Origin of the sequence: Pseudomonas monachiensis (assembly GCF_047345015.1) — a bacterium.
Lineage (GTDB): Bacteria > Pseudomonadota > Gammaproteobacteria > Pseudomonadales > Pseudomonadaceae > Aquipseudomonas > Aquipseudomonas monachiensis.
The window spans coordinates 1,629,289-1,858,463 of record NZ_CP178857.1 but is presented as its reverse complement, the minus strand read 5'-3'; the positions used below and the strand labels follow the sequence as shown (position 1 = coordinate 1,858,463).

Annotated in this window: 215 protein-coding genes, 5 tRNA genes, 5 pseudogenes and 1 riboswitch (2 of these 226 only partly in view); of the genes and pseudogenes, 103 read left to right on the top strand and 122 right to left on the bottom strand. The window is 59.4% G+C overall.

Annotated features, from left to right (window positions below; genetic code table 11):
* The 3 genes from xdhB to guaD form a co-directional block, all read left to right on the top strand.
* A protein-coding gene (xdhB, locus tag ACMDB8_RS08400) for a xanthine dehydrogenase molybdopterin binding subunit (protein WP_409078452.1) crosses the window boundary here: on the top strand, positions 1-250 show its 3' portion. It extends 2,150 nt beyond the left edge of the window; the window shows 250 of its 2,400 coding nt (coding positions 2,151-2,400); its start codon lies beyond the left edge, outside the window; the stop codon is at positions 248-250.
* 135 nt (positions 251-385) lie between these two features.
* Entirely contained in the window at positions 386-1,243 is an 858-nt protein-coding gene (gene xdhC / locus ACMDB8_RS08395) for a xanthine dehydrogenase accessory protein XdhC (RefSeq protein ID WP_223542336.1), read from the top strand.
* A gap of 7 nt (positions 1,244-1,250) precedes the next feature.
* On the top strand, positions 1,251-2,555 hold the full coding sequence (gene guaD / locus ACMDB8_RS08390) for a guanine deaminase (RefSeq protein ID WP_223542335.1): 1,305 nt from the start codon (positions 1,251-1,253) through the stop codon (positions 2,553-2,555).
* A 144-nt stretch (positions 2,556-2,699) separates the two neighbouring features.
* On the opposite strand, the gene ACMDB8_RS08385 is transcribed toward guaD, so the two are convergent.
* The gene (locus tag ACMDB8_RS08385; protein ID WP_008050187.1) at positions 2,700-3,464 is read right to left on the bottom strand and encodes a GntR family transcriptional regulator; all 765 of its coding nucleotides are present in this window, start codon (positions 3,462-3,464) and stop codon (positions 2,700-2,702) included.
* Between the two features lie 355 nt (positions 3,465-3,819).
* On the opposite strand from ACMDB8_RS08385, the gene ACMDB8_RS08380 reads away from it, so the two are divergent.
* A complete protein-coding gene (locus ACMDB8_RS08380; RefSeq protein WP_056721928.1) occupies positions 3,820-5,010 on the top strand; it encodes a benzoate/H(+) symporter BenE family transporter in 1,191 nt (396 codons plus the stop codon).
* 60 nt (positions 5,011-5,070) lie between these two features.
* On the opposite strand, the gene ACMDB8_RS08375 is transcribed toward ACMDB8_RS08380, so the two are convergent.
* A complete protein-coding gene (locus ACMDB8_RS08375; RefSeq protein WP_007971486.1) occupies positions 5,071-5,415 on the bottom strand; it encodes a YggL family protein in 345 nt (114 codons plus the stop codon).
* A gap of 234 nt (positions 5,416-5,649) precedes the next feature.
* Here ACMDB8_RS08375 and dacB point away from each other — a divergent pair, with 234 nt between their 5' ends.
* A complete protein-coding gene (dacB, locus tag ACMDB8_RS08370; RefSeq protein ID WP_056721926.1) occupies positions 5,650-7,110 on the top strand; it encodes a D-alanyl-D-alanine carboxypeptidase/D-alanyl-D-alanine endopeptidase in 1,461 nt (486 codons plus the stop codon).
* 101 nt (positions 7,111-7,211) lie between these two features.
* Here dacB and ACMDB8_RS08365 read toward each other — a convergent pair whose 3' ends face one another.
* Together ACMDB8_RS08365 and rlmKL are read right to left on the bottom strand one after the other, a co-directional pair.
* Positions 7,212-9,611 carry a sensor domain-containing diguanylate cyclase gene (locus ACMDB8_RS08365; protein WP_056721925.1) on the bottom strand — a complete coding sequence of 800 codons (2,400 nt, stop codon included), beginning with the start codon at positions 9,609-9,611 and terminating at the stop codon, positions 7,212-7,214.
* Positions 9,612-9,754: 143 nt separating this feature from the next.
* On the bottom strand, positions 9,755-12,025 hold the full coding sequence (rlmKL, locus tag ACMDB8_RS08360) for a bifunctional 23S rRNA (guanine(2069)-N(7))-methyltransferase RlmK/23S rRNA (guanine(2445)-N(2))-methyltransferase RlmL (protein WP_056721923.1): 2,271 nt from the start codon (positions 12,023-12,025) through the stop codon (positions 9,755-9,757).
* A gap of 530 nt (positions 12,026-12,555) precedes the next feature.
* On the opposite strand from rlmKL, the gene rmf reads away from it, so the two are divergent.
* The gene (rmf, locus tag ACMDB8_RS08355) at positions 12,556-12,771 is read left to right on the top strand and encodes a ribosome modulation factor (protein ID WP_003223300.1); all 216 of its coding nucleotides are present in this window, start codon (positions 12,556-12,558) and stop codon (positions 12,769-12,771) included.
* A 224-nt stretch (positions 12,772-12,995) separates the two neighbouring features.
* Here rmf and ACMDB8_RS08350 read toward each other — a convergent pair whose 3' ends face one another.
* The gene (locus ACMDB8_RS08350) at positions 12,996-14,015 is read right to left on the bottom strand and encodes a quinone-dependent dihydroorotate dehydrogenase (protein WP_056721922.1); all 1,020 of its coding nucleotides are present in this window, start codon (positions 14,013-14,015) and stop codon (positions 12,996-12,998) included.
* A 228-nt stretch (positions 14,016-14,243) separates the two neighbouring features.
* Here ACMDB8_RS08350 and ACMDB8_RS08345 point away from each other — a divergent pair, with 228 nt between their 5' ends.
* The 8 genes from ACMDB8_RS08345 to cobA all read left to right on the top strand — a co-directional run bounded on the left by ACMDB8_RS08345 (position 14,244) and on the right by cobA (position 25,801).
* Positions 14,244-15,455 carry a CmpA/NrtA family ABC transporter substrate-binding protein gene (locus ACMDB8_RS08345; protein ID WP_056722302.1) on the top strand — a complete coding sequence of 404 codons (1,212 nt, stop codon included), beginning with the start codon at positions 14,244-14,246 and terminating at the stop codon, positions 15,453-15,455.
* A 15-nt stretch (positions 15,456-15,470) separates the two neighbouring features.
* Positions 15,471-16,046, top strand: coding sequence for an ANTAR domain-containing response regulator (locus ACMDB8_RS08340; RefSeq protein ID WP_008048624.1), 576 nt, complete (start codon positions 15,471-15,473; stop codon positions 16,044-16,046).
* Between the two features lie 318 nt (positions 16,047-16,364).
* The gene (locus ACMDB8_RS08335; protein ID WP_056721919.1) at positions 16,365-17,576 is read left to right on the top strand and encodes a nitrate/nitrite transporter; all 1,212 of its coding nucleotides are present in this window, start codon (positions 16,365-16,367) and stop codon (positions 17,574-17,576) included.
* A 7-nt stretch (positions 17,577-17,583) separates the two neighbouring features.
* Complete coding sequence (locus tag ACMDB8_RS08330; RefSeq protein WP_409078453.1) at positions 17,584-19,251, top strand: protein kinase domain-containing protein; 1,668 nt, start codon at positions 17,584-17,586, stop codon at positions 19,249-19,251.
* 290 nt (positions 19,252-19,541) lie between these two features.
* A complete protein-coding gene (gene nirB, locus ACMDB8_RS08325; protein WP_409078454.1) occupies positions 19,542-21,995 on the top strand; it encodes a nitrite reductase large subunit NirB in 2,454 nt (817 codons plus the stop codon).
* On the top strand, positions 21,992-22,309 hold the full coding sequence (gene nirD, locus ACMDB8_RS08320) for a nitrite reductase small subunit NirD (RefSeq protein ID WP_046042889.1): 318 nt from the start codon (positions 21,992-21,994) through the stop codon (positions 22,307-22,309). The genes nirB and nirD overlap by 4 nt, the downstream gene beginning before the upstream one ends.
* Complete coding sequence (locus tag ACMDB8_RS08315; protein WP_409078455.1) at positions 22,309-25,026, top strand: molybdopterin-dependent oxidoreductase; 2,718 nt, start codon at positions 22,309-22,311, stop codon at positions 25,024-25,026. The genes nirD and ACMDB8_RS08315 overlap by 1 nt, the downstream gene beginning before the upstream one ends.
* 10 nt (positions 25,027-25,036) lie before the next feature.
* Positions 25,037-25,801, top strand: a complete 765-nt coding sequence (gene cobA, locus ACMDB8_RS08310; RefSeq protein WP_223542331.1) for a uroporphyrinogen-III C-methyltransferase — start codon at positions 25,037-25,039, stop codon at positions 25,799-25,801.
* A gap of 73 nt (positions 25,802-25,874) precedes the next feature.
* Here the strand turns inward: cobA and ACMDB8_RS08305 are convergent, their stop codons facing one another.
* From ACMDB8_RS08305 to ppsA, 8 genes are all read right to left on the bottom strand, one after another.
* Complete coding sequence (locus ACMDB8_RS08305) at positions 25,875-26,918, bottom strand: OmpA family protein (protein WP_056721911.1); 1,044 nt, start codon at positions 26,916-26,918, stop codon at positions 25,875-25,877.
* A 107-nt stretch (positions 26,919-27,025) separates the two neighbouring features.
* Positions 27,026-27,616, bottom strand: a complete 591-nt coding sequence (sigX, locus tag ACMDB8_RS08300) for an RNA polymerase sigma factor SigX (RefSeq protein ID WP_015096065.1) — start codon at positions 27,614-27,616, stop codon at positions 27,026-27,028.
* A gap of 90 nt (positions 27,617-27,706) precedes the next feature.
* Positions 27,707-28,531, bottom strand: coding sequence for a mechanosensitive ion channel family protein (locus tag ACMDB8_RS08295; protein WP_008048604.1), 825 nt, complete (start codon positions 28,529-28,531; stop codon positions 27,707-27,709).
* Positions 28,532-28,533: 2 nt separating this feature from the next.
* Positions 28,534-28,782, bottom strand: a complete 249-nt coding sequence (locus tag ACMDB8_RS08290) for a hypothetical protein (protein ID WP_008048593.1) — start codon at positions 28,780-28,782, stop codon at positions 28,534-28,536.
* Positions 28,783-28,844: 62 nt separating this feature from the next.
* Positions 28,845-29,840, bottom strand: a complete 996-nt coding sequence (locus ACMDB8_RS08285) for a zinc transporter ZntB (RefSeq protein ID WP_056721910.1) — start codon at positions 29,838-29,840, stop codon at positions 28,845-28,847.
* 26 nt (positions 29,841-29,866) lie between these two features.
* On the bottom strand, positions 29,867-30,355 hold the full coding sequence (gene rraA / locus ACMDB8_RS08280; RefSeq protein ID WP_177336456.1) for a ribonuclease E activity regulator RraA: 489 nt from the start codon (positions 30,353-30,355) through the stop codon (positions 29,867-29,869).
* Between the two features lie 140 nt (positions 30,356-30,495).
* Positions 30,496-31,485 (bottom strand): alpha/beta fold hydrolase, encoded by a 990-nt coding sequence (locus ACMDB8_RS08275; protein WP_409078456.1) that lies wholly within the window; start codon positions 31,483-31,485, stop codon positions 30,496-30,498.
* Positions 31,486-31,693: 208 nt separating this feature from the next.
* The gene (ppsA, locus tag ACMDB8_RS08270) at positions 31,694-34,069 is read right to left on the bottom strand and encodes a phosphoenolpyruvate synthase (protein WP_223542330.1); all 2,376 of its coding nucleotides are present in this window, start codon (positions 34,067-34,069) and stop codon (positions 31,694-31,696) included.
* A gap of 174 nt (positions 34,070-34,243) precedes the next feature.
* On the opposite strand from ppsA, the gene ppsR reads away from it, so the two are divergent.
* Positions 34,244-35,062 carry a posphoenolpyruvate synthetase regulatory kinase/phosphorylase PpsR gene (gene ppsR, locus ACMDB8_RS08265; RefSeq protein WP_056721900.1) on the top strand — a complete coding sequence of 273 codons (819 nt, stop codon included), beginning with the start codon at positions 34,244-34,246 and terminating at the stop codon, positions 35,060-35,062.
* 135 nt (positions 35,063-35,197) lie between these two features.
* Here ppsR and prpD read toward each other — a convergent pair whose 3' ends face one another.
* The 6 genes from prpD to ACMDB8_RS08235 form a co-directional block, all read right to left on the bottom strand.
* On the bottom strand, positions 35,198-36,682 hold the full coding sequence (gene prpD / locus ACMDB8_RS08260; RefSeq protein ID WP_056721898.1) for a 2-methylcitrate dehydratase: 1,485 nt from the start codon (positions 36,680-36,682) through the stop codon (positions 35,198-35,200).
* 190 nt (positions 36,683-36,872) lie between these two features.
* Positions 36,873-38,063 (bottom strand): 2-methylaconitate cis-trans isomerase PrpF, encoded by a 1,191-nt coding sequence (prpF, locus tag ACMDB8_RS08255; protein ID WP_223542329.1) that lies wholly within the window; start codon positions 38,061-38,063, stop codon positions 36,873-36,875.
* Positions 38,064-38,127: 64 nt separating this feature from the next.
* On the bottom strand, positions 38,128-40,722 hold the full coding sequence (gene acnD, locus ACMDB8_RS08250; protein WP_409078457.1) for a Fe/S-dependent 2-methylisocitrate dehydratase AcnD: 2,595 nt from the start codon (positions 40,720-40,722) through the stop codon (positions 38,128-38,130).
* A 203-nt stretch (positions 40,723-40,925) separates the two neighbouring features.
* Complete coding sequence (gene prpC, locus ACMDB8_RS08245) at positions 40,926-42,053, bottom strand: bifunctional 2-methylcitrate synthase/citrate synthase (RefSeq protein WP_046042905.1); 1,128 nt, start codon at positions 42,051-42,053, stop codon at positions 40,926-40,928.
* Positions 42,054-42,095: 42 nt separating this feature from the next.
* The gene (prpB, locus tag ACMDB8_RS08240) at positions 42,096-42,986 is read right to left on the bottom strand and encodes a methylisocitrate lyase (protein ID WP_007971535.1); all 891 of its coding nucleotides are present in this window, start codon (positions 42,984-42,986) and stop codon (positions 42,096-42,098) included.
* Positions 42,983-43,702, bottom strand: coding sequence for a GntR family transcriptional regulator (locus ACMDB8_RS08235; RefSeq protein WP_056721891.1), 720 nt, complete (start codon positions 43,700-43,702; stop codon positions 42,983-42,985). The genes prpB and ACMDB8_RS08235 overlap by 4 nt, the downstream gene beginning before the upstream one ends.
* Before the next feature lie 297 nt (positions 43,703-43,999).
* Between ACMDB8_RS08235 and ACMDB8_RS08230 the strand changes: the two genes are divergently transcribed.
* The 4 genes from ACMDB8_RS08230 to pabB all read left to right on the top strand — a co-directional run bounded on the left by ACMDB8_RS08230 (position 44,000) and on the right by pabB (position 48,552).
* Positions 44,000-44,536: an ATP-dependent zinc protease family protein gene (locus tag ACMDB8_RS08230; RefSeq protein ID WP_056721890.1), complete on the top strand. Its 537-nt coding sequence runs from the start codon at positions 44,000-44,002 to the stop codon at positions 44,534-44,536.
* A gap of 5 nt (positions 44,537-44,541) precedes the next feature.
* On the top strand, positions 44,542-46,077 hold the full coding sequence (locus ACMDB8_RS08225; RefSeq protein ID WP_056721888.1) for an inactive transglutaminase family protein: 1,536 nt from the start codon (positions 44,542-44,544) through the stop codon (positions 46,075-46,077).
* Positions 46,077-47,063, top strand: a complete 987-nt coding sequence (locus ACMDB8_RS08220; RefSeq protein WP_056721886.1) for an alpha-L-glutamate ligase-like protein — start codon at positions 46,077-46,079, stop codon at positions 47,061-47,063. Before ACMDB8_RS08225 ends, ACMDB8_RS08220 begins: the two co-directional genes overlap by 1 nt.
* A 145-nt stretch (positions 47,064-47,208) precedes the next feature.
* On the top strand, positions 47,209-48,552 hold the full coding sequence (pabB, locus tag ACMDB8_RS08215) for an aminodeoxychorismate synthase component I (RefSeq protein WP_409078458.1): 1,344 nt from the start codon (positions 47,209-47,211) through the stop codon (positions 48,550-48,552).
* 94 nt (positions 48,553-48,646) lie between these two features.
* On the opposite strand, the gene thrH is transcribed toward pabB, so the two are convergent.
* Positions 48,647-49,255, bottom strand: a complete 609-nt coding sequence (gene thrH / locus ACMDB8_RS08210; RefSeq protein WP_056721882.1) for a bifunctional phosphoserine phosphatase/homoserine phosphotransferase ThrH — start codon at positions 49,253-49,255, stop codon at positions 48,647-48,649.
* Positions 49,256-49,428: 173 nt separating this feature from the next.
* Between thrH and ACMDB8_RS08205 the strand changes: the two genes are divergently transcribed.
* Positions 49,429-50,169 carry a phosphoadenylyl-sulfate reductase gene (locus ACMDB8_RS08205; RefSeq protein WP_056721880.1) on the top strand — a complete coding sequence of 247 codons (741 nt, stop codon included), beginning with the start codon at positions 49,429-49,431 and terminating at the stop codon, positions 50,167-50,169.
* 71 nt (positions 50,170-50,240) lie between these two features.
* Here the strand turns inward: ACMDB8_RS08205 and ACMDB8_RS08200 are convergent, their stop codons facing one another.
* Positions 50,241-51,164 carry a LysR family transcriptional regulator gene (locus ACMDB8_RS08200; RefSeq protein WP_056721879.1) on the bottom strand — a complete coding sequence of 308 codons (924 nt, stop codon included), beginning with the start codon at positions 51,162-51,164 and terminating at the stop codon, positions 50,241-50,243.
* 124 nt (positions 51,165-51,288) lie between these two features.
* Between ACMDB8_RS08200 and ACMDB8_RS08195 the strand changes: the two genes are divergently transcribed.
* Positions 51,289-52,035, top strand: a complete 747-nt coding sequence (locus ACMDB8_RS08195) for a 3-oxoacyl-ACP reductase family protein (protein WP_056721876.1) — start codon at positions 51,289-51,291, stop codon at positions 52,033-52,035.
* A 154-nt stretch (positions 52,036-52,189) separates the two neighbouring features.
* Here the strand turns inward: ACMDB8_RS08195 and ACMDB8_RS08190 are convergent, their stop codons facing one another.
* On the bottom strand, positions 52,190-52,885 hold the full coding sequence (locus ACMDB8_RS08190; RefSeq protein WP_056721875.1) for an HAD-IA family hydrolase: 696 nt from the start codon (positions 52,883-52,885) through the stop codon (positions 52,190-52,192).
* Between the two features lie 412 nt (positions 52,886-53,297).
* Here ACMDB8_RS08190 and ACMDB8_RS08185 point away from each other — a divergent pair, with 412 nt between their 5' ends.
* On the top strand, positions 53,298-56,492 hold the full coding sequence (locus ACMDB8_RS08185) for an RHS repeat-associated core domain-containing protein (protein ID WP_409078513.1): 3,195 nt from the start codon (positions 53,298-53,300) through the stop codon (positions 56,490-56,492).
* Between the two features lie 24 nt (positions 56,493-56,516).
* Here the strand turns inward: ACMDB8_RS08185 and ACMDB8_RS08180 are convergent, their stop codons facing one another.
* The 9 genes and pseudogenes from ACMDB8_RS08180 to ACMDB8_RS08140 all read right to left on the bottom strand — a co-directional run bounded on the left by ACMDB8_RS08180 (position 56,517) and on the right by ACMDB8_RS08140 (position 60,180).
* Positions 56,517-56,732: a hypothetical protein gene (locus ACMDB8_RS08180; protein ID WP_223542328.1), complete on the bottom strand. Its 216-nt coding sequence runs from the start codon at positions 56,730-56,732 to the stop codon at positions 56,517-56,519.
* 107 nt (positions 56,733-56,839) lie between these two features.
* Positions 56,840-57,022 carry a hypothetical protein gene (locus ACMDB8_RS08175; RefSeq protein ID WP_056721871.1) on the bottom strand — a complete coding sequence of 61 codons (183 nt, stop codon included), beginning with the start codon at positions 57,020-57,022 and terminating at the stop codon, positions 56,840-56,842.
* Between the two features lie 16 nt (positions 57,023-57,038).
* On the bottom strand, positions 57,039-57,506 hold the full coding sequence (locus ACMDB8_RS08170) for a YMGG-like glycine zipper-containing protein (RefSeq protein WP_082562897.1): 468 nt from the start codon (positions 57,504-57,506) through the stop codon (positions 57,039-57,041).
* A gap of 113 nt (positions 57,507-57,619) precedes the next feature.
* The gene (locus ACMDB8_RS08165; protein WP_007988063.1) at positions 57,620-57,988 is read right to left on the bottom strand and encodes a hypothetical protein; all 369 of its coding nucleotides are present in this window, start codon (positions 57,986-57,988) and stop codon (positions 57,620-57,622) included.
* A gap of 312 nt (positions 57,989-58,300) precedes the next feature.
* On the bottom strand, positions 58,301-58,489 hold the full coding sequence (locus ACMDB8_RS08160; RefSeq protein ID WP_056722301.1) for a hypothetical protein: 189 nt from the start codon (positions 58,487-58,489) through the stop codon (positions 58,301-58,303).
* A gap of 146 nt (positions 58,490-58,635) precedes the next feature.
* Positions 58,636-58,956 carry a YbjQ family protein gene (locus tag ACMDB8_RS08155; protein ID WP_056721868.1) on the bottom strand — a complete coding sequence of 107 codons (321 nt, stop codon included), beginning with the start codon at positions 58,954-58,956 and terminating at the stop codon, positions 58,636-58,638.
* Positions 58,953-59,130 (bottom strand): annotated as a pseudogene (locus tag ACMDB8_RS08150) (6-aminohexanoate hydrolase); the annotation flags it as partial. The gene ACMDB8_RS08155 and the pseudogene ACMDB8_RS08150, both read right to left, overlap by 4 nt.
* Positions 59,131-59,146: 16 nt before the next feature.
* Complete coding sequence (locus ACMDB8_RS08145; protein WP_156385704.1) at positions 59,147-59,800, bottom strand: hypothetical protein; 654 nt, start codon at positions 59,798-59,800, stop codon at positions 59,147-59,149.
* Between the two features lie 290 nt (positions 59,801-60,090).
* Positions 60,091-60,180 (bottom strand) — tRNA-Ser (locus ACMDB8_RS08140).
* Between the two features lie 308 nt (positions 60,181-60,488).
* On the opposite strand from ACMDB8_RS08140, the gene ACMDB8_RS08135 reads away from it, so the two are divergent.
* From ACMDB8_RS08135 to ACMDB8_RS08125, 3 genes are all read left to right on the top strand, one after another.
* The gene (locus ACMDB8_RS08135) at positions 60,489-61,178 is read left to right on the top strand and encodes a crotonase/enoyl-CoA hydratase family protein (RefSeq protein WP_008048453.1); all 690 of its coding nucleotides are present in this window, start codon (positions 60,489-60,491) and stop codon (positions 61,176-61,178) included.
* 214 nt (positions 61,179-61,392) lie between these two features.
* Positions 61,393-62,115: a lysophospholipid acyltransferase family protein gene (locus ACMDB8_RS08130; protein WP_056721863.1), complete on the top strand. Its 723-nt coding sequence runs from the start codon at positions 61,393-61,395 to the stop codon at positions 62,113-62,115.
* 160 nt (positions 62,116-62,275) lie between these two features.
* Positions 62,276-63,247, top strand: coding sequence for a magnesium and cobalt transport protein CorA (locus ACMDB8_RS08125; RefSeq protein ID WP_056721861.1), 972 nt, complete (start codon positions 62,276-62,278; stop codon positions 63,245-63,247).
* A gap of 121 nt (positions 63,248-63,368) precedes the next feature.
* Here the strand turns inward: ACMDB8_RS08125 and ACMDB8_RS08120 are convergent, their stop codons facing one another.
* The 3 genes from ACMDB8_RS08120 to ACMDB8_RS08110 all read right to left on the bottom strand — a co-directional run bounded on the left by ACMDB8_RS08120 (position 63,369) and on the right by ACMDB8_RS08110 (position 67,567).
* Positions 63,369-64,097, bottom strand: a complete 729-nt coding sequence (locus ACMDB8_RS08120; protein WP_056721859.1) for an amidotransferase — start codon at positions 64,095-64,097, stop codon at positions 63,369-63,371.
* Positions 64,098-64,192: 95 nt separating this feature from the next.
* A complete protein-coding gene (locus tag ACMDB8_RS08115) occupies positions 64,193-66,337 on the bottom strand; it encodes a 3-hydroxyacyl-CoA dehydrogenase NAD-binding domain-containing protein (RefSeq protein ID WP_056721857.1) in 2,145 nt (714 codons plus the stop codon).
* Positions 66,338-66,361: 24 nt separating this feature from the next.
* A complete protein-coding gene (locus ACMDB8_RS08110; RefSeq protein ID WP_056721855.1) occupies positions 66,362-67,567 on the bottom strand; it encodes an acetyl-CoA C-acetyltransferase in 1,206 nt (401 codons plus the stop codon).
* 593 nt (positions 67,568-68,160) lie between these two features.
* Between ACMDB8_RS08110 and ACMDB8_RS08105 the strand changes: the two genes are divergently transcribed.
* The gene (locus ACMDB8_RS08105) at positions 68,161-68,982 is read left to right on the top strand and encodes a c-type cytochrome (RefSeq protein ID WP_056721853.1); all 822 of its coding nucleotides are present in this window, start codon (positions 68,161-68,163) and stop codon (positions 68,980-68,982) included.
* Positions 68,983-69,102: 120 nt separating this feature from the next.
* Here the strand turns inward: ACMDB8_RS08105 and ACMDB8_RS08100 are convergent, their stop codons facing one another.
* The 10 genes from ACMDB8_RS08100 to ACMDB8_RS08055 all read right to left on the bottom strand — a co-directional run bounded on the left by ACMDB8_RS08100 (position 69,103) and on the right by ACMDB8_RS08055 (position 78,264).
* Positions 69,103-69,912, bottom strand: a complete 810-nt coding sequence (locus ACMDB8_RS08100; protein WP_409078459.1) for a transglutaminase family protein — start codon at positions 69,910-69,912, stop codon at positions 69,103-69,105.
* Positions 69,909-70,859, bottom strand: coding sequence for an alpha-E domain-containing protein (locus ACMDB8_RS08095; RefSeq protein WP_007971901.1), 951 nt, complete (start codon positions 70,857-70,859; stop codon positions 69,909-69,911). The genes ACMDB8_RS08100 and ACMDB8_RS08095 overlap by 4 nt, the downstream gene beginning before the upstream one ends.
* 12 nt (positions 70,860-70,871) lie before the next feature.
* Entirely contained in the window at positions 70,872-72,281 is a 1,410-nt protein-coding gene (locus tag ACMDB8_RS08090; protein ID WP_056721849.1) for a circularly permuted type 2 ATP-grasp protein, read from the bottom strand.
* Positions 72,282-72,646: 365 nt separating this feature from the next.
* On the bottom strand, positions 72,647-72,991 hold the full coding sequence (locus ACMDB8_RS08085) for a ribonuclease E inhibitor RraB (protein ID WP_007971898.1): 345 nt from the start codon (positions 72,989-72,991) through the stop codon (positions 72,647-72,649).
* Between the two features lie 210 nt (positions 72,992-73,201).
* On the bottom strand, positions 73,202-73,435 hold the full coding sequence (locus ACMDB8_RS08080; RefSeq protein ID WP_056721845.1) for a hypothetical protein: 234 nt from the start codon (positions 73,433-73,435) through the stop codon (positions 73,202-73,204).
* 265 nt (positions 73,436-73,700) lie between these two features.
* The gene (gene speE / locus ACMDB8_RS08075; RefSeq protein ID WP_056721843.1) at positions 73,701-74,576 is read right to left on the bottom strand and encodes a polyamine aminopropyltransferase; all 876 of its coding nucleotides are present in this window, start codon (positions 74,574-74,576) and stop codon (positions 73,701-73,703) included.
* A gap of 276 nt (positions 74,577-74,852) precedes the next feature.
* The gene (locus ACMDB8_RS08070) at positions 74,853-75,044 is read right to left on the bottom strand and encodes a PLD nuclease N-terminal domain-containing protein (RefSeq protein ID WP_046042941.1); all 192 of its coding nucleotides are present in this window, start codon (positions 75,042-75,044) and stop codon (positions 74,853-74,855) included.
* Positions 75,045-75,124: 80 nt separating this feature from the next.
* Complete coding sequence (locus ACMDB8_RS08065) at positions 75,125-75,655, bottom strand: hypothetical protein (protein ID WP_223542325.1); 531 nt, start codon at positions 75,653-75,655, stop codon at positions 75,125-75,127.
* Positions 75,656-75,809: 154 nt separating this feature from the next.
* The gene (locus tag ACMDB8_RS08060) at positions 75,810-76,328 is read right to left on the bottom strand and encodes an ankyrin repeat domain-containing protein (RefSeq protein ID WP_223459068.1); all 519 of its coding nucleotides are present in this window, start codon (positions 76,326-76,328) and stop codon (positions 75,810-75,812) included.
* Positions 76,329-76,425: 97 nt separating this feature from the next.
* Positions 76,426-78,264: a long-chain-acyl-CoA synthetase gene (locus tag ACMDB8_RS08055; protein WP_409078460.1), complete on the bottom strand. Its 1,839-nt coding sequence runs from the start codon at positions 78,262-78,264 to the stop codon at positions 76,426-76,428.
* 383 nt (positions 78,265-78,647) lie between these two features.
* Between ACMDB8_RS08055 and ACMDB8_RS08050 the strand changes: the two genes are divergently transcribed.
* Complete coding sequence (locus ACMDB8_RS08050) at positions 78,648-78,926, top strand: DUF3509 domain-containing protein (protein WP_046042946.1); 279 nt, start codon at positions 78,648-78,650, stop codon at positions 78,924-78,926.
* 134 nt (positions 78,927-79,060) lie between these two features.
* Here ACMDB8_RS08050 and mtnC read toward each other — a convergent pair whose 3' ends face one another.
* The 5 genes from mtnC to aroC are packed head-to-tail and all read right to left on the bottom strand — an operon-like array spanning position 79,061 to position 83,204.
* Complete coding sequence (gene mtnC / locus ACMDB8_RS08045) at positions 79,061-79,744, bottom strand: acireductone synthase (protein ID WP_409078461.1); 684 nt, start codon at positions 79,742-79,744, stop codon at positions 79,061-79,063.
* 4 nt (positions 79,745-79,748) lie between these two features.
* A complete protein-coding gene (locus ACMDB8_RS08040; protein WP_056721834.1) occupies positions 79,749-80,294 on the bottom strand; it encodes a 1,2-dihydroxy-3-keto-5-methylthiopentene dioxygenase in 546 nt (181 codons plus the stop codon).
* 20 nt (positions 80,295-80,314) lie between these two features.
* Positions 80,315-80,935 carry a methylthioribulose 1-phosphate dehydratase gene (locus ACMDB8_RS08035; protein WP_056721832.1) on the bottom strand — a complete coding sequence of 207 codons (621 nt, stop codon included), beginning with the start codon at positions 80,933-80,935 and terminating at the stop codon, positions 80,315-80,317.
* Entirely contained in the window at positions 80,932-82,083 is a 1,152-nt protein-coding gene (locus ACMDB8_RS08030; RefSeq protein WP_409078462.1) for an MFS transporter, read from the bottom strand. Before ACMDB8_RS08030 ends, ACMDB8_RS08035 begins: the two co-directional genes overlap by 4 nt.
* A gap of 29 nt (positions 82,084-82,112) precedes the next feature.
* Complete coding sequence (aroC, locus tag ACMDB8_RS08025) at positions 82,113-83,204, bottom strand: chorismate synthase (RefSeq protein ID WP_007974902.1); 1,092 nt, start codon at positions 83,202-83,204, stop codon at positions 82,113-82,115.
* A gap of 83 nt (positions 83,205-83,287) precedes the next feature.
* Here aroC and ACMDB8_RS08020 point away from each other — a divergent pair, with 83 nt between their 5' ends.
* Positions 83,288-84,286 carry an alpha/beta hydrolase gene (locus tag ACMDB8_RS08020; RefSeq protein WP_409078463.1) on the top strand — a complete coding sequence of 333 codons (999 nt, stop codon included), beginning with the start codon at positions 83,288-83,290 and terminating at the stop codon, positions 84,284-84,286.
* A gap of 88 nt (positions 84,287-84,374) precedes the next feature.
* Positions 84,375-85,166 carry a hypothetical protein gene (locus ACMDB8_RS08015; protein WP_056721825.1) on the top strand — a complete coding sequence of 264 codons (792 nt, stop codon included), beginning with the start codon at positions 84,375-84,377 and terminating at the stop codon, positions 85,164-85,166.
* An 83-nt stretch (positions 85,167-85,249) separates the two neighbouring features.
* Here the strand turns inward: ACMDB8_RS08015 and prmB are convergent, their stop codons facing one another.
* Positions 85,250-86,158 (bottom strand): 50S ribosomal protein L3 N(5)-glutamine methyltransferase, encoded by a 909-nt coding sequence (gene prmB, locus ACMDB8_RS08010; RefSeq protein ID WP_056721823.1) that lies wholly within the window; start codon positions 86,156-86,158, stop codon positions 85,250-85,252.
* A 238-nt stretch (positions 86,159-86,396) separates the two neighbouring features.
* Here prmB and ACMDB8_RS08005 point away from each other — a divergent pair, with 238 nt between their 5' ends.
* From ACMDB8_RS08005 to ACMDB8_RS07985, 5 genes are all read left to right on the top strand, one after another.
* Positions 86,397-86,987 (top strand): cysteine hydrolase family protein, encoded by a 591-nt coding sequence (locus ACMDB8_RS08005; RefSeq protein WP_056721821.1) that lies wholly within the window; start codon positions 86,397-86,399, stop codon positions 86,985-86,987.
* Between the two features lie 131 nt (positions 86,988-87,118).
* Positions 87,119-87,439: a hypothetical protein gene (locus ACMDB8_RS08000; protein WP_008048404.1), complete on the top strand. Its 321-nt coding sequence runs from the start codon at positions 87,119-87,121 to the stop codon at positions 87,437-87,439.
* 78 nt (positions 87,440-87,517) lie between these two features.
* Complete coding sequence (locus ACMDB8_RS07995; RefSeq protein ID WP_056721819.1) at positions 87,518-88,075, top strand: Smr/MutS family protein; 558 nt, start codon at positions 87,518-87,520, stop codon at positions 88,073-88,075.
* Between the two features lie 77 nt (positions 88,076-88,152).
* On the top strand, positions 88,153-88,698 hold the full coding sequence (gene folE, locus ACMDB8_RS07990) for a GTP cyclohydrolase I FolE (protein WP_007988130.1): 546 nt from the start codon (positions 88,153-88,155) through the stop codon (positions 88,696-88,698).
* Positions 88,699-88,802: 104 nt separating this feature from the next.
* Positions 88,803-89,174 carry a glutathione S-transferase N-terminal domain-containing protein gene (locus ACMDB8_RS07985; RefSeq protein WP_409078464.1) on the top strand — a complete coding sequence of 124 codons (372 nt, stop codon included), beginning with the start codon at positions 88,803-88,805 and terminating at the stop codon, positions 89,172-89,174.
* Between the two features lie 116 nt (positions 89,175-89,290).
* Here ACMDB8_RS07985 and ACMDB8_RS07980 read toward each other — a convergent pair whose 3' ends face one another.
* Complete coding sequence (locus ACMDB8_RS07980; RefSeq protein WP_409078465.1) at positions 89,291-90,457, bottom strand: PLP-dependent aminotransferase family protein; 1,167 nt, start codon at positions 90,455-90,457, stop codon at positions 89,291-89,293.
* 82 nt (positions 90,458-90,539) lie between these two features.
* On the opposite strand from ACMDB8_RS07980, the gene ACMDB8_RS07975 reads away from it, so the two are divergent.
* From ACMDB8_RS07975 to ACMDB8_RS07965, 3 genes are all read left to right on the top strand, one after another.
* Positions 90,540-90,986, top strand: a complete 447-nt coding sequence (locus ACMDB8_RS07975) for a MarR family winged helix-turn-helix transcriptional regulator (RefSeq protein ID WP_056721813.1) — start codon at positions 90,540-90,542, stop codon at positions 90,984-90,986.
* Positions 90,987-91,331: 345 nt separating this feature from the next.
* Entirely contained in the window at positions 91,332-92,681 is a 1,350-nt protein-coding gene (locus tag ACMDB8_RS07970) for an NCS2 family permease (protein WP_008048392.1), read from the top strand.
* A gap of 72 nt (positions 92,682-92,753) precedes the next feature.
* A complete protein-coding gene (locus ACMDB8_RS07965) occupies positions 92,754-93,380 on the top strand; it encodes a LysE family translocator (protein WP_056721811.1) in 627 nt (208 codons plus the stop codon).
* A 179-nt stretch (positions 93,381-93,559) separates the two neighbouring features.
* Here ACMDB8_RS07965 and uraH read toward each other — a convergent pair whose 3' ends face one another.
* A complete protein-coding gene (uraH, locus tag ACMDB8_RS07960) occupies positions 93,560-93,913 on the bottom strand; it encodes a hydroxyisourate hydrolase (protein ID WP_008017679.1) in 354 nt (117 codons plus the stop codon).
* Between the two features lie 423 nt (positions 93,914-94,336).
* Between uraH and puuE the strand changes: the two genes are divergently transcribed.
* The 8 genes from puuE to ACMDB8_RS07920 all read left to right on the top strand — a co-directional run bounded on the left by puuE (position 94,337) and on the right by ACMDB8_RS07920 (position 102,470).
* Positions 94,337-95,263: an allantoinase PuuE gene (puuE, locus tag ACMDB8_RS07955; RefSeq protein WP_056721809.1), complete on the top strand. Its 927-nt coding sequence runs from the start codon at positions 94,337-94,339 to the stop codon at positions 95,261-95,263.
* Positions 95,260-95,775: a 2-oxo-4-hydroxy-4-carboxy-5-ureidoimidazoline decarboxylase gene (uraD, locus tag ACMDB8_RS07950; protein ID WP_056721807.1), complete on the top strand. Its 516-nt coding sequence runs from the start codon at positions 95,260-95,262 to the stop codon at positions 95,773-95,775. Before puuE ends, uraD begins: the two co-directional genes overlap by 4 nt.
* A gap of 90 nt (positions 95,776-95,865) precedes the next feature.
* On the top strand, positions 95,866-96,861 hold the full coding sequence (gene alc / locus ACMDB8_RS07945; RefSeq protein WP_409078466.1) for an allantoicase: 996 nt from the start codon (positions 95,866-95,868) through the stop codon (positions 96,859-96,861).
* Between the two features lie 140 nt (positions 96,862-97,001).
* Positions 97,002-97,505, top strand: a complete 504-nt coding sequence (locus tag ACMDB8_RS07940; RefSeq protein WP_007993087.1) for an ureidoglycolate lyase — start codon at positions 97,002-97,004, stop codon at positions 97,503-97,505.
* Positions 97,506-97,556: 51 nt separating this feature from the next.
* The gene (locus ACMDB8_RS07935; protein WP_056721803.1) at positions 97,557-98,861 is read left to right on the top strand and encodes a urate hydroxylase PuuD; all 1,305 of its coding nucleotides are present in this window, start codon (positions 97,557-97,559) and stop codon (positions 98,859-98,861) included.
* A gap of 214 nt (positions 98,862-99,075) precedes the next feature.
* The gene (locus ACMDB8_RS07930) at positions 99,076-100,434 is read left to right on the top strand and encodes a nucleobase:cation symporter-2 family protein (RefSeq protein ID WP_056721801.1); all 1,359 of its coding nucleotides are present in this window, start codon (positions 99,076-99,078) and stop codon (positions 100,432-100,434) included.
* Between the two features lie 87 nt (positions 100,435-100,521).
* Positions 100,522-101,307, top strand: coding sequence for a DUF5020 family protein (locus ACMDB8_RS07925; RefSeq protein ID WP_056721798.1), 786 nt, complete (start codon positions 100,522-100,524; stop codon positions 101,305-101,307).
* Between the two features lie 377 nt (positions 101,308-101,684).
* A complete protein-coding gene (locus ACMDB8_RS07920; RefSeq protein WP_056721796.1) occupies positions 101,685-102,470 on the top strand; it encodes an outer membrane protein OmpK in 786 nt (261 codons plus the stop codon).
* 118 nt (positions 102,471-102,588) lie between these two features.
* On the opposite strand, the gene ACMDB8_RS07915 is transcribed toward ACMDB8_RS07920, so the two are convergent.
* Positions 102,589-103,761, bottom strand: a complete 1,173-nt coding sequence (locus ACMDB8_RS07915) for a patatin-like phospholipase family protein (protein ID WP_056721794.1) — start codon at positions 103,759-103,761, stop codon at positions 102,589-102,591.
* Positions 103,762-103,795: 34 nt separating this feature from the next.
* Positions 103,796-104,728 (bottom strand): lipid A biosynthesis lauroyl acyltransferase, encoded by a 933-nt coding sequence (locus tag ACMDB8_RS07910; protein WP_056721793.1) that lies wholly within the window; start codon positions 104,726-104,728, stop codon positions 103,796-103,798.
* A 118-nt stretch (positions 104,729-104,846) separates the two neighbouring features.
* On the opposite strand from ACMDB8_RS07910, the gene minC reads away from it, so the two are divergent.
* The 7 genes from minC (at position 104,847) to ACMDB8_RS07875 (ending at position 111,581) form a co-directional block, all read left to right on the top strand.
* Positions 104,847-105,584 carry a septum site-determining protein MinC gene (minC, locus tag ACMDB8_RS07905; RefSeq protein WP_056722299.1) on the top strand — a complete coding sequence of 246 codons (738 nt, stop codon included), beginning with the start codon at positions 104,847-104,849 and terminating at the stop codon, positions 105,582-105,584.
* A 202-nt stretch (positions 105,585-105,786) separates the two neighbouring features.
* Positions 105,787-106,599, top strand: a complete 813-nt coding sequence (gene minD, locus ACMDB8_RS07900; RefSeq protein ID WP_007974946.1) for a septum site-determining protein MinD — start codon at positions 105,787-105,789, stop codon at positions 106,597-106,599.
* A gap of 3 nt (positions 106,600-106,602) precedes the next feature.
* Positions 106,603-106,857 (top strand): cell division topological specificity factor MinE, encoded by a 255-nt coding sequence (minE, locus tag ACMDB8_RS07895; RefSeq protein ID WP_007974947.1) that lies wholly within the window; start codon positions 106,603-106,605, stop codon positions 106,855-106,857.
* Positions 106,858-106,948: 91 nt separating this feature from the next.
* Positions 106,949-107,584: an RluA family pseudouridine synthase gene (locus tag ACMDB8_RS07890; RefSeq protein ID WP_046037585.1), complete on the top strand. Its 636-nt coding sequence runs from the start codon at positions 106,949-106,951 to the stop codon at positions 107,582-107,584.
* A 132-nt stretch (positions 107,585-107,716) separates the two neighbouring features.
* Complete coding sequence (locus ACMDB8_RS07885) at positions 107,717-109,006, top strand: M18 family aminopeptidase (protein WP_223542319.1); 1,290 nt, start codon at positions 107,717-107,719, stop codon at positions 109,004-109,006.
* Between the two features lie 52 nt (positions 109,007-109,058).
* A complete protein-coding gene (locus ACMDB8_RS07880; protein ID WP_056721789.1) occupies positions 109,059-109,349 on the top strand; it encodes a hypothetical protein in 291 nt (96 codons plus the stop codon).
* A 126-nt stretch (positions 109,350-109,475) separates the two neighbouring features.
* Entirely contained in the window at positions 109,476-111,581 is a 2,106-nt protein-coding gene (locus ACMDB8_RS07875; protein WP_263291791.1) for a mechanosensitive ion channel family protein, read from the top strand.
* A 77-nt stretch (positions 111,582-111,658) separates the two neighbouring features.
* Here the strand turns inward: ACMDB8_RS07875 and ACMDB8_RS07870 are convergent, their stop codons facing one another.
* Entirely contained in the window at positions 111,659-112,372 is a 714-nt protein-coding gene (locus ACMDB8_RS07870; RefSeq protein WP_056721785.1) for a UTRA domain-containing protein, read from the bottom strand.
* 363 nt (positions 112,373-112,735) lie between these two features.
* Between ACMDB8_RS07870 and ACMDB8_RS07865 the strand changes: the two genes are divergently transcribed.
* From ACMDB8_RS07865 to ACMDB8_RS07840, 6 genes are all read left to right on the top strand, one after another.
* Complete coding sequence (locus ACMDB8_RS07865) at positions 112,736-113,803, top strand: ABC transporter substrate-binding protein (protein ID WP_223542318.1); 1,068 nt, start codon at positions 112,736-112,738, stop codon at positions 113,801-113,803.
* Positions 113,804-113,935: 132 nt separating this feature from the next.
* Positions 113,936-114,742 (top strand): alkaline phosphatase family protein, encoded by an 807-nt coding sequence (locus ACMDB8_RS07860; RefSeq protein ID WP_409078467.1) that lies wholly within the window; start codon positions 113,936-113,938, stop codon positions 114,740-114,742.
* Between the two features lie 5 nt (positions 114,743-114,747).
* Positions 114,748-115,584: an ABC transporter permease gene (locus ACMDB8_RS07855; protein ID WP_162252402.1), complete on the top strand. Its 837-nt coding sequence runs from the start codon at positions 114,748-114,750 to the stop codon at positions 115,582-115,584.
* Positions 115,571-116,371, top strand: coding sequence for an ABC transporter permease (locus ACMDB8_RS07850; RefSeq protein WP_409078468.1), 801 nt, complete (start codon positions 115,571-115,573; stop codon positions 116,369-116,371). Before ACMDB8_RS07855 ends, ACMDB8_RS07850 begins: the two co-directional genes overlap by 14 nt.
* Positions 116,368-117,357 carry an ABC transporter ATP-binding protein gene (locus ACMDB8_RS07845; protein WP_056721775.1) on the top strand — a complete coding sequence of 330 codons (990 nt, stop codon included), beginning with the start codon at positions 116,368-116,370 and terminating at the stop codon, positions 117,355-117,357. The genes ACMDB8_RS07850 and ACMDB8_RS07845 overlap by 4 nt, the downstream gene beginning before the upstream one ends.
* A 34-nt stretch (positions 117,358-117,391) precedes the next feature.
* Positions 117,392-118,045 carry an HAD family hydrolase gene (locus ACMDB8_RS07840; protein ID WP_056721773.1) on the top strand — a complete coding sequence of 218 codons (654 nt, stop codon included), beginning with the start codon at positions 117,392-117,394 and terminating at the stop codon, positions 118,043-118,045.
* Positions 118,046-118,140: 95 nt separating this feature from the next.
* Here ACMDB8_RS07840 and ACMDB8_RS07835 read toward each other — a convergent pair whose 3' ends face one another.
* Positions 118,141-119,103 (bottom strand): zinc-binding dehydrogenase, encoded by a 963-nt coding sequence (locus ACMDB8_RS07835; protein WP_056721772.1) that lies wholly within the window; start codon positions 119,101-119,103, stop codon positions 118,141-118,143.
* 138 nt (positions 119,104-119,241) lie between these two features.
* Between ACMDB8_RS07835 and ACMDB8_RS07830 the strand changes: the two genes are divergently transcribed.
* The gene (locus ACMDB8_RS07830; RefSeq protein ID WP_223542399.1) at positions 119,242-121,323 is read left to right on the top strand and encodes a carboxy terminal-processing peptidase; all 2,082 of its coding nucleotides are present in this window, start codon (positions 119,242-119,244) and stop codon (positions 121,321-121,323) included.
* A 145-nt stretch (positions 121,324-121,468) separates the two neighbouring features.
* Positions 121,469-123,235 carry a bifunctional diguanylate cyclase/phosphodiesterase gene (locus ACMDB8_RS07825; RefSeq protein ID WP_409078469.1) on the top strand — a complete coding sequence of 589 codons (1,767 nt, stop codon included), beginning with the start codon at positions 121,469-121,471 and terminating at the stop codon, positions 123,233-123,235.
* A gap of 24 nt (positions 123,236-123,259) precedes the next feature.
* Here the strand turns inward: ACMDB8_RS07825 and ACMDB8_RS07820 are convergent, their stop codons facing one another.
* From ACMDB8_RS07820 to ACMDB8_RS07800, 5 genes are all read right to left on the bottom strand, one after another.
* Positions 123,260-123,667 (bottom strand): hypothetical protein, encoded by a 408-nt coding sequence (locus ACMDB8_RS07820; RefSeq protein ID WP_056721766.1) that lies wholly within the window; start codon positions 123,665-123,667, stop codon positions 123,260-123,262.
* Positions 123,668-124,039, bottom strand: a complete 372-nt coding sequence (locus tag ACMDB8_RS07815) for a hypothetical protein (RefSeq protein WP_007898892.1) — start codon at positions 124,037-124,039, stop codon at positions 123,668-123,670.
* Positions 124,036-124,377, bottom strand: a complete 342-nt coding sequence (locus ACMDB8_RS07810) for a helix-turn-helix domain-containing protein (protein ID WP_056722297.1) — start codon at positions 124,375-124,377, stop codon at positions 124,036-124,038. Before ACMDB8_RS07810 ends, ACMDB8_RS07815 begins: the two co-directional genes overlap by 4 nt.
* Before the next feature lie 114 nt (positions 124,378-124,491).
* Positions 124,492-124,947: a YkvA family protein gene (locus tag ACMDB8_RS07805; protein ID WP_056721765.1), complete on the bottom strand. Its 456-nt coding sequence runs from the start codon at positions 124,945-124,947 to the stop codon at positions 124,492-124,494.
* 292 nt (positions 124,948-125,239) lie between these two features.
* Positions 125,240-125,956, bottom strand: a complete 717-nt coding sequence (locus ACMDB8_RS07800) for an FKBP-type peptidyl-prolyl cis-trans isomerase (RefSeq protein ID WP_056721763.1) — start codon at positions 125,954-125,956, stop codon at positions 125,240-125,242.
* Between the two features lie 268 nt (positions 125,957-126,224).
* On the opposite strand from ACMDB8_RS07800, the gene ACMDB8_RS07795 reads away from it, so the two are divergent.
* Both ACMDB8_RS07795 and ACMDB8_RS07790 read left to right on the top strand, forming a co-directional pair.
* The gene (locus tag ACMDB8_RS07795; protein ID WP_056722295.1) at positions 126,225-128,027 is read left to right on the top strand and encodes a di-heme-cytochrome C peroxidase; all 1,803 of its coding nucleotides are present in this window, start codon (positions 126,225-126,227) and stop codon (positions 128,025-128,027) included.
* Positions 128,028-128,055: 28 nt separating this feature from the next.
* Positions 128,056-129,192: a catalase family protein gene (locus ACMDB8_RS07790; RefSeq protein WP_056721762.1), complete on the top strand. Its 1,137-nt coding sequence runs from the start codon at positions 128,056-128,058 to the stop codon at positions 129,190-129,192.
* Between the two features lie 128 nt (positions 129,193-129,320).
* Here the strand turns inward: ACMDB8_RS07790 and ACMDB8_RS07785 are convergent.
* From ACMDB8_RS07785 to ACMDB8_RS07770, 4 genes are all read right to left on the bottom strand, one after another.
* Positions 129,321-129,397: transfer RNA gene (locus tag ACMDB8_RS07785), tRNA-Asp, on the bottom strand.
* A 19-nt stretch (positions 129,398-129,416) separates the two neighbouring features.
* A tRNA-Val gene (locus ACMDB8_RS07780) sits at positions 129,417-129,492 on the bottom strand.
* A 199-nt stretch (positions 129,493-129,691) separates the two neighbouring features.
* Positions 129,692-129,768 (bottom strand) — tRNA-Asp (locus ACMDB8_RS07775).
* A 19-nt stretch (positions 129,769-129,787) separates the two neighbouring features.
* A tRNA-Val gene (locus tag ACMDB8_RS07770) sits at positions 129,788-129,863 on the bottom strand.
* Positions 129,864-130,022: 159 nt separating this feature from the next.
* On the opposite strand from ACMDB8_RS07770, the gene rdgC reads away from it, so the two are divergent.
* From rdgC to sugE, 3 genes are all read left to right on the top strand, one after another.
* Positions 130,023-130,943 carry a recombination-associated protein RdgC gene (gene rdgC / locus ACMDB8_RS07765; RefSeq protein WP_007969735.1) on the top strand — a complete coding sequence of 307 codons (921 nt, stop codon included), beginning with the start codon at positions 130,023-130,025 and terminating at the stop codon, positions 130,941-130,943.
* 148 nt (positions 130,944-131,091) lie between these two features.
* Complete coding sequence (locus ACMDB8_RS07760) at positions 131,092-132,057, top strand: bile acid:sodium symporter family protein (protein ID WP_056721760.1); 966 nt, start codon at positions 131,092-131,094, stop codon at positions 132,055-132,057.
* A gap of 118 nt (positions 132,058-132,175) precedes the next feature.
* A complete protein-coding gene (gene sugE, locus ACMDB8_RS07755; RefSeq protein WP_007977599.1) occupies positions 132,176-132,490 on the top strand; it encodes a quaternary ammonium compound efflux SMR transporter SugE in 315 nt (104 codons plus the stop codon).
* A 65-nt stretch (positions 132,491-132,555) separates the two neighbouring features.
* Here sugE and ACMDB8_RS07750 read toward each other — a convergent pair whose 3' ends face one another.
* The 4 genes from ACMDB8_RS07750 to ACMDB8_RS07735 all read right to left on the bottom strand — a co-directional run bounded on the left by ACMDB8_RS07750 (position 132,556) and on the right by ACMDB8_RS07735 (position 137,333).
* Positions 132,556-134,430, bottom strand: a complete 1,875-nt coding sequence (locus ACMDB8_RS07750) for an MFS transporter (protein ID WP_056721757.1) — start codon at positions 134,428-134,430, stop codon at positions 132,556-132,558.
* A gap of 97 nt (positions 134,431-134,527) precedes the next feature.
* Positions 134,528-135,679 (bottom strand): TDT family transporter, encoded by a 1,152-nt coding sequence (locus tag ACMDB8_RS07745; protein WP_056721755.1) that lies wholly within the window; start codon positions 135,677-135,679, stop codon positions 134,528-134,530.
* 103 nt (positions 135,680-135,782) lie between these two features.
* Entirely contained in the window at positions 135,783-136,094 is a 312-nt protein-coding gene (locus ACMDB8_RS07740; protein ID WP_056721754.1) for a cupin domain-containing protein, read from the bottom strand.
* A gap of 48 nt (positions 136,095-136,142) precedes the next feature.
* Entirely contained in the window at positions 136,143-137,333 is a 1,191-nt protein-coding gene (locus ACMDB8_RS07735) for an MFS transporter (RefSeq protein ID WP_056721752.1), read from the bottom strand.
* 148 nt (positions 137,334-137,481) lie between these two features.
* On the opposite strand from ACMDB8_RS07735, the gene ACMDB8_RS07730 reads away from it, so the two are divergent.
* On the top strand, positions 137,482-138,018 hold the full coding sequence (locus tag ACMDB8_RS07730; protein WP_056721750.1) for a TetR/AcrR family transcriptional regulator: 537 nt from the start codon (positions 137,482-137,484) through the stop codon (positions 138,016-138,018).
* A gap of 215 nt (positions 138,019-138,233) precedes the next feature.
* Positions 138,234-141,704 (top strand): hybrid sensor histidine kinase/response regulator, encoded by a 3,471-nt coding sequence (locus tag ACMDB8_RS07725; protein WP_056721748.1) that lies wholly within the window; start codon positions 138,234-138,236, stop codon positions 141,702-141,704.
* 42 nt (positions 141,705-141,746) lie between these two features.
* Here the strand turns inward: ACMDB8_RS07725 and rmuC are convergent, their stop codons facing one another.
* Entirely contained in the window at positions 141,747-143,111 is a 1,365-nt protein-coding gene (gene rmuC / locus ACMDB8_RS07720) for a DNA recombination protein RmuC (protein ID WP_162252406.1), read from the bottom strand.
* A gap of 175 nt (positions 143,112-143,286) precedes the next feature.
* Positions 143,287-143,610, bottom strand: coding sequence for a hypothetical protein (locus ACMDB8_RS07715; protein WP_082562890.1), 324 nt, complete (start codon positions 143,608-143,610; stop codon positions 143,287-143,289).
* A 1,007-nt stretch (positions 143,611-144,617) separates the two neighbouring features.
* Here ACMDB8_RS07715 and ACMDB8_RS07710 point away from each other — a divergent pair.
* The 3 genes from ACMDB8_RS07710 (at position 144,618) to ACMDB8_RS07700 (ending at position 147,018) form a co-directional block, all read left to right on the top strand.
* Complete coding sequence (locus ACMDB8_RS07710; protein ID WP_007898912.1) at positions 144,618-144,842, top strand: hypothetical protein; 225 nt, start codon at positions 144,618-144,620, stop codon at positions 144,840-144,842.
* Positions 144,843-145,117: 275 nt separating this feature from the next.
* The gene (locus tag ACMDB8_RS07705; protein WP_056721742.1) at positions 145,118-145,600 is read left to right on the top strand and encodes a hypothetical protein; all 483 of its coding nucleotides are present in this window, start codon (positions 145,118-145,120) and stop codon (positions 145,598-145,600) included.
* 146 nt (positions 145,601-145,746) lie between these two features.
* Positions 145,747-147,018, top strand: a complete 1,272-nt coding sequence (locus ACMDB8_RS07700) for an OmpP1/FadL family transporter (protein ID WP_056721740.1) — start codon at positions 145,747-145,749, stop codon at positions 147,016-147,018.
* An 87-nt stretch (positions 147,019-147,105) separates the two neighbouring features.
* On the opposite strand, the gene ACMDB8_RS07695 is transcribed toward ACMDB8_RS07700, so the two are convergent.
* The 14 genes from ACMDB8_RS07695 to cobO all read right to left on the bottom strand — a co-directional run bounded on the left by ACMDB8_RS07695 (position 147,106) and on the right by cobO (position 158,579).
* Entirely contained in the window at positions 147,106-147,657 is a 552-nt protein-coding gene (locus ACMDB8_RS07695) for a glutathione peroxidase (protein ID WP_056721738.1), read from the bottom strand.
* Positions 147,658-147,712: 55 nt separating this feature from the next.
* Positions 147,713-147,835: a hypothetical protein gene (locus ACMDB8_RS07690; protein ID WP_007977581.1), complete on the bottom strand. Its 123-nt coding sequence runs from the start codon at positions 147,833-147,835 to the stop codon at positions 147,713-147,715.
* Complete coding sequence (locus tag ACMDB8_RS07685; protein WP_409078470.1) at positions 147,832-149,040, bottom strand: MFS transporter; 1,209 nt, start codon at positions 149,038-149,040, stop codon at positions 147,832-147,834. Before ACMDB8_RS07685 ends, ACMDB8_RS07690 begins: the two co-directional genes overlap by 4 nt.
* Positions 149,041-149,092: 52 nt before the next feature.
* On the bottom strand, positions 149,093-149,497 hold the full coding sequence (locus tag ACMDB8_RS07680; protein ID WP_046037619.1) for a MarR family winged helix-turn-helix transcriptional regulator: 405 nt from the start codon (positions 149,495-149,497) through the stop codon (positions 149,093-149,095).
* 56 nt (positions 149,498-149,553) lie between these two features.
* Positions 149,554-150,285 (bottom strand): adenosylcobinamide-GDP ribazoletransferase, encoded by a 732-nt coding sequence (locus ACMDB8_RS07675; RefSeq protein WP_409078471.1) that lies wholly within the window; start codon positions 150,283-150,285, stop codon positions 149,554-149,556.
* A gap of 2 nt (positions 150,286-150,287) precedes the next feature.
* On the bottom strand, positions 150,288-150,863 hold the full coding sequence (cobC, locus tag ACMDB8_RS07670; protein WP_409078472.1) for an alpha-ribazole phosphatase family protein: 576 nt from the start codon (positions 150,861-150,863) through the stop codon (positions 150,288-150,290).
* On the bottom strand, positions 150,860-151,915 hold the full coding sequence (gene cobT, locus ACMDB8_RS07665; RefSeq protein ID WP_409078473.1) for a nicotinate-nucleotide--dimethylbenzimidazole phosphoribosyltransferase: 1,056 nt from the start codon (positions 151,913-151,915) through the stop codon (positions 150,860-150,862). Before cobT ends, cobC begins: the two co-directional genes overlap by 4 nt.
* The gene (gene cobU, locus ACMDB8_RS07660; protein ID WP_409078474.1) at positions 151,912-152,433 is read right to left on the bottom strand and encodes a bifunctional adenosylcobinamide kinase/adenosylcobinamide-phosphate guanylyltransferase; all 522 of its coding nucleotides are present in this window, start codon (positions 152,431-152,433) and stop codon (positions 151,912-151,914) included. Before cobU ends, cobT begins: the two co-directional genes overlap by 4 nt.
* Before the next feature lie 137 nt (positions 152,434-152,570).
* Positions 152,571-154,022 (bottom strand): cobyric acid synthase, encoded by a 1,452-nt coding sequence (locus ACMDB8_RS07655; protein ID WP_056721726.1) that lies wholly within the window; start codon positions 154,020-154,022, stop codon positions 152,571-152,573.
* Positions 154,019-155,011, bottom strand: coding sequence for a threonine-phosphate decarboxylase CobD (gene cobD, locus ACMDB8_RS07650; protein ID WP_056721724.1), 993 nt, complete (start codon positions 155,009-155,011; stop codon positions 154,019-154,021). The genes ACMDB8_RS07655 and cobD overlap by 4 nt, the downstream gene beginning before the upstream one ends.
* Positions 155,004-155,912, bottom strand: coding sequence for an adenosylcobinamide-phosphate synthase CbiB (gene cbiB, locus ACMDB8_RS07645; RefSeq protein WP_056721722.1), 909 nt, complete (start codon positions 155,910-155,912; stop codon positions 155,004-155,006). Before cbiB ends, cobD begins: the two co-directional genes overlap by 8 nt.
* Positions 155,909-156,559, bottom strand: coding sequence for a 5,6-dimethylbenzimidazole synthase (gene bluB / locus ACMDB8_RS07640; protein ID WP_223542086.1), 651 nt, complete (start codon positions 156,557-156,559; stop codon positions 155,909-155,911). Before bluB ends, cbiB begins: the two co-directional genes overlap by 4 nt.
* Positions 156,556-157,971, bottom strand: coding sequence for a cobyrinate a,c-diamide synthase (locus tag ACMDB8_RS07635; RefSeq protein WP_056721719.1), 1,416 nt, complete (start codon positions 157,969-157,971; stop codon positions 156,556-156,558). The genes bluB and ACMDB8_RS07635 overlap by 4 nt, the downstream gene beginning before the upstream one ends.
* Complete coding sequence (gene cobO, locus ACMDB8_RS07630) at positions 157,968-158,579, bottom strand: cob(I)yrinic acid a,c-diamide adenosyltransferase (protein ID WP_056721717.1); 612 nt, start codon at positions 158,577-158,579, stop codon at positions 157,968-157,970. The genes ACMDB8_RS07635 and cobO overlap by 4 nt, the downstream gene beginning before the upstream one ends.
* Positions 158,580-158,662: 83 nt before the next feature.
* Positions 158,663-158,895, bottom strand: a riboswitch (cobalamin riboswitch).
* Between the two features lie 153 nt (positions 158,896-159,048).
* On the opposite strand from cobO, the gene ACMDB8_RS07625 reads away from it, so the two are divergent.
* Together ACMDB8_RS07625 and ACMDB8_RS07620 are read left to right on the top strand one after the other, a co-directional pair.
* A complete protein-coding gene (locus ACMDB8_RS07625; RefSeq protein WP_056721715.1) occupies positions 159,049-159,633 on the top strand; it encodes a hypothetical protein in 585 nt (194 codons plus the stop codon).
* Positions 159,634-159,699: 66 nt separating this feature from the next.
* Complete coding sequence (locus tag ACMDB8_RS07620; protein ID WP_056721714.1) at positions 159,700-161,013, top strand: PQQ-dependent sugar dehydrogenase; 1,314 nt, start codon at positions 159,700-159,702, stop codon at positions 161,011-161,013.
* A gap of 148 nt (positions 161,014-161,161) precedes the next feature.
* Here ACMDB8_RS07620 and ACMDB8_RS07615 read toward each other — a convergent pair whose 3' ends face one another.
* The 6 genes from ACMDB8_RS07615 to ACMDB8_RS07590 all read right to left on the bottom strand — a co-directional run bounded on the left by ACMDB8_RS07615 (position 161,162) and on the right by ACMDB8_RS07590 (position 166,497).
* Positions 161,162-161,824 (bottom strand): class I SAM-dependent methyltransferase, encoded by a 663-nt coding sequence (locus ACMDB8_RS07615; RefSeq protein ID WP_056721712.1) that lies wholly within the window; start codon positions 161,822-161,824, stop codon positions 161,162-161,164.
* A gap of 18 nt (positions 161,825-161,842) precedes the next feature.
* Entirely contained in the window at positions 161,843-162,379 is a 537-nt protein-coding gene (locus tag ACMDB8_RS07610; protein WP_008049713.1) for a C40 family peptidase, read from the bottom strand.
* Between the two features lie 165 nt (positions 162,380-162,544).
* A complete protein-coding gene (locus ACMDB8_RS07605; RefSeq protein WP_056721709.1) occupies positions 162,545-163,177 on the bottom strand; it encodes a C40 family peptidase in 633 nt (210 codons plus the stop codon).
* A 222-nt stretch (positions 163,178-163,399) separates the two neighbouring features.
* A complete protein-coding gene (gene hda / locus ACMDB8_RS07600) occupies positions 163,400-164,104 on the bottom strand; it encodes a DnaA regulatory inactivator Hda (RefSeq protein WP_007984552.1) in 705 nt (234 codons plus the stop codon).
* Between the two features lie 230 nt (positions 164,105-164,334).
* Positions 164,335-165,408, bottom strand: coding sequence for an AI-2E family transporter (locus ACMDB8_RS07595; RefSeq protein WP_056721707.1), 1,074 nt, complete (start codon positions 165,406-165,408; stop codon positions 164,335-164,337).
* A gap of 36 nt (positions 165,409-165,444) precedes the next feature.
* On the bottom strand, positions 165,445-166,497 hold the full coding sequence (locus tag ACMDB8_RS07590; protein WP_409078475.1) for a DUF2066 domain-containing protein: 1,053 nt from the start codon (positions 166,495-166,497) through the stop codon (positions 165,445-165,447).
* Positions 166,498-166,884: 387 nt separating this feature from the next.
* Here ACMDB8_RS07590 and purM point away from each other — a divergent pair, with 387 nt between their 5' ends.
* The 5 genes from purM (at position 166,885) to ACMDB8_RS07565 (ending at position 170,797) form a co-directional block, all read left to right on the top strand.
* Positions 166,885-167,943 carry a phosphoribosylformylglycinamidine cyclo-ligase gene (gene purM / locus ACMDB8_RS07585; protein ID WP_007984558.1) on the top strand — a complete coding sequence of 353 codons (1,059 nt, stop codon included), beginning with the start codon at positions 166,885-166,887 and terminating at the stop codon, positions 167,941-167,943.
* Positions 167,943-168,593, top strand: coding sequence for a phosphoribosylglycinamide formyltransferase (gene purN / locus ACMDB8_RS07580; RefSeq protein ID WP_056721703.1), 651 nt, complete (start codon positions 167,943-167,945; stop codon positions 168,591-168,593). The genes purM and purN overlap by 1 nt, the downstream gene beginning before the upstream one ends.
* Positions 168,594-168,601: 8 nt before the next feature.
* The gene (locus ACMDB8_RS07575) at positions 168,602-169,315 is read left to right on the top strand and encodes a DUF3108 domain-containing protein (RefSeq protein WP_056721701.1); all 714 of its coding nucleotides are present in this window, start codon (positions 168,602-168,604) and stop codon (positions 169,313-169,315) included.
* Between the two features lie 142 nt (positions 169,316-169,457).
* Positions 169,458-169,874: an OsmC family protein gene (locus ACMDB8_RS07570; protein ID WP_046037641.1), complete on the top strand. Its 417-nt coding sequence runs from the start codon at positions 169,458-169,460 to the stop codon at positions 169,872-169,874.
* A 62-nt stretch (positions 169,875-169,936) separates the two neighbouring features.
* A complete protein-coding gene (locus ACMDB8_RS07565) occupies positions 169,937-170,797 on the top strand; it encodes a pirin family protein (protein WP_409078476.1) in 861 nt (286 codons plus the stop codon).
* Positions 170,798-170,944: 147 nt separating this feature from the next.
* On the opposite strand, the gene ACMDB8_RS07560 is transcribed toward ACMDB8_RS07565, so the two are convergent.
* From ACMDB8_RS07560 to ACMDB8_RS07545, 4 genes are all read right to left on the bottom strand, one after another.
* Complete coding sequence (locus ACMDB8_RS07560) at positions 170,945-171,673, bottom strand: dienelactone hydrolase family protein (protein WP_056721697.1); 729 nt, start codon at positions 171,671-171,673, stop codon at positions 170,945-170,947.
* A 67-nt stretch (positions 171,674-171,740) separates the two neighbouring features.
* Positions 171,741-173,645, bottom strand: a complete 1,905-nt coding sequence (gene htpG, locus ACMDB8_RS07555) for a molecular chaperone HtpG (protein ID WP_056722293.1) — start codon at positions 173,643-173,645, stop codon at positions 171,741-171,743.
* Positions 173,646-173,726: 81 nt separating this feature from the next.
* Positions 173,727-174,179 carry a PaaI family thioesterase gene (locus ACMDB8_RS07550; protein ID WP_056721694.1) on the bottom strand — a complete coding sequence of 151 codons (453 nt, stop codon included), beginning with the start codon at positions 174,177-174,179 and terminating at the stop codon, positions 173,727-173,729.
* Positions 174,176-174,652 (bottom strand): PaaI family thioesterase, encoded by a 477-nt coding sequence (locus ACMDB8_RS07545; RefSeq protein ID WP_056721692.1) that lies wholly within the window; start codon positions 174,650-174,652, stop codon positions 174,176-174,178. Before ACMDB8_RS07545 ends, ACMDB8_RS07550 begins: the two co-directional genes overlap by 4 nt.
* A 157-nt stretch (positions 174,653-174,809) precedes the next feature.
* Between ACMDB8_RS07545 and ACMDB8_RS07540 the strand changes: the two genes are divergently transcribed.
* Entirely contained in the window at positions 174,810-175,082 is a 273-nt protein-coding gene (locus ACMDB8_RS07540) for a hypothetical protein (RefSeq protein ID WP_056722291.1), read from the top strand.
* Positions 175,083-175,150: 68 nt separating this feature from the next.
* Here ACMDB8_RS07540 and ACMDB8_RS07535 read toward each other — a convergent pair whose 3' ends face one another.
* From ACMDB8_RS07535 to sdhC, 12 genes are all read right to left on the bottom strand, one after another.
* Complete coding sequence (locus ACMDB8_RS07535) at positions 175,151-175,552, bottom strand: MAPEG family protein (RefSeq protein WP_056721690.1); 402 nt, start codon at positions 175,550-175,552, stop codon at positions 175,151-175,153.
* The gene (locus ACMDB8_RS07530; protein WP_056721688.1) at positions 175,552-176,289 is read right to left on the bottom strand and encodes a DUF599 domain-containing protein; all 738 of its coding nucleotides are present in this window, start codon (positions 176,287-176,289) and stop codon (positions 175,552-175,554) included. Before ACMDB8_RS07530 ends, ACMDB8_RS07535 begins: the two co-directional genes overlap by 1 nt.
* A 194-nt stretch (positions 176,290-176,483) precedes the next feature.
* Entirely contained in the window at positions 176,484-177,797 is a 1,314-nt protein-coding gene (gene brnQ / locus ACMDB8_RS07525) for a branched-chain amino acid transport system II carrier protein (RefSeq protein WP_223542122.1), read from the bottom strand.
* Between the two features lie 401 nt (positions 177,798-178,198).
* The gene (sucD, locus tag ACMDB8_RS07520) at positions 178,199-179,080 is read right to left on the bottom strand and encodes a succinate--CoA ligase subunit alpha (protein WP_007919877.1); all 882 of its coding nucleotides are present in this window, start codon (positions 179,078-179,080) and stop codon (positions 178,199-178,201) included.
* On the bottom strand, positions 179,080-180,246 hold the full coding sequence (sucC, locus tag ACMDB8_RS07515) for an ADP-forming succinate--CoA ligase subunit beta (RefSeq protein WP_007919879.1): 1,167 nt from the start codon (positions 180,244-180,246) through the stop codon (positions 179,080-179,082). Before sucC ends, sucD begins: the two co-directional genes overlap by 1 nt.
* A gap of 198 nt (positions 180,247-180,444) precedes the next feature.
* Positions 180,445-181,881 (bottom strand): dihydrolipoyl dehydrogenase, encoded by a 1,437-nt coding sequence (lpdA, locus tag ACMDB8_RS07510; RefSeq protein ID WP_007998079.1) that lies wholly within the window; start codon positions 181,879-181,881, stop codon positions 180,445-180,447.
* Positions 181,882-181,979: 98 nt separating this feature from the next.
* Positions 181,980-183,200 (bottom strand): 2-oxoglutarate dehydrogenase complex dihydrolipoyllysine-residue succinyltransferase, encoded by a 1,221-nt coding sequence (odhB, locus tag ACMDB8_RS07505; RefSeq protein ID WP_056721685.1) that lies wholly within the window; start codon positions 183,198-183,200, stop codon positions 181,980-181,982.
* Positions 183,201-183,242: 42 nt separating this feature from the next.
* Positions 183,243-186,074 carry a 2-oxoglutarate dehydrogenase E1 component gene (locus ACMDB8_RS07500; RefSeq protein ID WP_223542121.1) on the bottom strand — a complete coding sequence of 944 codons (2,832 nt, stop codon included), beginning with the start codon at positions 186,072-186,074 and terminating at the stop codon, positions 183,243-183,245.
* Between the two features lie 253 nt (positions 186,075-186,327).
* A complete protein-coding gene (locus tag ACMDB8_RS07495) occupies positions 186,328-187,032 on the bottom strand; it encodes a succinate dehydrogenase iron-sulfur subunit (protein ID WP_008063297.1) in 705 nt (234 codons plus the stop codon).
* 11 nt (positions 187,033-187,043) lie between these two features.
* Complete coding sequence (gene sdhA / locus ACMDB8_RS07490) at positions 187,044-188,816, bottom strand: succinate dehydrogenase flavoprotein subunit (RefSeq protein WP_056721681.1); 1,773 nt, start codon at positions 188,814-188,816, stop codon at positions 187,044-187,046.
* 3 nt (positions 188,817-188,819) lie between these two features.
* On the bottom strand, positions 188,820-189,188 hold the full coding sequence (sdhD, locus tag ACMDB8_RS07485; protein WP_056721678.1) for a succinate dehydrogenase, hydrophobic membrane anchor protein: 369 nt from the start codon (positions 189,186-189,188) through the stop codon (positions 188,820-188,822).
* Positions 189,182-189,556 carry a succinate dehydrogenase, cytochrome b556 subunit gene (gene sdhC / locus ACMDB8_RS07480; protein WP_032829628.1) on the bottom strand — a complete coding sequence of 125 codons (375 nt, stop codon included), beginning with the start codon at positions 189,554-189,556 and terminating at the stop codon, positions 189,182-189,184. Before sdhC ends, sdhD begins: the two co-directional genes overlap by 7 nt.
* Before the next feature lie 364 nt (positions 189,557-189,920).
* Between sdhC and gltA the strand changes: the two genes are divergently transcribed.
* Complete coding sequence (gene gltA / locus ACMDB8_RS07475) at positions 189,921-191,210, top strand: citrate synthase (RefSeq protein ID WP_056721677.1); 1,290 nt, start codon at positions 189,921-189,923, stop codon at positions 191,208-191,210.
* Positions 191,211-192,114: 904 nt separating this feature from the next.
* Here the strand turns inward: gltA and ACMDB8_RS07470 are convergent.
* The 3 genes from ACMDB8_RS07470 to ACMDB8_RS07460 form a co-directional block, all read right to left on the bottom strand.
* Complete coding sequence (locus ACMDB8_RS07470) at positions 192,115-193,773, bottom strand: cation acetate symporter (protein WP_056721675.1); 1,659 nt, start codon at positions 193,771-193,773, stop codon at positions 192,115-192,117.
* A complete protein-coding gene (locus tag ACMDB8_RS07465) occupies positions 193,770-194,081 on the bottom strand; it encodes a DUF485 domain-containing protein (RefSeq protein ID WP_056721673.1) in 312 nt (103 codons plus the stop codon). Before ACMDB8_RS07465 ends, ACMDB8_RS07470 begins: the two co-directional genes overlap by 4 nt.
* 228 nt (positions 194,082-194,309) lie before the next feature.
* Positions 194,310-195,161, bottom strand: a complete 852-nt coding sequence (locus ACMDB8_RS07460; protein WP_056721670.1) for a glycine betaine ABC transporter substrate-binding protein — start codon at positions 195,159-195,161, stop codon at positions 194,310-194,312.
* Between the two features lie 290 nt (positions 195,162-195,451).
* Between ACMDB8_RS07460 and ACMDB8_RS07455 the strand changes: the two genes are divergently transcribed.
* Positions 195,452-197,047: a beta (1-6) glucans synthase gene (locus tag ACMDB8_RS07455; protein ID WP_409078477.1), complete on the top strand. Its 1,596-nt coding sequence runs from the start codon at positions 195,452-195,454 to the stop codon at positions 197,045-197,047.
* An 83-nt stretch (positions 197,048-197,130) separates the two neighbouring features.
* Here the strand turns inward: ACMDB8_RS07455 and ACMDB8_RS07450 are convergent, their stop codons facing one another.
* Positions 197,131-197,499: a hypothetical protein gene (locus ACMDB8_RS07450; protein ID WP_409078478.1), complete on the bottom strand. Its 369-nt coding sequence runs from the start codon at positions 197,497-197,499 to the stop codon at positions 197,131-197,133.
* A 225-nt stretch (positions 197,500-197,724) separates the two neighbouring features.
* On the opposite strand from ACMDB8_RS07450, the gene ACMDB8_RS07445 reads away from it, so the two are divergent.
* Entirely contained in the window at positions 197,725-199,023 is a 1,299-nt protein-coding gene (locus ACMDB8_RS07445; protein ID WP_056721664.1) for a serine/threonine protein kinase, read from the top strand.
* Positions 199,016-199,804 (top strand): MlaA family lipoprotein, encoded by a 789-nt coding sequence (locus tag ACMDB8_RS07440; protein WP_056721662.1) that lies wholly within the window; start codon positions 199,016-199,018, stop codon positions 199,802-199,804. The genes ACMDB8_RS07445 and ACMDB8_RS07440 overlap by 8 nt, the downstream gene beginning before the upstream one ends.
* 156 nt (positions 199,805-199,960) lie before the next feature.
* Here the strand turns inward: ACMDB8_RS07440 and ACMDB8_RS07435 are convergent, their stop codons facing one another.
* Complete coding sequence (locus ACMDB8_RS07435; RefSeq protein WP_409078479.1) at positions 199,961-200,875, bottom strand: DUF808 domain-containing protein; 915 nt, start codon at positions 200,873-200,875, stop codon at positions 199,961-199,963.
* A 134-nt stretch (positions 200,876-201,009) separates the two neighbouring features.
* Here ACMDB8_RS07435 and ACMDB8_RS07430 point away from each other — a divergent pair, with 134 nt between their 5' ends.
* Entirely contained in the window at positions 201,010-201,618 is a 609-nt protein-coding gene (locus tag ACMDB8_RS07430) for a TetR/AcrR family transcriptional regulator (protein WP_015096199.1), read from the top strand.
* A 126-nt stretch (positions 201,619-201,744) separates the two neighbouring features.
* Here ACMDB8_RS07430 and ACMDB8_RS07425 read toward each other — a convergent pair whose 3' ends face one another.
* The gene (locus ACMDB8_RS07425; RefSeq protein WP_082562889.1) at positions 201,745-202,203 is read right to left on the bottom strand and encodes an REP-associated tyrosine transposase; all 459 of its coding nucleotides are present in this window, start codon (positions 202,201-202,203) and stop codon (positions 201,745-201,747) included.
* Positions 202,204-202,414: 211 nt separating this feature from the next.
* Positions 202,415-202,855, bottom strand: a complete 441-nt coding sequence (locus tag ACMDB8_RS07420; RefSeq protein WP_056721658.1) for a GlcG/HbpS family heme-binding protein — start codon at positions 202,853-202,855, stop codon at positions 202,415-202,417.
* A 281-nt stretch (positions 202,856-203,136) separates the two neighbouring features.
* Here ACMDB8_RS07420 and gcl point away from each other — a divergent pair, with 281 nt between their 5' ends.
* The 8 genes from gcl (at position 203,137) to ACMDB8_RS07380 (ending at position 212,856) form a co-directional block, all read left to right on the top strand.
* Positions 203,137-204,912, top strand: a complete 1,776-nt coding sequence (gcl, locus tag ACMDB8_RS07415; protein ID WP_056721656.1) for a glyoxylate carboligase — start codon at positions 203,137-203,139, stop codon at positions 204,910-204,912.
* A gap of 137 nt (positions 204,913-205,049) precedes the next feature.
* Complete coding sequence (gene hyi, locus ACMDB8_RS07410) at positions 205,050-205,832, top strand: hydroxypyruvate isomerase (protein ID WP_046037664.1); 783 nt, start codon at positions 205,050-205,052, stop codon at positions 205,830-205,832.
* Between the two features lie 131 nt (positions 205,833-205,963).
* Complete coding sequence (locus ACMDB8_RS07405; RefSeq protein WP_056721654.1) at positions 205,964-206,854, top strand: 2-hydroxy-3-oxopropionate reductase; 891 nt, start codon at positions 205,964-205,966, stop codon at positions 206,852-206,854.
* Positions 206,855-207,034: 180 nt separating this feature from the next.
* Positions 207,035-208,315 carry a glycerate kinase type-2 family protein gene (locus ACMDB8_RS07400; RefSeq protein ID WP_056721652.1) on the top strand — a complete coding sequence of 427 codons (1,281 nt, stop codon included), beginning with the start codon at positions 207,035-207,037 and terminating at the stop codon, positions 208,313-208,315.
* On the top strand, positions 208,305-209,720 hold the full coding sequence (gene pyk / locus ACMDB8_RS07395) for a pyruvate kinase (protein ID WP_056721650.1): 1,416 nt from the start codon (positions 208,305-208,307) through the stop codon (positions 209,718-209,720). The genes ACMDB8_RS07400 and pyk overlap by 11 nt, the downstream gene beginning before the upstream one ends.
* Before the next feature lie 203 nt (positions 209,721-209,923).
* Complete coding sequence (locus ACMDB8_RS07390) at positions 209,924-210,838, top strand: urea transporter (protein ID WP_056721648.1); 915 nt, start codon at positions 209,924-209,926, stop codon at positions 210,836-210,838.
* Between the two features lie 21 nt (positions 210,839-210,859).
* A complete protein-coding gene (locus tag ACMDB8_RS07385) occupies positions 210,860-211,684 on the top strand; it encodes an ion transporter (RefSeq protein WP_056721646.1) in 825 nt (274 codons plus the stop codon).
* A gap of 173 nt (positions 211,685-211,857) precedes the next feature.
* Positions 211,858-212,856 (top strand): sulfate ABC transporter substrate-binding protein, encoded by a 999-nt coding sequence (locus ACMDB8_RS07380; protein WP_056721644.1) that lies wholly within the window; start codon positions 211,858-211,860, stop codon positions 212,854-212,856.
* Positions 212,857-212,940: 84 nt separating this feature from the next.
* Here the strand turns inward: ACMDB8_RS07380 and ACMDB8_RS07375 are convergent, their stop codons facing one another.
* Positions 212,941-213,570, bottom strand: a complete 630-nt coding sequence (locus ACMDB8_RS07375; protein ID WP_056721642.1) for a hypothetical protein — start codon at positions 213,568-213,570, stop codon at positions 212,941-212,943.
* 235 nt (positions 213,571-213,805) lie between these two features.
* Between ACMDB8_RS07375 and ACMDB8_RS07370 the strand changes: the two are divergent.
* The 8 genes and pseudogenes from ACMDB8_RS07370 to ACMDB8_RS07335 all read left to right on the top strand — a co-directional run.
* Positions 213,806-214,768: pseudogene (locus ACMDB8_RS07370) on the top strand (MFS transporter); the annotation flags it as partial.
* A 55-nt stretch (positions 214,769-214,823) separates the two neighbouring features.
* Complete coding sequence (locus ACMDB8_RS07365; RefSeq protein ID WP_409078480.1) at positions 214,824-216,443, top strand: recombinase family protein; 1,620 nt, start codon at positions 214,824-214,826, stop codon at positions 216,441-216,443.
* Positions 216,444-217,222: 779 nt separating this feature from the next.
* Positions 217,223-217,606: a hypothetical protein gene (locus ACMDB8_RS07360; RefSeq protein ID WP_409078481.1), complete on the top strand. Its 384-nt coding sequence runs from the start codon at positions 217,223-217,225 to the stop codon at positions 217,604-217,606.
* A gap of 154 nt (positions 217,607-217,760) precedes the next feature.
* A complete protein-coding gene (locus ACMDB8_RS07355) occupies positions 217,761-217,934 on the top strand; it encodes a hypothetical protein (RefSeq protein ID WP_409078482.1) in 174 nt (57 codons plus the stop codon).
* The gene (locus ACMDB8_RS07350; RefSeq protein WP_409078483.1) at positions 217,931-218,245 is read left to right on the top strand and encodes a hypothetical protein; all 315 of its coding nucleotides are present in this window, start codon (positions 217,931-217,933) and stop codon (positions 218,243-218,245) included. The genes ACMDB8_RS07355 and ACMDB8_RS07350 overlap by 4 nt, the downstream gene beginning before the upstream one ends.
* Positions 218,245-218,733 carry a hypothetical protein gene (locus ACMDB8_RS07345; protein WP_409078484.1) on the top strand — a complete coding sequence of 163 codons (489 nt, stop codon included), beginning with the start codon at positions 218,245-218,247 and terminating at the stop codon, positions 218,731-218,733. The genes ACMDB8_RS07350 and ACMDB8_RS07345 overlap by 1 nt, the downstream gene beginning before the upstream one ends.
* A 1,545-nt stretch (positions 218,734-220,278) precedes the next feature.
* Complete coding sequence (locus ACMDB8_RS07340) at positions 220,279-220,833, top strand: tyrosine-type recombinase/integrase (RefSeq protein ID WP_409078485.1); 555 nt, start codon at positions 220,279-220,281, stop codon at positions 220,831-220,833.
* Between the two features lie 310 nt (positions 220,834-221,143).
* Positions 221,144-221,911, top strand: a complete 768-nt coding sequence (locus ACMDB8_RS07335) for a hypothetical protein (protein ID WP_409078486.1) — start codon at positions 221,144-221,146, stop codon at positions 221,909-221,911.
* 91 nt (positions 221,912-222,002) lie between these two features.
* Here the strand turns inward: ACMDB8_RS07335 and ACMDB8_RS07330 are convergent, their stop codons facing one another.
* Together ACMDB8_RS07330 and ACMDB8_RS07325 are read right to left on the bottom strand one after the other, a co-directional pair.
* Positions 222,003-222,941, bottom strand: a complete 939-nt coding sequence (locus ACMDB8_RS07330) for a hypothetical protein (RefSeq protein WP_409078487.1) — start codon at positions 222,939-222,941, stop codon at positions 222,003-222,005.
* Positions 222,942-223,044: 103 nt separating this feature from the next.
* Positions 223,045-223,851, bottom strand: a complete 807-nt coding sequence (locus tag ACMDB8_RS07325; RefSeq protein WP_409078488.1) for a hypothetical protein — start codon at positions 223,849-223,851, stop codon at positions 223,045-223,047.
* Between the two features lie 165 nt (positions 223,852-224,016).
* On the opposite strand from ACMDB8_RS07325, the pseudogene ACMDB8_RS07320 reads away from it, so the two are divergent.
* The 4 genes and pseudogenes from ACMDB8_RS07320 to ACMDB8_RS07305 all read left to right on the top strand — a co-directional run.
* Positions 224,017-224,277 (top strand): annotated as a pseudogene (locus ACMDB8_RS07320) (MFS transporter); the annotation flags it as partial.
* Between the two features lie 248 nt (positions 224,278-224,525).
* Positions 224,526-225,413, top strand: a complete 888-nt coding sequence (locus tag ACMDB8_RS07315) for a LysR family transcriptional regulator (RefSeq protein ID WP_409078489.1) — start codon at positions 224,526-224,528, stop codon at positions 225,411-225,413.
* An 82-nt stretch (positions 225,414-225,495) separates the two neighbouring features.
* Positions 225,496-225,963 (top strand): helix-turn-helix domain-containing protein, encoded by a 468-nt coding sequence (locus ACMDB8_RS07310; RefSeq protein ID WP_095964055.1) that lies wholly within the window; start codon positions 225,496-225,498, stop codon positions 225,961-225,963.
* Complete coding sequence (locus ACMDB8_RS07305) at positions 225,960-226,535, top strand: PIN domain-containing protein (protein WP_409078490.1); 576 nt, start codon at positions 225,960-225,962, stop codon at positions 226,533-226,535. Before ACMDB8_RS07310 ends, ACMDB8_RS07305 begins: the two co-directional genes overlap by 4 nt.
* Positions 226,536-226,637: 102 nt before the next feature.
* Here ACMDB8_RS07305 and ACMDB8_RS07300 read toward each other — a convergent pair.
* The 5 genes and pseudogenes from ACMDB8_RS07300 to ccmI form a co-directional block, all read right to left on the bottom strand.
* Positions 226,638-226,774: pseudogene (locus ACMDB8_RS07300) on the bottom strand (phosphonate metabolism protein PhnP); the annotation flags it as partial.
* Positions 226,771-227,337 carry a phosphonate metabolism protein/1,5-bisphosphokinase (PRPP-forming) PhnN gene (phnN, locus tag ACMDB8_RS07295; protein WP_409078491.1) on the bottom strand — a complete coding sequence of 189 codons (567 nt, stop codon included), beginning with the start codon at positions 227,335-227,337 and terminating at the stop codon, positions 226,771-226,773. The gene phnN and the pseudogene ACMDB8_RS07300, both read right to left, overlap by 4 nt.
* Before the next feature lie 20 nt (positions 227,338-227,357).
* A pseudogene (locus tag ACMDB8_RS07290) lies at positions 227,358-227,540 on the bottom strand (alpha-D-ribose 1-methylphosphonate 5-triphosphate diphosphatase); the annotation flags it as partial.
* Positions 227,541-227,600: 60 nt separating this feature from the next.
* Positions 227,601-228,008: a hypothetical protein gene (locus tag ACMDB8_RS07285; protein WP_082562888.1), complete on the bottom strand. Its 408-nt coding sequence runs from the start codon at positions 228,006-228,008 to the stop codon at positions 227,601-227,603.
* Positions 228,009-228,022: 14 nt separating this feature from the next.
* On the bottom strand, positions 228,023-229,175 hold the 3' portion of the coding sequence (gene ccmI, locus ACMDB8_RS07280; RefSeq protein ID WP_409078492.1) for a c-type cytochrome biogenesis protein CcmI. Its footprint extends 50 nt past the window's final position; only the last 1,153 of its 1,203 coding nucleotides appear in the window; its start codon lies off the right edge, out of view — the gene reads right to left on this strand; it ends in the stop codon at positions 228,023-228,025.

Sequence of the window (229,175 nt, the reverse complement as noted above, 5' to 3'; positions counted from 1 at the left end):
GGTAGAGAACCGCAAGAACCCGGAAGACACGGTGTTCCACTCCAAGGCCGTGGGCGAGCCGCCGTTCATGCTCGGTATCGCCTCGTGGTGTGCGATCAAGGACGCCGTGGCGAGCCTGGGCGATTACAGACATCAACCGAAAATCGACGCCCCGGCAACCCCGGAGCGAGTGTTGTGGGGCTGTGAGCAGATGCGCCAGTTGAAGGCGGCGAAGGCTGTCGAGGCTGAGACCGAGTTGGCTTCGCTCTAAGACCGAGGTGCGGCTATCGCGAGCAAGCTCGCTCCCACAGGGTTATGTGCTGACTGATGGACCTGTACAAATCCAATGTGGGAGCGAGCTTGCTCGCGATGGCGGACTAACAGACACACAGATGTCGAGGTGAACATGTACAACTGGATCGACGCCCTCGCCGACCTGCAAAACCGGGGTGAGCCCTGCGTGCTGGTGACCATCATCGAAGAGCTCGGCTCGACGCCGCGCAACGCTGGCTCGAAGATGGTCATCAGTGCGAACCAGAGCTTCGACACCATCGGTGGCGGGCACCTGGAATACAAGGCCATGAAGATCGCCCGCGAGATGCTCGCCAGCGGCAAACAGGACACCCATCTGGAGCGCTTCAGCCTCGGTGCCAGCCTTGGCCAATGCTGCGGTGGTGCAACCGTTTTGCTGTTCGAACCGATGGGCCAGGTTCAAGCGCAGATCGCCGTGTTCGGTGCCGGCCACGTTGGCCGCGCCCTGGTGCCACTGTTGGCCAGCCTGCCCTGCCGGGTTCGCTGGATCGATTCGCGGGAAGATGAGTTCCCCGAGCAGATCCCCCATGGCGTGCGCAAGATCGTCAGCGAAGAACCGGTGGATGAAATCGATGACCTGCCGGCCGGCAGCTACTGCATCGTGATGACCCACAACCATCAACTCGACCTCGAACTGACCGCTGCGATCCTCAAGCGCAACGACTTCGCCTACTTCGGCCTGATCGGTTCGAAGACCAAACGGGTGAAGTTCGAACATCGCCTGCGCGACCGCGGTTTCGACAACAGCGTCGTGCAACGCATGCGCTGCCCGATGGGCATCGGCGAAGTCAAAGGCAAGTTGCCTGTGGAAATCGCCATCTCCATCGCCGGCGAAATCATCGCCACCTATAACGCGAACTTCGGCCAGCAGACGTCCAGCGCCGAACCGATTGCCAAACTGCTGCCCGCGTCACGCCGCAGCCAAACCGCAAACTTGAAAGCCTCGAATTGAGAATCTCATGCCTTTGACTCGCAAAGCTTACCGCGCCGCCATCCTGCACAGCATCGCCGACCCAGCCGTCGTGGGCATCGAAGCCTCCTACGAGTATTTCGAAGACGGCTTACTGGTTGTGGATAACGGCCAGATCAGCGCCCTGGGCCACGCCAGCGAACTGCTGCCGACCCTGCCGGCTGACGTCGAAATCACTCACTACCAGGATGCATTGATCACCCCCGGCTTCATCGACACCCACATCCACCTGCCGCAAACCGGCATGGTCGGCGCCTATGGCGAGCAGTTGCTGGACTGGCTCAACACCTACACCTTCCCGTGCGAAAGCCAGTTCGCCGACAAGGCCCACGCCGATCAGGTCGCGGACATTTTCATCAAGGAACTGCTGCGCAACGGCACCACCACTGCGCTGGTATTCGGCAGCGTGCACCCGCAATCGGTGAACTCGTTCTTCGAAGCCGCCGAACAGCTCGACCTGCGGATGATCGCCGGCAAGGTGATGATGGACCGCAACGCCCCGGACTACCTGACCGACACCGCCGAATCCAGCTACGTCGAAAGCAAGGCATTGATCGAGCGCTGGCACGGCAAGGGCCGCTTGCACTACGCGGTCACCCCACGCTTCGCGCCAACCAGCACCCCGGAACAGCTAACACTCGCTGGCCAGTTGCTGACCGAATACCCGGATCTGTACATGCAGACCCACATCAGCGAAAACCTCAAGGAAATCGAGTGGGTCAAGGAGCTGTTCCCGGAGCGCAAGGGCTACCTGGACGTCTACGACCACTACCAGTTGCTCGGCGAGCGCTCGGTGTTCGCCCACGGCGTGCACCTGTGCGATGACGAGTGCGCGCGACTGGCGGAAACCGGCTCGGCCATCTCGTTCTGCCCGACCTCGAACTTCTTCCTCGGCAGCGGCCTGTTCAACCTGCCGATGGCCGAGAAGCACAAGCTCAATGTCGGCATCGGTACCGATGTGGGCGGCGGCACCAGTTTCTCGCTGCTGCAAACCCTCAACGAAGCCTACAAAGTGATGCAACTGCAAGGTGCACGCCTGAGCCCGTTCAAGTCGCTGTACCTGGCCACCCTCGGCGGCGCCCGCGCACTGCGCCTGGAAGACAGGATCGGTACCCTGCAACCGGGCACCGACGCCGACTTCCTGGTGCTGGACTACCACGCCACGCCACTGCTGAGCTATCGCCTGAAGCAGGCCAACAACATCGCCGAAACGTTGTTTGTGTTGATGACCCTGGGGGATGACCGGACTGTTCAGCAGACGTATGCGGCGGGAAATCTGGTGCATCAGCGCTAGTTTTTTTGCGGGCATAAAAAAATCCCCCGGCGCTTTTCAGCCCGGGGGATTTTTATTGCCTGAAAAAAGATCGCAGCCTTCGGCAGCTCCTACAGGTGTACGCACACCCTTGTAGGAGCTGCCGAAGGCTGCGATCTTTTTCTATCAGAGCTTCGCGGTCGATCGCCCCGGCTTCTTGGTCTGCAACAAATGCGAGAACACCGCATGCAGATCATCCGAAGCACTTTCCTCGTCGAGGTTGAGCTTGCTGTCGATGTGATCCATATGATGCATCATCAGGTTCACCGCCAGTTCAGCGTCGCGCTTTTCGATGGCGTCGATCAACTGGGTGTGCTCGTCGTAGGAGCAATGGGAACGGTTGCCGCTTTCGTACTGGGCAATGATCAGCGACGTCTGGGACACCAGGCTGCGCTGGAAACTGATCAGCGGCGCGTTTTTCGCAGCTTCGGCCAGTTTCAGGTGGAATTCACCCGACAGGCGGATGCCGGCGCCACGATCGCCACGGGAGAAGCTGTCGCGTTCGTCGTTGACCATCTGGCGCAATTCGGCAATCTGCTCGGCGGTCGCGTGCTGAACGGCCAGCTCAGTGATCGCTCGCTCCACCAGACGGCGGGCCATGAACACCTGGCGGGCTTCTTCGACGCTCGGGCTGGCGACCACGGCGCCACGATTCGGACGAAGCAGCACCACGCCTTCATGGGCCAGGCGCGACAAGGCACGGCGAATGATGGTGCGGCTGACCCCGAAAATTTCCCCCAGCGCTTCTTCGCTCAACTTGGTGCCGGGCGCCAGACGCTGTTCGAGGATGGCCTCGAAGATATGCGCGTAGACAATATCGTCCTGGGTACCGCTGCGGCCGGCTTTGCCTGCTCGCGGTTGTTTCTTTAGGGGTTGCAACTGTTCGTTCATGGGCACTCGAGTCGGAAGAACTGCGGCGAATTGACCGCGACTGTAATACGGCACAGTGGGTCGCTGGCAAGTATCGCGTAAAAAACACTGCGATTGTACACAATGGAAGGTGGCAACACGACTGTACGGCTGAATGTTGCCTCGGCTGTATCGCAACGCCTTATTACTTTTGAGTTTAGGCTTGTTCGCAGAATCCGCCTTCGTAACGTAATTCCTGTGGGAGCGGGCTTGCTCGCGAATGCGGTCTGTCAGCTAAATCAATATTGACTGACACGTCCTCTTCGCGAGCAAGCCCGCTCCCACAGAGTGCAGCGTTGCTGCGGACATCTTCATCTGTAAAAGGAACACCACCGTCATGAACGACGCCACCCACACGCAAATCCGCCCGCTGGCCGACACCTCGCCCTCGGCCATCGTCGCCGGCTTCATCGCCATGATGACCGGCTACACCAGCTCCCTGGTGCTGATGTTCCAGGCCGGGCAAGCCGCGGGCCTCAGCAGCGGGCAGATTTCTTCGTGGATCTGGGCCATCTCGATCGGCATGGCGGTGTGCTCCATCGGCCTGTCACTGCGCTATCGCACGCCGATCACCATTGCCTGGTCGACCCCCGGCGCCGCACTGCTGATCACCAGTCTCGGCGGCGTGTCTTACGGCGAGGCCATTGGCGCCTACATCACCTGCGCGGTGCTGGTGACGATTTGCGGGATGACCGGCAGCTTCGAACGACTGGTGAAAAAGATTCCGGCCTCCCTGGCCGCCGCCCTGCTGGCGGGGATTTTGTTCAAGATCGGCAGCGAGATTTTCGTCGCGGCACAACACCGCACCGCCCTGGTACTGGGGATGTTCGTCACTTATCTGGTGGTCAAGCGCCTGTCGCCGCGCTATGCGGTGCTGGCGGCATTGCTGATCGGCACGGCATTGTCAGGCTTCATGGGGCTGCTGGACTTCAGCGATTTCCACCTGGAAGTGGCCACGCCGGTCTGGACCACGCCGCACTTCTCCCTGGCGGCAACCATCAGCATCGGCATCCCGCTGTTTGTCGTCGCCATGACTTCACAAAACATGCCCGGTATCGCCGTATTGCGCGCCGATGGTTACACGGTGCCCGCCTCGCCTCTGATCACCACCACCGGCATCGCCAGTTTGCTGCTGGCACCGTTCGGCTCCCACGGGATCAACCTCGCGGCGATCAGCGCAGCGATCTGCACCGGACCGCACGCCCATGAGGATCGCAACAAGCGCTATACCGCTGCGGTCTGGTGCGGGATTTTCTACGGGATCGCCGGCGTGTTCGGTGCGACGCTCGCGGCGTTGTTTGCCGCGCTGCCCAAGGAACTGGTGTTGTCGATTGCGGCGCTGGCGCTGTTCGGCTCGATTATCAACGGCTTGAGCATCGCCATGAGCGAAGTGAAGGAACGTGAAGCGGCGCTGATCACCTTCATGGTCACGGCATCGGGGCTGACGCTGTTTTCCATCGGCTCGGCGTTCTGGGGGATTGTCGCCGGGGTGGTGACGCTGGTGATTCTGAACTGGCGCAAGGCCTGAAATACACAAAACCGGGCCAAAAAAAACGGCGACCCTTGGGTCGCCGTTTTTACTGGAACATCAAGCTACCGGATTGATCGGCTTTTCCGGGTACCAGACGTCCAGCAGCGGGCTGACTTCAACGCTGGTCAGCTCGGTGCGGCCTTTGAGCCAGGCTTCAACGGCAGCGCGCTGTTCAGCGCTGACCGAGCCACGCTTCTGCAGGCAAACCAGACCGTAGTCGTCGCCGCCAACATAACCCAGACCGTTGGCTTCCATGGCTTCTTTGAGGAACGCGTCGAGGAAAGCATCAATGGCTTCATCAGCCAAATCTTCTTTGAAATCCAGGTTCAGTTCGAAACCCAGCTCTTGAAATTCATCGACGCACAGTTTTTTGCGCAGACGCTGGGAACGGTTAGTCGCCATTGGAACAATCCTCTTAAGTAATAACGGGCGGCACTTTAGCAGTTTAAGCCGCCGATTGCCTGACTCTCTGGGCCACCACGCCTACCGTCGGTAAAAAAATAGCCGATCAGAATGCCTGCGCACGGCACAAGCTGTGACACCTTGGGGCATAATGCCGACACTTTCATGACCATTGAGGGAATTTATCTCCATGCCCTCATCTTTTTTCCCCTCGGCTGTAGGGTTTTATTTCAGATGATCAAATCTTTGCGTCCATTGCTGTTGGCCGGTTTTCTTCTCCCCCTGGCCCTTCCCGTTTGCGCCGCTCCCGTCAATACCGCGTTGTCGCCCAACGTTGAAAAAGCCCTGAAAGCCAGCAAGTTGCAGGACAACGCCCTGTCGCTGGTAATGATCCCGCTCACCGGCCCCGGCACCCCGACGGTGTTCAACGCCGACGTGTCGGTCAACCCGGCGTCGACCATGAAACTGGTCACCACCTACGCGGCGCTGGAAATGCTCGGCCCGAACCACCAGTGGAAAACCGAGTTCTACACCGACGGCACCTTGAGCGGCGGCATTCTCAACGGCAACCTCTACCTCAAGGGTGGCGGCGATCCGAAGCTGAACATGGAAAAACTCTGGCTGCTGATGCGCGACCTGCGTGCCAACGGCGTCACCCAGGTCACCGGCGACCTGGTGCTGGATAAAACCTTCTTCGTACAACCGCAACTGCCGGAGTTCAATGACGACGGCAACGACGAGAACAAGCCGTTCCTGGTCAAACCCGACTCGCTGCTGGTCAACCTCAAGGCGCTGCGCTTCGTCGCACGCAATGACTCGGGCAAGGTGCTGGTCTCGGTGGAACCGCCGATTGCGAGCATCCGCATCGACAACCAGGTCAAGGCCCTCAACTCCAGGCAATGCACCGGTGGCGTGCGTTACAACCCGGTGGCACAGGCCGACGGCAGTGTGACCGTGACGGTCGGCGGTCAACTGGGTGAAGGCTGCAGCTCGCAGACTTACCTGTCGCTGCTCGACCACGCGACCTACACCGCCGGCGCCGTCCGCGCGATCTGGAAAGAGCTGGGTGGCAGCATTCAGGGCAGGGATGTGCTGGCGCCAACCCCGAAAGACGCCAAGGTCCTGGCCCGGGCGTTCTCGCCGGACCTGGCGGAAATCATCCGCGACATCAACAAGTACAGTAACAACACCATGGCCCAGCAGTTGTTCCTGAGCCTCGGCCAACGCTTCCGTACCGATGCCGATGGTGACGACGCCAAGGCCGCCCAGCGTGTCGTGCGTCAGTGGCTGGCGAAAAAGGGCATCACCGCGCCGCACCTGGTGATGGAGAACGGCTCCGGCCTGTCCCGTGCCGAGCGTGTCAGCGCCCGGGAAATGGCCTCGATGCTCGAAGCGGCCTGGCACAGCCCGTATTCCGCCGAATACATCAGTTCGATGCCGATTGCCGGCACCGACGGCACCATGCGCAAACGCCTGAAGACCACTGCCATGCGCGGTGAAGCCCACGTCAAGACCGGCACCCTGAACACCGTGCGGGCGATTGCCGGTTTCAGTCGCGACGTCAATGGCAACACCTGGGCGGTGGTGGCGATCCTCAACGACAAGGCTCCGTTCGGCGCATCTTCGGTGCTCGATCAGGTGCTGCTGGACCTGTACCGCCAACCGAAAGTGCCACAAACGGCTTCGGTGTTGTAACCCGGCAAATCAAAAGATCGCAGCCTTCGGCAGCTCCTACAGGTATACACATAACCTTGTAGGAGCTGCCGAAGGCTGCGATCTTTTCAGCTCACCGCAGATTAATTCATCTCCCCCTCAACCCTATCCCTTCCCGCCTGCTTCGCCGCATAGACCCCCGAATCCGCGCGCAACAGCAAGGCATCGGCGCCCTCCCCGACCCGCCAACTGGCAATCCCGAAACTGGCGGTGACCGTACCGACACCTTCAATCGGTGAGCTGCGCAAGCCTTGCCACAATTGCTGGGCCAACATATAGGCATGTTCGCCGCCGCTATCCGGGCACAACACCATGAACTCCTCTCCGCCCAGGCGGCAGAACACATCGGTGCGACGCAGCCGGTGGCCGATCCGTTGGCACACGGCCTGCAACACCCGATCACCGACGGCATGGCCATGCAGGTCATTGATGCGCTTGAAATGGTCGATATCGAGCATGATCACCGACAGATCCCCACCGCCGCGCTCGACCCGGGCCATTTCGGTGGTCAGGCGTTCCTGGAAATAACGCCGGTTGTGAATACCGGTCAGCGAGTCGGTGACCGACAGCGCGCGCAACTCTTCTTCCACCCGCTTCATATCGGAAATGTCCGAGATGTAGCCGTGCCACAGCACACCGCCACCGGGCAGTTCCTCCGGCGTGGCCTCGCCACGTACCCAACGCAGACCCCGTTGTGGCAATTGCACGCGGTACTCCTCGCGCCAGGGGCTGAGGGTGTCGGCCGAGGCCCGGATCGAGGCGCGGACACGGGTGGTGTCCTTGGGGTGAATCCGGGTGAAGATCGCTTCGGCATTGAGCAGCAGCACGTCGGGTTCGAGCTCGTAGATCTCGCGAATGCCGTCGCTGGCATAGATCACGCTGAAACGCCCGTCGAACTCCATCTTGAATTGGTAGATCCCGCCGGGGACGTGGGCGCTGAGTTTCTTCAACAACAGATCCCGCGCCGCGAGCGCCTCATGGACCCGTTTGCGTTCGGTGATGTCGATGCACACCGCCAGGTGCCCGACCCACAGGCCTTGTTCATCGAGCATCGGCGTGGCGAGCATGTTGACCATCAAATGGCTGCCATCGCCGCGCACCAGCGTCCATTCCCGTGCCTCATGGTCGCCCTGCGCGTCGCCTTCGACCAGCATCGCCTGGCAGGTCGGCACCGGTTTGCCATAGCGCGCACTCAACTCGGCCGAGCGAGCAACCAGTTCCCGGGGCAGGTGCAGACTCTCCAGGGTCATATGCCCCACCACCTCGGCGCTGGAGTAGCCAAGCATCTGCTCGGCACCCGCATTGAAAGTGCTGATGACGCCGCGCAGGTCGGTGGCGATGATCGCGACCTGGGTGGCGGCATTCAGCACGCCACGCAACTGACCATGGGTGCCACGCAGTTCCTGCTCTCGGTCGCGCAGTTCCTGGGTGCGTTGCTCGACCAGTTTCAACGCCCGCTGCCGCTGGCTGACCAACACATACAGCAAGGCACTGAGCATCACGCTGAGCAACCCACCCAACACCACCACACTGGTGACGGAGGAATGGTTGGCCTTGACGAACGCGGCGCTGGGCTGGATATCGACTTGATAGTCATGGTCGGCCATGCGCAACAGGCGCGTGGACGACAGGTCGCTGATGGCCGGCGGGTTGGGCGACTCGAACAGCACCTCGTGCTGCTCGTCGATCGACAAATCGAGGATGCGCACCGAGAGATAGTCGCGGCCCGCTTCCGGCAGTCCATCCGCCAGCAACTGGCGCATGCTGATCACCGCCATGACATAACCGAAGGGCTTCATGGCGCTGTGGCCCTGACTGTTGCGCTGCATGACCGGTGCAACCAGCAGCACACCACGCGCATAAGCCGGCTCGATACTCACCAGATGCATCGGTTGCGACACCGCCATGGCGCCATGTTGATCGGCCCGATCGAGCGTGGCACGCCGTAGCGGCTGGGCCAGCAAGTCGTAACCGAGGGGTGCTCCGAGTTTGCTTTGCGTCTGGCTATACAGCACCGCTACGTACTCATCTCGCTCGCCGGCCAGTTGCAATTGGCCGGCGGCGTTGAGTTCTCTCAGGGTGAAGCCGCTCAAGCCTTCGTCACGCACCCGACGCTCGAACGCCGCCCGCTCATCACGAGTGACCCGTTGGGCAAAGGAATACGCCTGGGTTCGCAGCAGCAAAGGTTGGGTGTAACCATCGAACTCCGCTCGGGACACCGAATCGGAATTGGCGAAAAACCGGCGCAGGCCGTCGAGGCGCTGCTCCTGATCTTCGAAACGCTCTTCGATACGGCTGTAACGTTCACTGGCCAGCAGTTGGAAGCGTTGCCGCAATTGATGGTGAAACAGATTAAGTGTCGACCACGCCAGCAACCCGGTGAGCACCCCGCCGACCAGCAATACCAGCAGCGCGACCAACCAGGCCGAGGCATCTTCGCTGATAAAACCCAGGATCCTGGGGCGCACGGCATGCAACGACATAGAACGCAACTCAAAACGCCAGGTGCGGGAAAGCCCTTTGGTCGTGAGTTGAGTTATAGCCATTAGCCACTAACTTGACCAGCACTGATGGGATCCAGGAGCCTTTGAAAATCAAGGCTCTGTGGATCCAATCAAATCAAGTGTCAACGCGCCGTGATTTTCCAGGCGCGATGGATCTTGGCATTACGGGAAAAATCCGGATCGATGGTCTGCGCGGTGATCTCCTCGACCGCATAGCGCTCGCCGAGATTGGCTTCCAGTTCGAACTTGCGGAAGTTGTTGGAGAAGTACAACACGCCGCCAGGCGCCAAGCGCGCCATGGCCAGGTCGATCAGTTGCACCTGGTCGCGCTGCACGTCGAAGACACCTTCCATGCGCTTGGAGTTGGAGAAGGTCGGCGGGTCGATGAAGATCAGGTCAAACTCGTCACGGCAGGCGTCGAGCCATACCATCACATCGCTTTGCTCCAGACGATTCTTGTCGGAGAAACCGTTCAGCGAAAGGTTGCGACGCGCCCAGTCCAGATAGGTTTTCGACAGGTCGACGCTGGTGGTGCTGCGCGCTCCGCCCTTGGCCGCATGAACACTGGCGGTGGCGGTGTAGCAGTACAGGTTGAGGAAGCGCTTGCCAGCGGCCTCTTTCTGAATCCGCATGCGCATCGGCCGGTGATCGAGGAACAACCCGGTGTCCAGGTAATCGGTGAGGTTGACCAACAGCTTCACGCCGCCTTCATTCACTTCGACGAACTTGCCCTGAGCGGCTTGACGCTCGTACTGCTTGGTGCCGCTCTGACGCTCGCGGCGCTTGACCACCACACGGCTCTTGTCGATGTTCAACGCCTGCGGAATCGCCGCCAGGGCATCGAACATGCGCGCCGAGGCCTTTTCCGGATCGATGGATTTCGGCGCGGCGTATTCCTGGACGTGGACCCAATCGTGATACAGGTCGATGGCCATGGAGTATTCCGGCATGTCGGCATCGTAGACGCGGTAGCAGTCGATGCCTTCACGCTTGACCCACTTGCCCAGGGCCTTGAGGTTCTTTTGCAGGCGGTTGGCGAACATCTGCCCGCCTTCGCTCAGGCGCGGCTGCTCGACCACCGGAGCCGGTGCCGGCGTCGGTTTGATCGGGTTGCCATTTTTGTTGAACTTGCGTTCTTGCGGTTCGTTCGGCGCCTGATCATAGGCGGCTTGCTCGCGCTCGACCTGGCGCTGTTCCGGAGTACGACGCTCGCCGGTGACGAACTGGTCCGGCAACACCTTGATCAGCAGCAGCTTGCACGGCAAGGCGCCGTTCCAGAACGAATACTGCTTGTGGCTGCGGATGCCCATGCGCTTGCCCAGGTCCGGCGCACCGGTGAACACCGCTGCTTCCCAGTTCAGGCAGGCCTGACGCAGGCGCTCGCCGAGGTTCTGGTAGAGGTAGAGCAGGCTCGCCTCATCGCCCAGACGCTCGCCGTACGGAGGGTTGCAGATCACCAGGCCTTTCTGGTTCTGGTCCGGACGCGGCTCGAAAGTTGCGACTTCGCCCTGGTAGATCTTGATCCACTCGCTCAGGCCGGCACGCTCGACGTTGTTGCGACCCGGTTGAATCAGTCGCGGATCAGCTTCGTAGCCGCGGATCCACAACGGTGTCTTGGCCAGGCCGGCCGCTGCGCGCTCAGAAGCTTCTTCATGCAATTTTTTCCACAGCGCCGGGACGTGACCGAGCCAGGCGGTGAAGCCCCACTGCTCGCGACGCAGGTTCGGCGCGATGTCGGCAGCGATCATCGCCGCTTCCACCAGGAAGGTGCCGACACCGCACATCGGGTCAGCCAGTGCGCCGCCTTCGGCCGCGATACGTGGCCAGCCGGAACGGATCAGGATGGCGGCCGCGAGGTTTTCCTTGAGCGGTGCCGCACCTTGCTGCAGGCGATAGCCGCGCTGGTGCAGGCTGTGACCCGACAGGTCGAGGGACAGAATGGCTTCGCCACGGTCCAGGCGCAGGTGAATACGCAGGTCCGGGTTGAGCTTGTCGATGGACGGACGGTCGCCTTGCGGGGTGCGCAGTTTGTCGACGATGGCGTCCTTGACCTTCAGCGCGCCGAAATGGGTGTTGTCGATACCCGAGCCATGGCCGCTGAATTCGACGGCCAGGGTGCCGTCATTGAGCATGTGGTCTTGCCACTCGATGTCCAGCACGCCGTGGTACAGGTCTTCGGCGTCCTTCATCGGGAAGCGCTTGAGCACCAGCAGCACGCGGTTGGCCAGGCGCGACCACAGGCACAGGCGATAAGCGGTTTCCATGGTGGCCATGCCACGCACGGCAGAGGTGTGCTCCCGCGCTTCCTCAAGGCCTAGCCCGACGGCTTCCTCGATGAGCAGGCCTTCAAGGCCTTTTGGGCAAGTGAGGAAGAGTTCGAAACGATCGGACATGGGGATTCCAGAACCTTTAGCTGAGTGACCGCGCAACGCATTGCCGGTCCGGTTTTCAATCAGGCGCTTTTCTCGAAGAACGCCCGCGTGGCACGAAGGTGTGCCGTTCCACCCCTGCTGCCCGGGTTAAATGAGCTTAGATGCAAGGACAGATAAAAAAGTTGATGCAACAAAATGTCATAAGTCGACCCTTCGTCGAATAGTGCTTCCCGGCAACGGGAGCCATTCTCAGTAAAGGATTAAGCCCATCATCCAGCGCAGAGCCGATCATACCGGGGTTTGGCCAATAAATACGCTACAACTGCTCTGTTACTTATGGCGTTAGCACATGAACGGTTACGTCCTTATGACAAAACGATCATTCCCTCGATGTGACGCATTGGTTAGAACTCAATACAGGTTGGCGCCGCAATGACGCCAACACCTTGGCTCGTCACGCCGGCAACGAGCCCCCAACGGCAGAGTTTTTCTGCCAGACCTCAATAGAGGTCGACGCGATAAATACAGTCAACAAGTGAGGGCAACACCCTATGAGAAGACTTAAGCGTGATCCGTTGGAAAGAGCATTTTTGCGCGGATATCAATATGGCGTTGGTGGTAAATCCCGTGAGCTTTGCCCATTTACTCTACCGTCGGTACGTCAAGCCTGGATCAACGGCTGGCGAGAAGGACGCGGCGACAACTGGGACGGTATGACCGGCACTGCGGGAATCCACAGACTCAACGAACTTCACGCCGTCGGCTAATTACAGGGCACAACACTCCGACACGACAATCTGACTTTGTACTGAATTAACCACGCACGTCCCATCCGGACGGCGGGCTCCGGCCCAGGGGCTCCTTTATGGAGCCCTTTTTTATGCCTGTCCCATACCCCCCATTACCTTGTAGGAGCTGCCGAAGGCTGCGATCTTTTGACCTTGATTTCTAAAATCAAAAGATCGCAGCCTTCGGCAGCTCCAACAGGGGTTCAGCGTAGCGCTGCGATTGCGTCTACCGACTCACGAATCAGCGCCGGGCCTTTGTAGATGAAGCCCGAATAGATCTGCACCAGGCTCGCGCCCGCTGCGATTTTCTCGGCCGCGTGCTTGCCTTCGGTAATGCCGCCCGCCGCAATGATCGGCAAACGCCCACCCAGCTCCGACGCCAGCACTTGCACGGTGTGGGTGCTCTTGTCACGAACCGGTGCGCCGGACAGGCCACCGGCTTCTTCGCCATGCTCCATGCCTTCGACGCCTGCGCGGCTCAGGGTGGTGTTGGTGGCGATGACGGCATCCATCCCGGTTTCGATCAGCGCTTGCGCAACTTGTGCGGTTTCTTCGTCGCTCATGTCCGGCGCGATCTTGATCGCCAGCGGTACATGCTTGCCATGACGCAATGCCAGTTCCGCGCGGCGCTCGGCCAGATCGGCCAGCAACTGCTTGAGCGAGTCACCGAATTGCAGGCTGCGCAGGCCCGGCGTGTTCGGCGAACTGACGTTGACCGTCACATAGCTGGCGTGGGCATAGACCTTGTCCAGGCAGATCAGGTAGTCGTCCACGGCACGCTCGACCGGCGTATCGAAGTTCTTGCCGATGTTGATGCCCAGCACGCCTTTGTACTTGGCCGCCGCCACGCGGGCCAGCAGGTGATCGACACCGAGGTTGTTGAAACCCATGCGGTTGATGATCGCCTCGGCTTCCGGCAAGCGGAACAGACGTGGCTTCGGGTTACCCGGCTGCGGACGCGGCGTGATGGTGCCGATTTCGACAAAACCGAAACCCAGCTGGGCGAAACCATCGATGGCTGCGCCGTTCTTGTCCAGGCCGGCGGCCAGACCTACCGGATTCGGGAAATCCAGGCCCATGACATTCACCGGCAGCTTCGCCGGGGCCTTGCACAGCAAGCCGTTGAGCCCAAGACGCCCGCCCGCGCCGATCAGGTCCAGGGACAGATCGTGGGAGGTTTCCGGGGAGAGTTTGAACAACAGCTGACGGGCCAGGGTGTACATGGGCGGATTTGACTCGATTGGCGGCGAATTGAGGCGGCGATTATAGCCGGGCAACGGGGTGGCAAGCGAGGCGCGTGATCAAATCAACGGATAATGGCATATGCCTTGCACCACTCTGGGCACCAGCACCCATGCCAACGACCGAATGTGTGCAAAGACAATGGCGTCGTCCCCGGCCTGCTCAAGCAAGAACTCGGGACGACGTTTTTTTTGCAAGGTGAACACGCGATGAACGAACCGTCAGCCGGCCCCCTGGCTTGGGTCAATGGCAGCGATGCCCCGGAAAAAACCGAAATCAATCTCGGCTTCATGGCCCTGAGCGACTGCGCTTCTGTGGTTGTCGCCGCCACACAGGGCTTCGCCCAGCCCCACGGTTTGACCCTGAACCTCAAGCGGCAATCGTCCTGGGCCAACCTGCGGGACAAACTGGTCAGCGGCGAACTCGATGCCGCCCACAGCCTCTATGGCCTGATTTACGCCGTTCACCTGGGCATCGGTGGCGTGGCCGCGACCGACATGGCCGTGTTGATGGGCCTGAACCGGAACGGTCAGAGCATCAATCTGTCCCACGGCCTGCAGGCGCTTGGAGTGACCAGTCCTGAAGCACTGGATCGGCACGTGCACCAAACTCGCTCAAAACTCACCTTCGCCCAGACGTTTCCCACCGGCACCCACGCCATGTGGTTGTATTACTGGCTCGCCAGCCAGGGCATTCACCCGCTGCTGGATGTCGACAGCGTGGTGGTGCCGCCACCGCAAATGGTCGCGCACCTGCGGGCCGGGCGTATCGACGGGTTCTGCGTCGGCGAACCCTGGTCCGCCAGCGCCGTGCAACAGGACCTCGGTTTCACCCTGGCCACGACCCAGACCATCTGGCCCGATCATCCGGAAAAGGTCCTCGGCTGCACCCGTGCGTTCGTCGAGCAATACCCCAATACCGCCCGGGTGTTGGTGATGGCGATTCTGGAAGCCAGCCGCTTCATCGAAGAAAGCACCGAAAATCGCCGCAGCACCGCACAACTGCTCAGTGCCGCGCAGTACCTTGACGCACCACTGGACTGCATCGAACCGCGCCTTCTGGGCGAATACGCCGACGGCCTTGGCCACCGCTGGCAAGACCCGCACGCGCTGCGCCTGCACGGGGACGGCGAGGTCAACCTGCCGTACCTGTCCGACGGCATGTGGTTCATGACCCAGTTCCGCCGCTGGGGCTTGTTGCGCGATGACCCGGACTATCTCGCGGTGGCCCGGCAGGTCCAGCAACTGGACCTCTACCGTGAAGCCGCCCGTGCCGTCGGCGTCGCTTCGTCAGCCGGGGAAATGCGCAGCAGTCAGTTGATCGACGGCAAAATCTGGGACGGCTCGGACCCGGCCGGTTATGCCCGCAGTTTCAAACTGCATGCAATGAGCGACAGCTCGCACCGATCCGCCAGCCGCTGACAGGAGACCACGAACATGCTGCGTATCCTGCTGATCAACGACACCGCCAAAAAAGTCGGACGCCTGAAGGCCGCCCTGACCGAAGCCGGATTCGAAGTGATCGATGAATCCGGCCTGACCATCGACTTGCCCGAACGCGTCGAAACGGTGCGTCCGGATGTAATTCTGATCGATACCGAGTCACCGGGCCGCGATGTCATGGAACAAGTGGTGCTGGTGACGCGCGACCAGCCACGCCCGATTGTGATGTTCACGGACGAACACGACCCCGATGTGATGCGCCAGGCGATCAAGTCCGGGGTCAGTGCCTACATCGTCGAAGGCATTCACGCACAACGCCTGCAGCCGATTCTCGATGTGGCCATGGCACGCTTCGAGAGTGACCAGGCCTTGCGCGCCCAGTTGCATGCCCGCGACCAGCAATTGGCCGAGCGCAAGCGCATCGAACTGGCCAAGGGGCTGCTGATGAAAATGAAGGACTGCAACGAGGAAGAGGCCTACACACTGATGCGCCGCCAGGCGATGAGCCGCCAGCAGAAGCTGATTCAAGTGGCGGAGCAGATTATTGCCATGAGTGAATTATTGGGTTGAACAACAAAAGATCGCAGCCTTCGGCAGCTCCTACGGGGTGCACAGATTCCCCTGTAGGAGCTGCCGAAGGCTGCGATTTTTTTGCTTTACACAAATTTCCGATATGGCACAGATCTGGCTAGGTAATCACTACAGGTAACCAACGGCGGTTGCCCCACCTACGACAAAGACGTCGCTCACCTCATTTGCCCTTGGCGGATCGGGTGGCGGCGTTTTTTCGTTTTGGCCCCAGAGCACGGGGCCGGTGGTGCGGCCGTATCGGCGCCCCACCTGCAAGCTCATGACTCCTTTCGAGACTCTTCACAGCTGAGGTGCGCAATGAATTCAAGCTTCTGGAAATCCGGCCATACACCCACATTGTTCGCAGCGTTCCTCTATTTCGACCTGAGTTTCATGGTCTGGTACCTGCTCGGTCCTTTGGCGGTGCAGATCGCCGCTGACCTGCAGCTGACGACACAGCAACGGGGGCTGGTGGTCGCCACGCCGATTCTGGCCGGGGCGGTGTTGCGCTTCGTGATGGGGATGCTGGCTGATCGCCTGTCGCCCAAAACCGCCGGCCTGATCGGCCAGGTCATCGTGATCTGCGCCCTGTTCGGCGCCTGGAAACTCGGGATCCACAGCTACGAGCAAGCCTTGCTGCTGGGCCTGTTCCTCGGCATGGCCGGCGCTTCGTTCGCCGTCGCCCTCCCCCTGGCCTCCCAGTGGTATCCGCCGCAGCATCAAGGCAAGGCCATGGGCATCGCCGGCGCGGGTAACTCGGGCACGGTCCTCGCGGCATTGATCGCCCCGGTGCTGGCGGCGGCGTTTGGCTGGAGCAACGTGTTCGGCTTTGCCCTGATTCCGTTGATCCTGACCCTGGTCGTCTTCGCCTGGCTGGCCCGCAATGCCCCCGAGCGGCCAAAAGCCAAATCCATGGCCGACTACTTCAAGGCCTTGGGTGATCGTGACAGCTGGTGGTTCATGTTTTTCTACAGCGTGACGTTCGGCGGTTTCATCGGCCTGGCCAGCGCCCTGCCCGGTTATTTCAACGACCAGTACGGCCTGAACCCGGTGACTGCCGGCTACTACACCGCTGCCTGCGTGTTCGGTGGCAGCCTGATGCGCCCCCTGGGTGGTGCACTGGCTGACCGGTTTGGCGGCATTCGGACCCTGTTGGCGATGTACACCGTCGCGGCGACCTGCATTGCCGTGGTCGGCTTCAACCTGCCGAGTTCCTACGCCGCCCTGGCACTTTTCGTCTGCACCATGCTCGGTCTGGGCGCAGGCAATGGCGCGGTATTCCAGTTGGTGCCCCAGCGTTTTCGCCGGGAAATCGGCGTGATGACCGGCCTGATCGGCATGGCCGGCGGTATCGGCGGGTTTGCCCTCGCGGCCGGCATGGGCGCGATCAAGCAAAGCACCGGCAGCTATCAACTGGCGCTGTGGTTGTTCGCCAGCCTCGGCGTCCTGGCCTGGTTCGGTCTGCACGGCGTGAAACGTCGCTGGAGAACCACCTGGGGTTCGGCCGCCGTGACGGCTGCGCGGGTCTGAGGCCTCGATGAGCCTGCAACTGAGTTTCGCCGAAGCCAGTGCCATCGGTCCCCGCGAGGAAAACCAGGATGCCCTGCGCCTGGTCACGCCGGCTCCGGCGCTGGCCGCGAGCAAGGGTTACCTGTTCGCGATTGCCGACGGTGTCAGCCAGTGCGTCGATGGCGGTCTGGCCGCCCGTTCGACGCTGCAGGCCCTGGCGCTGGATTACTACGCCACGCCGGAAACCTGGAGCGTCGCACAGGCGCTCGATCGTCTGTTGCTGGCGCAGAACCGCTGGTTGCAGGCCAATGGCGGCGGACAACCGCTGCTGACCACCCTCAGTGCGCTGGTCCTGCGTGGCCGGCGTTTTACCCTGGCCCATGTCGGCGATTGCCGGGTGTATCGCTGGCACGCCGACCAATTGCAGCGAATCAGTGAGGATCACGTCTGGGACCAGCCGGGCATGCAGCATGTGCTGAAACGGGCACTGGGGCTCGATCAACACCTGGTGCTGGATTTTCTCGACGGTGAGTTGCGCCCCGATGAAAGCTTCGTCCTGCTCAGCGACGGCGTCTGGGCCGTCCTGGGCGATACCGCCATTGCCGCGATCCTGCGGGACCAACCGGACTTGCACAGCGCTGCGCAAACCCTGGTCAATGCCGCGCACCTGGCGGGCAGCCAGGACAACGCCAGCGCCTTGCTGGTACGGGTCGATGCCTTGGGCGAAGCGAGCATTGGCGATGCATTGATGCACTTGCAGCAATGGCCACTGCCGCCCGCCCTGAAACCGGGTCAGGCGTTCGAGGGCTGGCAGGTCGAGGGGATCGTCGCACAGAGCCAGCAATCGCTGCTTTATCGCGTTCGCGACAGCCAGCAACAACCCTGGCTGCTGAAAACCCTGCCCGGGCGCCTGCACGACGATCACCAGGCCGGGCAAGCATTACTGTCGGAGGAATGGTTTCTCAAACGCGTGGCCGGTCGACACTTTCCTGAAGTCCATGCCGCCAGTCAGCGTCAGCATTTGTACTACGTGATGCGAGAATATTCGGGCGCTACCCTGGCCCAACGGCATGAGCAAAGCGGCCCCTTGCCGCTGCCCCAGTGGCAAGACATCGCCGAACGCTTGCTGCGAGCGGTCGGCCTGTTGCACCGGCGGCAGATCCTGCATCGCGATATCAAGCCGGAGAACCTGCTGCTGGGGGACGATGGCGAGTTGCGCCTGCTGGATTTCGGCCTGGCCTACTGCCCCGGTCTCTCGCAAGACCTGCCCTGGGCGCTGCCGGGTACACCCAGTTACATTGCACCCGAAGCCTTTCGCGGCGAAGTACCGACGCCACGGCAGGACTTGTACGCCGTCGGTGTGACCCTGTATTTCCTGCTCACCGGGCACTATCCCTATGGCGAAATCGAAGCGTTCCAACGCCCCAGGTTTGGCCTCCCGGTCAACGCCAGCCGCTACCGGCCCGACCTGCCGGACTGGATCGCCCATAGCCTGGAACGCGCCGTGGCGGCGGCCCCCGACCAGCGTTTCGAAACGGCGGAAGAATGGCTGCTGCTGATGGAACAGGGCGAACGCCGCAGCTTGAGCGTGCGTCCCAAGCCCTTGCTGGAACGCGAGCCACTGAAAGTCTGGCGGACATTGGCGCTGGTGTCCTTGCTGCTGAACCTGGTGCTGCTGGTGGTTGCGCTCCATTAGCGGGCAAAGCGCCTTGAATCGGTGCATTCCCTCAGGTATCCGCCCTTGTGAACGGGGAAAAAGCCAACAAACACGGGTTTTGAGCGACTTGGCATAACCGCTGCATTACCTCTTGCAACAGACATACAGCGCAGGCTTCAACGACGAAGGTTGCACTTCCCGAGAGAACGGGACCAGGACAAAGGCGTCCTCGCTAGGCAACTAGCGGGACGCCTTTTTTTGTTTGCGCAAAATTTGTCGAGCATGGCCTGAACCCTGATGAGGCAGGCCTGAGCTCCCCGGAGAACCTGATGAAAAAACTAAAACTGGTGATGATCGGCAACGGCATGGCCGGGGTCCGGACCCTGGAAGAGCTGCTCAAACTGAGCACTGAGCTGTACGACATCACGGTCTTCGGTGCTGAACCGCACACCAACTACAACCGCATCCTGTTGTCGCCGGTGCTGGCGGGCGAACAAACCTTCGAAGAGATCGTGCTCAACGACCTGGACTGGTACCTGGAAAACAACATCAAGCTGCTGCTCAACCGCAAGGTGGTGGAGATCGACCGGGTCAAGCGCCGGGTCATTGCCGAAGACGGCAGCGAAGCCGAATACGATCGCCTGCTGATCGCCACCGGCTCGACACCTTTCATCCTGCCCATTCCCGGCAATACCCTTGAAGGCGTGATCGGCTACCGCGACATCGCCGACACCCAGGCCATGATCGACACCGCGAAAACCCATCGGCACGCCGTGGTGATCGGTGGCGGCCTGCTCGGCCTGGAAGCCGCCAACGGCCTGATGCTGCGGGGCATGCACGTGACCGTGGTGCATATCGGCGAGTGGTTGCTGGAACGGCAACTGGACAAGACCAGCGGCCAGTTGCTGCAATCCGCGCTGGAATCTCGCGGCCTGCATTTTCGCCTGTGCGAGCAAACCCAGGCCTTGCACGACGCGGGCAACGGCCGGGTCGGTTCGGTGCAATTCAAGAACGGCGACATCATCCCCGCCGACCTGGTGGTGATGGCCGCCGGCATCCGCCCCAATACCGAACTGGCGGAGAAATCCGGCATTCCGTGCAGCCGCGGGATTCTGGTCAACGACACACTGCAAACCTACGACCCACGGATTTATGCCATCGGCGAGTGTGCCAGCCACCGCGGCATCGCCTATGGCTTGGTGGCGCCGCTGTTCGAACAGGCCAAGGTCTGCGCCAACCACCTCGCCCAACTCGGTTTTGCCACCTACAAGGGGTCGGTGACCTCGACCAAATTGAAGGTTACCGGCATCGACCTGTTCTCCGCCGGCGACTTCATGGGCGGTGAAGGCACCGAGACCATCACCCTCTCGGACCCGATCGGCGGGGTCTACAAAAAACTGGTGATCAAGGATGACGTGCTGGTCGGCGCCTGCCTGTACGGCGATACGGCAGACGGCGGCTGGTATTTCCGGCAGATCCGTGAGAATCACGCCATTGGCGAGATCCGCGATCATCTGATGTTTGGCGAAAACGCTTTAGGCGACGTAGGACATCAAGGCCAGGACAAAGCCATGAGCATGGCCGACACCGCCGAAGTCTGCGGCTGCAACGGCGTGTGCAAGGGCACCATCGTCAAGGCCATTCAGGAACACGGGCTGTTCAGTGTCGACGACGTCAAGAAACACACCAAGGCTGCCAGCTCCTGCGGCTCCTGCGCCGGGCTCGTCGAACAGATCCTGATCAATACCGTGGGCGGCGCGGCGGACGTCAAGCCGAAAAGCGAAAAGGCCATCTGCGGCTGCAGCGATCTCAATCACGGGCAAATCCGCCAGGCCATCCGCGAGCAGCACCTGCTGACCATCGCCGGCACCCTGAGCTACCTGAACTGGCGCACACCCAACGGCTGCGCCACCTGCCGCCCGGCGCTCAACTACTACCTGATTTCCACCTGGCCAGGGGAAGCCTGGGACGATCCACAATCGCGCCTGATCAACGAACGCGCCCACGCCAACATTCAGAAAGACGGCACCTATTCGGTAGTCCCGCGGATGTGGGGCGGTGTGACCAATCCTTCAGAGCTGCGGCGCATTGCCGACGTCGCCGACAAGTACAACGTGCCGATGGTCAAGGTCACCGGTGGCCAGCGCATCGACTTGCTGGGCATTCGCAAACAAGACCTGCCAGGGGTTTGGAAAGACCTGGACATGCCGTCCGGCCACGCCTACGGCAAATCCATCCGCACGGTGAAAACCTGCGTCGGCAGCGAGTTCTGCCGCTTTGGCACCCAGAACTCCACACAACTTGGCATTGAACTGGAACATGACCTGTTCAACATGTGGTCGCCGCACAAGGTGAAGCTGGCTGTCTCCGGTTGCCCGCGCAACTGTTCGGAAGCCGGTATCAAGGATGTGGGAATTATCGGTGTGGACTCCGGCTGGGAGATGTACATCGGTGGCAACGGCGGGATCAAGACCGAGGTCGCGGAGTTCTTCGTCAAGCTCAAGACCGCCGAAGAAGTGCGCGAATACAACGGTGCATTCCTGCAGCTCTATCGCGAAGAAGCTTTCTACCTCGAACGCACCGTGCACTACCTGCAACGGGTCGGCATGGAACACATCAAGAAAGCCGTGCTGGAAGATCCGGAGCGGCGCAAGGCGCTCAATGATCGCCTGCAATTCTCCCTGTCGTTCGAACAGGACCCGTGGAAGGAGCGCCTGGAACAGCCCCAGCTGAAAAAAGAATTCGACGTCATCCCCGTGAAAAACCTGGAGGTGCTGGCATGAACTGGCTGGATATCTGCGCACTGGAAGAGATCAATGCCCTGGGCTCGCGGATCATCGCCGGGCCAAAGGGAGACATCGCGATTTTTCGTACCAGCGACGACGAAGTGTTCGCCCTTGACGACCGCTGCCCGCATAAGGGCGGCCCGTTGTCCCAAGGCCTGGTCTACGGCAAGCGGGTGGCCTGCCCGTTGCACAACTGGCAAATCGACCTGGAAAGCGGCGAAGCCCTGGCCCCGGACATCGGCTGTGCCCACCACCATCTCGCCCGGGTGGAAAATGGCCGGGTGATGCTGGCCCTGCGGGATGCAGGCTGATGGACCGCCAGATCACTGCATCCACCTGCTGTTACTGCGGGGTCGGCTGCGGCGTGCTGATCGAGCACGACGGTTCACGCATCCTCGGCGTCAGCGGCGACCCGGCGCACCCGGCCAATTTCGGCAAACTGTGCAGCAAGGGCTCGACCCTGCACCTGACCGGCGACTTGACGGCGCGGGCGCTGTACCCCGAACTGCGCCTCGGTAAAGGCCTGGCCCGTCACCGCACCGATTGGGATACCGCCCTCGATCATGCCACCAGTGTATTTGCCGCAACCATTGCCGAGCATGGCCCGGACAGCGTGGCGTTCTACATTTCCGGGCAACTGTTGACCGAGGACTACTACGCCTTCAACAAGCTGGCACGTGCCCTGGTAGGCACCAACAACATCGACAGCAATTCGCGCCTGTGCATGTCCTCGGCAGTCGTCGGCTACAAGCGCAGCCTGGGTGCCGACGCCCCGCCCTGCAGCTACGAAGACCTGGAGCTGAGCGATTGCGTGATGATCGTCGGCAGCAACATGGCCTACGCCCACCCGGTGCTGTTTCGCCGGCTGGAAGCCGCCAAATCCCGCCGGCCACAGATGAAGGTCATCGTCATTGACCCGCGTCGCACAGACACCTGCGATCTGGCTGACCTGCACCTGGCGATCTTGCCGGGCACCGATGTCGCCCTGTTCCATGGGATTTTGCATCTGCTGTTGTGGGAAGACTGGATCGATCGTGACTTCATCCGCGACCACACCGAAGGCCTGGCCGAGCTGAAAAGCCTGGTGCGTGACTACACGCCGCAAATGGTTTCGCAGCTCTGCGGAATCAGTCTCGGGCAATTGCAGCAGTGTGCCGAGTGGATCGGCACGTCACCGAGCTTTCTGTCGCTGTGGTGCATGGGGCTTAACCAGTCCACCGCCGGCAGCGCGAAAAACAGTGCACTGATCAACCTGCACCTGGCCACCGGGCAGATCGGTCGTCCCGGCGCCGGACCTTTCTCCCTCACCGGTCAGCCAAATGCCATGGGCGGAAGGGAAACCGGCAGCTTGTCCAACCTGCTGCCCGGCCACCGTGACGCCGCCAATCCGCAACACCGTGAGCAAGTGGCGTCCTACTGGGGCGTCGAGAAACTGCCGGAAAATCCCGGGCTCACCGCAATCGAACTGTTCGAGCAAGTGCGCAATGGCAAGATCAAGGCGTTGTGGATCGCCTGTACCAACCCCGCGCAATCCATGCCGGACCAGACGGCCGTGCGCGCAGCGCTGCAAGCCTGCCCGTTCGTGGTGTTGCAGGAAGCCTTCAGCACCACTGAAACCGCGAAGTTCGCCGACCTTTTGCTGCCCGCCGCCAGCTGGGGGGAAAAGGAAGGTTGCGTGACCAACTCCGAGCGGCGCATTTCCCACGTACGCCAGGCAATTGTCGCACCGGGTGAGGCGCGGCCGGACTGGGCAATCACCGTAGATTTCGCACAACGCCTGGAAAAACATCTGCGCCCCGGCCAAACCAGCCTGTTTGAATTTAATAATCCCGCTCAGGTCTTTGACGAATACAAACAACTGACTCAAGGTCGCGACCTGGATCTGTCCGGTATCAGCCATGCACTGATCGATCGTCTCGGCCCACAGCAGTGGCCCTTCCCTGCGGGTGCCGTTGAAGGCACGGCCCGGCTGTACGTCGACGGGGTATTCGCCACTGCCAATGGGCGCGCACAGTTCGTGGCCGATCCCTACCGCGCCGCCAAAGAGCAACGGGATGCACGCTTCCCGCTGACCCTGATCACCGGCCGCCTGCGCGATCAATGGCACGGCATGAGCCGCACCGGCACCGCCGCGCAGTTGTTCGGCCATGTCAACGAAGCGGAGTTGAGCCTGCACCCGGACGAACTGCGTCGCCATCGCCTGCAGCCGGGGGATCTGGTCAGCCTGAAAAGTCGGCGTGGCGCAGTCATCGTCGCAGTTGCCAGCGATGACAGCGTGCGTCCGGGCCAGGCCTTTTTACCGATGCATTGGGGCGACCGTTTTCTCAAGGGCGGGGTGAACAGCCTCACCCTGCCCGCATTCGATCCTTTGTCGAAACAGCCCGAACTTAAACACAGCGGCGTTCGCCTGGATCCGGTGGATCTGCCCTGGAAACTGTTCGCACTGATCGAGGGTGATGTTCAACGGCATTTTGAGACGCTACGGCCGCTTTGTGAGGCGTTTTCCTACGTCAGCCTCAGCCTGGTTGGTCGTGAGCGCCCGGCCCTGCTTATAAGGGCGGCCAATACTTCAGCGCCTGCGGCAGAGCTGCTAAGCGAAATCGATAAAAACCTGGCACTCGATGATGGCCCGGTGCTGGCTTACGACGATCCTCGGCGGGCCATTGGCAAGCGCGTGCGAATCGAAAATGGCCGGATCACTGCCATTCGACTGGCCGGGGAAACCCTTGCCCAGCACTGGTTGCAGGGGTTGTGGCTCGAAGGTCGCGCGGACCAGCAACTGCGGCGCTGGCTGCTTGCGCCGCTGAGCGCACCACCGGGCAACCTCGACGCGCCCGTCAACGCGAACAAGATCCTGTGCAATTGCAAGAACGTCGGCCAGAACGCGATCTGCGCCGGCATCAGCCGTGGCCTGGACTTGCAGGGACTCAAGCAAGAACTGGGTTGCGGCACGCAATGCGGGTCCTGCGTTCCGGAAATCAAACGCCTGCTGGCTGCCACGGCGCAGCCAGTCACCGTCTTCTCGTGAGGAAAACACTATGAGTGCAAAAGTCTGGCTGGTAGGTGCGGGCCCGGGTGATCCGGAGTTGCTCACATTGAAAGCGGTACGCGCCTTGCGCGAGGCAGATGTGGTGCTGATCGATGACCTGGTCAATGTCGCGGTACTCGAGCATTGCCCCGGGGCGCGGATCATCCCGGTGGGCAAGCGCGGCGGCTGCCGCTCCACCCCGCAAGCGTTCATCCATCGCCTGATGCTTCGTTATGCCCGGCAGGGTAAATGCGTGGCACGGCTCAAGGGCGGCGATCCATGCATTTTCGGTCGCGGTGGAGAAGAAGCGCAGTGGTTGCGTGAGCGTGGGGTCGAAGCCGAGTTGGTCAACGGCATCACTGCCGGGCTGGCGGGGGCAACGCAATGCGATATTCCGCTGACTTTGCGCGGTGTCGCCCGTGGTGTCACGCTGGTCACCGCACACACCCAGGACGACAGCCAATTGAACTGGCAGGCACTGGCCCAAGGCGGAACGACGTTGGTGATTTACATGGGAGTGGCCAAGCTCGGTGAAATCCGGGAACAGCTATTGGCCGGCGGCATGGCGACGGATACGCCCGTGGCCATGATTGAAAACGCCTCCTTGCCCCATCAACGGGAATGTCGGAGCACTCTCACAGACATGGATGAAGCTGCCTACAGATTCCAACTGAAAAGCCCTGCCATAATGGTGATCGGTGCAGTGGCAGCCAGTGCAACTCAATCCCTGTGGCAGCATGATTTGCCTGTGATGACGGCAGATCAGTCAGCGTAGTTTCACCCGTTTCACCAAATCGCAGACAAAGAAAAGCCCGGCCTGAGCCGGGCTTTTCAGAGCTGCGAGCTAATTACTTAGCTTGAGCTTCAACCTGCGCTTCTACGCGACGGTTAACAGCGCGACCAGCTTCAGTTTTGTTGTCAGCAACTGGGCGGGATTCGCCGTAGCCAACGGACTGAACGCGGGACGACTCAACACCGTACTGGTTGGTCAGAACTTGCTTAACGGCGTTTGCACGACGCTCGGACAGTTTCTGGTTGTAAGCGTCAGGACCGACGGAGTCAGTGTGACCTTCAACAGTAGTGGTGGTGGATGGGTACTGCTTCATGAAGTCAGCCAGGTTCTTGATGTCGCCGTAGCTGTTTGGCTTGACTACCGACTTGTCGAAGTCGAACTTCACGTCCAGCTCTACACGAACGACTTCAGCAACAGCTGGGCAGCCATCAGCGTCAACAGTTACGTTGGCCGGGGTGTCCGGGCACTTGTCAACGTTGTCGCAAACGCCGTCGTTGTCGCTGTCGGAGCAAACTTCTGGAGCTGGAGCTGCAGCGACAGGCTTGTTGCCGCCACCGAAGTTAACACCCAGACCTACGGACGGGATGTAGTCCCAACGGCCGTTGTCCAGCTTGTAGTCAGCTTCTACGCCAGCACGAGCGTAGACGTTTTCCAGGAAGTAGTACTTCAGGCCAGCGCCAGCAGTCAGGAAAGTCGACTGGTCACGACCGGTGTGGCCGTCAGCGGCTACGTTGGTCATGCTGCCGTGCTTAACACCACCTTGAACGTAAGGACGCAGAGCGTCGCCAGCGTTGTTGAAGTGGTACTGAGCGTTCAGACCAAACTGGTCGCCTTCGATTTTCTGATTGCCAGTACCGTTGTTCGAACGGGTGTAGTCGTCGTTGTTGTAGGTAAAGTTCAACGATACGTCGTCGGTCAAGAAGTAACCGATGGAGGCGCCAGGAGTGTAGCCGTCTTCAACGTTGTTAACGCTGTCGTTGTACTTCTTCCCGTAGTTGAGCTCGCCTTCAACTGCGCCTTGGCCTTGTGCCAATGCGCCGAACGAAGTAGCGGCAATAAGAGTACCAATGGCCAAGCCCAAGGTGTTTTTCAGTTTCATCCGTTAAATCCCCATCTGGTGATTGTGAAGCAGTCCCGCAAACCGGGGGACAACTCGGCGGCAAGTCTAACAGAACTTGCCTACGCGTAAGAGATATTTGCGCTGAACTAAGTTTCAGCAATGCCTGCAAATTTCTCACGCAATTTATCTAGAGCGCGTTTGTACCGCATTTTTGTTGCACTCAAACCCATATGCATGATGTCTGCGATCTCCTGAAACTCCAGCTCTGCGACAAATCGTAGCACCAGAATTTCACGGTCAATCGGGTTCACATACACCAGCCAGCGATCAAGTCCACCTTTTTCCTCAGGTTTCGGCGTCTTTTCTTCGGACGCTTCCTCGAGGGGGTCAAGACTCAATGCGTCCATCAAGCGACGCTTTCGCCGTTCCTTTCGATACTGTGTGATGCACTCGTTGTACGTGATGCTATATAGCCATGTCTTGAACTTCGATTTACCTTCGAAGTTCTTCAGGCCATACAGCACCTTCAACATGACCTCCTGACAGACATCGTCTGCGTCGCGATCGTTCCCAAGATATCGTGCACACACGTTAAATAATGTTCGCTGGTAACGCCGCATCAGTTCTTCATAGGCACGTGTTACGTGAAACAGCTCGGTATGCGAGCGCGCGACCAACTCCTCATCAGAGAGCTCGCGGGGGTCGTAGCGCATGGATAACGATTGGGCTTTATTCAAAACAAGTCGGGCCGACAGTCAGGTCAATGTCCGCCGCAGCCAGCGTGAGCAGGCATTTTGCGGCGGCATACATTAGCAGGGTTTGCCGGGTTAGCGGCTACTCACATGCTGCTCAAGGAGGATCCGATTGGAAAGAGAGACTAGCTCACCCTCATCGGTCAGCAATGTGGTTTTAACCGTGCCGATCTCTTCGATCTGGCCTTCGACCTCGCCAACACGCACTTGTTGCCCAACCTGGTACAGCTCACGCACGTAGATTCCCGCAAGAATCTGGCCGGCAATTTCCCGGCTTCCCAACCCCATGGCCAGCGCTACCGCCAGACCAACGGTTATCAACACAATCACAATCACATGGTTCAGCAGGTCAGTCTTGACCTCCAACTGGCTGATCGCAACCGAAATACTGATTATGATCACCAGGCCCTGGGCAATCCGCCCAAGCCCTGAAGCATAGTCCAGACCCACGCCTTCTGCCGCTCCACGCACCAGACCGTTGGCCAGTTGCGCCAGCAAGACACCTACCAGCAACACCAGCGCCGCGCCAAACACCTTCGGCAAATACAACGCAAGCATGTCCAGCGTAGCTGAAACTCGCTCAAGGCCAAGGGATTCTGCGGCAGAAACCAGAAAAATAAGCAGAACGAACCAATAGACGATCTTGCCGATCAGGGTCGAAATAGGAACTTGCAACCCTGCGCGGGACAGCAACTTGGTCAGGCCGGTGCCACCCATCAAGCGATCAAGGCCCAATTTGGCGAGCAATTTCGACAGCAGGGTGTCGAGCAGCTTGGCCACGACGAAACCCAACAGCAGCACGACCAGTGCGCCGAACAGGTTCGGAATGAAGTTCGCAACCTTGGTCCACAACGCAGTCATTGCAGTGACGAGGCTCTGAGTCCAGAGATCAAGTTCCATATTCAATCAGCCTTATCAGCAGTGCGGGCAGCAGGTTTACGAAGACGGGATACCGGCGCGACATGGGCCGATCCGTTATTGAGGGCGATCATCAGTGCGGGCAACCAGCGCCCCAGCAGACTGAACAAATCACCGGCGCCGACCTGGCGGTTGGCGGTTTTCAGCACACGCCCCAGGCACGCATCGTCGTCCCGGGTAGACGGTGAGGCGTTGAGCATGTCGCGCAAAGACTGTTCAAACGGATCGTGCATACGCACCTCTCGTGATGTCTGTGGGAGACGCGGTCAGAGTTGGTCTGGTCACATGGCTTCCCTCAGACCCAGCGCAAACGTCGGAACAACCACCACTGCCCCAGTGCCACCGAGACCATCATCAGGCAGGCGATCAGAAAGCCGTAGGGGCTGGCAGAGAAAGGAATTCCACCGACATTGATCCCCAACAGCCCGGTCAGAAAACTCATCGGCAAAAAGATCCCGGTGATGATCCCGAAGCGGTACATCGTGCGGTTCATACGCACGTTCAAGCGACGGTCCTCAGCCTCCAGGACCAGCCCCACCCGCTCCCGGGTCAATTCCAGCTCTTCAAGATAACGAGTCAGGCTGTTGTTCAATTCGTTCCAGTAATCGCCATCGTCCTCGACGAACCAGGGCAACTTGATCCGCGTCAGTTGACCGAAAATATCCCGCTGCGGAGCAAGAAAGCGCTTCAACGCAGCCGCCCGGCGACGAATCTGCAAAACCGATCCGTGCTCAGGAGTATACCGTTCGTCGGCATCCAGCTTTTCTTCTTCCTCATCGACCACTTCCGAGAGACAGCTGACCAGATCCTGCACCTTGTTGGTGAGGTACTGCGCCATGCAAAGGATGAGTTCGGAGGCAGTTTTCGGCCCCTTGCCCTCGGACAGTTGCACCAACAACTCGTCAGTGGCACGCAACGGACGCAAACGCAGGGAAATGACACGCTGGGCAGAGCCGAAGATCCGCACCGACACCATGTCTTCCGGCTCAGCACCGGGGTTCAGATTGACCCCGCGCAAAAATAGCAGCAGTTCGCTGTCGGAAAGCTGTAAAAGTCGCGGACGAGTGTTTTCTTCGAGTAACAGGTCACAGCTGAATTCGCTCAGACCGCTGGATTTGCGTAACCAGGTCCGGGTTTGCGGATGACTGCGATCCCAGTGCAGCCACAGGCTTTCATGGGCCTGCAGCTGCAAGTCATCGAGTTCAGTCCGGGCAATCGAACGCGCGCCGCCTTTACCGTCCAGCACCAGGGCATGCACCAGCCCCCATTGCGCGTTTTCTTCCTCGAACATCCGCACTCCTTTGGTCGACCAGCGCTTTATTCAGGCATTTGCAGCGGGCTGGGCGAGATGATCACGCCGTTGTTGTCCGCATAGATGTAATGGCCCGGGTGAAAAGTCACGCCGGCGAAGGTCACGGCAACGTTGAGATCGCCGAGCCCGCGCCTGTCGGATTTCCTCGGGTGGCTGGCGAGGGCCTGAACGCCCAGATCGGTCTGTGCGATGATATCGACGTCACGGATGCAACCGTAGATCACCAGCCCTTCCCAACCGTTTTTCGCGGCTTTCTCGGCCAGCATGTCACCCAGCAACGCATGACGCAGGGAACCGCCACCGTCTACCACCAGCACTTTGCCATTCCCCTTGAGCTCGACTTGCTCCTTGACCCGCGAGTTGTCTTCGAAGCACTTGATGGTCACGATTTCGCCACCAAAGGAATCACGGCCGCCGAAATTGCTGAACATCGGTTCCAGCACCTGCACCAGTTCCGGATAGGCATCGCACAGGTCAGGCGTGAGGTAATGGATCATCGAGAAACTCCTGTGAAGAGGAAGACAGCACGAACATCGGTGATGGCTCAGTCACGCATTGTGACCGGAACAGCTCAATGCGTCATATCTTAGCCGCAAGCCGACCGGAGCGAAATGCCCTTGTTAGAGCGTCAGGCTCAGATTGCCGCGGCCAACTCCTGTTGCGCGCCTGGCAAAGGTGTCTGCTGATCAGCCAACCAGCGCGTCACCAAAGGCCAGACTTCAGCCTGGGCTGCCTTGCTGACGAGCATTTCCACGTGACCGAAATTGTCGCCGAAGCCCTGCTCGCGCCCCAGGTTGATGAATTGCTTGTGCTCGGAGCCGAACTGCTCGAACAATTTGCGACACGCCCACGCCGGGTCCTGATGATCGCCCGCGGCACTGACCGCCAGCACGGGCAACTTGACCTCGGCCAGGCCTGCCCACCAGTCCTTGTCGGCATCACCGAAGCGCCCGAACAGGCCAAACCAGCGCATGCTTTCCAGGGCCAGGCCGATAGGCTCGTCCTCCGGACCGCGCTTGAGTCTTGAGCCGGACAACTGGGCAAAGCGCTTGAGAATGAAGCGACCACTCCACTCCACCGGCGGAATCTTCAATGGCCAGTAAGTGCGGCTGACTTGTGTACCGAAAAACGCCGCCGAAGCCACGACCGGCTCACCGATGTACTCGCCACCCAGCGCTGCGGCCAGTGTAGTACCGCCCAGCGAGTGACCGATCCAGTGCGGCACCTGCCCGTTCTGTTCGCGCACGAACGCGCCAATGGCCGGCAGGTCATAGCGCGCGTAGTCGGCGACACGGTTCTTGCGGTAGTCGTGGTTACGCTGGGACAGGCCGTGACCGCGCATTTCCGGAATCCAGACGTCGAACCCCAGGCGAGCCAGGTAAGCGCCCAATCCCAGGCCCTTGGGAGAGAACCAGAACCGGCGATTGGAAAAGCTGCCATGCAGCAGGATCACCGGCACGCCACGGGAGGATGACTCATCGGCCATGCCAAGGCGTGTCACAGCCAGTTCGACAGTGAAGTCGGGGCTGTTACCGGGTTTCAATCGATAGACATCTTCGCTCAGATCACCGCGCCGTTCGGCGCTGATCAGGGCGACAGGAAATAGGTTGCTGCTGCTTTGCATAATCTCTTGCACAAAAAAGGGCGGCATCCAGATGGAGCCCGCCCTGCTTGAATCTCAAAGGCAGCGTTCACCGACCACACTGCCAATCATTGCAGGAGCGAGCCTGCTCGCGATGGTCGCCAACGATAACGCGTTCATGCTGAAAAAACGCGCTGTTCTGCAGTCCATCGCGAGCAGGTCAGATCGCCGCACCGTCGCTCCTACAGGATCAAGCCTGCGCCTGACCCTCTGCCAGGAAGAACCAGGTTTCCAGTACGGAGTCCGGGTTCAACGATACGCTTTCAATGCCCTGCTCCATCAGCCACTTGGCCAGGTCCGGGTGGTCCGAAGGACCCTGACCGCAGATGCCGATGTATTTGCCGGCCTTGTTGCACGCGGCAATGGCATTGGCCAACAGCTTCTTCACCGCCGGATTACGCTCGTCGAACAGGTGGGCGATGATGCCGGAGTCACGGTCCAGGCCCAGGGTTAGCTGGGTCAGGTCGTTGGAACCGATGGAGAAACCGTCGAAGAACTCTAGGAACTCTTCAGCCAGGATGGCGTTGGACGGCAGTTCGCACATCATGATCACACGCAGGCCGTTCTGGCCACGGGCCAGACCGTTTTCCGCCAGCAGATCGACCACCTGGCTCGCTTCACCCAGGGTACGGACGAACGGCACCATGATTTCGACGTTGGTCAGGCCCATCTCGTTGCGCACACGCTTGAGAGCGCGGCATTCGAGTTCGAAGCAGTCGCGGAACGATTCGCTGATGTAACGCGAGGCGCCGCGGAAGCCCAGCATCGGGTTCTCTTCTTCCGGCTCGTACAGCTTGCCGCCGATCAGGTTGGCGTATTCGTTGGACTTGAAGTCCGACAGGCGCACGATGACCTTTTTCGGCCAGAACGCAGCCGCCAGGGTGCTGATGCCTTCAACCAGTTTCTCGACATAGAAGCCGACCGGATCGTCGTAACCGGCGATGCGCTTGTCGACGCTGTCCTTGATGTCCTGCGGCAGGCCGTCGTAGTTCAGCAATGCCTTGGGGTGCACGCCGATCATGCGGTTGATGATGAACTCCAGGCGGGCCAGGCCCACACCGGCGTTCGGCAGCTGCGCGAAGTCGAAGGCGCGGTCCGGGTTGCCGACGTTCATCATGATCTTGAACGGCAGCTCCGGCATGGCGTCCACGGAGTTCTTCTTGATGTCGAAGCCCAGTTCGCCTTCGAAGATGAAACCGGTGTCGCCTTCAGCGCAGGAAACGGTCACGCCCTGGCCGTCTTTCAACAGCTGGGTGGCGTTGCCGCAACCCACTACCGCAGGAATACCCAGCTCACGGGCGATGATCGCCGCGTGGCAGGTACGGCCACCACGGTTGGTGACGATCGCGCTGGCGCGCTTCATGACCGGTTCCCAATCCGGGTCGGTCATGTCGGAAACCAGTACGTCGCCTGGCTGGACCTTGTCCATCTCGGACACGTCCTTGATGATGCGGACCTTGCCGGCGCCGATGCGCTGGCCAATGGCACGGCCTTCCACCAGCACGGTACCCGTCTCTTTCAACAGGTAGCGTTCCATGACGTTGGCCTGGGTGCGGCTCTTCACGGTTTCCGGACGGGCCTGCACGATGTACAGCTTGCCGTCGTCACCGTCCTTGGCCCACTCGATGTCCATCGGGCACTTGTAGTGCTTCTCGATGATCATCGCCTGCTTGGCCAACTCGCTGACTTCGGCGTCGGTCAGGCAGAAACGTGCGCGTTCAGCCTTGTCCACGTCGACGGTCTTGACCGAACGACCGGCCTTGGCCTCGTCGCCGTAGATCATCTTGATGGCCTTGCTGCCCAGGTTGCGACGCAGGATGGCCGGACGACCGGCAGCCAGCGTACCCTTGTGGACGTAGAACTCATCCGGGTTCACCGCGCCTTGTACGACGGTTTCACCCAGGCCGTAGGCGCCGGTGATGAACACCACGTCACGGAAGCCCGATTCGGTATCGAGGGTGAACATCACGCCGGCGGTGCCGGTTTCGGAGCGGACCATGCGCTGCACGCCAGCGGACAGGGCCACCAGCTTGTGGTCGAAGCCCTGATGCACGCGATAGGAAATGGCACGGTCGTTAAACAGCGAGGCGAACACCTCTTTGGCGGCGCGAATGACGTTTTCGACACCACGGATGTTCAGGAAGGTTTCCTGCTGGCCGGCAAAGGATGCGTCCGGCAAGTCTTCGGCGGTGGCGGAAGAACGCACGGCCACGGCCATCTCAGGGTTGCCGGCGGACAGCGTGGCGAACGCGGTACGGATTTCGGCATTCAATTTTTCAGGGAACTCGGCTTCCATGATCCATTTGCGGATCTGGGCACCGGTCTTGGCCAGGGCATTCACGTCATCGACGTCCAGGGCATCGAGCGCATCGTGAATCTGCTGATTCAGGCCGCTCAGTTCCAGGAAATCACGATAAGCCTGAGCGGTTGTGGCGAAGCCGCCGGGCACCGATACACCGGCACCTGCAAGGTTGCTGATCATCTCGCCCAGGGATGCGTTCTTGCCCCCCACATGCTCTACATCATGGACGCCGAGCTTATCGAGGGAAACTACGTACTCTACCAAGGTGATCTCTCCACTAACTGTGTTGGAAAAGCTCAGAAACCGGCTGCTTAAGTGAGCATTTGCCGGTTATATGGCCTGGACCTGGAAAATAAGTGAGAATGCGGGCCAATGGCGGCCGGCAAATCGCGCCTATCATATCCAAGATTCGTCACTAGCTTAAGGCCCAAGGTGCAAATGAAACGATCTGCTTTCTTTATCTCCGATGGTACCGGCATTACCGCCGAAACCCTGGGTCAAAGCCTTCTGGCGCAGTTCGAAAACATTACCTTCAGCAAAGTCACGCGGCCGTACATCGACAACGTGGACAAAGCGCGGGCCATGGTACAACAAATCAACAAAGCCGCCGAAACCGACGGCTTCCGTCCGATTATCTTCGACACCATCGTCAATCAGGACATTCGTGAGATTCTCGCAACCTCGAATGGTTTCATGATCGACATTTTCTCGACGTTCCTGGCGCCGCTTGAACAGGAACTGACCGAGCATTCTTCCTACACCGTGGGCAAGTCCCACTCCATCGGCGCCAACACCAATTACATGGAGCGTATCGAGGCCGTTAACTTCGCCCTCGACAACGACGACGGCGCCCGCACGCACTATTACGATAAGGCCGACCTGATACTAGTGGGCGTGTCGCGATGCGGTAAGACGCCGACGTGCCTGTACATGGCGATGCAGTTCGGCATCCGCGCAGCCAACTACCCGCTGACCGAAGACGACATGGAACGCCTGCAACTGCCTTCCGCCCTGCGCGCCCACCAGCACAAGCTGTTCGGCCTGACCATCGACCCCGACCGCCTCACCGCGATCCGCAACGAGCGCAAGCCCAACAGCCGCTATTCGAGCTACGCCCAGTGCGAGTTCGAAGTGCGTGAGGTCGAGAACCTGTTCCGCCGCGCAAACATCCCGCACATCAACTCCACGCATTTTTCGGTGGAAGAAATCTCCGCGAAAATACTTGTGGAGAAAGGCGTCGAGCGGCGGTTCAAGTAGCTCTCCGGCGCCTGATCTACTGCTTTCGCGAGCAAGCCCGCTCCCACATTGGATTTCTGTCATACACAAATTTTGTGTTCACAGCAGATCCCCTGTGGGAGCGGGCTTGCTCGCGAAGAACGATAACGCGGTCTCCTAGATCACAAACAAATCCACAAACCGGTTCACCGCTGTCGCTTCAAGCCTCTGCTGATCCTTGCACAGCGCGAAAATCTCCTCGCTGCGCTGCCCCGCGAATCGTGTCAGCAAGTTCGCCCTGAATTTCTCCTCCAGCAACGGAATACCTTCAGCCCGACGCCGACGATGCCCAATCGGGTATTCCACGACGACGTTTTCCGTGCTCGAACCATCCTTGAAAAACACCTGCACCGCGTTGGCAATGGAGCGTTTATCGGGCTCCAGATACTCACGGGTGAACCGCGATTCCTCAACAATCACCATTTTGTCGCGCAGCACATCGATGATCGGATGCGCCTTGTGAAAATCATCCTCGTAGTACTCGGCAACCAGATTGCCGAAAGCCAGCGGTACAGCAGTCATGTACTGGATGCAGTGATCGCGATCAGCAGCATTGGCCAGTGGGCCGACCTTGGAAATGATGCGAATCGCTGACTCGTGAGTGGTGATGACGATCCTGTCGATTTCATGCAGGCGATTGCGCACCTGCGGGTGCAGGATCACCGCCGCCTCACAGGCCGTTTGTGCATGGAACTCGGCCGGAAAACTGATCTTGAACAACACGTTTTCCATCACATAACTGCCGTACGGTCGCGAGAAACTGAACGCACGTTTGTCTTCAGGCTTGAGCGCCAGATCATTGTTGTTGTGGCTGAACAATACGTCGTAAAACCCCCACTGCCTGGCACTCAACACACCGGGTATACCCATTTCGCCGCGCATCGCCATGTCCGCCAAACGCACGCCACGACTGGACGCATCCCCCGCCGCCCAGGATTTACGCGAACCGGCATTCGGTGCATGCCGATACGTGCGCAATGCCTGACCGTCAGCAAAGGCGTGAGACAACGCCGACAACAACTGCTCGCGATTGGCCCCCATCAGCTTGGCGGTGACTGCGGCCGAGGCCACTTTCACCAGAATGACGTGATCGAGGCCGACACGGTTGAACGAGTTTTCCAGGGCAATCACGCCTTGAATCTCGTGGGCCATGATCATCGCTTCAAGCACTGTACGCATGGTCAGCGGTGCTACGCCATTCGCCAGGTGCTTTTGTGATAAATGGTCGGCTACCGCGAGAATACCGCCGAGGTTGTCCGACGGATGCCCCCACTCCGCCGCGAGCCATGTGTCGTTGTAGTCGAGCCAGCGCACGATGCAGCCGATGTCCCACGCCGCCTTCACCGGATCGAGTCGATAACTGGTCCCCGGCACCCGGGCGCCAAACGGCACGACAGTGCCTTCTACCACTGGCCCCAAATGCTTGGTGCACTCGGGAAAACGCAGGGCCAGCAGACCGCAACCCAAGGTATCGATCAGGCAGTTGCGCGCGGTATCCAGCGCCTCAATTGACTCGATCCTGTAGTTGAGGACGTAATCGGCAATGTCCTGCAGGACCTTGTCGTAGTCGGGGCGGTTGTTCAGGTCGACGTTGGCACTCATGTTCGATTCACTCTATGAAGTGGGTCGTTGATGGGACCTCGGCTCAGGAATCTCGGTGTATCACTGCTTTCTTGTTTTGAAATCAGATCAACTGTAGGAGCTGCCGAAGGCTGCGATCTTTTGACTTTGTTTTTTAGAATCAAGATCAAAAGATCGCAGCCTTCGGCAGCTCCTACAGGGTTTGTGTTGGTTAGAAAGAATCACCCGGTACACGAACGTACCCTTCCATCAACACCCGCGCACTGCGGCTCATGATCGCCTTGTTCACGGTCCATTCGCCATTGACCTGGCTGGCCTCTGCGCCGACGCGCAAAGTGCCGGACGGATGGCCGAAGCGCACCGCGTTGCGTTCGATACCGCCTGCCGCGAGGTTAACCAGCGTGCCGGTGATCGCTGCCGCCGTGCCGATTGCCACCGCCGCAGTCCCCATCATCGCGTGGTGCAACTTGCCCATCGACAGCGCACGCACCAGCAGGTCGACATCACCCGCCGCAATGGCTTTGCCACTGGACGATACGTAATCCGCCGGCTTGGCGACGAAGGCCACCTTCGGCGTGTGCTGCCGCTTGGCCGCTTCGTCGACGTTCGAGATCAGGCCCATGCGCAGCGCGCCGTAAGCGCGGATGGTTTCGAACATCAGCAGGGCTTTCGGATCGCCGTTGATGGCGCCTTGCAGCTCAGTGCCTTTGTAGCCGATGTCTTCGGCATTAACGAAAATCGTCGGGATGCCGGCGTTGATCAGGGTCGCCTTGAAGGTGCCGACGCCAGGTACTTCGAGGTCATCCACGAGGTTGCCGGTCGGGAACATCGAACCGCCACCGCCCTCTTCATCCGCTGCCGGATCGAGGAATTCAACCTGTACTTCGGCGGCCGGAAAGGTTACGCCGTCGAGTTCGAAGTCACCGGTTTCCTGCACTTCACCGTTGGTGATCGGCACGTGGGCGATGATGGTCTTGCTGATGTTGGCCTGCCACACGCGAACCACGGCCACGCCGTTGTGCGGGATGCGGCTGGCATCGACCAGACCGTTGCTGACGGCGAACGAACCGACTGCCGCGGTCAGGTTGCCGCAGTTGCCACTCCAGTCCACGAAAGGCTTGTCGATGGAAACCTGGCCGAACAGGTAATCGACGTCGTGATCAGCCTGGGTGCTTTTCGACAGGATCACGGTTTTGCTGGTGCTGGAGGTCGCGCCGCCCATGCCGTCGATTTGCTTGTCGTACGGATCGGGGCTGCCGATCACGCGCAGCAACAAGGCATCGCGGGCCGGGCCTGGAACCTGGGCCGCTTCAGGCAAATCCTTGAGACTGAAAAACACGCCTTTGCTGGTGCCGCCGCGCATGTAGGTGGCGGGAATTTTGATCTGCGGTGCGTGAACCATGGTGCTCGTTACTCCTAATCCAGAAACAGACATGGGACTCAAAGTCCCATGTCTGTGCAGCGTTTTAGACGGCAACCGCCGATTCTTCGAGGAAGTCCTGGGCGAAGCGTTGCAACACGCCGCCGGCCTCGTAGATCGACACTTCTTCAGCGGTGTCGAGGCGGCAGGTCACCGGCACATCGACGCGCTCGCCGTTCTTGCGATGGATCACCAGCGCCAGCTCGGCACGCGGGGTGCGCTCACCGATGACGTCGTAGGTTTCGCTGCCATCAATCGCCAGGGTATGGCGGTTGGTGCCTGGTTTGAACTCCAGCGGCAACACGCCCATGCCCACCAGGTTGGTGCGGTGAATGCGCTCGAAGCCTTCGGCGGCAATCGCTTCGACACCGGCCAGACGCACGCCTTTTGCTGCCCAGTCGCGGGACGAACCCTGACCGTAGTCGGCACCGGCAATGATGATCAGCGGCTGCTTGCGATCCATGTAGGTCTCGATGGCTTCCCACATGCGCATCACTTTGCCTTCCGGCTCGACGCGGGCCAGCGAACCTTGCTTGACCTTGCCGTCTTCCTGAACCATTTCGTTGAACAGTTTCGGGTTGGCGAAGGTCGCACGCTGCGCGGTCAGGTGGTCACCACGGTGAGTCGCGTAAGAGTTGAAGTCCTCTTCCGGCAGGCCCATTTTCGCCAGGTATTCGCCGGCGGCGCTGTCGAGCATGATGGCGTTGGATGGCGACAGGTGATCGGTGGTGATGTTGTCCGGCAGTACCGCCAGCGGGCGCATGCCCTTGAGCGGACGAGCGCCGGCCAGCGCGCCTTCCCAGTACGGCGGACGGCGGATGTAGGTGCTCATTTCACGCCAGTCGTACAGCGGCGCGACTTTCGGGCCGGTGTCTTCGTGGATGGCGAACATCGGGATGTAGACCTGGCGGAACTGCTCAGGTTTGACCGAGGCCTTCACCACCGAGTCGATTTCTTCGTCGCTCGGCCAGATGTCTTTCAGGCGAATTTCCTTGCCGTCGACCACGCCCAGCACGTCTTTTTCGATGTCGAAACGGATGGTGCCGGCGATGGCGTAAGCGACCACCAGTGGCGGCGAAGCGAGGAACGCTTGCTTGGCGTACGGATGAATCCGGCCGTCGAAGTTACGGTTGCCGGACAACACGGCAGTGGCGTACAGGTCGCGGTCGATGATCTCTTGCTGGATCACCGGGTCCAGTGCGCCGGACATGCCGTTGCAGGTGGTGCAGGCAAAGGCCACGACGCCGAAGCCGAGCTTGTCCAGCTCATCGGTCAGGCCGGCTTCGTCGAGGTACAGCGCGACGGTTTTCGAACCCGGTGCCAGGGACGATTTGACCCATGGTTTGCGGGTCAGGCCGAGCTTGTTGGCGTTGCGCGCCAGCAGGCCGGCGGCGATCACGTTGCGCGGGTTGCTGGTGTTGGTGCAGCTGGTGATGGCGGCGATGATCACCGCGCCATCCGGCATCTGGCCAGGCACGTCTTCCCATTGGCCGGAGATGCCTTTGGCCGCCAGATCCGAAACCGCGACACGGGCGTGCGGGTTGCTTGGGCCAGCCATGTTGCGCACCACCGAGGACAGGTCGAAGGTCAGGCCGCGCTCGTATTGCGCGCCCTTCAGGCTGTCGGCCCACAGGCCTGCGGTCTTGGCGTAGTTCTCGACCAACTGCACCTGCTCGTCTTCACGGCCGGTGAGCTTGAGGTAGTCGATGGTCTGCTGGTCGATGTAGAACATCGCCGCGGTGGCGCCGTATTCCGGAGCCATGTTGGAGATGGTCGCGCGGTCGCCAAGGGTCAACCTTGACGCGCCTTCGCCGAAGAATTCCAGCCATGCGCCAACCACTTTTTGCTTGCGCAGGAATTCGGTCAACGCCAGCACCATGTCGGTGGCGGTGATGCCCGGTTGCAGCTTGCCGGTCAGCTCGACGCCAACGCTTTCTGGCAGACGCATCCACGAGGCGCGGCCGAGCATCACGCTTTCGGCTTCCAGGCCACCGACACCAATGGCGATCACGCCCAGCGCATCGACGTGCGGGGTGTGGCTGTCGGTGCCGACGCAGGTGTCAGGGAACGCCACGCCGTCGCGCACCTGGATCACCGGAGACATTTTCTCCAGGTTGATCTGGTGCATGATGCCGTTGCCTGGCGGGATCACGTCGACGTTCTTGAACGCCTTCTTGGTCCAGTTGATGAAGTGGAACCGGTCTTCGTTTCGACGGTCTTCGATGGCGCGGTTCTTCTCGAACGCTTCCGGATCGAAGCCACCGCGCTCGACGGCCAGGGAGTGGTCGACGATCAGTTGGGTCGGCACCACCGGGTTGACTTGCGCAGGATCGCCGCCTTGCAGGGCGATGGCGTCACGCAGGCCGGCAAGGTCGACCAAAGCGGTCTGGCCGAGAATGTCGTGGCACACCACGCGGGCCGGGAACCACGGGAAGTCGAGGTCGCGCTTGCGCTCGATGAATTGCTTCAGGGATTCGGTGAGCGTGGCCGGGTCGCAGCGACGCACAAGGTTTTCCGCCAGCACACGGGAGGTGTACGGCAGGGTGTCGTAGGCGCCAGGCTGGATCGCCTCGACTGCCGCGCGGACGTCGAAGTAATCCAGGTGGCTGCCGGGCAGCGATTTGCGAAATTCAGTGTTCATCGTCAGGACTCGGTCACGGTAGTTACAAAAGGTGGGGCCTGGCACCAGACTTGAAGTTCACACCATCCACTGTGGGAGCGAGCTTGCTCGCGATAGCGATGTAACTGCCGACATTGATGTTGAATGTCAGCCCGTCATCGCGAGCAAGCTCGCTCCCACAGGGATCTGCGTTGATTTCAGATCCCGGTGCCGACCTCCACCATTCAGCGTTGTTCGATTGGTACGAACTTGCGCTGTTCAACGCCGGTGTACTCGGCGCTTGGACGGATGATGCGGTTGTTGGCACGTTGTTCGTACACGTGGGCGGCCCAGCCGGTCAGGCGCGAGCAGACGAAGATCGGTGTGAACAACTTGGTCGGGATGCCCATGAAGTGGTACGCCGAGGCATGGTAGAAGTCGGCGTTCGGGAACAGTTTCTTCTGCTCCCACATGGTCTTGTCGATGGCCTCGGACACCGGGAACAACACCTTGTCGCCCACTTCGTCAGCGAGTTTTTTCGACCAGCCCTTGATCACTTCGTTGCGCGGATCGTTGTCCTTATAGATCGCGTGGCCGAAGCCCATGATCTTGTCCTTGCGCTCGAGCATGCCGAGGGTGCCCTTGATCGCGTCTTCCGGCGACGAGAAGCGCTCGATCATTTCCATCGCCGCTTCGTTGGCGCCGCCGTGCAGCGGACCGCGCAGCGAGCCGATGGCTGCGGTGATGCAAGAGTAAAGATCGGACAGGGTCGATGCGCAAACACGCGCGGTGAAGGTCGACGCGTTGAATTCGTGCTCTGCGTAGAGGATCAGTGAAACGTTCATCACCTTGACGTGCAGTTCACTCGGCTTCTTGCCGTGCAGCAGGTGCAGGAAGTGGCCGCCGATGGACTGCTCGTCGCTCACGCAATCGATGCGCTTGCCTTCGTGGCTGAAGCGATACCAGTAGGTCATGATCGCCGGGAACGCGGCCAGCAGGCGGTCGGTCTTGTCGTGCTGCTCGGAGAAGTTGTTCTCCGGCTCCAGGTTACCCAGGAACGAGCAGCCAGTGCGCATCACGTCCATCGGGTGGGCGTCGGCGGGGATGCGCTCCAGCACTTCCTTGAGCGCCTGCGGCAGGTCACGCAGCTTGCTCAGCTTGGTGATGTAGGCATTCAGTTGTGCCTTGCTCGGCAGTTCGCCGTACAGCAGCAGGTAGGCCACTTCTTCGAACTGTGCGTCAGCCGCCAGTTCACGAACGTCATAACCACGATAGGTCAGACCGGCACCCGACTGGCCCACGGTGGACAGTGCGGTTTGCCCGGCAACCTGGCCACGGAGCCCGGCGCCACTGAGTACTTTTGCTTCGGCCATTTCTGCCTCCAGTTTCTTGAATTTATTAGGGAGTTATTCGACTTACTTCTTCGCGGCGAACAACGCATCGAGCTTCTGCTCGAAGGTGTGGTAGTCGATGCGATCGTAAAGCTCCATGCGGGTCTGCATGGTGTCGATGACATTCGCCTGCGTGCCATCGCGGCGCAGCGCGGTGTAGACGTTTTCCGCGGCCTTGTTCATGGCGCGGAAGGCCGACAGCGGGTACAGCACCAGCGACACGTCGACAGCGGCGAGTTGCTCGGTGGTGTACAGCGGCGTCGCGCCGAATTCGGTGATGTTGGCCAGGATTGGCGCTTTCACGCGGCTGGCGAACAGCTTGTACATGTCCAGTTCGGTGATGGCTTCCGGGAAAATCATGTCGGCGCCGGCTTCGATGCAGGCAGCGGCGCGATCCAGGGCAGATTCCAGGCCTTCCACCGCCAGGGCGTCGGTACGGGCCATGATCACGAAGCTGTCGTCGGTACGGGCATCGACCGCCGCCTTGATGCGATCGACCATTTCCTGCTGGGTCACGATCTCTTTATTAGGACGGTGGCCGCAACGCTTGGCGCCGACCTGGTCCTCGATATGAATCGCCGCCGCGCCGAACTTGATCATCGACTTCACGGTACGGGCCACGTTGAAGGCCGAGGAACCGAAACCGGTGTCCACGTCCACCAACAAAGGCAGGTCGCAGACGTCGGTGATGCGGCGCACGTCGGTCAGTACGTCATCCAGGCCGGTGATGCCCAGGTCCGGCAGGCCGAGGGAGCCGGCAGCCACCCCGCCACCCGACAGGTAGATCGCCTTGAAACCGGCGCGCTTGGCCAGCAGCGCGTGGTTGGCGTTGATCGCGCCGACCACTTGCAATGGATGCTCGCTGGCGACCGCATCGCGGAAACGCTGGCCTGGAGTGCTCTTGTTCAAACTCATGACTCACCTCGTTTGGCTGTCGGGTTGGCGCCGTCCTGGTAATGACGGGCGATGTTGCGTTTGGAGGCGCCGATGTGACGGCGCATCAACAACTCGGCCAGTTCACCGTCACGGTCGGCGATGGCATCGAGAATTCGGTGGTGCTCGGCGAACGCCTGGTGTGGGCGATTGGGCGTGCTGGAAAACTTCATGCGGTACATACGCACCAGTTGATACAGCTCGCCGCAGAGCATTTGCGTCAGGGTGCGGTTACCGCTGCCCTGGATAATCCGGTAGTGGAAGTCGAAATCGCCTTCCTGCTGGTAGTAGCCTCTCCCGGCCTGAAACGCCTCATCGCGCTCGTGGGTTTCCAGGACCCGACGCAGTTCGTCGATTTCTTCGAGACTCATGCGCTCGGCGGCCAGGCGGCAGGCCATGCCTTCCAGGGATTCGCGGATTTCGTATAGCTCAATCAGTTCGGCGTGGTTGAGCGACACCACCCGTGCGCCGACATGCGGCACGCGAACCAGCAGGCGCTGGCCTTCCAGACGGTGGATGGCCTCGCGCAACGGGCCACGGCTGATGCCGTAGGTACGCGCCAGTTCCGGTTCGGAAATTTTGCTGCCCGGCGCGATATCGCCTTTGACGATAGCCGCCTGAATGCGTCGGAAGACGTTCTCGGAAAGCGTCTCCGTATCGTCTTGCGTAGAAACCGGGGGATCGAGTTGATCCAGCATATTGTCGACACCTTGAAAGCCAATGCCGTAAAAACTAACGAATACAGGCGAATCAGTCAAAGGATAAATAGATATTGTCGACAATCTTCTGATAACCGGTTGCACCACAACGAAGCAACCCGTCTATTTATAGCCACCGGCCAGCGCTGGCGCCACCAAACCACCGTGCTAGAATGCCGCCCGCATTTGTTTGTCACATCTGCACTGCCTGTCATAAAACCCTGCCAGGCATACGAGGGAGCTTGCGCAGCGATGCCAGGGCCTTGAATCAAGTCGGACCGCTGCGCACCAGGATTTATGAGACTCAAGCCCTTCCCAAGCTTCCTTTATTTACTTTGCCTGCCCGGCTTCGCAATGGCCGGGGAAAAGACCGTGTATGGCCTCAATGAGTACGCATCGCTCAATGGCATCGACCTGGAAGTGGCGGCCAAACTCGACACCGGGGCGAAAACCGCTTCCCTGAGCGCCCGGGACATCAAACGTTTCAAACGCAATGGCGAATCATGGGTGCGCTTTTACCTGGCCATCGACGCCGCCCATTCGCACCCGATCGAACGCCCGCTGGCCCGTGTCAGCAAGATCAAGCGCCGGGCCGGCGACTACGACCCGGAGGAAGGCAAGAAGTACACCGCCCGCCCGGTGATCGAACTGGATATCTGCATGGGCTCGGCCCTGCGCAGCATCGAAGTGAACCTGACCGACCGCAGCGCTTTCCAATACCCGCTACTGATTGGCTCCGAAGCGCTCAAGCGCTTCGATGCACTGGTCGACCCCAGCCTTAAATATGCTGCCGGCAAACCTGCCTGCACCACCGACGCTCATACCGCCGAGTAATTCAAATGCGCTCTCTTACCCTTCACCTGAAACTGCTGATCGCCATCCTGGTGGTGCTGGGCATTTCAGTTACGGCCTATCAGATCTTCGTGCTGGGCATCCCGGTGACCGAAGACGCCACCGACGACCTGTGGAACATCGACGCCAAGGTCGAGTTCGTCGCCAGCGCCAAGGACCCGGTCAAGATCCAGATGTTCGTGCCTCCGCTGAGCCGCGACTTCGTGAGCCTCAACGAGAGCTTCATCTCCAACAACTACGGCGTGGCGGTGAACCGGGTCGATGGCAACCGCAAGGTCACCTGGTCGGCACGCCGGGCCAAAGGCAACCAGACGCTGTATTACCGCCTGGTGCTGACCAAGCGTTATTCCGGTGAAAAAGCCAAGATCAAAGGTCCGACCTTTCGCGACAGCATGACCATCGAAGGCCCGGAAAAAATCGCCGCCGAAGCCCTGCTCGCACCGATTCGCCAGCACTCGGCCGACGTCGAAACCTTCGTCGGCGAAGCCATCAAGCGCGTCAACAACCCCAACGACGACAACGTGAAACTGCTGCTGGCCGGTGATCCCTCCGCGGCGCACAAGGCAAAAATCGTCGAGTTGCTGCTGTCCATCGCCCACGTGCCAATCGAGAAGGTCCACACCATCCGCCTGGTGGCCGACCAGCCGCAAATGCCGGAACTATGGCTGCGCAGCTTCAACGGCACCGACTGGCTGTACTTCAACCCGGAAACCGGTGAACAGGGCCTGCCGACCGACCGCCTGCTGTGGTGGAGCGGCGACGAAAACCTGATCACCGTCGATGGCGGCAAGAAAGCCAACGTGACCTTCAGCCTGAACAACAGCGAAATGAACGCCATTCGCCTGGCCAAGCTGACCGACGAAAACACCGACGCCAACTTCCTCGAGTACTCGCTGTACGGCCTGCCGCTGCAAACCCAGCAGACCTTCATGATCATGGTGATGATCCCGATCGGCGTGCTGGTGATCCTGATCCTGCGCAACCTGATCGGCATCCAGACCCTGGGCACCTTCACCCCGGTGCTGATAGCCCTGGCCTTCCGCGAAACCCAGCTCGGCTTCGGTATCATGCTGTTTACCATCATCACGGCGCTGGGCCTGTCGCTGCGCTCCTACCTCGAACACCTGAAACTGCAAATGCTGCCCAGGTTGTCGGTGGTGCTGACGTTCGTGGTGGTGCTGATTGCGGCCATCAGCCTGTTCAGCCATAAACTCGGCCTGGAACGCGGCTTGTCGGTGGCGCTGTTCCCGATGGTGATCCTGACCATGACCATCGAACGCCTGTCGATCACCTGGGAAGAACGCGGCGGTGGCCATGCCATGAAAGTGGCGATCGGCACCCTGTTCGCCGCATCCCTGGCGCACCTGATCATGACCGTGCCGGAACTGGTGTACTTCGTGTTCACTTTCCCGGCGATCCTGCTGATCCTGGTGGGCTTCATGCTGGCCATGGGTCGTTATCGCGGTTATCGCCTGACTGAACTGGTGCGTTTCAAGGCCTTCCTGAAAAAGGCTGACGCCTGATGTTCGGCCTCTGGAAGACCTGGAAGGCCCTGGAAGCCCGGGGCATCATGGGGATCAATCGGCGCAACGCAGACTACGTGCTCAAGTACAACAAGCGCAGCCTGTACCCGATCGTCGATGACAAGATCATCACCAAGGAACGCGCCATCGCCGCCGGCATTCATGTGCCGGAACTCTATGGGGTGATTTCCACCGAGAAGGAAATCGACAATCTCGAAGAGATCATCGGCGCACGCAGTGACTTCGTGATCAAGCCGGCCCAGGGCGCTGGCGGTGATGGCATCCTGGTGATCGCCGACCGCTTTGAAGGACGTTATCGCACGGTGTCCGGCCGGATCATCAGCCATGAGGAAATCGAGCACCAGGTTTCCAGCATCCTGACCGGCCTGTACTCCCTGGGCGGTCACCGCGACCGGGCGCTGATCGAATACCGGGTGATTCCGGACCAGATCTTCAAGAGCATCAGCTATGAAGGCGTGCCGGACATCCGCATCATTGTGTTGATGGGCTACCCGGTGATGGCCATGTTGCGCCTGCCGACGCGCCAGTCCAACGGCAAGGCGAACCTGCACCAGGGCGCCATCGGTGTCGGCGTGGACCTGGCCACCGGCCTGACCCTGCGCGGCACCTGGCTGAACAACATCATCAACAAACACCCGGACACCACGAACGCAGTAGATGGCGTGCAACTGCCCTACTGGGACGGTTTCATGAAACTCGCCGCTGGCTGCCATGAGTTGTGCGGCCTGGGCTACATCGGTGTCGACATGGTCCTGGACCAGGAAAAAGGCCCGCTGATTCTGGAGCTCAACGCCCGGCCGGGGCTGAATATCCAGATTGCCAATGACTGCGGCCTGACGCTGCGTACGCATGCGGTCGAGGCGCGGCTGGAAGACCTGAAGGCCCGTGGCGTGACCGAAACGGTCGAAGAACGCGTGGCGTTTGTGCAGGAGATGTTTGGGCATATTCCCGCGGTCGAAGGCTGATCCCTGTGGCGAGGGAGCAAGCTCCCTCGCCACAGAGTTACATTTCGGCCGTTACCAATATGCCTCTTTCCGACATCCCTCTAGGACCAAATCCTACAGAGGTCTACAATCGCCACCCCGCCTCGATGGCTGACTTCCCCCGCCCATGTTGACCTGCTCCGTACACCCGCTGCCCTATCGCGCCAACCCCGCCGAATATTTCGCGGCGATTCGCCATGCCCCTGGCGCCGTCCTGCTCGACAGTGGCCGCCCCAGCGCCGACCGCGGTCGCTATGACCTGCTCAGCGCCTGGCCACTGGAACAACTGACGGTATCGCCCGACGAAAGTGGCGACGCTTTCCTGCAACGCCTGCGCGATAACCTGACACGCCTGGGCGAAGCCACTCTGCCAGCACCTTACGAGTTGCCGTTTGCCGGTGGATTGATCGGCTACCTGAGTTACGACTTCGGCCGACATCTGGAGCGCCTGCCGAGCCAGGCCCTTGACGACCTGCAACTGCCTGACGCGCGTTTCGGTTTGTACAGCTGGGCATTGATCAGCGATCACCTGTCGCTGACCAGTCAATTGGTGTTCCACCCGACCCTGCCCGACAGCGAGTGTCAGCGCCTGATCGAGCTGTTCAGCCAGCCTGCACCGCAAGAGGTCGCGCCCTTCAAACTGCTCACCCCGATGACTGCCGACTTGAGCGCCGATGAGTATCAACAGGCCATCGAGCGCATCCAGCAGTACATTCAGGCCGGCGACTGTTACCAGGTCAATTTCGCCCAACGGTTTCGCGCACCCTGCCAGGGTGATTCGTGGGCCGCTTACTGCGCGCTGCGCGCTGCTTGCCCGACGCCGTTTTCCGGCTTCCAGAGCTTGCCTGATGGCAATGCCGTACTCAGCCTGTCGCCGGAGCGCTTCGTCAAAATCAGCCAGGGCCACGTGGAAACCCGCCCGATCAAGGGCACTCGCCCGCGGGGCCTGACGCCCGGGCAAGATGCCGCGAACGCCGCCGAATTGCTGGCCAGCCCCAAGGACCGCGCGGAAAACCTGATGATTGTCGATCTGCTGCGCAATGACCTCGGTCGCACCTGCCGCACCGGCTCGGTACGGGTGCCGGAACTGTTCAGCCTGGAAAGCTATCCGAACGTGCATCACCTGGTGAGCAGCGTCACCGGTGAACTGGCGGATGAGCGCGACGCTCTGGACCTGATCGCCGGCAGCTTCCCAGGCGGCTCGATTACCGGCGCGCCAAAGATTCGCGCCATGCAGATCATCGACGAACTGGAGCCGACCCGGCGCGGACTGTATTGCGGTTCGTTGTTGTATCTCGATGTACGCGGCGAGATGGACAGCTCCATCGCCATCCGCAGTTTGCTGGTCAAGGACGGGCAGGTGTGTTGCTGGGGCGGTGGCGGGATTGTCGCGGACTCGGAGTGGCAGGCTGAGTATCAGGAGTCGATCACCAAGGTGAAGGTGTTGCTCGAAACTCTGCAGAACCTCTGAAACCCTACCCCTGTAGGAGCTGTCGAGTGAAACGAGGCTGCGATCTTTCGATTTTTTAAGATCAAGATCAAAAGATCGCAGCCTGCGGCAGCTCCTACAAGCGATTCGAAGCCTTGATGAACTCCTGCTTCAGCGCTTCGAACGTATGCACCGCCGGGAACTGCGGGAACTGTGCAATCACGTTGTCCGGCGCATGGAACAGAATCCCGGCATCGGCCTCGCCCAGCATGGTGGTGTCGTTGTAGGAATCCCCCGCCGCGATAACCCGGTAGTAGAGGCTCTTGAAGGCCAGGACCGACTGACGCTTGGGATCTTTTTGACGCAGTTGATAGTCAGTGACTCGCCCGGTGTCGTCAGTAATCAGGCGATGGCAGAGCAAGGTCGGGAAGCCCAGTTGGCGCATCAGCGGCTGGGAGAACTCATAGAAGGTGTCCGACAGGATCACCACCTGGAAGCGCTCGCGCAGCCAGTCGACGAACTCGATGGCGCCGTCCAGCGGCTTGAGCGTGGCGATCACTTCCTGGATGTCGGAGAGCTTCAGACCGTGCTCGTCGAGAATCCGCAGGCGCTGCTTCATCAGCACGTCGTAGTCGGGAATGTCCCGGGTGGTGGCCCTGAGGGATTCGATCCCGGTTTTTTCGGCGAAGGCGATCCAGATTTCCGGAACCAGCACACCTTCAAGATCCAGACAGGCAATTTCCACAAGACACTCCCATTTGTATTGATTATTGAGTCGAGCGAGCAAAAAGATTGCCGAACTCTAGCGACTCGGGCCTGCCTGCGCAACGCAGAGGATGCCCCGGCCCGCGCAGCTTTTTGTTACCATCGACCCCATATAGAGCGCCCAGCGCCACCGACCTGTAGGAAGCCGCCCTGATGAGCCCAACGTTCGACGTCGTGGAACTCGCCACGACCTATGCCAACAAGTCCGCCCAGGACATTCTGAAACTCGCATTTGCCGAGTTTGGCGATGACCTGTGGATATCTTTCAGCGGCGCCGAGGATGTGGTGCTGGTGGACATGGCCTGGAAGCTGAACAAGAACGTCAAGGTGTTCAGCCTCGACACCGGCCGCCTGCACCCCGAGACCTACCGCTTCATCGATCAGGTGCGCGAGCACTACAAGATCGACATCGAACTGGTGTCGCCGGACTACACGAAACTTGAACCCTTCGTGAAGGAGAAAGGCCTGTTCAGTTTCTACAAGGATGGCCATGGTGAATGCTGCGGCATCCGCAAGATCGAACCGCTGCGCCGCAAGCTGTCCAGCGTGACGGCCTGGGCCACCGGCCAGCGTCGGGATCAGAGCCCCGGTACTCGCAGCGCCGTCGCGGTGATGGAAATCGACACCGCGTTCTCCACACCGGAACGCACCCTGTACAAGTTCAACCCGCTGGCACAAATGACCAGCGAAGAGATCTGGGGCTACATCCGCATGCTGGAACTGCCGTACAACAGCCTGCACGAACGCGGTTTCATCAGCATCGGCTGCGAACCCTGCACCCGCCCGGTACTGCCGAACCAGCATGAGCGCGAAGGCCGCTGGTGGTGGGAAGAAGCGACGCAGAAGGAATGCGGGCTGCATGCGGGGAATATCATCAGCAAGTCAAAAGCCTGATCCCAAGCCTTGTGAAATCCCCCTCTGTTGGAGCCTGCTCGCGATGGCCGCTCCCCGGTTTCAAGACTGGCTCAAACAGCACTAAACCTCTGCCCCAACCCCCGCTCGGCAAACTGCTCAATGACGAACTCGACAAACGCCCGGGTCTTGCCGGGCAGCAGTTTGTGTTCGGCGTAATAGATGGAGGTGTAGCCGTCGTCGATGTACCAGTCCGGCAACACCCGCTGCAACCTGCCCGACTCCAGATAGCCCGCGGCAAACGGCATGCTCACCAGCGCAATGCCCAGACCCTGCGCGGCCGTGGCGCAGGCGGCCTCGGAATCGCTCATGGTCATCCGCGCCTTGAGCGTCAACGGACTGTGTTGCTGATTGCGATGGGTCAACTGCCAGGAGCGCACCCGACCGGTTTGCGGCGAACGAATCAGAATCCCGTCATGGTGCTTGAGGTCATCTGGCTCGCTGATCGCCGCATGTGACTCCAGGTAGTCCTGCGTAGCCACCAACACCCGATGCGCCGGACTCAGTCGGCGTGCAACAACGCCCTGGGGTAATTCGAAGCCACCGCCGATTGCCGCGTCGAAACCCTGCCCGATCAGATCGACCTGGCGATTGTCGAAGTGCCAGTCCGGGTTGATCGCCGGGAATCGTCGCAGAAACTCGCCGAGCATCGGCACAATGTACAGGCAGCCGAATACCGTCCCCATGCTGACTTTCAGGGTGCCCGCCGGCTGCCCTCCGGCGCTGGCGAGATTGGCCACGGCATTCTGGATCGTGTGCAGGCTGCCGCTGACTTCACCAAGAAACAACTGACCGGCTTCCGTCAGGGTCAGGCTGCGAGTACTGCGCTGGAACAATCTGACACCCAGGCGCGCCTCGAGTTTGGCAACGCTCTTGCCCACCGCCGCCGGTGTCAGGCTCAAGCGACGCGCCGCTTCAGCAAAGCTGCCGACCTCGGCACTGCGCACAAAGCATTCGATACTGCTGAAGGTTTCCATAGGCGCCACTATAAACTTTTGGTTTATACAGACTATCGCAATTATGGTCTACACAGCAGGTAATCCTGAATCGATACTAGGCTCCATCAACCGGGACATCTCGCCTCGGGATTTGGAGATCGACATGACTACTCAGAACCTCAGCGGCAAAGTGGCATTGATTCAAGGTGGTTCCCGCGGTATCGGCGCCGCCATCGTCAAGCGCCTGGCCGCTGAAGGCGCGACCGTTGCCTTCACTTATGTCAGTTCCACGGCCAAGGCCGAAGAACTGCAAGACAGCATCACCACCAAGGGCGGCAAGGCCCTGGCCATCAAGGCCGACAGCGCCGACGCCGACGCCATCCGCGGTGCCGTGTCCGCCACGGTAGAAGCCTTCGGTCGCCTGGATATCCTGGTCAACAATGCCGGCGTACTGGCGGTAGCACCACTGGCCGAGTTCAAACTCGAAGACTTCGACCAGACCCTGGCCATCAACGTGCGCAGCGTGTTCATTGCCACCCAGGCCGCCGCCCGGCACATGACCGAGGGTGGTCGCATCATCAACATCGGCAGCACCAACGCCGACCGCATGCCCTTCGCCGGTGGCGGCCCGTACGCCATGAGCAAATCGGCACTGGTCGGCCTGACCAAAGGCCTGGCCCGTGATCTCGGCCCGCAAGGTATCACCATCAATAACGTCCAACCGGGCCCGGTCGACACCGACATGAACCCGGCCGAGGGTGACTTTGCGGAAAGCCTGATCCCGTTGATGGCCGTGGGCCGTTACGGCAAGGCCGAAGAGATTGCCAGCTTCGTCGCCTACCTCGTCAGCCCTGAAGCCGGTTACATCACCGGGGCCAGCCTGACCATCGACGGTGGTTTCGGCGCCTGAAGCGTTAAACGCAAACCCAATGTGGGAGCGGCGGTGCGGCGATCCGACTTGCTCGCGAAAGTGGTGAATCAGACGACATCAATATTGCCTGGCACACCGCCTTCGCGAGCAAGCCCGCTCCCACATTTGCCAGTGTCGACCCGTCTTTTTTTAGCTAGGCCCATTCAAGCGCCGGCAAACCAAATGCATCCGGCACAAACGCCTTCAGCGTACGAAGAATGCCATCGGCATGTGCGTACCTGGCGTCGGCCATTGCCGCATCCGGAATCGCAATCGCCGTCATCCCCGCCGCTTTCGCCGCAGTGACACCAAAGGGCGAATCCTCGAACACCAGGCAATCTTGCGGTGCAACACCCAGGCGCCGCGCCGCCGTCAGGAAAATATCCGGTGCCGGTTTGGCCGCGCCTACCTCGGGGTCATCGGCGGTGACAATGAAGTCGAACAAGGCGAACCAGTCGCGATGCAAGGTAGTTTTCTGGCCAAACGACTGGCTCGAGGAACTGGTGCCCACGGCAATGGGAATATTGTTGGCTTTCAAATGCCGTACCAGCTCCTGTGCGCCGGGCATTGCCTGTGCTGTAGGAAAACGCTCGCGCATCAGCGGCTCGCGGATCACCAGGAACTCTTGCGCCGTGATCGGCAAGTCCAGCGCTTGAACCACATAGCGCGCCAGATCGCCCGCACCCCGGCCAATGATGTTCTGTTTGATGCTCCAGTCGAACGTCCGGCCGTAACGCGCGGCAATGATGGACGTGACTTCGGTGTAGATGCCCTCTGTATCCAGCAACAGACCGTCCATATCGAAAATCACGGCCCTGATCGGGCCGAATGCTTTCAGTGGTGCATTCATCGCATCTGATCCGTTTTCTAAGGCATCCGGGGCAGCTCAGGTACGGCCGATGCCCTATGGATTAAAGGATTCAGCAGCATAGCGAGCGCCGCCGGTCCAGGGCAATGATCAAATCCCGTTCGACGCCCAATGGTCCTCCGCGATTAAGCGAATCGCCCTACAGCAAGCGCCACCTTTCCCGACTTCTTTCCTTGCCGATCCCCCGCAGAGTTTCGCGCTCCACACTCCGCCAAGCGAAAGACAGCAGATGTTCGATCCCCAAGAGGTATTGGCATGCCCCGCCAGCGGCTCCCTGACACTTGGCTCCGGCAGGCATGAACGCCACGAGGACGCCTCCAGACAGGCGAAAAACCCCAACGGCGACAGCGCCGACACCATCGAGCGCACTGCCACCCATAACGGCACAGTGTCGATGGTTACCGGCGAAGGACTGCTGCCCCTGACCGACGGCACCCTCGACGGGATCCTACCCTTCGATTTCACCCGCCTCTACCGCACCAGCGCCGTCGAAATCGACAACGGCCTCGGTTTTGGCTGGAGCAATTCGCTGTCCCAGCACCTGGAACTCCACGGCGAGCAAGTGCTGTGGATCGACCCCGAAAACCGTCGCACGCCGTTTCCACGACCAACGACGGAGCGCCCGGTGATCCACAACAGCCTGTCGCGGGCGACGATTTACCTCGGGGGGAAGCCGGACGAACTGATCCTCGCCCTGGCCGGCGACCGCGCGCGGTTCTACCACTTTCATGACGGCCGGCTCAGCGCGATCAGCGACGCCTACGGCAACCGCCTGACGGTGCAACGGGACCGCTGTGACCGGATCCAGCGCCTGGACAACGGCGCCGACCGCGCCTTATTGCTGCGTTACGACCTCAAGCACCTGGTGGCCGTCGACTACCAGGTGCTTCAGCGCGGCGACCCCGAGGTGAACACCTGGCGCACCGAACAGACCCTGGTCAGTTACCGCTACGACGCCCGCCAGCGCTTGATCGAGGCAACCAACGCCGCAGGTGAAAGCGAACGCTATGACTACGACGAGCGGCACGTCATCCTGCAACGGCAACTGGCCGGCGGTGCGAGCTTCTTCTGGGCGTGGGAACGCTCCGGCAAAGCAGTCCGCTGCATCCATCATTGGGCCTCGTTTATGCAGATGGAGGCGCGTTACGCCTGGGACGATCAAGGCGGCGTGACGGTGAACAACGCCGACGGCAGCGAAGAGATTTACGTTCATGACGATCGCGCACGGTTGGTGCGCCAGGTCGGGCCCGACGGCGCAGAGCTGCACAAGGCCTACGACGATCAGGGCCACCTGACCGCCGAGCAGGACGCCCTCGGTGCCGTCACCGAATACCAGTATGACGAAGTCGGCCGGTTGGTCGCGCAGCTTGCGCCCGATGAGACGCCCATGTCCTGTGACTATCGCCACGGTTTCCTGCGCACACTCACCCGTGGTCAGGCGACGTGGACCTGTCAGCGCAATGCCCGGGGTGACATCACTGCCGTCTCCAATCCCGACGGGCAGATCACTCGCTATATCTACGACCCGCAGGGGCGCTTGCTGACAATTCGATTCCCCGACCAGAGCGGTCACCGGTTTGTCTGGAACGCCTTGGGGCAACTGTTGGAGGAGATCTTGCCGGACGGTGCCCTGCGATCTTTTTCCTACGATATGCTGGGCCGGCGGATTACCCGGCAGGACGAACACGGTACCGTCACCGGCTATGAGTCAGACGCCGCGGGACGACTGATCAGGACCACGCTGCCCACCGGTGCCTGCCGAGCCTATCGCTACAACGCCTATGGCCAGGTCACCGCCGAAACCGACGAACTGGGACGGGTAACCCGTTACGAATACGCCGACGACCTGCACTTGGTCAGCCGTCGGATCAATCCCGACGGCAGCGCACTGAAGTACGGCTACGACCATGCGCAACTGTTGCTCACCGAGATCGAAAACGAGGTCGGCGACACCTATCGGCTGGACTACACGCCCGGCGGATTGATCCGACAGGAAACCGGCTTCGATGGCCGTCGTACCGCGTATGCGTATGACGGTAATGGCCGGTTGCTGGAAAAAACCGAGTTCGGCGACGACGGTTCGCAACTCGTCACACAGTACCAACGTGACAGCGCCGGGCGCTTATTGCTAAAGACCCTGCCCGACGGGATCAAGGTCGAGTACCACCACGACAACTGTGGGCGACTGGTTGGCGTCGATGACGGCCAGGACCATCCGCTGGCGTTCGAGTACGACCGCCAGGGCCGGCTGATCACCGAGCATCAGGGTTGGGGCACCCTGCATTACGGCTACGATGCCTGCGGCCGGCTCAAGCGGCTGCGCCTGCCGGACGACTGTGTCCTTGTCTACCACCACGCCAAGGGGGGCGTCCTCACTGCCATCGATCTCAATGGCACGCGCCTGACCAGCCACCGCTTTGTCCGCGGGCGCGAACAGCAACGCCAACAGGGTCTGCTGCTCAGCGATTACGCCTACGACGAGCAGGGCCGCTTGCAGGTCCATACGGTCAGCCAAAAGCAACGACCGCTGTACCACCGCGAGTATGCCTACAGCGCCAAGGGTAATCTGCTGCAGATTGCCGACAGCCGTCAGGGCCAACGCCACTATCAATACGATTCGCTCGACCGCCTGACCGGCGTACGCCACGCCCGCGACCAGTTCGCCGAGAATTTCACCCATGACCCGGCCGGCAACCTGCTGATCCACGGCCGTCCGGGCCCGTTCGTGCTCCAGGGCAACCGCCTGCACCGCCATTGCGACAGCCACTACGTCTACGACGCCTTCGGCAACCTGATCCGTGAACGCCGCGGTATGCCGCCCCAGGTCACCCAATACACCTACGACAGCCAGCACCGCCTGATTGGCGTCAACACCCCGGACGGTAAAAGTGTCAGCTACCGCTACGACGCCTTCGGTCGGCGCATCCGCAAAACCGTCGACGGCCAGACCACGCAACTCTTCTGGCAAGGCGACCAGCTCATCGCCGAAAGCGCTCCCTGGCACTACCGCAGCTACGTTTACGAACCCGGCAGCTTCCGCCCGCTGGCGCTGCTCGACGGCAAGGGCCGGGCAGACGTCCGCCCGTTCTACTACCAACTCGACCATCTCGGCACCCCGCAGGAACTGACCAGCTACGATGGCGCCATCGTCTGGTCGACGAAATACACCGCCCACGGCAAACTCCGCGAAGTGAGCGACGGCGAGCGACTCGAACAACCGCTACGGTTCCAGGGGCAATACTTCGACGCAGAGAGCGGCCTGCACTACAACCGCCATCGCTACTACCATCCCGACATCGGTCGCTATCTGACGCAGGATCCGGTCAAGCTGGCCGGTGGGTTGAACCCCTATCGGTACACCCGGAACCCGACGGGGTGGTTGGATCCACTGGGGCTGGGCGGGAATTGTCCGTGGGCGTACAAGCCAGGATGCTCGGCGCCGTATGAGGAAGGAGGGGTAAAAGTTGATGAGGGAGAGCCTGATGCGCCCTCTCCAGAACGATCAAATAAATACGTGCTTCACGGAGACTCACGGGAGCTCCGGGAAATGTTTTCAACCGGGTTTGAATCCCTCGGACCGACGCCTTAACGAAGCAATCGGCCCCGGGCTGGCTCACTGTCGCCTCGTAATGGCTGGCTCACCCGCGCCATCGTCCCGTTCTTCTGGGTCGGCCTCTATATCATCGTCATCATCGTCGCTCGGAACCTGCTCCACACCTGCATCATCATCGTCCGGCGGTCGTTGGTCGCGGCTCAAGGAGTCGGTAGGCGACGGCAGCGGATACTCCGGTGTTTCATCAACGTCGGGGACTTTTCGATCAGTCTTCATAGCTCACCTCTCGTGTGACCTGAAATGCAGGCCACGACTTGGCGAGGAACGGGCGACGGACGTGTTCGTTCAGCTGGACAACCGGTTAATCAGCCAGCACGGCTCGATCAATCTTCGTCTTCTTCCTCATCGTCAAACTCGATATTTCCCACATCGCCCAAATCATCAGCATCGTTAAGCGGCACCGTCGCATCATCCATCAGCGACCCCGGATCTTCATTGCCGGGATCGTTGATAGACGGCAGTCCGCTCGGGCCCTTTTCTTCCTTGCCTTCGCTTTTCGCAGTCATGGGATGCCTCGCTTAACTAGTGATGCTTTTTGTGGTGCTTGTTCGAGTGTTTATAACCGTTACCGGAATGGGAATGACCGCTGTCACTCCCCAGATCATTGCCGACCGCACCACCGGCTGCACCACCGAGGCCTGCGCCGATGGCCGATCCGGTCGAGCCGCCAAGACTGTTGCCGACCACCGATCCACCCGCCGCGCCCAAACCACCGCCTACCGCCGCTTCGGTGCGACTGCGTTTGGGCGCGGCAATCGCACTGCCGGCCGCTCCGCCGACACCTGCACCAATCGCTGCACCCGTACTGCCGCCCACCTGGCCACCGACAACGTTGCCCAACACCCCACCAAGACCACCGCCTACCGCGGCATCTCCATTACCTCCCGCCAGCGCCACCTGAGAGACCAGCAATCCAAAAACAATCGCAGGCACCATCAATAGCCGAGCATTCAGGCTTCCGTTTTTTTTGCCGTTGGTTTCCGGGTTCATGGCACGCCTCGCATTCTTCCAGGGTATGGAAGATTTGAGTTGCTGCTGCGAGAAACGTTCATAAAAGAAAAAGCCCGGCATCAAGCCGGGCTCTTTTCAAATCCGTATCAGGATCAGTGGCGCTTGTGACCATTGGCCAGGTTGCTGCCTACGCCGCCGCCCAATGCACCGCCCAGGCCTGCACCGATGGTGGCACCGGACTTGCCGCCAAGGCTATTGCCGATCACCGAACCACCGGCCGCGCCGACACCGCCACCGATGGCAGCGCTGGTGCGATGGCCTTTTTTGGCGGCAACTGCGCTGCCCGCCGCACCAGCGACACCCGCACCAATCGCAGCGCCAGTGCTGCCGCCCATCTTCTGGCCGACCACATTACCCAATGCGCCGCCCAAGCCGCCGCCCAGCGCGGCAGTGCCGTCACCAGCCATTGCACCTTGAGCAACCAGAAGCCCCAGAACCAGAGCGGGCAGTGTTAAACGCATGACATAAACCTCAAAAAATAGGGGTATACAAAAAGGGGGGCGAGATTGAATGCTTTTGCGCGGATAAAGTCCAGCACGCCGGTCCAACTTCGCGATTGGCGACGGTTGGACAGCGTTTACCGAAAAGGTTTTATCGCGGACAAAAAAAAGCCCGCTGGGGAAACGGGCCAGGTGTTGCTTTCTAACGGATGAGTCGAGATTAAGGAGGGCACTGTGAAAAGTTTGTGAAAAATCACCCCCTTCAAAAAAATGTCATAAAACTTTTCAGGCATGAAAAACCCCGCTCTTTGACGGGGTCTGCCTCACGCTCGATTACTTCCGGACCGGTGCTGTCACCTTGGGTAAAAATTTGCCCTTCAGTACCCGGCACGCCCTGGTCTTGATTTTGTCGATCTCAGTCTGGTCCTCGCCGAAACTGGCCACATACTGGGTCTGACCACACCGCACGGAGTTGTTGATCGGAAATTCTGCGCCATCGTCCTCGATATATGGATCAGCCATCTCTTCACCCCTTTCAAAACGCGCGATCGACACCGGCAAGCCCTTTGCCTGAAAGAATATCAATCGCCAAGGTGTTTCAGACTAGTCGGTCACTAACGGACCTGCCGTTCTGATTTTCCCGTGACCGACGAATGGCTTCTGACCTTTCACCGCAACTTGACCGCCGTCCCGGTCACAAACACCACGACCATCCCGCCCTTGCCGGCCGGCATGCTGATCTCGTAATCAAGCCCGACCACCGCGTCCGCCTGAAGCGCCTGCGCCCGTTCCTTGATCTCATCGGTGGCCTGAATGCGTGCTTCCTTCAACGCTCGCTCCAGTGTCTGGGAGCGCCCGCCGAAAAAGTCACGCATCCCGGCAAACACGTCACGGACAACGTTGATCCCTTGCACCGACTCGGCGCTGACAATGTCCAGGTAGGCGGTAATTTGCCGGCCTTCGATGGCGTGGGTCGTGGTGATGATCATTGATGCTCCTTCCTGTTCAGATATTCAGCCAACGCATCAAACGCCGGCAAGGTAACGGGATCGTTGGCCGAGTTGCTGGCCACCGGGTGGGATGCGTAGCGGACGATGACCCCTCTCGGCCTTCGGGTCGACATAGATGCGCTGTCCATGGAAACCACGCGCCATGAACGCCCCGCCCTCCTCTGAACTTTCAGTTGGATTTCGCCGGTACATCGCTGAAGTCATAGATGCCCTTAAAAAGATTCACGTGGATTCTGGAACAGGTATCCGGGTTTTTTCGGATGTAGACAACGTCATTTTCCACTGGCCCGCAGGTCGTGACCTTGGACGCGTCAGCGAGAACCGCATACCGGATTAAAGGATCAACTTGTGATGAAGCGAGCATGCCGGCTCCCATCAGGGTCCCGATGAAGAAGATCTTCAGCCCTGGAACGCGTTCTTCGGCAGACGCGCCAATCGGCACACCAAACAACGCCTTCATCTGCCAACAGACGAGCATGCAAATGCTGATCAACAGCAGTGAAATGGGTACAGATAAAATGACACCACCGATTGTCGAGGCGTACCTGATATTTTCGACTTCAATTCCAGTGGTAGCGTTGATGGTTTTCTCCGCTACGATTTTACAAATGTAAAAAACGATTGCTGTGTAGGCCAGGGAGCTTGGCCATTTCTTTGCAAAAGCACTGATATTCTTGCGGTTGCAAAAAGCAAAATACCCACCACATGAAAATACAGTCGTAAAAATTAAAGCCGTCAGAGTCTCGTGCTCGAGAAACTGCGCAAGCCACACCGCAAAAATCAACACGGCAGCCTTGATCATGCTCTTTATTTCAATGCTCATTCTTGCGCAAAACCCTATTCAAAAACTGTGTCATGCATAGGAAGCAGCATATCGAGGCGCCCTCGCTCTGGCTGTAGGAGAGCTCCGTGAGTTGCGAAGGACCTTACGCTTGCTTCGTTTTGGCTTGGATATCGGCGCGATGATGTATTTGGGGCCGGATTGCGGAGTAGATGGGGCATACGAACGGGAACATGATCCGGCAGCATTTCCCTATCGCTCTTTTTCAGACGCCAAAAACCACAAACCCCCGACTTTCTCCAGGAAAGTCGGGGGTTTGTGTTTACAGAATTTGGCGGTGAAGGAGAGATTCGAACTCTCGATACAGTTTCCTGTATACACACTTTCCAGGCGTGCTCCTTAAGCCACTCGGACACTTCACCGTATCTCTTCAAACAAGTTCTGTCTGTCGAGGCGCGCTAATGTAGTCGAAAGCATTTCCGATGGCAAACATTTTTTTCAGAATTTTCATGCGGTTAACGCGATTCAGCGTTTCCGGTCGTTCCGGGCCATGGCAAACCGGCCAATCTCCGGCTTCGTGCCCTCTTCTATATAGACGGGAATGCGCAGCAGGCACGGCGGGCTACGCCTGGCGGGCGGGCAAAGGGTGACTGGCGGGTCAGTCACGGCGCTTTACCTGGCCTGCGGCGGTGGGTAACGTCTGCCCAACTTTATTGAAAGGAATAGCGTCATGAGTGAGTTGATTTCCTACCATCTCGAAGACGGTATCGCGACCCTGACCCTGAGCAATGGCAAGGTCAATGCCATCTCCCCGGATGTGATTGCCGAGTTCAACGCTGCGCTGGATCGGGCCGTGACCGATCGTGCGGTGGTGATCATTACCGGCCAGCCGGGCATTCTCTCTGGCGGCTATGACCTGAAGGTGATGACGGCCGGCCCCAGGGAAGCCGTGGCACTGGTGACCGCCGGCTCGACCCTGGCCCGCCGCCTGCTGTCGCACCCCTTCCCGGTGATCGTAGCGTGCCCGGGGCATGCGGTGGCCAAGGGCGCGTTCCTGCTGTTGTCGGCCGACTATCGCATCGGCGTAGAAGGCGCGTTCAGCATTGGCCTGAACGAAGTGCAGATTGGCATGACCATGCACCACGCGGGCATCGAGATTGCCCGTGACCGCCTGAACAAAGTGGCGTTGCAGCGCTCGGTGGTCAACGGCGAGATGTTCAATCCACAAGGCGCCGTGGCGGCCGGTTTCCTTGATGTCGTGGTTTCGCCTGAAGAACTGCAAGGCGCGGCATTGGCGGCGGCTCGTCAGTTGAAGAAGATCAACATGACTGCGCACAAGAACACCAAACTGAAAGTGCGCAAAGCGCTTCTGGAGGCCCTGGACAACGCGATCATCCAGGACCAGGAACATTTGGGTTAAGCCCGGATCTGCTGCAACGAAAAGCCCGACCGTCGTGTCGGGCTTTTTCATACATATCCGTGTTAAACGTCTGTAAACGCTCTAGACCGCATCTGACCAAATAGTCGGAAACATCAGCTCAAACATCGGCCACCTCCCACTTCCCTGGGAGCAATTGCCGAATACAGTGCACATCCGTACACTGCGCCACCTTTTGTCCCGGTGGGGCCTGTAGATGCTGTTTTTGTTCCGTATGTCATTGATGGGCCTGCACTTTATCGTGGCGGGCGTGCTGGGAGTGATTCTCGGCCTGTGTCGACCATTCAATCCGGATAACAGCCGCCTGTGCGCACGCCTGTACGCATGGCCGGCCATGTGTATTTTGCGTTTGCGGGTGAAGGCCGAAGTCGGGCCGTTGATGGATAAACCCGACAGTTGCGTGATCATCGCCAATCACCAGTCCAACTATGACCTGTTTGTGTTCGGCAACGTGGTGCCGCGCCGTACCGTGTGCATCGGCAAAAAGAGCCTGAAGTGGGTACCGTTGTTCGGGCAGTTGTTCTGGCTGGCCGGCAATGTACTGATCGACCGTGGCAATGCGCACAAGGCGCGCCAGTCGATGCTGACCACCACCCACACCCTGCAAAACAAAGACACCTCGATCTGGGTTTTCCCGGAAGGCACGCGCAACCTGGGTGAGGACTTGCTGCCCTTCAAGAAAGGCGCCTTTCAGATGGCCATTGCCGCCGGGGTGCCGATTGTCCCGGTGTGTGTCAGCAGTTACGTCAAACACATGCAATTGAACCGCTGGCGCAGCGGGAAAATCCTGATTCGCTCGTTGCCGGCGATCCCCACCGCCGGTTTGAGCCTGGACGACATGCCCCTGCTGATCGCCCAGTGCCGCGAGCAGATGCGTGAATGCATCGAATCGATGGACCGGCAACTGCAAGCCGCCTGAAAAACAAAACCCGCCTGGTGCGGGTTTTCTTTTGCCTGCGCATCTTTGCCCAGAACTCGGCAGATTTAACTGACTCTCAAACACTGCGAGGCTAAGCTGATCCACACTGCCATTGCATTTGCTGCCAATTGAAAGCTGCCATAAGAAGTGAACCACCATCATGGGTAGAGTTGTTGCTGCTGCGGTTTATAGCGCCGGTAAGAGAGTCACCAATATCACCCTTGACGAAGGCGCCGCCTGGGCGGCAAAGCCCGGGCATTTTGTCTGGATCGGCCTTGAGGAGCCGAACGCCGAGGAACTCTACAACCTGCAACGCCAGTTCAACCTGCACGAACTGGCGATTGAAGACGCCCTGGAAAAACACAGCCGACCGAAACTGGAAACCTTCGGCGATGCGCTGTTCATCGTGACGTATTCGCCCATCCGGGATGAAGGCAAACTCAAGTTCATCGAGACGCATATCTTTGCCGGCAATGGCTACATCATTACTGCGCGCAACGGTCACTCGGCATCCTACGCCCATGTCCGTCAACGCTGTGAGGCGCGTCCGCTATTGCTTGAGCACGGGGAAGATTTCGTACTCTATGCCATCCTCGATTTCGTGATCGAAAACTACCAGCCGATGGGCGAAGCCATTCACGCGGAGATCGATGAGCTGGAAGGCAATGTGTTGTGCGGCTCGCTGAATGACTACGACATCCAGAGGCTGCATGGCCTGCGCCGTGATGTGTTGCGCTTGCGTCGTTATGTGGCCCCGATGATCGAGATAGGAGAGGAACTTCAGAGACTGAGCTTCCCGTTCATCGACAAGAACATGCGCCCGTATTTTCGCGATGTGCAGATTCATGTAACGCGGCAAATGGAAGACCTGACGACGCTGGCGGATATTGCCAGCCAGACGATTGAAATCGGGGTGCTGCTGGAAGCCTCGCGCCAGAGCGTGGTGCAACGCAAGTTTGCGGCCTGGGCGGCGATCCTGGCCTTCCCGACGGCGGTGGCGGGGATCTACGGGATGAACTTCCAGAACATGCCGGAGTTGACCTGGCACTACGGGTATTTCGGGGTGCTGGGGTTTATTACGGTGGGTTGTCTGGGGTTGTGGGCGAGTTTCAAGAAATCGGGGTGGCTGTAGGGCTGTGTGTCTACATTGAAAACCGGGGGACCCATTCGCGAGCAAGCCCGCTCCCACATTGGATCTCTGCAACACCAAAGAACCACTGTGGGAGCGGGCTTGCTCGCGAAGCTTTTAGCTTTTATACCGCTTTGGCTGCTGGCTTGTGCGCGACAAACCGCATCATCCACTCGGCAACCGTGGTGCCATGGTGTTCCTGTTCCAGGCTCGCGATACCTTTGGAATAGACCTGCTCACCCAGTGCCTGCTGGCGAATTTCAAGCAGGGCGCGGGAGTAGTCGTGGATGAACTCCGGATGCCCCTGGAAGCACAGCACCTGGTCGTTGATGTGGTAGGCGGCAAACGGGCAGAAATCGCTGGAAGCGATGACCGTGGCGTTCTCCGGCAACGACGTGACCTGGTCCTGGTGGCTGATCAGCAGCGTCAGCTCTTCGCGCACAGGGCTCATCCATGGCGCCTTGGCGGCCAACTTGTAGTTGTGGGTACCGACGCCCCAGCCTTGGGTCGCACGCTCGCTCTTGCCGCCGAGCAGCAACGCCAGCAACTGGTGACCGAAGCAGACGCCCAGCAACTTGTCGCCGCGCTCGTAGCGGGTCAGCAGATATTTCTTGAGGGTTTCGATCCACGGATCGGTGCCGAAGGAGTCGGCCTTGCTGCCCGTCACCAGGTAGGCGTCGAACGTCAGGTCGTCGCTTGGGTATTCACCCTGCACCACGTTGTAGACGGTGAACTCGGCGGCAATCGGTTGCTGCGAAAACAGGTGTTTGAACATCTGCCCGTAGCCCTGATATTGGTCAACCAATTCCGGACGCAGGTGGTCGGTTTCCAGAATGCAGATGCGTAACGACATAAAAAATACCTGACACGTGATGGGAATAATGCACACCCCAGAGCCTGCCTTGAAACGCTGTGACAAGGCAAGCCCAGAAATGCATCATCTCCCCCTTAGAACGCCTCCCCTTTGGCAGCCTTCTCCAGCAGCAAGGCGGGTGGCGCGAACCGCTCGCCATACTGCGTGGCCAGATACTGGGCGCGGGCCACAAAGTCCTGCACGCCGTACTGGTTGATGAACTGCAGCGCACCGCCGGTCCAGGCGGCGAAACCGATGCCGAAGATCGAGCCAACGTTGGCATCCGCCGTCGAGGTCAACACCCCCTCCTCCACACAGCGCACGGTTTCGATGGCTTGCACGAACAGCAGGCGATCACGCACGTCCTTGGGCGAAATCTGCCCGTCGGCTTTCTCGAAGCGGGTTTTCAATTCAGGCCACAGGTGTTTCTGGCCGCCCGCCGGATACTCGTAGAAACCTCCGCCGCCAGCCTTGCCCGGACGCTTGAATTCATTGAGCAGCAAGTCAATCACGGAAAATGCCGGGTGTTCTGTCAGCGGTTTGCCTTCTGCTTGCAGGTCCTTGGCGGTTTGCAGGCGGATATGGTTCATCAGGCTGAGGGACACTTCGTCAGAGATCGCCAGCGGCCCTACCGGCATGCCGGCCTTGCGCGCTTCAGTCTCGATCATCGCCGCGCTCACGCCCTCGCCCAGCATGGCGATGCCTTCATTGGTGAAGGTGCCGAACACCCTTGAGGTGAAGAAACCGCGGCTGTCGTTGACCACAATCGGGGTTTTCCTGATTTGCAGGACGTAATCGAAGCCGCGTGCCAGGGTTTCGTCGCTGGTATTGGCGCCCTTGATGATTTCCACCAGCGGCATTTTTTCCACGGGGCTGAAAAAATGCAGGCCGATAAACTTGCTCTGGTCGGGCACGGCACACGCCAGGCCGCTGATCGGCAAGGTCGAGGTATTGGAGGCGATCACCGCGTCCGCGCCGACGACCTTCTGCGCGGCCAACGAGACCTTGGCTTTCAAATCTCGATCCTCGAACACGGCCTCGATGATCAGGTCGCAACCGGCCAGGTCGGCATCGCTTTCGCTGGTTTGAATGCGTGATAGAACGGTGTCGCGTTGCTCGATGCTCATTTGTCCGCGAGCGACCTTCTTGTCCAGCAGCGCCGCCGAATGCGCCTTGCCCTTCTCAGCCGCCGCGAGGCTGATGTCCTTGAGTACCACCTCGATTCCCGCCGATGCACTGACAAACGCGATACCGGCGCCCATCATCCCGGCACCGAGCACGCCGACCTTGCGGGTGACATAAGGCGCAAAACCTTGAGGTCGCGAGCCGCCAGCATTGATTTCGTTGAGCTGGAACCAGAATGTGCCGATCAGGTTCTTCGAGACCTGGCCGGTGGTCAGTTCGGTGAAGTAGCGGGTTTCGATCAGGTGCGCCGTATCGAAATCCACCTGGGCGCCCTCGACCGCCGCGCAGAGGATTTTCTCTGGCGCGGGCATCGTGCCCTGGGTTTTGCTGCGCAGGATCGAGGGTGCAATCGCCAGCATCTGGGCGACTTTCGGGTTTGACGGTGTGCCGCCCGGAATCTGGTAGCCCTTCACGTCCCAGCGCTGCACTGCCGCCGGATTGGCCAGAATCCATTCCCGCGCCTTGGCCAACAGGTCTTCGTGATCGCTTGCCAGCGCATCGATCAACCCCGCCTGCAATGCCTGTTGTGGCCGCACCTTCTTGCCTTCCAGCAGATAAGGCAGGGCTTTTTCCAGGCCGAGCATGCGCACCATGCGCACCACGCCTCCGCCGCCCGGCAGCAGACCGAGGGTGACTTCCGGCAGGCCGAGTTGCACCGACGGGTTGTCCAGCGCCACACGGTGATGACAGGCCAGGCAGATTTCCCAGCCGCCGCCCAATGCAGCGCCATTGATCGCGGCGACCACGGGCTTGCCTAGGGTTTCCAGGGCGCGCAACTGGCCCTTGAGGTTCAGCACCATGTCGTAGAAGGCCTTGGCCTGGGGTTTGCCGACCTTGATCAGTTCGTTGAGGTCGCCGCCAGCGAAAAACGTCTTCTTGGCCGAGGTGATGATCACACCGGCGATGCTGTCTTTGTCGGCCACCAGGCGCGCAACGCAGTCCGCCATGGCCTCGCGGTACACCGCGTTCATGGTATTGGCGCTCTGGCCCGGCATGTCGATGGTCAGGACGACGATCTGGTCCTGGCCTTTTTCGTAACGAATAGCTTCGTTCATAACTGGATTCCTTGAAGTCCGGGCTCAGAGGCGTTCAATGATGGTGGCAATGCCCATGCCGCCGCCGACACACAGGGTCGCGAGGCCATAGCGCAGGCGTCGGGCTTCCAGTTCATCGAGCAGCGTGCCGAGAATGGCGCAACCGGTGGCGCCCAGCGGGTGGCCCATGGCGATTGAACCGCCATTGACATTGACCTTGTCCGGATCGACGGCCATGTCCTTGATGAATTTCAACACCACCGACGCGAACGCCTCGTTGACCTCGAACAGATCGATGTCTTCGACCCGCAGCCCGGCCTTGGCCAACGCCTTGCGGGTCGCTGGCGCGGGGCCGGTAAGCATGATGGTCGGATCGGTGCTGGTGACTGCCGTGGCGACAATCCGCGCCCGGGGCTGCAAGCCCAGAGCCCGCCCCTTGGCTTCGGAGCCGATGAGCATCAGCGCCGCACCATCGACAATCCCGGAGCTGTTGCCGGGGGTGTGAACATGGTTGATCCGCTCGACATGGCTGTAGACCCGCAGCGCGGTGGCATCGAAGCCCATCTGCCCCATCATCTCGAAACTCGGCTTGAGCTTGCCCAGGCCTTCCAGGGTCGAATCGGCGCGGATGAACTCATCGTGATCGAGCAGGATGATGCCGTTCTGGTCCTGCACCGGCACCAGCGATTTGTTGAACGAACCGTCGGCTCGCGCCCGCGCGGCCTTCTGCTGGGAATGCAGCGCATAGGCATCGACATCCTGACGGCTGAAGCCTTCAAGGGTGGCGATCAGGTCGGCACCCACACCCTGTGGCGTGAAGTGACTGTGCAGGTTGGTCGCCGGGTCCAGCGCCCAGGCCCCGCCATCGCTGCCCATCGGCACCCGGGACATCGACTCGACACCACCGACCACCACCAGGTCTTCGAAGCCTGAACGCACTTTCATCGCGCCGAGGTTCACAGCCTCCAGCCCCGAAGCACAGAACCGGTTGATCTGTACCCCCGCCACGCTGACATCCCAATCGGCCACTTGAGCGGCGGTCTTGGCGATGTCGGAACCTTGATCGCCAACCGGTGTCACGCAGCCGAGCACCACGTCATCGACCTGACTGGTGTCCAGTGCCGTGCGCTGCTGCAGTGCGGTGAGCAAACCGGCCACCAGGTTCACCGGTTTGACGCTGTGCAAGGCGCCATCAGCCTTGCCTTTGCCACGGGGCGTGCGTAACGCGTCGAAAATCAATGCTTGGGTCATGACGTCCTCGAACCGCAGTGCAGGTGGGTAAATACCGAGTGCCCACTCTTGGCCCGAGCCGCGTTTGATTCAATGACCGCAGCGCTCACAGACGTTGACGCTCACGCTCAGACGAACGGTAGTCAGCTACCATTCAGGACACCAAGCTGTCTAGCCAACGGGCGCCAAAGAAGCTGGCAATATGCCTCATGCCTTTTTAAAAGCGAATCGCAAGAACACCATACGAAATGGATCTAAGCCAAGCTTAACGCGGGCTCTAAGGTGAACTTGTACGAAGTTGTCGTCGGGTTTTGCCGAGGCGCTCGTCACTACAGGAAGTGCAACGCGCTGCCATCATGGAGCTATGCGGGCAGGCATCAGGAAATAACAAAAAAGGCGGTCAAGCCATGTTCAAACAATCGAAAGTTCGTCAAGCCGGGCTCATCCTTTTCGCCACCACGCTGTTGTTGATATTGCCGAACCTGACCAAGGTCATCGGCTAGTCGCGTCTAAAAGATACGGCGTCACAGTTTTTGAATTGCCACTCTCAAAATGTGACTGGCCCGCTACCCGGGCCAGCGTGGCTGTGCCAATCTTTGCGGCACCTGCACGACATGGACGGCGATCACTTGAAAATGCTCATTCTGCTTGGGGCCACGCTGTTCGGCTCGCCCCTGTATGCCGCACAACTGAACCTGGAGCTGGGCGCGAACAGTCGCACCTGGCAGACCGAGCAATTGCTCAAGCATCCTCAGGTCCAAACCATCAACATCAGCAACGACGTTTCCTACAAGCGGGACATGAGTTACCGCGCCGTGCCGCTGTCCGCACTGCTGGACGGCATCAAGCCTGAAGACCACCTGCAGGCCGTGGCGCTGGATGGCTTTGCCGCCGAAATGACAGCCGCGCCGTTGCTCAAAACCCAGGGTGCACAGGCGTGGCTGGCGATTGAAGACCCAGCCAAACCCTGGCCACCGCTATCGGAAGGCAAGCCGGGCGCCGGACCGTTCTATCTGGTCTGGAGCAATCCGCAGGCAGGCAATATCAGCCCCGAACAATGGCCGTTCCAGGTGGCAAGCATCAAACGCCTGGCGCCCGTGACCGAGCGCTTCCCTGCCCTGCTGCCCGATCCGGCATTGAAGGCGGATGATCCGGTGAACAAGGGCTTTGCGTTGTTCCAGAAGAACTGCCTGGCCTGCCATCGACTCAATGGCGCCGGGGATGCGCAATTCGGGCCGGACCTGAATATTCCGTACAACCCGACCGAGTACTTCGGCGCGGACTTCCTCAAGCGCTACATTCGCGATCCACAAAGTTTGCGTCAGTGGCCGCAGGCGAAGATGCCCGGGTTCCCGGCCGAGGTGTTGCCGGATGGGGATCTGGGGATGCTGGTGGGGTATTTGCAGCATATGGTTGGGCGCAAGGTTAAGCCGTAACAACATCGTACCTGTGGGAGCGAGCTTGCTCGCGATAGCGGTGTATCAGTCACAAAAGTATTGACTGAAATGACGCCATCGCGAGCAAGCTCGCTCCCACAAGGTTCCTTGGTATCGCGCCTACTGCTGCTGCACAGAAATCACCGGCACCGGCGTCGGTGAAACCAGCACCTTGGCGTGCATCTGCTCACACCCGCCGCCCCGGCGCATCCCGCGCACCGGGCAGGCATCCAGGTAATCCAGGCCCACCGCCAGTTTCAGGTGCCGCTCCGGTCGGGCCAGTTCGTTGGTCACATCGAAGCTGTACCAGGCGTCATCCAGCCAGGCTTCCGCCCAGGCGTGACTGGCCAGATGTTCGCTGTTCTCGCTGTACAGGTAGCCCGACACATACCGCGCTGGAATGCCCAGGCTGCGGGTGCAGGCGAGAAACGCGTGGGTGTGGTCCTGACACACGCCGGAGCCTCCGGCAAAGGCCTGGGCCGCGCTGGTATCCACTTCCGTGGAGCCCGGCGTGTAGGTCATATGCTGGTTGAGGCCGTGCATCAGATCGATCAGCGCCGTGCGGTCGCGGCGTTGCTTGCATTCCTTCTCGGCAAACGCCCGCAGGGCGGCGTCGGCTTCGGTCAAACGGGTAAAGCGCAGAAACGGCAGTGCCGACTGGCTCTCGTGTTCAGCCTCACGCCATTCGTCGATATCGACCTGGCCACGGGCGCCGATGATGATCGCCTCGTGGGGCTCGTCCAAGGTCAGCACATGCAGGATGTTGCCGAACGGATCGAGCTGCGCCCGCACCGGACGCGGCAGGTCGAGCTGCCAGCTGAGCACGTGCTGGCGCTCGCTGTCGTGGGGAGTCAGGCGCAGATACTGGATGCTCGCCCGCACCTTGTCTTCGTAGTGATAGGTGGTCTCGTGGCTAATGGAAAGTCTCATGCGGCCTCCAGATAAGAACTGTGAATCGCGTTACCCAACTGGCGCACCAGCGGGATGAACTCGGTCAGCCAGGCGTGCAGGCCTTCTTCGAGAATTTCATGGATGCCGGTGTAGCGCAGGCGTGCGTCCATTTCCGCCGCCAGGCGTTGTGCGGGACGACCGTTGGCCCCCGGCAATTGCGCGAGGATCTGGTCGATTTCTTCGGTGCAGGCGCGCAGGGATCGCGGTACATCGGCCCGCAGCAACAGCAATTCGGCAACATGCCGGGCGCCGGGGGCGTCGCGGTAGATTTCCGTGTAGGCCTCAAACGACGACAACGCCCGCAACAACGCGCTCCATTGGTAATACGCGTGAGCGGTGCCATCGCTGACCGCTTCGGCCTGGTCGCCGGCCATTTCGTAGCGGGCATCGAGCAGGCGCAAGGTGTTGTCCGCCCGTTCGATAAAGGTCCCCAGACGAATGAAGCGAAACGCATCGTTACGCATGATGGTGCCGTAGGACGCGCCCCGGAACAGGTGGGAACGTTCCTTGATCCACTCGCAGAAACGGCTCATGCCGTAGCGACTTAGGCCTTGTTCGGCGATGCCGCGAATTTCCAGCCAGGTGGCGTTGATGTTTTCCCACATGTCGGCGGTGATGCGCCCACGTACCGCATGGGCGCTGGCCCGTGCGGCACCAAGGCAGCTGTAGATACTCGCCGGGTTGGCCGCATCCAGGGCAAAGAAATGCAGCAGTCGTTCGGCATGCAGCTCGCCATGGCGCTCCAGGTAATCGTCCAGGGTGCCGGTGATCAACAGCGGCATGGCCAGTTCGTGCAAACCGTCGCCGCGACCGTCCTGCGGCATCAGCGACAGCGAATAGCTGATATCGAGCATCCGGGCGAGGTTTTCCGCCCGCTCCAGATAACGTGACATCCAATACAGATCCGAGGCAGTTCTACTTAACATGACAGGCTTCCTTTAATCCTCGACCACCCAGGTGTCCTTGGTTCCGCCGCCCTGGGAGGAGTTGACCACCAGGGAGCCTTCGCGCAAGGCGACACGGGTCAAGCCGCCGGGCACGACCCGGGTTTCACGACCCGACAGGACAAACGGCCGCAAGTCGATATGGCGTGGCGCAATGCCGTTTTCGACAAAGGTCGGACAGGTCGACAGCGACAGCGTCGGTTGCGCGATATATGCATGGGGCTTGGCGATGATCCGCGCGCGGAAAGCTTCGATTTCCGCCGCCGTCGCCGCCGGCCCCACCAACATTCCGTACCCGCCGGAGCCTTGGGTTTCCTTGACCACCAACTCTGGAAGGTTGGCCAGCACGTGGGAAAGCTCAGAGGGATTACGGCATTGCCACGTAGGAACGTTCTTCAGGATCGGCTCTTCATCGAGATAGAAACGGATCATGTCGGTAACGAACGGGTACACCGACTTGTCGTCCGCCACCCCCGTGCCGATGGCATTAGCCAGCACCACGTTGCCGGAACGGTAGGACGACAGCAGCCCCGGCACGCCGAGCATCGATTCCGGGTTGAATGCCAGCGGGTCGAGGAACGCATCGTCGAGGCGACGGTAGATCACGTCGACGGCTTTCGGCCCGTCGGTGGTTCGCATGTAGACCTTGTCGTCACGCACGAACAGGTCCGCGCCTTCCACCAGCTCCACGCCCATTTCCCGCGCCAGGAACGCATGCTCGAAGAACGCACTGTTGAAGCGCCCCGGCGTCAGCACCACCACGCTCGGGTTATCGATCGGGCTTGAGCTTTTCAGGGTATCGAGCAGCAGGTTCGGGTAGTGGTCGATGGGGGCAATGCGTTGCGCCGCGAACAGCTCGGGGAACAGGCGCATCATCATCTTGCGGTCTTCGAGCATGTAGCTGACGCCGCTCGGTGTTCGCAGATTGTCTTCAAGAACGTAGTAGGTGCCGTCGCCGTCGCGTACCAGGTCGACGCCGGAGATGTGCGAATAGATATCGCGGTGCAGATCCAGCCCTTGCATCGCCAACTGGTACTGCTCGTTGGCCAGCACCTGCTCGGCCGGAATGATGCCGGCCCTGATGATGCGCTGCTCGTGATAAAGGTCGGCGAGGAACATGTTCAACGCCTTGACCCGCTGGATGCACCCGCGCTCGACTATCCGCCATTCGCTGGCGGGGATACTGCGGGGGATGGTGTCGAAGGGAATCAGGCGCTCTGTCCCTTGCTCATCACCGTAGAGCGTGAAAGTAATCCCGGCGCGATGAAACAGCAGATCGGCCTCGCGTCGCCGTTGTGCCAGAAGCTCGTCAGGCGTCTCGGCCAGCCAACGGGCAAACTCCCGATAATGCGGGCGGACCTGGCCGCCGGCATCGTACATCTCATCAAAATAGGTGCGGATCATGCCGTACTCCTTGTCACTCGGACGTCCAGACCTTCGCAAGGCCCGTGCCATCGGCATAAACGCTTAAATTTCAATCAGTTGGGTAATCAACGCGCACGCGCCGCACCAATCCTGTGCGGTAAATGCCCCAACCTGATCGCCCCCGCTTCATTGCAAGGCGTGGTGGTCGCCTATCACCAGCATAGCCAGAGTTGATTTCACTGCCCGGCAACGGATGCGGATAATCCAGGCATTCGCTGAAAAGCTCACCGAACTTCCCTTTTAGCCGCCTGCCCTGGCGGCTTTTTTTTGGTGTCCAGCGCCCACAAATGAAAACGGCCAACCCGAAGGTCAGCCGTCATTGCTGGTTGTCACTGTTCATAAGGTTATGCGAGTCGCCCTCGTACCTCCTGTTTCACACCCCAGCCTTCGATAATGCCGCCCAGAGGCTCGACCACTGCTTCGAAACCCTGTTCGAAGTCGCCGATATCGTCGTAGGTGGCATACATGACCTTGCACAGTTCCAGCGCCCAGGCGCCGTCGTCGCGCACACTGACTTGCGCATCCAGGGATTCACCACGGTGGAAATGACCTGCCGCCCTGCGTGCCCGCTCCTCGTCCGGGAAAATGGCGTAGAACTCGATGGGATGAAACCGGGAAAAGTCAAAACCGCCTTCTTTCATGCGGCGCAGCACACTGCTGCTGATGTCTTCTTGATAGGCTGTGCTCATGAAACGTCCTCCTCAAAACGATGGATAGACTTTCCGTACTCCCTCACCCGCAACCGAACAGCGCGAGCGACGGCAAACGATGTGCCGGCGGGAAACAAGCATGGAGCTGACAAGACCAGACCTTAGCGATTCATTCGCTGATCTCGCTTGCAGAGTAGCCTCAAGATAGAGCCTCTGCCAAGGCCTGGATGTGAATGCGACAGGTATCGTTCAGATTGGAGTAATGTCGAGGATTTGAATGCTGTTCTGCGACTTGAGCTCTTTGACGCTCGCGTCATTGGTCCGCCCTTCCAGATCGTTCAGATCCAGTTCGGCGGCGACAGGAAGAAGCCGGGCCTTGATGAGCTTGGCAGCACGCTCGTAGTCCGGGCGCTCGGTGCACTCAAAGACTTCGTCGATGGTTTCGCCATGATCATCCACGAAAGTGACTTTCCACTTTTGCATTGGTGCCTCCTCGATAAAACCCATGGATGGGCTTACCTCTATCTCGACCTTGTTAGCTGACTAATTGTTCCGCCGAGTCAAACACGTCGACGGATGTGAAAATCACTCTCAACACCCTTTGTAACCCGCCAAGCGCAAACCATGTGGGAGCGGGCTTGCTCGCGAAAGCGGTGTGTCAGCCAGCTTGATTTCAGCTGACCGTCCCTCTTCGCGAGCAAGTCGGATCGCCGCACCGCCGCTCCCACAGGTTTTGTGTTTCAACCTATCAGTCGTTGCTTGGCTTGTTCACCGCCTGCAGCACGTACTGAGGCAAGGCGAAGGCGCCGATGTGGATTTCAGGATTGTAGTAGCGGGTGACTATGCCGCTGCCCGTGAAGCGCTGTTGCAGGGTTTCGCGGGACAACTTGCGATAAGCGGTATTGGTGGCGCCCCAGGCGAAGGTCATCGAGCCACCGATGTAGGTCGGCACGGCGGCCTGATAGAAGTGCCAGTCCGGGAACAGGCTGCGCAGGCGACCGGCGGTGGTCTTCACTTCTTCGATCTGCATGAATGGCGTGCCGTTCTGGGTCACCAGGATGCCGCCTTCGTTCAGGCAGCGGTGGCAGGCCTGGTAGAAGTTTTCCGAGAACAGTACTTCACCCGGGCCGATCGGGTCGGTGGAGTCGGAAATGATCACGTCGAACTTTTCAGTGGTGGTGGCGACGAAACGCATGCCGTCGTCGATCACCAGGTTCAGGCGTGGATCATCGAACGCGCCCTTGGAGTGATTCGGCAGGAATTCCTTGCACATGTCGACCACGGTGCCGTCGATCTCGACCATGGTGATGTGCTCGACGCTGCGGTGCTTGGCCACTTCACGCAACATGCCGCCGTCACCGCCGCCGATGATCAGCACGCGTTTGGCCGCACCGTGCGCCAGGATCGGCACGTGGGTCAGCATTTCGTGGTAGATGAATTCGTCGGCTTCGGTGGTCTGGATCACGCCGTCCAGCGCCATCACGCGGCCCATGCGCGGATTTTCGAAGATCACCAGGTGCTGGTGCTCGGTGCGCACTTCGTGCAGCAGTTTTTCCATGCGAAAACGCTGGCCGTAGCCTTCGTAGAGGGTTTCCAGGTAGTCGCTGGTCGGGGTGTTGCTCATGGGAAGTGCTCCGATGAATGCGGGTGGCAACGGACGGTTACCCGCCCATGATGGCCAATCGAGTGTCTCGATTGACCGGGAAAGGCGCGCATTCTACGTCGCGGAACATGACAGGTCGAACCTCACTTGTTCGACTTGCCACAATCCTGTGGGAGCGGGCTTGCTCGCGAAGCAGGCAACTCGGTTTGTCGGCGAACCGCGTAATCGTTCTTCGCGAGCAAGTCGGATCGCCGCACCGCCGCTCCCACAGGGTCGGTGTTGTTTGTGGGAAATCCGTCAGAGTTTGACATTGCCCCGCGGCCCGGCGATGGCCCAGATGATCAGTCCCAGTACCGGCAACAGCGCGATCAGCAGTACCCAGAGGATTTTCATCCCGGTCTCGGCACTGCTTTTGAAGACGTTGATGATGGCCCAGATGTCCAGGACAAAAATGATCAAGGCAACCAGGCTGTTGAACGTGGAACCCATGGTGACGCTCCCAAAGAGTGATATGCCCCCTCAGGATAGACGCTCGTCGCGAGGATTCCTTTTTATTGACAGTGTCTGGGTCAGACGTGGATCGCCACTTTCAGGGCTTCCAGGGATGGCGCGGCTGCGATGCCCACTTCTGCGCACAATTCCAGCACCCGTGGCACGTCATTGCCGTAGACCAGGACCACCTGCAATTCGTCATCGAGCAACTGGCTGAAATTCATCAGCGTGTAGCCACCATTTTCCTTGTTCATGCTACTCATCTGCACCTGGATGCGGTTGAGCGCGGTCAGGGCTTCGGTCTTGGCCAGTTGCTTGGGCTTGAGATTGAACTCCACCCCAGGGCCGAATGAGGCGACGATCTGGGCGAACAGGTCCATGTAGGTGTCAGCCTGGAACAGTACCGTTTCCGGTAGGCTGCCAACCACCACCCATTCACCCAGCGGGATCGGGAAGGTTTCGTCGTAGTTGATGTCCGGATTGGCGCTCAGAAAAGCATCCTGATCGGCGTATGCCTGGGCCGCTTCGTCCGCAACCTTGAGGATTTCGTCTTCGCCCATGCACCCGGAGCTGATTTTGCTGATGAGTTCGACGAGTGCGGCTTTCATGGGGAGGATCCTGTAGCGAGGTGAATTTTGAGGGCGCGAAGGATACCGCAAGGATAGATTCGAATGCCCAAAAAAGATCGCAGCCTTCGGCAGCTCCTACATTGAGTGGCGTACACCCGTAGGAGCTGCCGAAGGCTGCGATCTTTTAAAGCAATCAGCCAATCAGCTTCTCAAGCTGCGCAACGGTATCGGAAGCGCCCATGGTTTTAGCCGCCTCCAGCGCGGTGATGCCATTGGCGTCCTTGGCTTTCGGGTCGGCGCCCTTGCTGATCAGGTAGTCGACCACTTCGACGCGGTTGAACATTGCCGCCATCATCAGCGCCGTGCGGCCATCGAAGGACGAGCCTTCCACCTGGGCGCCGCCGTCGACCAAGGCCTTGATCACCGCCAGGTCGCCCTTGAAGGCGGCGCCGGCAATCGGGCTCTGGCCGTTGTCGTTGCGGATCTCCGGGTCGGCCTTATGCTCCAGCAGGACTTTTACCGTGTCCACGTGACCGTGATACGCGGCCAGCATCAGCAAGGTATCGCCCTTGTGGTTACGCAGGTTCGGCGGTAAACCCTTGGTCAGCAGCGCGGCCATCATCGCCGCATCGCCCTCCCGTGCCTTGTTGAATACCTGTTCGGTGAATTCGGCGGCTTCTTCGGGGGTCATCTGGCGGCTTTTGTCTGACATTGGGCACTCCCTTTTCTGTCATTCGTAAAAGCCGACAGTTTCCCGAGCGCCCCCGGCACTGTCACTTGTTTTTTCTCATGGGCCGCCATAGCCAGATTCAATAGCGGTACTTGCCGTCATGAATGTCGGACAACAACTGCTCCGTGACCTGCACGTAAGTCTGCGTCCCCGGCAGCCAGGCATAGATCGGATCATCGCCGGTTTTACCCGGGTCGAAAGCCTCGTCCTTGAGTCGGGTCTTCTGATATTTGAACGTCCCGGTGGTTTCCATTTTCACTTTCACCCGCAGGAACAACGGCACCGCATAGGCCGGCATTTGCTCGCGGGCGAAGGCCAGCAGCTCGCTGAAATCCAGGGTTGCCAGGGATTCGGCCGGGGTAATCGCCGCCATCCCGGCCCGGCCATTGGTGTTGCGGATTTCCACGCCATAGGCCACGGCTTCGGAAATAAGCGGGTGTTGCAGGAGGATGTTTTCGACCTCCGTGGTCGAGACGTTTTCGCCCTTCCAGCGGTAGGTGTCGCCCAGGCGGTCGACAAACTGCGCATGCCCAAAGCCGATGTTGCGCAACAGGTCGCCGGTGTTGAAGTAGCGGTCGCCCTTTTCGAACACATCCTCAAGCACAACCTTGGCGGTTTTCTGCGGATCGGTGTAGCCGTCCAGGGGTGCCTTGTCGTCGATTTTTGCCAGCAACAACCCCTGCTCGCCCTTGGCGACCTTGCGCATCAGGCCATTGGCCTGACGAATCGGCGCGCCGCTGTCGTGGTCGTACGCAACCAGCTCCCAGGACATCAGGGAAAAACCGATGGTGTTGTCGAAATTGAGAATGTTGGTGAAACCGATGTTGCCGTCGCTGGCGGCGTACAGCTCGCAGATGTGATTGACCGCAAAGCGGGTCTTGAACTCGTTCCAGGCGCCGGGCCGCAAGCCGTTGCCGATCATTTTCTTCACATCGTGCCGGCTGTCGTCGGCGCTGGACGGTTGATCGACCAGGTAGCGGCACAATTCGCCGACATAACCGATGGTGGTCGCCCGGTACTTGCGCGCATCGTTCCAGAACTGACTGGCGCTGAATTTGCGGCGGATGGCGAACCCGCTGGCACCACTGACGGCCGAACCCCAGCACACGCAAAGGCCCGTGGCGTGGTACAGCGGCAAAGTGCAATAGACGACATCGTCGGGGCGCATGTCCAGGGCGATCATGCCGAAGCTCGCCGAACTGCGCATCCAGCGTCCGTGCTTGAACACGCCCGCCTTGGGCAACCCCGTGGTGCCCGAGGTGTAAATATAAAAGCAGGGATCATCAAAGAAAATCTGCCGGCTGCTGGCCGGGTTGTCGCTGCCATCGTCGAGACTGACGGTCATCAGGTTGATGAAACCTTCAGGCGCGATACCCGGTTGGCGCGAGGTGTCCTGATCGGCGACGAACCAGGTTCGGTCAGCCTTGATCGACACCCGGTCACGCACTCCGAGGTACGCCGGGACCAACTCCTCACCGACAATGATCGCCGCCGGCGCCACCAGATTCACACTGTGCACCAGGGTGTCGCGGGTCTGGGAGGTATTGAGCAGCGCACTGATTGCGCCGACCTTGGCCACCGCCAGTATGGTCACCAGCAGTTCCGGGCGGTTCTCGATGAAGACCGCCACCACATCCCCCTTGCCGATGCCTTGGCCGATCAGGTGATGGGCGATGCGATTGGCCCATTGGTTGACCTCGGAGTAACTGAGCGTTACGTCGCCTTGCAACAGCGCCGGGCCATCCGGGTTACGCAACGTGGCTTGCTCGAAACTCCAGCCCAAACCACACGCTTGGGTCGGGTCCTTGACGTTGGCGGCCTTCATGCCCTTCACCACCCGGGGGATGGCCTTGGCAATGGAAGGCAGCTTGCGGAGCATCATGCCCCAGGTAATCGTGTCGTTCGACGTGCGACTCATGTTGCTCCCGTTCGATCTTTTTATTGTCGGGCTGCGATGACTGAGCCCGAAAATACGTCAACGGTTCTTGAGCTGTACACGCGGTTTTTGAAATGTTTTGTATCTGCGATCTTGATCCGCGATCTTGATCTGCGATCTTGATCCGCGGTTGATACAGGGCCAATCGTGAACCCTCGCACACGCAATGGTTCCATCGAATCGCCGAGCGACCGCGCAAAATGCAGGATGCACGATGGCCGTTCATGCAGAATGCACGAAAGCAAAAATCACCAACGATACTAACTTATTGTTTTATATATTGATTTATAGAAAACCAAGGCTGGCACAATCACTGCAACCCTCTCCGTATGCTTGCCATTCAAGAGCTAACGGAGCTGAAAGACATGAACCTGATTCAGGAAAAATTTTCGTCCCTGTTCTCCAACTTCGAAGTCACCACCCAGGCCCGCCCTGACGGTGGGATCCTGCTGACCCTCAGCGGCGGCGAAGGCAAAGTGTTCAAGCGTTCGATTTCCTACCAGCAGTTGCACAATGGCGACCAACTGACGTGGGTCATCAGTGCGATTCGCCGCGACCTCGCCGAACAAGCCAGTGAACTGCCGCAGATTTCCATGCTGCAGAGCCAGCAACGGTTTGCGCTGCCGACCTATCACTCACTATAAAAAAATGAGAAAAAAATGTGGGAGCGGGCTTGCTCGCGAAGAGGGCGTGTCATTCAACGTTGATGTTGACTGACACGCCCTCTTCGCGAGCAAGTCGGATCGCCGCACCGCCGCTCCCACAGGTTGTCCGGTGTTTAGAACGCTGAAGGATCGATCCGCGCAAAGCTGTCCACGGTGACATGCCCCGCCAGTTCCCCACCCTCGCGAGCCAGCCCGCACGTAGCCATCCCAGCCGTGCGCGCCGCGTCGAGCTCTTCGACGATGTCCGACAGAAACAGGATCTGCCCCGCCTCAATGCTGATCGCCTGGCTGATGTTGGCGTAGGACTGCGCCTCGCGCTTGGGCCCTGACGTCGTATCGAAGTAACCACTGAACAACGGCGTGAGATCCCCTGCCTCCGAGCAGCCGAAGATCAACCGCTGGGCCTGGATCGAGCCGGACGAGTAAACAAACAGTTGAAAGCCGTCCCGATGCCAGCGCTTGAGTGCGTCAACGGCGTCCGGGTACACATGCCCCTTCAACTGCCCGGCCTGATAGCCCTGTTCCCAGACCATGCCCTGCAACGCCTTCAACGGCGTGGCCTTGCGGTCTTCAGCGATCCAGCCCAACAGGATCTCGATGACCCGCTCGACGTCGGCGTTCGGTTCGTTGCCGTCGCGGCGCACGGCAGCCAGTTGCTCTGCCACATCGGCGCGCTCGGCGTGCAGACGGACAAATGCCGGCAAGTGTTTGGCAGCGTAGGGAAACAGCACGTCGAACACAAAACTCACCGCGCTGGTGGTGCCTTCGATGTCGGTGAGAATCGCTTTGATCGGCATCGACTCAGTCCTCCAGGCGCGGGAATTGGCTGGCGATGTCTTCGCCGGTGAAATTGGCTACCCAACCTTCCGGGTTATTGAACAGACGGATCGCGACGAAATGCGGATGTTCGCCCATGTCGAACCAGTGCTTGGTTCCGGCTGGCACCGAGATCAGGTCGTTTTTCTCACACAGCACCGCGTAGACGTAATCGTCGATGTGCAGGGTAAACAGGCCACGGCCAGCGACGAAAAATCGTACTTCATCTTCGCCATGGCGATGTTCGTCGAGGAACTTGGCACGCAGTTCGGCTTTTTGCGGGTGATCGCTGTTGAGGCTGATCACGTCGACAGTGACGTAACCGTGCTCGGTCATCAGCTTGTCGATCTGCTCCTGGTAGGCGGCGATCACTTCTTCCTGGCTGGCGCCCGGCTGGATCTTCGCCGCCGCTTGCCAGCGGTCGAAACGAACGCCCTGCTCGGCCAGGGTCGAGGCGATGTCTTCGAAATGGGTCAGCACCTTGTTGGGGATTTCAGGACTGGAAACGTGATAGACGGACAGGCTGCTCATCTGGGCAACTCCTTAACGGTTCATGCTTTAAAGAGCGAGCGCATCTTCAACTCGCACTCGAACAAAAATTCAAAGGCCTCGATCTGCCGCAGGGCATCGCTCATGCGCGCGCCCCAGGTGTACAGGCCATGGCCGCGAATCAGGTAACCGACGCAATCGGGATGGGCGTCGAGCCAAGGCTGCACCTTGGCGGCCAGGCGCGCAATGTCCTGGTCGTTGTCGAAAATCGGCACGCGCACCCGGGATTCGTGGGTCGTCACACCGCTGAAGGCCTTTTGCAGTTCGTAGTCTTCGAACTCGATGAAGTCTTGCGACGTCAGGCGCGACAGCACGGTGGCGTTCACCGAGTGGGTGTGCAGCACCGCACCGATCTCCGGGCGCCAGCTGTAGAGTTGGGTGTGCAGCAGGGTTTCGGCGGACGGTTTCTTGCCCGGCTCCAGGCTGTTGCCCGACAGGTCGGTGGCCAGCACATCGTCCATGCCCAGTTGTCCCTTGTGCTTGCCGGAGACGGTCAGCAAGGCTTCGGTCGGCGACAGGCGGGTCGAGTAATTGCTGCTGGTGGCCGGCGACCAGCCGCGGCCATACAGAAAACGCCCGGCGTCGATGATTTCCTGGGCGAGTTGTTCACGGGTAAGGCTCATGGCCTGTCCTCTTGCATACGTGTGGCAATGATAACGGCAGCCGCGACGGCTGCGAGACTGGCAATACTAAAGGTCCATGCCGCGCCGAGGGCATTCCAGCTGTAGCCGGAATACAAAGCGCCCAACGCACCGCCGGTGCCGGCCAACGCGGCATACAGCGCCTGGCCCTGGCCTTGCTGGCGCGCGCCGAAGCTACGTTGCACGAATGAAATGGCAGCGGCGTGAAAGCTGCCGAATGTCGCCGCGTGCAGTACCTGGGCAAACAGCAATACCCAAAGGAATTCGGCCAACGACCCGAGCAGCAACCAGCGTAGTGCTGCCAGCAGAAAACTCGCCATCAGCACCCGGCGCAGGGAAAACCGCGCGAGGATCTTGCTCATGGCCAGAAACATCAAAACTTCAGCGACCACGCCGACCGCCCAGAGCATGCCGATCACGCCCCGGCTGTAACCCAGGTGTTCAAGGTGCAATGTCAAGAACGTGTAATACGGCCCGTGGCTCATCTGCATCAGCGCCACGCAGCCGTAAAACGCCAACACACCGGGGTTGCGCAGTTGCTGGAGGAATCCCTCCCCGGTCAACCGTTCACCCTGAATCGGTTGCGCGTTAGGCACCCACAGACTGCTGACCACGATGCCGGCCAGGATCAGCACCAGCGCCGCCGGGTAGATGTCCAGGCTCAGCCATTCGAACAAACGGCCCAGCGCGACCACGGTGATGATGAAACCGATCGAGCCCCACAGGCGAATCTGGCTGTAGCGCGAGGTCTGGCCCTGCAAGTGCGCCAGGGTGATGACTTCGAACTGCGGCAACACCGCGTGCCAGAAGAACGCATGCAAGGCCATGACCATCGCCAGCCAGGCGTAGGTCTTGCTGACGAAAATCAGCGAAAAGGTCAGCAGCGTGCACACCGCGCCGAAGCGCACGATGGCCAGCCGCCGACCGGTGTAGTCGCCCAGCCAGCCCCAGATGTTCGGCGCCACACAGCGCATCAGCATCGGGATCGCCACCAACTCGCCGATGCGCGCGGCGCTGAACCCCAGGTGATCGAAGTACAGCGCCAGAAACGGCGCTGTCGAACCGAGCAAGGCAAAATAGAACAGATAGAAACTGGAGAGCCGCCAGTACGGGAGCGCCGCAGTCGCCATCAGACGGCTGCGACCATGATGCCAGCCATTTACAGCTGACCCAGCACCGGCGTGCTCACACGCACATCGGCGTTCTGCCCACGGTGGCGCAGCAGGTGATCCATCAGCACGATGGCCATCATCGCCTCGGCAATCGGCGTGGCGCGGATGCCCACGCACGGATCGTGACGGCCCTTGGTGATCACTTCCACCGGGTTGCCATGGATGTCGATGGAACGGCCCGGTGTGGTGATGCTCGATGTCGGCTTCAGCGCCAGGTGCGCAACGATGGGCTGACCGGAGGAAATACCGCCGAGAATGCCGCCCGCATTGTTGCTGAGGAAACCTTCCGGGGTCATTTCATCGCGGTGCTCGGTGCCACGCTGGGCGACACTGGCGAAACCGGCGCCGATTTCCACGCCCTTGACCGCGTTGATGCTCATCAGCGCATGGGCCAGTTCGGCGTCGAGACGGTCGAAGATCGGCTCGCCCAGGCCCGGCATCACGCCTTCGGCGACCACTGTAATCTTCGCGCCGACCGAGTCCTGGTCCCGGCGCAACTGGTCCATGTAGGCTTCCAGTTCCGGCACCTTGTCCGGGTCCGGGCTGAAGAAGGCGTTCTGCTCGACCGATTCCCAGGTCTTGAACGGGATTTCAATCGGCCCCAGCTGGCTCATGTAGCCGCGAATGACGATGCCCTGGCTGGCCAGGTATTTTTTCGCAATCGCACCGGCCGCGACGCGCATCGCGGTTTCGCGGGCCGAACTGCGGCCGCCGCCGCGATAATCACGCTCGCCGTACTTGTGGTGGTAGGTGTAGTCGGCATGGGCCGGGCGGAACAGATCCTTGATCGCCGAGTAGTCCTTGGACTTTTGGTCGGTATTGCGGATCAACAGGCCGATGGCGCAACCGGTGGTGCGGCCTTCGAACACGCCGGAGAGGATTTCGACTTCGTCGGCTTCCTGGCGCTGGGTCGTGTGGCGGCTGGTGCCGGGCTTGCGGCGGTCCAGGTCACGCTGCAGATCCTCAAGGGATATCTCCAGCCCCGGCGGGCAGCCATCGACAATGGCGACCAACGCCGGGCCATGGCTTTCGCCCGCGGTGGTGACAGTGAACAGCTTGCCGTAGGTATTGCCGGACATGCAGGACGCTCCGTGAAATGAACCTGAATACGTAATGCGCGCCAGTATACGCAGGCTACCCAAGTAGTTCATCCTCGAACCTTATGGGTGCCTGTGAGTCCAACCGGCATCTTCTTGATGATGGCGCGATGATGCTGCGAGTTCTAGCCTTGAGCCTTACAATGATTTCCGGCTTCGCCCAGGCGACTGTCCTGCAACGACCGATCACCCTGGATACCGGCACCGGCGAGCTTTTCGGCTCGCTGTTACTGCCAAAATCCGACAATCGAGTGCCGGTTGTGCTGATCATTTCCGGTTCCGGCCCTACGGACCGTGACGGAAACAACACCGACGGCGGGCGCAATGACAGCCTCAAGCGTCTGGCCTGGGTGCTGGCCAAACACAACATCGCCAGCGTGCGCTACGACAAGCGCGGCGTGGCCGCAAGCCTGGCGGCAACCCCGGATGAACGCAATCTGACGGTGGACGCCTATGTGGCCGACGCTCAGGCCTGGGGCCGCAAGCTCAAGGCCGATCCGCGTTTCGGCCAGTTGATCGTGCTGGGTCACAGCGAAGGCGCCTTGATCGCCAGCCTCGCTGCGCCGGACATCGATGCCGACGCGGTGATTTCTGTCTCGGGCAGCGCAAGGCCAGTGGATCAGGTCATTCGCGAGCAACTGGGCAATCGCCTGCCACCACCGTTGATGCTGCGCAGCAATGAATTGCTCGACAGCCTCAAGGCCGGGAAACCCGACGACAATGTGCCGCCACCCTTGCAGGCGATTTTCCGCCCGAGCGTGCAGCCTTACCTGATTTCCCTGTTCCGCCAGGACCCGGCCACGGCATTTGCCAAACTGAAGATGCCAGCACTGATCATCCAGGGCAGCAACGACATCCAGGTCGGCGTCAATGACGCACGGCTGCTCAAGGCGGCCAAACCGGACGCCGAACTGGCGCTGATCGAGGGCATGAACCACGTCATGCGCATCGTGCCCAACGACGTCAAACGCCAGATGGCCTCCTATAAAGACCCGCAGTTACCCCTGGCGGCGGAACTGGGCACGCGAATCCTCGGTTTTATTGACGGACTTCGCGCCAGTTAACCTCCAGTCTTGAAAAAAACGGCCGATAAGCCTTTGTCGCCAACACATTGGTTGGCGACAAGCTGAGCTTGGACAGGATCTCGCCGTTATGACTGACACCCAGACTTCACCCGACACCAGCGCTGAAAAAGACGCACCGCCAGCGGTCGAGCTACCCTGGGCGGACGTCCACGTCGAGCACCACAAGATGCTCCGTCTGGCGCCGCTGCAGACTGACCGCAACACTGGCGGGCGCCCATTGCGCTTTGTCGAATTAGGCTATGCCGAGCGCAACGACAAGGCGCACAGCCTGATGCGCATGAGCATCACCCTGCCCGGCCAGCGCGTACGCAAGGAGCAGAATCATCTGGACGTGTGGGTCGATCACGCCGAAAAACGCGTGCATTTCGGACCGGAAAGCGGATTGCAGATTGAACCGCTGAACCGTGGCATTGGCCGCTACATGGCGGCCCAGGGCATCAACTGGGCAAAGAAGCGCTGGCCGACCTACACCGTCGACGGCTTTGACCTGAATAACAAGGATGCACTGAACGAAGACACCCGCCTGCGCCGCGATCATTTTTTGCGCGTGCATGGGTTCGACGTGGTGTATGCCGATGCCCAGCATTTGAAAGGCAGCGTCAAGGCGGTCAAGGTCGGCGACCTCTCTGGCGAGTGGAACAGCGAAAAACTGCAGGTCGTGGAAATTCTCGAGGCGGCGCAGATGCTCCAGCAAGCCGAGCAGAACCTGGCCGAGCAGGAAGTCAAACTCAAGAAACACGAAGAGAAAGTCAGCAAGTACAAACGCGAAGACGCCGGGCTGCGATTCACCATCACTTGCCTGGTGGCGTTTGCGGTGTTTCAGGCGGGGCTGCTGATCTGGATTGCTACGCACCGTTGAATCAAAAGATCGCAGCCTGCGGCAGCTCCTACAGGAATACGCATTCCATGTAGGAGCTGCCGCAGGCTGCGATCTTTTGCTTTTTAAATGCGGGAAACGAACAACGCCTGATGCTCCCGGCACTGCTGCGCGCTGAGCATGAACACACCATGGCCGCCACGCTCGAACTCCAGCCAGGCGAAGTCCACTTCCGGGTACAGCGCCTCGACGTGCACCTGGCTGTTGCCCACTTCGACAATCAGCAAGCCCTTCTCGGTCAGATGATCCGCCGCCTCGGCGAGCATGCGTCGCACCAGGTTCAAACCGTCATCACCGCAGGCCAGGCCCAGCTCCGGTTCGTGCTGGTATTCGTCCGGCATGTCGGCGAAATCTTCTGCGTCGACGTAGGGCGGGTTCGACACGATCAGGTCGAAACGCTGACCCGGCAAGCCTTCGAAGCCGTCGCCCTGCACCGTGTACACACGCTCATCGACGCCATGGCGCTCGATGTTCTGGTTGGCCACTTCCAGCGCTTCGAACGACAGGTCGGCCAGCACTACTTCGGCATGCTGGAACTCGTAGGCGCAAGCGATGCCGATGCAGCCGGAGCCGGTGCACAGGTCGAGAATTCGCGCCGGCTCGTTGGCCAGCCACGGGGTAAAACGATTTTCAATCAGCTCGCCAATGGGTGAACGCGGGATCAGCACGCGCTCATCGACGATGAACGACATGCCGCAGAACCAGGCCTCACCCAGCAGGTAAGCGGTCGGCACCCGATCTTCGATGCGGCGCTTGAGCAAAAGCTGCAGGTGAACCACTTCGTCTTCTTCCAGATTGCAGTCGAGGTAGCTATCGGCGATTTCCCACGGCAGGTGCAGCGCGCCCAACACCAATTGCCGGGCTTCGTCCCAGGCATTGTCGGTACCGTGGCCGAAAAACAGATCCTCCCCATGGAAGCGGCTGACGGCCCAACGGATATGGTCACGCAGGGTGCGAAGGCGGGAAGTGATCACGACGGCAAACTCCAGAAAAATCGACGGGGGATTCTACCAGTCAAACGACGTCACGACGACGCGGGAAACCACCGATTCAAATGTAGGAGTTATCCATTTTTTCGCCAGGCTATTGAACAAAACGCGACTATTGACAAGGCTACAGGCCAGCAACGACGGCACCTGTGATCGTAGCCATTCACAGAACCGCTCAGCCAGAGGACAATGGCGCAAAAGCCCCACTCCAAGGAGCCCCAGAATGTCTGTTCCAAAAACGATGTTTCAACTCAGTGGCCGCGGTTATGCAGCGGCCAATCTGAGCCATGCCACGCTGGTCATCATCGATGCCCAGAAAGAATACCTCAGCGGTCCCCTGGCCCTGAGCGGCATGGATGAAGCTGTCGCGAACATCAAGCAATTGCTTGCCGCTGCCCGCGCCGCCGGCCGGCCGATCGTGCATGTCCGCCACCTCGGTACGCTCGGCGGGTTGTTCAACCCCCAGGGCGTAGGTGGTGAGTTCATTCCGGGCCTGGAGCCACAGAGCGATGAAACCGTCATCGGCAAATTGCTGCCAAGCGCGTTTCACGGCACCGAACTGGCACAACGCCTGGAAGACCTCGGCGCCCTTGACCTGATCGTCTGCGGCTTCATGAGCCACTCCAGCGTCAGCACCACGGTGCGTGCCGCCAAGAACCTGGGCTTTCGCTGCACCCTGGTGGAAGACGCCTGCGCCACCCGCGACCTGCCTTACAAGGGCGGCGTGCTCAGTGCCGCACACGTTCATCAGACGGAAATGGCGATCATGGGCGACAACTTCGCCACCCTCGCGCTGACCCGTGAACTGATCTGATCGACGCTCAATGAGCGGCATGGAACGCCGCTCATCCGCAAAAGCCTCCCATTTGCCGTAATTGTCTTAGCCTCAGGAACATCCCGGTCAACTCCCGGTCGAAGGGCCGATACCCATTGAGGAAGGTCGGAATGAAGTTATCCGATGGTTTTGACGCTCGCCGCTTGCGGCCCAAAGGCCAAAGCAACTGGCGATTTCGAATCGGCGCGACGTTCGCAGCGTTGCTGGCGATGTGTGGCGTATTGCTCGCCATGGCCGGTGCCGCCAGCCTGCTCGGCCACGCACCCGCCCTGGGTGAATTGAACACCAGCCGCACCGGTGCCGCCGTGATCCTGGCGATCGGCCTGTTCGTGCTGTACCTCGGTGTCTGGTTATGGCGCCGTTGCCGTCGTCGCTCGCGGCAGTCGCGGGAACTGGCCATGTCCCCGCACCTGATGAAAAAACACGACTGAGCCTGGCGTCGCGCGCGTATTTGTCGCGCCCGATTCGCTTCGAGTTGGGTAAACTGGCCGCCCTTCGCGGAGGCTGACATGCAAGACGACGATTTTTCCCTGTTCAAAAGCGCGATCCAAGGCGTCAAGCCGATCAAGCACGATCGCGCCGAAACCGGCAAACCCAAGGCTGATCGCGCGCAGATTGCCAAGCTGCGTCAAGCGGCGACCGTACGCACCGAATCCACCACCGTCGACGGGCTGTCCGATCAGTTCGTCATCGACGTCGGCCCTGAAGACGAGCTGATGTGGGCCCGCGATGGCGTGCAGGAAAGCCAGATGCGCAAGCTCAAGGTCGGGCAGATTCCGTTCGAAGGCAGCCTCGACCTGCACGGCATGAGCGTGGAAAAGGCCCGGGAAACCCTCTGGGCGTTCCTGGCCGAAGCCACCAGATTCGAAATCCGCTGCGTGCGCGTCACCCATGGCAAAGCCGTGCGACTGGACGGCAAGCGGCCGATGATCAAAAGCCACGTCAACACCTGGCTGCGCCAGCATCCACAGGTGCTCGGCTTCACCTCGTGCCAGGCCAAACACGGTGGTGCCGGCGCGGTTTATGTGATGCTCAAACGTACCATGATGGAAGGTCGCGACGAGTAAAGCTGACGCGTCACGCTTGCAGCGTCGTGCCCGTCACCGTACCCTTGCCCTTTGCGTAAAATCCCACAGGTAGTTTCATGTCCCTGGAACAGAATTACACGGCGATCCTCGGCCAGCTCGGCGAGGACGTTTCCCGCGAAGGCCTGCTCGACACGCCAAAACGTGCCGCCAAAGCCATGCAGTACCTCTGCCGCGGCTATGAACAGACACTGGAAGAGGTCACCAACGGTGCCCTGTTCAGCTCCGACAACAGTGAAATGGTGCTGGTCAAGGACATCGAGTTGTACTCGTTGTGCGAACACCACCTGCTGCCGTTCATCGGCAAGGCTCACGTCGCCTACATCCCGAGCGGCAAGGTCCTGGGCCTGTCGAAAGTGGCGCGGATCGTCGACATGTACGCCCGTCGCCTGCAGATCCAGGAAAACCTCAGCCGCCAGATCGCCGACGCGGTCCAGCAGGTCACCGGTGCCTTGGGCGTCGCGGTGGTGATCGAGGCCAAGCACATGTGCATGATGATGCGCGGTGTGGAAAAGCAGAATTCGACGATGATCACCTCGGTGATGCTCGGAGAGTTCCGTGAAAACGCCGCCACTCGCAGCGAATTCCTCAGCCTCATCAAGTAATTCGCGGCACGAAGAAAACCGGCATTCATCGCCGGTTTTTTTTCGCCTGCAAAAAATCAGGTAAGCTGCGCGCCCTTCTTCATTCGCACCGTGAGGCTTTCAACGTGTTCGTAAAAGCGCTTCGTGTCGGCCTTGGCCAACTGATCATCTTCATCGACTTCATCACCCGCCCAGGCAAGAAGCAGCGTCCGGCGGAAGTTCAGGGACAGGTCAACTCGGCTGCCAAGGGCCTGACGCTGTATCAATTCCACGCCTGCCCGTTCTGCGTGAAGACCCGCCGCACCTTGCGCCGCCTGAATGTGCCGGTGGCACTGCGTGATGCGAAGAACAACGAACAGGATCGCCAGACCCTGCTCGAGCAAGGCGGCAAGATCAAGGTGCCGTGCCTGCGCATTGAAGATAATGGCCAGACCACCTGGATGTATGAGTCCAAGGTGATCATTGATTATCTGGACAAGCGTTTTGCGGCGGCCTGATGTTTTTGTGGTGATCTGACTGACGCCTTCGTCGGAACGCCGCCCGGAGCAAGCCCGCACAGGCACCGCAAATCCCGGACAAAAATAAACCGGCCCTCGCGCCGGTTTATTTGTTTTCACGCTGCTTTTGCGGCCTGGGCAGCACGCACCACCGCCGCCAACCGCTCGAGCCCTTCATCCAGCCGCGCCGGATCAATGTGGCTGAAGTTCAACCGCAGATACCCCGGATGATTATCCGGCTCGGGGAAGAACGGTTCGCCCGGCATGAACGCCACGTCGTTGGCCAGCGCGGCATTGAGCAAGGTGCGGGTGTCGTGCGGCTGCTTGAGTTTCAACCAGAAAAACAGCCCGCCCTGCGGCACGTTCCAGTCCGCCAGATCCGAGAAGTGCGTTTCCAGCGCAGCCTGAAACGCATCCCGACGCCCCCGATAAAAGTCGCGCAACCCACTACGGTGTTGCTGGTATTTCTCGGTGCCAATCCATTGCAACGCCTGCCACTGGCCGACCCGATTGGTGTGCAAATCCGCCGACTGCTTGAGTTTCAACAAATGGGGAAACAAATCCGGGCTGGCGATCAGGTAGCCGACGCGCAAACCCGGCAACAGGGTTTTCGATACGGTCCCGGTATAGATCCAGCTGGCCTTCTTCAAGCGGCTGGCAATCGGGGTGGCGCTGCCACCGTCGAAGGTCAGTTCGCGGTAAGGCTCGTCTTCAATCAGTGTCACGCCGAATTCATCGAGCAACGCCGCCACCGCGTCGCGCTTGGCTTCGCTGTAACGCACCGCCGATGGATTCTGGAAGGTCGGGATCAGGTAGATGAAGGCCGGACGGTGTTGCTCCAGCCGAGCGCGTAGCTCCGTCAGGTTCGGCCCGTCGGCCTCCAGAGGTACGGTCAGGCAATCGGCGCCGAACAGCTGGAAAATCTGCAACGCCGCCAGATAAGTCGGCGCCTCGAGCAGGATTTCGGTGCCCTTGTCGATGTACAGCTTGGCCGCCAGGTCGAGGGTTTGCTGTGAGCCGCTGACCACCAGCACCTGGCTTGCCTCGCACGGCACTCCCAACGCTCGCGCCTCGGCGGCCAGCGCTTCACGCAGCGCCGGCTCGCCTTCGCTCATGCCGTATTGGCCCATGGAAACCGGCATCCGGGCCCAATCGACCTTCGGCAACATGGCTTCGGCCGGCAGGCCGCCTGCAAACGACATCATCTGCGGACGTTGGGCCGCGGCGAGGATTTCACGGATCAAAGAACTTTTAAGGCGCGAGACACGTTCGGAAAAAGCCATGGGGATCACCGGTAGCGAGGCATGTGAAAAATGAGTCAAACTTATTGACCGAAATTACGCCTCCCCGAACGGATACGTCAATATGCTTGACCTTAAAAACCCGCTTTCCCAGCAGCAGGCCATGGAAGCGTTTTTCTTCGGCTACCAGGCCTTCACCGCCAAGGCCGATGAAATGCTCGAACGTCGCGGCCTGAGCCGGGTGCATCAGCGCATCGTGTTTTTCATCGCCCGCTATCCGAACCTGAGCGTAAAGGAACTGCTGGCATTGCTCGGCGTGAGCAAGCAGGCGTTGAACATGCCGTTGCGGCAATTGTTGGAGATGCATCTGGTGGAAAGCGTCGCGTCCGAAACCGACAAGCGCAAGCGCCTGCTGGAGTTGACCGCCGAAGGCGCGCGGTTTGAACAGGCGCTACGGCGCGAGCAGGTGAAATTGCTGGAGCGGGTGTTTGCCGAGGCCGGGGAGACGGCGGTGAATGGGTGGCTGGCGGTGAATCTGGCGTTGGGGGAAAGCCAGGCGCATACCGACTGAATCATTCTGCCTGCTGATTTTGATGCTGACTGATCCGGCCTCTTCGCGAGCAAGCCCGCTCCCACTGGTTTCGATTCGGTCAAAAAATATGCGCAGATCCGCCGCTTCCTGTGGGAGCGGGCTTGCTCGCGAAGGCGTCGGAACAGGCGATATATCCCTAAAGCCAAACTTTTCGTAAACAAAATCAAAAACATTATTTGCTTTCTTTGTATACAAAAGCATAATCCACTTCGTGCGAGTTCCTGACCAAGAGGTCAACAAATTCGCAAGTGCCTCAAAGGGCCGCTGCCACCCTCATGGGTCCGGCCCTGGAAATAACAATAAAACTCTTGAGGAGTATTCGCTGTGGAAAGCCGCAAATCCGAAGCATCGACGCTGGATCTCTCGCCGCCATTACGCAATGGCTTGCTGGAACGTCTGTTCAAACTCAGCTTGCACGGCACCACGGTGAAGACCGAGCTGATCGCCGGTCTGACAACCTTCATCACCATGGCTTACATCATTTTCGTCAACCCCAACATCATGGCCGACGCCGGGATCGATCACGGTGCGGCGTTCGTCGCCACCTGCATCGCCGCGGCCCTGGGTTGCCTGTTGATGGGCCTGTACGCCAACTGGCCGGTCGGCCTGGCACCGGGCATGGGGTTGAACGCCTTCTTCACCTACACCGTGGTCGGCACCATGGGCTACAACTGGGAAACCGCCCTCGGCGCGGTGTTTGTGTCCGGTGTGTTGTTCATGATCCTGACCTTCTCGCGGATCCGTGAATGGCTGCTCAACAGCATCCCGGTCAGCCTGCGCTTCGCCATGGGCGCCGGCGTGGGTCTATTCCTGGGGCTGATCGGCCTGAAAACCGCGGGTATCGTCGTCGATAGCCCGGCCACACTGATCAAGCTCGGCTCCCTGCGCGAACCTGGCCCGCTGCTCGCCGCCGTGTGCTTCCTGATGATCTCCATCCTCAGCTATCACAAGGTGTTCGGCGCGATCCTCATCAGCATCATCACCGTGACCCTCGCTGGCTGGGGTCTGGGCCTGGTGCACTACGAGGGCATCATGTCGGCTCCACCGAGCCTCGCACCCACCTTCATGGCCATGAACGTCGCCGGCGTGTTCAACGTCAGCATGATCAGCGTGGTCCTGGCGTTCCTCTTCGTACATATGTTCGACACCGCCGGTACCTTGATGGGGGTTGCCCAGCGCGCCAATCTGGTCGGTGCTGACGGCCGCATCGAAAACCTCTCCCGCGCCATGAAAGCCGACAGTGCTTCCAGCGTATTCGGTGCGGTCGTCGGCGTTCCGCCGGTCACCAGCTACGTGGAAAGTGCTGCCGGTGTTGCAGCGGGTGGTCGGACTGGTCTTACCGCAGTGACCGTAGGTGTGCTATTTATTGCAGCCATGTTCTTCGCACCCCTGGCCGGGATGATTCCTGCCTATGCAACCGCAGGTGCACTGATTTATGTAGCGATGCTGATGATGGGCGGCATGGCCCACATCGAATGGGACGAAGCGACCGACAGCATCCCGGCGATTGTCACCGCAATCATGATGCCGCTGACCTTCTCGGTCGCCGACGGTATCGCACTGGGCTTCATCACCTACGTGGCGCTGAAGGCCGGTACCGGCAAGTACAAGGAAATTTCCGTGAGCCTGTGGGTGCTCTGCGCGATCTTCATCGCCAAGTTCATCTTCTTGTAAGCCACACGCGGTACACGCTTGAAAACAGCCTCACCCCGTCGGGTGGGGCTTTTGTGCAAATGGAGGAAAGTGATGAGTCTGGAAACCTGGCTGCTGTTCAGCGGCGCTGCGCTGATAGTGATCCTGATCCCGGGGCCGCTGTCGTTGCTGATGATCAGCAACAGTCTGAATTACGGCCTGCGCCGCTCTTACCCGGCCTTTCTGGGCGGCGTATCGGCCTCGATCTGCCTGCTCAGTGCATCGGCGCTGGGCCTGGGTGCGTTGTTGCTGGCGTCGGAACAGCTGTTCAGTGCCCTGAAGATACTTGGCGCCCTTTACCTGTTCTACCTCGCCTGGCAGAGCTGGCAGCAATCGCGCCAGCCTTCCCACGGCGCTGAAGTGCCACAAGCCGCGCCGGTGCCACGCTTTCGCGCACTGTTCGGGCGTGCGTTCATGCTGGGCGCAAGCAACCCGAAAGACATCCTGTTCTTCGCCGCTTTCCTGCCGCAGTTCCTGAGTGCCGAACAGCCGTTCCTGCCACAACTTCTGGTGATGATCGCGACCTGGACCGTGCTCGACCTGCTGTGCAAATTGGCCTATGGCCTCGGCGCCCATGGTGCGGCGCGGTATCTGCGCAGCGGCAAGGGCCAGAGCTGGTTTAACCGGATCAGTGCAGGGTTGTTCAGTGGCGCGGGTGCAGCGTCCCTGCTGAGCCGCTAAACAGCAAGATCAAAAGATCGCAGCCTTCGGCAGCTCCTACGCGGGATATGTAGGAGCTGTCGAAGGCTGCGATCTTTTGACTTTTTCACAGACGAAAAAAAGCCCGCAGTGTGAGCGGGCGAAAGACCAAAGAAGCTATATGCGCAGTCGCTTCCAGGGTGCAGCTGCTGCCTGGGGGATCAGCTGCCGCGGTAGGTGGAGTAGCTGTAAGGCGAAATCAACAACGGCACATGGTAGTGATCCTGCTCGGCGGAGATGCCAAAACGCAGCACCACCACATCAAGAAATGCAGGCTCCGGCAGCTTGACGCCACGGGCGCGGTAGTAATCGCCCGCATGAAACTGGACCTGATAGACCCCGGTGCGGTAGTCATCGCCTTGCAGCAGCGGCGCATCGACACGGCCATCGCTGTTGGTGACGGCAGTGGCGACCAATTCCAGCTGCGATCCTTCAACGCGGTACAACTCGACCTTGATCGAGCTGCCCGGGCAACCGTGTGCTGCGTCCAAAACGTGTGTAGTCAAACGTCCCATTGATTCTGCGCGCCTGCCTGCGTGGAGCAGTCAGACTTCGCGCCTCCCGAAGTCAGTTGAAAAGGAGACCGCACCGATTCGGAGCACGAAAAGCTGCGGCGAGCGACTGATTAAGACACTTTTAAAGAAAATTGTACACAATAAAAACGACATTTTTCGCATCACCCTCGCCATCTGCATATTTGCCGTCGAACCGCACAACCTATAAGCCCTTCAATCAATAATTGACCAGTCAGGCAGATTTCTTGCAGGCTCACGCCAATAGCAGTAAAAGATGACAGTCGGTGAAAAATGCGAAAAATCAGGCTTACAAAGTGAATATAAAGTTGTATACAATCAGCCCATCGCTGTGACGCCAGCCTGCCATCCAGTTTTCAGCTGCGTCACACCAACCGTCATCATCGAATAAGAAGGAAGCCTGCAGTGAGCGCTGACTACCCACGCGACCTGGTCGGTTACGGCAGTAACCCTCCTCACCCCCACTGGCCGGGCAATGCCCGCATTGCCCTGTCGTTCGTACTCAATTACGAAGAAGGCGGCGAGCGCAACATCCTGCACGGTGACAAAGAATCCGAAGCCTTCCTCTCGGAAATGGTTTCTGCCCAGCCGCTGCAAGGCGCGCGCAACATGAGCATGGAATCCCTCTACGAGTATGGCAGCCGTGCCGGCGTGTGGCGGATCCTGAAGCTGTTCAAGGAGTTCGACATTCCGCTGACCATCTTCGCCGTGGCCATGGCCGCCCAGCGCCACCCGGACGTGATCCGCGCCATGGTCGATGCCGGCCACGAGATCTGCAGCCACGGCTATCGCTGGATCGACTACCAGTACATGGATGAAACCCAGGAACGCGAGCACATGCTCGAAGCGATCCGCATCCTCACCGAAATCACCGGCGAACGCCCACTGGGCTGGTACACCGGCCGCACCGGCCCGAACACCCGTCGCCTGGTGATGGAAGAAGGTGGTTTCCTCTACGACTGCGACACCTACGACGACGACCTGCCCTACTGGGAACCGAACAACCCGACCGGCAAGCCGCACCTGGTGATCCCGTACACCCTGGACACCAACGACATGCGCTTCACCCAGGTCCAGGGCTTCAACAAGGGCGACGATTTCTTCGAATACCTCAAAGACGCGTTCGATGTGCTCTACGCCGAAGGCGCGGAGGCACCGAAAATGCTCTCGATCGGCCTGCACTGCCGCCTGATCGGCCGTCCGGCGCGTCTGGCTTCGCTCAAGCGCTTTATCGAATACGCTAAAAGTCATGAACAGGTGTGGTTCAGCCGTCGCGTCGACATCGCGCGTCACTGGCAAGAAACCCACCCGTACACAGGGGCTGCCAAATGAGCACCTTTCAAACCGTCAAACCTTCGAGCCTGAGCCGCGACGCCTTTGTCGCCGCTTTCGCCGACATCTACGAACATTCGCCATGGGTGGCCGAGAAGGCCTTCGACCTGGGCCAGGACGCTTCGATCGACGAAATCGAAACCCTGCACCAGCGCATGAGCGACATCCTGTTGAGCGCCGATCACCAAAGCCAGCTGGCTTTGATCAACGCTCACCCGGACCTGGCCGGTAAAGCCGCCGTCCAGGGACAATTGACCGAAGCCAGCACTAATGAGCAGGCTGGCGCCGGTATTCACCAATGCACGGCCGAAGAGTTTTCTCGCTTCACCGAGCTGAACGACGCCTACAAAGCCAAGTTCAAGTTTCCCTTCATCATGGCGGTAAAAGGCAGCAACCGGCATCAGATCCTCGCAGCGTTCGAAACGCGCATCCACAACTCGGTCGAGACCGAATTCAAATGCGCGCTGGCGCAGATCAACAAGATCGCCCTGTTCCGATTACTGACCCTATAGCAAGCCTGGCCTGAGCGGATTCAAGAACGCCTAAACCGCCAAGGGCCTCGCAAGCATCCCAAGCCACTTATTTAAAGGCAGACAAGAAGAATGAAAGCTTACGCCGTACCTTTCGAGAAGTTCGTCAACCTGGCCGATGCCCGCCTGGGCACCAAGATCATCTCGGTCACCGATGACTGGTTCGCAGACGCCAACCGTCTGTTCCAACCGACCCCGGCCGTATGGAAGGAGGGCGTGTTCGATGACAACGGCAAGTGGATGGACGGCTGGGAGTCGCGCCGCAAGCGCTTCGAAGGCTTCGACAGCGCTGTGATCCGCCTGGGCGTACCGGGTTCGATCAAGGGCGTCGACATCGACACTTCATTCTTCACCGGCAACTTCCCGCCGTCGGCGTCCCTGGAAGCCTGCTTCCTGGCTTCGGGCGAGCCAGATGACAACACCCAGTGGACTGAAGTGCTGTCCGCCGTCGAGCTGCAAGGCAACAGCCACCACTTCCACGAAATCAACAACGACCAGGCGTTCAGCCACCTGCGCTTCAACATCTACCCGGACGGCGGTGTTGCCCGTCTGCGCGTATACGGCATTCCGTTCCGCGACTGGTCCGCTGTCGGCGACAACGAGCAAGTCGACCTGGCCGCTGCCCTCAACGGTGGCCGCGCCCTCGCCTGCTCCGACGAACACTTCGGCCGCATGAGCAACATCCTCAACCCGGGCCGTGGCATCAACATGGGCGATGGCTGGGAAACCGCACGTCGTCGCACCCCGGGCAATGACTGGGTCATCGTCGCGTTGGGCCACCCGGGCGAAATCGAGAAAATCATCGTCGACACCCTGCACTTCAAGGGTAACTACCCGGACACTTGCTCGATCCAGGGCGCGTTCGTGAAGGGCGGCACCGACAGCCAGATCGAAACCCAGTCGCTGTTCTGGCGCGAACTGCTGCCAAGCCAGAAGCTGGAAATGCACGCCGAGCACACCTTCGCCGAGCAGATCAAGGCGCTGGGCCCGATCACCCACATCCGCCTGAACGTGTTCCCGGATGGTGGTGTGAGCCGCCTGCGTGTACTGGGCAAGGTCGCGAAGTAATGCTGAGCCTGTAGGAGCTGCCGTAGGCTGCGATCTTTTGATCTTGATCTTACAAAGCAAAGTCAAAAGATCGCAGGCTGCGCCAGCTCCTACAGGTAATGCGGTAAACCGAACATACATTTGAAGAAAAGAAGAACAGCATGCGCACACTGACGATTGAACCGCTGACCAAAGAAGCCTTCGCCCCTTTCGGTGACGTGATCGAAACCGACGGCAGCGATCACTTCATGATCAACAACGGTTCGACCATGCGCTTCCATAAACTGGCTGTGGTCGAAACCGCAAAGCCTGAGGACAACGCGATCATCAGCATCTTCCGCGCCGACGCGCAGGACATGCCGCTGACCGTGAGCATGCTGGAACGCCATCCGCTGGGCAGCCAGGCTTTCATACCGCTGCTCGGCAACCCCTTTCTGATCGTGGTCGCGCCACTTGGCGATGAACCTGTATCAGGCTTGGTCCGCGCCTTCGTCACCAACGGCAGGCAGGGCATTAATTACCATCGCGGCGTTTGGCACCACCCGGTGCTGACGATCGAAAAGCGGGATGACTTCCTGGTGGTTGATCGCAGTGGCACAGGCAATAACTGCGATGAGCATTTTTTCAAAGAGGATGAGCGTTTGATCCTCGCCCCCCACCAATAAGAGAAGAGTCCGATCACTCGACAACAGAGTGACGGGCGAGAGGTAAAGACTGTGGAAGCACATCTGTTGGAATGGCTGAACCTGAGCGTGCGCTGGGTTCACATGATTACTGGCGTGGCCTGGATCGGTGCGTCGTTCTATTTCGTATGGCTGGAAAACAACCTCAACCGGGTCAACCCGAAAAGCGGTCTGGCTGGCGACTTGTGGGCAATCCACGGTGGCGGTATCTACCACCTGGAAAAATACAAGCTGGCTCCACCGACCATGCCGGACAACCTGCACTGGTTCAAATGGGAAGCCTACTTCACCTGGATGTCGGGTATCGCGCTGCTGTGCGTGGTGTTCTACTCCAACCCGACGCTTTACCTGCTGGCTCCGGGCAGCTCCCTGAGCGGTCCTGAAGGCGTACTGTTGGGCATCGGCTCGCTGTTCATCGGCTGGTTCGTCTACTCCTTCCTGTGCGACTCGGCCCTGGGCAAACGCCCTGCCCTGCTAGGTGGAATCCTGTTCGTCCTGATCATCGCCGCGGCCTACGGCTTCAGCAAAGTGTTCAGCGGTCGGGGTGCGTACCTGCACGTCGGCGCGATCATCGGCACCATCATGGTCGGCAACGTGTTCCGCATCATCATGCCGGCGCAACGCGCACTGGTAGCGGCGATTGCCGAGAACCGCACGCCGGATCCGGCGCTGCCGGCCAAAGGCCTGCTGCGTTCGCGCCACAACAACTACTTCACCTTGCCGGTGCTGTTCATCATGATCAGCAACCACTTCCCGAGCACCTACGGCAGCCAGTACAACTGGTTGATCCTGGCCGGGATCGCGGTACTGGCGGTGTTGGTGCGTCACTACTTCAACACCCGTCACGACAGCCACAAGTTTGCCTGGACCCTGCCGGTGGCAGCGGTGGGCATGATCTGCCTGGCTTATGTGACCGGTCCGAAGCCGATGTCCAGTGCCCCTGAAGTGGCCAAGGCACCCGCTGCAATCGAATACCAGCCGCTGCCGGAAACCGCAGTGGGCGGTGGATTGAAACCTGCTGAAGCCAAACCTGCAGAAGCGCCAGCCGCCGCTCCGGCTCAGGCATCCAATGCCGGCCCGGGTTTCGACAAGGTGCACAGCGTGATTCAGGAGCGTTGCGCGGTCTGCCATTCGGCCAAACCGACCAGCCCGTTGTTCAGCGCGGCCCCGGCCGGTGTGATGCTGGACACTCCCGAGCAAATCCGCCAGAACGCACCGCGGATTCAGGCGCAAGCCGTCACCAGCCAGATCATGCCACTGGGCAACATCACGCAGATGACCCAGCAGGAACGTGACCTGATCGGTGCCTGGATTGTGCAGGGAGCCCAGACCAACTAAGCAACACAAAAGCCTGTGTCTAGCGGGCTTTTGTGGCGAGGGAACTTGCTCCCGCTGGACTGCGCAGCAGTCCCCTGCTCTTAAGGTAAAGAGCGGGGCCGCTTCGCGCCCCAGCGGGAGCAAGCTCCCTCGCCACAGATCCACCTGATTCGAATACAGCTGCCGGTAGCACTGCAGCTGTAAATCACAAGAATAAAAAGATCCGAGGTGTTGCATGTCCGAGCTATCCGCAGCGCGCATCCCCGACGCACCCGCCATTCAGCGTTTGCCCCTCTTGCAACTGATCCTGGTCGGTTTGCAGCATGTTCTGCTGATGTACGGTGGTGCCATCGCGGTACCGCTGATCATCGGACAGGCCGCTGGCCTGAATCGTGAAGAAATCGCCTTCCTGATCAACGCCGACCTGCTGGTCGCGGGAATTGCCACTATCGTCCAGTCCCTCGGCATCGGCCCCATGGGCATTCGCATGCCGGTGATGATGGGCGCCAGCTTCGCCGCCGTCGGCAGCATGGTCGCCATGGCCGGCATGCCCGGTATCGGCCTGCAAGGGATCTTCGGCGCGACCATCGCCGCCGGGTTCTTCGGCATGCTCATCGCCCCGTTCATGTCCAAGGTCGTGCGCTTCTTCCCGCCGTTGGTGACCGGCACGGTCATCACCTCGATCGGTTTGTCGCTGTTCCCCGTGGCCGTGAACTGGGCCGGCGGCGGTGCCAGCGCCGCTCAATTCGGTTCACCGATCTATCTGGCCATCGCCGCACTGGTGCTGGGTACCATTTTGTTGGTGCATCGCTTCATGCGGGGTTTCTGGGTCAACATCTCTGTCCTGATCGGCATGTGCCTGGGCTACGTGCTCTGCGGCCTGATCGGCATGGTTGACCTCAGTGGCATGGCCCAGGCGCCATGGCTGCAATTCGTCACACCGCTGCACTTCGGCATGCCGAAATTCGAACTCGCGCCGATCCTGTCCATGTGCCTGGTGGTGGTGATCATTTTCGTCGAGTCCACCGGGATGTTTCTGGCGCTGGGCAAGATCACCGGCCAGGAAGTCTGCCCACGGATGTTGCGTCGCGGCTTGCTGTGCGATGCCGGCGCCTCGTTCTTCGCCGGTTTCTTCAACACCTTCACCCACTCCTCCTTCGCCCAGAACATCGGCCTGGTGCAAATGACCGGCGTGCGCTGCCGTTCGGTGACCATCGTTGCCGGCGGGTTGCTGATCGTGTTGAGCCTGCTGCCCAAAGCCGCTTTTTTGGTGGCGTCGATTCCTCCGGCAGTACTGGGCGGCGCAGCAATTGCGATGTTCGGCATGGTCGCCGCCACCGGGATCAAGATTCTCCAGGAAGCCGACATCGGTGACCGTCGCAACCAACTGCTGGTGGCGGTGAGCATCGGCATGGGGCTGATCCCGGTTGTACGCCCGGAGTTTTTCGCCCACCTGCCCGTGTGGATGAGCCCGATCACCCACAGCGGCATCGCCATGGCCACCCTCAGCGCGCTGACGCTGAACTTGCTGTTCAACATCCTTGGTGGCGCCGAACGCGCGGCCATCAACGACTGCCACGCTCACACCCATTGATCTGACGGATAACCAAGGGGGCCTGCCTGTGGCCAGCCCCCTGGCCACAACCTGCGCCTCAAAAATAAAAACAAGAGGGAGCAACAGATGATTCGGACACAAACCAACCTGCTGTTGAGCGCTGGCCTGCTGGCCGCGAGCCAGGCCATGGCCGGCGATCTACTGCTGTGGCAGACCAACAGCCTGAGCTACCTGTATGGCAAGGATTTCGTGGTCAACCCGCGCATCCAGCAGACGATAACTTTCGAGCACGCCGACCGCTGGAAATACGGCGACAACTTCATGTTCATCGACAGCACCTACTACAACGGCGAGCAGGACCGAAACAAAGGCGTTCATGCCTATTACGGCGAGCTCAGTCCGCGCCTGTCTTTCGGCAAGATCCTCGACCGCCGTTTCGAATTCGGCCCGATCAAGGACGTGTTGCTGGCCATGACCTACGAGAACGGCGAAGACGACACCGAGGCCTACCTGATCGGGCCCGGTTTCGACCTCGCGGTTCCAGGCTTCAACTTCTTCACCTTGAACTTTTATTACCGCCAGACCGAAGGCTCGCGCCCCGGCGATGACGTCTGGCAGATCACGCCGGCCTGGTCCTACACCCTTCCATTGGGCAACTCGAACCTGCTGATCGACGGCTACATGGACTGGGTCGTAGATAACGACCAGAACTCGCACGGCACTTATCACGCCAACCTGCACTTCAACCCGCAAATCAAGTACGACCTGGGCAAGGCCATGGGCTGGCGGGAAAAACAGGTATACGTCGGCGTCGAATACAGCTACTGGAAAGACAAGTACGGCATCGAAAACAGCTCCAACTTCGACACCAACGAAAACACCACCAGCCTGCTGGTGAAGGTGCATTTCTGATGCTGCCCCGCAACCGTGCCCCAAGCCTGTCGTCGGTGCGCCGTTGCGGAGCACTTGAGACCTGGCCGAGGAGTCAGTATTCTCCGCGGCCGCCCGAATCCGGTTTAAAAAAAAGCCCGGATTTAAAACCTGACCAAAAAGCCAACTTATCCCGGCTCTGGCAGGCACCAAGGCACTCCAAAACCCCTCTCAATCGACCGCTCTTGAGCCGCCGAACGGGAGTTTTTTTGCTTTCTGAAAGCCTTGGCCCAGCTCTTGCTAACAGCATCAAAGCTGACCGAATGGATGATTTTTTACCGCTACAGAAAAAGGCGCCACACCAGAGCGCCGACCTTAAAAAAATAACGTGGAACCACCTACTTTTTGGGAGCAACCGAATGAAACGTACGTGCACTAGCCTGATGCTGGCGGGATCGATGCTGGCCGGGGGCCAGGCCATGGCCGGCGATTTGCTGCAGTGGCAGACCAACAGCCTGACCTACCTCTATGGCAAGGACTTCCAGGTCAACCCGCGCATCCAGCAGACGGTGACCTTCGAACACGCCGATGGCTGGAAGTACGGCGACAACTTCTTCTTCATCGACAAAATCTTCTACAACGGCAAGGAAGACCACTTCGCGGGCGAGAACACCCATTACGGCGAACTCAGCCCGCGCCTGTCGTTCAACAAGATCTTCGACCAGAAGTTCGAATTCGGCCCGATCAAGGACGTGCTGCTGGCCATGACCTACGAGTTCGGTGAAGACGATACCGAGTCCTACCTGATCGGCCCTGGTTTCGACCTGGCCATCCCGGGCTTCGATTACTTCCAGCTGAACTTCTACAACCGCCACACTGAAGGCGACCGCCCGGGCGACAACATCTGGCAGGTCTCGCCGGTCTGGTCCTACACCATTCCGGTGGGTGGCTCGGACGTGCTGATCGACGGCTTCATGGATTGGGTGGTCGACAACGACGTCAACAGCAAAGGCGAGTACCACGCCAACCTGCACTTCAACCCGCAGGTCAAATACGACCTGGGCAAGGCGCTGAATCTGGGTGCCAAGCAGCTGTACGTGGGTGTCGAGTATGACTACTGGAAAAACAAGTACGGGATTGAAGACAGCCAGGGCTTCAAGACTGATCAGAGTGTGACCAGTTTCCTGGTCAAGGTTCACTTCTGATTTAAGAAGCTTCGCGAGCAGGCTCGCTCCCACAGTGGAACCTTGTCGAACACAAACTTTGCATACGACGAAAATCCCCGTGGGAGCGAGCCTGCTCGCGAAAGCCTCACTACAAGTCTCAAACCGAAAGCACGGGCTCTTCCAACCCCAGAAACCGGCACAATTCCCCGCGCTTGGCCAACGCATCCCGTCGCCCCAGTTCGATCAACTCGCTGCAATACCCCGCCTCGAACAGCAGGTAACTCAGCACCCCCGCCCCGCTGGTCTTGGTCGCACCCGGCCCGCGCAGAAACAGGCGCAATGCCGCCGGCAATTCCTGGCGATGGCGCGCGGCAATCTCGTCGATCGGCTGGCTCGGTGAAATCACCAATACGTCCACCGGTGCCACGCCCAATGCACGGGTCGGCGTGCCGTCGGGCATCAGGTGACTGAACTGGTTCAGGCGCTGCAACAGTTCGATATCGCTTTCCAGGCTGTCAATGAACGTACTGTTGAGCATGTGCCCGCCGATCTGCGCCAGGGTCGGCTGCTGACCGGTGTAGCTGCGCAACAAGGGTTGTTGCGGGTCGACTCCGCGGGGGTTGCCACTGACGCCCACCACCAGCACCCGACTGGCGCCCAGATGCAGCGCCGGACTGATCGGCGCCGACTGACGCACCGCGCCATCACCGAAATACTCTTCGTCGATTTTCACCGGGGCGAACAGCAGCGGAATAGCCGAACTGGCGAGCAGGTGTTCAACGGACAACCGCGTGGGAATGCCGATGCGTCGATGGCGCAACCAGGCATCGATCTTGCCGCCGCCCTCATAGAAGGTGACTGCCTGACCGGACTCATAGCCGAAAGCTGTGACCGCCACCGCATGCAATTGCTTCTGCGCGATCGCTTCGGCGATGCCACCCATATGCAGCTTGTCGTTGAGCAGATCGCGCAACGGAGAACTGTTGAGCAGCGCCACCGGCACCTGGGCACCAATACCGAGCAAACTGTGGCTGACAAAGCGACTGGCCTGGCGGATCACCCCGGGCCAGTCGCTGCGCAACACCAGATGACTGCGAAAGCCCTGCCAGAAGGCCGTCAGGCGTTCGATGGCGTTACGAAAGTCCATTGCCCCGCTGGCGAGGCTGACGGCGTTGATCGCGCCCGCCGAGGTGCCGACAATCACCGGAAACGGATTGCGGGCCCCCGGTGGCAGCAATTCGGCAATCGCCGCCAGCACCCCGACCTGATAGGCCGCCCGAGCCCCGCCACCGGAAAGAATCAACCCTGTTACCGGCTCAACTGGACTCATCGCAACACTCCATGGTGCTTGGAAAAACGGTTACTCAACCGCGCTTGGCGTACAACTTCGCCTCGCCCGGTGGACGGCTCTTGAAGCGGCGGTGGGCCCACAGGTATTGCTCGGGATGCTCTCGCAGAACGCTTTCGATCCATTGGTTGATGCGCAGGCAATCCTCTTCTTCGGTTTCGCCGGGGAAGCCTTCGAGCGGCGCATGGATCACCAGGCGATATCCGCTGCCGTCCGCCAGACGCTCCTGGGTGAACGGCACCACCAGCGCCTTGCCCAGCCGCGCAAACTTGCTCGTGGCGGTGACGGTCGCGGCCTGAATACCGAACAGCGGCACGAAGATGCTTTGCTTGGCGCCGTAGTCCTGATCCGGTGCGTACCAGATCGCCCGGCCCGAGCGCAGCAACTTGAGCATGCCGCGCACGTCTTCGCGTTCCACCGCCAGCGAATCGAGGTTGTGCCGCTCGCGGCCCTGGCGCTGGATGTAGTCGAACAGCGGATTCTTGTGCTCGCGGTACATGCCGTCGATGGTGTGCTGCTGACCGAGCAACGCCGCGCCGATTTCCAGCGTCGTGAAGTGCAGGGCCATCAGGATCACGCCCTTGCCTTCGCGCTGGGCCTGCTGCAAATGCTCCAGCCCTTCGATATGAGCGAGACTCGCCAGGCGCTTGCGCGACCACCACCAGCTCATCGCCATTTCAAAGAAAGCGATGCCGGTGGAGGCGAAGTTTTCCTTGAGCAGGCGTTTGCGTTCGGCGGCGGTCTTTTCAGGAAAACACAGTTCCAGGTTGCGCTTGGCAATGCGCCGTCTGTCGCCGGCGACCCGATACATCAAGACGCCCAGGACACGACCAATCCACAGCAGTGCCGGATACGGCAGCTGGACGATCAGCCACAACAGCCCCAGGCCACACCACAACGGCCAGAAACGTGGAGATAGAAATGCTTTTCGAAAACGCGGGCGGTCCATTAATGCTTCCGGAATGACAATGGCCGCGCATTCTACATCGTTCGACCCGGCTTGCGGCCCGCGGGCGTTCTCGTTATAAGTCTCGGCACTTTTAGTGACAAGTCGTTGTATGCCGACCATGAGCCAAACCGAACCGCTAGACCAAGATCCCGTGTTCCAGTTGAAGGGCAGCATGCTGGCCATTACGGTGCTGGAGCTGGCCCGTAACGACCTCGAAAGCCTTGATCGGCAACTGGCCGCCAAGGTCGCCCTGGCGCCGAACTTCTTCAGCAACGCGCCGCTGGTACTGGCCCTGGACAAACTCCCGGCCAACGAAGGCGCGGTCGATCTGCCAGGGCTGATGCGCGTCTGCCGCCAGCATGGCCTGCGTACCCTGGCGATCCGTGCCAGCCGTATCGAAGACATTGCCGCCGCCATCGCGGTCGACCTGCCGGTGCTGCCACCGTCCGGCGCCCGGGAGCGTCCACTGGACCTGACCGAAGGCGAACCGAAGAAAAAACCGGAAAAACCGCCCGAGCCGACCATCAAGCCGACGAAAATCATCACCTCGCCAGTACGTGGTGGCCAGCAGATTTATGCCCAGGGCAGCGATCTGGTGGTGATCTCCTCGGTGAGCCCGGGGGCGGAACTTCTCGCCGATGGCAACATCCATGTATACGGCCCGATGCGTGGTCGCGTGTTGGCCGGCGTCAAGGGCGACACCAAGGCGCGGATTTTCTGTCAGCAAATGAGTGCTGAACTGATTTCCATCGCCGGGCATTACAAGGTTTCCGAAGATCTGCGCCGCGACCCTCTATGGGGTTCGGGTGTGCAGGTCAGCCTGTCCGGCGACGTGTTGAACATCATTCGGCTTTAACGGATACTGCCGCATTTTCCAAGCATCTCTAAAACGTAGCGAAAACGGCTCAAACGAAGTAGGAAAAAGGCCGAAAGCAGTGTTTACCGGGGGTAAACGCCGCTCAAAACCGGATTCCAGCCAAGGCTGTCCGACTGCAGTAGTTTTTCAGGAGATGTTTTTCAGGGACTGAAAAGTCCTTCTTCCTTAGGGGTGAAACACCTTGGCCAAGATTCTCGTGGTTACATCCGGCAAGGGTGGTGTGGGTAAGACCACCACCAGCGCCGCTATCGGTACCGGCCTCGCTCTGCGCGGCCACAAAACAGTGATCGTCGACTTCGACGTGGGCCTGCGTAACCTCGACCTGATCATGGGTTGCGAGCGTCGCGTGGTGTATGACTTCGTCAACGTGGTCAACGGCGAAGCCAATCTGCAACAGGCCCTGATCAAAGACAAGCGCCTGGAAAACCTCTACGTGCTGGCCGCCAGCCAGACCCGCGACAAAGACGCGCTGACCGTCGAAGGCGTGGAAAAAGTCCTGATGCAACTCAAGGAAGACTTTGAGTTCGTGGTCTGCGACTCCCCGGCGGGCATCGAGAAAGGCGCCCACCTGGCCATGTACTTCGCCGATGAAGCGATCGTCGTGACCAACCCGGAAGTCTCCTCGGTACGTGACTCCGACCGCATGCTTGGCCTGCTGGCCAGCAAGTCCCGTCGCGCCGAGCGTGGCGAAGACCCGATCAAGGAACACCTGCTGATTACCCGTTATCACCCGGAACGTGTGAGCAAAGGCGAAATGCTCGGCGTAGAAGACGTCAAGGAGATCCTTTCGGTGACCCTGCTCGGCGTGATCCCTGAATCCCAGGCGGTGCTCAAGGCATCCAACCAGGGTGTTCCGGTGATTCTCGACGACCAGAGCGATGCCGGCCAGGCCTACAGCGATACCGTTGACCGCCTGCTGGGCAAGACCGTGGATCATCGATTCCTTGATGTACAGAAGAAGGGATTCTTCGAGCGCCTGTTTGGAGGCAACTAAGCAATGAACCTTTTTGACTTCTTTCGTGCCAACAAAAAGCAAAGCACCGCGTCGGTAGCGAAAGAGCGTCTACAGATCATCGTGGCGCACGAACGCGGCCAACGCAGTACCCCGGACTACCTGCCAGCCTTGCAGAAGGAACTGGTCGAGGTGATCCGCAAGTACGTCAATATCGGGTCCGATGACGTGCATGTCGCACTGGAAAGCCAGGGCAGCTGCTCGATTCTGGAACTCAATATCACCCTGCCAGATCGCTGAGTCGATCCGCCAGGAGCCACGGCGGCTCAGGCCCCTTCTGCAACCGGAAGGGACCTGAGCCGCCGTTGGCGTTTGTTACGAGGCTGTTTTAATGCCGTTGTCCAATATCCACATCATCCATCAGGATGCCGCCGTACTGGTGGTGAACAAGCCGACCCTGTTGCTCTCTGTCCCTGGCCGGGCCGATGACAACAAGGACTGCCTGATTACCCGCCTGCAGGAAAACGGCTACCCGGAAGCGCGAATCGTCCACCGGCTGGACTGGGAGACGTCCGGCATCATCCTGCTGGCCCGCGACCCGGATACCCATCGCGAACTGTCCCGGCAATTTCACGACCGCGAAACCGAAAAGGCCTACACCGCCCTGTGCTGGGGTCAGCCGGAACTGGACAGCGGCAGCATCGACCTGCCGTTGCGCTACGACCCGCCGACAAAGCCTCGGCATGTGGTCGACCATGAGTTTGGCAAACATGCGCTGACTTTCTGGCGCGTGCTCGAGCGTTGCGGCGACTGGTGCCGCGTCGAGCTGACACCGATCACCGGCCGTTCCCACCAGTTGCGCGTGCACATGCTCTCGATTGGCCATCCGTTGCTGGGTGACGGGCTCTATGCCCACGAGCAGGCGCTGGCGGCCTGGCCGCGATTGTGCCTGCACGCGAGCATGCTCAGCTTCACCCACCCGCAAAGTGGCGAGCGCCTGCGCTTCGAGTGCCCGGCACCATTCTGAAAATGTGGGAGCAAGCCCGCTCCCACAGGGTGCTCCTTCACATTCATCTTCGCTGTCCACTCCAACATCAGCCCACCGCCAATTCCATGGCCAATACGTTAAACTGGCGCCACTGCTGTCTGGAGCTACTTTATGCGCGAAGAGTTGAACCAAGGCCTGATCGATTTCCTCAAGGCCTCCCCTACCCCGTTCCATGCCACCGCCAGCCTTGTCCAGCGTCTGGAAGCGGCGGGCTATCAACGCCTCGACGAGCGTGAGCCCTGGAATACCGAAGCCAACGGTCGCTACTACGTCACCCGCAACGACTCTTCGATTGTCGCGATCAAGATGGGCCGTCATTCACCGCTGCACGGTGGCATTCGCCTGGTCGGCGCCCACACCGACAGCCCGTGCCTGCGCGTCAAGCCGCAACCGGAGCTGCAACGCCAGGGCTTCTGGCAACTGGGCGTCGAAGTCTATGGCGGCGCACTGCTGGCGCCGTGGTTCGACCGTGACCTGTCCCTGGCGGGGCGCGTAACCTTCCGTCGAGATGGCAAGGTCGAAAGCCAGTTGATCGACTTCAAGGCACCGGTCGCGATCATTCCGAACCTGGCGATTCACCTCAATCGTGAAGCCAACATGGGCTGGGCCATCAACGCCCAGACCGAACTGCCGCCGATCCTCGCGCAATTTGCCGGTGACGAGCGCGTGGACTTCCGCGCAGTACTCACCGACCAGCTCGCCCGCGAACACGGCCTGAATGCCGACGTGGTGCTCGATTACGAGCTGAGTTTCTACGACACCCAAAGCGCGGCGGTCATTGGCCTGCATGGCGATTTCATCGCCGGCGCGCGTCTGGACAACCTGCTGTCGTGCTACGCCGGCCTGCAAGCGCTGCTGACGACCGACACCGACGAAACCTGCGTGCTGGTTTGCAACGACCACGAAGAAGTCGGTTCCTGCTCGGCCTGTGGTGCCGACGGCCCGATGCTTGAGCAAACCTTGCGACGCCTGTTGCCTGAAGGTGATGAATTCGTACGCACCATCCAGAAATCCCTGCTGGTTTCGGCTGACAACGCCCACGGCGTGCATCCGAACTACGCCGACAAGCACGATGCCAACCACGGCCCGAAACTCAACGCAGGCCCGGTGATCAAGGTCAACAGCAACCAGCGCTACGCCACCAACAGCGAAACCGCCGGGTTCTTCCGCCACCTGTGCATGGCTGAAGAAGTGCCGGTGCAGAGCTTCGTGGTGCGCAGCGACATGGGCTGTGGTTCGACCATCGGCCCGATCACCGCCAGCCACCTGGGCGTGCGCACCGTGGACATCGGCCTGCCGACGTTCGCCATGCACTCGATCCGCGAGCTGTGCGGCAGCCATGACCTGGCGCATCTGGTCAAGGTGCTGAGCGCGTTCTACACCTGCCGCGAATTGCCGTAACGCCGGTAGGAGCTGCCGCAGGCTGCGATCTTTTGATTCTGATTTTGACGCCATGATTGTCGCCGAAGATCAAAGGATCGCAGCCTTCGGCAGCTCCTACACACATCACACCAGCCGCATCAAAAGCGGCCTAGACTTCAAGTATCCCTACGACAAGGCTGTCTCCATGATTTCGATGTCTACCTTCCACGCCATGCTGATTCCGATTCTTGCCGGGATGCTCCTGCTGGCCGTCGGCTTCAACTTTCGCGATAAAAATGCCGGCGTGTTTGCCATGTGGATCGGCATGCTGACCATTCTCGCGACCGTGGTGATCAAGATCCTCGCCAAACTCAACGAATAATTCATCGTCCCTGGCTCGCATTGATTTTGACGGGCTCGTACACTCGGTCGATCCGCTCCCTGCGAGGTTGACCGCCTAGTGTTCGCTCGTCTTTTTGCTCTCCCTTGTTTTTTCCTTGCCTGCCTGATGACGCTGCTGTCAGTGGCGCCTGCCCAGGCCGCCGGCCTGCCGGGCCTGCTCACCAACCAGGCCAAGGCCCAGCCCGAAGCACAGGAACCGCTGGGGCAATCCCTGGACGAAGTGATCAAGTCGCTGGAAAACGACCAGCAACGCAGCAAGCTGCTGGCCGACCTGAAAAAGCTCCGCGACACCACCAAACAGGCCCAGCCGATTACCGAAGAAGGCGTGCTGGGCCTGATTGGCGGAACCCTGACCACTATCGAGAAGAAATTTACCGGCGACGACAGTCCGCTCACGCGCTGGTCCAGTGAGCTCGATCAGGCCAGGGAAGAACTGGCGGCGCTGGCGCTGCCGGCCAATGAATGGCTGCCCATGCTGTTCGCCTTCGCCATGATCCTGATGGTCTGGAGCCTGCTGGCCGCCGCGCTGATCTGGATCAGCCACCGCGTGCGGATGCGTTTCGGCCTGACCGAAGAACTGCCACAGCACCCCCGGGCCCTGGACATGCTGCGTTTTGCCCTGCGCAAACTCGGGCCATGGCTGATTGCCCTGGTGATCACGGTCTACATGAGCTACGCCCTGCCCTCGTCCCTGGGCAAGAGCCTGGCGATGGTGCTGGCCTATGCACTGGTGGTCGGCACCTGCTTCTCGGCCATCTGCGTGATTGCCTTTTCCCTGCTCGATGGCCCACACCGCCACCGCGCCCTGTACATACTGCGGCACCAGGCGTTTCGGCCGCTGTGGCTGATCGGCAGCTTCGCCGCATTTGGCGAAGCCCTGAGCGATCCGCAGCTGGTCGCCAGCCTCGGCAGCCATCTGGCCCATACTGCCGCGACTGTTGCCAATGTCCTGGCCGCGCTTTCCACGGGGCGCTTCATCCTGCGCTTCCGCCGGCCGATCGCCCACCTGATCCGCAACCAGCCGCTGTCCCGGCGCCTGACCCGCCGTGCGCTCAACGACACCCTGTCAATTCTTGGCACCTTCTGGTACGTACCGGCACTGGTACTGGTGGCAATCTCCCTGTTCGCGACGTTCATTTCCGCCGGCGACACCAGCACCGCCCTGCGCCAGTCGCTGATCTGCACCGTCTTGCTGGTGCTGTGCATGGTCATCAACGGCCTGGTACGCCGCCAAGGCCTCAAACCCCAACGCGGTATCCGGCGCTACGCGGTGTATTCGGAACGGCTGAAAAACTTCTTCTACACCATTGTTCACCTGTTGGTGTGGCTGGCCTTTATCGAACTTGGCCTGCGGGTCTGGGGCATGTCATTGATCCGCTTTACCGAAGGCGACGGCCACGAAGTCAGTGTCAAACTGTTCAGCCTCGCCGGCACATTGCTGTTCGCCTGGCTGATCTGGATTCTCAGCGATACCGCGGTGCATCACGCGCTGACCCGCTCGCGCAAAGGCCTGGCCAATGCCCGCGCGCAGACGATGATGCCGCTGATCCGCAATGTGCTGTTCATAGCGATTTTTATCATCGCGCTGATTGTCGCCCTGGCGAACATGGGCATGAACGTCACCCCCCTGCTGGCCGGTGCCGGCGTGATCGGCCTGGCCATCGGTTTTGGTGCGCAGTCGCTGGTAGCCGACCTGATTACCGGGTTGTTCATCATCATCGAAGACTCCCTGGCCATCGACGACTACGTGGATGTCGGCGGCCACCTCGGTACGGTCGAAGGGCTGACCATCCGCACCGTGCGCCTGCGGGACATCGACGGCATCGTCCACACCATTCCGTTCAGTGAAATCAAAAGCATCAAGAACTACTCCCGGGAATTCGGCTACGCCATCTTCCGGGTAGCGGTGCCGGCCAACATGGACATCGACAACGCCATCAAACTGATGCGCGAAGTCGGCCAGAAAATGCGCACCGATCCGCTACAACGACGCAATATCTGGTCGCCGCTGGAGTTCCAGGGGGTGGAAAGCTTCGAGTCGGGCAACGCCATCCTGCGCGCCCGGTTCAAGACTGCGCCGATCAAGCAGTGGGAAGTGTCGCGAGCGTTCAACCTGTCACTCAAGCGACACATGGATGAAGCCGGACTGGATCTGGCGACACCGCGGATGAGCATTCAGGTGATTACCGCCGGTGGTGGCCCGCAGGAGTAGGAGCTGCCGCATGCTGCGATCTTTTGATTTTGGCCTTTAAAGGATCGCAGCCTGCGGCAGCTCCTACAAAGGCAGCGTCAGACAACATCCACCCCCACATGAATCGCATCATGCCGCCAGAACTCCAGATCACAATCGATCAGCCGCTCATGCTGGTCATAGTTGACCCGGGCAATCCGCAAGCCCGGGCTGCCTGTTGACACCTTTAACGCTGCCGCCGCATCCACCGACAACGCCGTGGGCACAATTTCGAAGCGCACCCGCCCGTAGTGCAGGTCGTAATGCCGCGCATACAGTTCGGTGATCGACTGATTCAAATCGAAATCGAGTATCCCGGGAAAGTACTGCGGGTTCAGATAGTGCTCCACATACAGCACCAGTCGCCCGTCGATCCGCCGTGCGCGGCAGATCTGAATCACGCTCGACAGCGCCGGCAATTGCAGCCAGGCACACACCGCCGCCGATGCCGGTTGCAATCGCGCCGAAATCACCTCGGTGGACGGCACTCGCCCTTGGGCGCTGACCATCGCGTGAAAGTGGCTGCGCTGCATGAGGTTGTAGGCCAGGCGCGGCGGCGAGACGAACCAGCCGCGACGCTCCTCGCGATAAATCTGCCCCTGTGACTCCAACTGCAACAACGCTTCACGCAAAGTGATCCGCGTGGTACCGAACAATTCACTGAGCTTGCGCTCGGCCGGCAATTTGCTGCCCGGGGTCAACAGTCCATGGTCGATCTGCTCCTGAAGCACCTGGCCGATGGCTGTTACCGCTTTTGTTGCCTCTTCACGCATCAACGTTTCCTTTCTGGACTAGACCAGCACCATTTCAGGGCTGAACCACAGCGTAAACCGGCTCATTCAATAGTCCTGCAAGCGTAGGCAGCGCAGATGACCAAGATGTGACAAAGCCGCCCAACGGTCGCCATTCTCTGGCCTCAACAACCTGCAATTCATCGGCCAAGCCCCTTTCCCTCCGGGGCCTTGACCATGGTCTACGCTTAGCAGGCCAGTCGCGATACCGCTGAACAAAAAGACATTCCGGGCGACGAACGACATCAAAGTGTCATCCAGTCCCCTTAAATTGGCTCAGGTATTGCTGACCTAGACCAACACAACCGCAATCGCAGCGTAGAACACGACCCAAGGAGCTTCGGAATGAAAAAGCTTTTCCTGGCATCACTGTTAGGCTCGACCATCGCTATGTGCACCGCCGCCATGGCGGCCGACACCGATTTGAAAACCCTCGAAGCCGCCGCAAAAGCGGAAGGCGCCGTCCACAGCGTCGGCATGCCCAATGACTGGGCCAACTGGGCCGGCACCTGGAAAGACCTGAGCGACAAGTACGGCCTCAAGCACATCGACACCGACATGAGCTCGGCCCAGGAAATCGCCAAGTTCGCCGCGGAAAAAGACAACGCCAGCGCCGACATCGGCGACGTCGGTGCAGCGTTCGGCCCGATCGCGGTCAAGCAAGGCGTGGTCCAGCCTTACAAGCCTTCGACCTGGGATCAGATTCCAGCCTGGGCTAAGGACAAGGACGGCAACTGGGCACTGGCTTACACCGGCACCATCGCTTTCATCGTCAACAAGAAGTTGCTGCACGGTTCCGAAGTGCCGACCAAGTGGGCTGACCTCAAGACCGGCAAGTACAAGGTTTCCATCGGCGACGTGAGCACTGCTGCCCAGGCTGCGAACGGCGTACTGGCCGCGGCTCTGGCCAATGGTGGCGACGAGAAAAACCTCAAGCCTGCCCTGGATCTGTTCGCCGACATCGCCAAGCAGGGTCGCCTGTCGATGTCCAACCCGGTCATTGGTGCCATGGAAAAAGGCGAAATCGAAGTCGGCGTGGTCTGGGACTTCAACGGCCTGAGCTACAAGGCCAAGATGGCCAATCCAGATGACTACGTGGTGCTGATCCCGTCCGACGGCTCGGTGATCTCCGGCTACACCACCATCATCAACAAGTACGCGAAAAACCCGAACGCCGCCAAGCTGACCCGCGAATACATCTTCAGCGACGCGGGCCAGATCAACCTGGCCAAGGGCAACGCCCGGCCGATCCGCGCCGACCACCTGACCCTGCCAGCCGAGGTGCAGGCCAAGCTGCTGCCTAACGAGCAGTACAAGAAGGTTACGCCGATCAAGGACGCGGACGCCTGGGAAAAGACCTCCAAGGCCCTTCCTCAGAAGTGGCAGGAAGAAGTCATCATCAATATGCAGTAATGCTGCATCTGTAGGAGCTGCCGCAGGCTGCGATCTTTTGATTTTGCTTTTCATAGGCAAGGTCCAAAGATCGCAGGCTTCGCCAGCTCCTACGACGATCTGATCAGATTTGATTTCGGAGTCATCGCCCCTATGAAACACAACGTCATCCTTGTCGTGCTCGACGGCCTCAACCACCAGGTTGCCCGCCACGCCATGGGGCACCTGCAGGCGTACGTCGGCGCCGGACGCGCCGCACTCTACAAACTGGAGTGCGAGTTGCCGTCCCTGTCCCGCCCGCTGTACGAATGCATCCTGACCGGCGTTGCGCCCATCGACAGCGGCATCGTCCATAACAATGTCTCGCGCCTGTCCAACCAGCGCAGCATCTATCACTACGCCACCGACGCAGGCCTTGTCACTGCTGCGGCGGCCTATCACTGGGTCAGCGAGCTGTACAACCGTTCGCCCTTCGTCGCGGCCCGGGACCGTCACACCGATGACCCGCAACTGCCGATCCAGCACGGGCATTTCTACTGGAACGATCACTATCCGGATTCGCACCTGTTCGCCGACGCCGAAAACCTGCGCCTGCGTCATGCGCCGAACTTCCTGTTGATCCACCCGATGAACATCGACGATGCCGGGCACAAGCACGGCCTCGACACCCCGCAGTACCGCAACAGCGCCCGCTCGGCCGACATCATCCTGGCCGACTACCTGCAAGGCTGGCTCGATGCCGGTTACCAGGTGCTGGTCACCGCGGACCACGGCATGAACAACGACCGCTCCCACAACGGCCTGCTGCCGGAAGAACGTGAGGTGCCGCTGTTCGTGCTCGGTGACGCATTCAGCCTCGACGCCGGTGCCGCGCCGAAACAGACCGAAATCTGCGGCACTGTCTGTGAGTTGCTCGGCGTCCCCCACGACAAACCGGTCTGTCGGGAGCTGTTGAAGTGAATGCCATGACCCGCAGTAAATGGCTGGCAGCCTTATGCCTGGTCCCGTTCGCGCTGTTCTTCATCGTATTCGAGATCGCACCGCTGACCTGGGTGATGATCAACAGCCTGCAATCGGAAGAATTCGGCTGGGGCCTGGCCAACTTCAGCAAAATCTTCAGCTCGAAGTTTTACCTGCAAGCCATCCAGTACAGCCTTGAGATCAGCTTCTGGTCCAGCGTGTTCGGGATCATCATCGCCATACTGGGCGCCTACTCCCTGCGCCGGGTCGATTCGAAACTGCGCAACTTCGTCAACGCCTTCGCCAACATGACCAGCAACTTCGCCGGTGTCCCCCTGGCCTTCGCATTCATCATTTTGCTCGGCTTCAACGGCAGCTTCACCATCATGCTCAAGCAGGCCGGCATCATTCAGGATTTCAACCTGTACTCGAAAACCGGGTTGATCATTCTCTACACCTACTTCCAGATTCCCCTCGGCGTGCTGCTGCTGTACCCGGCCTTCGATGCGCTGCGCGAAGACTGGCGCGAGTCGGCTTCACTGCTCGGCGCCGACGGTTGGCAGTACTGGCGGCACATCGGCTTGCCGGTGTTGACGCCGGCACTGCTGGGCACCTTCGTGATCCTGCTGGCAAACGCCCTCGGTGCCTACGCCACGGTGTACGCCCTGACCACCGGCAATTTCAACGTGCTGCCGATCCGCATCGCGGCAATGGTGTCCGGTGACATTTCCCTGGACCCGAACCTGGCCAGCGCCCTGGCCGTAGTGCTGGTGGCCTTGATGACCCTGGTGACCATCGTGCATCAGTTGCTGCTGAAGAGGAGCTACCATGTCTCGCGTTGAACTGGGGTCCGTCGGTGTCTACCACCGCGTCGTGGTGTACCTGCTGTTTGCCATCCTGCTGTTGCCGCTGGCCGGCACGCTGATCTACTCGATCGCCAGCAGTTGGTCGGCGACCATTCTGCCCAGCGGTTTCACCCTCAAGTGGTACATCCAGTTGTGGAGCGATCCGCGCTTCCTGAATGCGTTCGGGCAATCGTTGCTGGTCTGCGTCGGTTCGTTGATTCTTTCGGTGGTGCTGATTCTGCCGCTGCTGTTCGTGGTGCATTACCACTTCCCGAAACTCGACGCGTTGATGAACATCCTGATCCTGCTGCCCTTCGCAGTGCCACCGGTGGTGTCGTCGGTAGGGCTGTTGCAGCTCTACGGTTCCGGACCGTTCGCCATGGTCGGGACGCCGTGGATCCTGATCGGTTGCTACTTCACCGTGGCGCTGCCGTTCATGTACCGGGCCATCACCAACAACCTGCAGGCGATCAACCTGCGCGACTTGATGGACGCCGCCCAGTTGCTCGGCGCCAGCACCTTTCAAGCGGCGCTCCTGGTGGTACTGCCGAACCTGCGCAAGGGCCTGATGGTGGCGTTGCTGCTGTCGTTCTCGTTCCTGTTCGGTGAGTTCGTGTTCGCCAACATCCTGGTCGGTACCCGCTACGAAACCCTGCAGGTCTATCTCAACAACATGCGCAACAGCAGCGGTCATTTCACCAGTGCGCTGGTGATTTCCTACTTCTTCTTTGTGCTGGTTCTGACCTGGATTGCCAATATCTTGAACAGGGACAAAAGCGAATGAGCTATGTCAGCGTCCAACATCTTCAGAAAAGCTTCGCCGGAACCACGGTGTTCAGCGACATCAATTGCGAAATCCAGAAAGGCGAGTTCGTCACCCTGCTCGGCCCGTCCGGTTGCGGCAAATCCACCCTGCTGCGCTGCATCGCCGGCCTGACCTCCGTGGATGGTGGCAAAATCCTGCTCGACGGCCAGGACATCGTGCCGGCGAGCCCGCAGAAACGCGGGATCGGCATGGTGTTCCAGAGTTATGCGCTGTTCCCCAACATGACCGTGGAACAAAACGTCGCCTTCGGCCTGCGCATGCAAAAGGTCAATGCCGATGACAGCCGCAAACGCGTCGCCGAAGTGCTGAAACTGGTGGAGCTCAATGACTTTGCCGCGCGTTACCCGCATCAGCTCTCGGGAGGGCAGTGCCAGCGCGTTGCCCTCGCCCGCTCCCTGGTGACCCGGCCACGCCTGTTGCTGCTCGACGAGCCGTTGTCGGCCCTGGATGCGCGCATTCGCAAGCATCTACGTGAACAGATTCGCCAGATCCAGCGCGAACTGGGTCTGACCACGATTTTCGTCACACACGATCAGGAAGAAGCCCTGACCATGTCTGACCGGATTTTCCTGATGAATCAGGGAAAAATCGTACAAAGCGGCGACGCCGAAACCCTCTACACCGCACCGGTGGATGTGTTCGCCGCCGGTTTCATCGGCAACTACAACCTGCTGGATGCCGACAGCGCCTCGAAGCTGCTGCAGCGTCCGATCAGCAAGCGCATCGCCATTCGCCCGGAAGCCATCGAACTGAGCCTCAATGGCGAACTGGACGCGCAGGTACGCAGCCACAGCTTGCTGGGCAACGTGATTCGCTACCGGGTCGAGGCCCGGGGCGTGGAATTGGTGGTGGATGTGCTGAACCGCTCGGCGGCCGACCTGCATCCCGATGGTCAGCGCCTGGCGCTTTCCATCGATCCGACGGCCCTGTGTGAGGTAGCCTGATGCCTTTGCTGACGCTGAAGAGAGAACTGCACTGATGGCCCTGGCAATTTTTGATCTGGACGAAACCCTGATCCACGGCGACTGCGCCTCACTGTGGAGCGAGCAAATGGTCCGCCTCGGCTGGGTCGATGGCGAATCGTTCCTGCGTCGCGACAAGGAGTTGATGGATGCCTACGGAAGGGGCCATCTGGCCATGGAAGACTACATGGCCTTCAGCCTGGAACCCTTGATTGGTCGTACACCTGAAGAGGTCGCGCACCTGGTTGGCCCATGGGTGGAAGACTGCATCGAGCCGATCATTTTCAGTGACGCCACCAAGACCATCGCCGCCCATCGCAAGGCCGGCGACCGGATCCTGGTGATCTCGGCCTCGGGCACCCACCTGGTCGGCCCCATTGCCGAGCGCCTGGGCATCGACGAGATTCTCGGCATCGAACTGGAAGTGGCTCATGGCGTTTACAGCGGCCATACCGTTGGCACCCTGACCTACCGCGAAGGCAAGATCACCCGCTTGCTGGAGTGGCTGGATGCGGAAGAGGAAAACCTCGAAGGCGCGAGTTTCTATTCCGACTCGCGCAATGACTTGCCGCTGTTGCTGAAAGTGGATTACCCCCACGTGGTCAACCCGGATCCGGTGTTGCTTGAACACGCTGAAAAGGCTGGCTGGCCGATCCATCTCTGGAAGTAACCGGAAAGATCGCAGCCTGCGGCAGCTCCTACATGGGAATGCGAACCCCTGTAGGAGCTGCCGCAGGCTGCGATCTTTTCAAAGCCAACCCGATATCAGCTCAGGCTTTCATCAATCACCAACACCACCTTCCCCGCCACGGTATTACTCGCCAGCTCGGCAAACGCCGCCTCGGCATCCTTGATCGGGAATGCCCTGGCCAGCTGCGGACTCAACCGCCCTTCGGCGAACAACGGCCACACGTGCTGGCTCAAATCACTGAACAGATCTGCCTTGAACTGATCATCACGACTGCGCAGTGTCGAACCCAGCAACTGCACACGCTTGGCCAATACCTGAGCCAGATCCAGCTTGGCCTCACGGCCACCCATCAGACCGATCAACACCCAACGGCCATCCTGGGCCAGCAGCTTGAGGTTCAAAGCCGCGTAATTACCGCCCACCGGGTCGAGAATCACGTCGAACGGCCCCAGATCCCGCAGGCTCTCCAGATCGCCATTACGCACCACGCCGCCCTGGGCACCGAGCGCTTCGCAATACGCCAGTCGCTCGGCGGAGCCGACGCTGACCCAGCACGGATTACCGAACGCCTTGCACAGCTGAATGGCCGCTGAACCGATTCCACTTGCCCCGGCATGCAGAAGCACTTTCTGACCCGGTTTGAGCGCAGCCAGTTGAAACAAATTCAGCCAGACTGTTGCATAAACTTCGGGCAAAGCAGCTGCTTCGACCAGTGACATTCCGTCGGGAACCGGCAGCACATGCCGCCCGTCGACAACCACCTCTTCAGCCATCCCGCCCCCGGCCAGCAAGGCGCAAACCCGATCGCCAACCTGCCAGGAGGACCCTGCGCCAACCTCGCTGATGACCCCCGAGCACTCTAGACCGAGCACTTGACTGGCCCCCGGTGGCGGCGGGTAAAGGCCGGCTTTCTGCAATAAATCGGCGCGATTGAGACCTGCTGCCGACACTCGGATGCGAACTTGCCCTACATCGCATGTAGGACTCGGCTCATCAACCCACACCACTTGACCGTCAACGCCTTGCAATGCTTTCACAGTGCCTCCATAGTGAGTCTGGACTGAGCCCGAAGCTATAGCGCCGGGCTTTTTGCATTATGCGACCGGCTCCCAAAGAACCGGCGACTTCAAAGACGGCCTAATATGCGTTATCAATTGTCCCCGCGTCGAATCAGCATGAAGCATCTGTTCCCCAGCACTGCCCTCGCCTTGTTCATCGGTATCGGCTTGCTGCCGATGTCGAGCAATACATTCGCAGCCAATAGCTGGGACAAGCTTCAACCCGATCGTGACGAAGTGATCGCCAGCCTGAACGTCGTGGAGTTGCTCAAGCGCCACCACTACAGCAAGCCGCCACTCGATGACGCACGCTCGGTGATCATCTACGACAGCTACCTCAAGCTGCTGGATCCGTCGCGCAGCTACTTCATGGCCAGCGACATTGCCGAATTCGACAAGTGGAAAACGCAGTTCGACGATTTCCTCAAGAGCGGCGACCTGAACGCCGGGTTCACCATCTACAAGCGCTATCTGGACCGCGTAAAGGCGCGTCTGGACTTCGCCCTTGCCGAGTTGAACAAGGGCGTCGACAAGATCGACTTCACCGCCAAGGAAACCTTGCTGATCGACCGCAAGGACGCCCCTTGGCTCAAATCCACAGCAGAACTCGACGACCTGTGGCGCAAACGCGTCAAGGACGAAGTCCTGCGCCAGAAGATCGCCGGCAAGGATTCCAAGCAGATCCAGGAAACCCTGACCAAGCGCTACAAGAACCAGTTGGCGCGCCTGGACCAGACCCGCGCGGAAGACATCTTCCAGGCGTACATCAACACCTTCGCCATGTCCTACGACCCGCACACCAACTATCTGTCGCCGGATAACGCGGAGAACTTCGACATCAACATGAGCCTGTCCCTCGAGGGTATCGGTGCCGTGTTGCAGAGCGATAACGACCAGGTGAAAGTCGTGCGCCTGGTGCCGGCAGGTCCGGCGGACAAGACCAAGCAGGTTGCACCGGCCGACAAGATCATCGGCGTTGCCCAAGGCAACAAGGAAATGGTCGACGTCGTGGGCTGGCGCCTGGACGAAGTGGTCAAGCTGATCCGTGGTCCGAAGGGCACCGTGGTGCGCCTGGAAGTCATCCCGGCCAGCAATGCGCCGAACGACCAGACCACCAAGATCGTGCCGATCACCCGTGAAGCGGTGAAGCTTGAAGATCAGGCCGTAAAGAAATCGGTCTTGAACCTCAAGCAGGACGGCAAGGACTACAAGCTCGGCGTCATCGAGATCCCGGCGTTCTATCTGGACTTCAAGGCCTTCCGTGCCGGCGACCCGGATTACAAGAGCACCACCCGTGACGTCAAGAAACTGCTGACCGAACTGCAGAAAGAGAAAGTCGACGGCGTGGTCATCGACCTGCGCAACAACGGCGGCGGCTCCTTGCAAGAGGCCACCGAGCTGACCAGCCTGTTCATCGACAAAGGTCCGACCGTGCTCGTGCGTAACGCCGATGGCCGGGTCGATGTACTGGAAGATGAAAACCCGGGTGCATTCTACAAGGGCCCGATGGCGTTGCTGGTCAACCGCCTGTCGGCCTCGGCTTCGGAGATTTTTGCCGGCGCCATGCAGGACTACCACCGCGCGCTGATCATCGGCGGCCAGACCTTCGGCAAAGGCACCGTGCAGACCATTCAGCCGCTCAACCATGGCGAACTGAAACTGACCCTGGCCAAGTTCTACCGGGTTTCCGGGCAGAGCACCCAGCATCAGGGCGTCTTGCCGGACATCGATTACCCGTCGATCATCGACACCAAGGAAATCGGTGAAAGCGCCCTGCCGGAAGCCATGCCGTGGGACACCATCAAGGCGGCGATCAAGCCTGCGCTCGACCCGTTCAAGCCGTACATTTCTCAACTCCAGTCCGAGCATGACGTGCGTACAGCCAAAGATGCAGAGTTCGTGTTCATCCGCGACAAGCTGGCCCTGGCGCAGAAACTGATGGCCGAGAAAACCGTCAGCCTCAATGAAGTCGACCGTCGTGCCCAGCACGCCGACATCGAAGCCAAACAGCTGGCCATGGAAAACATCCGTCGCAAGGCCAAGGGCGAAGAACCGCTCAAAGAGCTGAAGAAAGAAGACGAGGACGCCATTGCGGCCGAGGATGACAAGACCAAACCGGAAGACGACGCCTACCTCAGCGAAACCGGGCGGATTCTGCTGGACTACCTGAAACTCAACACGGCAGTGGCCAAGCACTGAGTTTGTACAAACAAATGATGGCAATTTAATGCTGACGCCCCTACGGGGTCATCAAACAGTCATCATTCTGTCGTGAAATAAAGGACCGGGCGTGCTCTTTTTACCAAGGGCACGCCCGGTCCTTTTTTTATTGCCAGAGACCGCCATGACCACAACCGAACAGCTGAGTGCCTTGAACTCGATCCTGAGTCAAAGCGGTTTACACAGTCTGTTCCAACCGATCATCAGCCTCTCTGAGCGACGCATCCTCGGTTATGAAGCCCTCAGTCGCGGCCCCTCCAACAGCCCTCTGCACTCCCCTGTCGCCCTGTTCGCCGTCGCCCGCCAGACCGGACGCCTGAGCGAGCTGGAAATTGCCTGCCGCCAAAGCGCTTGCCGACGCTTCAATGAGCAACAACTGCCTGGCATGTTGTTCCTGAACGTGTCCCCGGAGTCCCTGCTCGAAGCGGCCCATCAACCCGGGCGTACCCTGCAATTGCTGCAGGACTTCGGCATCCCGCCGAGCCAGGTGGTCATCGAGCTCACGGAACAGACGCCGACCGACGATTTCCAGTTGCTGCAAACCGCCCTGCATCACTATCGGGCGATGGGGTTTTCGATTGCGCTGGATGATCTGGGAGCGGGCTATTCAAGTTTGCGCCTGTGGTCCGAACTGCGGCCCGATTACGTGAAAATCGACCGGCATTTCATTGATGGCATTCATCAGGATGCGCTCAAGCGCGAGTTCGTCGGCTCGATCCTGCAAATCGCCAAGGCCTCGCGTGCACAAGTCATCGCCGAAGGTATCGAGCTGGCCGAAGAACTCACGGTGCTGACCGAAATGGGCGTAGACCTGGTACAGGGCTATCTGCTCTGCCGCCCCCAGGAGCACCCGCCACGGGATGCCCGGGCATTGATGCCCCGACAGGACAGCACCGCCGTTGTACTGAGCGAAGACGCCAGCGACCTCAGCGCTCTGCTCAACGAACTACCCGCGGTGAACCGGGACACCCCGACCGCCACAGTGCTCGAAGCCTTTCGTCGCCAGGCCAACCTGAACTCGCTGGCGGTCCTGGATGAACAGGGTCAACCCTGTGGCATTGTCCATCGTCATTCGCTCTCCGACGTCCTGCTCAAGCCCTTTGCCACCGACCTGTTTGCCCGCAAACCCATCAGCCGGTTGATGAATGATGACTTCCTCGCCGTCGAACTGAGCCAGTCCCTGCAACAGGTCAGCCGCCTGATCACCAGCCGTGCCCGCCAGCGCATCGAAGAAGATTTCATCATCACCCTCAACGGCGGTTATCTGGGCCTGGGCCGGGTGATCGACGTGCTCAAGCTGATCACGGAACTGAAGATCCAGCAGGCCCGCTACGCCAACCCGCTGACCTTGCTTCCGGGCAACGTGCCGATCCAGCAATGCCTGACGCGGCTGCTGCAACAGCGACGGGAATCGGTGATCTGCTACGTGGACATTGATAGCTTCAAGCCCTTCAACGACATCTACGGCTATGGTCGCGGCGACGAAGTCCTGCTGTGCCTGGCGCAATGCCTGAACGACCGCGTCGATCCGTCCCGCGACTTCGTCGGCCACATCGGCGGCGATGATTTCCTGCTGGTGCTCGGTCCGCAAGACTGGCACAAACGCTTGAACCAGTTGCTCGACGACTTCCAGAGCCAGTGTCGGCGCTTCTACCGCAGCGAACACCTGGAAGCCGGCTGCTTCATCGCACCCAATCGCCAAGGTCAGCGCCAGGAGTTTGCGTTGTTGTCACTGTCGATCGGCGTGGTGCATTTGCATCCACAGGCCTGTGGACAACTCGATGCGAGCCAGCTGGCAGAAATGGCATCACAGGCCAAGCACCATGCGAAGAACGTGCAGGGCTATAGCGTGCATGTGATTGATAGCCTGGTGGTTTCCGGGCATCGATAAGGGAGCTTTCCGGCATCAGTCCAATCAACGAGGCGCCGAGGAAGACTTCAGCTCTTCGAGCTTGATCGGCGCCAACGGATGCCCGGCCTTCGCCGCTATCTCCCAGAACCGTGCGGCCTCAACCGGATCCGGAGCCTTGCTCGCTGTCCCGGCCAAGGTGATCACGCCCACTTGATACGCCGCCTTGGCATCGCCCGCCAACGCCGCCAGGCGCAACAAACGCACGCCCTCCTCACGGGCACCGAGGCCGACGCCGCGAAACGCCAGGATGTGCCCATAGAAGCTCTGGGCGCCGACATTGCCCAGGTTGGCCATGCGTGCGAACTGACCTTCGAGCCAGCGCCAGCCTCGTGGCTGACGGACAAACCATGACCAGTGAAACAATCGGCGCGCGAGCCAGTAACCGGCCCGCGCCTTGAGTTGCAAGAACACTCAGGCCTCGGCCGATTCCGGGTATTCGTACTCGAACACCCGCACCACTTCCGAAGCATGCCAGGACGCGGCGGCAACGCCGTCCGACGGCCCGGAGAAACGCCCGAGACGCTCGACACATTCAAAGAATCCGGTGCGCGGCAAGCGGCTGGCACCCTGACTGATCACCAGTGAACTGCGCAATGGCTGCTCCGCCCTGGCATCCAGGGCCGCCAGATGCTCAAGGGCCGCCGTCAGGGTTTGCATGGCCGGGGTCGGCAGCTGCAAACGCTCCAGCAATGCTCGATACGTCAACAGATGGCGCTGGCGACGCGCCTGATCCAGTTCGCCGAGCAACCCGTCCCAATGTTGACGACTGATGCGTACGCTCACGATTCATCCCTCCACCCTGGCACCGTCAATTCCCAGGCCAGGCTGCGGCGAATCGCAGCGTCGGGCAGACGCTCGCCGCTTTCGATCATGGCCAGGTAAGACGGGCTGATGCCTACCGTGCGGGCCAACGCCTCGATGGCGATGCCCTTCCCCTCGCGCAAACTGCGTAGTTGATCCAGACCCGGAAGAATCGTGTCTGGTGTTGCCGCCTGAGGCTTCGTGGCTTGAGGCGACGCTTGCTCCTTGATACCCGCTGCTTTCAGTAACGCCTGATACTGAGCCCATGGCAGAACCGCATATTCGGGCTCGCCTTCGCGTGTAATTATCTGAATATCCATCACTACCCCGTAGGACAACAACACTTAGCGAGTCAGTACTTTTCCTTAGAAGTGTAATCCTAACAGCGGCCAAGGTCGCGGGGGACATCAATCTGTGAACAGGCCGAAATCGACTCAGTGTTTTTTCGGGCCTTGAAGTTGAAGTTGCTCGGGGGTAGCAGGCAGACGCTCAACCACCGCGAGCTTCTCCGGCACCTGCCGCTTGCGCCAGGTGCGGAAGGCATTGAGCTCGTCGTCGAGCACTTTCATCAGCCATGCCAGTACTGCGATGTCATCGAACATGCCAAACAATGGAATGAAATCCGGAATCGCATCCACCGGGCTGAGGAAGTACATCAGGCCCGCGACCACCGAAACCAGCGCCTTGGGGCTGATAGCGCGATACTCACCACGCCAGTAGGCCAGGCAGAGTGCCTGCAACAGCTTCAAGTCGTCCTTGATCTTGCCCAACCGGTTGCCCTGGCTTACGCCTTTGCTGGCGACCGCGAACAACAGGCTCGGCAATCGACCCCGTGCCAGCAGGCGTCCGGCCAGTGGCAGGAAACGAGCGAAATTCCAGGGTGCTTTCATCATTCCTCCCGTTGAAATGTTATCCACACAAATTGTGGATAACCTTGTGAACAGAGCAGCTTTTCGCCGCTGTAAGCCCCGTGTTACAAGGCCTGCGTTCAGATCGGGCGTTTTTTACTCATCAAAAAAAACCCATAATTTCATTGACTTGGCGGCCTTGTGCGACTACCGCCAACACCACTATGCCTGAGACTCCGGCCTAGAGCGTCTGTTCGATTTGTTTACCCCTGCCGAACGCCAGATGCAACAACGCCCCGCATGAGCGAGGCGTTGTTATCGAAGCAGGCGCTGGTTACTTGGCAGCGGCGTCTTCTTTTGCCGGATCCTTGATGGCCAGCAGTTCCAGGTCGAATACCAGCACCGAGTTGGCTGGAATCGCCGGGCTTGGGCTTTGAGCGCCGTAAGCCAGGTCAGCAGGGATGTACAGCTTGTACTTCTCGCCAACGTGCATCAGTTGCAAGCCTTCGACCCAACCCGGGATCACACCGCTGACCGGCAGATCGATCGGGCTGCCGCGCTCGACGGAGCTGTCGAATACGGTGCCATTGGTCAGCTTGCCGGTGTAGTGAACGGTCACTACATCAGTCGGCTTTGGCTGAGGGCCATCGGCTTTCTGCACGACTTCGTACTGCAAGCCCGAAGCGGTGGTGGTCACGCCAGGTTTCTTGGCGTTTTCCTCGAGGAACTTCTTGCCGGCAGCGGCCGACTCTTCGCTCATCTTGGCCATGCGCTCTTCGGCACGCTTTTGCAGCGCGGCGAATGCCTCGACCAGTTCTTCGTCTTTGAGCTTCTGCTCTTTCTTGCCGACGGCGTCTTCGATGCCCTGGGCTACAGCCTTGGAATCCAGGTCATCCATGCCTTCCTGAGCCAGGCTCTTGCCCATGTTCAGGCCAATGCCGTAGGAAGCTTTTTGCGCCGGAGTTTTCAGCTCTACGCTGGTCTGCGAATCACAACCCGCAAGTACCAGGCCAACCAGGGCTACCGCCGCCGCCAACCGATGCTGTTTCATGCTATTTCCTTGTTCATGCGCCTAAAGGGCAATCGAGTAAAGCCGCGAGCTTATCAGGCCGCCACGACCAATGGCTACCGGCATGAGAGCCGGAAACAATTGATAAGTTCAGGTGTTTAAACGCTTTTCACTATTCGGCTGATGAAGCTTCTTTCACTTTGCGCCGACGCAGGCTGATTCCGGAACTACAACATCTGGCGTAATGGCCTCTTGCCGCACCCTGCGTACTCGGGCATAACCGCATGATAATTCGACAAGGATGTTTATCTTGCGCCTCTTCTTTCGCTTGCTGGCTCTCGTCGCAGTACTGCTCGGACTGGTCATGGCCGTGGTGCTTTACTACGTTGCCAACCCGAAATTGCCGGCCTGGTCGCCTGCGCAACAAGTGCATTACCTGGAGCAATGGAGCGCCGCCGATCGCGAGACCTATTACTTCACCCCCCAGGGCACTCAGGTCAAAGGCTTGCGCTACGACTGGTTCACCGCCCTCGAACTGCCCTTCTCCCGACAACGCTTCGCCGCCCCCGAATACCTCGCCCGCTTCGGTTTCCTGGTGGACCCCGGCCAGAAGCCGACACCGAACAACCCCGGCAACCTCCCCGCAGGCTTTACGCGGCACCAGAATGCGGGGAGCACGGATATGTTTCTGGATATCACCTGCGCGGCTTGCCACACCGGTGAACTGCGATTCAAGGGCCAGGCCGTGCGTATCGATGGCGGCTCGGCGCAACATGTACTGCCATCCAGTGTTCCTACACTCAAAGGCGGCAGTTTCGGACAGGCTCTGGTGGCCAGCCTCGCCTCCACTTACTACAACCCTTGGAAATTCGAGCGCTTCGCACGCAACGTGCTCGGCCAGGACTACGAAACGCGCCACCAACAGTTGCGTAAAGATTTCAAATCTTCACTGGATACCTTCCTCAAAGTGGCCTGGAACGACACCCATCGCGGGCTCTATCCGACCGAGGAAGGCCCGGGGCGCACAGACGCCTTCGGGCGCATCGCCAACGCCAGCTTCGGTGATGCGATATCCCCCGACAACTACCGCGTGGCCAATGCCCCGGTCGATTATCCGCAGTTGTGGGACATGTGGACGTTCGAATGGGTGCAGTGGAACGGCTCGGCGAAACAACCGATGGCTCGCAACATCGGCGAGGCGCTGGGCGTGGGCGCCACGCTGAACTTCTTCGACAAGAGCGGCCAGCCGCTGACGGGTGATGCCCGCTACCCCTCCAGCGTCCGCGTGCGCGATCTGCACCTGATCGAACAAACCCTGCAACGACTTTCACCTCCGGCCTGGCCTGAAGAACTGTTTGGCCAGGTCGACAAAACCCTGGCAGCCAAGGGCCGTGCCTTGTTCGCCGAAAACTGCGCAGGTTGCCATGTGCCGCGCACCAGCCAGGGCGAGGGACGATACGTCCAGCACCTGAAAATGCTCCCGGTGGATTACATCGGCACAGACCCCGGCGCGGCCAACAACATCGCCGACCACCGCTTCGACCTCACAGCTTTGCAATGGAAGCAGGCGGAACTGGAAAAACTCGATGTCGAGCCAAAGCCCGCCGAACCACTGGACCTGAGCAAAATGTCCGTGGCCAAGGGGTTGGCCTATGTCACCGCTTTTGTCCAGGACCGCGCCTATCAAGACGCCAACGTCACCCCTGCCGAGCGCCCTGACATGGACGGTTTCGGCCTGTCGATCGGTGTGCGCGAATTGCGTTCGTACAAGGCCAGGCCATTGGCGGGTGTATGGGCGACAGCGCCGTACCTGCACAACGGTTCGGTCCCGAGCCTTTATCAATTGCTGTCGCCTCAGGATGAGCGTGCGACCACCTTCTATAAAGGCACGTTCGAATACGACCCGGGACACCTGGGTTACCGCACCGAAGCCTTTGCCAACGGGTTCCTGTTCGACACACGAATCACCGGCAACCACAACAGCGGCCATGAATTCCGGGCCGGCAAACTCGGCAATGGTGTGATCGGCCGCGGATTGCAGCCACAAGAACGCTGGGCACTGCTGGAATATCTGAAAGTGCTGGGCGGCCCGCTGGAAGCGCAATTGCCATGACCACAACCGCCGTTAAAAGGACGTTCCCATGCTGATAACTCTCTGGCTGCGCCTGGGCGCCGTCCTCGCCAGCCTGTTGCTGTGGTTGCTGGGTCTCGGCGTGCTGGGCTGGGCCCTGGCCGGCGCCTGGTTTGCCTGGCAGCATCGCGGGCCGGTTTCGGCGCAGGAGTTGATGGCGGACGACGAAGCCGCGATGACCCGGGACATCATCCAGACCGCCGTGCGCATCGTCGATCAGCACCGTGAAAGCACCCGCTACCTGCGCGACGCCCATGCCAAGGCCCACGGCTGTGTGAAGGCCGAGGTTCAGGTGCTGCCGGAACTGCCAGGCGAACTGCGTCAGGGCGTATTCAGCGAGCCGGGCAAAACCTGGCAAGCGACGATGCGCCTGTCCAACGGCAATGCCTACCCGCAGTTCGATAGCATCCGCGACGCCCGGGGCATGGCGATCAAACTGTTCGATGTGCCGGGCAAGCAACTGTTGAGCGACCGGCAGGGGCGAAACGAGCAGGACTTTGTGATGTTCAGCCACCCGAACTTCTTTGTCAGTGATGTCGCCGAATACCGTCAGAACGTCGCCGCCCAGGCCGACGGTAAAAAGCTGATGGCCTTCTTCCCCGGTCGGGATCCACGCGCCTGGCAGGTTCGCCACCTGTTCATTGCCCTGGCGACACTGGCCCCTGCCCCGTCGAGCCCGACCCAGACGACGTACTTTTCGGTTTCACCCTACAAATTCGGTGAAGCCAATGCGAAATTCCGGGTCATGCCCGATCCGGATAACTGCCCGACCTACAACCTGCCGGAACAGAATCGCAAGTTGCCGAACTTCCTGCGCAATGCGCTGAACCAACAGCTGTCGACCGACCGGGTGCCCGCGTGTTTCGCCTTGCAAATCCAGCGACAGGACGCCAACCAGTACATGCCGATCGAAGACACCAGCATTGAGTGGCGCGAGAGCGATGCGCCCTTCGAGACGGTGGCACGGATCAAGGTGCCGGCACAGGACTTCGATACGCCGGCGCTAAACCTGCAATGCGACAACCAGTCGTTCAATCCCTGGTTCGGCGTCGAGGCGCACCGCCCCATCGGCGGGATCAATCGCCTGCGCAAGGCCGTGTATGAAGCCGTCAGCGACTACCGACACAGTCGCAACGCCGAGCAATAATCGAGCAGGCACAAAAAAAGCGATCCTCGGATCGCTTTATGGTCTGGCCAAACGCCAGACAGCAAAAAGCCCGCACTAGGCGGGCTTTCTGTGGTGACCTGGCGTTCAGTGTTCCAGGTTACCGAATATGGCGCAGCGGACGGGACTCGAACCCGCGACCCCCGGCGTGACAGGCCGGTATTCTAACCGACTGAACTACCGCTGCGCGTAGCGTTGAAAGTAAGTGGTGGGTGATGACGGGATCGAACCGCCGACATTCTGCTTGTAAGGCAGACGCTCTCCCAGCTGAGCTAATCACCCTTTACCTTCGTTGCGGGGCACATTATGCCACAGGTTTTTATAAAGTGTTGATTTATTTGAAGTTTTTTTCAAAAAATCTACAAACCGGTGAAACGATGCAACCCACAGGAACAACAGACAAACTTGAGGCAGAAAAAAACCCGCCTAAGCGGGCTTTTTCCGTGGTGACCTGGCGTTCAGTGCTCCAGGTTACCGAATATGGCGCAGCGGACGGGACTCGAACCCGCGACCCCCGGCGTGACAGGCCGGTATTCTAACCGACTGAACTACCGCTGCGCGTAACACTGAAAACGAATGGTGGGTGATGACGGGATCGAACCGCCGACATTCTGCTTGTAAGGCAGACGCTCTCCCAGCTGAGCTAATCACCCTTCGCTTCGGTGTGGCGCGCATTCTACGGAGCGACCCAACCTCTGGCAAGCACTTTTTAAAATAATTTTCTCAGCCCTTCCAAAGGCTTAGAGAAAGGTTGGCCTATGGCGTGGCGAAGACAATAATGCCCCCCTTTGTATAAAGGAGAGACTCACCCCATGTGGTTCAAAAACCTGCTTATCTATCGCCTGACCCAAGATCTGCCTGTTGATGCCGAGGCGTTGGAAACTGCACTGGCCACCAAACTGGCGCGCCCATGTGCAAGCCAGGAGTTGACCACCTACGGTTTCGTCGCGCCGTTCGGCAAAGGCGAAGATGCGCCACTGGTGCACGTCAGCGGTGACTTCCTGCTGGTGTCCGCGCGCAAGGAAGAACGTATTTTGCCGGGTAGCGTCGTGCGTGACGCGGTCAAGGAAAAGGTCGAAGAGATCGAAGCCGAGCAAATGCGCAAGGTCTATAAGAAGGAACGCGATCAGATCAAGGATGAAATCATCCAGGCCTTCCTGCCACGCGCCTTCATCCGCCGCTCGTCGACCTTCGCCGCCATCGCGCCGAAACAGGGTCTGATCCTGGTCAACTCGGCCAGCCCGAAACGCGCCGAAGACTTGCTGTCCACCCTGCGCGAAGTGATCGGCACCTTGCCGGTGCGCCCGCTGACCGTGAAGATGTCCCCGACCGCGACCATGACCGAGTGGGTCACCACCCAGAAAGCCGCGGACGATTTCTTTGTGCTGGACGAGTGCGAACTGCGCGACACCCACGAAGACGGTGGCATCGTGCGTTGCAAGCGCCAGGACCTGACCAGCGAAGAAATCCAGCTGCACCTGAGCACCGGCAAAGTGGTCACTCAACTGTCCCTGGCCTGGCAGGACAAACTGTCGTTCGTCCTCGACGACAAAATGGTGGTCAAGCGCCTGAAGTTCGAAGACTTGCTGCAAGACCAGGCGGAACAGGACGGCGGCGACGAAGCCCTGGGCCAACTGGACGCCAGCTTCACCCTGATGATGCTGACCTTCGGCGACTTCCTGCCGGCGCTGGTTGAAGCGCTGGGTGGTGAAGAGACTCCGCAGGGAATCTAAAAGCTTGTGATCTCAAACTGTGGGAGCGGGCTTGCTCGCGAAAGCGGAGCGTCAGTCGACATTGATACTGACTGATACTCCGCTTTCGCGAGCAAGCCCGCTCCCACATTTGGTTTTGTGGTGCTACTGAATAAAAAAGGATCAAGCCATGCGCGCACTGGCTGCATTGAGTCGTTTTGTCGGCAACACCTTCGCTTACTGGGTACTGATTTTCGCTGTCGTGGCGTTTCTGCAGCCGGCATGGTTCATCGGCCTCAAGGGCGCCATCGTGCCCTTGCTGGGGCTGGTGATGTTCGGCATGGGCCTGACCCTCAAACTCGAAGACTTCGCCGAAGTCGCTCGGCATCCATGGCGCGTGGCCCTGGGCGTGGTGGCCCATTTCGTGATCATGCCGGGCGTGGCGTGGTTGCTCTGCCAGGCGTTCCACTTGCCACCGGAAATCGCCGTCGGCGTGATTCTGGTCGGCTGCTGCCCGAGCGGCACCTCGTCGAACGTGATGACCTGGCTGGCCCGTGGCGACTTGGCGCTGTCGGTGGCCATCGCCGCCGTCACCACCCTCCTCGCCCCGCTGCTGACCCCGGCGTTGATCTGGCTGCTGGCCTCGGCCTGGTTGCCGGTGTCGTTCATGGAATTGTTCTGGTCGATCCTGCAGGTGGTGCTGTTGCCGATCGTGCTGGGCGTGGTTGCCCAACGAGTGCTCGGCGACAAGGTTCGCCACGCCGTGGACGTATTGCCGCTGGTGTCGGTGGTCAGCATTGTGATCATCGTCACGGCAGTCGTCGCCGCCAGCCAGGCGAAGATCGCAGAGTCCGGTCTGTTGATCATGGCCGTGGTCATGCTGCACAACAGCTTCGGCTACCTGCTGGGTTACTTCACCGGGCGCCTGTTCAAGCTGCCTCTGGCCCAGCGCAAGTCCCTGGCCCTGGAAGTCGGCATGCAGAACTCCGGGTTGGGGGCCGCGTTGGCGAGCGCACACTTCTCGCCGTTGGCGGCAGTGCCAAGTGCACTGTTCAGTGTGTGGCACAACATTTCCGGGGCATTGCTCTCCACGTATTTCCGCCGCATGAGCGAGAAACAGGATCGGGAAATGGCAGCGCAACAGGTCAGTGACTGAGTTGAAAACTTGATCCCCGGGTTAATGTTGGGCACTATATTGCGCAACGCGAGGACGACCTCGCGGCTCGATCGAGTCATTAATCAGGGGACGACCCCGTCAGACGATGGAGGTCTTCATGTCCTGGATCATTCTGTTTTTCGCCGGCCTGTTCGAAGTCGGCTGGGCCGTCGGCCTCAAGTACACCGACGGCTTCACCCGCCCGCTCCCCACCGTGTTGACCGTCGCGGCCATGGCGATCAGCCTTGGCTTGCTCGGCCTTGCAATGAAAGAATTGCCGCTGGGTACGGCCTATGCGATCTGGACCGGTGTCGGCGCCGTTGGCACGGTGATCGCCGGGATCATCCTGTTTGGCGAATCCATGGCGCTGGTGCGGTTAGCGAGTGTGGCGTTGATTATTTCCGGGCTTGTTGGCCTGAAGGTCAGCGCTTAACTTTCAGACCGCCATCGTCGGATCGCCGCCCGGAGATCCGACGATGAGGCCCGTTCAAACAACCATTATCTGACAGCCCCGCGCAACTCCCCCACCAACGCCTGCAACTTCGCCGGCTCCGCCACTTCAACCGCCACCGCCGGCCCCGCCACCAATGTCACTCGCGACCACAGGCGATGAAACAGTCCCTTGCCCGGATCGCGGCTGAAGAAACTCCCCCACAACCCCTGCAAGGCCAGCGGAATCACCGGTACTGGCGTCTCTTCGAGAATCCGCGTCAACCCGCCCTTGAATTCATTGATCTGGCCATCGGCGGTCAATTTACCCTCGGGAAAGATGCACACCAGCTCACCGTCCTTCAGGTACCGGGCAATGCGCGTGAAGGCTTGTTCATATATCTGGATGTCTTCCTGGCGCCCTGCAATCGGAATCGTCCCCGCGGTACGGAAGATGAAGTTCAGCACCGGCAGGTTGTAGATCTTGTAGTACATGACAAAGCGAATCGGCCGACGCACCGCGCCGCCAATCAGCAAGGCGTCGACGAATGACACGTGATTGCACACCAGCAACGCCGCGCCTTCATCGGGGATCAAATCCAGATTGCGATGCTCGACGCGGTACATGGAATGGCTGAGCAGCCAGATCATGAAACGCATGGTGAACTCGGGGACGATCTTGAAGATGTAGGCGTTGACGCCGATGTTCAGCAACGACACCACCAGGAACAGCTGCGGGATCGACAGCTCGGCCACACTCAGCAAGATGATCGAGACAATCGCCGACACCACCATGAACAAGGCATTGAGGATGTTGTTGGCGGCAATCACCCGCGCCCGTTCGTTCTCCGCCGTACGTGACTGGATCAGCGCGTACAGCGGCACGATGTAGAAACCGCCAAAGACGCCCAGGCCGAGGATGTCGAGCAACACCAGCCAGGTGTGGCTGAAACCGAGGATCTCGATCCAGCCATGGCCAGTGGCGCTGTCCGGGATTCCACCAGAATGCCACCACAGCAGCAGACCAAAAACGGTCAGGCCGAACGATCCGAACGGCACCAGTCCGATCTCGACTTTGCGCCCGGAGAGCTTCTCGCACAGCAGCGAACCCAATGCGATGCCGACCGAGAACACCGTCAGAATCAGCGTCACCACGGTTTCGTCGCCGTGCATCCACTCCTTGGCATAGGCCGGGATCTGCGTCAGGTAAATCGCCCCGACAAACCAGAACCACGAGTTGCCGACAATCGAGCGTGACACCGCCGGCGTTTGCCCCAGGCCCAGCTTCAACGTGGCCCAGGACTGGCTGAAGATGTTCCAGTTCAGGCGCATTTGCGGCGTGGCGGCCGCCGCCCGGGGAATGCTGCGACTGGCCAGGTAGCCGAGCACGGCAGTGCCGATGATTGCCACGGACACCACCGGTGCGTAATGCGCCGAAGACATCATGATCCCGGCACCAATGGTGCCGGCAAGGATCGCCAGGAAGGTGCCCATTTCCACCAGGCCGTTGCCGCCTACCAGCTCATCTTCATGCAGGGCTTGCGGCAGGATCGAGTACTTCACCGGCCCGAACAACGCCGAGTGGGTGCCCATGGCGAACAGCGCCAGCAGCATCAACGACAAGTGATCGAACATGAAGCCGACGGCACCGACCGCCATGATGGCGATTTCCCCAAGCTTGATCAGGCGGATCAACGCGTCCTTGGCGAACTTTTCCCCGAATTGCCCGGCCAGGGCCGAGAACAGGAAGAACGGCAGGATAAACAGCAGCGCACACAGGTTGACCCATATCGAGCGGTCACCCTCGATGGTCAGCTTGTACAAAATGGCCAGGATCAACGACTGCTTGAACACGTTGTCGTTGAACGCCCCGAGGGACTGGGTGACGAAGAACGGCAGGAAGCGCCGGGTGCGTAGCAAGGTGAACTGTGAGGGGTGACTCATCTTCCATGTGTCCCTGATGATAGGTAACGAGTGGCCTGGATTCTTATTGGATTATCAAAAGTCGATCCAGGCCACACCTTACCTAATTCTTTGCCGGTTATTTCTTCAATCCGGCAATGCACGGCGAGACAAACAGCTCGCCACGCCAGGCGCCCAGCACCGTGCGCTTGCCGACGATCAGCCACATCACCGCCAGCAATGCCACCAGCACACAGCCAAAGACACCGAAGAATGTCAGGTTCAAGGTACTGGCCAGCTTCAACGTCGCCAGAGAATAGACGCCCAACGGGAAAGTGAAACCCCACCAGCCGAGATTGAAAGGAATGCCGGCCCGCAGGTAGCGCACAGTGATCAGCAACGCCATCAGCATCCACCACAGACCGAAGCCCCACAGGGTGATGCCGGCCACCAGACCCAATCCAGAGGCAATCTCACCGACTCCCGGCATACCGTTGGCCGCGAAAATCAACGGTGCGTCGCCGCCCAGTACCAGCATGCCCAGCGCACCGGTGCCGATCGGGCCAAGGGCCAGCCAGCTCGAGGCGGCCATGTTTTCGTGGGGCAGTTTATGCAGGGCCATGCGCAGCATCAGAATGGTCAGGATGCTGAAGGCCACCGGCAGGGAAAAAGCCCAGAGCACGTAGCTGGTCACCAGCACCACCAGTTGCGAATGAGCGTCGGCCAAGTGCGGCGCCAACAACCCCCCGCTGACGGCCGCCACTTCAGCCGCGACCACCGGCAACAACCAGACTGCCGTCATCTGGTCGATGCTGTGCTCCTGACGGGTGAACATCATGTAGGGAATCAGCACGCCACAGGCCAGCGACATCGCCACATCCAGCCACCACAGCACCTCGGCGAGGTGAATCACCCCTTCGCCCCAGCGCGGCAGGCCAAACACCAGGAAGCCATTGATGATGGTCGCCAGGCCCATGGGAATGGTGCCGAAAAACATCGAAACCGTGGAGTGGCCGAAAATACGTCGCGCTTCGTCGAAAAACAGCACCCAACGCGCCGTGTATAGCGCGGTAAACAGCAGGAACAGAGCGATATTGAACAGCCAGAGGGCTTCGGCAAAGGCGTGCAAGGCAGGTGTGGCGACCGGCAATTGCGCCAGTGCCAACGCCAGCACGCCGGTGCCCATAGTGGCCGCGAACCAGTTGGGGGTGAACTGGCGGATCACCTCGCGGGGATGCTGCAAGTGACTGAAAGGTTTGATTCCGGGCTTGGTGCTATTGGCGCATGTCATGGCGAACTCCTGTCCTCTCGTGAGGTAGAGCCCATGTTAGATCCGAATAGAATATCTATATAACGGGTAATATCTCTATATCTTATCGATATTACCTATATTGTCAGACACTCCCTTCCGATTCGATCACCAATATCCGGGCCGGTCCTAGCGGATGTGCCACATGCTCAGTGCCAACCGAGGCATGGAAAATGTCACCGACCTCCAGCAAGGCCTCCCGCTCCAGCCCCTCTTCGCGATAACGCATCCGCACCTGGCCATCGAGCACCACGAACACTTCCTCGCCATCGTTGACGTGCCACTTGTAGGGTTGATCAGTCCAGTGCAGGCGCGTGGTGATACCGTTCATGCTGGCGATGTCCAGCGCGGCCCAGGCACGCTCGCCAGTGAACGATTTGCTGCGGATGATCTTCATGGTCCGATCCTTCGAGTGAGCTGAGTGGGTGCCAAGGCTAACTCAATTTTACCGGTTGGCCTCGCAGGCCCTGGCCGAACGTGATCGCAGTAAACCCGCCATTGCACTGAGGGCCAGCACCATCAGCACCGCACCATAGCCATCGGTGGTTGCCACCAGACCAAAGGTCCGCGCCAGGTTCCCGGCCAGCAGCGCCGGCAGGCAAAACGCCAGATAACTCAGCACGTAATACGCCGACATCAACCCGGCGCGCTCATGGGGCAAGGCCAGCGGCACCAGACTGCGCACCGCTCCGAGGAAACCGGCGCCGAAGCCACAACCGGCGACCAGCGTGCCGAGGAAAAACAGCGGCAAACTGGCGCTGTGCACGCCCAGTAGAATCAGTGCGACGCCCGTCGGCAGCGAACAGGCACCCAATTGCAGCGCCTTGGTCGCCGCCTGATTGCGTAGTGTGTAAATCATCAGGGCACCGGTCACCGTCAATGCGGCGACGGTCGCCCCGCCAATCAGGTTCGACGTTGAACCGGTTGCCGTGCGCACCAATGAAGGTGCCAGCGACGCGTAAAAACCGCCGAGCGCCCAGGTCGCCGTGTTAAGCGGTAAAACACGCCATAACGTCGCACGCGCCTGGACCGGCACATGCAGGGTCGGTCGCAATGATGCCCAAGCCCCGGACTGGCGCGTGACGCTCTCCGGCAAACGCCAGACCCATACAGCCTGCATCACGAACAGGACAAGTAGCAGCCAATAGGTCAGGTGTAACGGCGCCGGAGCAAATTCGGCCAGCAAACCGCAGCCCATTCCACCCAGAGCCATGCCGATCAAGGGCGCGACGCTATTGACCAGTGGGCCATGCTGGCGATCGGTGTCCAGCAAGGTTGCACTCAACACGGCAGTTGCCATGCCGGTGGCAAACCCCTGCAGGACCCGGGCACTGATCAGCCACGCAACGCTGTCGGCGTAGATAAACAGCAACATCGCCAGGGTGTTCAGCAGCACCGCCGTAAAGATCACCGGTTTGCGTCCCAGGTAATCCGACATCGAGCCGACCGTCAGCAACGCCGCCAACAGGCTGAGGGCGTAAACGCCGAAAATAAGGGTCAGGGTCGCGGCCGAAAACTGCATCTGCTCCTGATACAGGTGATAAAGCGGTGTCGGCGCAGTGGAAGCCGCCAGGAAGCTAAGCAAGGTAATTGCCAGAAACCACAGGCTGGCGCGATTTGAAGAAGAACCGGGCATGGACACACTCCACAAAAGCTAATTATTTGCTTTTGCGGAGTGTGCTACTGGATCTCTCTTAAAGCAAATTCTTTGTGTTAAGGTCCGATGCATGGCTTTCAGGACCGGGTGCCTGCCGCAAGACCCGGTGCAATACAGGAAACACAGGATGACCGCTCCCACATTACGCCCCGGCGGCCGCAGCGCCCGGGTACAAGAGTCGATTCATTCGGCCGTGCGCCAACTCCTTGAGGAGCAGGACCGCGCCAGCGTGACGGTGCCGCAAATTGCGGCGCGCGCGGGTGTCACACCGTCCACCATCTATCGACGCTGGGGCGATGTGTCGGCGCTGCTGGCCGACGTCGCCCTCGCCCGCATGCAGCCCGACAACGAGCCGGCCAATACCGGCAGCCTTCACGGCGACGTGCGGGCCTGGGCCGAGCAGTACCTGGACGAGATGAGCTCCGAACCTGGCCGCAACATGCTGTACGACGTGCAGGCAGCATTGAAGCCGAGTTATTGCGCGACCATCATTGGCGGGCAACTGCAGACGATTCTGGATCGCTATCCGGATCAGCCCAAGCCCAGTGTCGATCGCCTGATCAACCTGATCGCGGCGCCGACGGTGTTTCGCATCCTGTTTGCCGAGGCGCCGCTTGAGGTTGAGCAATTGCACCGATTGATCGAGATCGCGTTGAATCAGTGAAACCCATTCGCGAGCAGGCTCGCTCCCACAGGGAATGTGTGCGGCAGGCCAATTGTGGGAGCGAGCCTGCTCGCGATGGGGCCGGTCCAGACACTGAAAATCCTCCTGCGACACCCCGCCACGCCACGACCTTGGTCGACACTGACTAACGCTGGCGGTCGTGCGAGACTGTCTGTCCGGGCGGGAGGTCCGGATGTCTTTTGTCTGGAGTCCCCATGTCGCTGTCCACCGGGCTGATTGCCGTCGTCGCCCTGGCCTATATGGCCATCATGTTCGCTATCGCCTTCTATGGCGACCGTCGCAGCGCGCCCTTGCCGCCGCGTGTGCGGGCGTGGGTGTACAGCCTGTCGCTGGCGGTCTACTGCACCAGCTGGACCTTCTTCGGTGCCGTGGGCCAGGCCGCCGAACAGCTCTGGTCGTTCCTGCCGATCTACCTCGGGCCGATCCTGTTGCTGGTCGGCGCGCCGTGGGTCCTGCAAAAAATGGTGATGATCAGCAAACAGGAAAACATCACCTCGATCGCCGACTTCATCGCCGCACGCTATGGCAAATCCCAGTCACTGGCGGTGGTGGTGGCGCTGATTTGCCTGGTCGGTGTGCTGCCCTACATCGCGCTGCAGCTCAAAGGCATCGTGCTTGGCGTGAACCTGCTGATCGGCGCCGGTGCCGACGCCATGGGCACCCGCGCCCAGGACACCGCGCTGATCGTATCGCTGGTGCTGGCGCTGTTCACCATCGTCTTCGGCACCCGCAACCTCGACGCCACGGAGCACCACCGCGGCATGGTGCTTGCGATTGCCTTCGAATCATTGGTGAAGCTGTTCGCGTTCCTCGCTGTCGGCGCCTTCGTGACCTACGGCCTGTACGACGGATTCGACGACCTGTTCGACCAGGCCATGCTCGCGCCGCGCCTGGAGCAGTACTGGAAGGAAACCATCAACTGGCCGTCGATGGTGGTGCAGACCGGTGTGGCGATGATGGCGATTATTTGCCTGCCACGGCAGTTCCACGTGACCGTTGTCGAGAACATCGACCCTCAGGATCTGCGCCTGGCCAAGTGGGTGTTCCCGGCCTACCTCGCCCTCGCCGCCTTGTTTGTCGTGCCGATCGCCCTGGCCGGCCAGATGATGCTGCCCAGCTCGGTGCTGCCGGACTCGTTCGTCATCAGCCTGCCCCTGGCCCAGGCGCATCCGGCGCTGGCCCTGCTGGCGTTTATCGGTGGCGCATCGGCGGCCACCGGCATGGTGATCGTGGCCAGCGTGGCGCTGTCGACCATGGTCTCCAACGACATGCTGCTGCCCTGGCTGCTGCGGCGCAACAACGCCGAGCGCCCGTTCGAAGTGTTCCGCCAGTGGATGCTGTCGGTGCGCCGCGTCAGCATCGTGGTGATTCTGCTGCTGGCCTACGTCAGTTATCGCCTGCTGGGCTCGACCGCCAGCCTGGCGACCATCGGCCAGATCGCCTTCGCCGCCGTGACCCAACTGGCCCCCGCCATGCTCGGTGCGCTGTACTGGAAACAGGCCAACCGCCGCGGCGTTTTCGCCGGCCTCGCCGCAGGCACCTTCCTGTGGTTCTACACCTTGGTCCTGCCGATTGCCGCCCTCAGCCTCGGCCTGTCCTTAAGCACCTTCCCGGGGCTGGCCTGGTTGCACAGCAACCCACTGAACCTGCCGATCACCCCGCTGACCCAGGGCGTGGTGCTGTCGCTGGCAGGCAACTTCACGCTGTTCGCCTGGGTTTCGGTACTGTCGCGCACCCGTGTGTCCGAGCACTGGCAGGCGGGCCGCTTCATCGGCCAGGAAATCAGCGCCCGCCCCAGCGCACGTTCGATGCTGGCGGTGCAGATCGACGACCTGCTACAACTGGCGGCGCGCTTCGTCGGCGAAGAACGTGCCCGTCAAAGCTTCATCCGTTTTGCCTATCGCCAGGGCAAGGGCTTCAACCCGAACCAGAACGCTGACAATGAATGGATCGCCCATACCGAACGCTTGCTGGCCGGTGTGCTCGGCGCTTCCTCGACCCGCGCGGTGGTAAAAGCCGCCATTGAAGGCCGCGAGATGCAACTGGAGGACGTCGTGCGCATCGCCGACGAAGCCTCGGAGGTGCTGCAGTTCAACCGTGCCTTGCTGCAAGGCGCGATCGAGAACATCACCCAGGGCATCAGCGTGGTCGACCAGTCACTGAAACTGGTGGCCTGGAACCGTCGATACCTGGATTTGTTCAACTACCCGGATGGCCTGATCAGAGTTGGCCGGCCCATCGCCGACATCATTCGCCACAATGCCGAGCGCGGCCTGTGCGGCCCGGGCGAAGCCGAAGTGCACGTCGCGCGTCGCCTGCACTGGATGCGCCAGGGCCGCGCGCACACCTCCGAGCGCCTGTTCCCCAACGGCCGGGTGATCGAGCTGATCGGCAACCCGATGCCGGGCGGTGGATTCGTCATGAGCTTCACCGACATCACCGCGTTCCGCGAAGCCGAGCAAGCGCTGACCGAAGCCAACGAAGGGCTGGAGCGACGGGTCACCGAACGGACCCACGAATTGTCACAACTCAACATTGCCCTGACCGAGGCCAAGGGCACCGCCGAGGCCGCCAACCAGTCCAAGACCCGTTTCCTCGCGGCCGTCAGCCATGACTTGATGCAACCCTTGAATGCGGCGCGGCTGTTCTCCGCCGCCCTCTCCCATCAGGGCGATAGTCTGTCTGGCGAAGCACAGAAACTGGTCGAGCACCTGGACAGTTCGCTGCGCTCGGCCGAGGACTTGATCAGCGACCTGCTGGACATTTCCCGCCTGGAAAACGGCAAGATCAACCCCAATCGCCAGCCATTCGCCCTCAACGAACTGTTCGATACCCTCGGTACAGAGTTCAAGGCGCTGGCGCGAGAACAAAAACTGGAGTTCCGGGTTCGCGCCAGCACGTTGCGGGTCGACAGCGACATCAAACTGCTGCGGCGGATCTTGCAGAACTTCCTGACTAACGCTTTCCGCTACGGCAAAGGGCCGGTGCTGCTGGGGGTTCGCCGACACAAGGAGCAACTGAGCCTGGAAGTCTGGGACCGTGGGCCAGGCATCCCGGAAGATAAGCTGCAGGTGATTTTCGAAGAGTTCAAGCGCCTCGACAGCCACCAGACCCAGGCCGAAAAAGGCCTCGGCCTGGGGCTGGCGATTGCCGACGGGCTATGTCGCGTGCTCGGTCATACCTTGCGCGTACGCTCCTGGCCGGGACGCGGTAGCGTGTTCAGCGTCAGCGTGCCGCTGGCCCGAGCGCAAACCGCAGCGCCGCTCAAGGTCGCCGAGCTCAACGGCAAGTTGCTCAATGGCGCGCAGGTGCTGTGTATCGACAACGAGGACAGCATCCTGATCGGCATGAACAGCCTGCTCAGCCGCTGGGGTTGCCAGGTCTGGACCGCGCGCAATCGCGAGGAATGTGCCGTGTTGCTTGGCGAAGGCATGCGCCCGCAATTGGCCCTGGTGGATTACCACCTCGATCATGGCGAGACCGGAACCGATTTGATGGCCTGGTTGCGCACGCAGATGGGCGAGCCGGTTCCGGGGGTGGTGATCAGCGCCGATGGCCGGCCGGAGACGGTCGACCTGGTGCATGCCGCAGGGCTGGATTACCTGGCCAAACCGGTGAAGCCGGCGGCGTTGCGCGCGTTGTTGAGCCGGTACATACCGTTGTAGCGAGGATCAGCTCGCCACAATGGTTAATGTTTCGCTGCCGGTTTATTCCGGCAACTCGACCAACCCATCGACATCGGTCATCGCCCGCTCCAGCAAATCCGCCGGCAAGCTCTTGCTCGCCCGCGCGCCCAACAGCTTGAGCTGTTCACTGCGGCTGACCAGGTTGCCGCGTCCCTCTGTCAGCTTGTTGCGTGCCGAACTGTAGGCCTTGTCCAGTTGCTGCAGGCGATTGCCGACCTCGTCCAGATCCTGGATAAACAGCACGAACTTGTCGTACAGCCAGCCGGCCCGCTCGGCGATTTCCCGGGCATTCTGGCTCTGGCGCTCCTGCTTCCACAGGCTGTCGATGACCCGCAGGGTCGCCAGCAAGGTGGTCGGGCTGACGATCACGATGTTGCGGTCGAACGCCTCCTGGAACAGCGTCGGTTCAGCCTGCAGCGCGGCCGAAAAAGCCGCCTCGATCGGCACGAAGAGCAACACGAAATCCAGGCTGTGCAAGCCATCGAGGCGCTTGTAATCCTTGCCGGCCAGGCCTTTGACGTGATTACGCAACGACAGCACGTGCTGCTTGATCGCGATCTGGCCGATAGCCTCGTCTTCAGCCGCGACGTATTGCTGATAGGCCGTCAGGCTGACTTTGGAGTCGACCACCACCTGCTTGTCGCCCGGCAAATAAATGATCACGTCCGGCTGGAAGCGCTCGCCGTCCGGTCCCTTGAGATTGACCTGAGTCTGGTACTCGCGGCCCTTCTCCAGCCCCGCATGCTCGAGCACGCGCTCAAGAATCAGCTCGCCCCAATTGCCCTGGGTCTTCTGCCCTTTCAAGGCGCGAGTCAGGTTGGTGGCCTCATCGCTCAGGCGCAAATTCAGCTGTTGCAGGCGCTCCAGCTCCTTGGCCAGGGAGAAACGCTCACGGGCCTCGTTCTGATAGCTTTCCTCGACACGTTTTTCGAAGGACTGGATGCGTTCCTTGAGCGGATCGAGCAACTGCCCCAGGCGCTGCTGGCTGGTCTCGGCAAAGCGCTGCTCGCGCTCATCGAAAATTTTCCCCGCCAGCTCGGCGAATTGCGCGCGCAACTCGTCCCGCGAACCTTGCAGATCGTTGAGGCGCTGCTGATGACTGTCCTGTTGCTCGCGCAATTCGGCGTTGAGCGACGCGGCCTGGGCGTCCAGGCGGCGCAACTCGGCTTCTTTGCCGGCGCGTTCGATATTCCACGCATGGGCGGCGTCCCGGGCGTCGTCGCGCTCGATCTGCAACAGCTCGACTTCACGACGCAGCGCAGCCAGATCAGCCTGTTTGGCGGCGTTGGCCTGGGTCAGATCAGCCGCTTCATCGCGGCTGGACTCGAGCTGGGCGTTCAATCCGTCCTGCGCCAGTTGCGCCATGGCCAGGCGTTCTTGCAGCAGCGCGACATCGGCTTGCGTGGTGCTGGCCCGACGTTGCAGTTGCCAGGCCAATACCAGCAACGGCAACCCAGCCCCTGCCAGACCCAGCAATAAGCTGGTCAAGTCCATTGCCATAGCCACTCCTGCCATTCGGATAAAGCCTGAAGGTTAACCAAGAGGTCCGGTCTTGGACAGCTCAGTCTTCGATCAGCCCCAGTTCCTGTTGCGCGCGGTGATCACCCGCCCGAGCGGCCTGGCGCAACAGGTCCTGACCGATCCGGCGGTCCCGGGCATTCCCGCATTCGCGACACATCAACTGGCCAAGGCGACTTTGCGCCGCCACCACACCTTCACGGGCCGGTTGCTTGAGCAAACGTCCGGCGATGTGTTTGACGTTACGGTTTTCGCCCAGATGCGGACTGTCCAACAGCCACTCCGCCACACGCATGGAAAAGCGCTTGGCAGGGGCAACAGAAGGCGGTGTGGAGGAAGAGGAAACAGAGGCCGAGCGAAACTTCATAAAGCACTGTGGGGCAGATCAGAAGGCGCGCAACTTTACTCTCTTTTTCTTACAGGTAAAGCTGAAAATATCCCGGCACGCCCGTCCTAGAGCAAGCGCTCGGGACAATCCACAGAAGCTGTGGATAACTCAGTGGACAACCGCCCTCGAACTCTCTCAAAGCCCTGTGGAATGGGGCTCGCAGTCAAACTGACGATTTTTTCACCAGTAAAAAAAAGCGATGTTTTTCATTGACTTAAATTTTGGTTACAGGCAGCCATTACGCTTGAACGTGAGATGACAGCGGGGTGACAGACCGCGCAACTAATGTGCACAAGTGCCTTTGCGATGGTTATATCGACGCCCTTTTTCGGCGCATTTTTTTGTCGTGCCTGGGGACAAACCCTGGCAAACCCGGTTTCCAGACGGCTGCGCCGCTTCAAACGTCGATGACCGGCGGTCGGATTCTGTCTCGAAACAGGGCGTATCAATCCCGGACCGTGCAGCTTTATCCGCGCCTCCACAAGGAAAAACAGCCCGATCAGGCACCCGCCGGGAAATTCTTTTCACTATCACACTTCCCTTGGCCAGTTCAATCCGTTAGTATCCGCGGCGTTAGTACCAAGCTGAAAGTCAATTCTGGTCGAACAAATCCCCCCGGTCAGCCTTCCCAACGGAAGCCTCCACCGAACAAGCGGGATCGACCACCTCGATGGTTTCCAGGTAAATCTTGCGCCAACACAACCTTTGAATCGAAAGCAAAGGGTGTTGCTCCGCCTGCCTACTCTGCTCGAACCAACCTGCAAATTGATCAGGATCTTCACCCCGGGCCCAGAACCTTTGCCCTTGATGTGTTGCCTGCCCTCCTAAGTACCTACCTGCCAGCCCAAGCGCGCCAACTTATCAGCGCTTCAAACTGGCTGCTTTGTTCCAGTCGGGTTCTTCGTTCGATCAATGGTGATCGACGTTACTGGAACGTTTTAACGTTGCACGGTTCTTATCCGTGTCATTTGTAGGAACACCCAATAATGTCTACTCAAATCCACACTCAGGATGCCATTCGCACCCTAACCAACGCTTTTGCACCAATGAACTGCCTGATCATGGCCGCTCGCAAAGGCTGCTTCAGCTTCACCCTGGTCAACGAACACGGTATCGCTCGTCACAGCGAACGCCTGTACCCCGATCAATACTCCAGCGCCGAGCCGCTGCAGGCCGTGATCGAGCGTACCCGTCAGGCACTGGTTGCCTGAAACGCCAGACAGGCTGAAAAACCCAAAAGCCCTGCCCGAAAAGCGGGGCTTTTTATTGCCCGATATTTCCTTGCCCTCGAATCACGACTAAGCACGATCCGATATAAGGGTTATAACTGGTCGCTGGAAATATTTTAAAAACAGGCCTTTACAGCGCGAATATGACACTACACTTCAACTCAAGCGGCTTGACCCGCTTGCGGCGAGCCTGAGCCGATCCACTGCTGCCAAGCCCCTTTCAGGTATCGCCGTCCATTTCAGGTTTCGAGGGTTTTATGGGTATCGCTGCCAGCGAACTGTGCCGTTATGTGATTCGTCCGACCTTGATCTACCTCGGACGCCATAGCGCTACTGCCGAATCCTTGCTGCTGGGCATTGCCGCCAGCCAGTCCGCCCTTGGTTCCGCCCTGCATGACCGCCGTGGGCACGGCCTGTACCGCATTGCCGAGCCCCGCCACCAAGCCCTATGGGATCACTACCTGGCCCTTGATCCGGACCGTGCAAGCCTGGTCCGCGGCCTGGCCAGCCAGCATGCGTTTCTCAGTGGCCCGCACCTCGAATTGACCGTCAACCTGCGTTACGCCACAGCCATCGCCTGGCTGCTGGTGGAAGAACAGAACACCCCCCTCCCCGCCCCTGATGATTTGTTGGGCATGGCCAGGATCTGGCGCCAGACATTTCAGCCCCAGGGACGCCTGCGTGATTTCACCAGTGCCTGGCAAACCTGTGTTTCACCGCTGAATCAGGTAGCCTGCTGACACACCTGGATCCAAAGATCGCGCAACACGCCGCGATTTTGGTCGGATTGTCCTACAAAACCGCTCTAAATCAAGGCATACAGCCTATGGCGCCGGAACGAAAATGTTGGTAATTTTCGCCCCGGTGATCACCAGGAGTTCTAATAATGAAAAAAGTAATGCTCAAAACCACCATCAGTCTCGCCGTTGCCATGGCATCCACCCAGATCTTTGCAAGTGGCTTTGCCATCAACGAACAAAGCATCAGCGGGATGGGTACAGGTTTTGCCGGGCGATCTTCCTCTGCCGATGACGCAAGCACCATTTTTGGCAACCCTGCCGGCATGTCGCGCATCAAGCGCGAACAAGTCACCGGCGGTATTGCGATGCTCGACGCACACACTGACATCAGCCACGCAAGCTCCAGCCCGAACGGCGGCAGCAACGACGGCGACATGGTTCCGTTCATCGCCGTCCCTATGGGCTACTACGTCAAGCCAATCGACGACAAGTGGGCCTTCGGTGTGGGCGTATACGCACCATTCGGTCTGGTAACCGATTACGAAAACGGCTTTGCCGGCCGCTATTTCGGCAGCAAGAGCGAAGTCAAGATCGTCACCCTGCAACCGACGGTCAGCTACGCCTTCAACGACAAGGTTTCCATCGGTTTTGGCCCAACCATCAACCGCATCGACGGCACCCTGGAATCGAACCTGTCGATCACCCAGTCCCAGCCCGATGGCAAGGTCAAGATCAAGGGGGACGACACCGCACTGGGCTACAACATCGGCGTGCTGGTGCAAGCCACCGACAGCACTCGCGTCGGCCTGACCTACCACTCGAAAGTGAAGTACAAGCTCGACGGTGACACCAAGGTCAACTACAACGTGCTGGGCCTGATCGGCCAGAACCCAAGCCAGAAATACGACGCTTCGCTGGACCTGACCACACCTGAATCGGTGGACTTCTCGGTCACTCACCAGCTCGACGACAAGTGGACTCTTTACGCAGGCAGCACCTGGACCCGCTGGAGCCGCCTGAAAGAAATCACCGTTGAAAACAAAGGCGTTCCGGCTGTTCTGAACGGCCAGTTCGGCACCATCACTGAAGAACAGAACTGGCACGACACCTGGGCTCACGCCATCGGCGCGTCCTACCAGTTGAACAAGCAATGGGTACTGCGTACCGGTCTGTCCATTGACCAGGCACCGACCAACAACGTCGACCGCTCCCCACGCATCCCGACTGGCGATCGCAAGATTTTCAGCGTGGGCGCCGGCTGGAGCCCGACCGACGACCTGACCATCGACCTGGCGTATTCGTACCTGCGCGAAGAGTCGGTCAAGGTCAACAACAGCAACGACCGTGGCCAGACCTACAACGCCAAGTATGAAAACTACGCGAACGGTTTCGGTCTCGGTGCGACCTACCGCTTCTGATGATTCCCGGCGAGCCTGAACGCTCGCCAACGGAATCAAAAAAGCCCCGCTCTCTTCACAGAGGCGGGGCTTTTCAGTGGGTGCAAATCAAGGTTGTGAAGCCAGGGCTTGCTCCACCGCCGCAATGAACTCGGGATCATCGGGCTTGGTCAGGCTGGAAAAGCTGGCGATCACCTTACCCTTGCGATCGACCACGTATTTGTAGAAATTCCATTTTGGCGCACTGCTTTGTTCGGCCAGCACCTTGAACAGATGGGTTGCGTCGGCGCCACGTACCGGCTGCGGCTCGGTCATAGTGAAAGTCACGCCATAGTTGACGTAACAAACCTTGGCGGTCTCGGCACCGTCCCTGGACTCCTGCTTGAAGTCATTGGACGGAACACCCAGTACTTCCAGCCCCTGCCCTTTGTAACGCTGATTCAGCGCCTCAAGACTCTTGAACTGCGGGGCGAAACCGCAGAAGCTCGCAGTATTGACCACCACCAGCGGCTTACCTTCATACCGTTGGCACAGGTCGATGGATTCCTTGGCGCGCAGCTTTTGCAGTGATCCTTGCAACAGTTCCGGGCACTCGGCCGCGCAGGCCAGTCCGGTAAACGTCACCAGCAACGCGGGGACTGCAATCCAGCGCATCAGCATGTCGGTGCATCCTTGATAACTCGTCAAAAGTGACGTTACTCGCCCTCGCCGCTCACTAGCAAGCACCCATGCCCAACTGCATCAGCGCCAGTCCGCCTTGATGCCAGCCCCACCACGACAATGCCAGCAATAAGGCGCAGACGGCGGCTACGGCGATCCGCGGCCAAAGACTGTTCATATCGCACTCATTTGTGATTGCAGACGCTCTACCGGCCGCTCACGCACCGGCCAGTTGAGGGCAGCGGCCAACAGGCTCAAGAGAATTGCCACTTGCCAGATCAAGTCATAACTCCCGGTTCGGTCATACACCACCCCGCCCAACCAGCCACCCAGAAACGAACCGAGCTGGTGAAACAGGAAAACAATCCCGCCGAGCATGGACAGATTTCGCACACCAAACAAGGTCGCCACCGTGCCGTTGGTCAACGGCACCGTCGACAGCCACAGAAAGCCCATGGCCATGCCGAACAGGTAGGCCGTGGTAGTCGTCACCGGCGCCCACAGGAACAACGCAATGACCACCGCCCTCAGCAAGTACAGACCGGTAAGCAGACGCGGCTTGGACATGCGCCCGCCGAGCCATCCGGCGGTATAGGTGCCGAAGATGTTGAACAGGCCGATCAGCGCCAGCACCGTGGTGCCGACCGTCGCCGGAAGGTGTTGATCCACCAGATAGGCCGGCAAGTGCACGCCGATGAACACCACCTGGAATCCGCACACGAAAAAACCGAACGCCAGCAGCCAGAATCCGGAATGGGAGCAGGCTTCGTGCAGCGCTTCGCCAAGGGTCTGTTCGTGGCCCAGGACGGGCAGCGGTTTGTCCTTGAGCATGCTCACCAGCGGCACGATCAGCGCCACCAGCAAGCCCAGCGCCAGCAGCGCCGCGGACCAGCCAAGCCATCCGATCAGACCGAGTGTGCCGGGCAACATCGCGAACTGGCCGAACGAACCGGCCGCACTGGCGATCCCCATGCCCATGCTGCGTTTTTCCGGCGGCACCGCACGGCCGACCACGCCGAGGATCACCGAGAACGATGTACCAGACAGTCCGATACCGATCAGCAGGCCGGCGCTCAGTGACAGGGTCATCGCCGAGTCGGAGAGCCCCATGCAAATCAGCCCGGCCGCGTACAGGACACCACCGATCAGCACCACTTTCGCCGCGCCGAAGCGGTCGGCCAGGGCGCCGGTGAACGGCTGAGCAAGGCCCCAGATCAGGTTCTGCAAGGCGATGGCGAAGGCAAAGACTTCACGGCCCCAACCGAACTCGGCGCTCATCGGCGCCAGAAACAGCCCGAAGCCATGGCGAACGCCCAGCGACAACGCAAGGATCAGCGCACTCCCCAACAGAACCCAACCGCATGTACGCCACATCGATGTCATTGTTGTTCTCCGGTAGCGGGTATATACCCGCTTATAATCGGAAAAACCGGCATCACGCCAGTTCGTCCAGCAGCTTCAATAAGGTTTCGCGCTTCTCGGCACCCAGGCGATCGATCAAGCGTTGCTGTGCGGCTTCCCAGGCTGGCAAGGCAGCCTTGAGGCGCTCTGCCCCGGCCTCGGTCAGCAGGACGATGCGGTTGCGCATGTCCTCGCCCTCGACCAGCGTCACCAGGCCATCGCCCTCCAGCACCCGCAAATTGCGCCCCAGGGTGCTGCGATCCAGGCCCATGGCCTCGGCCAGGGTCGAAATGCTCGGCTGATCCAGACGCTGCAAATTGCACAGCAAAGAATACTGCGCAACGTTGATCCCGAAGCCATCGAGAGCGCCGTCGTAGTGCCTGCTGACGCCACGGGCGGCGCGACGCAGGTTGATGCATAAACATTGGGAATCGAGCATGGTGCGTGTATATACCCGCGAGTCGGTTAAATCAAGTTACAGAGCAGGAATAACAGTTAAAACAGCGCCAAGCCTACCAGCACTGCAACTTCCAGCAACTCCAGCATCGCACCCGCCGTGTCCCCCGTCGTGCCGCCCAGGCGCCGCAACATCACCTGGCGCAGCCAGACAAACCCCAGCGCCGCCAACACCACTGCCACCACACCACTCAAACCGGCGATCAACACACAGGCCAGCGCGCTGACCGCCAGCACCTGCTTGCCCGCCGAACGCGGAAGATGGTCGGCCAATGCCTGGCCCAGGCCACCGGCACGCACGTACGGCGTGGTCAGGAACAAGCCGAGCAATGCACTGCGACCGATCAACGGCACAATGATCAATGCCAGTGAATGCGGCTGTTCGATCAGCGCCAGCAGTGCGGTGAATTTGAGCAGCAACACCAGCACCAGCGTCACCACGGCGATCGGCCCGCTGCGCGGGTCTTTCATGATGGTCAACGTGCGCTCACGATCGCCAAAACCACCGAGCCAGGCATCGGCGCTGTCCGCCAGGCCATCCAGATGCAAGCCGCCGCTGAGCAGCACCCAAAGGCTCAGCAACAGCGCCGCGTGCAGTAACGTCGGCGTAACCGGCAACAGCCAGTTGACTGCCCACAGAATCGCGCCAAAGAGCAATCCCACCAGCGGATAAAACAGCAGCGAGCGCCCCAGGTCCCGGGGCTCAGGCATACCGGACAAGCGAATCGGCAGGCTGCTGAGAAATTGCAGGGCGATCCAGAATGGCAGCATGGTCAGAGCACTTCCTTCAACACGCCCGCAGGCTCCACCGTCAGCGAAAACATCGCACCATGCCCGACCTCAACGTTGAGCAGTTGCTCCCGTGGCAGCCCGCGCGCTTGTGCCAGCAGCAGACGCATCACACCGCCATGGCTGATCAGCAGAATGCGCTCACCGGCACAGCTCGCATGCAAACGCTCCAGCGCGGCCAGCACCCGTGCCGAAAAGTCTGCAACCGGCTCACCCTGAGGCGGCGTGAACGAATAAGGATCGGCCCAGAACAAACCCAGGGCCTGCTCATCGGTTTCCATCAACGCCGCCGCGCTCTGCCCTTCCCAGGCGCCGAAATGCAACTCTTGCAGGTCTTTATCCAGTTGCACCGGCACACCCAGTTGCGCAGCGAGTCCCTCGGCAAAGCGTGCACAACGCTGCAAAGGCGAACTGACCAGCCGATCCCACGGCCCTTGCCCGATCACGGCGGCGCGCATCTGCGCCCAGCCCGTGTCGGTCAACGCATCATCGATGCTGCCGCGCAAGCCGCCGCCGAGTTCGGTTTCACCGTGACGCAACAGATCCACGCGCAAGGTCATGCCGGACGATCTGCCACGGCGGCTTCGGCGAAGGTCGCCATCTGCCCGTGCAGGTCGCACGCCAGGCGCAGCAGCGGCACTGCCAACGCCGCGCCACTGCCTTCGCCCAGCCGCAGGCCGAGATCGAGCAAGGGTTGAGCGTCCAGGGTTTCCAGCACGTGACGATGCCCCGGTTCGGCACCGCGATGGCCGAACAACAACCACTGACGGCAATCAGGATTCAAACGCACAGCAACCAGCGCCGCGACACTGCAAATGAAGCCATCCACCAACACCGCGACACCGTCCTGGGCACAGGCGAGATAGGCACCGACCAGCGCGGCGATCTCAAAACCGCCGAGGTTGAACAGGGTCTGCAAGGCATCGCCACGCTGCGCGCCATGCAATGCCAGGGCGCGCCCGATGACCTGGGCCTTGTGGCTGACACCTTCAGCATTGAGCCCGGTACCAGGCCCGGTCAAATGCACCACCGGGCAATCGAGCAGCGCGCACGCCAGGGCGCTGGCGGCGGTGGTGTTACCGATGCCCATCTCGCCACCGATAAACAACTGCGCACCGCTGGCGATTGCCCGCTGCACGCTGTCACGGCCGGCCTGCAAGGCGAGTTGCCCCTGAGCCTGGGTCATGGCCGGTCCCTGTACAAAATTTGCCGTGCCCGGGCCGACGTTCAGGTGGCGCACCCCCGGCAGGTCCAGCGACGGCGTGACGGTGCCAAGGTCAACCACCTCGAGGGAAGCGCCCAGTTGCCGCGCCAATACGCTGATCGCCGCACCACCGCTGACGAAATTGAGCAGCATCTGCCCGGTCACTTCCTGGGGAAACGCCGACACACCCTCGGCGACGACGCCGTGGTCACCGGCAAAAATCGCGATCCAAACCTGCTCCAGGCTCGGTTTGACCCGCCCTTGCAAACCCGCCAACTGCACCGCCAACGCTTCCAGCTGGCCGAGGGAGCCGGCCGGCTTGGTCAGTTGCTGTTGCCGCGCCCGGGCCTGTTCGACTACTTGGGTATCGACCGGCTTGCACGGGTTCAGCCACCAGGATTGAGTCATAACGCAGTTCCTTTCAAAGTCAGGGGCAGGCCGGCGACGGTCAGGACGACACGCTGACAACGCTCAGCCAGAGCTTGATGCAGCCAACCGGCTTCATCGACATAGCGGCGAGTCAATTCGCCCAGCGGCACGACACCCATTCCGGTTTCGTTGCTGACAAAAATAATTTCACCCGGCAGCGACGCCACGCAGTCCAGCAAGGCATCACGCTCGGCTTTCAAGCGCCCGGCATCGTCGAGCATCAGCAGATTGGTCAGCCACAGGGTCAGGCAATCCACCAGCAGGCAACGATCGGCACGGGCGGATTCGCGCAGCACCCGGGCCAGCTCCACCGGCTCTTCGATCAACGCCCATTCGGCAGGACGACGGGCGCGGTGATGGGCCACCCGCTCGCTCATTTCTCCGTCCAGTGGCTGGCTGGTGGCGATATAGGTCACGGCCAGGGCGCTGTCGCTGGCGAGTTTTTCAGCCAGGCGACTCTTGCCGGAGCGGGCGCCGCCGAGGATCAGTTGGAGCATGGTTACATCCTTTCAAATGGGCGGTGTGGCCACTTCAGTCTTCGCGAGCAAGTCGGATCGCCGCACCGCCGCTCCCACAGTTGACCGCGTTCTAATGTGGGAGCGGGCTTGCTCGCGAAGAGGCCAGAGCTTTCACCTCAGATTCCACAGAGCTGCCGCAACAGCCCGGTATCCAGATGCTTCTCCACCAGATCCGCCAGCCGCTCGATATCGCGCTCGCGCAACGCGTGGTAATCCACTTCCTGCACTTCCTGCAACCCGGCCCAGCGCAGCAGTGCACTGCATGCCGCCGGCGATTCGAACAGCCCGTGCAGGTAGGTGCCGAAAATCTGTCCGTCAGCACTTTGCGCACCATCACAGCGGCCGTCATCCAACTGCACGGCAGCGTTTTCCAGAGCAGGTCCGGTGGTCACGCCGGCATGAATTTCATAACCCGCCACCGGCGCGTCTTCCAGCGCCAGGCGACCACGCACATTGCGCAACTGCTTCTCTTGTTCGAGCCGGGTCTGGAATGCCAACAGTCCCAAACCAGCACTGGAACCCGGCGCACCTTCCAGCCCCAGCGGATCATGCACCTGCTCACCGAGCATCTGCAGGCCGCCACAGATCCCCAGCAGTTTCCCGCCGTAACGCAGATGCCGGGCGATGGCGGCGTCCCAACCGTTGGCTCGCAGGTACGCGAGGTCGCTGCGCACACTTTTCGAGCCGGGAAGAATGATCAGGTCGGCGGGAGGAATCGCCTGGCCGGGGCCGATGAATTGCAGGTCCACTTGCGGATGCAGGCGCAGCGGATCGAAATCGGTGTGATTGCTGATGCGCGGCAGCACCGGTACCACCACCTTCAGCACCTGCTCGGCTTTATCGGCCTGGCGTTGATCGATGCCATCCTCGGCCTCCAGGTGCAGATCCATCACGTACGGCAACACGCCGACCACCGGTTTGCCGGTGCGCTCTTCGAGCCAGTCGAGACCGGGTTGCAGCAACGCGATGTCGCCTCGGAAACGATTGATGACGAAGCCTTTGACCCGCGCCTGTTCGCTCGGTGACAGCAATTCGAGGGTGCCTACCAGGTGGGCGAAAACCCCGCCGCGATTGATATCGGCGATCAGCAGCACCGGGCAATCCACCGCTTCGGCAAAACCCATGTTGGCAATATCGCCGGCCCGCAGATTGATTTCCGCAGGCGAGCCCGCGCCCTCGACCATCACCAGCGGATACGCCGCGCTCAAGCGCTCGTGGGAGGCCAGCACCGCTTGCATGGCGATGGTTTTGTAGTCGTGATAGGCGACGGCATTCATGGTCGTGACGGCACGGCCATGGATGATCACTTGAGCACCGGTGTCACTGTTGGGCTTGAGCAACACCGGGTTCATGTCGGTGTGCGGTTCAAGGTTCGCGGCCTGGGCCTGGACCGCCTGGGCCCGGCCGATCTCGCCACCGTCGGCGGTCACCGCACTGTTGAGGGCCATGTTCTGCGGCTTGAACGGCACCACCCTGACGCCCTGGCGCGTGGCCCAACGGCACAGCGCGGTCACCAGCGTGCTTTTACCGGCATCCGATGTGGTGCCCTGCACCATCAGCGTGGTCATTGGTTTTCCTTGGCAAAATCGTCGAACGCCTGCGCCAGTCGTACCCAGGCGATCTCGTCACCGGGCAAGCCGAATCGCAGGCTGCTGTTGTGCGTGAACAACCGCAGGAGAATGCCGCGCCGGGCCATGAACTCATGCAGTGCTTCGGCGCGCTCGGTGATCAGCCACTGGAACAGCGCGCAACCACCCTGGGGCTCCAAGTCGTGTTGCGCCAGCAACGACGCAAGGCGCTCGCTGGCCTCTTCGGTGCGCAGCCGTTGCGCCGTTTGCGCCTCGGTATCGCGCAGGCAGGCCTGGCCCACGACCCGGGTTGCCCCGCTCACGGCCCAGGGCCCCACTTGTTCTGCCAGCAACTTGAGCAACTTGCGCTCGGCCAGCACAAACCCCAGGCGCACACCGGCCAGGCCGAAAAACTTGCCGAAGGAACGCAAGACAACCAGCCCGACTTGATGGGCAAACGGCGCCAGGCTCAGTTGCGGCGTGTTATCCATGAACGCTTCGTCCACCACCAGCCAGCCACCGCGCTGGGCCAGTCGCGTGTGCCAGTCGAGCAGGCGACTGGGGGTGAGGCTCAGGCCCGTGGGGTTATTCGGATTGACCACCACCAGCACGTCGAAACTGTCGATAAAGAAGTCGACTTCCTGCTCCAGCACTTCACGCACGATGTAGCCGTTGCGACGCCACGCTTCGGCGTGCTCGGCGTAACACGGCGACAACACGCCGACCTTGCCCGCCCGACGCAAGCGCGGCAGCAGTTGAATCGCCATTTGCGAGCCGGCCACCGGCAATGCCTGCAAGGTGCCGTAGTAATCACAGGCGGCCTGCTCCAGGCCATCGTCCGCCTCCGGCAAACGGGCCCAGGCTCGCAGCGGAATATCCGGCACCGGGAACGACCAGGGCGCAAGGCCCGTGGACAGGTCCAGCCAGTCGGCTTCATCTATGCCGTATTCGAGCGCCGCCTTGCGCAGTCGCCCACCGTGTTCAAGCATAAAATTCGGCCCCCAGGCAGAGAATCAGCAGCCACAACCATACCCCGCGCTGGACCAATTGCCAGCCCCGGTCGATGGAGTCGGCATCCGCCGGCACACCTTCGCCCAACTGCGGACGCTGATGCAGTTCGCCGTGATAAATCGCCGCCCCACCCAACTCGACGCCAAGGGCACCCGCCCCTGCCGCCATCACCGGGCCGGCGTTCGGGCTGTCCCAGGTCGGGCCCTGGCTGCGCCAGCATTTCAACGCCAGCCGGGTTTTGCCCAGCAGCGCGTAAGTCAGCGCCACCAGGCGCGCAGGAATGTAATTGAGCAGGTCGTCGACCTTCGCCGCCGCCCAGCCGAAGCGTTCGAAGCGCTCATTGCGATAACCCCACATCGCATCCAGCGTATTACTCAGGCGGTAGAGCACCACGCCCGGCGCACCCGCCACGGCAAACCAGAACAACGCCGCGAATACCGCATCGCTACCGTTCTCCAGCACCGACTCGGTAGCGGCACGGGCGACTTCGGTTTCATCCAGATCACTGGTTTTACGGCTGACCAGATAACTCACGCGCTTGCGTGCTTCATCAAGATCACCGCCACGCAGGGCCCTGGCCACAGGCTCGACGTGCTCACCGAGGCTGCGCATGCCGAGGGCGCAATAGAGCGCGAGAATCTCGACGATCCAGCCGACATAAGGCGCCCAGGAAAAGGCCGTGGCCAACAGCGTCAGCGGCACCACGGCGATCACCCACGCGGTGACGCCATGACTGCGCCAGCCGCGACCGCCACCGTTGAAACGTTGTTCGATGCGCTCGGCAAAACGGCCGAACGCCACCAGCGGATGCCAGCGTTTGGGTTCACCCAGCAGCGCATCCAGCGCAACCGCGGCGACGCTCAACAACGCCACACTCATTGACTCACTCCCCAATAATTTTCGTACAGCAATTCATGTAGCGGACGCGCCTGTGCCCAGCCTTCGAGCACCAGCATCGGCGCCGGGTAAAACTCCTTCACCGGTCCCAGGCACAGCACCGCCAGCGGCTTGGCACCAGGAGGCAACCTCAACAGGTCCGCCAGCGCCCGGGGTTCGAACAGCGACACCCAGCCCATGCCCAGCCCTTCGGCGCGGGACGCCAACCACAGGTTCTGGATCGCGCAGGACAACGAAGCCATGTCCATTTCCGGTAGCGTGCGGCGGCCGAAGATATGCTGCTCACGGTCGTCCATCAGTGCGGCGACCAGTACCTCGGCGCAATCGTTGATGCCTTCGACCTTGAGCTTCATGAACTCATCGCTGCGCTCGCCGAGGGCTTCGGCGGTGCGGATGCGCTCTTCTTCCACCAGGGCCTGGATTTGCCCGCGCAAGGCACGATCGCTGATGCGAATGAAGCGCCAGGGCTGCATCAGGCCGACACTGGGTGCCTGGTGTGCGGCCTCGAGCAGGTGCCGCAGCAATTCGGGCTCGACGGTGCCGCCGCTGAAGTGGCGCATGTCGCGGCGCTCGGCGATGGCACGATAGACCGCCGCGCGTTCGGCTTCAGAGAATGCGTTGTCGCTCATGGCCTCTTCGCGAGCAAGCCCGCTCCCACATTTGAAGGTGACCGGCCTGAAGAAACGCAATCCCCTGTGGGAGCGGCGGTGCGACGATTCGACTTGCTCGCGAAGGCAGCTTCAAGGTCCGGCGCAAACAACGCGGCAATCGCCGAGGGATTGGACGGAAAATAAAAATGCACATAAGAGGCTGTCATCCGCCCTTCACGGTAGACCGCCTCCGCTCCGCGCCCGCCGTTAGGGCTCAAGCCACGGGCAATCGGCGTCAGTTCAGTGGTGGTCAGCGAATGGTGATAGGTGTGCCCGCGCAGCGAACCCTCCGGCAATTCCACCGCCTGCAACGCCAGCGCCGCCAGACGCTTTTGCATGACCGCATCACCGGCCAGCAAGCCAACCAGTTCGGCGCGAGTGCCCTCGACATCGGTCAGGGAATCGAGCAGGTACAGCATGCCGCCACACTCGGCGAGCAAAGGCTTGCCAGCTCGGTGATGGGCGCGGATCGCGTCGAGCATCGCGGTGTTTTGCGCCAGCGCAACATGGTGCAGTTCCGGGTAACCACCCGGCAGATACAGGCTGTCCGCCTCCGGCAACACTCGGTCGCGGATCGGCGAGAAGAACGACAACTCGGCGCCCATCGCCCGCAGCAGATCCAGGCTCGCGCCGTAGGTGAACGCAAAGGCTTCATCCCGGGCGACGGCAATGCGCACACCAGCGAGCAGCGGTTCGGCCGCAATGACATCAGGAGCAGCGAACTCGACCGCCGGCGGCAGCGCGACCTCGCAACTGCTGGCCAGGGCATCGGCGGCCGCATCCAGACGCAGATCAAGATCGTTCAGCTCACTGGCCTGCACCAGCCCCAGGTGCCGGCTCGGCAATTCGATCCCGGTTTCCCGGGACAGCGCGCCGTACCAGCGCAAACCTTCAGTCAGGCTACCTTCGAGCAGTTGCGCGTGGCGCAGCGTGCCGACACGATTGGCCAGCACGCCGGCGAACGGCAAGTCCGGCTGATAACGCGCCAGCCCCAGGGCCAATGCGCCAAAGGTCTGGGCCATGGCGGTGCCATCGATCACCCCCAGCACCGGCACACCGAAATGCCGCGCCAGGTCGGCGCTCGACGGCGTACCGTCGAACAGCCCCATGACGCCTTCGATCAGGATCAGGTCGGCTTCAGCGGCGGCTTCCCACAGCAACCGGCGACTCTCCTGCTCGCCGACCATCCACATGTCCAGCTGATACACCGGCGCACCGCTGGCGCGTTCGAGGATCATCGGATCGAGAAAGTCGGGGCCGCACTTGAACACACGGACCTTGCGCCCCTGATTGCGATGCAATCGGGCCAGTGCCGCGGTGACGGTGGTCTTGCCCTGGCCAGAGGCCGGCGCGGCAATCAGTACTGCCGGACAGTGTCGAGGCTGACTCACAACTCGACGCCTTTCTGCGCTTTGATCCCGGCCTGAAAGGCGTGCTTGATCACGCCCATTTCGGTGACGGTGTCGGCCATTTCGATCATTTCCGGCTTCGCGGCGCGACCGGTGACCACCACGTGTTGCATCGGTGGTCGGGCCTGCAAATCACTGAGCACTTGATCGAGATCGAGGTAGCCGTGCTTGAGGGCGATGTTCAGCTCATCGAGCACCACCAGGCCGATGGACGGATCGCGCAGCAATTGCTGCGACACCGACCAGGCGGCTTCGGCGGCGGCGATGTCGCGCTGGCGATCCTGGGTTTCCCAGGTAAAGCCTTCGCCCATCACATGAAAGCGCACCTGCTCGGGAAAGCGCCGGAAGAACAACTCTTCGCCCGTGCTGTTGCGGCCCTTGATGAATTGCACCACGCCGCATTGCATGCCGTGCCCCATGGCGCGGGCAAGCATGCCGAAAGCCGAACTGCTCTTGCCCTTGCCGTTGCCGGTCAGCACCAGCAGCAGGCCACACTCGTTCGGGGAATTGGCGATGCGCTCGTCGATCACGGCTTTTTTGCGCTGCATGCGCGCCAGGTGGCGTTCGTCACGATCGGGGGTATCAGTCATGGGGGAGCTCTCCGTTGAGGCAGGAATAACGGCGGGCAGGCACAAGAATAGAAGGCAACAAAGCCTGGCATCGCCCACCGTGATGCCGCTGGATGAATCAGGCCGGTCTCCGGGCTCATGAGTGGCGCGGGGCCGGACTGTGCGCCTTCCCGCATCGATTCGACACAGTGGCATCACACACAGTTTTCACTCATTTACCGTTGCGGGGGCAGCGCCGGAATTGCGGGCCTTCGACCAACAGAAGGACCCACTCACCGGCTTCCCTGTTTCACTCTGTCGACCCAAGCCACAGAGCACCTGAAACAAGCCGCGAAGGTTAGAGGGTTGGGGGTGGAGCGTCAATTAAAGCCGGGAGGCCATCGGCCGAATAACTGCCATCAATCAATAAACTGACGTCAATCTTGTGCCACGCTCCCAGCAGTGATATCAAAGAGCCACAATCTCACAACACAACAACAAGGGTGAGCCCATGCAAGGCATGATCATCAGTAATCCAAAGCTGGAATTCCTGCGTCCGGTGCTCGAACACTGGTTCGAATGCATCGACCGTTACAACGCCGTCCGCGGCGATGGCGACACACCGTACTGGCACGACGAAAAGGCCAATCTCGGACTGCTGTCCGCCGCCGCCTGGATGGCCGAGATGGTCACGCTGCAACAGACGCCCACCCGCAAGCAGACAGAAGAAGGCGAACGCAACAGCCGCGCCGACCTGCTCCTGGCCTCCTCCGAAACCCGCGCCTACATCCAGACCAGCCAGCGCTGGCCAAGGGTCAACAGCCTCAACCTGTCCCAGGCCCTGCTCGATATCGCCAGCGATGCGAAGCGCCTGAGCCACGCCAGCGACCTGAAACTCGGCTGCCTGTTCGTCGCCCCGCAAAAAGCCCAGCAGGGCGCCACGCCGGAAGAACTCCAGGACATGGTCGACGACCTGCAAAAGGAACACAGCTGCGCTGTCGCCTGGTATTTCCCTTATGCCTATCGCAAGTTGCGCAACGAAGCCGGCAACTATCACCCCGGCATTGCGGTGCTGTTCAAGGAGGCTCGCGGCTGAGGGTTGAACCATCGCACAACAATGCTTCTCTATGATTAGAACAAGGCATTCATAGGGAAGACCAGCATGCGCACGCCCCCGCTCGCTCTCGTTATCGCGCTCTGCGGAGGGCTCGCCGCTTGTGGCGAGACCTCCCGCCTGCAAGTCTCCGATGGCACCGGCCCATCACCCCGACTACCAGAACCCAACAAGACACTGGTTCCGACCGTGAACATCGCCCCGGCCATCGGCTGGCCACAGGGTGCGAAACCCATCGCCGCCACGGGCACGCAAGTGACCGCTTTTGCCGAGGACCTGGATCACCCCCGCTGGCTTTATGTGCTGCCCAATGGCGATGTGCTGGTGGCGGAAACCAATGCACCACCCAAACCCGAAGACGGCAAAGGCATTCGCGGCTGGGTCATGAAGAAAGTCATGGGCCGCGCCGGGGCCAGGGTGCCCAGCGCCAACCGCATCACCTTGCTGCGCGACAAGGACCACGATGGCGTCGCGGAAACCCGCACGGTGTTTCTGCAGAACCTCAACTCGCCCTTCGGCATGACCCTGGTCGGTAATGACCTGTATGTGGCCGACACTGATCGCCTGCTGCGCTTTCACTATGAAAATGGCGATACGCAGATCAAGTCGCCGCCGATCAAGGTGGTCGACCTGCCGGGTGGCCCGCTGAACCACCACTGGACGAAAAACGTCATCGCCAGCATGGATGGCAGCAAGTTGTACGTCACCGTGGGCTCCAACAGCAACGTCGCCGAAAACGGTATGGACAAGGAAGAAGGTCGCGCGGCGATCTGGGAAGTGGATCGCGCCACCGGCCAGCAGCGGATCTTCGCCTCCGGTCTGCGCAACCCCAACGGCATGGCCTGGGAACCGCTCAGTGGCGCGCTGTGGACCGCGGTCAACGAACGGGATGAAATCGGCAGCGACCTGGTTCCGGACTACATCACTTCGGTGAAAGACGGCGCATTCTATGGCTGGCCGTACAGCTACTACGGCCAGCATGTCGATATTCGCGTTGAGCCGCAAAACCCCGACCTGGTGGCCAAGGCGATCGCCCCGGACTACGCCGTCGGCCCGCACACGGCATCACTGGGCCTGACCTTCGCCGAAAACAGCAAGCTGCCACCGCCCTTCACCCAAGGGGCATTCATCGGGCAGCACGGCTCATGGAACCGCAACCCCCACAGCGGCTACAAAGTGATTTTCGTGCCGTTCAGCGCTGGCAAACCTGCCGGAAAGCCCGTTGAAGTGCTCACAGGTTTTCTCAACGACAAGGACCAAGCCATGGGCCGCCCGGTGGGCGTGGTGATCGACCGACAGGGTGACCTGTTGGTGGCTGACGATGTGGGGAACAAGGTGTGGCGGGTTTCGGCTGCCAGGTAACACCATCCCGGATGAACTCAGAACCTGTGGGAGCGAGCTTGTCTCCGGGCGGCGATCCGACGATGAGGCCGGCACATTCAACTTTGATGTTGCCTGACCCACCGCCATCGCGAGCAAGCTCGCTCCCACATTGGATTGGAGTCAGTGCTTACCTTTTGCGGCAAAGGGTCAAACCATCACCAATCGGCAACAACGACAGATCCACCCGCGCATCTTCCTTCAACGCCCGGTTGAGCGCCTGGATCGCCCGGGTGTCCGCGCTCTCGGGATTGGCCTCAAGCACGCGCCCGCTCCACAGGGTGTTATCGAACACCACCAGCCCGCCAGCTCGTAGCAATCCCAGGGCGTGTTCCAGATAAGCCGGATAGTTGGCCTTGTCGGCATCGATGAACACCAGGTCGTACTGCCCGCCCTGCCCTTGCCGCTCAAGTTCGGTGAGGGTGTCCAGCGCCGGGGCCAGTCGCAGGTCAATCCGTTCGGCTAGCCCCGCTTCCTGCCAATAGCGCCGTGCAATGGCGTTGTAGTTGCCAGGGATGTCACAGCAAATCAGCGAACCGTCAGCAGGCAATGCCGCCGCCATGCACAGTGCGCTGTAGCCGGTAAAAGTGCCGACTTCGAGCAAGCGCCTGGCCCCCGTCAGCTTTACCAGCAAAGCTAGAAACTGCCCCTGCTCGGGTGCCACCTGCCAGCGTGCCATCGGCAGCGCCTGGGTCTCATCGCGCAAGCGCTTGAGCAGCGGCGTTTCGCGCAGGGAAACATCGAGCAGGTATTGGTACAGATCGTCGTCGAGATTGAGCGTGCGAGCAGTCATGACCACCAGCTCCGGAAGTTATGGATTGCGCGCCAAATGTTCAGGCTGCAGCACACGCTTGGCGCTCAGGTAAGCCTTTTGCCAATACGCCTTGGACAGGCTGTCGAGCTTCACGGTGCCACCGGTGGCCGGCGCGTGGACGAAACGCCCTTCTCCCACGTAGATGCCGGCATGACTGACCTGGGAACCGCCATTGGTGGCGAAGAACAGCAGGTCGCCGGTCTGCAAGCCTTCCTTGCCCACATTCGCCGCTTGCATGGAGATCATCTCGCGCGTGGTGCGCGGCAAGGCAATGCCGGCGACATCGCGGTACACGTAAGCGATCAGGCCGCTGCAATCAAACCCGGAATCCGGTGTGTTGCCACCCCAGCGATAAGGCGTGCCCACCAGCCCAAGGGCGCGAAACAGCACGTCTTCCGCTTCGGGCGAAAACGCTTGTGACGAGCCAAATACGATGGGAGCACGAACCACCGGCGCAGGAGGCGGTGTGCGACTGGCGCAGGCACTGAGCAGCGCTGCGAAGAACATGATTGCGAGGCGGGCCGACGTCGTCATAAGCAGAACATCCTGATCTGGCTGCGGCTTTTTCTGCGGAGAGCGCAGAAAAGAAAACCGCCTGCGTTGGACGCAGGCGGTTTGCCATCATTTGTAGATCAAGATTCTAGCGGCTACACGACAAACTTCAAGTAAGACTTTAAGTTCGCCTTACAAATTGTCCGCTTATTTGCGTGCAGTGACGATTGGCGATGCGTTAGGTGCCATTGCCAGGGCGCGCTTGGCTTCGATGAAGGTCTTGCTCCAGTAGCTGTCGCCCAGGCTATCGATACGCACACCACCGCTGCGGCGGCTGCTGGAGTGGATGAACTGGTTGTCGCCCAGGTAGATCCCGGCGTGACTGACGCGACCACGACGACCGTTGGTTGCGAAGAACAGCAGGTCGCCCGGTTCAAGCTTGCTGCGCGAGACCAGCGGAGCGTCCACGTTGATCATTTCGCGGGTGGAGCGTGGCAGGTTCATGCCCGCTTCTTCGCGGAACAGGTAACCGATGAAACCACTGCAATCGAAGCCGGCTTCAGAAGTACCGCCGAAACGGTAACGGGTACCGATCAGGGACATGCCACGTTCGAGGATGCTGTCGGCCAGGACTGGAAGCTGGTAGGACTTGCCGCCAGCGAAGTCTGCGAGTTCTTTTTCGGTAGCCAGCTCTTCCTGAAAGAGAGCGGAAGACTGGGCAGTGGCCGAGTGTTGAACCTGCTGTTGCGGAGCTTGCTGGGCCACTGGAGTGTGGGCCGCGCAACCGAACAACAGGGTGACGAGTGCGAGAGGCACGAGGGGTGCGAAGCGATTTAGCATGGGCACGACCGTGGCTGATAGTTGTAAAGAAGCCGAGACTATGCCCGCTATCAGCCTCATTTGCAAATTCAATCGATCTTTTTGTGACTTATCCGTTTCTCGTTTACATCTAAGCGCTTAAGCCCATTTTAAACATGCACGCGGCCTGCAACCTGGCAGGAAAGCGGGATATCTGGCGCCTGAAAGATGCCTAACCGCCTAAAAGCTCCGGTTTCAGCGGGTTTACCAACCGAGGGTTTCTTTCAAAAACGGGATTGTCAGCTTGCGCTGAGCCTGGAGGGAGGCCTGGTCGAGACGCTCGAGCAGCTCGAACAGCGCACTCATGCTGCGGGTACCGCGAGTCAGAATGAAATGCCCGACTTCATCGGTCAGATGCAGGCCACGACGGGATGCGCGCAATTGCAGGGCACGCAGTTTGTCCTCATCGGACAGCGGACGCATCTGGAAGATCAAGGCCAGGGTCAGGCGGGATTTGAGATCCGCCAGCTTCACCGGCAGCTCACGCGGGGATGTCGATGCGGCAATCAGCAAGCGTCGACCGCTGTCACGCAAGCGATTGAACAGATGGAACAGCGCCTCTTCCCAGTCCGCTCGCCCGGCAACCACTTGCAAATCATCCAGGCAGACCAGTTCGTACTGTTCCAGGTTGTCGAGGATTTCGATGCCGCGATCGAGCAACTCGGCCAACGGCAGGTACACCGCCGGCTCGCCCAATTGCTCGAAGCGCAGGCAAGCGGCCTGCAACAGGTGCGTACGCCCTACCCCGTCCTTGCCCCAAAGATAGATCAGGCTTTCGGTCCAGCCGGCGTCGGCTTCGCACAGCCGCTCGACATAGCCGAGTGCAGCGGCATTGGCGCCTGGGTAGTAGTTGATAAAGGTGGCGTCGTCACGCAGACGCACACCTAGGGGCAGCTGAATCGGTTTCATGCTGACTGAACAGTTCCAAAGGAACCGTTAGTGGCCTCTATGTAAAGTTTGCGAAGTTTATACCCGTGAAGCGGGTCGCACAATGCGACAGACCACAAGCAAAATCAAAGGTTTGCGTTAATGCACCGGTTTTGTGACAGATTCTTTGGCGGTGCATGTGACAGTCGGGCGAAGCCAGCAGACTGATCCGGTACGAACCCGGGCAGCCCGCCATCGCCTATTGCCCCCCCTTAAACCTGCGGCTCGTCGCCTCTTCTATAGATCTCAGAATCCTTATACAAATCATTCACATGGCGCACCAGCACCATGATCACCGCGGCGACCGGCAATGCCAGTAGCACACCGGTAAAGCCAAACAGTTCACCACCGGCCAGGATCGAGAAAATCACCGCCACCGGGTGCAGGCCAATCCGGTCACCGACCAGCAAAGGGGTCAGCACCATGCCCTCCAGCGCCTGACCGACCATGAACACCGCGACAATGCCGAGCATGGGGTAAAGATCACCACCGAACTGGAACAACCCAGCAAGCAGCGCCGCGCCAATGCCGATGATAAACCCCATGTACGGCACGATCGCCGCCAGGCCGGCAATCAGGCCGATCAGCAGGCCCAGCTCCAACCCGACCAGCATCAGGCCGGCTGCGTAGATCACACCCAGGGCCACCATCACCAGCAACTGCCCGCGCACGAACGCTCCGAGCACTTCATGGCATTCACCCGCCAGCGACACCGCGCGCGCCTCACGATCACGGGGCAACAGGCTGCGGACCTTGGCCATCATCAGGTCCCAATCGCGCAGCAGGTAGAAGCTCACCACCGGAATCAGCACCAGGTTCGCCAGCCAGCCAATCAACGCCAGCCCCGAGGCCGTGGCATGGCTCAACACTACGCCGACAACATCAGTGGTCTGACTCATATGCTCGCTGATGGCGGCCTTGAGCTTGTCAAACTTCCAGAAACCGTCCGACAGGCCGAACTTCGATTGCGCCCAGGGCAACGCCGTGTGCTGCAGCCAGTCGAGCATCTGCGGAGCCAGTTCATATAAACGAAACAACTGCCTGGCGAGCAACGGCACCAACACCAACAACAGCGCGGTGAAGATCAAGGTAAACAGGGTAAATACCGCCACGACACCCCAGGTTCGGGACAGGCCTGCCTTCTCCAGCCGATCCACCAGCGGGTCGAACAGGTAGGCCAACAGCAGCGCCACCAGGAACGGCGTGAGGATCGGATGCAACAACCAGACAAACACACACAGCAGGACCACCCCACCGAGCCAGAACCAACGCCGCGTATCGGCCATGAGCCACTCCATTGCTTCTATATAAAGAAAGAAAAACTACCAGCGAAAACGCAGTTGCGGGATCGGGGCCGGCGCGGCGGCTGGCGCCGGGCTGCCGGCGGCTGGCCGAACGGGCGCTACCGGGGCCGGGACCTGACCCGCCGGCGCTTCCTGCAGCCTCGCCAGCGACAGTTGCGCACGCAGTTGATCGACGCTGCCGTTGACCCGATAGAGAATCCGGTCGCCCTCGACACTTTGCACACGCCCGCCAAACGGTTCCAGCAAACGCCCGAGAGACGCGTAGTGTTCAAGATTCATGCCTTGCACTTCCAGCAGTTGCTCGCTCGAAGCACCGGGTTTGGCGACAAACCGCGGCGCCAGGCGCTCGTTGACCGCCAGCATCACCGCATCGGCCACGGCGGCCTGATCGGCGCCTTGCACGCTGCCCGCCTCTTTTTTATCCCCCAGCCACAATTGCCACTTGGCTTGCCACTGCCCGCCCTCCTCCTTGGCGTGTACCGCGAGCAGGGCGTCGGCGTTGTAGCGTTCCGATGCCGCAAGCAAAGGCGCGGGATCTGCGCCTTCCAGATTCGGCGCAGTGGCGACGATCTGTTCGTTCAGGTCCGCCAACGGCAAGCGCAATGGCAAGCCACGGTGCTGGGCAGCCCGACGCAACGGCATCGCGCTGGCCTGGCCGTCGCCCACCAGGCTTGAACCCTCGGTGGAATCATTCAACCACCAGCCGAGGATCGACGGTCGATTGGCGCCCCACATGGCCAGGCCGGCACGACGCAAGGCCTGCTCGGTGGTGCCCGGGTCGAAATCGACCTTCAGGACTTCCGGCGGCCCGGCCTCAAAACCGTATTGGCTGATGATCTGTTGCGGGTCTTTGCGAATTGCCGCCAGCCCCGGGCTTTGCGCGGCCTTGGGGTCGCCGGTCAGGCGCAACACGAGCGTGTCCAACGCACGCTGGGTCGCCTGGTCGCGCTCCTCGGGCGACTGGCCATTCACCGGCTCGCGCACCAGGTAAAGGCCTTTGACGGTTTCGGCTTGACTGACCAGGCTGACCACTGACAAACAACTCACAAGCAAGAATTTACAAAAACGCATGGAAGATTCCTGATGACAAGAGCGGCTGGAACAGACCGCATGAAGACGATCGAGCAAGACTGTGACCGTTGCCCGACGCAAAACATTCACACGCTCCGGGTAAGTTTTCGCACTGTCATAACGATAGACGGTTAATCGCGATACCTTATACAGCCATGCAGGATGCCACCGACACCGCGCATCAACGGTTTTTTTTGACCGGATATGGCCCTGCTGTCGGCCTGAGGATGGCCGCTGCGCCTCAAGCCTGATAAAATCGCGCGCCTTCGCAGACCGGCAACAGCCGGGTAGTGTCCGAATAGCGCGCATGGTTCTCGCCTACGCAGTTTCGGCGCTCCCGACGGACTCGGTCGTTACCCAGAAATCCCCCCCCTAAAGGCCTGGATCATGAGCAAGCAACCCTCCCTGAGCTACAAGGACGCCGGTGTAGACATCGACGCCGGTGAAGCATTGGTCGAACGCATCAAGAGCGTCGCCAAGCGCACTGCGCGCCCGGAAGTCATGGGCGGCCTGGGCGGTTTCGGCGCCCTCTGCGAAATCCCGGCCGGCTACAAGCAGCCTGTGCTGGTTTCCGGTACTGACGGCGTCGGCACCAAGCTGCGCCTGGCACTGAACCTGAACAAACACGACAGCATCGGTATCGATCTGGTTGCCATGTGCGTCAACGACCTGGTGGTGTGCGGCGCCGAGCCGCTGTTCTTCCTCGACTACTACGCCACCGGCAAACTGAACGTCGACACCGCCGCCCAGGTTGTGACTGGCATCGGCGCTGGCTGCGAACTGTCGGGCTGCTCGCTGGTTGGCGGCGAAACCGCTGAAATGCCGGGCATGTATGAAGGTGAAGACTACGACCTGGCCGGTTTCTGCGTCGGCGTCGTGGAAAAATCCGAAATTATCGACGGCTCCAAGGTCGCTGCCGGCGATGCCCTGCTCGCCCTGCCATCTTCCGGCCCGCACTCCAACGGCTACTCGCTGATCCGCAAGATCATCGAAGTGTCCGGTGCCGACATCGAGAACACCCAGCTCGACGGCAAGCCGCTGACCGACCTGCTGATGGCCCCGACCCGTATCTACGTGAAGCCGCTGCTCAAGCTGATCAAGGAAACCGGCGCAGTCAAAGCCATGGCCCACATCACCGGTGGCGGCCTGCTGGACAACATCCCGCGCGTTCTGCCAAAAGGCGCTCAGGCCGTGGTTGACGTGGCCAGCTGGAACCGCCCTGCAGTGTTCGACTGGCTGCAAGAGAAAGGCAACGTTGACGAGAACGAAATGCACCGCGTGCTGAACTGCGGCGTGGGCATGGTCATCTGCGTCGCTCAGGAGCACGTGGAAACTGCCCTGAACGTTCTGCGCGAAGCGGGCGAACAGCCTTGGGTCATCGGCCAGATCTCCACCGCTGCCGAAGGCGCGGCTCAGGTTGAACTGAAGAACCTCAAGGCTCACTGATGCCTAAGACCTGTGATGTCGTGGTGCTGTTGTCCGGCACCGGCAGTAACTTGCAGGCCTTGATCGACAGCACGCGGACCGGCGACAGCCCGGCCCGCATCGCTGCGGTGATTTCCAACCGCGCCGACGCCTACGGCCTGCAGCGCGCCAGTGACGCGGGTATCGATACCCGCGCCCTGGATCACAAGGCTTTCGAAGGTCGCGAGGCCTTCGACGCCGCGCTGATCGAACTGATCGACGCCTTCAACCCCAAACTCGTGGTTCTGGCCGGATTCATGCGCATTCTCAGCGCTGGTTTCGTACGCCATTATCAGGGTCGCCTGCTCAATATCCATCCGTCGCTGCTACCCAAATACAAAGGGTTACACACTCATGAGCGCGCGCTGGAGGCCGGCGACACCGAGCACGGCTGCTCCGTGCACTTCGTCACCGAGGAACTCGATGGCGGACCACTGGTCGTACAGGCTGTAATACCGGTAGAGTTACAGGATTCGCCGCAGAGTCTGGCGCAGCGGGTCCATGTTCAGGAACACCTGATCTACCCGATGGCCGTACGCTGGTTCGCCGAAGGTCGTCTGGCCCTCGGCGAGCAAGGTGCTTTACTGGATGGACAGCTACTCGCGGCCAGCGGCCACTTGATTCGAAACTAGGAGATTTTATGCGTCGCGCCCTGCTCTTCGCTTGCGCTCTGCTCGCCTTGCCCTTGACCCAGGCGGCAGACCTTCAACCTTTCTCCGCCAGCTACACCGCCGACTGGAAACAGCTGCCCATGAGTGGCACTGCCGAGCGCAACCTCGAAAAAACCAGCGATGGCAAATGGAAACTGAGTTTCAAGGCATCGATGATGATCGCCAGCCTGTCCGAGGAAAGTACCCTCACCATGGACAAGGACACGCTTCTTCCAGAGTCGTATCACTTTGAACGTGGCGGCTTGGGCAAGGCCAAGAAAGCGGATCTGGATTTCGACTGGAACACCAAGATGGTCACCGGTACCGATCGCGGCGACGCGGTCAAGGTTCCGCTGAACCGCGGCATGCTCGACAAATCCAGCTACCAACTGGCTCTGCAGCACGACGTCGCCGCCGGCAAAAAAAGCATGAGTTATCAGGTGGTCGACGGCGGTGAAGTCGATACCTATGACTTCCGCGTGCTGGGCGCTGAAAAGGTCGACACCAAGGCCGGCAAGATCGATGCAATCAAGGTTGAACGTGTACGCGACCCGACACAAAACAAACGCATCACCGTGATGTGGTTCGCCAAGGATTGGGATTACCTGCTGGTCCGCCTGCAACAAGTCGAAACCGACGGCAAGGAATACAACATCATGCTCCTGGACGGTACGGTCAACGGCAAGCCGGTCAAAGGCAGCTGATCCGGATCGATACAAAAAGCCCCGCAGTCGCGGGGCTTTTTTGTGGGTTCTGAAAATTGGAACACCCGACAAGCGCGATGGCTCTATACCTTCAAGGTCTTTTTTGATCGAATGAGTTTTCCTGTCGCCTGCGAGGTTTGCCATGACTGTTACCGTCAATACCGTCTCCGCCGAAGGTTTGCGCCACAGCGTCCAGATCGATGACCACGAACTCTTCGCCGACGCGCCCGTCACGGCTGGCGGAGAGGGCTCGGCTCCGGAACCGCACGATTATTTCGATGCCGCGCTGGGTGCCTGCAAAGCCCTCACCCTGAAGCTGTATGCCAGGAAGAAAGACATCCCGCTGACCGGTGTCGGCGTCGAGGTCAAGCGCGACAACAGCCTGGAACAGAAAGGCCAGTACGCGCTGCACGTCAAACTGACCCTCAAGGGCGTACTCACCGACGCCCAGCGCGATGAACTGCACCGCGTGGCCGATCGCTGCCCGATCCACAAGCTGATGACCACCTCTGAAGTCAGCATCGAAACGCACTTGTCCGAAGGCGCGTTCAGCCAATAGCGGCAAGGGCTGCCCAAGCGGGTTATGCTCGAACGCATTACCCGCTCAGCCTGGAACGCACCATGAACACTCCGCTAGTGATCCGCCCCCGCACCGAAGATGTCGAAGGCCAGCCGATTCTTCGCCCGCTGCCATCAGCCAAGTGCCGCAGCGTCGGGCCATTCGTGTTTTTCGACCACATGCTGGAAACCCGTTATCCACCGGGCAAAGGCATGAACATCCGCCAGCATCCGCACATTGGCCTGTCCACCCTCACCTACTTGTTCCAGGGGCAGATCCAGCACAAGGACAGTCTCGGTTCCGATCAAGTGGTCGGGACTGGCGACGTCAGCTGGATGACGGCCGGCAGTGCCATCGCCCACGTCGAACGCACCCCCGAGGCTCTGAAAGAAAGCGGTTTCACGATGCACGGCCTGCAGATCTGGCTGGCTTCACCCAAGGACAAAGAGCAAGGTCCGGGGCATTACAGCCACCATCCGGCGTCCACATTGCCGGTCAGCGAAAACCTGGGAGTGAAGATTCGCATGATTGCCGGGTCAGGCTTTTGCCTGGAATCGCCCGTGCCGGTGCTTTCTCCTACGCTGTATGCGGAACTGCACCTGCAAACGGCGACCACATTGCTGATTCCCACCGAGCATGAAGAACGCGCGCTGTATGTGTTGAGCGGTGAGGTGCAACTCGATGGCGAGTCGATAGAGCCGTACTCGCTGGTGGTACTGCCTGCGGGGGAGGAGATGACTCTGTTTGCTGAAAGCGACAGTCACACCATGTTGTTCGGAGGTGCTCCGCTGGACGGGCCACGACGGATCAACTGGAATTTTGTCGCGAGCGATCCGGCGGCGATTGATGAGGCACGCCGGCGTTGGGCGGCCGGGGACTGGCCGACGGTGCCGGGGGAAGTTGAGCGGATCGAATTGCCCTGAGATTTTAGTTGCCTGTGGAACCGCCTTCGCGAGCAAGCCCGCTCCCACATTGGAACGCGGTTAAATGTGGGAGCGGCGGTGCGACGATTCGACTTGCTCGCGAAGGGGCCGGTTCAGGCTCTGACAAAGTCGGTGTCAGGCAACAGATCAGCCCTTGAACACTTCATCCAGCAGATTGTGCATCGACGTGAACGCCCGGGCAGCCACCTTGGCGTCATACATCATCATCCCCGGCACGTTGGCGTGCGGGTCGGTGAACGAGTGGAACGCACCGCCGTAGCTCAGCAACTGCCAATCCACACCCGCCGCGTTCATTTCATCTTCGAACGCCGGCAACTGCTCCTTCGGCACCAGCGGATCGGAGGCACCGTGCAGCACCAGGACCTTACCCTTGATGTTATTCGCATCAGCAGGGTTCGGCGTGTCCAGCGTGCCGTGGAACGACACCGCGGCCTTCACCGGCGCGCCGGTACGGGCGAATTCCAGGGCGCAGCAGCCGCCGAAGCAGAAACCGAAAGTGGCCAGTTTCGAAGTATCGACAGCCACCTCGCCCTGCCCCTGCAGCTGCTCGAACGCCACTTGCATGCGCTTGCGCAGCAATGGGCGGTCATTCTTCAACGGCATCATGGCCGCGCCGGCCTCGTCATTGTTCGTCGGACGAACCGATTGACCGTAAAGGTCAGCGATCAACACCACATAACCCTTGGATGCCACTGCTTTGGCGATCTCTTCGGCACCGGCGCTGACACCCATCCAGTTCGGCGCCATCAACAACCCCGGGCGCGGGCCTTTATGGTCGGCATCAAAGGCCAGACGGCTTTCGTAAGCCTGGCCGTCAATCTGATAGGCAACGGAACGTACAGTGATTTGGCTCATTTCTGACTCCTGATTATTGAACACCAGAATGAAAAAACCCGCCGAAGCGGGTTTTTCTGCAACACGGTCAGGCCGATAGTTCGACCAGCAGCTTGTTCAGACGGCGCACATAGGCCGCCGGGTCTTTCAAACTGTCGCCGGCCGCCAGGGCCGCCTGATCGAAGAGGATGTGCGCCAACTCACGGAAGCGCTCGTCGCTCTGCTCGTTGTCGAGCTTCTCGATCAGCGGGTGAGTCGGGTTGAATTCGAAGATCGGCTTCGAATCCGGAACCTTCTGACCGCTGGCTTCGAGGATCTGACGCATCTGCAAACCCAGGTCCTGCTCGCCGATGGCCAGAATCGCCGGGGAGTCGGTCAGACGATGGGAAACCCGAACGTCAGCAACGGATTCGCCCAGCGCAGCTTTCAGACGCTCGACCAGACCTTCTTTGGCCTTGGCGACTTCTTCCGCGGCCTTCTTGTCCTCTTCCGAGTCCAGGTTGCCCAGGTCCAGGTCACCGCGTGCCACGTCGACAAAGCTCTTGCTGTCGAAATCGCTGAGGTAGCTCATCAGCCACTCGTCGATGCGGTCGGTCAACAGCAGCACTTCGATGCCTTTCTTGCGGAAGACTTCCAGGTGCGGGCTGTTTTTGACCTGGGCGTAGGTTTCACCAGTCAGGTAGTAGATCTTGTCCTGACCTTCCTTGGCACGCGCCAGATACTCGGCCAGGCCAACAACCTGCTCGCCATCGTCGCCATGGGTCGATGCGAAACGCAGCAGGCCGGCGATTTTTTCCTTGTTGGCGAAATCTTCTGCCGGGCCTTCTTTCATGACCTGACCGAAGTTTTTCCAGAAGCCCTTGTATTGCTCAGGCTCGTTCTTCGCCAGTTTTTCCAGCATGTCCAGGACGCGCTTGGTCAGCGCCGACTTCATCGAGTCGATGATCGGGTCTTTCTGCAGGATTTCCCGCGACACGTTCAGCGACAGGTCGTTGGAGTCGACCACACCCTTGATGAAGCGCAGGTACAGTGGCAGGAAGGACTCGGCCTGATCCATGACGAACACGCGCTGCACGTACAGCTTCAGGCCTTTCGGCGCTTCACGCTGGTACAGGTCGAACGGCGCACGGGTCGGCACGTACAACAGCGAGCTGTATTCGAGCTTGCCTTCGACCTTGTTGTGGCTCCAGCTCAGCGGGTTTTCGAAATCGTGAGCGATGTGCTTGTAGAACTCCTGGTATTCCTCGTCCTTGATCTCGGTACGCGGACGGGTCCACAGGGCGCTGGCGCGGTTGACGGTTTCCCACTCAACGGCCGGCTGCTCTTCGCCTTCGGCAGCGGCCACTTCTTTCGGCAGCTCGATCGGCAAGGCGATGTGGTCGGAGTACTTCTTGATGATGTTGCGCAGGCGCCAGCCATCGGCGAACTCGTCTTCACCGGATTTCAGGTGCAGGACGATGCGAGTTCCGCGTTCGGCCTTGTCGATGGTCGCCACTTCGAAGTCACCTTCGCCCCTGGACGACCAGTGCACACCTTCGCTGGCAGCGCTGCCGGCACGACGGCTGTACACATCGACTTTGTCAGCAACGATGAATGCGGAGTAGAAACCGACACCGAACTGGCCGATCAGGTGCGAGTCTTTCTTCTGGTCGCCGCTCAGGTGCTTCATGAAATCGGCGGTGCCGGACTTGGCGATGGTACCCAGGTGGGTGATCGCGTCTTCGCGGCTCATGCCGATACCGTTGTCTTCGAGGGTGACGGTTTTAGCGTCCTTGTCGAAGCTCACACGGATTTTCAGTTCGGTGCCGCCTTCCAGCAACTCTGGCTTGGCCAGGGCTTCGAAACGTAATTTGTCGACAGCGTCAGAGGCGTTCGAGATCAATTCGCGAAGGAAAATTTCCTTGTTGGAATACAGCGAATGGATCATGAGATGCAGCAGTTGCTTCACCTCGGTCTGGAAGCCCAGGGTTTCCTTTTGAGTTTCCACACTCATGGTCATCAAACTCCAATCAGATGGCATAAGCCGCGACCATGAGGGTCGACGGCGGGTTGTCCTCAGAGTTTGGGGCTGAGTTCAGGATTTCAAGGGCTCTTCGAGTTTGAAATGTGCACGGGCCGTGGCAATGGGTTCGGCTTCGGTGCTTTGCCAGGCGGTAATCGCCACATTGGCGACCCGGCGTCCCTGGCGCCAGACCTGGCATCGGGCCCAGGTATCGCGAAATTGCCCGGCTCGCAGGTAATCCAGGGAGAAGTCGATGATCTTCGGTACCCCGGGCGATCCGGTAAACACCAACAGGTGCAGCGCCGCGGCCAATTCCATGAAACCGGCGATCACACCGCCATGAATCGCCGGCAACAAAGGGTTGCCAATGTTGTCCTTGTTCGCAGGCAGCTTGAACAGCAACTCATCCCCCACCCGCGAACATTCGACGCCGATCAGCCGAGCATAGGGAATCAAATCCAGCAGCGCGGCGTAATCGCCCTGCTCGTGGGCCTTTTGCAATTGATCCTTGATCGACTCGTTCATTGCGCACCTCCGGTAACCGCGCCACCAAAGCCCTTGGTGCCCTTGATGTGCTTGCCCATGCGCATGAAAGTGCCCATCACATGGGCAATGGGTTGCCCGGGGTCATCCTGATAGGCGAAGCCACGGGCAAAAATCACGTCGGTGGTGACCCGATAGCACTGGGCAAAGCCATAGACATCCTTATGCGGCTCGGCGGCGTGCATGTAGTCGATGCGCAGGTCGAGGGTCGGGCAGACTTCGAATTCCGGGAGCACGCAGAGGGTCGCCATGCCACAGGCGGTATCCATCAACGAGGTCAGCGCTCCGCCATGAATCACGCCGGTTTCGGGATTGCCGACGATCTGCGGGCTGTAAGGCAGTACAATCGTCAGCCCTTCGTTGCTGGCGCTGTGAACGCTTAGTCCAAGTACCTGGCAATGTCGCAGCGCTGACAAAAAGCGCTTCGCACGCTCAAAAACGGGGTTTTCAGCCATTTGATAAAGCCCTTGTTTATGTCCGTACAGTGCGGTGGCGGCCCGGATAAAAGTTCCGCGCTAGAGCAAACTTATATATCTGAAAGAATTATGGAACTTAACCCTGATGCGTGGGCTCTTAATGCCAGTAGATGCTTTTCATCAGGAGAAACACCCCATGCGTAAGACTTTAGCTATTGCCTTGATGTTGACCGCTTCCCTCGGTCTCGCGGCCTGCGATAAAAAATCCGAGGACAAAGCTCAAGATGCTGCCAAACATGCTGAGCAAGCTCAGCAAGACATGAGCAAAGCTCAGGATAAAGTGAACGACGCTGCGAAAGAAAACGCCGAAGCCGCCAAAGATCAGGCTGAATCGAACGCTGAAGCGGCAAAAGAGGCTGCTCCGGCTGCTCCAGCCACTCCAGCCGCTCCGGAAGCACCTAAGAACTAATACGGTTTTTAGCGTGGCAAAAGAAAACCCGCCAAGTGCGGGTTTTCTTTTGCCTTGAAAAAAAGTGGTTAGAGCAAAAACGTTCGAAAAGTCGGACTAATCATCAACAACAGCGAACAGATTAATCCCAGTAGCCAAACCAGACTGCGCTGCCAGGCCAGGTCCTTCCAGTAACACACCAGATAAATAACCCGCGTGATCACGAAGATGATCGCCAGACAGTCGATCAGCCAGCCCGCCGTCTGCGTGGTATGCGCCATCAACACACCCACCGCAAACAACATGAAGGCTTCGAAACTGTTCTGATGCGCTGCCACCGCCCGGGCACCCAGCCCCGTGAGTTGCATCTGCTGTTGGCGCGGCAGGTGGTTATCGTAACCACCCTGCTCTTTCATGGCCCTGGTCACGGGCATTCGCGCCAGATAAATCAACACTGCACTGATAAACACGCACCAGAATGGAATACTCATCAAGCAGCCTCTTTGATTACCTCCGGCAACGGCGCCTCTGTAGGGGTATAGACCATCACGTCGAGTACGTCGGAATGAAACTCGCGGTGGTACAACACGAATACGACGCCGGCACTCATCAACATGAACAGCCACGGGCTGACGAACCAGGCCAGCATGGTCATGCCGAAGTAGTAGGAACGCAATCCGAAGTTGAACTGGTTGGCGGCCATGGAGATGACGCGGGCGGCGCGGGAAGCGAATGCCTTGCGTTCCTGCTCCGACACATGGCGCTCGCCGACCATCGGCGCCGAACCCACCAGTACCGCGGCAAAGTTGTACTGGCGCATGCACCAACTGAAGGTGAAGAACGCATAGACAAACACCAGCGCCAGGCACAGCAACTTGATTTCCGACATGCCCTGAGACGCCTGTTGCACCATCGGGATATCCGCCAGCAACGATACCGCCCGTTCCGAAGCCCCCAATACCGTGAGAATACCGGCCAGGATAATCAACGTACTGGAGGCAAAGAACGAAGCATTGCGTTCCAGATTGCCGATCACGCTGGCATCGGCGATTCGGTTGTCGCGCAGCAGCATGCGGCGCATCCAGTCTTCTCGATACAGGTGCAGCACACTGGCCAGGCACGCGGTGTCACGGCCTTTCCATGTGGCATAGCGGGTGTACCCGCCCCAGCAGATAACGAACCAGACGGCGGCAAGAAGGTGGATCAGGTTGGCTTGGATGAACGACATGCAGGTCCTTGTGAAGTAAATGCGGATTACACAGACCCTGTGGGAGCGAGTTCCCACAAAGGGTGTTGCAGTGCTTCGACGTTAGCTCAACGGAAAAGACACCGCATCCCTCACAAAAAAAATGCCCCGTATCGATTGATACGGGGCATTTCTGTTTTTGCTCAAGACCCGCTTGTGGCGGGTCGTGAAGCGACTTAAGCCAAGGCTTCGGCGCGCTTGCCCAGCAGGCGATCGCAGACCACCGCGACCAACAGTGTCATCACCGACGGCACCAGCCAGGCCAGGCCCTGCTCGCTCAGCGGCAGGTGGGCCATTTGCGTCGGCATCCAGTCCGCCAGGCCTGCACCCTTGAGGGCATCGATCAGGCCGAAGATGAACGACACCAGCATCACCGGGCCGAGGATACGACCCTGCTCATGCCAGAAGTCCTTGCAGAAGCTCAACGCCACCAGAACGATGCACGGCGGGTAGATCGCGGTCAGCACCGGGATCGAGAACGCAATCAGCTTGGTCAGGCCCAGGTTGGACACCAGCAGCGAGAACGCGGCGAGGATGATCACCAGCGTCTTGTAGGACAGCGGCACCACACGGCTGAAGTACTCGGCGCAAGCACAGGTCAGGCCGACCGCGGTCACCAGGCACGCCAGGGAGATCAGCACGGCCAGGAAGCCGCTGCCCAGCGAACCGAAGGTGTGCTGCACGTAAGCATGCAATACCGCCGCGCCATTGGTAGCGCCAGCGGCCACTTCATGGCTGCCCGAACCGAGACGGAACAGACTGACATACACCAGTGCCAGGCCCACGCCGGCGATCAAACCGGCGATGATCGCATAACGGGTGATCAGTGCTGGCGACTCGACGCCGCGGGAACGGATGGCGTTGACGATAACGATGCCGAACACCAGCGCGCCCAGGGTATCCATGGTCAGGTAACCATTGATGAAGCCTTGGGAGAACGGCGCCGCCACGTATTCAGGCGTGGCCTGGCCAATGTCACCGGCCGGCAAGGCGAAAGCTGCAATGCCCAGCACGGCCAGGGCGATGATCTTCAGCGGCGCGAGGAAGCGCCCTACGGTATCGAGCAAACGGCCCGGATACAGCGAGATGAAGAACACCAGCAGGAAGTACACCGAGCTGTACAGGAACAGCGCCAGCGGGCTCTCGCCGGTCAGCGGCGCCAGGCCCACTTCGAAGGATACCGTCGCGGTACGTGGCGTCGCGAACAGCGGGCCAACAGCGAGGTAACAAGCCGCTGCCAGCAGGCCACCGGCGACTTTACCGATCGGGCTGCTCAAGGCATCCATTGCACCGCCGACCTTGGCCAGCGCCACAACGGTGATCACCGGCAGACCGACCGCCGTGACCAGGAAACCCAGCGCCGCCATCCAGACATTGGGCCCGGACTGCAAACCGACGATAGGCGGGAAGATGATGTTGCCAGCCCCGACGAACAGGGCAAACGTCATAAAACCAAGTGCCAGGATGTCCTGGCCTTTCAACACTTTCATTAAGGAAATACCACACTACTGAATCGGAATTTAGAGAGGGATTTCCCTATGGGTGAGGGAAATGCTGTCAGTCCGTATAAGACCGACCCTTTTAGCGCGTTGCCGCCTTGTGGGCCGCAGACGCAAAAATGGCGCGTAGCCTAACGAATTTGGACCAGAAACGCACTGTTAGAGGGCGAACATTCCGATCTACGACATTTTCGTGTCGCGTTTATGCATGTAAATGGTTGGTGTCTGTAAGTCCGTCATCGCGAGCAAGCTCGCTCCCACATTGGAATGCGTCGCCCTGTGGGAGCGGGCTTGCCCGCGAAGAGGCCAGCACAGCCAACACAAATGCCGGAAACGACAAAGGCCACCCGAAGGTGGCCTTTGTCAGCAGAGTTGCAAGCTAAGCGCGAGGCTTACTTGACAGCCCAACCGGTCAGCTCGGCCAGGGCCTTGCCGATGTCTGCCAGCGAACGCACGGTTTTAACGCCTGCGTCTTGCAGAGCAGCGAATTTCTCGTCTGCAGTGCCTTTGCCGCCAGAGATGATTGCGCCAGCATGGCCCATGCGCTTGCCCGGAGGAGCAGTCACACCAGCGATGTAGGAAACAACCGGCTTGGTCACGTGTGCCTTGATGTAGGCAGCCGCTTCTTCTTCAGCCGAACCGCCGATCTCACCGATCATTACGATCGCTTCGGTCTTCGGGTCTTCCTGGAACAGCTTCAGGATGTCGATGAAGTTCGAACCCGGGATCGGGTCACCACCGATGCCGACGCAAGTCGACTGACCGAAACCGGCGTCAGTAGTCTGCTTCACAGCTTCGTAGGTCAGGGTGCCGGAACGGGAAACGATACCGACCTTGCCTGGCAAGTGAATGTGACCTGGCATGATGCCGATCTTGCATTCGCCTGGGGTGATCACGCCTGGGCAGTTAGGGCCGATCAGGACTACGCCCAGCTCGTCGCACTTAACTTTGGCGTCCAGCATGTCCAGGGTAGGAATGCCTTCGGTGATGCACACGATCAGCTTGATGCCGCCGAAGGCAGCTTCCAGGATCGAGTCCTTGCAGAAAGGAGCCGGAACGTAGATCACGCTGGCGGTGGCGCCAGTGGCAGCTACAGCGTCTTTCACGGTGTTGAACACTGGCAGGCCCAGGTGCTCGGTGCCGCCTTTGCCTGGAGTTACACCACCAACCATCTTGGTGCCGTACTCGATGGCTTGCTGGGTGTGGAAACTACCTTGCGAACCGGTAATACCCTGGCAGATAACTTTGGTGTCTTTATTGATCAGGACGCTCATTATTTGCCCTCCGCAGCTTTGACAACTTGTTGAGCAGCGTCGGTCAGGCTGGTAGCAGCGATGATGTTCAAACCGCTTTCTGCCAGTACTTTAGCGCCCAGCTCAGCGTTGTTGCCTTCAAGGCGAACAACAACCGGGATTTTCACGCCGACTTCTTTCACAGCGCCGATGATGCCTTCGGCAATCATGTCGCAACGAACGATGCCGCCGAAGATGTTGACCAGTACTGCAGCGACGTTAGTGTCGGACAGGATGATCTTGAACGCTTCGGTAACGCGTTCCTTGGTAGCACCGCCGCCCACGTCGAGGAAGTTGGCTGGCTTGCCGCCATGCAGGTTGACGATGTCCATGGTACCCATGGCCAGGCCAGCACCGTTGACCATGCAACCGATGTTGCCTTCCAGCGCTACGTAGTTCAGTTCGAACTTGGCAGCGTGCGCTTCGCGCGGATCGTCCTGCGACGGATCGTGGAAAGTCTTCAGCTTAGGCTGACGGTACATGGCGTTGGCGTCGATGTTGATCTTGGCGTCCAGGCAATGCAGATCGCCGTCAGCCTTGATCACCAGCGGGTTCACTTCCAGCAGGGCCAGGTCGTGATCCTTGAACAGTTTGGCCAGACCTACGAAGATCTTGGCGAACTGGGCAACTTGCTTGCCTTCCAGACCCAGCTGGAATGCCAGCTCGCGACCCTGGAATGGCTGAGCGCCAACCAGTGGATCGATAGTGGCTTTCAGAATTTTTTCTGGAGTGTCGTGAGCGATTTTCTCGATGTCCACGCCACCTTCGGTGGAAGCCATGAACACGATGCGACGGCTCGAACGGTCAACGACAGCGCCCAGGTACAGCTCTTTAGCGATATCAGTGCACGATTCAACCAGGATCTTGGTGACTGGCTGGCCATTGGCGTCAGTCTGGTAAGTCACCAGACGCTTGCCCAGCCACTGCTGTGCGAAGGCTTTGGCGTCTTCTTTGCTGCGAACCAGCTTTACGCCGCCCGCTTTACCGCGACCACCGGCGTGGACCTGGGCTTTGACAACCCACTCGCTGCCGCCGATTTTGTCGCAAGCTTCTGCTGCTGCTTCCGGGGTGTCTACTGCATAACCAGTGGAAACTGGCAGGCCGTATTCAGCGAACAGCTGCTTACCCTGATACTCGTGAAGATTCATGCTTTTTACCGTCTTCGTTAGGTACTGCGCATTCGGTGCTGCACTCATTCAAGTGCCGCACCACCTGTGACTGCTGCTTGCATAGCCTTTCCGGGTACCCGGTGCAGCTATGCAAGACTGCGTCCAGCGGATATTCCGCGGTGAGTCTTGCATGCAAGGCTCACGACGGGCCAAACCGCCGTGGTTTCTTATTATGTCTTAACGCTTCTTGCGGTTGGCGATGTGAATAGCGCCGCCATTCACTGCCAAAGCAGCTTCGTGCAAGGCTTCAGACAGGGTCGGATGGGAGAAAACCATCATGCCCAGGTCTTCAGCGCTGGTGCCGAATTCCATACCGATCGCGCCCTGCTGAACCAGTTCTGCAGCGCTTGGGCCAATCACGTGGACGCCCAGTACGCGGTCTGTCTTGGCATCTGCGATGACCTTGACGAAACCACCGGTGTCGTTGGCAGCCATGGCACGGCCGGAGGCTGCGAACGGGAAGGTGCCGACGTTAACTTCAACGCCTTCAGCTTTCAAGGCCTGCTCGGTTTTACCGACCCACGCGATTTCCGGGTGAGTATAAATAACCGAAGGGATCAGGTCATAGTTCATCTGGGCCTTGTGGCCCTTGATGCGCTCGACAACCATGATGCCCTCTTCCGAGGCCTTGTGCGCCAGCATCATGCCGCGAACCACGTCGCCGATGGCGTAGACGCCCGGTACGGTGGTGGCGCAGTGGTCGTCAACGTGCACGAAACCGCGCTCGTCCAGGGTCACGCCGCAGTCGGCTGCCAGCAGATCAGTGGTCACCGGACGGCGACCAACGGCTACGATCAGCTTGTCGAAAGTGATGTTCTGTTCGCCCTTGGCATCGGTGTAGTTCACCACGACTTCGTCGCCGTTCACTTTGGAACCGGTTACGCGAGCGCCCAGCTTGATGTCCAGACCCTGCTTGGTCAGGGTTTTCAGCGCTTCCTTGGAAACAGCGGTGTCCGCTGCCATCAGGAAGGTGTCCAGGGCTTCCAGGACAGTCACTTCCGCGCCCAGACGCGACCAGACCGAACCCAGTTCCAGACCGATCACGCCAGCGCCGATCACGCCCAGACGCTTAGGCACGGACTGGAATTCCAGGGCGCCAGTCGAATCGACGATCACATTCTGGTCAACCGGAGCTGGCGGAATGTCGATCGGACGCGAACCTGGAGCCAGGATGACGTTTTCGGCTTCGATGATTTCTACCGAGCCATCAGGCTTGGTGACTTCGACTTTCTTGCCGGCCAGCAGCTTGCCGTGACCCTGGATAGAGGTCACACCGTTGGCTTTGAACAGGGTCGCAACGCCGGAGGTCAGGCCTTTGACGATGTTGGCCTTGCGGCCGACCATCGCTGGCACGTCCATGGTCACGCCAGCGTGATTGATACCGTGGATCGCGAAACCGTCCTGGGCTTCGTGGAATTTCCACGAGCTGTCCAGCAGGGCCTTGGATGGAATGCAGCCGACGTTCAGGCAAGTACCGCCCAGAGCCAGTTTGCCTTCCTTGTCGGTGTACTTCTCGATGCAGGCAGTGCTGAGGCCCAGCTGAGCGGCCTTGATGGCAGCCACGTAACCGCCAGGGCCCGCGCCGATCACTACTACGTCAAATTTCTGCGACATTCAAAAAATCCTCTTTAGCGAAAAGCTTCAAGCCGCGAGCGGCAAGCCAGGCTGCGGGTTTTCCGACAGCACGGGCTTGCAGCTCATGGCTGCTTCTATCAGATATCCAGCAACAGACGAGCCGGATCTTCCAGCAGGTTCTTGATGGTCACCAGGAAGGTCACAGCTTCTTTGCCATCGATCAGACGGTGATCGTAGGACAGTGCCAGGTACATCATCGGACGGATAACGACCTGACCGTTGATGGCCATCGGACGCTGGATAATGTTGTGCATGCCCAGGATGGCGGCTTGTGGCGGGTTGACGATCGGGGTCGACATCATCGAACCGAAAGTACCACCGTTGGTGATGGTGAAAGTACCACCGGTCATTTCGTCCATCGACAGTTTGCCGTCGCGGGCTTTCTTGCCGAAGGTGGCGATGCCGCCTTCGATTTCAGCCAGGCTCATCAGTTCGGCGTTACGCAGAACCGGTACAACCAGGCCGCGATCGCTGGAAACTGCAACGCCGACGTCAGCGTAGCCGTGGTAAACGATGTCGCCACCGTCGATCGAGGCGTTGACAGCCGGGAAGCGTTTCAGCGCTTCGGTGGCCGCTTTCACGAAGAACGACATGAAGCCCAGGCGCACGCCGTTGTGGGACTTCTCGAACAGGTCCTTGTACTTCGAACGCAGTGCCATGACTTCAGTCATGTCGACTTCGTTGAAAGTGGTCAGCATTGCCATGTTCGATTGAGCTTCAACCAGACGCTTGGCCACGGTGGCACGAACGCGGGTCATCGGTACGCGCTTCTCGATGCGATCGCCAGCGGCAAACACAGGAGCAGCGGCAGCCGGAGCAGCAGCCTTGGCAGGTGCGGCAGCAGGAGCAGCTTTCTTGGCTTCGACAGCGGCAACCACGTCTTCCTTGGTTACACGACCATCTTTGCCGGTGCCTTTGACGGAAGCCAGGTTGATGCCGTTTTCTTCGGCCAGCTTGCGAGCAGCTGGAGCTGCGATAGCGTCTTCGTCAGCGCCGGCAGCTGGAGCAGCGGCAGCAGCGGCCGGAGCAGCAGCGGCAGCCGGAGCGGCAGCAGCAGCGCCGCCTTCAACGATGGAGCCCAGGACTTCGTCGGACAGAACGGTTTCGCCTTCGTTCTTGACGATAGCGCCCAGCACGCCGTCAGCGGTAGCCAGCACTTCCAGCACGACTTTGTCGGTTTCGATGTCGACAATCAGTTCGTCGCGCTTGACCGCGTCGCCCGGTTGCTTGTGCCAGGTGGCAACGGTGCCATCGGCAACCGATTCCGGGAAAGTGGGGGCTTTGATCTCGATAGCCATTGTCTGTGGTTCCTTAAATTCGGTTTCAGGTGCGCGAAGGCGTTAAACAGTAAAGGCGTCTTGCAGCAGTTTTTCCTGCTGTTCGGCGTGCATCGATGCGTAACCGCATGCTGGTGCAGCAGAAGCCTCGCGGCCCGCGTACTCGAGTACGAGAGACTTGTTGAGGTTGCTGATACTGCGACGCATGTGGTGTTGGCTGCAGTACCACGCACCCTGGTTCATCGGCTCTTCCTGACACCAGACGGCAGCTTTGACGTTGGTGTAAGGCGCCAGGACTTCTTTCAAGTCGTCCTCAGGGAATGGGTACAGCTGCTCGATACGCACGACAGCGATGTCGTCACGACCTTCGGCACGGCGTTTTTCCAGCAGGTCGTAGTAGACCTTGCCGCTACACAGAACAACGCGCTCGACCTTTTTCGGGTCTTGGGCATCGATTTCCGGGATGACGGTCTGGAACGAACCTTCGGCCAGATCCTCCAGCGTCGAGATGGCCAGCTTGTGGCGCAACAGCGACTTCGGAGTCAGAACGATCAAAGGCTTGCGCAGCGGGCGAATCACCTGGCGACGCAGCAAATGATAGATCTGTGCCGGCGTAGTCGGCACGGCTACCTGAATGTTGTGCTCGGCGCACAGCTGCAGGTAACGTTCCAGACGCGCCGAGGAGTGCTCCGGCCCCTGACCTTCGTAACCGTGCGGCAGCAACATGGTCAGACCGCACAGACGGCCCCACTTGTGCTCGCCACTGGTGATGAACTGGTCGATAACTACCTGGGCACCGTTGGCGAAGTCGCCGAACTGGGCTTCCCAGATCACCAGCGCATCAGGCGTGGTGGTCGAGTAACCATATTCGAACGCCAGTACGGCCTCTTCGGACAGGAACGAATCGTACAGGTCGAAACGTGGCTGGCCGTCGTACAGGTTCTGCAACGGGATGTAGGTGCCCGCGTCTTTCTGGTTGTGCAGGACAGCATGACGGTGCGAGAACGTACCGCGACCGATGTCCTGGCCAGTCATGCGAATCGGGTGACCTTCGAACGCCAGGGTCGCGTACGCCATGGTTTCGGCGTAACCCCAGTTGATCGGCAGGCCGCCGGCTTGCATCTTCTGGCGGTCTTCGTAGATCTTGGCAACCTGGCGCTGGACCACGAAGCCTTCCGGGATTTCCAGCAGCTTGGCGGACAGTTCCTGCAAGGTCTTGAGGTCGAAGCGAGTGTCGTGACGCGCGGTCCAGGCGTGGCCCAGATACGGACGCCAGTCCACGAACAGCTCTTTGTTCGGCTCTTTGACCAGGCTTTTCACTACGTGCAGACCGTTGTCCAGCGCATTGCGGTATTCGTCGACTTTCGCCTGAACACGCTCTGCGTCGAGCACACCGCCCTGGGTCAGACGATCGGCATACAGCTCACGGGTGGTGCGCTGCTTGGTGATCTGCTGATACATGATCGGCTGGGTGCCGCTTGGCTCGTCGGCCTCGTTGTGGCCGCGACGACGGTAGCAGACCAGGTCGATCACCACGTCACGCTTGAACTGCATGCGGTAGTCGATGGCCAGCTGGGTCACGAACAATACGGCTTCCGGATCATCACCATTCACATGGAGGATCGGCGCCTGGATCATTTTCGCAACGTCGGTCGCGTACTCGGTGGAACGCGAGTCCAGCGGGTTGCTGATGGTGAAACCGACCTGGTTGTTGATCACGATGTGCACGGTACCGCCGGTCTTGAAACCGCGGGTCTGCGACATCTGGAAGGTTTCCATGACCACGCCCTGACCTGCGAAAGCAGCGTCACCGTGGATGGAGATCGGCAGAACCTTCTCACCGGTCGGGTCGTTACGACGATCCTGACGGGCGCGAACCGAACCCTCGACCACCGGGGAAACAATTTCCAGGTGGGACGGGTTGAACGCCATGGCCAGGTGAACTTCACCGCCGGAGGTCATTACGTTGGACGAGAAGCCCTGGTGGTATTTCACGTCACCGGAACCCAGCTCGACCTTCTTCTTGCCTTCGAACTCGTCGAACAGCTCACGCGGGTTCTTGCCGAAGGTGTTGACCAGCACGTTCAGACGGCCACGGTGGGCCATGCCGATGACGATTTCCTTGGTGCCGTAGGAACCGGAACGCTGGATCAGCTCGTCGAGCATCGGAATCAGGCTTTCGCCGCCTTCCAGACCGAAACGCTTGGTACCCGGGTATTTGGTGCCCAGGTATTTTTCCAGGCCTTCACCGGCGGTCACGCGCTCAAGCAGGTGGCTCTTGATGTCGGCGGAGTACGTCGGACGACCGCGCACGCTTTCCAGACGCTGCTGGAACCACTGGCGCTGCTCGGAATCGGTGATGTGCGTGAACTCAGCGCCGATGGTGCGGCAATATGTCTGCTGCAACGCTTCGTGAATTTCGCGTAGGCTCGCTTCCTCTTTGCCGATGAACAGGTCGCCGGCACGGAAGGTCGTATCAAGATCGGCATTGGTCAAGCCGTAATGATTGATCGACAGGTCTGCAGGTGCAGGACGCTGCCACAGTCCCAGCGGGTCAAGCTGGGCTGCCTGGTGGCCACGCATACGGTAGGCCTGGATCAATCGCAGCACTTCAACTTGCTTCTTCTCGTGCTCACTGCTCACGCTGCCGGCGGAAACCGGTTGGGCGCGGCGCTGGTTCTTTGCCAGCAAGACGAAATGATCGCGAATTGTGGAGTGCGAAACATCGGTGGCAGAGTTGCCGTCAGCAGGCAACTTCTGGAAGTAGGTGCGCCACTCTTCTGGCACAGCGTTAGGGTCGTGCAGGTAGAGCTCGTAAAGCTCTTCCACATAGGCAGCGTTACTACCGGATAGGTAGGCACTGTTCCACATGCGCTGCATCACGCTTTCTTGCATGCTTGGTCACCCTCGGTTAGGGGAACACCATCGGTGTCGACACCGAGCAAACTTGCAGAAGTCCGAATGCAGCGACCAAAACAAGCCACTAGGATCACACTGATAGTCCGGGTACCAGCCCGGATGCCCCTGCTTGTCTCATTTCTTCAAAATAAGAGCCGCAGCCTTTTAGGCTGCTGCTCAGGTTAAAACTACGGCGCCGGTTGAAGCCTGCGCCGCAGCATCTACGGGTACAACGGGTACAGCAGCTGAATCACACGCCGCTTGAGAGCAACATGTTACGGATGTGACCGATGGCCTTAGTCGGGTTCAGGCCTTTCGGACATACGTTGACGCAGTTCATGATCCCGCGGCAGCGGAATACGCTGAACGGGTCATCCAGCGAAGCCAGACGCTCGGACGTCTTGGTATCACGGCTGTCTGCCAGGAAGCGGTACGCTTGCAGCAGGGCAGCCGGACCCAGGAACTTGTCCGGGTTCCACCAGAAGGACGGGCAGGAAGTCGAGCAGCAAGCGCACAGGATGCACTCGTACAGACCGTCCAGCTTTTCACGCTCTTCAGGGGACTGCAGACGCTCGATGGCCGGAGCCGGCGTGTCGTTCTGCAGGTATGGCTTAACCTTTTCGTATTGCTTGTAGAAGATGCTCATATCGACGACCAGGTCACGGATAACCGGCAAACCTGGCAGAGGACGAACGATCAACTTGTTACCTTTTACGACAGCGGACAGCGGCGTGACGCATGCCAGGCCGTTTTTGCCGTTGATGTTCATGCCGTCGGAACCGCAAACACCTTCACGGCAAGAGCGACGATAGGAGAAACCCTCGTCCTGCTCTTTGATCAGGGCCAGCACGTCCAGCACCATCAGGTCTTTACCACCGGTATCAACCTGGAATTCCTGCATGAACGGCGCGGCGTCCTGATCAGGGTTGTAACGATAAACGCTGACTTGCAACATGGCGGCCACCCTTAATAAGTCCGAATCTTAGGTTCAAAAGTCGGAACAGTCTTCGGCGAGAAGTTCACGGCACGCTTGGTCACGCGCTTGTCACCCGGGAAGTACAGGGTGTGGCACAGCCAGTTTTCGTCGTCACGATCTTCGAAGTCTTCACGGGCGTGAGCACCACGGGACTCCTTACGTACTTCTGCGGCGATGGCGGTGGCTTCGGCCACTTCCAGCAGGTTCTGCAGCTCCAGAGCTTCGATACGTGCAGTGTTGAACGCCTGCGACTTATCGTTGATCTTCACGTTGGCGATGCGCTTGCGCAGGTCAGCCAGCTGGGCAATACCCTTCTGCATGTATTCGCCGGTACGGAATACACCGAAGTAGTTCTGCATGCAGTTCTGCAGCTCGCGACGCAGGGTAGCCACGTCTTCGCCTTCGGTACGGCTGTTCAGAGCGTTCAGGCGCGACAGGGCAGCTTCGATATCGGCTTCGGTAGCGTCGTCGTATTCGATGCCGTCGGTCAGTGCTTTTTCCAGGTGCAGGCCGGCAGCGCGACCGAATACCACCAGGTCGAGCAGCGAGTTGCCGCCCAGACGGTTGGCACCGTGAACCGATACGCAAGCCACTTCACCCACTGCGAACAGGCCAGGGATGATTTCGTCGACGCCTTCGCCGTTCTGGGTGATCGCCTGGCCATGAATGTTGGTGGCAACGCCGCCCATCATATAGTGGCAGGTCGGAACAACCGGAACCGGAGCAACAACCGGGTCAACGTGGGCAAAAGTCTTCGACAGTTCACAGATACCTGGCAGACGACTGTGCAGCACTTCCTCGCCCAGGTGGTCGAGCTTGAGCATCACGTGGTCGCCATTCGGACCGCAACCATTGCCGGCGATGATCTCTTTAACCATCGAACGGGCAACCACGTCACGACCGGCAAGGTCTTTGGCGTTCGGAGCATAACGCTCCATGAAACGCTCGCCGTGCTTGTTGATCAGGTATCCACCTTCACCACGGCAACCTTCGGTAACCAGTACACCGGCGCCGGCGATGCCGGTCGGGTGGAACTGCCACATTTCGATGTCTTGTACCGGTACACCGGCACGCAGCGCCATGCCAACGCCGTCACCGGTGTTGATCAGGGCGTTGGTGGTCGAAGCGTAGATACGACCTGCACCGCCGGTAGCCAGTACGGTGGCCTTGGCACGGATGTAGGTGGTTTCGCCGGTTTCGATGCAGATGGCAATCACGCCGACGAACTCGCCTTCGCCGTTCTTCACCAGATCGACAGCGTAGTACTCGTTCAGGAACACGGTACCGGCTTTCAGGTTGCCCTGATAAAGGGTGTGCAGCAGTGCGTGACCGGTACGGTCGGACGCAGCGCAAGTACGCGCAGCCTGGCCGCCTTTACCGTAGTCCTTGGACTGACCGCCGAATGGGCGCTGGTAGATACGACCTTGCTCGGTACGCGAGAACGGCATACCCATGTGGTCCAGCTCGTAAACGGCAGCCGGGCCTTCCTGACACATGTACTCGATAGCGTCCTGGTCACCGATGTAGTCGGAACCCTTGACGGTATCGTACATGTGCCAGCGCCAGTCATCGTTCGGGTCAGCGGACGCGATGGCGCAGGTGATGCCGCCCTGGGCGGATACAGTGTGCGAACGGGTCGGGAAAACCTTGGTGATCACGGCAGTCTTGTGACCGCCCTGTGCCAGTTGCAGCGCTGCGCGCATGCCGGCACCGCCACCACCAATAATGATGGCGTCGAAAGAAATCGTTGGAATGTTAGCCATGACTCAGATACCCCAGAGAATCTGCACGCCCCAGACGAAGTAAGCGAACATCGCAACGCCGCAGACTGCCTGGAAAAGGAAACGTATAGCCGTCGCGGACTTGCCGAACGCCATTGGCGTCAGGTAGTCGGTCGCGATGGTCCACATGCCGACCCAGGCGTGAGCGCCGAGGGCAACGAGGGCCAGGAGGCTGAAGATACGCATTCCGTTGTGGGCGAACAGTTCATGCCACTGGGCGTAATCGAGGCCAGGGTTGGCCACGATGTATCCGATCAGGAAGATGAAGTAAGCCGCGAGAACGACCGCAGACACACGTTGCGCCATCCAGTCATAGAGGCCCGAACGCGACAGGTTCGTGACGTTAGTTACCATATCCAAACTCCTGCCAGAACGATTACCACCACGGAAACGGCGATAACGATTTTCGAGCCCAGCTTGCCGCCTTCCAGCGTCTCACCGATGCCCATGTCCATGATCAAATGGCGCACACCGGCTACCAGGTGATAAAGCAGAGCGGACAGGATGCCCCATGTCACTAGCTTGGCTAGCGGACTGGTCAGACACGCTTTCACCTGACCGAAGCCTTCCTCGGAACTCAGCGACTTGTCCAATGCGTAAAGCATGATGGCAAGGCACACGAAGAGGATGACACCGGAAATTCGGTGAAGGATGGACGTGTAAGCAGTGACTGGGAGTTTGATGGTCCTTAGGTCTAGGTTTACAGGTCGTTGGCTTTTCACGGCTTTTTTTTCACACTGAAGAGCCCCTAACAATCAGGGCAAAGTTGTTGGGGAGTGCACTGGTCAGGTAACCACCACCCAGGGATGCGACCCCCAATGAAAGCAAGCCCAAAAGCCCTTGGCGGTCGGTGGCCGAGTATAGACAGTTAGGCTACTAATGACAACGCAAACACCTAACCCAAACAGCTGATTGCGCAACCGGCATAAAAGGCGTAAATGGCAGCCAATTTCGAGAAAAAAGTCCGGTTAAAGCCTTCTGGAGCAAGACTTTAGGCAAATTGACATTCGAATTTATCTCACTATAGTGGTGCGGGCCCTGCGTGGGGGGTCTGTCTGATGATTTCAAGCATAAATAGGAGGCCACATGGCTGACAAAAAAGCGCAGTTGATCATCGAGGGCGCAGCCCCCGTCGAGCTGCCCATTTTAACCGGCACCGTTGGTCCCGATGTTATCGATGTTCGGGGCCTGACGGCCACGGGCCGTTTCACCTTTGACCCAGGCTTCATGTCGACCGCCTCGTGCGAGTCGAAGATCACCTATATCGACGGCGACAACGGCATTCTGCTGCACCGCGGCTACCCGATCGAACAGCTGGCTGAAAAGTCGGACTACCTGGAAACCTGCTATCTGCTGCTCAACGGCGAACTGCCGACCGCAGAACAGAAGGCCCAGTTCGTCAGCACCGTGAAGAACCACACCATGGTTCACGAGCAGCTGAAGACCTTCTTCAACGGCTTCCGTCGCGACGCCCACCCAATGGCCGTCATGTGCGGCGTAGTCGGCGCCCTCTCGGCGTTCTACCACGACTCCCTGGACATCAATAACCCGCAGCATCGCGAAATCTCCGCGATCCGCCTGGTTGCCAAGATGCCGACCCTGGCAGCGATGGTTTACAAGTACTCCATGGGCCAACCCATGATGTACCCGCGCAACGACCTGTCGTACGCGGAAAACTTCCTGCACATGATGTTCAACACCCCGTGCGAGATCAAACCGATCAGCCCGGTACTCGCCAAGGCCATGGACCGGATCTTCATCCTCCACGCCGACCACGAGCAGAACGCATCGACTTCCACCGTGCGCCTGGCCGGCTCTTCGGGTGCCAACCCGTTCGCCTGTATCGCCGCCGGTATCGCCGCACTGTGGGGCCCTGCCCATGGCGGTGCGAACGAAGCCGTTCTGACCATGCTCGATGAAATTGGCGATGTCTCGAACATCGACAAGTACATCGCCAAGGCCAAGGACAAGAACGATCCGTTCAAACTGATGGGCTTCGGTCACCGCGTTTACAAAAACCGCGACCCGCGCGCCACGGTAATGAAGCAGACCTGCGACGAAGTGTTGAAGGAACTGGGCATCCAGAACGATCCGCAACTCGAACTGGCCATGCGCCTGGAAGAGATCGCCCTGACCGACCCGTACTTCATCGAGCGCTCGCTGTACCCGAACGTCGACTTCTACTCGGGGATCATCCTCAAGGCGATCGGCATTCCAACCAGCATGTTCACCGTGATCTTCGCCCTGGCGCGGACCGTCGGCTGGATCTCCCACTGGAAGGAAATGCTCTCCAGCCCGTACAAGATCGGCCGTCCGCGCCAGTTGTACACCGGCTACGAGTCGCGTGATATCACCAAGCTGGAAGACCGCAAGTAAGATTCATGCTGTAGCGTGTTGAGTTGTACCGGAGACGGCCTCTATTTATATAGGGGCCGTTTTTGTTTGCCTCTTTTAATTGTGTACATTTCCGTTATTTAGGTAGCGGCGACTTACGGTTCCGCTTTTACAGCGGGTTACTTTGGAAAAGCCCCAAAGTAACCAAAGGGCTCTTGCCCCTTACGTTCGGTGCCTCGCCAAGGCTCGGCATTCCCTCGCTCCGGTCCTGCTCCGTGGGCCCGCCGCCATCGGCCATCCATGGCCGGCGGCGGCTAACCCGGCATCCATGCCGGGTTGCCCACTGCGCAGAACCTCCACTCGGCCTCTCGAGGGGGCAAGAAGATCAAAAGCAAAAGCAAAAGCAAAAGCAAAAGCAAAAGCGGCGTACACCCTCTGCGCTTCACCACTCATCAGGCCGAGCGTTAGCTCGCCTGCAGCTCTTGATCTTGATCCACCCGCCCCCTCGGCAGGCTGAGTGGAGGTGTTTATCCGGGGATTGGCGCGCAGCGCCGTTCGACGCAGTCGAACTCATTGCATGTAGGTCGAAGCGAAGCCGACCGGAGGGCAATGCCCCCGGATGAATACCGCAGCGAAGGAACCCCGAGCCTTAGCGAGGGGCCGTACGTTCGGGGCGAGCGTTTTTTTGGTTACTTTTTTTAGGCGCTTGTAAAAAAAGTGACTCGCCGTAAGGGCGAAACCATAAGTCGCCGCTACCGAAGGAATGGATATGTACACCATCAAAAAGCACTCCGCCTGACACAAAGCCTTCGCGAGCAAGCCCGCTCCCACAGTAAATCGGGTACATCCACGAAATTCGGGTCGATTACCGCCCAATAAAAAAAACCCCGATCTCTCGACCGGGGCATTACGCGTTAGTGCAATTTATATATAAAGCTTTAATGCCTTAGTGCGAAACAGCACCACTTGCACCCAGGCCAGTCTGCGAACGAACAAACTGCGGGAAGAACAGCGCCCGCTCATTGTCAGCCGCAGTGGACTTGTCGGTAACCGAGAAGAACCAGATCCCGACAAAGGCAATCATCATCGAGAACAGCGCCGGGTACTCATACGGGAAGATGGCCTTCTCGTGATGCAGGATCTGCACCCAGATGGTCGGACCAAGCACCATCAGGCCCACGGCACTGATCAGGCCCATCCAGCCGCCGATCATCGCACCGCGAGTGGTCAGCTTTTTCCAGTACATGGAAAGCAGCAGCACCGGGAAGTTGCAGCTCGCCGCGATGGAGAACGCCAGGCCCACCATGAACGCAATGTTCTGGCTCTCGAACAGGATACCCAGACCAATGGCCAGCACCGCCAAGGCGATGGTGGTGATTTTCGAAACGCGAATCTCGTCCTTCTCGTTGGCCTTGCCCTTCTTGATCACGCTGGCATACAGGTCGTGGGACACCGCCGAAGCACCGGCCAGGGTCAGACCGGCAACCACTGCCAGAATGGTCGCGAACGCCACCGCCGAGATGAAGCCCAGGAAAATGCTGCCACCCACCGCGTTGGCCAGGTGCACCGCCGCCATGTTGTTACCACCCAGCAAGGCGCCAGCAGCGTCTTTGAAGGCAGGGTTGGTACTGACCAGCAGGATCGCGCCGAAGCCGATGATGAAGGTCAGGATGTAGAAGTAGCCAATGAAGCCGGTTGCGTACAACACGCTCTTGCGAGCTTCTTTTGCGTCACTCACGGTGAAGAAGCGCATCAGGATGTGTGGCAGACCAGCAGTACCGAACATCAGCGCCAGACCGAGGGAGAACGCCGAGATCGGATCTTTCACAAGGCCGCCCGGGCTCATGATCGCTTCAGCTTTCGGGTGAACCTTGATTGCCTCGGAGAACAGCATGTTGAAGTCGAAGTTGACGTGCTTCATCACCATCAGCGCCATGAAGGAGGCGCCGGACAGCAGCAAAACTGCCTTGATGATCTGCACCCAGGTGGTCGCCAGCATGCCGCCGAACAGCACGTACATGCACATCAGGATACCAACCAGGATCACCGCAACGTGATAATCGAGACCGAACAGCAGCTGGATCAGCTTGCCGGCGCCGACCATTTGCGCGATCAGGTAGAACGCAACCACCACCAGCGAACCGCAAGCGGACAGCGAGCGGATCTGGGTTTGCCCAAGGCGATAGGACGCCACGTCGGCAAAGGTGTATTTACCCAGGTTACGCAGGCGCTCAGCGATCAGGAACAGGATGATCGGCCAGCCCACCAGGAACCCGATCGAGTAGATCAGGCCGTCGTAGCCGGAAGTGAACACCAGCGCGGAAATACCCAGGAAGGACGCCGCCGACATGTAGTCACCGGCAATCGCCAGGCCGTTCTGGAAACCGGTGATCTTGCCGCCCGCCGCGTAGTAGTCGGAAGCCGACTTGTTTTTCTTGGACGCCCAATAGGTGATGCACAGGGTCGCGCCAACGAATGCGATGAACATCAGAATCGCGGACACGTTAAGGGGTTGTTTCTGCACCGCGCCGGTCAGGGCATCAGCGGCCCAAGCGCCAGGTGCGAACGCTGCGATGCTCAACAGAGCCATTAGACGCCGGATCATTGCTGAGCCTCCTTGAGAATCGCATTGTTCAGGTCGTCGAACTCGCCGTTGGCGCGCCGTACGTAGATACCGGTCAGGATGAAGGCCGAGAGAATCAGACCGACACCGATCGGAATGCCCCAGGTGATCGATGACTCAGGGCTGATTTTCGCCCCCAGTACATGCGGCCCATAAGCAATCAAAAGGATGAATCCGGAGTAAAGCCCTAGCATGATCGCCGAAAGGATCCAGGCGAATCGTTCCCTCTTGCTAACCAGCTCCTTGAAGCGCGGGCTGTTTTGAATCGAGAGGTAAATGCTGTCGTTCATTGTTTTTATCCTCGCAGCACAGATTTAGTTGGAACGGTCTCCACTCTATGCGGCTGCGGGGCAGGTTCCAGACGACCTTAGTCTTAGAACCCCATGACGGATTCGCCAATTTCAAGCATGAACAAAATAAATGTGGGAGCGGGCTTGCTCGCGAAGGCGTCATGTCAGTCAACTGACAGACAGCATTCGCGAGCAAGCCCGCTCCCACGGGTAAAAGCGAGGCGACTGTTACTTGACCCAGTCAGCCACACGCTCAGGGTGCTTGGCGATCCAATCCTTCGCCGCGGCTTCAGGCTTGGCACCGTCCTGAATCGCCAGCATGACCTGACCGATTTCGTCCTTGGAGGCCCACTGGAAGTTCTTCAGGAACTTGGCCACTTCCGGCGCCTTGGCTTCCAGGCCCTTGCTGCCGATGCTGTTCACGGTTTCAGCCGCGCCGTACACGCCTTTCGGGTCTTCGAGGAAGCGCAGTTTCCACTTGGCAAACATCCAGTGCGGCACCCAACCGGTCACTGCGATGGATTCGTTCTTCTTCTCGGCACGGGTCAGCTCGGCGATCATGCCGGCGCCGGAACTGGCCTTGAGTTGATAGCCGGTCAGGTCGTAGTCCTTGATCGCCTGGTCGGTCTTGAGCATCACGCCTGAACCGGCGTCGATGCCGACGATGCGGTTCTTGAAGGTGTCGTCGGTCTTGAGGTCCTCAATGGACTTGGCCTTGACGTACTCCGGCACGATCAGGCCGATTTTCGCGTCCTTGAAGTTCGGGCCGTAGTCGACGACCTGATCCTTGTTCTTCGCCCAGTACTCACCGTGGGTCACCGGCAGCCAGGCCGACAACATGGCGTCGAGTTTTCCGGTGGCCACGCCCTGCCACATGATCCCGGTAGCGACGGCTTGCAGCTTCACGTCATAACCGAGTTTCTGCCTGATCACTTCAGCCGCCACGTTGGTCGTGGCGACACTGTCCGACCAGCCATCGACATAACCAAGCGTCACGTCCTTGCCAGCGGCGCTTGCCACGGTCGAACTGATCGCCAGCACCAAAGCCGCACCTGCGCCCAAGAGTCGTCGCATCTTCATCGTTACTTCCCCGAAAGTGCTGCGCTCGACGGTTGCCGAGTCGCTTAAACGTATTGTTATGGTGCACAGCGCCCCCATCACGCCCACCGCAAACTCGTTCGAACATCAGCGGAGTACTGACACTTGCGATAATCAACCTGACGCTCATGGCGACCTGCTCTGCCAGCGACCTCAAGGCATCGAGAAACGACATCAGAAAGCCATTAACCCTCTGCGCGACAGACACCCCCCCGCCAATCCGCCCGGACTTTGCATGTCAAAATCATGCAGGCCCACCAGACACGCTTTAAATGCAGGTAACATGCGCCGCTTTGTTCCCACACGGCCTGACCATGTCCGAGACCTCCCGCTTCCCTTTTGCTGCTTATCTATTCGCTTGCCTGCTCGGGCTGTTTGCCCTGGGCGGCTTCTGGTACGGCCTCGGCAAACCGGTAATTTTGCCGGACGTGGCCAGCGCGACGCACAAGCTGCAATGCGCCTCCTACACCCCGTTCGACAAGGATCAATCGCCGTTCGACGTGCCATTCAACTTGCGCCCCGAGCGCATGGATGCCGACCTCGCGCTACTGTCCAAAAGCTTCGAATGCATCCGCACCTATTCCATGACCGGCCTGGAAGCCCTGCCGGACCTGGCACGCAAGCATGGCTTGAAGCTGATGATCGGCGCCTGGGTCAACAGCAACCCGGTGGACACCGAGAAAGAAGTCGACCTGCTGATCGCCTCGGCCAACGCCAACCCGGATGTGGTCAGTGCGGTAATCGTCGGTAACGAAACCCTGCTGCGCAAGGAAGTCACCGGCGCGCAACTGGCGAAGCTGATCAACAAGGTCAAGAGCCAGGTCAAACAGCCGGTCACCTACGCCGACGTCTGGGAGTTCTGGCTCAAGCATCCGGAAATCGCCCCCGCCGTGGACTTCCTGACCATTCACTTGCTGCCGTACTGGGAAGACGATCCGTCGAACATCGACGCTGCCCTGCAACATGTGGCCGACATACGCCAGGTATTCGGCAACAAGTTCGCGCCCAAGGATGTGCTGATCGGCGAAACTGGCTGGCCTAGCGAAGGTCGCCAGCGCGAAACGGCCCTGCCGAGCCGCGTCAACGAAGCAAAATTCATTCGCGGTTTTGTTGCCATGGCCGAGCAACAGGGTTGGCATTACAACCTGATCGAAGCCTTCGACCAGCCCTGGAAACGCGCCAGTGAAGGTGCGGTCGGCGGTTACTGGGGGCTATTCGATGCCGATCGCCAGGACAAGGGCGTGCTGGCCGGGCCAGTGACAAACGCCCCGTACTGGACGCAGTGGCTGGCGGTGGGTGGCTTGATCTTCATCGGCACGTTGCTGCTTGGTGGTCGGGTCCGCACGACCCGCTCGGCACTGGTGCTGCCGCTGCTTGGTGCCTTGGCGGCGTGTTCGATCGGCGCCTGGGGTGACCTGGCACGGGTGACCACGCGCTTTACCAGTGAATGGCTATGGGTCGGATTGCTGACCGCTCTGAATCTGCTGGTGCTGGCCCATGCCGCGCTGGCATTGAGCCCTCGCAGCGGATGGCGCGGGCGGGCTTTCGACTTGTTCGAGCGTCGTGCTGGCTGGCTGGTTGCAACAACAGGTTTCGCGGCAGCCGTGATGATGCTGGAACTGGTGCTCGACCCCCGTTATCGCAGCTTCCCGAGCGTCGCGTTCATCGTGCCGGCGTTGGTATATCTGTGCCGCCCGGTGAACGTGCCGCGCCGCGAAATTGCGTTGCTGACCTTCATCATCGGTGCCTGCATTGCGCCGCAGCTGTTCCGCGAAGGCTTGCAGAACCAGCAGGCCTGGGGCTGGGCGCTGGTGAGTGTGTTGATGGTGGCGGCGTTGTGGCGCTGTTTGCGGGTTCGCAAGGGCTAGATCAAAAGATCGCAGCCTGCGGCAGCTCCTACACAGGAATTCGTGTTCCCCTGTAGGAGCTGCCGCAGGCTGCGATCTTTTGATCAACCGAAGCGATTCTCCCGAACCAGCCGCAACCCGGCAATCACCACCGCAAACACCGCCAACGTCGTGTTGTACAAGGCCAACGCCGGAAAACCGAGCACCAGCGCCAGCACCGCCAACCACCACCCCGCACGCCCGGACAACACAAAGCCGATCACGGCAGCAGCCAAGGCGCCCCACCCCAGCACCCCGAAGTGAATCATCAGCCCCAGGTTTGAACGCACCTGGCATTCCCAACGACTCGCTTCATCCACGCAAATGCCGACCCACTGCGCATCCTCCATGAAGCCATAACGCGCGCCATAACTGGCGGCCAGCCAGACAGGCAGCAAAACTAGCAGCAGAATCACGGGCAGGCGGCGGGACATGAAACACTCCAATTGGCGAAAAACGGCGGCCAGCTTAATCGCCCCCAAGGGTTTCGCAAGCGATAACAACTGATAACTGGTCATTCAATCGCTGCAAAGTGTATCGTCCAGCTACTATTACTTCGAAATTAAGCCTGTTTGGTGCCGAGGCTTGGCACTTTGGCGCAAATCCGGTGGTCATAGCCTGCGAAATTCATTCGGCACCTTCTTCTAAGGGATTTAGTCATGCTCCGTTCCTTGCGCTTCGCTGCCCTGTTTGGCGGCCTTATATTGAGTGCGTCCGCACTGGCGGTCGACATTGACGCCGCCAGTTACGGCTACCCCCTGACCAACCCGTTCGAGGCGACCATCGCGACCACGCCGCCGGACCTGCGTCCGGAGTTACCCCTGGACGACGATATCGATCAGGAAGTGCGCAGCGTTACCTTGCGTCCGGAACGGGCATTCGAGTTGCCGGACAATTTCTGGGCGGTCAAGAAACTCGACTACCGCATTGCCACGCAGGATCACGCCGCGCCGCTGATTTTCCTGATCGCCGGCACCGGCGCGCGCTATGACAGCACCCTGAACGAATACCTGAAGAAGCTCTATTACAAAGCCGGCTACCACGTGGTTCAGTTGTCGTCGCCCACCAGCTATGACTTCATGAGCGCGGCATCACGCTTCGCCACCCCGGGCGTTTCCAAGGAAGACGCCGAAGATCTGTACCGGGTGATGCAGGCCGTGCGGGCACAGAACCCGAAAATGCCGGTTACCGATTACTACCTGACCGGGTACAGCCTGGGTGCCCTGGATGCCGCTTTCGTCGCGCACCTGGACGAAACCCGCCGCAGCTTCAACTTCAAGAAAGTCCTGCTGCTCAACCCGCCGGTCAACCTCTACACCTCGATCACCAACCTCGACAAGCTGGTCCAGACCGAGGTCAAGGGCATCAACACCAGCACCACGTTCTATGAACTGGTACTGGACAAGCTGACCCGCTACTTCCAGCAGAAGGGCTACATCGACCTCAATGACGCCCTGCTCTACGACTTCCAGCAGTCCAAGCAGCACCTGTCCAATGAGCAGATGGCCATGCTGATCGGCACCTCGTTCCGCTTTTCGGCGGCCGACATTGCCTTCACTTCGGACCTGGTCAACCGTCGCGGCCTGATCACCCCACCCAAGTTCCCGATCACCGAGGGCACCAGCCTCACGCCATTCCTCAAGCGAGCGCTGCAATGCGACTTCGACTGCTACATCACCGAACAGGTGATCCCGATGTGGCGCGCCCGCACCGACGGCGGCAGCCTGCTGCAACTGATTGACCAGGTGAGCCTGTATGCGCTGAAGGACTATCTGCACGAAAGCCCGAAAATCGCAGTGATGCACAACGCCGATGACGTGATCCTCGGCCCTGGCGACCTGGGCTTCCTGCGCAAGACTTTCGGTGATCGCCTGACCGTTTACCCGTATGGCGGCCACTGCGGCAACATTAACTACCGCGTCAACAGCGACGCCATGCTGGAGTTTTTCCGTGGCTAAATATCTCCTGCTTTTCGCAGCGTTACTCTGTGCAAGCGTCGCCAATGCCGACAACAGCAAAGCCAACGCCCCCCTGGTCGTCGACAGCGACGGCTTCAAGGAGCCGCTGAGCAAACTCAAATTCAACCCGGGCCTGGATCAGCGCGAGTTCGAACGTTCGACGCTCAACGCGCTGGCCGTCTACGATCCATTGGAAGAGTGGAATCGGCGCGTCTATCACTTCAACTACCGCTTCGACCAATGGGTGTTCCTGCCGGTGGTCAATGGTTACCGCTACGTCACCCCGAGCTTCCTGCGTACCGGCGTCAGCAACTTCTTCAACAACCTCGGCGACGTGCCGAACCTGATGAACAGCCTGCTGCAACTCAAGGGCCAGCGTTCGCTGGAAATTACCGGGAGACTGCTGCTCAACACCACCATCGGCATCGCCGGCCTGTGGGACCCGGCCACCGCAATGGGCCTGCCCCGCCAGAGCGAAGACTTCGGCCAGACTTTAGGCTTCTACGGCGTGCCGGGCGGCGCTTATTTCGTCCTGCCGATCCTCGGTCCGTCGAACCTGCGTGATACCGGCGGCCTGCTGGTGGATTACTCGGCCGAGAATGCGATCAACTTCCTCAACGTCGCCGAAGTCAGCTCCAATCATCCGGAAGTCTGGATCCTGCGCGGCATCGACAAGCGCCACCAGACCAGCTTCCGCTATGGCCAGATGAACTCGCCATTCGAGTACGATAAAGTGCGTTACGTGTACACCGAAGCGCGCAAGTTGCAGATCGCCGAGTAAACAAGGCAGCCGAAAAACACTGTGGGAGCGAGCTTGCTCCGGGCGGCGTTCCGACGAAAGCGGTGTGTCAGACAACCTTTTTGGTGACTGAAACGACCTCTTCGCGAGCAAGTCGGATCGCCGCACCGCCGCTCCCACATTTGTTATGTGCTGTCTTCAGCCTTTCAGGGCTTTCCAGATCCTGCTGACGGCCATCACGCCAACCAACACCACCGCCCCTGCGACAATCCCCGCCACGCCATTGAGCAACACCGGCACGATAAATCCGCCGCCACCCGCCGCCGCACCGACACCTTCGATCCAGTGATGCACCACCGGCACACCGTGCGTGAGGATCCCGCCGCCCACCAGAAACATCGCCGCCGTGCCGATCACCGACAGGCTCTTCATCATGTACGGTGCCGCACGCAAAATCCCGCCGCCGATGCTTTTCGCCACCTGTCCGGGTTTCTGAGTCAACCACAGGCCGAGGTCGTCAAGCTTGACGATACCCGCCACCAATCCGTACACGCCGACAGTCATGACAATGGCAATGCCCGACAGCACGATGATTTGCTGGGTCAATGGCGCGCCGGCCACGGTGCCGAGGGTGATGGCGATGATTTCCGCCGAAAGAATGAAATCGGTGCGGATCGCGCCTTTGATCTTGTCCTTCTCGAACGCCACCAGGTCGATGGCAGGATCGGCCACCGCCTCGACCAACTGCGCATGCTCGGCGACATCTTCAGCCTTGCTGTGCAGGAACTTGTGGGCAAGTTTTTCGAAACCTTCGAAGCACAGATAGGCGCCACCGACCATCAACAGCGGTGTGACCAGCCACGGAATGAACGCACTGATGGCCAGCGCCGATGGCACCAGGATCAGTTTATTGATGAACGACCCCTTGGCGACCGCCCAGACCACCGGGATTTCCCGCTCGGCACGCACGCCACTGACCTGCTGGGCATTGAGTGCCAGGTCGTCACCGAGTACGCCGGCCGTTTTCTTGGCGGCCATTTGGGTCATCAAGGACACGTCGTCCAGTACGGTCGCGATGTCATCGATCAGCACCAGCAAACTGCTTCCTGCCATGAATCGGGTTTCCTTCTGCAATGAATGCGCAGCAGCATAGCGCGACATAAGAGCCTACGGTGCATTCTTGAGCGCCGCGCGAGGCCGGTGATACCATGCGCAACCGCCAGAACAGGCAAGGAATCACCCGGTTTATGAGCACTATCCGCGAGCGCAACAAACAACTGATCCTGCGTGCCGCCAGTGAGGAATTCGCCGACAAAGGCTTCGCTGCGACCAAAACCAGCGACATCGCAGCCAAGGCGGGATTGCCCAAGCCCAACGTTTACTACTACTTCAAGTCCAAGGAAAACCTCTACCGCGAGGTTCTGGAAAGTATCATCGAGCCGATCCTGCAGGCTTCGACACCGTTCAATCCGGACGGCGAGCCTGGTGAAGTGCTCAGCGGCTACATTCGCTCGAAGATCCGCATCTCCCGCGACCTGCCTTTCGCCTCCAAGGTGTTCGCCAGCGAAATCATGCACGGCGCCCCCCACCTGAGCAGCGATCTGGTCGAACAGCTCAATGGCCAGGCCAAACACAACATCGAGTGCATCCAGACCTGGATCGACCGCGGGCAAATCGCCCCCATCGACCCCAACCACCTGATGTTCAGCATCTGGGCCGCGACCCAGACCTACGCCGACTTCGACTGGCAAATCACCGCCATCACCGGCAAGGCACGGCTGGATGAAGAAGATTATGAAGCGGCGGCGCAGACGATTATCCGGTTGGTGTTGAAGGGATGTGAGCCTGAGCGGTAGACCGTATCAAGGCCATTCGCGAGCAGGCTCGCTCCAACAATTTTCAGTGTTGAATTCAAATTCTGTGAACGACACATATCCCTGTGGGAGCGGGCTTGCCCGCGATGGCGGCAACTCGGGAGTGGATCAGACCCAAATCGCATCCCACAACGGATAGTTGCCAAGACGCTCTACAAGCCCAGCCCGCAACGGGTTGGCCACAACATATCGCGCCATCTTCACCAAATCCTCATCTCGCCTCAGTGCTCGGTCGTGATATCCCTGTTGCCAGAGTGGCCCGTGCCTGGCACTGGAAAGGTTCACCTCCCGCGTTGTCAGTGACTTGGTTTGCCGCATCAAACTACTGAGTGAGCATTTCTCCAATTCCACCAACCAGTGGAAATGGTCAGGCATGACAACCCAAGCCAATGAATTTGCCAATCCCAGGCTTTGTGCCTGCCGAAACTGATGCACCACCAATCTGCCCAAAGCGTAATCGGCAAAAACCGGCTCACGGCCAAGCGTATTGGTCGTCAGTAAATAGATTCGATTGGGTTCGGCATAGCGCCCCGTACGCAGGCGATGTGAAGCAGGTGAATCGGACATTCCTTTGCCACTCTCATGATGAAGTCATGAGAAGGCTAGCCCCGGAAATACTGGATGGTCGTGCAGACTTTTAGCTGGATGTGTCCTGTCGATAGCCATCGCGGGCAAGCCCGCTCCCACAGGGTCTGATGGTGTACATAAAATATGTGAGCACCTTCGATCATGGTAGGAGCGGGCTTGCTCGCGAAAGCGGTAGTTCAGTCAGCGAAGATCAAGCCGCCACCCCCGCATCCGCCACCAACCCCAACGCCTCGATGGCATTGATTGCGCACTGCTCGTCGACATCCGACAGATCGCCGCTGATCCCCACCGCCCCCAGCACGTTCCCGTCCTGATCGCGAACCAGCACACCACCCGGTGCCGGCACGACGCTGCCCTGCCCCAGGCTGTTCAACGCGGCGATAAACGCCGGGCGTTGCTGGGCGTCCAGCGCCAGCAGGCGCGAACCCTTGCCCAGCGCGATGGCGCCCCAGGCCTTGCCGATGGCGACGTGCGGGCGCAGCAGGCTGGCGCCGTCTTCGCGTTGCAGGGCGATCAGATGCCCGCCGGCATCCAGTACCGCAATGGTCAAGGGTGCCGCAGCGATTGCACGCCCTGCAGTGATGGCCTCGTTGACCAGGTTGACTGCGACTTTCAAGGTTAAAGCGCTCATGGTGCCGTCCTCATTTTGTTTTTCGGAAAGTCGGTGGGCTGCGGCACAAGTGCACGCGCTTGCGTCGCAGCCCGATGTAACAAATAGAACACAATGAATTATTTTTTTGTATACAATAATTCTCGAAAGGCGCCACATGCGACGAAAAGCCACAGTAGAACGGGCTTCCGACGAATGAAACAAGCGCTTGAGAAAATGGATTGACCTGCGCCGTCCGCCGTGAATACACTCTGCGCAAAGCCACTTGTATACAATTACAAAACGTAAAGAGGCACAAAACCATGAGCAAAATGAGAGCAATCGAAGCCGCCGTTCTGGTGATGCGCCGTGAAGGGGTCGATACCGCTTTTGGCATCCCGGGTGCCGCCATCAACCCGCTGTACTCCGCCCTGCAAAAGGTCGGCGGCATCGATCACGTACTCGCTCGCCACGTTGAAGGCGCCTCGCACATGGCCGAGGGCTACACCCGCACCAAGGCCGGCAACATCGGCGTGTGCATCGGTACTTCCGGCCCTGCCGGCACCGACATGGTCACCGGGCTCTACAGCGCCTCGGCCGACTCGATTCCAATCCTCTGCATTACCGGCCAGGCACCCCGCGCCCGTATGCACAAGGAAGACTTCCAGGCTGTCGATATCACCACCATCGTCAAGCCAGTCACCAAGTGGTCGACCACCGTCATGGAACCGGGCCAGGTGCCTTATGCGTTCCAGAAGGCTTTCTATGAAATGCGCTCCGGCCGTCCTGGCCCAGTGCTGATCGACCTGCCGTTCGACGTGCAGATGGCCGAAATCGAATTCGACATCGACGCCTACCAGCCACTGCCATTGGCCAAGCCGAGCGCTACCCGCGTTCAGGTGGAAAAAGCCTTGGCGATGCTGGATCAGGCCGAGCGTCCATTGCTGGTGGCCGGTGGCGGTATCATCAACGCCGACGCCGCCGACCTGCTGGTGGAGTTCGCCGAGCTGACCGGTATTCCGGTTATCCCGACCTTGATGGGCTGGGGCGCCATCCCGGACGATCACCCGCTGATGGTGGGCATGGTGGGTCTGCAGACCTCGCACCGCTACGGCAACGCAACCATGCTGAAATCCGACGTGGTTCTGGGCGTGGGTAACCGTTGGGCCAACCGTCACACCGGTTCCGTCGACGTCTACACCGAAGGCCGCAAGTTCATTCACGTTGATATCGAACCGACCCAGATCGGCCGCGTGTTCACCCCGGACCTGGGCATCGTTTCCGACGCCGCTGCCGCGCTGACCGTGTTCATCGAAGTCGCTCGCGAATGGCAAGCCGCCGGCAAGCTGAAGAACCGCAGCGCCTGGCTGCAAGACTGCCAGCAGCGTAAAGCCAGCCTGCAGCGCAAGACTCACTTCGACAACGTTCCGGTCAAGCCGCAACGCGTCTACGAAGAAATGAACCAGGTGTTCGGCAAAGACACCTGCTACGTCAGCACCATCGGTCTGTCGCAGATTGCCGGCGCGCAGTTCCTGCACGTCTACAAGCCGCGCCACTGGATCAACTGCGGCCAGGCAGGCCCGTTGGGCTGGACCATTCCGGCAGCGCTGGGCGTGGTCAAGGCCGATCCGAACCGTAAAGTCGTGGCCCTGTCGGGGGACTATGACTTCCAGTTCATGATCGAGGAATTGGCGGTGGGCGCGCAGTTCAAGCTGCCGTACATCCATGTTGTGGTGAACAACTCGTACCTGGGCCTGATCCGTCAGGCGCAGCGCGGTTTCGACATGGACTACTGCGTGCAGCTGTCCTTCGACAACCTGAACGCGCCGGAACTCAACGGCTACGGTGTCGACCACGTCGCAGTTGCCGAAGGCCTCGGCTGCAAGGCCCTGCGCGTATTCGAACCGTCCCAGATCCAGCCTGCCCTGCGCAAGGCCCAGGAGCTGATCGAAGAGTTCAAGGTTCCGGTGATCGTCGAGATCATCCTGGAGCGCGTGACCAACATTTCCATGGGTACCGAGATCAACGCCGTCAACGAATTCGAAGACCTGGCGCTGGTCGGCGACGACGCACCGACTGCGATTTCGTTGCTCGATTAACTGCTGACCGCTCCCCCTGTGGGAGCGGGCTTGCCCGCGAAGAGGGAGTGTCAGTCGACATCAATGTTGACTGAACCACCGCCTTCGCGAGCAAGCCCGCTCCCACAGAGGACATCAAACACATACAGGAGACCACCATGCCGCGTTTCGCAGCCAACCTGTCCATGCTGTTCACCGAACAGGACTTTCTCGCCCGTTTCGAAGCGGCCGCCAAGGCCGGCTTCAGTGGTGTCGAATACCTGTTCCCGTACGACTTCAGCTCCGCCGAAATCAAGGCCCAGCTCGACGCACACGGTCTGACCCAAGTGCTGTTCAACCTGCCGGCCGGTGACTGGGCCAAGGGCGAGCGCGGTATCGCGTGCCTGCCGGACCGGGTCGAAGAGTTCCGTGCCGGTGTCGACCTGGCCATCGCTTACGCGCAAGTGCTGGGCAACACCCAAGTCAACTGCCTGGCCGGTATTCGTCCGCAGGGCTTTGACGATGCCACCGTGGAGAAAACCTTCGTCGCCAACCTCAAGTACGCGGCCGACAAGCTGCAAGCGGCGGGTATCAAGCTGGTGATGGAAGCGATCAACACCCGTGACATCCCGGGTTTCTACCTGAACAACACGGCGCAAGCCCTGTCGATTCGCGAGCAGGTCGGCAGCGCCAACCTGTTCCTGCAATACGACATCTATCACATGCAAATCATGGAAGGCGATCTGGCCCGCACCCTGCAATCGCACCTGGGCGAGATCAACCACGTGCAGCTCGCGGACAACCCGGGGCGCAACGAACCAGGCACCGGTGAAATCAACTACCGCTTCCTGTTCGAACACCTGGACCGCATCGGTTACCAGGGCTGGGTCGGTTGCGAATACAAGCCGCTGACCACCACTGAAGCGGGCCTGGGCTGGTTGAAGACCCATAACGCGATCTGATCAAACACATTTATCACTGTAGGAGCTGCCGAAGGCTGCGATCTTTTGATCTTGACCTTCAAAAGCAAAATCAAAAAATCGCAGCCTGCGGCAGCTCCTACGGCTGTTTATAAAAACAAGAGGACTTTCTCATGGCTAAAATCGGATTTATCGGCACCGGCATCATGGGCCACCCAATGGCGGCGAACCTGCAAAAAGCCGGTCACAGCCTGTTCCTGTCGGCCCACCACGACCCTGCGCCTGCCGACCTGGTCGCCGCTGGCGCCGTTGCCCTGGCGAACCCGAAAGAAGTTGCCCAGGAAGCCGAATTCATCATCGTCATGGTGCCGGATACCCCGCAGGTCGATGACGTGCTGTTCCGTGCCGACGGCATCGCTGCCGGCGTGGGCAAAGGCAAAGTCGTGATCGACATGAGCTCGATCTCGCCGACCGCCACCAAGGCGTTCGCGGCCAAGATCAACGAAAAAGGCGCGCAATATCTCGACGCTCCGGTGTCCGGTGGTGAAGTCGGCGCCAAGGCTGCGACCCTGAGCATCATGGTCGGCGGCGATGCCGACGCCTTCGAACGCGCCCTGCCGTTGTTCCAGGCGATGGGCAAGAACATCACCCTGGTCGGTGGCAACGGCGACGGTCAAACCGCCAAGGTGGCCAACCAGATCATCGTGGCCCTGAACATCCAGGCCGTAGCTGAAGCCCTGCTGTTCGCTTCGAAAAACGGTGCCGATCCAGCCAAGGTGCGTGAAGCACTGATGGGCGGTTTCGCGTCCTCGAAGATCCTCGAAGTGCACGGCGAGCGCATGATCAAGGGCACCTTCGATCCAGGCTTCCGCATCAGCCTGCACCAGAAGGACCTGAACCTGGCCCTGCAAGGCGCCAAGGAGCTGAACATCAACCTGCCGAACACCGCCAACACCCAGCAAGTGTTCAGCACCTGCGCGGCCATTGGCGGCAGCAACTGGGACCACTCGGCGCTGATCAAGGGTCTGGAACACATGGCGAACTTCTCGATTCGCGACAAGTAGGAGCTGCCGAAGGCTGCGATCTTTTGATCCTCAGGCCCGACTCTCCACCGCACTACCCGCTAAAAGATCGCAGCCTGCGGCAGCTCCTACAGGAACAGGTTCATCCAGTTGCAAGGGTGTTCCACCCAGAGCTTGCCCAGGCTGCGTTCCTTCAAATAACAAGAATTCCGGGAGCCCGCCATGTCGGTCGATCCGCAACAATTGCTGCGCGAGCTGTTTGCCACAGCCATCGACGCGGCGCATCCGCAACAAGTCCTCGAAGCCCATCTGCCTGCCGACCGCAGCGGTCGCGTGATCGTCATTGGCGCCGGCAAAGCCGCAGCCGCCATGGCCCAAGTGGTCGAGCGCTGCTGGCAGGGTGAAGTCTGCGGCCTGGTGGTGACCCGTTACGGTCACGGCGCGCCTTGCGAAAAAATCGAAGTGGTCGAAGCCGCGCATCCGGTACCAGATGCCGCTGGCCTGGCCGTGGCCAAGCGTGTGCTGGAACTGGTCAGCGACCTGAACGAATCCGACCGCGTGATCTTCCTGCTCTCCGGTGGTGGCTCTGCCCTGCTGGCACTGCCGGCCGAAGGCATCACCCTGGCCGACAAGCAGTCGATCAACAAAGCCCTGCTCAAATCCGGCGCCTCCATCGGCGAGATGAACTGCGTGCGCAAGCACCTCTCGGCGATCAAGGGCGGTCGCCTGGGCAAAGCCTGCTGGCCTGCCACTGTTTATACCTATGCGATTTCCGATGTACCGGGCGACCTCGCAACGGTCATCGCCTCCGGCCCTACCGTAGCCGACCCGAGCACGTCGGCCGAAGCGCTGGCCATTCTCAAGCGCTACGCCATCGAGGTTCCGGCTTCGGTGCGCACCTGGCTGCAAAGCCCCGAGTCGGAAACCGTCAAACCCGGTGACCCGAGCCTGGCCCGCAATCATTTCCAGTTGATCGCCCGCCCGCAGCAATCCCTTGAAGCGGCGGCGGTGAAATGCCGTCAGGCCGGGTTCAGCCCGCTGATCCTCGGCGACCTCGAAGGCGAATCCCGCGAGGTGGCGAAAGTCCACGCCGGCATCGCCCGACAAATCGTCCTGCACGGCCAGCCGCTGGCGGCGCCCTGCGTGATTCTTTCCGGCGGAGAAACCACCGTGACCGTGCGCGGCAATGGCCGTGGCGGGCGCAATGCCGAATTCCTGCTGAGCCTGACCGACAGCCTCAAGGGCCTGCCCGGCGTCTATGCACTGGCCGGTGACACCGACGGTATCGACGGCTCCGAAGACAACGCCGGCGCGATCATGACCCCGGACAGTTACGCCCGTGCTGCCGCCCTGGGCCTGAGCGCCAGCGACGAGTTGGACAACAACAACGGCTACGGCTACTTCGAGGCGCTGGACGCTCTGATCGTCACCGAACCGACCCGTACCAACGTCAACGACTTCCGCGCCATTCTGATCCTTGAGAGCACTAAACATGACGCCTGATAAAAAGGTCAAAATCCTCGCCACGCTCGGCCCGGCCACCGACGGCATCGACGCCATCCGTGAACTGGTGCTGGCCGGGGTCAACATCTTCCGCCTGAACTTCAGCCATGGCGATCATGCCGACCACGCCCAGCGTTTCCAGTGGATTCGTGAAGTCGAGCGCCAGCTCAATTATCCATTGGGCATCCTGATGGACCTGCAAGGCCCGAAACTGCGGGTCGGCAAGTTCGCCGACGGCAAGGTGCAACTGGTGCGCGGCCAGGCCTTGCGCCTGGACCTCGATACCACGCCGGGCGATGAGCGCCGGGTCAACCTGCCCCACCCGGAAATCATCGCCGCGCTGGAACCGGGCATGGACCTGCTGCTGGACGACGGCAAGCTGCGTCTGCGGGTCGTGACCAAGTACGCCGACGCCATCGACACCACCGTGCTCAATGGCGGCGAACTGTCGGACCGCAAAGGCGTGAACGTACCGCAAGCGGTGCTCGACCTGAGCCCGCTGACCGCCAAGGATCGCCGCGACTTGACCTTCGGCCTGGAACTGGGCGTGGACTGGGTGGCGCTGTCGTTCGTACAACGTCCCGATGACATCCGCGAAGCTCGCTCCCTGATCGGCGACAAGGCGTTCCTGATGGCCAAGATCGAGAAGCCCTCGGCCGTCGAACAACTGCGCGAGATCGCCGAATTGAGCGACGCGATCATGGTCGCCCGGGGTGACCTGGGCGTAGAAGTGCCGGCCGAAAGCGTGCCGCAGATCCAGAAGAACATCATCAGCACCTGCCGCCAACTCGGCAAACCGGTGGTGGTGGCGACCCAGATGCTGGAGTCGATGCGCTTCTCACCGGCGCCAACCCGCGCCGAAGTCACCGATGTCGCCAACGCGGTGGCCGAAGGGGCGGACGCGGTGATGCTGTCGGCGGAAACCGCGTCCGGCGAATACCCGCTCGAAGCCGTGCAGATGATGAGCAAGATCATCCGCCAGGTGGAAAACGGTCCGGACTACCAGACTCAACTCGACGTCAGCCGACCGAAAGCCGAGGCGACTGTTTCCGACGCGATCAGCTGCGCCATTCGCCGTATCAGCAACGTGCTGCCGGTGGCAGTGCTGGTGAACTACAGCGAGTCCGGCGCATCGAGCCTGCGTGCGGCGCGGGAGCGGCCGACGGTGCCGATCCTCAACCTGACACCGAACCTGCAGACCGCCCGTCGCCTGAGCGTGGCGTGGGGTGTGCACTCGGTGGTCAACGATCGTCTGCGTCAGGTCGATGAAGTCTGCTCGACGGCACTGGAAATTGCCCAGGCTCAGGGCATGGCGCAGCGTGGCGACACGCTGTTGATCACCGCAGGTGTGCCGTTTGGCCAGCCGGGGTCGACTAACTCTTTGCGCATCGAGACATTGATCTAACGAACGCTTTTTGTGGCGAGGGAGCTTGTCGGATCGCCGCATCGTCCCGCTCGGCTGCGTAGCAGTCGTCTTTCGGCATGACGGGTTCCACAGAGAAACCGCATTCACCGGAGTTGGGGTCGCTTCGCGACCCAGCGGGAGCAAGCTCCCTCGCCACAGAGTTTGTGCAACACATTTGATTTTCCACTGCCCTAGATTTCAAAATGCCTGCCATTCACTTCAACACCCACTGCCCCGACTGGGCCGAAGCATTGCTCAACGGCTTCAGCCAGATCTTTCTCCAGCGCAATCCGCTGTGCGGCCTGCTGTGCGTCCTGGCCATCCTGTTTACTGCGCCCGCCTTGCTTGGCGGCGCCTTGCTCGGTGGTGTCGCCGGGCTGCTCACCGCGCAACGCCGCAACTATGCCAAGGCTGATCGCCAGGCCGGGTTGTTCAGCTACAACGGCGTCCTGCTCGGACTGTTACTGAGCCTGTATTTCCCCTGGTCGGCGATGATGCCGCCACTGATCCTGGCCGCCGGTGGCCTGAGCGCGATGGTCACCCAACAGTGGCTCAAGCGCGTCCGGTTCAGCCAATGCCTGCCGGCCTACACCGCGCCCTTCGTCGGGCTCGGCTGGTTGCTGCTGTGCTTCGCCACGCCCTCGACTGAGCCGCATTTGATCGAAGTCAGCACCCTGAACATGCTTGCCGCGCCACTCAAAGGCATTGGTCAGGTGATGTTCCTCGGTCATCCGCTGGCGGGTGCGATGATTGCCGCCGGTTTGCTGATCGCTGATCGCCGCGCATTCTGCTGGGCATTGTTGGCCTCGGTCGCTGGTATGGGCTGGAGCCTGCTGAACCACGATTTCTATACCGCACTGCTCGGCCTCGGTGGCTATAACGCCGTGCTGGCCGCCCTCGCCTTCAGCTCCCGGCGTCGCCAACCGTGGCTGCCGCTGCTTGGCATCGGCCTGGCGCTGTTGCTGACGCCGGTGTTTGCCGCCATCGGTCTGCCTACGCTGACCGCGCCGTTCATTCTTGCCGGCTGGCTGATTCGCAGCGTTGTTCAAATGCTCGGCAAAGCCACGGTCGAAAGCGCGCCTTGCGCTCCCGGGGAGAATCAACCTAGGCTGCGCTGATTTGCGGCCAAGGCGATGTGCATGAACAGCAACGACACGTGGCGTAACCGCCTGTACGTGATTATTTTCCAGACCGACACCGTTGCCGGTCGACGCTTCGACTCCACCTTGCTGCTGATCATCCTCGCCAGCCTGGTGGTGGTGATCCTGGACAGCATCGATGACGTCCACCAGAACTACGCCAGCGTGCTTGCGTACATCGAGTGGGGCTTCACGGTGATCTTCCTCGGCGAGTACATCCTGCGCCTGTACTGCTCGCCCAAGCCCCTGCGCTATGCCTTCAGTTTCTATGGACTGGTGGACCTGCTGGCCATCGTGCCCGGCATCCTCGCGCTGTACTACAGCGATGCCCAGTACCTGCTGATCATCCGGGTGATCCGGATGCTGCGGATCTTCCGCGTGCTCAAGCTCGGCCCGTACCTCAAGCAAGCCCACTACCTGCTTGATGCCCTGCGTGGCAGCAAGCAGAAAATCCTCGTGTTCCTGCTCAGCGTCTGCACACTGGTCATCGTGTTCGGCACCCTGATGTATGTGGTCGAAGGCCCGCAACATGGCTTCACCAGCATTCCCAAGGGCATTTACTGGGCTATCGTGACCTTGACCACCGTCGGTTACGGCGACATCGTGCCCAAGACCGCACTGGGCCAGGTCATTTCATCGATGGTGATGATCACCGGTTACTCGATCATCGCCGTGCCCACCGGGATCTTCACCGCCGAACTGGCCACGGCCATGCGTGGCGGCCAGTTGCATCGCGACTGCCCGGTGTGCGCCAAGGACAGCCATGAACCCGAGGCGTCGTTCTGCTCCCGTTGTGGCAATGCACTGTTCAAAAAACTGGAATAAGCAAAGAGCTTTTTAATCTTTAAAGGACTATATGAGCCCGGCTATAGTCGACACATCGTTGATAACTAATAAATAACCCGTAGGAGCTGCCGTAGGCTGCGATCTTTTGATCTTGAAAATCAAAGCCAAAGGATCGCAGCCTGCGGCAGCTCCTACATCAAAAGGAATTCGCAGTGAAAAAACTCTTTGGCGCCTCGCTTCTCGCCGCTGGCCTGGCCCTGGGCAACATCGCCCAGGCTGCACCGACCCTGCTCAACGTTTCCTACGACGTGATGCGAGATTTCTACAAGGACTACAACACTGCGTTCCAGAAACACTGGCAAGCCGAGCACAACGAAAACATCGTCCTGCAGATGTCCTTCGGCGGCTCCAGCAAACAGGCGCGTTCGGTCATCGACGGTTTGCCGGCCGATGTCATCACCATGAACATGGCCACCGACATCAACGCCCTGGCGGACAACGGCAAACTGGTCCCGGAAAACTGGGTCACACGCCTGCCGAACAACAGCGCACCGTTCACCTCGGCCACCGTGTTCATTGTGCGCAAGGGCAACCCGAAAGCCCTGAAAGACTGGCCCGACCTGCTCAAGGACGGCGTCCAGGTTATCGTCCCGAACCCGAAAACCTCCGGTAACGGTCGCTACACCTACCTCTCGGCCTGGGGCTACGTGCTGAAAAACGGCGGCGACGAGAACAAAGCCAAAGACTTCGTCGGCAAGCTGTTCAAGCAAGCGCCAGTACTCGATACCGGCGGCCGTGCCGCCACCACCACCTTCATGACCAACCAGATCGGCGATGTGCTGGTGACCTTCGAGAACGAAGCGGAAATGATTGCCCGCGAGTTCGGTCGCGATCAGTTCGAAGTCATCTACCCAAGCGTTTCCGCCGAAGCCGAGCCACCGGTGTCGGTGGTCGACAAGACCGTCGACAAGAAAGGCACCCGTGCGGCGGCCGAGGAATACCTGAAGTACCTGTGGTCACCGGAAGGCCAGGAGATTGCCGCGGCGAACTACCTGCGCCCGCGCGACCCGGCCGTGCTGGCCAAGTACACCGACCGCTTCCCGAAAGTGGACTTCCTGTCGGTCGAGAAAACCTTCGGCGACTGGCGCACCGTGCAGAAGACCCACTTCAATGATGGCGGGGTTTTCGACCAGATCTACAGCGGTCAGTGATGACTGGACGCTAACGAAAAAGGCGACCCGTGCGGGTCGCCTTTTTTGTGGCGGTCATTTTCAGCTCAGGTTGCCACGCGCCGGCTACATCGGCGGCGTCACGCCATCCTTGCCCGCCGAAATGGATTGAGCCGTGAGCGTGCCATCAGCGCCCTGAGTCACAAAGGTCACGATCTTCACACCCACCTTCAACAGGCTGCGATCGGCCGGTATCAGGTTGACGATGGGTACGTCTTCGGGCACCAGAATCCTCTGTTGGCCGCCCTTGTAGTTGACGGTCAGCACCCGGCCATTGCTCACCACCAGGTCGCCGACGCTGCCGTTGGTCATGCTGCTGCCCTTGACCAGGTCAAACGGCCGATGACCGTCGCCACTACCGGCCAGCTCCGGAGGGAAGACATGGACCTCCAGGGCCTTGAGGGTGCCATCCTCCTGGGGAACAGCCGCCGAGCCGATGTAGCTGCCAGGCTTGATGTCTTCGATGTTGGCCAGGGTCACGGCGCGGACCTTGGTGTCCTTGGTCAGGTTGATCATCACGTTTTCACCGCTGTTGGCATGGACTTTCAGAATGTCCGCGCTGACGCCGGTGATCTCGCCGCGCACCCCGATGCGCGTGCCCGGAGCATCGTCGGCATCGGCCAGGCCAACGCCGAAGACGCTGATCAAGGTAACGACACACGCGCGACGAATCAGCTGACGAAACTTCACCTTCATGGGACGACCCTCCGGTGGTGAGACAGGAAGAGAGAACATAAGCACGCCATCGAATAAGATGTAAGTGAATGTATCATTCACTTACATCGTTCTGACGCAAGGCTCTTCGACGGGCGACACACGCGTTCGTCAGTCATTGCGCAATGGAATGACTGTTATCACTCCAATCCCACTTCCGCCGTTTCAGTCAGCCTATTAGCCTGCGCGCATTCCTTTCCGTACAGCGAGACCCGTTATGAACCCAGCGACCCAGGTGCCCCACGGCACCGCGACAATGACCCCAGGGATGGTGCTGCTGTTCGCCTTCTGTTGCGGCGCGATTGTCGCCAACATCTACTACGCCCAACCGATCATCGGCCTGATCGCCCCGGACATCGGCCTGAGCAACGCCATGGCCAGCCTGATCGTCTCCCTGACCCAGATCGGCTATGCGCTGGGGCTGTTTTTCCTGGTGCCGCTGGGGGATCTGCTGGAGAACCGCCGGTTGATGATCATCACCACCCTGGTGGCGATTGTCAGCCTGCTGGGGGCGGCGTTTACCGATCAGCCGAACGTGTTCTTGCTGATTTCGCTGTTGGTGGGGTTCAGTTCGGTGTCGGTGCAGATCCTGATTCCGCTGGCCGCACACCTGGCGCCGGAAGAAACCCGTGGCCGTGTGGTAGGCGGGATCATGGGCGGATTGCTGCTCGGCATTCTGCTGGCCCGACCGGTGTCCAGCGTGGTGGCCGACCATTTGGGCTGGCGGGCGATGTTCATGATAGCCGCGGTGTTGATGGCGGCCATCAGCATCGTGCTGGCCGTGACCATTCCCAAGCGTGAACCTGATCACAGCGCGTCCTACGGCCAGTTGCTGGGCTCGTTGTGGACGCTGTTGCGCAAACAACCGGTACTGCGTCAGCGGGCGTTTTACCAGGGCTGCATGTTTGCCACCTTCAGCCTGTTCTGGACCGCCGTGCCACTGGAGCTGGCGCGCAATCACGGTTTGTCGCAAAGCGAGATCGCGATTTTCGCCCTGGTGGGCGCCATCGGCGCCATCGCCGCCCCCATCGCCGGACGCCTGGCCGATGCCGGCCACACCCGCATCGCCTCATTGCTGGCCCTGCTGTTCGCCAGCCTGAGTTTCATGCCGGCGTTTATCCATCCGGCCTACAGCGTCATCGGCCTGGCGGTGACCGGCGTGGTGCTCGACTTCTGCGTCCACAAATCACATAGGTTACACTCCCAGCTTTCCACCGTGACGCTGGTGACATCGCATGCCAATGGCAATCAGTTACATACGCTTCAGTACCGGTAAACAAGCGAAGGGTAATAGTCAGGAACGCCAGAAGGAAGCGGTAAACCGGTGGTTGAAGGCAAACCCTGAATACACACCATCTGACCTGTCGTTTGCTGACCTTGGTAAATCCGGCTACCACGGCGAGCACATCAAGCTTGGCGGCGGGTGGTCGAAACTTCTGATAGCTGTTGAAGCTGGTCACATCCAATCTGGTGACGTTGTACTGGTTGAGGCAATGGACCGTACCGGCAGACTAGAACCATTTGATATGCTCGACATCATTCGACCTGTGTTGAAAGCTGGTGTTGCTATCATTACTTTGGATGATGGCACTAAGTTTGATCAGGAAAGTGTGAAAGGTTCTCACATGTATTTATTAGTTGCCAAGATTCAGGCGACTCATCAATATTCCGACTCACTTAGTGACCGAATTAAAAAAGGTTATGCCACACGAAGAAAGAATGCAATAAATGGTGAAGGCGTAAAGCGACATACTGCTGTATGGTTAACAACAGACGGCAAACTTAAAGATGACATTGCACCTCACATCAAAGAAGTATTTAACCTGTACATCTCTGGCGTTGGTAAACATGCGATTGCCAATCGCCTACGTGAGACGGGCATACCAGAGTTTGCTACCACTGTAGGTTCCACTGTAGGAAAGTGGTTGAACAATAAATCAGCCATTGGTTATTGGAAAAGTGAAAAGCACAACATTGACATTCCAAACGTCTGTGAACCTGTTGTTACACATGAAATATTCAATCAAGCAAAGAAACGAAGAGATGAAGCAAAGACCAGCCCAAAGACATACACATCCAAAAACTTCTTGGTTGGTTTAATCAAGTGCGGTGTTTGTGGGGCGAACTACAGTATCCATCGGAAAGAAGGCAAACCGCACAACATGCGATGCCTTAAACATCACCTACAGCGTGATGCCGGTTGCACCAACAATGAAACAATACCGTATGCTGTGATCAGGTACATCTACAGCTTGACTGCTCAACACTGGCTAGGCAAGGCGTTACAGAAAACTCAACTGTCTATCAATGAGAAACGAAAGTTGGAAGTTGAAGTAGAGATAGCAGAGGTGAAGGCATCTATTGATAAGATTGTAGATGTTATTGATATCGTTCCTGATAATGCCGAACTTGTAGGTAAGCTGAGTTTGCTCAACGATAAGAGAAAGCAACTCAATGATGAGCTTGAGATATTAAGTCGAACTGTAGATGGTGATTCAGACTTTCATGAAGTGTCTTTAGCTGAAAGTAACTTGCTACTCAACGATCCAGTGAAATTGAATTCATTGTTAAAGATGTCTGGGTATGCACTCACTGTACATCCACAGAAGTTGATAACGGCTGCTGAAGAACTTTACCCTTGGTTGTATGTTGGTGTGAAACGATCAGGTAATAACACCGTTGGTTATCGTATACATTACCTAGGTACAGAGACAGTCATATCACCAGATTCACCAGAAACACCTGATTGGGGTTTACCAACTGACAACTTCAATGAAAAGATTCGGTACATGATGCGCAAGGAACACAAACCAATATCAATCGGCAAGCCCGTTGACTGGATTGATCTTGAGTAAGGTTTACATAATTTCAACGATCTAAAATAGTTGAACTAAAGTGTTCAAAACAACCGTTTCAGTATTGCAATTAGTTCTCATTTGTGTTAATATAGCTTTATTGGAGAGAACAGACCAAGCCGGTCTCTTTCCAGTTGTTTTAGCCAGCAACTGCGGCAACCTCTAAATACAAACCTTGTTCTTCCTTTTCGGTTTGTAAGTGGTCTGATCCTCCTACTAACTCTCCTGAACGAAAACCCATATCTTTAACGAGGTATGGGTTTTCGTTTGCTTGTACCAAACAGTATCAAACACTTACTCACCACCCGACGAGGTAGCATCTATATGCGTACAACCCATTGTATCGCCTGCAACAAAGAACTGATTAATCGACGTCCACAAACACTGACATGTGATGCAGCCTGTCGTGCGAGTAAATGGCGTCATTCACGCATTACCAAACTGCCAGTGTCTTTCATGTTAAACATTACCAACTACGCACTGGTTAAGAAAGCGGCAAATGCTGCTGGTGTTTCGATTGATCAGTTTGCACATGACCGAGTTATTCAAACTACGGAGGCTTCACCATGGTAATTAAGCTCAACGTTGAAGCTGTACGACAACTCAACATGATCATGAGTCACGCTGGCTATACCAATCCAGTACACTGCATTCAGACAATGCTAAGTCAGGTTAATAAAAAGATTCAGCTTGCAAAGAAAGCTCCATAACCCCGTCAATCAAAATACTTTCCGCCTACACAGATAAGGATAGAAGTATCGTACATAAGGAATAGAACATTGAATTACATCGTTGTAAACGAACCAACACAAACCATACTGAATGTTATTACCAGTGGTTCACAACCCAAGCCAGATAACGACCACAGCTTCTATGAAGCTTCAATCGTTGTTCTGACACACTTCTATAAACTCAATAAAAAGGCAAGATTGAAAGGTGAAAAGGTAAGTGTCGATGAGCTTATGGATAGTTGTACAACCTTCCACGATCAAGTGAGCAAGGGTAATCCGATACCACCATCACCAGAAGAACGTCCACCAATGATTCTTGATTGGATTAAGGCCAACCCTAACTATGACGTTAATGATCTTTCTGAGATTATTGATAATTGGTACATAAGTGGTCATGGTAAAGATAGACCACGCCCAGCAAAGCCCCTGTAGCGCGTTATACGCCTCGATATCTAAATATCCCGACTACCCTATAGGTTGCCACTCTAACGCGCCTGCAATCCACCTTACAGCAAGTCTGACATATATCTAATCAGTGGTATGTCGACCAACTTCAACACAAACAAACCAAAGGGAATACAACACAATGAACACTCCACTATTGGAGCGGCACTTAGCTGTGCTGCAAATGAAACATTATTTAGCAACCATCGCCATCGGCGACCATGATGAATACCGCCGTGCAACAATCCAACTGGAACAGCTTGTTAATGAATATGGTGTTCAAGCATTGCGTCAAGCGCAGGAAGAACTGCTATGAGTACCAGTCTGGATTACTTCAGTCGTGGAATTACAAGAGCTTTTGCTAAACGACAAGCGGAACAAACAAAGCAGTTAGCAGAACAACAAGAAATACAATCAGTTCAGGAAAAGTTAAAACAACAACTTCTGACAATGGCTAACTTGAAGGCTCAAATTGCTATATTTCAAAATTATGACAATTCAATCACCACTACCAAGAGTACCAAAGCCACCAACACTGACAAGCTCAGTGCTGACGAAGAACGTTACCGCACATCCCTCATCACCAACATGATTCAACTCATTCACAGCAAAAGGAAACCAGTATAATGACCAACATTACAGAAGAACGCATTACAATCACCGGCACAGCGCCTAAGTTTGATGCAGAAGAACTCAAGCAGCTTCAATCAGAACAGCATGCTGTGTATCACTCATCTAAAGAGGGTTACTTACCTGTGTTCGCTGAGTTTCCATATGACCTCATCATGAAAGTTATCGAGTTAACCAACGAGGGTTATACACTCAGCAGCAAGTACCCGATTGTACAGGCCGAACTCAGACACCACTGCTTCATGAAGAAACCAGATCACCTTATCCAAGCTGACCTGGATGTGATTGATGCTCAGATAAAACAGTCCTATATCGCAGGACTGGAATCTGAACATGAACGTTATAAACAACTTCTCACTCAGCAGTTGATCCAGACTGCCGCATTGAAAGAGAAAAGGAAGGAAGAAGCCAAACAGGCCAAACTACTTGCCGACATTCAAGCAGAGGTTGCTGCAACATTCTCACCGCTTGTAATTCCTGAATAACAGCAAGTTGCTCTAATGTCTTACCATGGTGTCTTATCATGGTGTCAGATTACCACGGCAACACCCTCTGTAAGCTCCTACAAGCCTCTCTGAGAGTTTTTATGACTAAGCCAACCCTACCCCGCAGCCCCGACAGCTAACCATGCTGTGCGGGGTTTCTGTTTGCCTGTAGGAATGGTGGGGAGACTGTTTGACTTTTCTAAACGAGAATGATCACCAAATGAGAATTGGTCTTGACAAATCGCGTTTTGACGTGTAGAATAGAGCTTATCCGCCGAGCGTAGCGAGGTGGGTAAGATCAAAAGCTTTATATTAAAGATCAAGAGCTTGTTATATTAGAAGATGTATATTTATCTGTGTACACAGATAGTAGTTATATACAAGAGTAGTAAGAGAGATAGATAAAGAAAGATAAATAATATATAAAGATATTATATTTAAGAATAACTATTCTATCGTATACGATAGGAAGATGTATTTAGAAGTATGTTGTTCTGTCGTAGACGACAGGGAATCCCTATTCAGTGTAACCACTGAAGACAGATCAAGAGCGGATGGGCTATCGCTATTCCATCTTCTGAAAAGCATTCGCTTACGCTCACTGACGATCATCTCTTTGTATGTAGAGTTGACAAACTCTAGAAATCATTTCCTGATTGTACAATCAGTGTCTACCAATCTCCTGTGTGACACACAGAAATACAGTTGGTGAACATTCAGAAGAGAAGAACGAAAGTGAATCAAAACACCACACATTCACTTCACACCGTTGACGGTGAATACAACATTTCATCAATATACCTTCTTGATGGTTCACCATCGTCATTTGATGATGACTGTAACGCTCTACAATTGATTCCGAAAGCCTTTGTACTCAAAGTAACACCAACGCCAAGCTTATCAGCCCTTGATGCTCATTCAGCGTCAGGGGCTTTTCTATGGTCGTAGATATTTCACACTGCAAACCTTCATACAACATTCAGTGGTGAGTCATTGGTGAGATGGTGATTGGTGGTTACAACAGGTGATCAATCAGGTAAGTCAACACGGGTGACAACAGGTGCAATCCTGGGCGCTGGAGTGATGATTTATTGTGGTAACACGCCGGCAGACGTGATTTCTACAGGTATCTGAGCAATTCAGGTTAACCACAATCACCACATTCTCCACAGATTCCCATACACGCAATGTAATACAGATGAAAATCTAGAAGAAAACCAGCGAGAACCCAGCGAGTGATGTTCAACCATCACAAACCGCAAGCTAGATGCCACCACACCTATTGAGTTCCACTACAGGGTGTCAATGTCGTCATAGGGTGATGATCAGCAGGCGTGGACCACGCCAGCAAGTCACGTTGATTCCTCAACAGGCGCGGACCACGACAACCATCACCACATGTCAGTCAGCTTTCTAATTAACAGAATACTATTGTGTAAATTAGCCAAGCCTTGTGGTTGTTGACTTCCTGCTAATTTCAGGTAATTTCCACCTCAAGCAAATATTTTGTTAATTAGCCAAGCCAGTAAATACAAGGGGATCATCATGCAGCTAGTCGAAGCAGTCAAAACCACAGCAGAAGTGGAACAGATAGCTCACAAGCTCACGTTGAACGCTCGTGGTAACACTCTGTACGCCGACATCTGGATGTTCGGCCTGCAAGTGGCACTGCGTATCAGCGACCTACTGACGATCACCTACGATGACGCCTTGCAAGGTCGCGTCATTATCAAGGAAAGCAAAACCGGGAAGGTGCGCAACATTACGTTGAACACGAAGGCTGTACAGATCGTCAAGGAACGTCGTGCTGCATACCCTGACCACACGTACCTGTTTGAAGTGGAAAGCAACAGAGCGAGGGGTAAGGCGGTGTCCCGTGTTGCTGTAGCAGTGGCCTTCAAGAGTGTTGGTGATGAGCTTGGCATTCAGCTTGGTACACACTCCATGCGCAAAACTCGTGGTTGGTTGATGCACAGCAGCGGCGTGAGCATTGAGAAAATCTGCATGGTGTTGAACCATTCGTCACCTGCAATCACCATGGCGTACATCGGTATCACTCAGGCCGAGATTGATTCCACCTACCACGAGTTTGTTATCTGATTTTAGCCAGAGCCTCACAGAGCAACGATAAGCGACAAGGCTGTGCGTAATACTCGCAATGAGTTAAAACAGCCTGTACGGGCTCACGGACACCTTCCTGACCACTCCCGACCACTCCCTGACCACCTAGGATTCTAGGAAAATAGCGACGGAGTGTCTGCCAAAAAAACTAGGTGGTTAAATCCATCAGACCAATATCCAAACCGGGCACTCACCACGTTTATCAAGCGGCCGAACACTGATTACCAACGTTGTTTCAGGGGGTGTGGGCGTCTTGCTATCATGGACGCTCAAAATGATGAGGTGCGGCATGGGTGACACAGATTCGCCAGATTTCAACAAAGCTCGGGGCTATCTGATTGGTTTTTCAGTTGTTGTGCTATTGCTTTGGTATTTCGGGGCCGACCTTTCTTCATTCAAGCTTTTAGGGAATGAGATCAAGCTGAATGAAAATATCAAGAATGTTTGGTTGGTACTCGCGGTTATCAATCTTTACTTATGTTTCAGGTTTTACCATAGAATGCCAGCAGGAAGTTTCAGGTTTGATGTGGCAATGCACGGACTGTACGATAGTTCACTGGTAAGCCTTTCGAAGCTCGTCTATAAGAAGCAAATGAAAAAGCGGGCACTGGAAGATGTGGAAGATGGGGTGGAAGGCACTCCTGAGATCAAGATGGTAAAGTTTGGTGTCGGTGGTAAAATGACTTATTTGAAAAGGATTCCCAAGCAAAGTGAGGTATCAGAAAAAGATACTGTCGCTATAATTAAAGATATGCCGTATTCGCATAGAAACGAAATTCGCTTTTCTTTATATTCAACTAGCTTGGTCAATGGGGCGGAACATTATTCAATTGATAGATTTTACATGATAACTCCGCACCGACTGCTTGCATATGTAGTGAAGGGTTATGTCTTTGTTAAGGGCGCACTTTTGTCGCCATGGTTTGCTGACCATATTGTTCCTTTCATCTTGGGGGTATTTGCCATCTGTGTCGCAATTTTCAAGTGGTGGCAGATTAATCACGTAGTTAATGTTGTGTTTAAAGATTCGTTCAATCAGATGCTTATGTTGCTATGATTTGAAAGTCTCGCATTTTCACTACTCCGCTGAGTTGGTGGCATTTGGTGGTTTTGATTTTCATATATAGCCAGTATCAGTAGAAGCCGATTTACTCAAAGCCCTTCTTGAGAAATTCAACCAGTTTATTAGTCCACTCCTCATAGGTGTTATACTCTACGCTTCCACGCCTTTCCCTTTTCATTGTTATAAGTATGTCTATATTTGCATCGTAGTTTAAAACAGAGTTCTCATCTCCCACGTACAACATTGTGTGCCCATCATTACCAATGTGCGGATAAGCCAGTGTCATCTCGTTGGAGATGGTTACTGAAAACTCAATTCTGACAAATGGATTGTCCAAGACAATGTTGTCACCTTTCATTGTCAATGAAGTCTCTGGTGGGAGGGTTAATCCTTTTGCCACCATGATACTTTTGTTTAGTGAGAACCCTTTGGCGAAATTCCCTATCGTTTCATTTATTTCTTCTTTTGATATAAATGAATCGTTGCCGCGACTATCCTTTGAGTTCCTAAAGCTCGTATGGCGTACACTTTTAAAACTTTTTGTATTCATCCTCCAGTCAGGGTAGCTCTCTAACCAATGTCCGAAAAGACTGTTAATCAAAAAGAACTTAGTGGATGCAGTCAAGGAGTCATCATCTTGGTCCGTCAATGCATCCTGTGGAATTTTAACTTTATTGCCGTCGCTATATTTATTTAACGCCTGCATGCAAGCTAAGCTTAATGCCTCTCGGTTGAATATAATGAAGCTGGCTTTGTTTGGACTAACCGAAAAGACATCGATCACACAATCATTATTTATGACCATATGCATCTTTATCGATTCTTCCCTTTTTTTCTCTTCTAAACTCAAGCAGATATTCAAGTAGAACATAACAAAAGCCGCAGCCAGCGCAGCAAATGAGAACGCTATATCTTTTGAGCTCAAGTTCTTTATTACTATTTCATAACACGCCCATACAACCCCTATAAGAATTGCAAGCAACGGTAACAAAAAGGGTGTTGGTGGCAGAAAAATGCTTTTCATAATACAGACTCCATCTGCATTTCTATTGTTTTGTTCAACTTCCTTTCCTCCGAAAGTCAAACGACAGTGTATGTTTTAACTGCCGATAAAATTCAAATGCCACTTAAAGCAATTCGGAAACAATCAAGCCGTCAATGTCGATGACTTTTTGAGTCGCAGGTAGAGCAAACCCAGAAGCCTTGAAATGATCTAATATGGCTTTTCCCGCCTTGTCGCAATGTTGAAATATTTTGTTTATTACGCTTTCGGATTTGTCGGCTGATGCATAAATGAACTGCGCATATTCAGGGAGGATAAAATCCTTAAAGTAGCTCATTTCCCTTTTGTTCATCAGAGGAAGGTCACCCAATCCATGATCAACGATTACTCCTAAGCGACTTCCTTTCAGCACCGCTGGATTTAATGCTGACAAAGCCAGATGCCAACCGGCAGGTTCAAAAAGACTTTCATTTTGTGTTGTTGCTATCAAATACGTTTTGTGTTGTTTGACCTCAAATGACACACCATTCAAGTCGGCCAACCGTTCTCTGATAATAAAAGAAGAACACACACCAATTGCATAGCCGCGATTTTTCTCTCGAAACTCCGGACTAGAATAGTAATTTGTATCAACTGCCATTAGATAATCGAAGCTGCTGGTTAGTTGTTGCCACATGTTATCAAGATAGAACTCACCAGTTCCGAGCGGAAACTGAGTAATAATTTTGTCCTTACCGCTATCTCTTTCATGTGAAACTTGGTTGTACATTGATGATGGGTCAAGTTCAGGAATACTGTACGCACCTGTTACAGCATCAATGTGTATACTTAAAGACTCGACCAACCCCGGCGTCACACCGTAAACCCATTCGGTCCTCGGCTTTTTCTCCTCACCGTTCTTACCTTTTGCCTTTCCATTTTTTTTGGCCATTGATGCTGTCCTTGGTCGTCTCGCAGGTGTGAAATATCCTCGCACACTCTGATCAGAACATCCGCGACTTTCACATCACCGAAAAGTACATTGTCAGCGTTCACCATCAGCAAGTGGTTGAACACTGATTGCGAGCATCGTTCTCGGGATGAGTGGCAGTGTCATATTACGCACCTGTGCGTGCAGATGAACATGGTCCTCGGCCAGCGCGCGGTCTACGCCCTCGACGGCAAAAGCCGCAGCCGCCTGAATGCGCTGTACATGACCAGCATCTTTATCGGCGGCGCCTTCGGCTCTTCGGTGGCCAGCGCGGTGTACGAACACGGCGGCTGGTTGTGGATCGTGATCGTCGGCAGCGCGTTTCCACTGTTGGCGTTGCTGCGGTTCTTGAGTGTTTCGCAAAAGGGTTCGTTGGTGACAGCGTAAATCGCAAAAAAACGAATGCCATACCGCACACCTGTGTTGCGCCCGTGCCTATCCAGGATCAACGATGATCCGTTATGCCGGGGTCAACCCCGATTACACTCAACGCCTGAAGCGATGCTGGATGCTATTCGCCTTGCTGAAAGGGCAAAGCGAATATCAGCCAAAAGCCAGTTGAGGGGTTTCCCTCAACCATAGAATCTCCCACAGGAGGCTTCCGATAACTTCCGGAGTTTGCACAAGGACCCTCAATGGACCGCCTCGGCTCAATGGAAACCTTCGTCTACGTGGTGGAAACCGGTTCGTTTTCCGCCGCGGCCCGGCGCTTGAATATCGGCCAGCCGGCCGTGTCGAAAAGCATCGCGCAACTCGAATCGCGGTTGGCGGTGCGGCTGTTGCTGCGTTCGACCCGGGGCCTCACGCCCACCGAAGCCGGGCTGGCCTTCTTCGAACGGGCCAAGCGCGCCATCGAAGAAGCCGACGAGGCCGATAATGCCGCACGGGGCTGCGCCGACGGGCTCAGTGGCAACCTGCGCATCTGCGCGCCTGTCACCTTCGGCCGGCTGCACATCGTTCCGCACCTGGGGCCCTTCCTGGAGCAAAACCCGGCGCTGGACATCGACCTGATGCTCGATGATCGCAACGTCAATCTGGTGGAGGAAGGCGTCGATATCGCCCTGCGCATGGGCGTGTTGAACGACTCGGGCCTGACCGCCCGCAAGATCGCCGAATGCCGGCGCATGGTACTGGGCACGCCGGCCTACTTTGAAAAACACGGCGAGCCCACCTGCCCCGCCGACCTGCGCAAGCATCAGGCCATCCTCTACACCCTCGGTGGCAGCGCCAGTTGGCAGTTCAACAAGGCAGGCGAGGAGCAATCGGTGAACATCAGCGGCCGGATCCGCGTCAACGCCGCCGAAGGCCTGCGTGAAGCCGTGCTGGCCCATCAAGGGCTGACGATGGCTTCGCAATGGATGTTCGCACCGGAACTGGCCGACGGCTCGGTCCGGGAAGTGATGAAGGACTGGGCACTGCCGAACCTGGACCTGTGGGCGGTGTTCCCCACTGGGAGAATGGCCAGTGCCAAGGCTCGGGCGTTTGTGGAGTATGTGCAGGGGTTGTTGATGAACGAGGTTTGAAAGCACCTTTTTCGTTTATTGCGATTTTCGATTAATTCGAATAGCCTGCCGACATCGATTATTCAGAATATTGGTAACCGTCATGTCGACCGTCATTCATCCGCCAATCAACTTACCCGCGAAACACGAAATACAGGCCGCAATCGAGGGGCAACGCACCCTGGCGGCCTATCTCGCCACCCGGTTCGAAACTCAGCACATCCAGATATTCGATGAGCAGAACGAAGCGCATAACATCGAACTGCCTACCTCGGCACTCCGTTTGCTGGTCGATATTCTAGCGGAGCTCGCAGCCGGTAACGCAGTGAAAGTAGTCCCGGTTCACGCAGAACTGACTACGCAAGAAGCGGCGGACCTACTCAATGTCTCACGCCCACACCTGATCAAACTGCTCGAATCCGGCGAACTGTCCTACCACAAAACCGGTAAGCACCGACGTGTGCGCTTTGCCGATTTGATGGACTATAAAAACCGGCGCGACACCGCCAGCGAACAGGCAATGATGCTTCTCGCCGAGCAAGCACAGGCGCTAAGGACAGGATACGAGTGAGGCACACTTCATTTACCGCTGTATATGACGCTTGCGTGCTTTACCCCGCTCCCTTGAGAGACTTTCTGATGTGGCTCGCGCTCTCCGGGCTTTTCAGGGCGAAATGGTCAGCGGCAATACACGATGAATGGAAACGCAATCTGCTAAGAAACCGCCCGGATCTCAACGCCGCACAATTGAATCGCACCTGCGAGCTAATGGATCTGGCGATTCCCGACGCCTGCGTCTCGGGGTACGAAGCGTTGATACAAGGATTGACGCTGCCCGACGCGGATGACCGACATGTCCTGGCGGCTGCCATTCGTTGCAACGCCAGCGTCATTGTCACCTTCAACCAGAAAGACTTCCCCCGCACCGCGCTGCAACCTTATGGCATCGAGGCCCAGCACCCCGACGAGTTCGTCGATAACCTTTTCGACCTTGATCCGGCAGCGGTGGTCGCCGCGGCACAACGACAGCGCAAGCAACTGAAGGCCCCACCGATGAACACTGACACTTATCTCGATCTCTTGTTACGTCAAGGCCTGGTTCAGTCGGTCAAGGCATTGAACAGTTTCCGGGCAATGCTCTGAAATCAGCACACCTGATCGCTACCCCCCCCACATTCGCCGGCAATTCACCCCGATGCCCCATCAACCAGGCATCCAGGGTATGCCCGACATGGGGCAGTACCGCCGACTTCGGCTGCAACTCATCAATGCACTGCAAGGTCGGTCAACCAGCGCTGATCCTGGCGGGCCGCATCACAAGCCACGCACTCGCAGCCGTAGACCGGCACTTGCCGGGCATCACCGGTGCCCGGTAACGTCAGGCGCGTGGAGCTTGCTCGTTAATGCAGGCCAGCAAGCGTTCGACCGTAAGCTCCAGCGGACCGGAGTTGTCGAGCAGGTGCACGGCAGAATCTTCCGCCAGCAGTTGCTCGTTGAATCGGGCATTGCGTGCCAGGCGCTGATCGATCTCGCTAACCGATTCACGCCCGCGCTTGAGCAGTCGTTCACGCAGCACCGCCTGGTCCACGCTCAGCAACAACACCAACACATCCGGATAGCGCAGGTGCGTATTCTGCAAATGCCCCCGCGAGCCATTGACCAGTACGTCCTGGCCAGCGGCCAGCCAATCGTCGATTTCCCGTGGGATGCCATAGGACAACCCATTGGCGTGCCAGCTCAGGGCAAACGCGTCCCGGGCTTCCATGTCGGCGAATTGCCGGGCACTGACGCCCAGCGCCGCCTCGCCCACGGCTTCGGCCGAGCGGGTAATGATCCGGCGCACGATACGGCAGCCGCGTTCGGCCAACCGCGTTCGCGCGGCATCCAGCAGGCTGTCCTTGCCCGAACCTGAAGGCCCGATGAGATAGATCAACCTGCCTGCCATCAAAACCCCCTCTTCGCTTGTCACCACACTTGTTGGACCACCGGCAAACCGTCCTGACTGCGTGCCTGCAGCAGTTCGGCCCGCAGGCCCGTCGCAATCTCGCCATGATCGTTCAGCCCGGCGGCCAGCTCTGCGGCGGCCACGTTACCCGAGTGCGACCGGCCGCGCACGATGTTCGGTGCGCCCATCAACATACTCCTGCCGTGAAAGCACAACTTCAACGCCCACAAAAAAGGCGCCCCCGATGGTCGCCTTTTTTTGCATTACTGCCCGAATTTCCGTCCCAGGCCACCCGGTACACCGTGGATGTCAGTATCTTCCCACGGCCCGTTCGGACTGATCGACCTACTCCAGCCGCTATCCCAGCGGTAATAGGTACGCTGGCGATAAAAGGTATTGGGCTGGTCATCCAGCACATACACCCCAAGCTTCGGATCCCAATGGCTATTGCCCCCCGGTGGTGGCGCGAAGCTGGCAGAGGTGCGCGGCAACGGCTTGGAGGGTTTGGCCGGGACGGTCGGTTTGCTCGGTACGGGCGACGTCGATGGCGTGGGGCTCGGCTGCGACGGCGGGAACGGTGTTGGTGCCTGATGTTCCGTTGGTGGCTGGACCGCACAAGCGCTTAACCCCAAAACAGCGCTGAGCAGGGCAATACGAGCAATGGCGGTCATGGTGGCGTTTCCTGTTATTTATCCGGGCTGTCGATGGTCAGTGTTTGCGGCGCGGTGGTGCTGCTGGCCAGGGGTTGGCTGCGACCTATCCATTCGCCGGCGGTCGGTTTGCCGGCACGGGAAATGCGCGCAACCAGTTGGACTTCAGGGAAGTTCGACAGTTTCAATTGCGGCATCATTGCATCGGCATCGCCCAGTTCGACGGTCACCGGCAGGTCGGCCACGGTCATGCGCTTGACCGCCAGCGGGGCCGGAGGACCGGAGATCGCACGGGCGAAGATGAACACGCTGTCGCCGGGCTGGACCTTGGATTTGAGGTCCGCTGCCAGGTCGACGCTGACCTTGAGCAACGCCGCGGTCTTCGCTGCCGGTGCTTGCGCAACCTTGCCGCCACTGGCCACCAGCTTCTCCGTGGCCCGGGCAATCCCGCCTTGCAGCGCTTCGCGGGATTTATCTTCCGGCGGCAACTGCGCCAACAGCCGATTCCAGTAATCGATGGCGTCCTGATAACGCTCGCTTTCGAACGCGGCAATGCCCAGCAGGCCAAGGCTGGTGACTTCTTTCGGGTCGGCCTTGAGCGCTTCGTCGGTCAGGGCCTGGACCTTGTCCGACCACTTCTTGCCATCGGCGAAGTACTGGGCCTGGGCCCATTGACCGAGCAACTCGGGCTGGCGACCGGCCAGGTTGACGGTACGTTCGAACATCTTCGCCGCATCCGCCGGGCGATCCTGAGCCATGTAGGTACGACCGAGGAAGTACATGCCTTCAGCGGAATCCGGCTGAGCGGCGACCGCACGCTCCAGGCGCTGGGTCATCTCTTCCATCGACTGGGGTGCCTGGGAAAATTCGCGGGTCAGCTCGACCTTGTCGCTGGCACCGAAATGCAGATACAGGCCCAGGCCCAGCACCGGCACCAGAATGGCCGCCAGCAAGGGCAAGGGTTTGCCCAGACGCGACACCCGCGGCGCGTCAGCGCCTTCGGTGTCCGCCAGCAATTCACGGGCGGCTTCGGCGCGACCGGCGTCCATTTGCGCCGCATCGAGCACGCCCTCTTCCTGCTGAGTCTGCAACTCAGCCACACGCTCCTGATACAGCGCGACGTTCAGGGCGGTACGATCCTCTTCGCGCTGGGCGCGACGACTGCGCAGCACCGGGATCAACAGAAAA

Coding starts and splice junctions, on each gene's coding strand:
- xdhC (WP_223542336.1), top strand. CDS start 386: ATGTACAACTGGATCGACGCCCTCGCCGACCTGCAAAACCGGGGTGAG.
- guaD (WP_223542335.1), top strand. CDS start 1,251: ATGCCTTTGACTCGCAAAGCTTACCGCGCCGCCATCCTGCACAGCATC.
- ACMDB8_RS08385 (WP_008050187.1), bottom strand. CDS start 3,464: ATGAACGAACAGTTGCAACCCCTAAAGAAACAACCGCGAGCAGGCAAA.
- ACMDB8_RS08380 (WP_056721928.1), top strand. CDS start 3,820: ATGAACGACGCCACCCACACGCAAATCCGCCCGCTGGCCGACACCTCG.
- ACMDB8_RS08375 (WP_007971486.1), bottom strand. CDS start 5,415: ATGGCGACTAACCGTTCCCAGCGTCTGCGCAAAAAACTGTGCGTCGAT.
- dacB (WP_056721926.1), top strand. CDS start 5,650: ATGATCAAATCTTTGCGTCCATTGCTGTTGGCCGGTTTTCTTCTCCCC.
- ACMDB8_RS08365 (WP_056721925.1), bottom strand. CDS start 9,611: ATGTCGTTGCATGCCGTGCGCCCCAGGATCCTGGGTTTTATCAGCGAA.
- rlmKL (WP_056721923.1), bottom strand. CDS start 12,025: ATGTCCGATCGTTTCGAACTCTTCCTCACTTGCCCAAAAGGCCTTGAA.
- rmf (WP_003223300.1), top strand. CDS start 12,556: ATGAGAAGACTTAAGCGTGATCCGTTGGAAAGAGCATTTTTGCGCGGA.
- ACMDB8_RS08350 (WP_056721922.1), bottom strand. CDS start 14,015: ATGTACACCCTGGCCCGTCAGCTGTTGTTCAAACTCTCCCCGGAAACC.
- ACMDB8_RS08345 (WP_056722302.1), top strand. CDS start 14,244: ATGAACGAACCGTCAGCCGGCCCCCTGGCTTGGGTCAATGGCAGCGAT.
- ACMDB8_RS08340 (WP_008048624.1), top strand. CDS start 15,471: ATGCTGCGTATCCTGCTGATCAACGACACCGCCAAAAAAGTCGGACGC.
- ACMDB8_RS08335 (WP_056721919.1), top strand. CDS start 16,365: ATGAATTCAAGCTTCTGGAAATCCGGCCATACACCCACATTGTTCGCA.
- ACMDB8_RS08330 (WP_409078453.1), top strand. CDS start 17,584: ATGAGCCTGCAACTGAGTTTCGCCGAAGCCAGTGCCATCGGTCCCCGC.
- nirB (WP_409078454.1), top strand. CDS start 19,542: ATGAAAAAACTAAAACTGGTGATGATCGGCAACGGCATGGCCGGGGTC.
- nirD (WP_046042889.1), top strand. CDS start 21,992: ATGAACTGGCTGGATATCTGCGCACTGGAAGAGATCAATGCCCTGGGC.
- ACMDB8_RS08315 (WP_409078455.1), top strand. CDS start 22,309: ATGGACCGCCAGATCACTGCATCCACCTGCTGTTACTGCGGGGTCGGC.
- cobA (WP_223542331.1), top strand. CDS start 25,037: ATGAGTGCAAAAGTCTGGCTGGTAGGTGCGGGCCCGGGTGATCCGGAG.
- ACMDB8_RS08305 (WP_056721911.1), bottom strand. CDS start 26,918: ATGAAACTGAAAAACACCTTGGGCTTGGCCATTGGTACTCTTATTGCC.
- ACMDB8_RS08295 (WP_008048604.1), bottom strand. CDS start 28,531: ATGGAACTTGATCTCTGGACTCAGAGCCTCGTCACTGCAATGACTGCG.
- ACMDB8_RS08290 (WP_008048593.1), bottom strand. CDS start 28,782: ATGCACGATCCGTTTGAACAGTCTTTGCGCGACATGCTCAACGCCTCA.
- ACMDB8_RS08285 (WP_056721910.1), bottom strand. CDS start 29,840: ATGTTCGAGGAAGAAAACGCGCAATGGGGGCTGGTGCATGCCCTGGTG.
- ACMDB8_RS08275 (WP_409078456.1), bottom strand. CDS start 31,485: ATGCAAAGCAGCAGCAACCTATTTCCTGTCGCCCTGATCAGCGCCGAA.
- ppsR (WP_056721900.1), top strand. CDS start 34,244: ATGAAACGATCTGCTTTCTTTATCTCCGATGGTACCGGCATTACCGCC.
- prpD (WP_056721898.1), bottom strand. CDS start 36,682: ATGAGTGCCAACGTCGACCTGAACAACCGCCCCGACTACGACAAGGTC.
- prpF (WP_223542329.1), bottom strand. CDS start 38,063: ATGGTTCACGCACCGCAGATCAAAATTCCCGCCACCTACATGCGCGGC.
- acnD (WP_409078457.1), bottom strand. CDS start 40,722: ATGAACACTGAATTTCGCAAATCGCTGCCCGGCAGCCACCTGGATTAC.
- prpC (WP_046042905.1), bottom strand. CDS start 42,053: ATGGCCGAAGCAAAAGTACTCAGTGGCGCCGGGCTCCGTGGCCAGGTT.
- prpB (WP_007971535.1), bottom strand. CDS start 42,986: ATGAGTTTGAACAAGAGCACTCCAGGCCAGCGTTTCCGCGATGCGGTC.
- ACMDB8_RS08235 (WP_056721891.1), bottom strand. CDS start 43,702: ATGCTGGATCAACTCGATCCCCCGGTTTCTACGCAAGACGATACGGAG.
- ACMDB8_RS08230 (WP_056721890.1), top strand. CDS start 44,000: ATGAGACTCAAGCCCTTCCCAAGCTTCCTTTATTTACTTTGCCTGCCC.
- ACMDB8_RS08225 (WP_056721888.1), top strand. CDS start 44,542: ATGCGCTCTCTTACCCTTCACCTGAAACTGCTGATCGCCATCCTGGTG.
- ACMDB8_RS08220 (WP_056721886.1), top strand. CDS start 46,077: ATGTTCGGCCTCTGGAAGACCTGGAAGGCCCTGGAAGCCCGGGGCATC.
- pabB (WP_409078458.1), top strand. CDS start 47,209: ATGTTGACCTGCTCCGTACACCCGCTGCCCTATCGCGCCAACCCCGCC.
- ACMDB8_RS08205 (WP_056721880.1), top strand. CDS start 49,429: ATGAGCCCAACGTTCGACGTCGTGGAACTCGCCACGACCTATGCCAAC.
- ACMDB8_RS08200 (WP_056721879.1), bottom strand. CDS start 51,164: ATGGAAACCTTCAGCAGTATCGAATGCTTTGTGCGCAGTGCCGAGGTC.
- ACMDB8_RS08195 (WP_056721876.1), top strand. CDS start 51,289: ATGACTACTCAGAACCTCAGCGGCAAAGTGGCATTGATTCAAGGTGGT.
- ACMDB8_RS08190 (WP_056721875.1), bottom strand. CDS start 52,885: ATGAATGCACCACTGAAAGCATTCGGCCCGATCAGGGCCGTGATTTTC.
- ACMDB8_RS08185 (WP_409078513.1), top strand. CDS start 53,298: ATGGTTACCGGCGAAGGACTGCTGCCCCTGACCGACGGCACCCTCGAC.
- ACMDB8_RS08180 (WP_223542328.1), bottom strand. CDS start 56,732: ATGAAGACTGATCGAAAAGTCCCCGACGTTGATGAAACACCGGAGTAT.
- ACMDB8_RS08175 (WP_056721871.1), bottom strand. CDS start 57,022: ATGACTGCGAAAAGCGAAGGCAAGGAAGAAAAGGGCCCGAGCGGACTG.
- ACMDB8_RS08170 (WP_082562897.1), bottom strand. CDS start 57,506: ATGAACCCGGAAACCAACGGCAAAAAAAACGGAAGCCTGAATGCTCGG.
- ACMDB8_RS08165 (WP_007988063.1), bottom strand. CDS start 57,988: ATGCGTTTAACACTGCCCGCTCTGGTTCTGGGGCTTCTGGTTGCTCAA.
- ACMDB8_RS08160 (WP_056722301.1), bottom strand. CDS start 58,489: ATGGCTGATCCATATATCGAGGACGATGGCGCAGAATTTCCGATCAAC.
- ACMDB8_RS08155 (WP_056721868.1), bottom strand. CDS start 58,956: ATGATCATCACCACGACCCACGCCATCGAAGGCCGGCAAATTACCGCC.
- ACMDB8_RS08145 (WP_156385704.1), bottom strand. CDS start 59,800: ATGAGCATTGAAATAAAGAGCATGATCAAGGCTGCCGTGTTGATTTTT.
- ACMDB8_RS08135 (WP_008048453.1), top strand. CDS start 60,489: ATGAGTGAGTTGATTTCCTACCATCTCGAAGACGGTATCGCGACCCTG.
- ACMDB8_RS08130 (WP_056721863.1), top strand. CDS start 61,393: ATGCTGTTTTTGTTCCGTATGTCATTGATGGGCCTGCACTTTATCGTG.
- ACMDB8_RS08125 (WP_056721861.1), top strand. CDS start 62,276: ATGGGTAGAGTTGTTGCTGCTGCGGTTTATAGCGCCGGTAAGAGAGTC.
- ACMDB8_RS08120 (WP_056721859.1), bottom strand. CDS start 64,097: ATGTCGTTACGCATCTGCATTCTGGAAACCGACCACCTGCGTCCGGAA.
- ACMDB8_RS08115 (WP_056721857.1), bottom strand. CDS start 66,337: ATGAACGAAGCTATTCGTTACGAAAAAGGCCAGGACCAGATCGTCGTC.
- ACMDB8_RS08110 (WP_056721855.1), bottom strand. CDS start 67,567: ATGACCCAAGCATTGATTTTCGACGCGTTACGCACGCCCCGTGGCAAA.
- ACMDB8_RS08105 (WP_056721853.1), top strand. CDS start 68,161: ATGGACGGCGATCACTTGAAAATGCTCATTCTGCTTGGGGCCACGCTG.
- ACMDB8_RS08100 (WP_409078459.1), bottom strand. CDS start 69,912: ATGAGACTTTCCATTAGCCACGAGACCACCTATCACTACGAAGACAAG.
- ACMDB8_RS08095 (WP_007971901.1), bottom strand. CDS start 70,859: ATGTTAAGTAGAACTGCCTCGGATCTGTATTGGATGTCACGTTATCTG.
- ACMDB8_RS08090 (WP_056721849.1), bottom strand. CDS start 72,281: ATGATCCGCACCTATTTTGATGAGATGTACGATGCCGGCGGCCAGGTC.
- ACMDB8_RS08085 (WP_007971898.1), bottom strand. CDS start 72,991: ATGAGCACAGCCTATCAAGAAGACATCAGCAGCAGTGTGCTGCGCCGC.
- ACMDB8_RS08080 (WP_056721845.1), bottom strand. CDS start 73,435: ATGCAAAAGTGGAAAGTCACTTTCGTGGATGATCATGGCGAAACCATC.
- speE (WP_056721843.1), bottom strand. CDS start 74,576: ATGAGCAACACCCCGACCAGCGACTACCTGGAAACCCTCTACGAAGGC.
- ACMDB8_RS08070 (WP_046042941.1), bottom strand. CDS start 75,044: ATGGGTTCCACGTTCAACAGCCTGGTTGCCTTGATCATTTTTGTCCTG.
- ACMDB8_RS08065 (WP_223542325.1), bottom strand. CDS start 75,655: ATGAAAGCCGCACTCGTCGAACTCATCAGCAAAATCAGCTCCGGGTGC.
- ACMDB8_RS08060 (WP_223459068.1), bottom strand. CDS start 76,328: ATGTCAGACAAAAGCCGCCAGATGACCCCCGAAGAAGCCGCCGAATTC.
- ACMDB8_RS08055 (WP_409078460.1), bottom strand. CDS start 78,264: ATGAGTCGCACGTCGAACGACACGATTACCTGGGGCATGATGCTCCGC.
- ACMDB8_RS08050 (WP_046042946.1), top strand. CDS start 78,648: ATGAACCTGATTCAGGAAAAATTTTCGTCCCTGTTCTCCAACTTCGAA.
- mtnC (WP_409078461.1), bottom strand. CDS start 79,744: ATGCCGATCAAAGCGATTCTCACCGACATCGAAGGCACCACCAGCGCG.
- ACMDB8_RS08040 (WP_056721834.1), bottom strand. CDS start 80,294: ATGAGCAGCCTGTCCGTCTATCACGTTTCCAGTCCTGAAATCCCCAAC.
- ACMDB8_RS08035 (WP_056721832.1), bottom strand. CDS start 80,935: ATGAGCCTTACCCGTGAACAACTCGCCCAGGAAATCATCGACGCCGGG.
- ACMDB8_RS08030 (WP_409078462.1), bottom strand. CDS start 82,083: ATGGCGACTGCGGCGCTCCCGTACTGGCGGCTCTCCAGTTTCTATCTG.
- aroC (WP_007974902.1), bottom strand. CDS start 83,204: ATGTCCGGCAATACCTACGGCAAGCTGTTCACTGTCACCACCGCGGGC.
- ACMDB8_RS08020 (WP_409078463.1), top strand. CDS start 83,288: ATGGGTGCCTGTGAGTCCAACCGGCATCTTCTTGATGATGGCGCGATG.
- ACMDB8_RS08015 (WP_056721825.1), top strand. CDS start 84,375: ATGACTGACACCCAGACTTCACCCGACACCAGCGCTGAAAAAGACGCA.
- ACMDB8_RS08005 (WP_056721821.1), top strand. CDS start 86,397: ATGTCTGTTCCAAAAACGATGTTTCAACTCAGTGGCCGCGGTTATGCA.
- ACMDB8_RS08000 (WP_008048404.1), top strand. CDS start 87,119: ATGAAGTTATCCGATGGTTTTGACGCTCGCCGCTTGCGGCCCAAAGGC.
- ACMDB8_RS07995 (WP_056721819.1), top strand. CDS start 87,518: ATGCAAGACGACGATTTTTCCCTGTTCAAAAGCGCGATCCAAGGCGTC.
- folE (WP_007988130.1), top strand. CDS start 88,153: ATGTCCCTGGAACAGAATTACACGGCGATCCTCGGCCAGCTCGGCGAG.
- ACMDB8_RS07980 (WP_409078465.1), bottom strand. CDS start 90,457: ATGGCTTTTTCCGAACGTGTCTCGCGCCTTAAAAGTTCTTTGATCCGT.
- ACMDB8_RS07975 (WP_056721813.1), top strand. CDS start 90,540: ATGCTTGACCTTAAAAACCCGCTTTCCCAGCAGCAGGCCATGGAAGCG.
- ACMDB8_RS07965 (WP_056721811.1), top strand. CDS start 92,754: ATGAGTCTGGAAACCTGGCTGCTGTTCAGCGGCGCTGCGCTGATAGTG.
- uraH (WP_008017679.1), bottom strand. CDS start 93,913: ATGGGACGTTTGACTACACACGTTTTGGACGCAGCACACGGTTGCCCG.
- uraD (WP_056721807.1), top strand. CDS start 95,260: ATGAGCACCTTTCAAACCGTCAAACCTTCGAGCCTGAGCCGCGACGCC.
- alc (WP_409078466.1), top strand. CDS start 95,866: ATGAAAGCTTACGCCGTACCTTTCGAGAAGTTCGTCAACCTGGCCGAT.
- ACMDB8_RS07940 (WP_007993087.1), top strand. CDS start 97,002: ATGCGCACACTGACGATTGAACCGCTGACCAAAGAAGCCTTCGCCCCT.
- ACMDB8_RS07930 (WP_056721801.1), top strand. CDS start 99,076: ATGTCCGAGCTATCCGCAGCGCGCATCCCCGACGCACCCGCCATTCAG.
- ACMDB8_RS07925 (WP_056721798.1), top strand. CDS start 100,522: ATGATTCGGACACAAACCAACCTGCTGTTGAGCGCTGGCCTGCTGGCC.
- ACMDB8_RS07920 (WP_056721796.1), top strand. CDS start 101,685: ATGAAACGTACGTGCACTAGCCTGATGCTGGCGGGATCGATGCTGGCC.
- ACMDB8_RS07915 (WP_056721794.1), bottom strand. CDS start 103,761: ATGAGTCCAGTTGAGCCGGTAACAGGGTTGATTCTTTCCGGTGGCGGG.
- ACMDB8_RS07910 (WP_056721793.1), bottom strand. CDS start 104,728: ATGGACCGCCCGCGTTTTCGAAAAGCATTTCTATCTCCACGTTTCTGG.
- minC (WP_056722299.1), top strand. CDS start 104,847: ATGAGCCAAACCGAACCGCTAGACCAAGATCCCGTGTTCCAGTTGAAG.
- minE (WP_007974947.1), top strand. CDS start 106,603: ATGAACCTTTTTGACTTCTTTCGTGCCAACAAAAAGCAAAGCACCGCG.
- ACMDB8_RS07890 (WP_046037585.1), top strand. CDS start 106,949: ATGCCGTTGTCCAATATCCACATCATCCATCAGGATGCCGCCGTACTG.
- ACMDB8_RS07885 (WP_223542319.1), top strand. CDS start 107,717: ATGCGCGAAGAGTTGAACCAAGGCCTGATCGATTTCCTCAAGGCCTCC.
- ACMDB8_RS07880 (WP_056721789.1), top strand. CDS start 109,059: ATGATTGTCGCCGAAGATCAAAGGATCGCAGCCTTCGGCAGCTCCTAC.
- ACMDB8_RS07875 (WP_263291791.1), top strand. CDS start 109,476: ATGACGCTGCTGTCAGTGGCGCCTGCCCAGGCCGCCGGCCTGCCGGGC.
- ACMDB8_RS07870 (WP_056721785.1), bottom strand. CDS start 112,372: ATGCGTGAAGAGGCAACAAAAGCGGTAACAGCCATCGGCCAGGTGCTT.
- ACMDB8_RS07865 (WP_223542318.1), top strand. CDS start 112,736: ATGAAAAAGCTTTTCCTGGCATCACTGTTAGGCTCGACCATCGCTATG.
- ACMDB8_RS07860 (WP_409078467.1), top strand. CDS start 113,936: ATGAAACACAACGTCATCCTTGTCGTGCTCGACGGCCTCAACCACCAG.
- ACMDB8_RS07855 (WP_162252402.1), top strand. CDS start 114,748: ATGACCCGCAGTAAATGGCTGGCAGCCTTATGCCTGGTCCCGTTCGCG.
- ACMDB8_RS07850 (WP_409078468.1), top strand. CDS start 115,571: ATGTCTCGCGTTGAACTGGGGTCCGTCGGTGTCTACCACCGCGTCGTG.
- ACMDB8_RS07845 (WP_056721775.1), top strand. CDS start 116,368: ATGAGCTATGTCAGCGTCCAACATCTTCAGAAAAGCTTCGCCGGAACC.
- ACMDB8_RS07840 (WP_056721773.1), top strand. CDS start 117,392: ATGGCCCTGGCAATTTTTGATCTGGACGAAACCCTGATCCACGGCGAC.
- ACMDB8_RS07830 (WP_223542399.1), top strand. CDS start 119,242: ATGAAGCATCTGTTCCCCAGCACTGCCCTCGCCTTGTTCATCGGTATC.
- ACMDB8_RS07825 (WP_409078469.1), top strand. CDS start 121,469: ATGACCACAACCGAACAGCTGAGTGCCTTGAACTCGATCCTGAGTCAA.
- ACMDB8_RS07810 (WP_056722297.1), bottom strand. CDS start 124,377: ATGGATATTCAGATAATTACACGCGAAGGCGAGCCCGAATATGCGGTT.
- ACMDB8_RS07805 (WP_056721765.1), bottom strand. CDS start 124,947: ATGAAAGCACCCTGGAATTTCGCTCGTTTCCTGCCACTGGCCGGACGC.
- ACMDB8_RS07800 (WP_056721763.1), bottom strand. CDS start 125,956: ATGAAACAGCATCGGTTGGCGGCGGCGGTAGCCCTGGTTGGCCTGGTA.
- ACMDB8_RS07790 (WP_056721762.1), top strand. CDS start 128,056: ATGCTGATAACTCTCTGGCTGCGCCTGGGCGCCGTCCTCGCCAGCCTG.
- rdgC (WP_007969735.1), top strand. CDS start 130,023: ATGTGGTTCAAAAACCTGCTTATCTATCGCCTGACCCAAGATCTGCCT.
- ACMDB8_RS07760 (WP_056721760.1), top strand. CDS start 131,092: ATGCGCGCACTGGCTGCATTGAGTCGTTTTGTCGGCAACACCTTCGCT.
- sugE (WP_007977599.1), top strand. CDS start 132,176: ATGTCCTGGATCATTCTGTTTTTCGCCGGCCTGTTCGAAGTCGGCTGG.
- ACMDB8_RS07750 (WP_056721757.1), bottom strand. CDS start 134,430: ATGAGTCACCCCTCACAGTTCACCTTGCTACGCACCCGGCGCTTCCTG.
- ACMDB8_RS07745 (WP_056721755.1), bottom strand. CDS start 135,679: ATGACATGCGCCAATAGCACCAAGCCCGGAATCAAACCTTTCAGTCAC.
- ACMDB8_RS07740 (WP_056721754.1), bottom strand. CDS start 136,094: ATGAAGATCATCCGCAGCAAATCGTTCACTGGCGAGCGTGCCTGGGCC.
- ACMDB8_RS07735 (WP_056721752.1), bottom strand. CDS start 137,333: ATGCCCGGTTCTTCTTCAAATCGCGCCAGCCTGTGGTTTCTGGCAATT.
- ACMDB8_RS07730 (WP_056721750.1), top strand. CDS start 137,482: ATGACCGCTCCCACATTACGCCCCGGCGGCCGCAGCGCCCGGGTACAA.
- ACMDB8_RS07725 (WP_056721748.1), top strand. CDS start 138,234: ATGTCGCTGTCCACCGGGCTGATTGCCGTCGTCGCCCTGGCCTATATG.
- ACMDB8_RS07715 (WP_082562890.1), bottom strand. CDS start 143,610: ATGAAGTTTCGCTCGGCCTCTGTTTCCTCTTCCTCCACACCGCCTTCT.
- ACMDB8_RS07710 (WP_007898912.1), top strand. CDS start 144,618: ATGTCTACTCAAATCCACACTCAGGATGCCATTCGCACCCTAACCAAC.
- ACMDB8_RS07705 (WP_056721742.1), top strand. CDS start 145,118: ATGGGTATCGCTGCCAGCGAACTGTGCCGTTATGTGATTCGTCCGACC.
- ACMDB8_RS07700 (WP_056721740.1), top strand. CDS start 145,747: ATGAAAAAAGTAATGCTCAAAACCACCATCAGTCTCGCCGTTGCCATG.
- ACMDB8_RS07695 (WP_056721738.1), bottom strand. CDS start 147,657: ATGCTGATGCGCTGGATTGCAGTCCCCGCGTTGCTGGTGACGTTTACC.
- ACMDB8_RS07690 (WP_007977581.1), bottom strand. CDS start 147,835: ATGAACAGTCTTTGGCCGCGGATCGCCGTAGCCGCCGTCTGCGCCTTA.
- ACMDB8_RS07685 (WP_409078470.1), bottom strand. CDS start 149,040: ATGACATCGATGTGGCGTACATGCGGTTGGGTTCTGTTGGGGAGTGCG.
- ACMDB8_RS07680 (WP_046037619.1), bottom strand. CDS start 149,497: ATGCTCGATTCCCAATGTTTATGCATCAACCTGCGTCGCGCCGCCCGT.
- ACMDB8_RS07675 (WP_409078471.1), bottom strand. CDS start 150,285: ATGCTGCCATTCTGGATCGCCCTGCAATTTCTCAGCAGCCTGCCGATT.
- cobC (WP_409078472.1), bottom strand. CDS start 150,863: ATGACCTTGCGCGTGGATCTGTTGCGTCACGGTGAAACCGAACTCGGC.
- cobT (WP_409078473.1), bottom strand. CDS start 151,915: ATGACTCAATCCTGGTGGCTGAACCCGTGCAAGCCGGTCGATACCCAA.
- cobU (WP_409078474.1), bottom strand. CDS start 152,433: ATGCTCCAACTGATCCTCGGCGGCGCCCGCTCCGGCAAGAGTCGCCTG.
- ACMDB8_RS07655 (WP_056721726.1), bottom strand. CDS start 154,022: ATGACCACGCTGATGGTGCAGGGCACCACATCGGATGCCGGTAAAAGC.
- cobD (WP_056721724.1), bottom strand. CDS start 155,011: ATGCTTGAACACGGTGGGCGACTGCGCAAGGCGGCGCTCGAATACGGC.
- cbiB (WP_056721722.1), bottom strand. CDS start 155,912: ATGAGTGTGGCGTTGTTGAGCGTCGCCGCGGTTGCGCTGGATGCGCTG.
- bluB (WP_223542086.1), bottom strand. CDS start 156,559: ATGAGCGACAACGCATTCTCTGAAGCCGAACGCGCGGCGGTCTATCGT.
- cobO (WP_056721717.1), bottom strand. CDS start 158,579: ATGACTGATACCCCCGATCGTGACGAACGCCACCTGGCGCGCATGCAG.
- ACMDB8_RS07625 (WP_056721715.1), top strand. CDS start 159,049: ATGCAAGGCATGATCATCAGTAATCCAAAGCTGGAATTCCTGCGTCCG.
- ACMDB8_RS07620 (WP_056721714.1), top strand. CDS start 159,700: ATGCGCACGCCCCCGCTCGCTCTCGTTATCGCGCTCTGCGGAGGGCTC.
- ACMDB8_RS07615 (WP_056721712.1), bottom strand. CDS start 161,824: ATGACTGCTCGCACGCTCAATCTCGACGACGATCTGTACCAATACCTG.
- ACMDB8_RS07610 (WP_008049713.1), bottom strand. CDS start 162,379: ATGACGACGTCGGCCCGCCTCGCAATCATGTTCTTCGCAGCGCTGCTC.
- ACMDB8_RS07605 (WP_056721709.1), bottom strand. CDS start 163,177: ATGCTAAATCGCTTCGCACCCCTCGTGCCTCTCGCACTCGTCACCCTG.
- hda (WP_007984552.1), bottom strand. CDS start 164,104: ATGAAACCGATTCAGCTGCCCCTAGGTGTGCGTCTGCGTGACGACGCC.
- ACMDB8_RS07595 (WP_056721707.1), bottom strand. CDS start 165,408: ATGGCCGATACGCGGCGTTGGTTCTGGCTCGGTGGGGTGGTCCTGCTG.
- ACMDB8_RS07590 (WP_409078475.1), bottom strand. CDS start 166,497: ATGCGTTTTTGTAAATTCTTGCTTGTGAGTTGTTTGTCAGTGGTCAGC.
- purM (WP_007984558.1), top strand. CDS start 166,885: ATGAGCAAGCAACCCTCCCTGAGCTACAAGGACGCCGGTGTAGACATC.
- purN (WP_056721703.1), top strand. CDS start 167,943: ATGCCTAAGACCTGTGATGTCGTGGTGCTGTTGTCCGGCACCGGCAGT.
- ACMDB8_RS07575 (WP_056721701.1), top strand. CDS start 168,602: ATGCGTCGCGCCCTGCTCTTCGCTTGCGCTCTGCTCGCCTTGCCCTTG.
- ACMDB8_RS07570 (WP_046037641.1), top strand. CDS start 169,458: ATGACTGTTACCGTCAATACCGTCTCCGCCGAAGGTTTGCGCCACAGC.
- ACMDB8_RS07565 (WP_409078476.1), top strand. CDS start 169,937: ATGAACACTCCGCTAGTGATCCGCCCCCGCACCGAAGATGTCGAAGGC.
- ACMDB8_RS07560 (WP_056721697.1), bottom strand. CDS start 171,673: ATGAGCCAAATCACTGTACGTTCCGTTGCCTATCAGATTGACGGCCAG.
- htpG (WP_056722293.1), bottom strand. CDS start 173,645: ATGAGTGTGGAAACTCAAAAGGAAACCCTGGGCTTCCAGACCGAGGTG.
- ACMDB8_RS07550 (WP_056721694.1), bottom strand. CDS start 174,179: ATGAACGAGTCGATCAAGGATCAATTGCAAAAGGCCCACGAGCAGGGC.
- ACMDB8_RS07545 (WP_056721692.1), bottom strand. CDS start 174,652: ATGGCTGAAAACCCCGTTTTTGAGCGTGCGAAGCGCTTTTTGTCAGCG.
- ACMDB8_RS07540 (WP_056722291.1), top strand. CDS start 174,810: ATGCGTAAGACTTTAGCTATTGCCTTGATGTTGACCGCTTCCCTCGGT.
- ACMDB8_RS07535 (WP_056721690.1), bottom strand. CDS start 175,552: ATGAGTATTCCATTCTGGTGCGTGTTTATCAGTGCAGTGTTGATTTAT.
- ACMDB8_RS07530 (WP_056721688.1), bottom strand. CDS start 176,289: ATGTCGTTCATCCAAGCCAACCTGATCCACCTTCTTGCCGCCGTCTGG.
- brnQ (WP_223542122.1), bottom strand. CDS start 177,797: ATGAAAGTGTTGAAAGGCCAGGACATCCTGGCACTTGGTTTTATGACG.
- sucD (WP_007919877.1), bottom strand. CDS start 179,080: ATGAGCGTCCTGATCAATAAAGACACCAAAGTTATCTGCCAGGGTATT.
- sucC (WP_007919879.1), bottom strand. CDS start 180,246: ATGAATCTTCACGAGTATCAGGGTAAGCAGCTGTTCGCTGAATACGGC.
- lpdA (WP_007998079.1), bottom strand. CDS start 181,881: ATGTCGCAGAAATTTGACGTAGTAGTGATCGGCGCGGGCCCTGGCGGT.
- odhB (WP_056721685.1), bottom strand. CDS start 183,200: ATGGCTATCGAGATCAAAGCCCCCACTTTCCCGGAATCGGTTGCCGAT.
- ACMDB8_RS07500 (WP_223542121.1), bottom strand. CDS start 186,074: ATGCAAGAAAGCGTGATGCAGCGCATGTGGAACAGTGCCTACCTATCC.
- ACMDB8_RS07495 (WP_008063297.1), bottom strand. CDS start 187,032: ATGTTGCAAGTCAGCGTTTATCGTTACAACCCTGATCAGGACGCCGCG.
- sdhA (WP_056721681.1), bottom strand. CDS start 188,816: ATGGCTAACATTCCAACGATTTCTTTCGACGCCATCATTATTGGTGGT.
- sdhD (WP_056721678.1), bottom strand. CDS start 189,188: ATGGTAACTAACGTCACGAACCTGTCGCGTTCGGGCCTCTATGACTGG.
- gltA (WP_056721677.1), top strand. CDS start 189,921: ATGGCTGACAAAAAAGCGCAGTTGATCATCGAGGGCGCAGCCCCCGTC.
- ACMDB8_RS07470 (WP_056721675.1), bottom strand. CDS start 193,773: ATGATCCGGCGTCTAATGGCTCTGTTGAGCATCGCAGCGTTCGCACCT.
- ACMDB8_RS07465 (WP_056721673.1), bottom strand. CDS start 194,081: ATGAACGACAGCATTTACCTCTCGATTCAAAACAGCCCGCGCTTCAAG.
- ACMDB8_RS07460 (WP_056721670.1), bottom strand. CDS start 195,161: ATGAAGATGCGACGACTCTTGGGCGCAGGTGCGGCTTTGGTGCTGGCG.
- ACMDB8_RS07455 (WP_409078477.1), top strand. CDS start 195,452: ATGCAGGTAACATGCGCCGCTTTGTTCCCACACGGCCTGACCATGTCC.
- ACMDB8_RS07450 (WP_409078478.1), bottom strand. CDS start 197,499: ATGTCCCGCCGCCTGCCCGTGATTCTGCTGCTAGTTTTGCTGCCTGTC.
- ACMDB8_RS07445 (WP_056721664.1), top strand. CDS start 197,725: ATGCTCCGTTCCTTGCGCTTCGCTGCCCTGTTTGGCGGCCTTATATTG.
- ACMDB8_RS07435 (WP_409078479.1), bottom strand. CDS start 200,875: ATGGCAGGAAGCAGTTTGCTGGTGCTGATCGATGACATCGCGACCGTA.
- ACMDB8_RS07430 (WP_015096199.1), top strand. CDS start 201,010: ATGAGCACTATCCGCGAGCGCAACAAACAACTGATCCTGCGTGCCGCC.
- ACMDB8_RS07425 (WP_082562889.1), bottom strand. CDS start 202,203: ATGTCCGATTCACCTGCTTCACATCGCCTGCGTACGGGGCGCTATGCC.
- ACMDB8_RS07420 (WP_056721658.1), bottom strand. CDS start 202,855: ATGAGCGCTTTAACCTTGAAAGTCGCAGTCAACCTGGTCAACGAGGCC.
- gcl (WP_056721656.1), top strand. CDS start 203,137: ATGAGCAAAATGAGAGCAATCGAAGCCGCCGTTCTGGTGATGCGCCGT.
- hyi (WP_046037664.1), top strand. CDS start 205,050: ATGCCGCGTTTCGCAGCCAACCTGTCCATGCTGTTCACCGAACAGGAC.
- ACMDB8_RS07405 (WP_056721654.1), top strand. CDS start 205,964: ATGGCTAAAATCGGATTTATCGGCACCGGCATCATGGGCCACCCAATG.
- ACMDB8_RS07400 (WP_056721652.1), top strand. CDS start 207,035: ATGTCGGTCGATCCGCAACAATTGCTGCGCGAGCTGTTTGCCACAGCC.
- pyk (WP_056721650.1), top strand. CDS start 208,305: ATGACGCCTGATAAAAAGGTCAAAATCCTCGCCACGCTCGGCCCGGCC.
- ACMDB8_RS07390 (WP_056721648.1), top strand. CDS start 209,924: ATGCCTGCCATTCACTTCAACACCCACTGCCCCGACTGGGCCGAAGCA.
- ACMDB8_RS07385 (WP_056721646.1), top strand. CDS start 210,860: ATGAACAGCAACGACACGTGGCGTAACCGCCTGTACGTGATTATTTTC.
- ACMDB8_RS07375 (WP_056721642.1), bottom strand. CDS start 213,570: ATGAAGGTGAAGTTTCGTCAGCTGATTCGTCGCGCGTGTGTCGTTACC.
- ACMDB8_RS07365 (WP_409078480.1), top strand. CDS start 214,824: ATGCCAATGGCAATCAGTTACATACGCTTCAGTACCGGTAAACAAGCG.
- ACMDB8_RS07355 (WP_409078482.1), top strand. CDS start 217,761: ATGAACACTCCACTATTGGAGCGGCACTTAGCTGTGCTGCAAATGAAA.
- ACMDB8_RS07350 (WP_409078483.1), top strand. CDS start 217,931: ATGAGTACCAGTCTGGATTACTTCAGTCGTGGAATTACAAGAGCTTTT.
- ACMDB8_RS07345 (WP_409078484.1), top strand. CDS start 218,245: ATGACCAACATTACAGAAGAACGCATTACAATCACCGGCACAGCGCCT.
- ACMDB8_RS07340 (WP_409078485.1), top strand. CDS start 220,279: ATGCAGCTAGTCGAAGCAGTCAAAACCACAGCAGAAGTGGAACAGATA.
- ACMDB8_RS07335 (WP_409078486.1), top strand. CDS start 221,144: ATGGGTGACACAGATTCGCCAGATTTCAACAAAGCTCGGGGCTATCTG.
- ACMDB8_RS07330 (WP_409078487.1), bottom strand. CDS start 222,941: ATGAAAAGCATTTTTCTGCCACCAACACCCTTTTTGTTACCGTTGCTT.
- ACMDB8_RS07325 (WP_409078488.1), bottom strand. CDS start 223,851: ATGGCCAAAAAAAATGGAAAGGCAAAAGGTAAGAACGGTGAGGAGAAA.
- ACMDB8_RS07315 (WP_409078489.1), top strand. CDS start 224,526: ATGGACCGCCTCGGCTCAATGGAAACCTTCGTCTACGTGGTGGAAACC.
- ACMDB8_RS07310 (WP_095964055.1), top strand. CDS start 225,496: ATGTCGACCGTCATTCATCCGCCAATCAACTTACCCGCGAAACACGAA.
- phnN (WP_409078491.1), bottom strand. CDS start 227,337: ATGGCAGGCAGGTTGATCTATCTCATCGGGCCTTCAGGTTCGGGCAAG.
- ACMDB8_RS07285 (WP_082562888.1), bottom strand. CDS start 228,008: ATGACCGCCATTGCTCGTATTGCCCTGCTCAGCGCTGTTTTGGGGTTA.